212 protein-coding genes and 4 pseudogenes (2 of these 216 running past the window's edge) are annotated in these 226,422 nt (G+C 62.1%); 85 read left to right on the top strand and 131 right to left on the bottom strand.

From position 1 onward, the window contains the following. The 3 genes from M5B96_RS09460 to M5B96_RS09450 all read left to right on the top strand — a co-directional run. Nucleotides 1-203, top strand: the 3' portion of a protein-coding gene (locus tag M5B96_RS09460; protein ID WP_248796413.1) for a serine hydrolase domain-containing protein. The gene continues 1,060 nt to the left of window position 1, outside the view; the window shows 203 of its 1,263 coding nt (coding positions 1,061-1,263); the start codon falls outside the window, past its left edge; its stop codon occupies nt 201-203. Between the two features lie 119 nt (nt 204-322). After that, the gene (locus M5B96_RS09455; RefSeq protein ID WP_248796412.1) at nt 323-1,660 is read left to right on the top strand and encodes an alginate export family protein; all 1,338 of its coding nucleotides are present in this window, start codon (nt 323-325) and stop codon (nt 1,658-1,660) included. Between the two features lie 39 nt (nt 1,661-1,699). After that, on the top strand, nt 1,700-2,803 hold the full coding sequence (locus M5B96_RS09450) for a polyamine ABC transporter substrate-binding protein (RefSeq protein ID WP_248796411.1): 1,104 nt from the start codon (nt 1,700-1,702) through the stop codon (nt 2,801-2,803). 16 nt (nt 2,804-2,819) lie between these two features. Here the strand turns inward: M5B96_RS09450 and M5B96_RS09445 are convergent, their stop codons facing one another. Continuing rightward, the gene (locus tag M5B96_RS09445) at nt 2,820-3,431 is read right to left on the bottom strand and encodes a TetR/AcrR family transcriptional regulator (RefSeq protein WP_248796410.1); all 612 of its coding nucleotides are present in this window, start codon (nt 3,429-3,431) and stop codon (nt 2,820-2,822) included. Between the two features lie 162 nt (nt 3,432-3,593). Between M5B96_RS09445 and M5B96_RS09440 the strand changes: the two are divergent. Beyond that, nucleotides 3,594-3,731: pseudogene (locus M5B96_RS09440) on the top strand (DUF4440 domain-containing protein); the annotation flags it as partial. On the opposite strand, the gene M5B96_RS09435 reads toward M5B96_RS09440, so the two are convergent. Further along, nucleotides 3,679-5,514, bottom strand: a complete 1,836-nt coding sequence (locus M5B96_RS09435; protein ID WP_248796409.1) for a sigma-54-dependent Fis family transcriptional regulator — start codon at nt 5,512-5,514, stop codon at nt 3,679-3,681. The pseudogene M5B96_RS09440 and the gene M5B96_RS09435 overlap by 53 nt on opposite strands. A gap of 291 nt (nt 5,515-5,805) precedes the next feature. On the opposite strand from M5B96_RS09435, the gene M5B96_RS09430 reads away from it, so the two are divergent. From M5B96_RS09430 to M5B96_RS09405, 6 genes are all read left to right on the top strand, one after another. After that, on the top strand, nt 5,806-7,281 hold the full coding sequence (locus tag M5B96_RS09430; RefSeq protein WP_248796408.1) for a benzaldehyde dehydrogenase: 1,476 nt from the start codon (nt 5,806-5,808) through the stop codon (nt 7,279-7,281). A gap of 63 nt (nt 7,282-7,344) precedes the next feature. After that, nucleotides 7,345-8,112: a coniferyl-alcohol dehydrogenase gene (locus M5B96_RS09425; RefSeq protein ID WP_248796407.1), complete on the top strand. Its 768-nt coding sequence runs from the start codon at nt 7,345-7,347 to the stop codon at nt 8,110-8,112. Nucleotides 8,113-8,213: 101 nt separating this feature from the next. Beyond that, nucleotides 8,214-9,863: a DUF1302 domain-containing protein gene (locus M5B96_RS09420; protein WP_248796406.1), complete on the top strand. Its 1,650-nt coding sequence runs from the start codon at nt 8,214-8,216 to the stop codon at nt 9,861-9,863. A gap of 15 nt (nt 9,864-9,878) precedes the next feature. Further along, nucleotides 9,879-11,240, top strand: coding sequence for a DUF1329 domain-containing protein (locus M5B96_RS09415; protein ID WP_248796405.1), 1,362 nt, complete (start codon nt 9,879-9,881; stop codon nt 11,238-11,240). A 69-nt stretch (nt 11,241-11,309) separates the two neighbouring features. Continuing rightward, the gene (locus tag M5B96_RS09410) at nt 11,310-12,413 is read left to right on the top strand and encodes a WD40/YVTN/BNR-like repeat-containing protein (RefSeq protein WP_248796404.1); all 1,104 of its coding nucleotides are present in this window, start codon (nt 11,310-11,312) and stop codon (nt 12,411-12,413) included. Between the two features lie 52 nt (nt 12,414-12,465). Next, a complete protein-coding gene (locus M5B96_RS09405; RefSeq protein ID WP_248796403.1) occupies nt 12,466-14,874 on the top strand; it encodes an efflux RND transporter permease subunit in 2,409 nt (802 codons plus the stop codon). A gap of 24 nt (nt 14,875-14,898) precedes the next feature. Here M5B96_RS09405 and M5B96_RS09400 read toward each other — a convergent pair whose 3' ends face one another. After that, entirely contained in the window at nt 14,899-15,612 is a 714-nt protein-coding gene (locus M5B96_RS09400; protein WP_248796402.1) for a cupin domain-containing protein, read from the bottom strand. 66 nt (nt 15,613-15,678) lie between these two features. Then, nucleotides 15,679-16,536 (bottom strand): GNAT family N-acetyltransferase, encoded by an 858-nt coding sequence (locus M5B96_RS09395; RefSeq protein ID WP_248796401.1) that lies wholly within the window; start codon nt 16,534-16,536, stop codon nt 15,679-15,681. 242 nt (nt 16,537-16,778) lie between these two features. Between M5B96_RS09395 and M5B96_RS09390 the strand changes: the two genes are divergently transcribed. From M5B96_RS09390 to M5B96_RS09330, 13 genes are all read left to right on the top strand, one after another. Then, a complete protein-coding gene (locus M5B96_RS09390; protein WP_248796400.1) occupies nt 16,779-18,251 on the top strand; it encodes an aldehyde dehydrogenase family protein in 1,473 nt (490 codons plus the stop codon). Nucleotides 18,252-18,775: 524 nt separating this feature from the next. Then, a complete protein-coding gene (locus M5B96_RS09385; RefSeq protein ID WP_248796399.1) occupies nt 18,776-19,444 on the top strand; it encodes a haloacid dehalogenase type II in 669 nt (222 codons plus the stop codon). A gap of 38 nt (nt 19,445-19,482) precedes the next feature. Beyond that, nucleotides 19,483-20,757, top strand: a complete 1,275-nt coding sequence (locus M5B96_RS09380) for an NAD(P)/FAD-dependent oxidoreductase (protein WP_248796398.1) — start codon at nt 19,483-19,485, stop codon at nt 20,755-20,757. A 92-nt stretch (nt 20,758-20,849) separates the two neighbouring features. Then, the gene (locus M5B96_RS09375; RefSeq protein WP_248796397.1) at nt 20,850-22,487 is read left to right on the top strand and encodes an ABC transporter substrate-binding protein; all 1,638 of its coding nucleotides are present in this window, start codon (nt 20,850-20,852) and stop codon (nt 22,485-22,487) included. Nucleotides 22,488-22,536: 49 nt separating this feature from the next. Further along, nucleotides 22,537-23,493 (top strand): ABC transporter permease, encoded by a 957-nt coding sequence (locus M5B96_RS09370; protein ID WP_248796396.1) that lies wholly within the window; start codon nt 22,537-22,539, stop codon nt 23,491-23,493. Continuing rightward, nucleotides 23,490-24,365, top strand: coding sequence for an ABC transporter permease (locus tag M5B96_RS09365; RefSeq protein WP_248796395.1), 876 nt, complete (start codon nt 23,490-23,492; stop codon nt 24,363-24,365). The genes M5B96_RS09370 and M5B96_RS09365 overlap by 4 nt, the downstream gene beginning before the upstream one ends. 1 nt (nt 24,366) lies before the next feature. Next, a complete protein-coding gene (locus M5B96_RS09360; protein WP_248796394.1) occupies nt 24,367-26,208 on the top strand; it encodes an ABC transporter ATP-binding protein in 1,842 nt (613 codons plus the stop codon). Then, the gene (locus M5B96_RS09355; RefSeq protein ID WP_248796393.1) at nt 26,205-26,513 is read left to right on the top strand and encodes a (2Fe-2S)-binding protein; all 309 of its coding nucleotides are present in this window, start codon (nt 26,205-26,207) and stop codon (nt 26,511-26,513) included. The genes M5B96_RS09360 and M5B96_RS09355 overlap by 4 nt, the downstream gene beginning before the upstream one ends. Next, nucleotides 26,495-27,871: an NAD(P)/FAD-dependent oxidoreductase gene (locus tag M5B96_RS09350; protein ID WP_248796392.1), complete on the top strand. Its 1,377-nt coding sequence runs from the start codon at nt 26,495-26,497 to the stop codon at nt 27,869-27,871. Before M5B96_RS09355 ends, M5B96_RS09350 begins: the two co-directional genes overlap by 19 nt. Next, nucleotides 27,868-29,022 carry an NAD(P)/FAD-dependent oxidoreductase gene (locus M5B96_RS09345; RefSeq protein WP_248796391.1) on the top strand — a complete coding sequence of 385 codons (1,155 nt, stop codon included), beginning with the start codon at nt 27,868-27,870 and terminating at the stop codon, nt 29,020-29,022. The genes M5B96_RS09350 and M5B96_RS09345 overlap by 4 nt, the downstream gene beginning before the upstream one ends. After that, nucleotides 29,019-30,176: an acetylornithine deacetylase gene (gene argE / locus M5B96_RS09340; RefSeq protein ID WP_248796390.1), complete on the top strand. Its 1,158-nt coding sequence runs from the start codon at nt 29,019-29,021 to the stop codon at nt 30,174-30,176. Before M5B96_RS09345 ends, argE begins: the two co-directional genes overlap by 4 nt. 173 nt (nt 30,177-30,349) lie before the next feature. Next, the gene (locus M5B96_RS09335) at nt 30,350-31,807 is read left to right on the top strand and encodes an NAD-dependent succinate-semialdehyde dehydrogenase (protein ID WP_248796389.1); all 1,458 of its coding nucleotides are present in this window, start codon (nt 30,350-30,352) and stop codon (nt 31,805-31,807) included. 40 nt (nt 31,808-31,847) lie between these two features. Then, a complete protein-coding gene (locus M5B96_RS09330) occupies nt 31,848-32,927 on the top strand; it encodes a tartrate dehydrogenase (protein ID WP_248796388.1) in 1,080 nt (359 codons plus the stop codon). A gap of 63 nt (nt 32,928-32,990) precedes the next feature. On the opposite strand, the gene M5B96_RS09325 is transcribed toward M5B96_RS09330, so the two are convergent. Further along, entirely contained in the window at nt 32,991-33,917 is a 927-nt protein-coding gene (locus M5B96_RS09325) for a 2-hydroxyacid dehydrogenase (protein WP_248796387.1), read from the bottom strand. Nucleotides 33,918-34,190: 273 nt separating this feature from the next. Here M5B96_RS09325 and gabT point away from each other — a divergent pair, with 273 nt between their 5' ends. From gabT to M5B96_RS09310, 3 genes are all read left to right on the top strand, one after another. Then, on the top strand, nt 34,191-35,483 hold the full coding sequence (gene gabT, locus M5B96_RS09320; protein ID WP_248796386.1) for a 4-aminobutyrate--2-oxoglutarate transaminase: 1,293 nt from the start codon (nt 34,191-34,193) through the stop codon (nt 35,481-35,483). Nucleotides 35,484-35,578: 95 nt separating this feature from the next. After that, on the top strand, nt 35,579-36,235 hold the full coding sequence (locus M5B96_RS09315) for an HAD family hydrolase (protein WP_248796385.1): 657 nt from the start codon (nt 35,579-35,581) through the stop codon (nt 36,233-36,235). A gap of 45 nt (nt 36,236-36,280) precedes the next feature. Next, the gene (locus tag M5B96_RS09310; RefSeq protein ID WP_100943735.1) at nt 36,281-36,769 is read left to right on the top strand and encodes an Lrp/AsnC family transcriptional regulator; all 489 of its coding nucleotides are present in this window, start codon (nt 36,281-36,283) and stop codon (nt 36,767-36,769) included. Between the two features lie 86 nt (nt 36,770-36,855). Here the strand turns inward: M5B96_RS09310 and M5B96_RS09305 are convergent, their stop codons facing one another. After that, nucleotides 36,856-37,545: a type 1 glutamine amidotransferase domain-containing protein gene (locus M5B96_RS09305; RefSeq protein ID WP_248796384.1), complete on the bottom strand. Its 690-nt coding sequence runs from the start codon at nt 37,543-37,545 to the stop codon at nt 36,856-36,858. 221 nt (nt 37,546-37,766) lie between these two features. Further along, nucleotides 37,767-38,369, bottom strand: a complete 603-nt coding sequence (locus M5B96_RS09300; protein WP_248796383.1) for a TetR/AcrR family transcriptional regulator — start codon at nt 38,367-38,369, stop codon at nt 37,767-37,769. Between the two features lie 160 nt (nt 38,370-38,529). Between M5B96_RS09300 and M5B96_RS09295 the strand changes: the two genes are divergently transcribed. Then, nucleotides 38,530-38,997 carry an anti-virulence regulator CigR family protein gene (locus tag M5B96_RS09295; protein WP_248796500.1) on the top strand — a complete coding sequence of 156 codons (468 nt, stop codon included), beginning with the start codon at nt 38,530-38,532 and terminating at the stop codon, nt 38,995-38,997. 170 nt (nt 38,998-39,167) lie between these two features. Then, entirely contained in the window at nt 39,168-39,629 is a 462-nt protein-coding gene (locus M5B96_RS09290) for a hypothetical protein (protein ID WP_248796382.1), read from the top strand. A gap of 18 nt (nt 39,630-39,647) precedes the next feature. Here the strand turns inward: M5B96_RS09290 and M5B96_RS09285 are convergent, their stop codons facing one another. Then, a complete protein-coding gene (locus tag M5B96_RS09285; protein WP_248796499.1) occupies nt 39,648-40,190 on the bottom strand; it encodes a DinB family protein in 543 nt (180 codons plus the stop codon). A gap of 253 nt (nt 40,191-40,443) precedes the next feature. Here M5B96_RS09285 and M5B96_RS09280 point away from each other — a divergent pair, with 253 nt between their 5' ends. Beyond that, the gene (locus M5B96_RS09280; RefSeq protein WP_248796381.1) at nt 40,444-42,324 is read left to right on the top strand and encodes a PAS domain S-box protein; all 1,881 of its coding nucleotides are present in this window, start codon (nt 40,444-40,446) and stop codon (nt 42,322-42,324) included. Between the two features lie 72 nt (nt 42,325-42,396). Here the strand turns inward: M5B96_RS09280 and M5B96_RS09275 are convergent, their stop codons facing one another. From M5B96_RS09275 to M5B96_RS09245, 7 genes are all read right to left on the bottom strand, one after another. Next, nucleotides 42,397-42,963: a sarcosine oxidase subunit gamma gene (locus M5B96_RS09275; RefSeq protein ID WP_248796380.1), complete on the bottom strand. Its 567-nt coding sequence runs from the start codon at nt 42,961-42,963 to the stop codon at nt 42,397-42,399. Nucleotides 42,964-42,966: 3 nt separating this feature from the next. Next, on the bottom strand, nt 42,967-45,870 hold the full coding sequence (locus tag M5B96_RS09270; protein ID WP_248796379.1) for a 2Fe-2S iron-sulfur cluster-binding protein: 2,904 nt from the start codon (nt 45,868-45,870) through the stop codon (nt 42,967-42,969). Continuing rightward, nucleotides 45,867-46,172 (bottom strand): sarcosine oxidase subunit delta, encoded by a 306-nt coding sequence (locus M5B96_RS09265; protein WP_248796378.1) that lies wholly within the window; start codon nt 46,170-46,172, stop codon nt 45,867-45,869. The genes M5B96_RS09270 and M5B96_RS09265 overlap by 4 nt, the downstream gene beginning before the upstream one ends. Nucleotides 46,173-46,185: 13 nt before the next feature. Beyond that, nucleotides 46,186-47,427: an FAD-dependent oxidoreductase gene (locus M5B96_RS09260; protein ID WP_248796377.1), complete on the bottom strand. Its 1,242-nt coding sequence runs from the start codon at nt 47,425-47,427 to the stop codon at nt 46,186-46,188. Then, entirely contained in the window at nt 47,409-48,314 is a 906-nt protein-coding gene (folD, locus tag M5B96_RS09255; RefSeq protein WP_248796376.1) for a bifunctional methylenetetrahydrofolate dehydrogenase/methenyltetrahydrofolate cyclohydrolase FolD, read from the bottom strand. Before folD (M5B96_RS09255) ends, M5B96_RS09260 begins: the two co-directional genes overlap by 19 nt. Further along, nucleotides 48,311-49,177 carry a formyltetrahydrofolate deformylase gene (gene purU / locus M5B96_RS09250; RefSeq protein WP_248796375.1) on the bottom strand — a complete coding sequence of 289 codons (867 nt, stop codon included), beginning with the start codon at nt 49,175-49,177 and terminating at the stop codon, nt 48,311-48,313. Before purU (M5B96_RS09250) ends, folD (M5B96_RS09255) begins: the two co-directional genes overlap by 4 nt. A 239-nt stretch (nt 49,178-49,416) precedes the next feature. Then, nucleotides 49,417-50,022 carry a helix-turn-helix domain-containing protein gene (locus tag M5B96_RS09245; protein ID WP_191487591.1) on the bottom strand — a complete coding sequence of 202 codons (606 nt, stop codon included), beginning with the start codon at nt 50,020-50,022 and terminating at the stop codon, nt 49,417-49,419. 284 nt (nt 50,023-50,306) lie between these two features. Between M5B96_RS09245 and glnT the strand changes: the two genes are divergently transcribed. The 5 genes from glnT (at nt 50,307) to M5B96_RS09220 (ending at nt 56,245) form a co-directional block, all read left to right on the top strand. Beyond that, nucleotides 50,307-51,641 carry a type III glutamate--ammonia ligase gene (glnT, locus tag M5B96_RS09240; protein WP_248796374.1) on the top strand — a complete coding sequence of 445 codons (1,335 nt, stop codon included), beginning with the start codon at nt 50,307-50,309 and terminating at the stop codon, nt 51,639-51,641. A gap of 72 nt (nt 51,642-51,713) precedes the next feature. Further along, on the top strand, nt 51,714-52,634 hold the full coding sequence (locus tag M5B96_RS09235; protein WP_248796373.1) for a class II glutamine amidotransferase: 921 nt from the start codon (nt 51,714-51,716) through the stop codon (nt 52,632-52,634). Then, entirely contained in the window at nt 52,631-53,314 is a 684-nt protein-coding gene (locus tag M5B96_RS09230; RefSeq protein ID WP_248796372.1) for a protein glxC, read from the top strand. Before M5B96_RS09235 ends, M5B96_RS09230 begins: the two co-directional genes overlap by 4 nt. Nucleotides 53,315-53,334: 20 nt before the next feature. After that, complete coding sequence (locus M5B96_RS09225) at nt 53,335-54,672, top strand: FMN-binding glutamate synthase family protein (protein WP_103495374.1); 1,338 nt, start codon at nt 53,335-53,337, stop codon at nt 54,670-54,672. Nucleotides 54,673-54,919: 247 nt separating this feature from the next. Continuing rightward, nucleotides 54,920-56,245, top strand: coding sequence for an ammonium transporter (locus M5B96_RS09220; RefSeq protein ID WP_248796371.1), 1,326 nt, complete (start codon nt 54,920-54,922; stop codon nt 56,243-56,245). A 205-nt stretch (nt 56,246-56,450) separates the two neighbouring features. Here M5B96_RS09220 and folD (M5B96_RS09215) read toward each other — a convergent pair whose 3' ends face one another. The 9 genes from folD (M5B96_RS09215) to M5B96_RS09175 form a co-directional block, all read right to left on the bottom strand. After that, nucleotides 56,451-57,329 carry a bifunctional methylenetetrahydrofolate dehydrogenase/methenyltetrahydrofolate cyclohydrolase FolD gene (gene folD / locus M5B96_RS09215; protein ID WP_248796370.1) on the bottom strand — a complete coding sequence of 293 codons (879 nt, stop codon included), beginning with the start codon at nt 57,327-57,329 and terminating at the stop codon, nt 56,451-56,453. 227 nt (nt 57,330-57,556) lie between these two features. Continuing rightward, complete coding sequence (locus M5B96_RS09210) at nt 57,557-59,236, bottom strand: APC family permease (protein WP_248796369.1); 1,680 nt, start codon at nt 59,234-59,236, stop codon at nt 57,557-57,559. Between the two features lie 74 nt (nt 59,237-59,310). Further along, on the bottom strand, nt 59,311-61,653 hold the full coding sequence (locus M5B96_RS09205) for a DUF1989 domain-containing protein (protein WP_248796368.1): 2,343 nt from the start codon (nt 61,651-61,653) through the stop codon (nt 59,311-59,313). A 15-nt stretch (nt 61,654-61,668) separates the two neighbouring features. Beyond that, the gene (locus M5B96_RS09200) at nt 61,669-63,036 is read right to left on the bottom strand and encodes an NAD(P)-binding domain-containing protein (protein ID WP_248796367.1); all 1,368 of its coding nucleotides are present in this window, start codon (nt 63,034-63,036) and stop codon (nt 61,669-61,671) included. Between the two features lie 30 nt (nt 63,037-63,066). Then, on the bottom strand, nt 63,067-63,933 hold the full coding sequence (gene purU, locus M5B96_RS09195) for a formyltetrahydrofolate deformylase (RefSeq protein WP_248796366.1): 867 nt from the start codon (nt 63,931-63,933) through the stop codon (nt 63,067-63,069). Nucleotides 63,934-63,951: 18 nt separating this feature from the next. Beyond that, nucleotides 63,952-65,082, bottom strand: a complete 1,131-nt coding sequence (locus M5B96_RS09190) for an aminomethyltransferase family protein (RefSeq protein ID WP_248796365.1) — start codon at nt 65,080-65,082, stop codon at nt 63,952-63,954. 44 nt (nt 65,083-65,126) lie between these two features. Further along, nucleotides 65,127-66,143 (bottom strand): heme-dependent oxidative N-demethylase family protein, encoded by a 1,017-nt coding sequence (locus M5B96_RS09185; protein WP_248796364.1) that lies wholly within the window; start codon nt 66,141-66,143, stop codon nt 65,127-65,129. A gap of 9 nt (nt 66,144-66,152) precedes the next feature. Beyond that, complete coding sequence (locus tag M5B96_RS09180) at nt 66,153-67,088, bottom strand: PDR/VanB family oxidoreductase (RefSeq protein WP_248796363.1); 936 nt, start codon at nt 67,086-67,088, stop codon at nt 66,153-66,155. After that, a complete protein-coding gene (locus tag M5B96_RS09175) occupies nt 67,085-67,597 on the bottom strand; it encodes a dimethylamine monooxygenase subunit DmmA family protein (protein WP_248796362.1) in 513 nt (170 codons plus the stop codon). Before M5B96_RS09175 ends, M5B96_RS09180 begins: the two co-directional genes overlap by 4 nt. 221 nt (nt 67,598-67,818) lie before the next feature. Here M5B96_RS09175 and M5B96_RS09170 point away from each other — a divergent pair, with 221 nt between their 5' ends. From M5B96_RS09170 to M5B96_RS09160, 3 genes are read left to right on the top strand one after another with little or no spacing between them, the layout of a single operon-like run. After that, the gene (locus M5B96_RS09170; RefSeq protein WP_248796361.1) at nt 67,819-68,922 is read left to right on the top strand and encodes an ATP-binding protein; all 1,104 of its coding nucleotides are present in this window, start codon (nt 67,819-67,821) and stop codon (nt 68,920-68,922) included. Continuing rightward, nucleotides 68,891-69,550: a response regulator gene (locus M5B96_RS09165; protein ID WP_248796360.1), complete on the top strand. Its 660-nt coding sequence runs from the start codon at nt 68,891-68,893 to the stop codon at nt 69,548-69,550. Before M5B96_RS09170 ends, M5B96_RS09165 begins: the two co-directional genes overlap by 32 nt. A gap of 2 nt (nt 69,551-69,552) precedes the next feature. Further along, nucleotides 69,553-70,308 (top strand): PAS domain-containing protein, encoded by a 756-nt coding sequence (locus M5B96_RS09160; protein WP_248796359.1) that lies wholly within the window; start codon nt 69,553-69,555, stop codon nt 70,306-70,308. Between the two features lie 153 nt (nt 70,309-70,461). Here the strand turns inward: M5B96_RS09160 and M5B96_RS09155 are convergent, their stop codons facing one another. Next, complete coding sequence (locus M5B96_RS09155; protein ID WP_248796358.1) at nt 70,462-71,505, bottom strand: LLM class flavin-dependent oxidoreductase; 1,044 nt, start codon at nt 71,503-71,505, stop codon at nt 70,462-70,464. Nucleotides 71,506-71,621: 116 nt separating this feature from the next. Next, nucleotides 71,622-72,107, bottom strand: a complete 486-nt coding sequence (locus M5B96_RS09150) for a flavin reductase family protein (RefSeq protein WP_248796357.1) — start codon at nt 72,105-72,107, stop codon at nt 71,622-71,624. A 193-nt stretch (nt 72,108-72,300) separates the two neighbouring features. Here M5B96_RS09150 and M5B96_RS09145 point away from each other — a divergent pair, with 193 nt between their 5' ends. Continuing rightward, the gene (locus M5B96_RS09145; RefSeq protein ID WP_248796356.1) at nt 72,301-73,308 is read left to right on the top strand and encodes an Ldh family oxidoreductase; all 1,008 of its coding nucleotides are present in this window, start codon (nt 72,301-72,303) and stop codon (nt 73,306-73,308) included. A 43-nt stretch (nt 73,309-73,351) separates the two neighbouring features. Here the strand turns inward: M5B96_RS09145 and M5B96_RS09140 are convergent, their stop codons facing one another. The 15 genes from M5B96_RS09140 to M5B96_RS09070 form a co-directional block, all read right to left on the bottom strand. Then, nucleotides 73,352-74,932, bottom strand: coding sequence for an aldehyde dehydrogenase (NADP(+)) (locus M5B96_RS09140; protein WP_248796355.1), 1,581 nt, complete (start codon nt 74,930-74,932; stop codon nt 73,352-73,354). Between the two features lie 23 nt (nt 74,933-74,955). Then, nucleotides 74,956-75,873: a dihydrodipicolinate synthase family protein gene (locus M5B96_RS09135; RefSeq protein ID WP_248796354.1), complete on the bottom strand. Its 918-nt coding sequence runs from the start codon at nt 75,871-75,873 to the stop codon at nt 74,956-74,958. Nucleotides 75,874-76,007: 134 nt separating this feature from the next. Further along, nucleotides 76,008-77,036 carry a trans-3-hydroxy-L-proline dehydratase gene (locus M5B96_RS09130; protein WP_248796353.1) on the bottom strand — a complete coding sequence of 343 codons (1,029 nt, stop codon included), beginning with the start codon at nt 77,034-77,036 and terminating at the stop codon, nt 76,008-76,010. Between the two features lie 143 nt (nt 77,037-77,179). Beyond that, nucleotides 77,180-77,902, bottom strand: a complete 723-nt coding sequence (locus M5B96_RS09125; protein WP_248796352.1) for an amino acid ABC transporter ATP-binding protein — start codon at nt 77,900-77,902, stop codon at nt 77,180-77,182. After that, nucleotides 77,895-78,545, bottom strand: a complete 651-nt coding sequence (locus tag M5B96_RS09120) for an amino acid ABC transporter permease (protein ID WP_248796351.1) — start codon at nt 78,543-78,545, stop codon at nt 77,895-77,897. Before M5B96_RS09120 ends, M5B96_RS09125 begins: the two co-directional genes overlap by 8 nt. Before the next feature lie 10 nt (nt 78,546-78,555). Next, the gene (locus tag M5B96_RS09115) at nt 78,556-79,221 is read right to left on the bottom strand and encodes an amino acid ABC transporter permease (protein ID WP_248796350.1); all 666 of its coding nucleotides are present in this window, start codon (nt 79,219-79,221) and stop codon (nt 78,556-78,558) included. After that, the gene (locus M5B96_RS09110) at nt 79,214-80,995 is read right to left on the bottom strand and encodes an aconitase X (RefSeq protein ID WP_248796349.1); all 1,782 of its coding nucleotides are present in this window, start codon (nt 80,993-80,995) and stop codon (nt 79,214-79,216) included. The genes M5B96_RS09115 and M5B96_RS09110 overlap by 8 nt, the downstream gene beginning before the upstream one ends. A 10-nt stretch (nt 80,996-81,005) precedes the next feature. Next, a complete protein-coding gene (locus M5B96_RS09105; RefSeq protein WP_248796348.1) occupies nt 81,006-81,824 on the bottom strand; it encodes a transporter substrate-binding domain-containing protein in 819 nt (272 codons plus the stop codon). Between the two features lie 387 nt (nt 81,825-82,211). Then, the gene (locus M5B96_RS09100) at nt 82,212-82,961 is read right to left on the bottom strand and encodes an AraC family transcriptional regulator (protein ID WP_248796498.1); all 750 of its coding nucleotides are present in this window, start codon (nt 82,959-82,961) and stop codon (nt 82,212-82,214) included. 74 nt (nt 82,962-83,035) lie between these two features. Beyond that, nucleotides 83,036-84,292: an FAD/NAD(P)-binding oxidoreductase gene (locus M5B96_RS09095; protein WP_248796347.1), complete on the bottom strand. Its 1,257-nt coding sequence runs from the start codon at nt 84,290-84,292 to the stop codon at nt 83,036-83,038. Continuing rightward, nucleotides 84,289-84,525 (bottom strand): 2Fe-2S iron-sulfur cluster-binding protein, encoded by a 237-nt coding sequence (locus M5B96_RS09090; protein WP_248796346.1) that lies wholly within the window; start codon nt 84,523-84,525, stop codon nt 84,289-84,291. Before M5B96_RS09090 ends, M5B96_RS09095 begins: the two co-directional genes overlap by 4 nt. After that, on the bottom strand, nt 84,518-85,633 hold the full coding sequence (locus M5B96_RS09085; RefSeq protein ID WP_248796345.1) for an NAD(P)/FAD-dependent oxidoreductase: 1,116 nt from the start codon (nt 85,631-85,633) through the stop codon (nt 84,518-84,520). Before M5B96_RS09085 ends, M5B96_RS09090 begins: the two co-directional genes overlap by 8 nt. Next, nucleotides 85,630-86,562, bottom strand: a complete 933-nt coding sequence (locus tag M5B96_RS09080; RefSeq protein WP_248796344.1) for a 4-hydroxyproline epimerase — start codon at nt 86,560-86,562, stop codon at nt 85,630-85,632. The genes M5B96_RS09085 and M5B96_RS09080 overlap by 4 nt, the downstream gene beginning before the upstream one ends. 115 nt (nt 86,563-86,677) lie before the next feature. Beyond that, a complete protein-coding gene (locus tag M5B96_RS09075) occupies nt 86,678-87,349 on the bottom strand; it encodes a GntR family transcriptional regulator (protein ID WP_248796343.1) in 672 nt (223 codons plus the stop codon). A gap of 712 nt (nt 87,350-88,061) precedes the next feature. Continuing rightward, nucleotides 88,062-88,202: a hypothetical protein gene (locus M5B96_RS09070; protein ID WP_248796342.1), complete on the bottom strand. Its 141-nt coding sequence runs from the start codon at nt 88,200-88,202 to the stop codon at nt 88,062-88,064. Nucleotides 88,203-88,508: 306 nt separating this feature from the next. Here M5B96_RS09070 and M5B96_RS09065 point away from each other — a divergent pair, with 306 nt between their 5' ends. Both M5B96_RS09065 and M5B96_RS09060 read left to right on the top strand, forming a co-directional pair. After that, nucleotides 88,509-89,909, top strand: coding sequence for an AAA family ATPase (locus M5B96_RS09065; protein WP_248796341.1), 1,401 nt, complete (start codon nt 88,509-88,511; stop codon nt 89,907-89,909). Nucleotides 89,910-89,911: 2 nt separating this feature from the next. Further along, complete coding sequence (locus tag M5B96_RS09060; RefSeq protein ID WP_248796340.1) at nt 89,912-90,910, top strand: endonuclease; 999 nt, start codon at nt 89,912-89,914, stop codon at nt 90,908-90,910. Here M5B96_RS09060 and M5B96_RS09055 read toward each other — a convergent pair whose 3' ends face one another. The 6 genes from M5B96_RS09055 to ribBA all read right to left on the bottom strand — a co-directional run bounded on the left by M5B96_RS09055 (nt 90,911) and on the right by ribBA (nt 96,923). Next, entirely contained in the window at nt 90,911-91,546 is a 636-nt protein-coding gene (locus tag M5B96_RS09055; RefSeq protein ID WP_248796339.1) for an START domain-containing protein, read from the bottom strand. A gap of 70 nt (nt 91,547-91,616) precedes the next feature. Continuing rightward, a complete protein-coding gene (locus tag M5B96_RS09050; protein WP_248796338.1) occupies nt 91,617-92,771 on the bottom strand; it encodes an ABC transporter ATP-binding protein in 1,155 nt (384 codons plus the stop codon). 17 nt (nt 92,772-92,788) lie between these two features. After that, entirely contained in the window at nt 92,789-93,598 is an 810-nt protein-coding gene (locus M5B96_RS09045) for an ABC transporter permease (RefSeq protein WP_248796337.1), read from the bottom strand. Nucleotides 93,599-93,604: 6 nt separating this feature from the next. Next, nucleotides 93,605-94,549 (bottom strand): ABC transporter permease, encoded by a 945-nt coding sequence (locus M5B96_RS09040; RefSeq protein ID WP_248796497.1) that lies wholly within the window; start codon nt 94,547-94,549, stop codon nt 93,605-93,607. Beyond that, on the bottom strand, nt 94,546-95,571 hold the full coding sequence (locus M5B96_RS09035) for an ABC transporter substrate-binding protein (RefSeq protein WP_248796336.1): 1,026 nt from the start codon (nt 95,569-95,571) through the stop codon (nt 94,546-94,548). The genes M5B96_RS09040 and M5B96_RS09035 overlap by 4 nt, the downstream gene beginning before the upstream one ends. 239 nt (nt 95,572-95,810) lie before the next feature. Next, complete coding sequence (ribBA, locus tag M5B96_RS09030) at nt 95,811-96,923, bottom strand: bifunctional 3,4-dihydroxy-2-butanone-4-phosphate synthase/GTP cyclohydrolase II (RefSeq protein WP_248796335.1); 1,113 nt, start codon at nt 96,921-96,923, stop codon at nt 95,811-95,813. Between the two features lie 75 nt (nt 96,924-96,998). On the opposite strand from ribBA, the gene M5B96_RS09025 reads away from it, so the two are divergent. After that, entirely contained in the window at nt 96,999-97,292 is a 294-nt protein-coding gene (locus tag M5B96_RS09025) for a DUF1330 domain-containing protein (protein WP_248796334.1), read from the top strand. A 6-nt stretch (nt 97,293-97,298) separates the two neighbouring features. Here M5B96_RS09025 and M5B96_RS09020 read toward each other — a convergent pair whose 3' ends face one another. The 12 genes from M5B96_RS09020 to M5B96_RS08965 form a co-directional block, all read right to left on the bottom strand. After that, nucleotides 97,299-97,862, bottom strand: a complete 564-nt coding sequence (locus tag M5B96_RS09020) for an NUDIX hydrolase (protein ID WP_248796333.1) — start codon at nt 97,860-97,862, stop codon at nt 97,299-97,301. 1 nt (nt 97,863) lies between these two features. Further along, entirely contained in the window at nt 97,864-98,616 is a 753-nt protein-coding gene (locus tag M5B96_RS09015; protein ID WP_100943754.1) for a GntR family transcriptional regulator, read from the bottom strand. 101 nt (nt 98,617-98,717) lie between these two features. Continuing rightward, on the bottom strand, nt 98,718-99,203 hold the full coding sequence (locus tag M5B96_RS09010; protein ID WP_248796332.1) for a flavin reductase family protein: 486 nt from the start codon (nt 99,201-99,203) through the stop codon (nt 98,718-98,720). A gap of 12 nt (nt 99,204-99,215) precedes the next feature. Then, nucleotides 99,216-100,697 (bottom strand): aldehyde dehydrogenase, encoded by a 1,482-nt coding sequence (locus M5B96_RS09005; protein ID WP_248796331.1) that lies wholly within the window; start codon nt 100,695-100,697, stop codon nt 99,216-99,218. Continuing rightward, nucleotides 100,694-101,527 (bottom strand): alpha/beta fold hydrolase, encoded by an 834-nt coding sequence (locus M5B96_RS09000; RefSeq protein WP_248796330.1) that lies wholly within the window; start codon nt 101,525-101,527, stop codon nt 100,694-100,696. Before M5B96_RS09000 ends, M5B96_RS09005 begins: the two co-directional genes overlap by 4 nt. A gap of 25 nt (nt 101,528-101,552) precedes the next feature. Continuing rightward, nucleotides 101,553-102,143: an amino acid synthesis family protein gene (locus M5B96_RS08995; RefSeq protein ID WP_248796329.1), complete on the bottom strand. Its 591-nt coding sequence runs from the start codon at nt 102,141-102,143 to the stop codon at nt 101,553-101,555. Between the two features lie 228 nt (nt 102,144-102,371). Beyond that, complete coding sequence (locus M5B96_RS08990) at nt 102,372-102,656, bottom strand: hypothetical protein (protein ID WP_248796328.1); 285 nt, start codon at nt 102,654-102,656, stop codon at nt 102,372-102,374. A 45-nt stretch (nt 102,657-102,701) separates the two neighbouring features. Beyond that, nucleotides 102,702-103,325, bottom strand: a complete 624-nt coding sequence (gene kdpC, locus M5B96_RS08985; protein ID WP_248796327.1) for a potassium-transporting ATPase subunit KdpC — start codon at nt 103,323-103,325, stop codon at nt 102,702-102,704. Between the two features lie 12 nt (nt 103,326-103,337). Continuing rightward, a complete protein-coding gene (gene kdpB, locus M5B96_RS08980; protein WP_248796326.1) occupies nt 103,338-105,428 on the bottom strand; it encodes a potassium-transporting ATPase subunit KdpB in 2,091 nt (696 codons plus the stop codon). 16 nt (nt 105,429-105,444) lie between these two features. Continuing rightward, complete coding sequence (kdpA, locus tag M5B96_RS08975) at nt 105,445-107,172, bottom strand: potassium-transporting ATPase subunit KdpA (RefSeq protein ID WP_248796325.1); 1,728 nt, start codon at nt 107,170-107,172, stop codon at nt 105,445-105,447. Between the two features lie 60 nt (nt 107,173-107,232). Beyond that, a complete protein-coding gene (locus M5B96_RS08970; RefSeq protein ID WP_248796324.1) occupies nt 107,233-107,325 on the bottom strand; it encodes a potassium-transporting ATPase subunit F in 93 nt (30 codons plus the stop codon). A gap of 84 nt (nt 107,326-107,409) precedes the next feature. Beyond that, nucleotides 107,410-107,556 (bottom strand): hypothetical protein, encoded by a 147-nt coding sequence (locus M5B96_RS08965; protein WP_164886179.1) that lies wholly within the window; start codon nt 107,554-107,556, stop codon nt 107,410-107,412. Between the two features lie 127 nt (nt 107,557-107,683). Here M5B96_RS08965 and M5B96_RS08960 point away from each other — a divergent pair, with 127 nt between their 5' ends. Together M5B96_RS08960 and aroA are read left to right on the top strand one after the other, a co-directional pair. Next, nucleotides 107,684-107,995: a hypothetical protein gene (locus M5B96_RS08960; RefSeq protein WP_248796323.1), complete on the top strand. Its 312-nt coding sequence runs from the start codon at nt 107,684-107,686 to the stop codon at nt 107,993-107,995. An 86-nt stretch (nt 107,996-108,081) separates the two neighbouring features. Further along, on the top strand, nt 108,082-109,335 hold the full coding sequence (gene aroA / locus M5B96_RS08955) for a 3-phosphoshikimate 1-carboxyvinyltransferase (protein WP_248796322.1): 1,254 nt from the start codon (nt 108,082-108,084) through the stop codon (nt 109,333-109,335). A gap of 9 nt (nt 109,336-109,344) precedes the next feature. On the opposite strand, the gene M5B96_RS08950 is transcribed toward aroA, so the two are convergent. Together M5B96_RS08950 and M5B96_RS08945 are read right to left on the bottom strand one after the other, a co-directional pair. Beyond that, nucleotides 109,345-109,995: an HAD family hydrolase gene (locus tag M5B96_RS08950; RefSeq protein WP_248796321.1), complete on the bottom strand. Its 651-nt coding sequence runs from the start codon at nt 109,993-109,995 to the stop codon at nt 109,345-109,347. A 102-nt stretch (nt 109,996-110,097) separates the two neighbouring features. After that, nucleotides 110,098-110,883 carry an EAL domain-containing protein gene (locus tag M5B96_RS08945; protein WP_248796320.1) on the bottom strand — a complete coding sequence of 262 codons (786 nt, stop codon included), beginning with the start codon at nt 110,881-110,883 and terminating at the stop codon, nt 110,098-110,100. A 432-nt stretch (nt 110,884-111,315) separates the two neighbouring features. On the opposite strand from M5B96_RS08945, the gene M5B96_RS08940 reads away from it, so the two are divergent. Continuing rightward, nucleotides 111,316-111,534: a hypothetical protein gene (locus M5B96_RS08940; protein ID WP_191487888.1), complete on the top strand. Its 219-nt coding sequence runs from the start codon at nt 111,316-111,318 to the stop codon at nt 111,532-111,534. Nucleotides 111,535-111,698: 164 nt separating this feature from the next. Beyond that, nucleotides 111,699-111,998: a putative quinol monooxygenase gene (locus M5B96_RS08935; protein WP_191487553.1), complete on the top strand. Its 300-nt coding sequence runs from the start codon at nt 111,699-111,701 to the stop codon at nt 111,996-111,998. A 45-nt stretch (nt 111,999-112,043) separates the two neighbouring features. Here the strand turns inward: M5B96_RS08935 and M5B96_RS08930 are convergent, their stop codons facing one another. The 11 genes from M5B96_RS08930 to M5B96_RS08880 all read right to left on the bottom strand — a co-directional run bounded on the left by M5B96_RS08930 (nt 112,044) and on the right by M5B96_RS08880 (nt 125,422). Next, nucleotides 112,044-112,817: a hypothetical protein gene (locus M5B96_RS08930; RefSeq protein WP_248796319.1), complete on the bottom strand. Its 774-nt coding sequence runs from the start codon at nt 112,815-112,817 to the stop codon at nt 112,044-112,046. Beyond that, on the bottom strand, nt 112,810-113,160 hold the full coding sequence (locus M5B96_RS08925; protein WP_248796318.1) for a DUF2493 domain-containing protein: 351 nt from the start codon (nt 113,158-113,160) through the stop codon (nt 112,810-112,812). Before M5B96_RS08925 ends, M5B96_RS08930 begins: the two co-directional genes overlap by 8 nt. After that, nucleotides 113,148-114,878 carry a Na/Pi cotransporter family protein gene (locus tag M5B96_RS08920; RefSeq protein WP_248796317.1) on the bottom strand — a complete coding sequence of 577 codons (1,731 nt, stop codon included), beginning with the start codon at nt 114,876-114,878 and terminating at the stop codon, nt 113,148-113,150. The genes M5B96_RS08925 and M5B96_RS08920 overlap by 13 nt, the downstream gene beginning before the upstream one ends. A gap of 24 nt (nt 114,879-114,902) precedes the next feature. Beyond that, nucleotides 114,903-115,118, bottom strand: coding sequence for a hypothetical protein (locus M5B96_RS08915; protein WP_248796316.1), 216 nt, complete (start codon nt 115,116-115,118; stop codon nt 114,903-114,905). A 152-nt stretch (nt 115,119-115,270) separates the two neighbouring features. Continuing rightward, a complete protein-coding gene (gene mgtA, locus M5B96_RS08910) occupies nt 115,271-117,982 on the bottom strand; it encodes a magnesium-translocating P-type ATPase (RefSeq protein ID WP_248796315.1) in 2,712 nt (903 codons plus the stop codon). Nucleotides 117,983-118,268: 286 nt separating this feature from the next. Next, complete coding sequence (locus tag M5B96_RS08905) at nt 118,269-118,556, bottom strand: hypothetical protein (RefSeq protein ID WP_248796314.1); 288 nt, start codon at nt 118,554-118,556, stop codon at nt 118,269-118,271. Nucleotides 118,557-118,973: 417 nt separating this feature from the next. After that, the gene (locus tag M5B96_RS08900) at nt 118,974-121,607 is read right to left on the bottom strand and encodes an MGH1-like glycoside hydrolase domain-containing protein (RefSeq protein WP_248796313.1); all 2,634 of its coding nucleotides are present in this window, start codon (nt 121,605-121,607) and stop codon (nt 118,974-118,976) included. 72 nt (nt 121,608-121,679) lie between these two features. Beyond that, complete coding sequence (gene modC / locus M5B96_RS08895; protein WP_248796312.1) at nt 121,680-122,768, bottom strand: molybdenum ABC transporter ATP-binding protein; 1,089 nt, start codon at nt 122,766-122,768, stop codon at nt 121,680-121,682. Nucleotides 122,769-122,771: 3 nt separating this feature from the next. Further along, the gene (gene modB / locus M5B96_RS08890; RefSeq protein ID WP_248796311.1) at nt 122,772-123,452 is read right to left on the bottom strand and encodes a molybdate ABC transporter permease subunit; all 681 of its coding nucleotides are present in this window, start codon (nt 123,450-123,452) and stop codon (nt 122,772-122,774) included. Then, on the bottom strand, nt 123,453-124,220 hold the full coding sequence (modA, locus tag M5B96_RS08885; protein WP_248796310.1) for a molybdate ABC transporter substrate-binding protein: 768 nt from the start codon (nt 124,218-124,220) through the stop codon (nt 123,453-123,455). Nucleotides 124,221-124,357: 137 nt separating this feature from the next. Then, nucleotides 124,358-125,422, bottom strand: coding sequence for an NAD(P)H-dependent flavin oxidoreductase (locus M5B96_RS08880; RefSeq protein WP_248796309.1), 1,065 nt, complete (start codon nt 125,420-125,422; stop codon nt 124,358-124,360). A gap of 188 nt (nt 125,423-125,610) precedes the next feature. On the opposite strand from M5B96_RS08880, the gene M5B96_RS08875 reads away from it, so the two are divergent. Continuing rightward, entirely contained in the window at nt 125,611-126,069 is a 459-nt protein-coding gene (locus M5B96_RS08875; RefSeq protein ID WP_248796308.1) for a GyrI-like domain-containing protein, read from the top strand. A 129-nt stretch (nt 126,070-126,198) separates the two neighbouring features. Here the strand turns inward: M5B96_RS08875 and alkB are convergent, their stop codons facing one another. From alkB to M5B96_RS08860, 3 genes are read right to left on the bottom strand one after another with little or no spacing between them, the layout of a single operon-like run. Next, the gene (gene alkB / locus M5B96_RS08870) at nt 126,199-126,855 is read right to left on the bottom strand and encodes a DNA oxidative demethylase AlkB (RefSeq protein WP_248796307.1); all 657 of its coding nucleotides are present in this window, start codon (nt 126,853-126,855) and stop codon (nt 126,199-126,201) included. 22 nt (nt 126,856-126,877) lie between these two features. Beyond that, the gene (locus M5B96_RS08865; protein ID WP_248796306.1) at nt 126,878-127,054 is read right to left on the bottom strand and encodes a hypothetical protein; all 177 of its coding nucleotides are present in this window, start codon (nt 127,052-127,054) and stop codon (nt 126,878-126,880) included. A 39-nt stretch (nt 127,055-127,093) separates the two neighbouring features. Then, nucleotides 127,094-127,399: a DUF1883 domain-containing protein gene (locus M5B96_RS08860; protein ID WP_100943791.1), complete on the bottom strand. Its 306-nt coding sequence runs from the start codon at nt 127,397-127,399 to the stop codon at nt 127,094-127,096. A gap of 209 nt (nt 127,400-127,608) precedes the next feature. Here M5B96_RS08860 and M5B96_RS08855 point away from each other — a divergent pair, with 209 nt between their 5' ends. Further along, nucleotides 127,609-127,965 carry a hypothetical protein gene (locus M5B96_RS08855; protein ID WP_248796305.1) on the top strand — a complete coding sequence of 119 codons (357 nt, stop codon included), beginning with the start codon at nt 127,609-127,611 and terminating at the stop codon, nt 127,963-127,965. 16 nt (nt 127,966-127,981) lie between these two features. Here the strand turns inward: M5B96_RS08855 and M5B96_RS08850 are convergent, their stop codons facing one another. Beyond that, the gene (locus tag M5B96_RS08850) at nt 127,982-128,263 is read right to left on the bottom strand and encodes a hypothetical protein (RefSeq protein WP_248796304.1); all 282 of its coding nucleotides are present in this window, start codon (nt 128,261-128,263) and stop codon (nt 127,982-127,984) included. A gap of 8 nt (nt 128,264-128,271) precedes the next feature. Further along, the gene (locus tag M5B96_RS08845; protein WP_248796303.1) at nt 128,272-128,460 is read right to left on the bottom strand and encodes a hypothetical protein; all 189 of its coding nucleotides are present in this window, start codon (nt 128,458-128,460) and stop codon (nt 128,272-128,274) included. A gap of 277 nt (nt 128,461-128,737) precedes the next feature. Here M5B96_RS08845 and galU point away from each other — a divergent pair, with 277 nt between their 5' ends. From galU to M5B96_RS08815, 6 genes and pseudogenes are all read left to right on the top strand, one after another. Further along, the gene (gene galU / locus M5B96_RS08840) at nt 128,738-129,577 is read left to right on the top strand and encodes a UTP--glucose-1-phosphate uridylyltransferase GalU (RefSeq protein WP_100943795.1); all 840 of its coding nucleotides are present in this window, start codon (nt 128,738-128,740) and stop codon (nt 129,575-129,577) included. 145 nt (nt 129,578-129,722) lie between these two features. Further along, complete coding sequence (gene gorA / locus M5B96_RS08835; RefSeq protein ID WP_248796302.1) at nt 129,723-131,081, top strand: glutathione-disulfide reductase; 1,359 nt, start codon at nt 129,723-129,725, stop codon at nt 131,079-131,081. Nucleotides 131,082-131,084: 3 nt separating this feature from the next. Then, on the top strand, nt 131,085-131,852 hold the full coding sequence (locus M5B96_RS08830) for an AraC family transcriptional regulator (RefSeq protein WP_248796301.1): 768 nt from the start codon (nt 131,085-131,087) through the stop codon (nt 131,850-131,852). Between the two features lie 117 nt (nt 131,853-131,969). Next, nucleotides 131,970-132,143, top strand: a complete 174-nt coding sequence (locus tag M5B96_RS08825) for a DUF1427 family protein (RefSeq protein WP_084615061.1) — start codon at nt 131,970-131,972, stop codon at nt 132,141-132,143. 34 nt (nt 132,144-132,177) lie between these two features. Further along, on the top strand, nt 132,178-133,137 hold the full coding sequence (locus tag M5B96_RS08820) for a quinone oxidoreductase family protein (RefSeq protein ID WP_248796300.1): 960 nt from the start codon (nt 132,178-132,180) through the stop codon (nt 133,135-133,137). 3 nt (nt 133,138-133,140) lie between these two features. Further along, nucleotides 133,141-133,311, top strand: a pseudogene (locus M5B96_RS08815) (DUF2214 family protein); the annotation flags it as partial. Between the two features lie 73 nt (nt 133,312-133,384). On the opposite strand, the gene M5B96_RS08810 reads toward M5B96_RS08815, so the two are convergent. Then, complete coding sequence (locus M5B96_RS08810; protein WP_248796299.1) at nt 133,385-133,930, bottom strand: DUF4946 domain-containing protein; 546 nt, start codon at nt 133,928-133,930, stop codon at nt 133,385-133,387. Nucleotides 133,931-134,159: 229 nt separating this feature from the next. On the opposite strand from M5B96_RS08810, the gene M5B96_RS08805 reads away from it, so the two are divergent. Then, entirely contained in the window at nt 134,160-135,437 is a 1,278-nt protein-coding gene (locus M5B96_RS08805; RefSeq protein ID WP_248796298.1) for a serine/threonine transporter, read from the top strand. 147 nt (nt 135,438-135,584) lie between these two features. Here the strand turns inward: M5B96_RS08805 and M5B96_RS08800 are convergent, their stop codons facing one another. From M5B96_RS08800 to gltP, 6 genes are all read right to left on the bottom strand, one after another. Beyond that, nucleotides 135,585-135,962, bottom strand: coding sequence for a cupin domain-containing protein (locus tag M5B96_RS08800; protein ID WP_248796297.1), 378 nt, complete (start codon nt 135,960-135,962; stop codon nt 135,585-135,587). A 46-nt stretch (nt 135,963-136,008) separates the two neighbouring features. Next, nucleotides 136,009-136,842, bottom strand: a complete 834-nt coding sequence (locus M5B96_RS08795) for an AraC family transcriptional regulator (protein WP_248796296.1) — start codon at nt 136,840-136,842, stop codon at nt 136,009-136,011. A 57-nt stretch (nt 136,843-136,899) separates the two neighbouring features. Next, the gene (locus tag M5B96_RS08790; protein ID WP_248796295.1) at nt 136,900-137,409 is read right to left on the bottom strand and encodes a RidA family protein; all 510 of its coding nucleotides are present in this window, start codon (nt 137,407-137,409) and stop codon (nt 136,900-136,902) included. Then, nucleotides 137,399-138,307 carry a PhzF family phenazine biosynthesis protein gene (locus M5B96_RS08785; protein WP_248796294.1) on the bottom strand — a complete coding sequence of 303 codons (909 nt, stop codon included), beginning with the start codon at nt 138,305-138,307 and terminating at the stop codon, nt 137,399-137,401. The genes M5B96_RS08790 and M5B96_RS08785 overlap by 11 nt, the downstream gene beginning before the upstream one ends. Nucleotides 138,308-138,407: 100 nt before the next feature. Continuing rightward, entirely contained in the window at nt 138,408-139,247 is an 840-nt protein-coding gene (locus M5B96_RS08780; protein ID WP_248796293.1) for a helix-turn-helix domain-containing protein, read from the bottom strand. Between the two features lie 42 nt (nt 139,248-139,289). Continuing rightward, nucleotides 139,290-140,612, bottom strand: a complete 1,323-nt coding sequence (gene gltP, locus M5B96_RS08775; protein ID WP_248796292.1) for a glutamate/aspartate:proton symporter GltP — start codon at nt 140,610-140,612, stop codon at nt 139,290-139,292. A 214-nt stretch (nt 140,613-140,826) separates the two neighbouring features. Between gltP and selD the strand changes: the two genes are divergently transcribed. Then, entirely contained in the window at nt 140,827-141,861 is a 1,035-nt protein-coding gene (gene selD, locus M5B96_RS08770; protein ID WP_248796291.1) for a selenide, water dikinase SelD, read from the top strand. Then, nucleotides 141,861-142,958 (top strand): tRNA 2-selenouridine(34) synthase MnmH, encoded by a 1,098-nt coding sequence (gene mnmH, locus M5B96_RS08765; protein ID WP_248796290.1) that lies wholly within the window; start codon nt 141,861-141,863, stop codon nt 142,956-142,958. Before selD ends, mnmH begins: the two co-directional genes overlap by 1 nt. 171 nt (nt 142,959-143,129) lie before the next feature. On the opposite strand, the gene M5B96_RS08760 is transcribed toward mnmH, so the two are convergent. Together M5B96_RS08760 and M5B96_RS08755 are read right to left on the bottom strand one after the other, a co-directional pair. Beyond that, nucleotides 143,130-144,185: a permease gene (locus M5B96_RS08760; protein ID WP_248796289.1), complete on the bottom strand. Its 1,056-nt coding sequence runs from the start codon at nt 144,183-144,185 to the stop codon at nt 143,130-143,132. Between the two features lie 235 nt (nt 144,186-144,420). Then, nucleotides 144,421-144,858: an Lrp/AsnC family transcriptional regulator gene (locus M5B96_RS08755; RefSeq protein ID WP_248796288.1), complete on the bottom strand. Its 438-nt coding sequence runs from the start codon at nt 144,856-144,858 to the stop codon at nt 144,421-144,423. Between the two features lie 145 nt (nt 144,859-145,003). Between M5B96_RS08755 and M5B96_RS08750 the strand changes: the two genes are divergently transcribed. After that, nucleotides 145,004-145,897: a DMT family transporter gene (locus M5B96_RS08750; protein WP_248796287.1), complete on the top strand. Its 894-nt coding sequence runs from the start codon at nt 145,004-145,006 to the stop codon at nt 145,895-145,897. Between the two features lie 190 nt (nt 145,898-146,087). Here M5B96_RS08750 and M5B96_RS08745 read toward each other — a convergent pair whose 3' ends face one another. Then, nucleotides 146,088-146,876: an SDR family NAD(P)-dependent oxidoreductase gene (locus tag M5B96_RS08745; RefSeq protein WP_248796286.1), complete on the bottom strand. Its 789-nt coding sequence runs from the start codon at nt 146,874-146,876 to the stop codon at nt 146,088-146,090. Between the two features lie 102 nt (nt 146,877-146,978). Here M5B96_RS08745 and M5B96_RS08740 point away from each other — a divergent pair, with 102 nt between their 5' ends. After that, nucleotides 146,979-147,539: a TetR/AcrR family transcriptional regulator gene (locus tag M5B96_RS08740; protein WP_248796285.1), complete on the top strand. Its 561-nt coding sequence runs from the start codon at nt 146,979-146,981 to the stop codon at nt 147,537-147,539. 5 nt (nt 147,540-147,544) lie between these two features. On the opposite strand, the gene M5B96_RS08735 is transcribed toward M5B96_RS08740, so the two are convergent. The 3 genes from M5B96_RS08735 to M5B96_RS08725 form a co-directional block, all read right to left on the bottom strand. Continuing rightward, complete coding sequence (locus M5B96_RS08735; RefSeq protein ID WP_248796284.1) at nt 147,545-148,474, bottom strand: AEC family transporter; 930 nt, start codon at nt 148,472-148,474, stop codon at nt 147,545-147,547. A gap of 153 nt (nt 148,475-148,627) precedes the next feature. Next, entirely contained in the window at nt 148,628-149,692 is a 1,065-nt protein-coding gene (gene ada / locus M5B96_RS08730) for a bifunctional DNA-binding transcriptional regulator/O6-methylguanine-DNA methyltransferase Ada (protein ID WP_248796283.1), read from the bottom strand. A 105-nt stretch (nt 149,693-149,797) separates the two neighbouring features. Continuing rightward, complete coding sequence (locus M5B96_RS08725) at nt 149,798-150,499, bottom strand: 2OG-Fe(II) oxygenase (protein WP_248796282.1); 702 nt, start codon at nt 150,497-150,499, stop codon at nt 149,798-149,800. Between the two features lie 199 nt (nt 150,500-150,698). Between M5B96_RS08725 and M5B96_RS08720 the strand changes: the two genes are divergently transcribed. After that, nucleotides 150,699-151,298 carry a flavin reductase family protein gene (locus M5B96_RS08720; protein ID WP_248796281.1) on the top strand — a complete coding sequence of 200 codons (600 nt, stop codon included), beginning with the start codon at nt 150,699-150,701 and terminating at the stop codon, nt 151,296-151,298. Nucleotide 151,299: 1 nt separating this feature from the next. On the opposite strand, the gene M5B96_RS08715 is transcribed toward M5B96_RS08720, so the two are convergent. From M5B96_RS08715 to M5B96_RS08700, 4 genes are all read right to left on the bottom strand, one after another. After that, the gene (locus tag M5B96_RS08715) at nt 151,300-151,941 is read right to left on the bottom strand and encodes a LysE family translocator (protein ID WP_248796280.1); all 642 of its coding nucleotides are present in this window, start codon (nt 151,939-151,941) and stop codon (nt 151,300-151,302) included. A 65-nt stretch (nt 151,942-152,006) separates the two neighbouring features. Beyond that, nucleotides 152,007-153,425 carry an efflux transporter outer membrane subunit gene (locus tag M5B96_RS08710; RefSeq protein ID WP_248796279.1) on the bottom strand — a complete coding sequence of 473 codons (1,419 nt, stop codon included), beginning with the start codon at nt 153,423-153,425 and terminating at the stop codon, nt 152,007-152,009. Continuing rightward, nucleotides 153,409-154,572, bottom strand: a complete 1,164-nt coding sequence (locus M5B96_RS08705; protein WP_248796278.1) for an efflux RND transporter periplasmic adaptor subunit — start codon at nt 154,570-154,572, stop codon at nt 153,409-153,411. Before M5B96_RS08705 ends, M5B96_RS08710 begins: the two co-directional genes overlap by 17 nt. Further along, nucleotides 154,565-157,783: an efflux RND transporter permease subunit gene (locus tag M5B96_RS08700; RefSeq protein ID WP_248796277.1), complete on the bottom strand. Its 3,219-nt coding sequence runs from the start codon at nt 157,781-157,783 to the stop codon at nt 154,565-154,567. Before M5B96_RS08700 ends, M5B96_RS08705 begins: the two co-directional genes overlap by 8 nt. Nucleotides 157,784-158,002: 219 nt before the next feature. On the opposite strand from M5B96_RS08700, the gene M5B96_RS08695 reads away from it, so the two are divergent. The 4 genes from M5B96_RS08695 to M5B96_RS08680 all read left to right on the top strand — a co-directional run bounded on the left by M5B96_RS08695 (nt 158,003) and on the right by M5B96_RS08680 (nt 161,303). After that, complete coding sequence (locus tag M5B96_RS08695; protein ID WP_248796276.1) at nt 158,003-158,407, top strand: hypothetical protein; 405 nt, start codon at nt 158,003-158,005, stop codon at nt 158,405-158,407. A gap of 37 nt (nt 158,408-158,444) precedes the next feature. Then, nucleotides 158,445-158,855, top strand: coding sequence for a hypothetical protein (locus M5B96_RS08690; RefSeq protein WP_248796275.1), 411 nt, complete (start codon nt 158,445-158,447; stop codon nt 158,853-158,855). A gap of 171 nt (nt 158,856-159,026) precedes the next feature. Continuing rightward, nucleotides 159,027-160,562: a tyrosinase family protein gene (locus tag M5B96_RS08685; RefSeq protein WP_248796274.1), complete on the top strand. Its 1,536-nt coding sequence runs from the start codon at nt 159,027-159,029 to the stop codon at nt 160,560-160,562. 3 nt (nt 160,563-160,565) lie between these two features. Next, nucleotides 160,566-161,303 carry a DUF2182 domain-containing protein gene (locus M5B96_RS08680; RefSeq protein WP_248796273.1) on the top strand — a complete coding sequence of 246 codons (738 nt, stop codon included), beginning with the start codon at nt 160,566-160,568 and terminating at the stop codon, nt 161,301-161,303. Here the strand turns inward: M5B96_RS08680 and M5B96_RS08675 are convergent, their stop codons facing one another. The 4 genes from M5B96_RS08675 to M5B96_RS08660 form a co-directional block, all read right to left on the bottom strand. Next, nucleotides 161,304-163,301: a hypothetical protein gene (locus M5B96_RS08675; protein WP_248796272.1), complete on the bottom strand. Its 1,998-nt coding sequence runs from the start codon at nt 163,299-163,301 to the stop codon at nt 161,304-161,306. Between the two features lie 15 nt (nt 163,302-163,316). Next, a complete protein-coding gene (locus M5B96_RS08670; RefSeq protein WP_248796271.1) occupies nt 163,317-164,996 on the bottom strand; it encodes an alpha-keto acid decarboxylase family protein in 1,680 nt (559 codons plus the stop codon). Further along, complete coding sequence (locus M5B96_RS08665) at nt 164,983-166,740, bottom strand: flavin monoamine oxidase family protein (protein ID WP_248796270.1); 1,758 nt, start codon at nt 166,738-166,740, stop codon at nt 164,983-164,985. The genes M5B96_RS08670 and M5B96_RS08665 overlap by 14 nt, the downstream gene beginning before the upstream one ends. Before the next feature lie 161 nt (nt 166,741-166,901). Next, complete coding sequence (locus tag M5B96_RS08660; protein WP_248796269.1) at nt 166,902-167,507, bottom strand: glutathione S-transferase N-terminal domain-containing protein; 606 nt, start codon at nt 167,505-167,507, stop codon at nt 166,902-166,904. 248 nt (nt 167,508-167,755) lie between these two features. On the opposite strand from M5B96_RS08660, the gene M5B96_RS08655 reads away from it, so the two are divergent. Beyond that, complete coding sequence (locus tag M5B96_RS08655; protein ID WP_248796268.1) at nt 167,756-168,631, top strand: patatin-like phospholipase family protein; 876 nt, start codon at nt 167,756-167,758, stop codon at nt 168,629-168,631. A 14-nt stretch (nt 168,632-168,645) separates the two neighbouring features. Here M5B96_RS08655 and M5B96_RS08650 read toward each other — a convergent pair whose 3' ends face one another. Beyond that, a complete protein-coding gene (locus M5B96_RS08650) occupies nt 168,646-169,338 on the bottom strand; it encodes a YoaK family protein (protein ID WP_248796267.1) in 693 nt (230 codons plus the stop codon). 177 nt (nt 169,339-169,515) lie between these two features. Between M5B96_RS08650 and M5B96_RS08645 the strand changes: the two genes are divergently transcribed. Then, nucleotides 169,516-171,162 carry a phospholipase D-like domain-containing protein gene (locus tag M5B96_RS08645; RefSeq protein ID WP_248796266.1) on the top strand — a complete coding sequence of 549 codons (1,647 nt, stop codon included), beginning with the start codon at nt 169,516-169,518 and terminating at the stop codon, nt 171,160-171,162. A 5-nt stretch (nt 171,163-171,167) separates the two neighbouring features. Here M5B96_RS08645 and M5B96_RS08640 read toward each other — a convergent pair whose 3' ends face one another. Next, complete coding sequence (locus tag M5B96_RS08640; RefSeq protein ID WP_248796265.1) at nt 171,168-172,400, bottom strand: NADH:flavin oxidoreductase/NADH oxidase family protein; 1,233 nt, start codon at nt 172,398-172,400, stop codon at nt 171,168-171,170. A 78-nt stretch (nt 172,401-172,478) separates the two neighbouring features. On the opposite strand from M5B96_RS08640, the gene M5B96_RS08635 reads away from it, so the two are divergent. Continuing rightward, complete coding sequence (locus M5B96_RS08635; RefSeq protein WP_248796264.1) at nt 172,479-172,904, top strand: MerR family transcriptional regulator; 426 nt, start codon at nt 172,479-172,481, stop codon at nt 172,902-172,904. A 7-nt stretch (nt 172,905-172,911) separates the two neighbouring features. On the opposite strand, the gene M5B96_RS08630 is transcribed toward M5B96_RS08635, so the two are convergent. From M5B96_RS08630 to M5B96_RS08620, 3 genes are all read right to left on the bottom strand, one after another. After that, nucleotides 172,912-173,169, bottom strand: coding sequence for a DUF2790 domain-containing protein (locus tag M5B96_RS08630; protein WP_248796263.1), 258 nt, complete (start codon nt 173,167-173,169; stop codon nt 172,912-172,914). Nucleotides 173,170-173,232: 63 nt separating this feature from the next. Beyond that, complete coding sequence (locus M5B96_RS08625; RefSeq protein ID WP_248796262.1) at nt 173,233-174,771, bottom strand: MFS transporter; 1,539 nt, start codon at nt 174,769-174,771, stop codon at nt 173,233-173,235. Continuing rightward, nucleotides 174,768-174,938, bottom strand: coding sequence for a hypothetical protein (locus M5B96_RS08620; RefSeq protein WP_248796261.1), 171 nt, complete (start codon nt 174,936-174,938; stop codon nt 174,768-174,770). The genes M5B96_RS08625 and M5B96_RS08620 overlap by 4 nt, the downstream gene beginning before the upstream one ends. Before the next feature lie 102 nt (nt 174,939-175,040). Between M5B96_RS08620 and M5B96_RS08615 the strand changes: the two genes are divergently transcribed. Further along, nucleotides 175,041-175,925, top strand: a complete 885-nt coding sequence (locus M5B96_RS08615; protein WP_248796260.1) for a LysR family transcriptional regulator — start codon at nt 175,041-175,043, stop codon at nt 175,923-175,925. Between the two features lie 277 nt (nt 175,926-176,202). Further along, nucleotides 176,203-178,284 (top strand): putative bifunctional diguanylate cyclase/phosphodiesterase, encoded by a 2,082-nt coding sequence (locus M5B96_RS08610; RefSeq protein ID WP_248796259.1) that lies wholly within the window; start codon nt 176,203-176,205, stop codon nt 178,282-178,284. Here the strand turns inward: M5B96_RS08610 and M5B96_RS08605 are convergent. The 3 genes from M5B96_RS08605 to M5B96_RS08595 form a co-directional block, all read right to left on the bottom strand. After that, nucleotides 178,281-179,726 (bottom strand): DHA2 family efflux MFS transporter permease subunit, encoded by a 1,446-nt coding sequence (locus M5B96_RS08605; protein ID WP_248796258.1) that lies wholly within the window; start codon nt 179,724-179,726, stop codon nt 178,281-178,283. The genes M5B96_RS08610 and M5B96_RS08605 overlap by 4 nt on opposite strands. A 1,062-nt stretch (nt 179,727-180,788) precedes the next feature. Next, nucleotides 180,789-181,181: an MAPEG family protein gene (locus M5B96_RS08600; RefSeq protein ID WP_248796257.1), complete on the bottom strand. Its 393-nt coding sequence runs from the start codon at nt 181,179-181,181 to the stop codon at nt 180,789-180,791. 222 nt (nt 181,182-181,403) lie between these two features. Next, nucleotides 181,404-182,285, bottom strand: coding sequence for an SDR family oxidoreductase (locus M5B96_RS08595; protein ID WP_248796256.1), 882 nt, complete (start codon nt 182,283-182,285; stop codon nt 181,404-181,406). A 93-nt stretch (nt 182,286-182,378) separates the two neighbouring features. Between M5B96_RS08595 and M5B96_RS08590 the strand changes: the two genes are divergently transcribed. Continuing rightward, nucleotides 182,379-182,987 (top strand): TetR/AcrR family transcriptional regulator, encoded by a 609-nt coding sequence (locus M5B96_RS08590; RefSeq protein ID WP_248796255.1) that lies wholly within the window; start codon nt 182,379-182,381, stop codon nt 182,985-182,987. Between the two features lie 566 nt (nt 182,988-183,553). Here M5B96_RS08590 and M5B96_RS08585 read toward each other — a convergent pair. The 3 genes and pseudogenes from M5B96_RS08585 to M5B96_RS08575 form a co-directional block, all read right to left on the bottom strand. Beyond that, nucleotides 183,554-184,303 (bottom strand): nitroreductase, encoded by a 750-nt coding sequence (locus M5B96_RS08585; protein ID WP_248796254.1) that lies wholly within the window; start codon nt 184,301-184,303, stop codon nt 183,554-183,556. 149 nt (nt 184,304-184,452) lie between these two features. Continuing rightward, a complete protein-coding gene (locus M5B96_RS08580) occupies nt 184,453-184,809 on the bottom strand; it encodes an MFS transporter (protein WP_248796253.1) in 357 nt (118 codons plus the stop codon). Between the two features lie 230 nt (nt 184,810-185,039). Then, a pseudogene (locus tag M5B96_RS08575) lies at nt 185,040-185,132 on the bottom strand (AraC family transcriptional regulator); the annotation flags it as partial. Between the two features lie 35 nt (nt 185,133-185,167). Between M5B96_RS08575 and M5B96_RS08570 the strand changes: the two are divergent. Next, a pseudogene (locus tag M5B96_RS08570) lies at nt 185,168-185,362 on the top strand (Arm DNA-binding domain-containing protein); the annotation flags it as partial. Nucleotides 185,363-185,557: 195 nt separating this feature from the next. On the opposite strand, the gene M5B96_RS08565 reads toward M5B96_RS08570, so the two are convergent. The 6 genes from M5B96_RS08565 to M5B96_RS08540 all read right to left on the bottom strand — a co-directional run bounded on the left by M5B96_RS08565 (nt 185,558) and on the right by M5B96_RS08540 (nt 189,646). Next, nucleotides 185,558-186,346, bottom strand: a complete 789-nt coding sequence (locus M5B96_RS08565; protein WP_248796252.1) for an enoyl-CoA hydratase/isomerase family protein — start codon at nt 186,344-186,346, stop codon at nt 185,558-185,560. 30 nt (nt 186,347-186,376) lie between these two features. Further along, entirely contained in the window at nt 186,377-187,273 is an 897-nt protein-coding gene (locus M5B96_RS08560; protein ID WP_248796251.1) for an alpha/beta hydrolase, read from the bottom strand. A 101-nt stretch (nt 187,274-187,374) separates the two neighbouring features. Continuing rightward, complete coding sequence (locus M5B96_RS08555) at nt 187,375-187,995, bottom strand: flavin reductase family protein (RefSeq protein ID WP_248796250.1); 621 nt, start codon at nt 187,993-187,995, stop codon at nt 187,375-187,377. Nucleotides 187,996-188,227: 232 nt separating this feature from the next. Beyond that, nucleotides 188,228-188,641 carry a tautomerase family protein gene (locus tag M5B96_RS08550; protein ID WP_248796249.1) on the bottom strand — a complete coding sequence of 138 codons (414 nt, stop codon included), beginning with the start codon at nt 188,639-188,641 and terminating at the stop codon, nt 188,228-188,230. Nucleotides 188,642-188,728: 87 nt separating this feature from the next. Next, a complete protein-coding gene (locus M5B96_RS08545) occupies nt 188,729-189,196 on the bottom strand; it encodes a nuclear transport factor 2 family protein (RefSeq protein WP_248796248.1) in 468 nt (155 codons plus the stop codon). A gap of 54 nt (nt 189,197-189,250) precedes the next feature. Further along, nucleotides 189,251-189,646, bottom strand: coding sequence for a nuclear transport factor 2 family protein (locus tag M5B96_RS08540; protein WP_192343066.1), 396 nt, complete (start codon nt 189,644-189,646; stop codon nt 189,251-189,253). A 327-nt stretch (nt 189,647-189,973) separates the two neighbouring features. Here M5B96_RS08540 and M5B96_RS08535 point away from each other — a divergent pair, with 327 nt between their 5' ends. Then, nucleotides 189,974-190,459: a winged helix-turn-helix transcriptional regulator gene (locus M5B96_RS08535; RefSeq protein ID WP_248796247.1), complete on the top strand. Its 486-nt coding sequence runs from the start codon at nt 189,974-189,976 to the stop codon at nt 190,457-190,459. A gap of 281 nt (nt 190,460-190,740) precedes the next feature. Here the strand turns inward: M5B96_RS08535 and M5B96_RS08530 are convergent, their stop codons facing one another. The 4 genes from M5B96_RS08530 to M5B96_RS08515 form a co-directional block, all read right to left on the bottom strand. Beyond that, nucleotides 190,741-191,655 (bottom strand): LysR family transcriptional regulator, encoded by a 915-nt coding sequence (locus M5B96_RS08530; protein ID WP_248796246.1) that lies wholly within the window; start codon nt 191,653-191,655, stop codon nt 190,741-190,743. 21 nt (nt 191,656-191,676) lie between these two features. Next, nucleotides 191,677-192,429 carry an Asp/Glu racemase gene (locus tag M5B96_RS08525; RefSeq protein WP_318654575.1) on the bottom strand — a complete coding sequence of 251 codons (753 nt, stop codon included), beginning with the start codon at nt 192,427-192,429 and terminating at the stop codon, nt 191,677-191,679. Between the two features lie 24 nt (nt 192,430-192,453). Then, nucleotides 192,454-193,773 (bottom strand): MFS transporter, encoded by a 1,320-nt coding sequence (locus M5B96_RS08520; protein ID WP_248796245.1) that lies wholly within the window; start codon nt 193,771-193,773, stop codon nt 192,454-192,456. Between the two features lie 291 nt (nt 193,774-194,064). Then, nucleotides 194,065-194,856 (bottom strand): SDR family NAD(P)-dependent oxidoreductase, encoded by a 792-nt coding sequence (locus M5B96_RS08515; protein WP_248796244.1) that lies wholly within the window; start codon nt 194,854-194,856, stop codon nt 194,065-194,067. A gap of 268 nt (nt 194,857-195,124) precedes the next feature. Between M5B96_RS08515 and M5B96_RS08510 the strand changes: the two genes are divergently transcribed. Next, the gene (locus M5B96_RS08510; RefSeq protein WP_248796243.1) at nt 195,125-195,934 is read left to right on the top strand and encodes a sugar phosphate isomerase/epimerase family protein; all 810 of its coding nucleotides are present in this window, start codon (nt 195,125-195,127) and stop codon (nt 195,932-195,934) included. Between the two features lie 174 nt (nt 195,935-196,108). On the opposite strand, the gene M5B96_RS08505 is transcribed toward M5B96_RS08510, so the two are convergent. The 7 genes from M5B96_RS08505 to M5B96_RS08475 form a co-directional block, all read right to left on the bottom strand. After that, nucleotides 196,109-196,915: an IclR family transcriptional regulator gene (locus tag M5B96_RS08505; RefSeq protein WP_248796242.1), complete on the bottom strand. Its 807-nt coding sequence runs from the start codon at nt 196,913-196,915 to the stop codon at nt 196,109-196,111. 45 nt (nt 196,916-196,960) lie between these two features. Next, nucleotides 196,961-197,968 carry a Gfo/Idh/MocA family protein gene (locus M5B96_RS08500; protein ID WP_248796241.1) on the bottom strand — a complete coding sequence of 336 codons (1,008 nt, stop codon included), beginning with the start codon at nt 197,966-197,968 and terminating at the stop codon, nt 196,961-196,963. Nucleotides 197,969-198,269: 301 nt separating this feature from the next. Beyond that, on the bottom strand, nt 198,270-199,094 hold the full coding sequence (locus tag M5B96_RS08495; RefSeq protein ID WP_248796240.1) for a shikimate dehydrogenase family protein: 825 nt from the start codon (nt 199,092-199,094) through the stop codon (nt 198,270-198,272). 153 nt (nt 199,095-199,247) lie between these two features. After that, nucleotides 199,248-200,690, bottom strand: coding sequence for an MFS transporter (locus M5B96_RS08490; protein ID WP_248796239.1), 1,443 nt, complete (start codon nt 200,688-200,690; stop codon nt 199,248-199,250). Nucleotides 200,691-200,955: 265 nt separating this feature from the next. Then, on the bottom strand, nt 200,956-202,536 hold the full coding sequence (locus M5B96_RS08485; RefSeq protein ID WP_248796238.1) for an aldehyde dehydrogenase (NADP(+)): 1,581 nt from the start codon (nt 202,534-202,536) through the stop codon (nt 200,956-200,958). Nucleotides 202,537-202,596: 60 nt separating this feature from the next. Beyond that, on the bottom strand, nt 202,597-204,144 hold the full coding sequence (locus M5B96_RS08480) for a UxaA family hydrolase (RefSeq protein WP_248796237.1): 1,548 nt from the start codon (nt 204,142-204,144) through the stop codon (nt 202,597-202,599). Nucleotides 204,145-204,267: 123 nt separating this feature from the next. Then, nucleotides 204,268-205,254, bottom strand: a complete 987-nt coding sequence (locus tag M5B96_RS08475) for a LysR family transcriptional regulator (protein ID WP_248796236.1) — start codon at nt 205,252-205,254, stop codon at nt 204,268-204,270. 120 nt (nt 205,255-205,374) lie between these two features. Here M5B96_RS08475 and M5B96_RS08470 point away from each other — a divergent pair, with 120 nt between their 5' ends. From M5B96_RS08470 to M5B96_RS08445, 6 genes are all read left to right on the top strand, one after another. Further along, nucleotides 205,375-206,553, top strand: coding sequence for a fumarylacetoacetate hydrolase family protein (locus M5B96_RS08470; RefSeq protein WP_248796235.1), 1,179 nt, complete (start codon nt 205,375-205,377; stop codon nt 206,551-206,553). A gap of 287 nt (nt 206,554-206,840) precedes the next feature. Next, on the top strand, nt 206,841-207,647 hold the full coding sequence (locus tag M5B96_RS08465; protein ID WP_248796234.1) for an IclR family transcriptional regulator: 807 nt from the start codon (nt 206,841-206,843) through the stop codon (nt 207,645-207,647). After that, nucleotides 207,644-208,444 carry a fumarylacetoacetate hydrolase family protein gene (locus M5B96_RS08460; protein ID WP_248796233.1) on the top strand — a complete coding sequence of 267 codons (801 nt, stop codon included), beginning with the start codon at nt 207,644-207,646 and terminating at the stop codon, nt 208,442-208,444. Before M5B96_RS08465 ends, M5B96_RS08460 begins: the two co-directional genes overlap by 4 nt. A gap of 3 nt (nt 208,445-208,447) precedes the next feature. Then, nucleotides 208,448-209,341, top strand: coding sequence for a fumarylacetoacetate hydrolase family protein (locus tag M5B96_RS08455; RefSeq protein ID WP_248796232.1), 894 nt, complete (start codon nt 208,448-208,450; stop codon nt 209,339-209,341). A gap of 21 nt (nt 209,342-209,362) precedes the next feature. Further along, entirely contained in the window at nt 209,363-210,058 is a 696-nt protein-coding gene (locus M5B96_RS08450) for a DUF4286 family protein (RefSeq protein WP_248796231.1), read from the top strand. Nucleotides 210,059-210,341: 283 nt separating this feature from the next. Then, nucleotides 210,342-211,637: an OprD family porin gene (locus M5B96_RS08445; RefSeq protein ID WP_248796230.1), complete on the top strand. Its 1,296-nt coding sequence runs from the start codon at nt 210,342-210,344 to the stop codon at nt 211,635-211,637. Between the two features lie 619 nt (nt 211,638-212,256). Here M5B96_RS08445 and M5B96_RS08435 read toward each other — a convergent pair. From M5B96_RS08435 to ssuD, 4 genes are all read right to left on the bottom strand, one after another. Beyond that, nucleotides 212,257-213,498, bottom strand: a complete 1,242-nt coding sequence (locus M5B96_RS08435) for an acyl-CoA dehydrogenase family protein (protein ID WP_248796228.1) — start codon at nt 213,496-213,498, stop codon at nt 212,257-212,259. A 31-nt stretch (nt 213,499-213,529) separates the two neighbouring features. Further along, the gene (locus M5B96_RS08430; protein ID WP_248796227.1) at nt 213,530-214,957 is read right to left on the bottom strand and encodes an LLM class flavin-dependent oxidoreductase; all 1,428 of its coding nucleotides are present in this window, start codon (nt 214,955-214,957) and stop codon (nt 213,530-213,532) included. 217 nt (nt 214,958-215,174) lie between these two features. Beyond that, a complete protein-coding gene (locus M5B96_RS08425) occupies nt 215,175-216,347 on the bottom strand; it encodes an acyl-CoA dehydrogenase family protein (protein WP_248796226.1) in 1,173 nt (390 codons plus the stop codon). A gap of 164 nt (nt 216,348-216,511) precedes the next feature. Then, on the bottom strand, nt 216,512-217,657 hold the full coding sequence (ssuD, locus tag M5B96_RS08420) for an FMNH2-dependent alkanesulfonate monooxygenase (RefSeq protein WP_248796225.1): 1,146 nt from the start codon (nt 217,655-217,657) through the stop codon (nt 216,512-216,514). Nucleotides 217,658-218,117: 460 nt separating this feature from the next. On the opposite strand from ssuD, the gene M5B96_RS08415 reads away from it, so the two are divergent. The 6 genes from M5B96_RS08415 to M5B96_RS08390 are packed head-to-tail and all read left to right on the top strand — an operon-like array spanning nt 218,118 to nt 224,171. Next, complete coding sequence (locus M5B96_RS08415) at nt 218,118-219,209, top strand: AMP-binding protein (RefSeq protein ID WP_248796224.1); 1,092 nt, start codon at nt 218,118-218,120, stop codon at nt 219,207-219,209. 10 nt (nt 219,210-219,219) lie between these two features. Next, a complete protein-coding gene (locus tag M5B96_RS08410) occupies nt 219,220-220,020 on the top strand; it encodes an ABC transporter ATP-binding protein (protein ID WP_248796223.1) in 801 nt (266 codons plus the stop codon). 2 nt (nt 220,021-220,022) lie between these two features. Then, nucleotides 220,023-220,904, top strand: coding sequence for a branched-chain amino acid ABC transporter permease (locus M5B96_RS08405; RefSeq protein ID WP_248796222.1), 882 nt, complete (start codon nt 220,023-220,025; stop codon nt 220,902-220,904). A 20-nt stretch (nt 220,905-220,924) separates the two neighbouring features. Beyond that, on the top strand, nt 220,925-221,992 hold the full coding sequence (locus M5B96_RS08400) for a branched-chain amino acid ABC transporter permease (protein ID WP_248796221.1): 1,068 nt from the start codon (nt 220,925-220,927) through the stop codon (nt 221,990-221,992). A 46-nt stretch (nt 221,993-222,038) separates the two neighbouring features. Next, the gene (locus M5B96_RS08395; protein ID WP_248796220.1) at nt 222,039-223,370 is read left to right on the top strand and encodes an ABC transporter substrate-binding protein; all 1,332 of its coding nucleotides are present in this window, start codon (nt 222,039-222,041) and stop codon (nt 223,368-223,370) included. Between the two features lie 6 nt (nt 223,371-223,376). Beyond that, nucleotides 223,377-224,171, top strand: a complete 795-nt coding sequence (locus M5B96_RS08390) for an ABC transporter ATP-binding protein (protein ID WP_248796219.1) — start codon at nt 223,377-223,379, stop codon at nt 224,169-224,171. A 77-nt stretch (nt 224,172-224,248) separates the two neighbouring features. On the opposite strand, the gene M5B96_RS08385 is transcribed toward M5B96_RS08390, so the two are convergent. Continuing rightward, nucleotides 224,249-225,841: a carbohydrate porin gene (locus M5B96_RS08385; protein ID WP_248796218.1), complete on the bottom strand. Its 1,593-nt coding sequence runs from the start codon at nt 225,839-225,841 to the stop codon at nt 224,249-224,251. A gap of 247 nt (nt 225,842-226,088) precedes the next feature. On the opposite strand from M5B96_RS08385, the gene M5B96_RS08380 reads away from it, so the two are divergent. After that, nucleotides 226,089-226,422, top strand: the 5' end (the start) of a protein-coding gene (locus M5B96_RS08380; RefSeq protein WP_248796217.1) for an MFS transporter. The gene runs 959 nt beyond the window's last position; 334 of the gene's 1,293 nt are visible here — the first part of the coding sequence; its start codon is at nt 226,089-226,091; the stop codon falls past the right edge of the window.

Raw genomic sequence — 226,422 nt, 5'->3', positions numbered from 1 at the left:
CTTCCTACCGCAGCCAGTGGTACGTCTTCAACGACCACAGCCAGGCGCTCATGGCCGGTGGGATCCACGGCCAATACCTGTTCGTCGACAAGCGCTCCGGTGTGGTGATCGTCAAGCAGTCGTCGCTGAGCGATGCCGTCAGCCCATTCGATGCTGACAGCGTGCGCATGTTGCGCGCGATCGCAACCCACTTGAGTCGTTGAGCGGTCCCCTAGAACAACAACCTTGCTTGTCGATTCATCCGACCCGAAGGGGTCTTGGCGACGTACTGCGTCGCCTTTCACTGCCCTGTAACAACAATAAATCACACAGGAGCTTCACGATGTTTCCCATGATGCGTTTTACCCGCACGCTGTTGGCGGTCGGGCTACCCCTGGCGACCCAGGTCGCGCTGGCGGGCTACACCTTCGAGGATGGCGACCTCAAGGGGGAGGTCAACCTCACGGCGGGCGCGGCCACGCTGTTCACCCGTAACGTCAACTTCGGCAGCGGTCGGGTCGATATACGCAACGGTAAACGGGACGGTACCCGCATTGACTGGCAGGAGTTCTACGTGAAGCCCGGCGTCAAGCTGGAGTATGCCGTGCAGCCGGATTTCAGCCTGCTGGCCGGTGGCTCGCTGGTGGCGGCGAAGACCTTGGGCGATGGCGATGCCGGTGGTTTCACCCGTAGCTCCGACGGTAAGGTGGCGACGGAGGAGCTTTACGGCGGCTTTCGCAGCGGCGAGTGGAGCTTGACTGCTGGCCGGCAGAACTACCTGATCGGCACCGGCTTTATCGTCATGGACGGCAACCTCGACCAGAAAAAGGACGGTGCCTATTGGCTTGCCCCCAGGACCGCGTTCAAGGATTCGGCGATCCTGGCCTGGGAGCATGCCGCGGTGAAAGCCCAGGCCTTCAGCTTGCGTACCGATGCCGACCTGGGCGACTTCCGCATGACGGGTGTCAACCTGGATTACAACCTCGATGATCAGGTGACGCTGGGGGCGATGGCGATGAAGGTCAGTGCGCTGGGGCCCAAGGGCAGCACCCTGCCGCAACGCCGGGACGGGATGCTGGTGTACAACCTCAGGGCGCTGAATGCCAAGGTGCCGGGCATCGCGAACCTGACCCTGAATGGCGAATATGCCCTGGAACGGGGGAGCGGCGAGGGCGTCGATTATGATGCCAATGCCTGGTATGGCCAGGCGGATTATGCGTTCAATACCCTGCCACTGACCCCGGTCATCGGCTATCGCTATGCGAGCTTCTCCGGCGACGACAACCTCACCGATAATCGGCAGAAGGCCTGGGATCCGTTGAGCAAGGGCTTCGTCGACTGGAGCACCTGGTTGATCGGCGATGTGGTCGGCAACTACCTGTTGTTCAACAGTAACGAAAACGTCCAGCAGTTCTCGCTCAAGACCCACCTCAACGAAACCCTGACCCTGGGTGCGATTCACTATCAGTTCTGGCTGGACCAGAAAAACTACATGGGTGCGTCGGTCAGTGATCGGCGCTTTGCCGACGAGAGTGTGGTCTTCCTCGACTGGACGGCTTCGAAGGCGTTGTCCACCTCGCTCTCCTATAACTGGGTCAAGCCGCTGGCGGCAGCCAGGCAAGTGTTTGGCGACGATCAGAAGTTCAGCGCGCTGGAACTGTATTTCACCTACCGCTACTAAGTGCCGCGAGCCTTCGCGGCCGCGCTGGAGTGTTTCATCATGAACCGTCTTTTGCGTAACACCTTGCTGGGTGCTGTCGTTTCGTTGCTGGCCAGTGGTTTGTGCCTGGCTGAAGAGCGGACGGTCCGGATCTACAACTGGATCGAGTACCTGCCGCCGGAGATCCTGAAGAGCTTTCAGGAGGAAACCGGTATCCGCCCGATCTACGACGTTTTCGACAGTGTCGAGACCTTGGAGTCCAAGCTCCTGACCGGCAACTCCGGGTATGACGTGGTGTACCCGAGCAGCTCGAACATCAGCCACCTGATCGAGGCCGGCGCCATCCAACCGCTGGACCGCGACCAACTGCCCAACTGGCAGCACCTGGACCCCGAGTTCATGAAGTCCCTGGAGGCGGTAGGCGACACCGGCAATCGCTACGCGGCGCCCTACCTGTGGGGCACCACCCTGATCGGCTACAACGTCGACAAGGTCCGGCAGGCCTTGGGTGCCAATGTGCAGATGAACAGCTGGGACATGATCTTCAAGGCAGAGAATCTCGCCAAGCTGGCCGGTTGCGGCGTCGGCTTTCTCGACGCGGCCAACGAGATCGTGCCCATCGCCTTGCACTACAAGGGCCTCGATCCCAACAGCCAGAAGCGCGAGGACTACCCGCAGGCCCAGGCGGCGATGATGAAGATTCGTCCTTACATCACCTATTTCAACTCGTCGCGCTATGGCATGGACCTGGCCAACGGCGATATCTGCGTCGCGGTGGGCTGGTCGGGTGGCGTGGCATTGGCCAAGCAACTGGCCGATGCCGCCGGCAAGGGCGTCAAGGTCGAGATGGCGTTGCCCAAGGAAGGTGCGCCGATGTGGTCGGATGTCATGGTGGTGCCGGCCAACGCGCCACATGCCAAGGAGGCCTATGAGTTCATCAACTACATTCTGCGACCGGATGTGATCGCCCGGATCAGCAACAAGATCGGTTACCCCAACCCGAACAAGGACGCTACCGCGTTGGTGAGTGCCGACATTCGTAACAACCCCAATATGTATGTGCCGGATGCCGCGCGTAAAACCCTGTTCGCCCTGGAGCCCATGCCCGCGGCCATGGAACGGGTCCGCACCCGTACCTGGACGACCATCAAGACCAATCGCTGATCAGCGCGACCGCTGCTCAGGCATGCATGCCCTGGAACAGCAGGGCGGTGATGCGTCGTACCTGGCTGGAATGGGACTCCAGGTCTGGCTGCGCCTGGTTGACCAGGCGCAGCAACTGCAGGTGCGCATAGTCATTGAGCAGGAACGCGGCGGTCTCGACGTTGAGGTCGGCGCGCAGCTTGCCGGCCTGTTGCAGGTCCTTGAGCAGGCCGCTGATTTCCGCGCGCAGCGCATCGTTCATGGCGCGGTAGCCCGCGGGCAGTTCGTTGTCGCCGCCAAACAGGATCAGCGGCAGCAGTTCACGCCAGAGGCTGGGATGCATGACTTCCAGGGCGTAGCGGGTCAGGAGCTGTTCCAGGTAGCACAAGGTGTCGACCGGATCGTCCATTTCGGGGATCTGGCTGCGGGTATCCTTGAGGGCACGCTGGTCGGCGGCGTGGAGGATTTCCAGGATGATTTCCTGCTTGTTGCCGAAGTACTTGAACACCGTGGGCGCCGAGACCCCGGCCTGGTTGGCAATCTGTTCGATGGTGGTGTTCTGGTAACCCTGGCGCTCGAACAGCTCTACTGCAGCCTTGCTGATCGCCTGGCGGCGTAGGGCTTTCTGGCGTTCACGCAGTCCAGTCACGGGAGGTCCTTTAAAATAGGCGGGTACGAAAGCCAGTAGGATAATTGATTATCTTTGTCACAAAAATACTTTATTAAATAAAGCTTATCGGTCTCATACCTGTCAGGACCGGTAATGCGCGGACGGCGGTCGAGCTGCATGCATTCGACGCCATGCTGCAACACCTTCACCTTGATCGAGGCCGGCCAGGTGCAGGCGCGCTACACCTTCATCTACGAGCGACAGGTCGACGGTCAGTGGAAGATCCTCAACCATCACTCTTCGGCAATACCCGAAGCGCAGCTGGCGCATGCGGGGTAATGACCGCGTCACAGGCCGATGCCTGTTGGTACTTCTTCAGGCGATAGGCAAACTGCGCCCGGCTCAATCCCAGCAGGCGCGCCGCCGCCGCCAGATTGCCCGCGCTGTGTTGCAGCGCTTCCTCGATCAGGCGCGACTCCAGCCCCTCGATGGAGAAATCCTGTTCCAGCCGGGTCAGGGTTTCCAGCAAGGCCGGGCGCGGCTGTGTGCCGGCGGGACTCTGGTCGCTGGCTGCCAGGCTGCCGTTATCGTCCAGGGAGTACAGCTCCTGGGGGATGGGTTCGTTGCGAAACAGGTGGACCAGGTCGATGGCCTGGCCATCTTCACTGGCGATCAGGCCGCGCTCCACCAGGTTCTGCAATTCCCGCACGTTGCCGGGGAAGTCGTAGCGCAGCATCGCCTTGAGCGCGCGCATGGTCAGCCCGGCGGGCTTGCGCGCGTAGTCCTGGCAGAAACGTCGCAGGAACGCATTGATCAGCAACGGGATGTCATCGCGTCGCTCGCGCAGCGGTGGCAGGGTGATGGGGAAGACGTTCAGGCGGTAGAACAGGTCTTCGCGAAAATCGCCAGCCGCCACTGCCTTGCGCAGGTCGACGTTGGTGGCCGCTACCACCCGCACATCGACCTTGATCGGCTGACCGCCACCGACGCGTTCGATCTCGCGCTCCTGCAAGGCACGCAGCAGCTTGCCTTGTCCAGGCAGGCTGAGGCTGGCTATTTCATCGAGAAACAGGGTGCCGCCGTGTGCTCGCTCGAAGCGTCCGGGACGTGAATGGGTCGCGCCGGTATAGGCGCCGCGTTCGACGCCGAACAGTTCCGCCTCGATCAGATTGTCCGGGATCGCGGCGCAGTTGAGGGCCACGAAAGGTGCCAGGTGGCGTGGGCTGTGCTGATGCAACTGACGGGCAAACAGCTCCTTGCCAACCCCTGACTCACCGCTGAACAGCACCGTTGCGGGTGTCGGCGCCACGCGTTGCAGGGCCAGGGTGGCGGCATTGAAGGCCGCGCTGGCACCAATGGGTTTGGGACCGCCGGGCAGTTCGCCGTCATCCTCGGGGGCGGGTGCCGGGGCTTGGCGCGGCCTGAGGGGAGCGTGGGGCGCCGATGCGGTGAGATAACTCAGGTCCTGTTCGACATTGCCCCATTGCTCGGCGGTCTTGCCGACCACGCGGCAGGTTTCGTGGCCCATGCCCCGGCATTCGGTTTCCCGGAAGATCACCAGGCGCCCGAACAGCCCACTGACATAACCGATGGCATAGCCCAGTTCGGTCCAGCACACCGGGTCCTGGCCGATCCCGTAGGCGGCGATATGTTCGTCGGCTTCGCAGGAGTGATGCCAGAGGAACTCGCCTTCGTAGAAGCCGGAGTCGGCGTCGAACTTGAAATGCAGGGGCTCGACCTTGGTCATGCCTTCGAGGGTATGCAGGCGCGTGCCGGCGGAGAAGATCGCCGCGGCGTCGGCGTCCGGCCAGCGCTCGCGGATCAGTCGGGCATCCCGTGCGCCGGACAGGTAGCCGGTGCGGGTAAACAGGCCGCGGGTCTGTTCCAGCCCCTGGCGCTCGATGATCTCCCGACGTAGCGCGCCGAAGGATGAACTGTGCAAGAGCAGCATGCGCTGGTCATTGAGCCAGATGCGCCCGTCGACCGGGGAGAAGAACAGGCATTCGGTCAGTTCAGCCAAGGTCGGTGAGTTGCCCTCGACCAGCTGGGTACTGTCCCCGCGGGGTGAAAAATGCTCCTCCCGCACCGCGAGATCCGGGAACAGCGAATGGGGATTGTTCATTGTTATGCCCCTGAGCGCGTTGACTGATCGAAATGATCAACGTCGAAATAGTTATTAAACATAACTTTATCATTTGAACAAGTAGCGGCGTGTCGGGCGCGCGCCGGTGCGGCGGCTCGATCCGCGGGTTCTTCTCGCGAACCCTCAAGCCAGAGCCTTCGCCGTTCAAAGAACGGCGGCGCGCGGGAAATCGGCATGGCCCTTGCTCTGCTGCTTTCACCACGCAGACGACTTCAGCGCTTCAGCAAGGCTGCGTCGGACGATGACAAACACAAGAGCCGGGAGGCCGAAATGGCGGTAAGTGAACCCTCTGATTTCCTGCAGGACGAGTTGTGGTGTGAACGCATTTTCACCGGCGACTGGATACGCCCGCTGGGTGGCAGCAATAGCGTGCGTGAGCCGGCCACCGGTGAAGTGCTGACGGTTACCGGACTGGCCGATGCGGCGGACATCGCCTTTGCCAGCCTCACCGCTGCCCGCGTGCAGCCGGCCTGGGCGGCATTGGGGCCACGGCAACGTGCGGAGATCTTCCGCAAGGCCGCCGCACTGGCCCAGCAGCACTTTGCCGAGTTGGCGCTGTACATCGCCAGGGAAAGTGGTGGCAGTCTGTTCAAGGGGGAACATGAGGTCCGGGAGGCGATTGTCCTGCTGCATCAGGCAGCCGGTCTGCTGTCGCAACCCCATGGCCTGGTGCTTCCCAGCGAGGCGGGGCGCTTGTCCTATGCCCGGCGCCTGCCCCACGGCGTGGTCGGGGTGATTTCGCCGTTCAACTTCCCGCTGGTGCTTTCGCTGCGCTCGGTGGCGCCGGCATTGGCAGCCGGCAACGCCGTGGTGCTCAAGCCCGATCCGCAGACCCCGGTCAGTGGCGGTTTCATCATTGCCCGGTTGTTCGAGGCCGCCGGCCTGCCCAAAGGCCTGTTGCAGGTGTTGCCGGGCGCGGCAGCGGCTGGCGAGGCGCTGTGCCGCGACCCGCATGTGCGGATGATCGCGTTCACCGGCTCCACCACCGCGGGGCGCAAGGTCGCGGAGGTGGCGGGGCGTCATCTGAAGAAAGTGGCCCTGGAGTTGGGCGGCAAGAACTCGCTGATCGTGCTCGAAGACGCCGATCTCGACCTGGCGGCCAGCAATGCCGCCTGGGGCGCCTGGTTGCATCAGGGGCAAATCTGCATGGCCACCGGACGCATCCTGGCCCACGAATCGATCGCAGAGGAACTGGTTCGCCGCTTGGCCGAGAAAGCCCGCACGATCACGGTCGGCAATGCCGCTCGCGGCGAGGCGGTGCTCGGGCCCTTGATCAACCAGCGCCAGTTGCAACGCGTGCATGAAATCGTCACCGACAGTTTGAGGGCGGGGGCAAGGCTGGAGGCGGGCGGCGAGTTTGACCAGCTCTTCTACCAACCCACGGTACTTTCCGGCGTGCGTCCGGGCATGCGCGCGTTCGACGAGGAGATCTTCGGGCCGGTGGCCACGGTAGTGAGTTTCGCCGACGACGAGGAGGCCGTCGAATTGGCCAATCGCACCGAGTACGGCTTGTCCGCGGCAATCATCTCGCCTTCGCTCGGGCGCGCGATGGCGATGGGCGAGCGACTCAATTGCGGCCTGCTGCATATCAACGACCAGACGGTGGCTGATGAGTGCATCAATCCATTCGGCGGCCGTGGCAGTTCGGGAAATGCCGGCAGTGTTGGTGGTCCGGCCGACTGGGATGAATACACCCAATGGCAATGGGTGACGGTCAAGGACACCGCGCCGCGCTATCCGTTTTGAGCAAGAGCGGCCGACGCGAGCGGTCGGCCGGGTGAACAGACAAAAACAATAAGAGGACACGACATGAAGCTCGACAACAAGATCGTGCTGGTAACCGGGGTCTCCTCGGGTATCGGCGCCGCCACCGCCAGCCTGTTGCGCAGCCATGGCGCCGAGGTGATCGGCGTGGATCTGAAGGCTCCGCACATGACCCTGGACGGCTTTGTCCAGGGCGACCTGGGCAGCGCCGAGGGCATCGACCGGCTGTTGCCGCAGTTGCCCGCGCGGATCGATAGCCTGTGCAATATCGCCGGGGTCCCGGGTACTGCGGACCCGCAACTGCTGGCGCGGGTCAACTACCTCGGTTTGCGTCACCTGAGCCGCGCGCTGCTGCCGCGCATCACGGCGGGGGGCAGCATCGTCAATATCGCCTCGATCCTTGGCGCCGAGTGGCCGTTGCGCCTGGAGCTGCACAAGGAGCTGGCGCGCATCGAGGGTTTTGCCGCCGCGCAAGCCTGGCTGGCCGGGCATCCGGTCCCGGACCAGACCTGCTACCAGTATTTCAAGGAAGCCTTGATCGTCTGGAACTATCTGCAGGCCCAGCCGTGGTTTCTCGAACATTCGGTACGCATGAACTGTGTGGCGCCGGGGCCGGTTTTCACCCCCATCCTCGGCGATTTCGTGAGCATGCTCGGCGAGGCCCGGACCCAGGCCGATGCCCATCGCATGAAGCGTCCCGGTTATGCCGATGAGGTGGCGGCGGTGATTGCTTTCCTGTGTGCCGACGAGTCGCGCTGGATCAACGGCGTCAACCTGGCGGTCGATGGCGGATTGGCTTCCACCTATATCTGAAATGCAAACCCGTAAGTAGCGGCACAGGCCGCTACCCGAGCGCGTTGGCGGGTGCCACGCGTGCAAAGCCATGCCAAAAATAAAAATAATGAGGAGCGTCCATGGACACTGTAATAGGTTGCTTTCGTTTCAAGCATTGCGCCTTGTTTCTCGCGTTATGCAGCGCAGGCGCGCTGGTCGAAAGGGTTGAGGCCATGCAAATGGACCTTGGCGATTCCGACTGGAAACTGCGCTGGGACAACACCATCAAGTACAGCCAGGCCTGGCGTCTGCAAGGGCAGGACAGCCGCTTGACCAACGCGCCAACCGCTAACGGCCTGTATCCCTCGATCCAGGGCCAGGGTGATAAGAACTTCAGCCGCGGCCTGGTCTCCAATCGCCTGGACCTGTTTTCCGAAATGGACCTCAGTCGGCAGAACTACGGGCTGCGGGTGAGCGGCGCGGCCTGGTACGACGATATCTACAACAAGGGCACCGACAGCAGCGAGCAACCGCACTTCCTCAGCGAGACCCGCAAGCTCAATGGCCGTAACGCGGAAATCCTCGATGCCTTTGTGTTCCTGCGCGGTGACCTCGGTGAGGACTCCCAGGGTGTGCTGCGTCTGGGGCGGCACAGCCTGGTCTACGGTGAAAGCCTGTTCTACGGCGGCAACGGCATCGCCAACGCCCAGGGCCCGACCGATGTGGTCAAGTTGCTCAGCGTGCCGGGGACCCAGTTCAAGGAGATCCTGCGTCCGGTCAACCAGATCTCCGGGCAGTTGCAGATCAACCCGCAGTTGTCGGTGGGCGCCTACTACCAGTTCGAGTGGGAGCGCTCCAACCTGCCGGGTGCCGGCAGCTACCTGAGCGATACCGACGCCATCGGCTACGGCAGCGGTTCGCTGCGTGAGGTGTTCGGTAATGACACGGTGAACGCGGGTGATCTGAAACCGAAAAACTCGGGGCAGGGCGGTATGCAGATTCGCTTCAAACCGAGCGGGACCGAGTTGGAACTGGGTTTTTACGCCGCGCAATATCACGACAAAACCCCGATCGGCCTGTACGCCTACCTCGACGGCCCGGCCGCCGCGGCCAGCGGGTTGCCGATCCTGGGCGCTTATCGTCAGGTCTACGCCGAAGATATCCGCACGGCCGGCATGAGCTTCTCCACGGCCCGGGGCCCGTTCAACTTTGCCGGTGAAACCTCGATTCGCTGGAATGCGCCGCTGGTGAGCAATCTGCAAGTGGTGACCCCGGGCATGTTGGCGGACGGCGGCGACCACTCGCTGTTTGCCCGCGGCAAAACCGCCCACGCCAACCTGTCGGCGATCTATCTGTTGTCGCCGACGGCCTTCTGGGATGGCGGCTCGGCCCTGGCCGAACTGGCCTGGAACCGCACCCTGAGCATCAGCGAGAACGCCGCGGCCCTGGACTCCAACACCACCCGCGACGCCACCGCGCTACGGGTGCTGGTGGAGCCGGCGTACTTCCAGATTGTCGACGGGATCGACCTGACCGTGCCGATCGGCATGGGCGTGGTACTCGACGGGCGTTCTTCGGCGGTCAACAAATCGGGTTTCGGCAATACCCACTCCGGTGACTGGAGTGTCGGGCTCAAGGCCACTTACCTGCAGCGCTGGGATGTTGGCCTGAACTACGTGAACTTCTTCGGCGCGCCGAAAGCCGGGCTGCGTCAGGACGGCAATTTCAGCTACGGGCAATCGCTGGCTGACCGCGATTTCGTTTCGCTGTACGTGAAAACCTCATTCTAACAAGGTGGATTCGCCATGCAGAACAACGCTTTTCTCAACACCTGCGTCCTCACCCTGGCCTTGGCCGGCATCAGCCTGGCGCAGGCGGCGGTGTCGCCCGAACAGGCCGCCCGCTTGAAATCCGAACTGACCCCCCTTGGCGGCGAGCGTGCCGGCAACGCCGATGGCAGCATCCCGGCCTGGAATGGCGGCTATACCCAGGTCGCGCCCGGCTACAAAGCCGGTGACAAGCGTGCCGATCCATTCGCCGGGGAGAAGCCGCTGTACTCGATCAAGGCCGCGAATATGGCGCAGTACGCCAACGAGTTGGCCGAAGGCACCAAGATCCTGTTGAAGAAATACCCGGACTATCGCCTGGACGTCTATCCGACCCACCGCTCGGCCGCTGCCCCGCAATGGGTGTATGACAACACCGCGAAGAACGCCGGCCGTGCCATGCTGGATGTCGAGAGCGAGAAAGTCACCGGGGCCTATGGCGGTATCCCGTTTCCGATTCCGGACAACGGCGCGCAAGTGCTGTGGAACTACCGGCTGTCCTGGCAGGGCGGCGACACCATCAGTTCACCTTTCGACACCTGGCTGATGACCGCTGGCGGCAAGAAAGTCCAGGCCACCCGGGCGCTGTACACCTACCAGTTTCCCTATTACATCGAAAACGGCAGCCCGGAAAATTTCTCCGGCAAATACCTGATTGGCAAACTCTTCACCGAGCTACCGTCGTCCAAGGCCGGCGAAGGCCTGATGACCCATTGGGACCTGGACCCGGCCAACCGTGCGGCCTGGCAGTATCTGGTTGGTCAGCGCCGGGTGCGCCGGGCGCCGAATATTGCCTATGACACCCCGGACTTCGTCACCTCCGGTGTCGGCCTGTTCGACGAAGCCTTCATGCTGTTCGGGCCGACCGACCGCTATGACCTCAAGCTGATGGGCAAGAAAGAACTGATCGTCGCCTACAACAATAATCGCGCCGGTCTGGCCAAGAGCGACGAGCTGGTCAAACCGAACTTCCTCAATCCCGATCTGGTGCGCTGGGAGAAACATCGGGTCTGGGTGGTCGAGGCCACGCTCAAATCCGGCAAGCGTCATGTCGTGCCGCGTCGGACCTACTACATCGACGAGGATTCCTGGCAGATCCTGATGGCCGACGGATATGACGCCCAGGGCAAGCTGGGACGCCAGATGTATTCGCTGACGCTGTTGGCGCCGGACCTGCCGGCACTGACCGCACAGGTCATGTGGGGCAGCTACAACCTCGACACCGGCGCCTACTTTCTCAACTCATCGAGCAACGACCTGGCGGTCCAGTACCAGAAAGTCGCGAAACCTTCGGCTTCCTTCTTCACGCCAGATGCCATGGCCAACGAAAACATGCGTTGAGCCTCGGGCGGCCGTAACGGGAGAGAAGCCTTGCGCGGCCGCTTGTGGGTGTTCAAGCGGGATAAAGACATGAACCTTGAAAAAATCTTTGCGAGTCTCGCTCGGCGTTGGATGGTCCGTGCCTTGGCGGTGTGCCTGCTGGCGAGTCCTTGGCTTGGCGTGCGGGCCGCGACATTTGCGGTCCTGCAGCAGCCGGCAGTGGCCACCGCCAAGGCCCGGCACGCGGTGTTGCTGGGGATGACTCGGGCCGGTGAGCGCCTGGTGGCGGTCGGTGAGCGCGGCATCGTGCTGCTCTCGGATGATTCGGGAGCTACCTGGCGCCAGGCCAGTGTTCCGGTCAGCGTAAGCCTGACCGCAGTGCAATTCGTCGATGCCCGGCAGGGCTGGGCCGTCGGTCACCTAGGGGTGGTATTGCACAGCGCGGACGGTGGTGAAACCTGGCACAAGCAGCTCGACGGTGAAGCTGCCGCCGCGCTGGCGGTGCAGGCCGCGCAGCGCGATTCCGAGCAGCCGGATGGTGCCGGCAACCTGGAGCAGGCCCGGCACTTATTGGCTGACGGACCGGACAAGCCGTTTCTCGACCTGTATTTCAGGGATCGGCTGCACGGCTACGTCGTCGGTGCCTACAACCAGATCTATCGCACTGACGACGGCGGGCAAAACTGGCGGCCGTGGATGCGCCATGTGGACAATCCGCAAGGCCTGAACCTGTACGGCATTCGTGGCTTGGGCAACGATCTGTTGCTGGTGGGCGAGCGCGGCCTGTTATTGCGTTCGAGCGACGCCGGGGATTCGTTCCAGGCCCTGAAATCACCCTATGACGGCAGCTTCTTCGGCCTGCTCGGCACCCGTGAGGGCGCCTGGATTGCCTATGGTTTGCGCGGCAACGCCTGGCGCTCCGAGGATCGTGGCAACAGTTGGCGGCGCCTCGACACGGCTATCGACTCAACGCTGGCGAGCGCCATCGAGCTACACGACGGCAGCCTGCTGCTGGCCAGCCAGAGTGGAGAACTGCTGCTCAGCCATGACCAGGGACGCAGCTTCGACAAGCGTCAGAGCCGCAACGGCGCGACGCTTGCGGCCGTGCAACAGGCCGCTGACGGCAGTCTGGCCAGTGTCGGTTTGAGTGGCGTGGCCGCTGACCAGGATCCGCGGGCATCCGGCAAACCTTGAAATTTCACGGTGTAGCGCTATCGGGCCATGGCCCGTGCAACAGGAGTCAGACTTGAAAGACGACAAAACCCAAACCGTGATTGGCCGCCTGGAGGACTTCGACCGGGCGTCGGGCAATTTCGCCGAGCGGGCGATTTTCAACCATCGACCGCTGGTGATCCTGCTGTGCCTGCTGGTGACCCTGCTGCTCGGCTGGCAGGCTACGCGCATCGGCATCAACGCCAGCTATGAAAAGACCATTCCCAGTGGCCACCCCTATGTCGCCAACTTCCTGAACAATCGCAGTGAGCTGAGTGGCCTGGGCAACTCGTTGCGGGTTGCCGTGGAGGTCAAGCAAGGCAGTATCTTCAGCAAGGACTACCTCGACACGCTGGCCAGGCTCAACGACGAGCTCTATTTGCTGCCGGGCGTGGACCGGCCGTACATGAAGTCGTTATGGACTCCGACCACGCGCTGGACCGCCGTGACGGAAGAGGGCCTCGATGGCGGTACCGTGATCCCCGATGACTATGACGGTTCCGCCGCCAGTATCGAGCAGGTGCGCACCAACGTCGCCCGCTCCGGAGAGGTCGGTCAGTTGGTGGCCGGCAACTTCAAGTCCAGCGTAATCTTCGTGCCCTTGCTCGAAATCAGTCCGCAAACCGGCAAGTCCCTGGACTACGGCGAGTTTTCCCGGCAGTTGGAAGCGTTGCGCAACAAGTACCAGACTGATGACCTGCGGATCCACATCACCGGCTTCACCAAGATTGCCGGTGATCTGATCGAGGGCCTGAGCCAGGTCCTGCTGTTCTTCCTGGTGGCGGTACTGGTGACCGTGGTGGTGCTTTATGGCTACACCCGTTGCGCGCGCAGCACCCTGCTGGTGGTGATCTGTTCGCTGGTGGCAGTGCTCTGGCAACTGGGGCTGCTGGCGATCCTCGGTTATGAGCTGGACCCTTACTCGGCGCTGGTGCCGTTTCTGGTGTTCGCCATTGGCATGAGCCATGGCGCGCAGAAGATGAACGGCATCATGCAGGACGTCGGTCGCGGCACCCACCGGGTGGTGGCCGCGCGTTATACCTTCCGCCGCCTGTTCGCCGCCGGCATGACCGCGTTGCTCTGCGATGCGGTGGGGTTCGCGGTGTTGCTGCTGATCAATATCCGGGTCATCCAGGACCTGGCGATCACCGCCAGCCTCGGCGTGGCGGTGCTGATCTTCACCAACCTGATCCTGCTGCCGATCCTGCTCAGCTATATCGGTGTCAGCCCGGCGGCGGCGCAACGCAGCCTGAGTTCGGAGACCGCCGAGTTGCAGGCCCGGATCAAGCATCCGTTGTGGCGTGTTCTCGATCTGTTCACCCAGCGCCGCTGGGCCATCGGCGCCATGCTCGGTGGCCTGTTGCTGGCTGCGTTCGGTTTCGCCGTGAGCCTGCAGTTGAAGATCGGTGATCTCGATCCCGGTGCTCCGGAGTTGCGCGTCGATTCGCGCTACAACCGTGACGCACAATTCATGACCGCCAACTATGCAGCCAGCTCGGACATTTTCGTGGTCATGATCAAGACTCCGGAAGATCAGTGCACGCGCTACGCCAGCCTGGCGGCGGTGGACCAGTTGGCCTGGCGGCTGGAGCAACTGCCGGGCGTGGAGTCGACCACCTCGATGGCGGCGTTGAGCAAGATGGCCACGGTCGGTTACAACGAAGGCAACTTCAAATGGTATGAGCTGATCCCCAATGACGGTGCGTTGGGCGCGGTACAGACCCGGGCGCCGCGGGAGCTGTTCAACCAGGGCTGCTCGATGCTCTCGCTGTACGTGTACCTGGCCGATCACAAGGCCGATACGTTGAGCCGGGTGGTGGCCGCCAGCGAGCAGTTCATCAGTGGGCATCCGGTGCCGGAGGTCAAGTTCATGCTCGCCGCCGGCAGCGCCGGTATCGAAGCGGCGACCAATATCGTGGTGAAGAAATCCATGCACGAAATGTTGTTCTGGGTGTATGGCGCGGTCAGCCTGTTGTGCCTGCTGACCTTCCGCAGCTGGCGTGCCACTCTCTGTGCGATGCTGCCGCTGATGCTCACCTCGATTCTTTGCGAGGCGCTGATGGTCGCGCTGGGAATGGGGGTGAAAGTTGCGACCCTGCCGGTGATCGCCCTCGGCGTGGGCATCGGCATCGACTATGCGCTTTATGTCTTGAGCGTGATCCTGGCACGGATGCGCGCCGGTGACAGCCTGGCCCAGGCCTATTACCAGGCGCTGCTGTTCACCGGCAAGGTGGTGTTGCTGACCGGTATGACCCTGGCGGTGGCGGTGTCGACCTGGGCCTTCTCGCCGATCAAGTTCCAGGCCGACATGGGCATCCTGCTGGCCTTCATGTTCCTGGTGAACATGCTCGGGGCCTTGATCCTGCTGCCGGCGCTGGCCTGGTTGCTGCTGCCGCGCAAGGTCTTCGCAAAAAAGCCTGAAGCGAGGCTGTTGGTGCAGTGATGCAGGAGCCGTTGCGCCACGGCGTTATTTCACCGCGTAGAATTTGCGCACATAACGGGTGCTTTTCCACGCGCACGGCGCGCCTTGCGGTACGAACACCGTATCACCGGTGTTGACCGTCAGGCTCGTACCATCGGCTGCCTGCAAGGTGACACTGCCTTCAATCAGGTGCATCAGCTCATTGAGTTTGTGCGCTCGACCCTGGCGTTCGTAGGGCGTCGAGTCCCAGACGCCGACGCGCAGGTCGCTATTGGCGTCTTCGAAGGCATTGCCGGACCGGCACTGCGGGGTGGGTCCGATCAGGATGTGGGCTTCCGGGGCGGCCGAAGGCGAGAGCAGCGCTTGCCGGTCCAGCGCTGTCAGGCCCGGCGTCGGTTCAGCCGCGGGGTCGATGACGGCACAGAAGGCCCAGCGGGTATCGGGCTGCGCCAGCAGCCGGAAGGTCGTGCCGCGTCCGATCACCGCGCTCGCGCCGACGCCCAGTTTCAGTGTCTGGCCTTGGGATTGCAGCACGACGCTGCCAGTGTGGATCACGATCATTTCAGTGTGCGGAAAAACATCGATATCGAGTACCTGGCCTGTGCTCACCATCCCCGCGCTGATACCGTCGGTCCCGGTATAGGCGACCTGGCGGTATTCTCCGAATGGATCGGCAGCGCTCAAGGGCATCGTTTTGAAAGACGTGGTGACACGGCTGCCGTCGGCGCGAGCCAAGAGCAGAACGGTAGGTTCAGGCATACGGGTGACGCTCCCTGGAAATGGGCGGTTGAGGGGGGATGGCGGCGATTTCTATGTGCGCAGCGGTCAACCAATGGCTTGGGTGACAAGCGCGAACTGGCGGACACCGTTGACCGCCTGCGGCGGTACGCCCCGTGCCATTTGCGCCACGGTGTCGACCTGCTTGAGGCCGGCCGACTCCAGCCAGTCGCTCAAGCCACTGTCCGCTGGAATGTCGATGCGTACGAACGCGCCCGGGACCTGGGCCAGTAGCGCGGCGATCAGCTGTTTGGCTTGTTCGGGATTTTCCGCGACCACCGGACCGATGCAACGACCACGGCCAAACGGGCGCAGCAGGGCAAAGGCGCGCAACTGGCCGTCGCGCTCGATGCCCACCGAATGTTCGACCGCATCCTGGAGCGCCATGAGCACGGTTTTGCGCTCCAGCCCGCTGGCGGCGTTGGCCAGCGCCAGTTGACGAGGCCTATCGGCCTCGTGCAGCGGACGACATGCTTCACCGTCGGCCAATGGCTCGCTGGCGGGCGCATGGGCTTGACCTTGGTGCTGCTGAATCCGGCCGAACTCGATAAAGCCCTGGCTGGTGTAAAGCGGCGCGCCGGCCAGGGTGGCGTTCAGCATCGGGGTGCGTGACTGGCAGGCGTTGAGCGCCTGCTCCATCAACCGGCGACCGATGCCCTGGCCCTGATAGTCGTCACTGACGATCACCAGGCCGATGGTCGCGAACCCACCTTGCGGGCAGGTAAATGCCGTACCGATCAGACGCTCGCCATCCAGGACCACGAAGCCTTCGCTGACCCGTTGCAACATGGCCCAGTCATCCAGCCGATGGGGCCACTTCAATTGCACGGACAAGGCATGGGCCGAGGGCAGGTCGGCGGTCGTCATCGGGCGATAGGCATAAGCAGCAGGTTGCGGGGCGGACATGGCGAGTCTCCGTTAAACAGTGTGCACGAGCGAGCGGTTTTGCGCCGCGATAGTGCTTGTATCCCATCTGCGTGAAGGCCTGGCAAGAGGGCCCGGAGCATTCGGCAGATTCCCCGCGCCCGAGGCCCGCAGACCACACTTACTACTTATTTGCCGCGCAAGGTCGGCAGCAAATGCTTGCGCTTTTTTTCTACGATGGAGGCCTGGCTTCACGACTCGCCATCCCTCTTTTGGAGTGCTCCATGGATAGCTTCGATCCTCGCCTTATCGCTGTGCGCAGCGCTCATTTCATTGCCGGCAAATACCGTGATGCGCAACCGGGGCTGGACGTTGTGCGACCCTCGGATGGCCAGGTCTATGCGCAGTTGCCAATTGCCCATGTCGATCTGGTGGATGAAGCCGTCGAGGATGCCTGGCGGGCGTTCAATCGCAGCGATTGGGCCAGCCGCCCCCCCCGGGAACGGGCGCGGGTCATGCGCCGCTGGGCCGATTTGATCGAAGCCGACACTGCTGTCCTGGCACCGCTGGAGGCGGTGGGCTCGACCCGTCCGCATAAGGATGTGATCGCCTGGGATATTCCCTATGTCGCCGAGGGCATTCGCTTTTTTGCCGAGTTGGCGGACAAGCACGGCGGTCAGGTTGCCGCGACCCAGACCGACCGCCTGGGCATGCAGATCGCCGAACCCTACGGGGTAATTGCCGCCATAGCACCGTGGAATTTCCCCTTGAGCATGGCCTCCTGGAAGGTCGCCCCGGCGTTGGCGGCCGGTAATGCCGTGGTCCTCAAACCGTCGGAACTGACGCCGTTCTCCAGTCTGCGTTTCGCCGAGCTGGCGGTGCAGGCGGGCCTGCCGGCGGGGATCTTCAATGTGATCCAGGGCGATGGTCGGATCACCGGCGATGCCTTGTGCCGTCATCCGCGGGTGGGCAAGGTGACCTTTACCGGCTCCACCGCGACCGGCTCGAGCATCATGTCCACCTGCGCACTGGTCGGTCCGAAACCGGTCACCCTGGAGCTCGGCGGCAAGAGCCCGCAACTGGTCTTCGCCGATGTGCCGGATATCGCCAGGACCGCTCGCACGGTGGCCCTGGCCATTACCGGAAATGCCGGGCAGGTGTGCGTGTCCGGTTCCCGCTTGTTGATCCAGCGCTCGATCATGGAACCGTTCATTGCCCACTTGCAGGCCTATTTCGAGGAACTGCGCCCCGGGCCGACCTGGTCGTCCGAGAGCACGCTGGCGCCGATCATTTCCCGGCTGCAAGCCAGCCGCATCGATGGCATCGTCCAGCGCTCGCGCCAGGCCGGTGCTGAAGTGCTTACCGGCGGCGGGCTCTTCGACGGCCTGGGCGGGGCCTATTACCAGCCGACCTTGCTGGTCGGTCTGGATAACCAGAATCCGGCGGTCTGCGAAGAAATTTTTGGCCCGGTGTTGACGGTGCAGGCGTTCGACGACGAAGAGCAGGCGTTGAGCCTGGCGGCCCATGCGACCTACGGCCTGGCGGCGGGGGTGCACACCGCCGATCTCAATCGCGCCTTGCGCCTGGTTCGGCGCCTGGAAGCAGGGACCGTATGGGTCAATCGTTACGGGCGCAGTAACGACTACATCCTGCCGACCGGTGGCTACAAGCGTTCCGGGATCGGCAAGGATCTGGGGCGCGAAGCGTTCGAGGCCAATTTGCGCTTCAAGAGTGTGCTGATCGATATCGTGCAGTAACGCGCAGAACATAATCCCCTGTGGCGAGGGAGCTTGCTCCCGTTGGGGGGCGAAGCGCCCCCAAAACCAGCCACTGCGGTGCTTCAAGTAAAACCTGTCAGGCGCTTGCGCGACTGCTTCACAGTCGAACGGGAGCAAGCTCCCTCGCCACAAGTACATGGCACGACATCGCACCTCAGGGGTTCAAACCGCACCCAAACGGGCGCTTCCGCAGGGAAGCGCCCGTTTTCGTTCGGCCCGGCGCAGGTTCTGCGGTGGTTCAGTTCGTATTGAGCCTGTATAGCGCTATAAAGGTCCATAAGAGCGCATGAATACGGGGTTTGCCCAAGGCTGGAGCGACCCGCAAAGTCTGCTGAGGGGAGGTACCAAAACGGTGGTTTGTATTGAGCAGAGGTCGCTTTTAACGCCATCTGCTGATTTCACGGTGTTGTAATGACGATGTGCTGCAGCGTTGCATCACGGCTCCTGAAACGGAGCGAATGCTTGTCACGCCATGACCTCAACGAACTTCAGGACCGCACTCAATGAGCTTTCTTCGTCCCAAATTCATTACGTTCGACTGCTACGGTACGCTGACCAATTTCCACATGGGAACGATGACTCGCGAGCTGTTCGCCGATCGTGTCGTGCCCGAGCAGATGGACCAGTTCGTCAAGGACTTCTCGGCCTATCGCCTGGACCAGGTCATGGGTGACTGGATGCCGTATGACGAAATCCTCAAGACCGCCCTGGCGCGGACCTGCAAGCGCTGGGGCATCGAATACCGTAACGAAGGCCAGCTGTATTACGACGCCGTGCCGACCTGGGGCCCGCACCCGGACGTACCGGCCGGCCTGGCGAAAATCGCCGACAAGATCCCCCTGGTGATTTTCTCCAACGCCAGCGACAGCCAGATCATGTCCAACGTCGACAAGCTCGGCGCACCCTTTCACAAGGTCTTTACCGCCGAACAGGCACAGGCCTACAAGCCGCGTCTGGCGGCGTTCGAGTACATGCTCGACAACCTCAACTGCGGCCCGGAGGACATCTTGCATGTGTCGTCGAGCTTCCGTTACGACCTGATGCCGGCCCACGACATGAAGATCCGCAACAAGGCCTTCGTTGCCCGTGGTCACGAAGTTCCGGGCAACGCTTTCTACGGCTATCAGCAGATCAGCGATATCGGTGGGCTGGCCGCGCTGGTCGGTCTCTGAGTCGTAACGGCACTCTTCTTGGCATAGGCGGATCAGACATGGGCAGTGAATCCTACTGGCTCGACACCGCACCGGCGTTTACCGGTGCACAGCTCGGCGCGTTGCCCGGGCAGGTCGACGTGGTCGTTATCGGTGGCGGTTTCACCGGACTGGCGGCAGCTCGCGCGCTGGCCTCGAAGGGGGCCAGCGTGGTGGTGCTGGAAGCCGGACGGGTGATCGGCGAAGCCTCGGGGCGCAACGGCGGGCAGTGCAATACCGGCGTGGCCCAGGATTACGCCGGCCTGAGCGCCAGCCTTGGTGCCGACCGGGCACGGGCCTATTACCAAGCCTACGAGAGTGCCGTGCAAAGCGTGGTTTCGCTGGTGGAGCAGGAGCAGATCGCCTGCGACCTGAAGCGAAGCGGCAAGCTCAAACTGGCCGCCAAGCCGATGCACTACGAGGGCCTGGCACGGACCTGCGAATTGATTCGTCGGGAGGTCGATGCCGATGTCGAGTTGCTGTCTGCCGAGCAGATTCGCGCTGAAGTCGACTCGGCCCAGTTCCACGGTGGCTTGCTGCAGCGCAATGGCGTGCAGATGCATGTCGGGCGCTTTGGTGTCGGTCTGGCCGAAGCCGCTGTACGTCATGGTGCGTTGATCCATCAGGACACGCCGGTGACGGACTGGAAAGCCCGGGCCGGCGGTTATCAGGTCAACACCGCCAAGGGCTCGCTGCACGCCGGGCAAGTGCTGCTGGCGACCGGCGCCTGTCAGCACGGCGGGTTGGGCTGGTACCGGCGGCGGATCGTGCCGGTGGGCAGTTTCGTGATCGCCACCGAGGTCCTGCCCCGGGCGCTGATCGACCAGTTGCTGCCCGGTCGGCGGGCCTATGTCACCAGCCGCATGATCGGTAACTACTTCCGCCTGACTCCGGACAACCGCCTGCTGTTCGGCGGCCGGGCGCGGTTTGCGATGTCCGACAGTGTCTCCGACGCCAAGAGCGGCAAGGTGCTGCGGGCGGCGATGGTGCAGATGTTCCCGTCGTTGGCCAACGTGAAGATCGATTATTGCTGGGGCGGGCTGGTGGACATGACGTCCGACCGGCTGCCCCGTGCCGGCCAGCATGGCGGCGTGTATCACTCCATGGGCTACAGCGGCCATGGGGTGCAGATGTCGGTGCATATGGGCCAGGTGATGGCCGAGGTGATGGCCGGCAACGTCGAGGCCAACCCCTGGCGCGAACTCGACTGGCCGGCGATTCCCGGGCATTTCGGCAAACCCTGGTTCCTGCCGCTGGTGGGGGCTTATTACCGGCTCCAGGACTATTTGCATTGAGTTGAAGTTGTGGCGTCACCGTCGTTTGCGTTTCTAGACGCTCCGGACAACCGCGAGCATGGGCCTTCTCATTATCGACAGGTACAGCTTACATGACAGATAAAAAGATCGACTCCAACCTGATCTCCGGCCAGGAAAGCCTGAGGGTATTCGAAGGCCTCAATCGCGGCATGTCGCGCCGCAGTGCCTTGCAACTGCTCGGTGTGGCCGGGGTGGCCGCCGCCGGCACCGGCAGCCTGTTCAGCGCCGCCGGCAAGCTGTTTGCCGATGACGCCGCGAGTCCCGGCAAAGGCAAGCCGGGTGGACGGATTCGGGTTGCCGGCATGTCCAGCTCCACCGCCGATACCCTGGACCCGGCCAAGGGGGCGCTGTCCACCGACTACGCGCGCCACTATATGTTCTACAACGGCCTGACCCGTTTCGACAGCCACCTGGTGCCGCAACTGGAGCTGGCCGAGCGCATCGACAACGTCGATGCCACGTTGTGGACCATCACCCTGCGCAAGGACGTGACTTTCCATAACGGCAAAACCCTGAGCGCCGCCGACGTGGTGTTCTCGTTGTCGCGACACAAGGATCCGCTGACCGGCTCCAAGGTCATGCCGCTGATGGAGCAGTTCACTGAAATCAAGGCCACCGGCGCCAATGAAGTACAGATCCGCCTGAGCGCGCCCAACGCCGAGCTGCCGTCGATCCTGGCGGTCTCGCACCTGCTGATCGTTCCAGAGGGCACCACCGACTTCAATCAAGGCATCGGTACCGGGCCGTTCAAGGTCAAGGAGTTCAAGCCAGGCGTGCGTTCGATTGCCGTGCGCAATACCGGCTATTGGAAACCGGGCCTGCCTTACCTGGACGAGATCGAGTTCATTGCCATTGCCGACGAGCCGTCGCGGGTCAACGCGCTGCTCTCGGGCGACGTGCACATGATCAACGAGGTCAATCCGCGCTCCACCACGCGAATCAAGGCCAGCGCTACTCACCGTGTCGTGGATGCGCCGTCGGGCAACTACACTGACTTGATCATCCGCCAGGACCAGATGCCCGGCAAAAGTGCGGAATTCACCCAGGCGATGAAGTACCTGATGGACCGCGAGCAGATCAAATCCGCCGTGTTCCGTGGCTTTGCCGTGGTCGGTAACGACCACCCGATTGCCCCCGGTTCGCGCTATTACAACGCGGACCTGCCGCAGACCGTCTACGACCCGGAAAAAGCCAAGTTCCTGCTGAAGAAAGCCGGCATGGACAGCATCAGCATGCCGCTGGTGGCTTCGCCGGCGGCAACCGGTTCGGTGGATATCGCCGTGCTGCTGCAGCAATCGGCGAAACAGGCCGGGCTCAAGCTCGACGTCAACCGCCTGCCCAGTGACGGCTATTGGTCCAATCACTGGATGAAACACCCGTTGAGCTTCGGCAACATCAACCCGCGGCCAAACGCCGACGTGATGTTTTCGCAGTTCTTCCAGTCGAGCGCGCCGTGGAACGAATCCGCTTGGAAGAACGAGCAGTTCGACCAGTTGCTGATGCTTGCCCGCGCTGAAACCGACGATACCAAGCGCAGCAAGATGTACGCGGACATGCAGACCCTGGCGCATGACCACTGCGGCATCGGCATCCCGGTGTTCATCAGCAACATCGATGCCGTCGACCAGCGCGTCAAGGGCTATGGCAGCAACCCGTTGGGCGGTTTCATGGGCTACATGTTCGCCGAGCAGGTCTGGCTGGACGCCTGATCGGCTGCCGCGGGTTTTTGCCAGCGCTGCATTGCAGGAGGAGAGGGCGATGAATAGCAACACACTGTGGCTGATCGGCCGGCGTCTGGGCGCCGCGATCGTGACCTTGTTGATCGTCTCCATGGTGGTATTCGCCATTACGGCGGTACTGCCGGGAGACGCGGCGCAACAGGCGCTGGGGCAGTTTGCCACGCCAGAACAGGTGGCGGCCTTGCGCCTGAAACTGGGGCTGGATCAGCCGGGTGTGTTGCGTTACCTGCACTGGTTGATAAGCCTGCTCAGTGGCGACATGGGGCTGTCTGTCTCCAACGCCATGCCGGTCAGCGACTTGATGGCCGGTCGGGTGCCCAACACCTTGATGCTGGCGGCCGCCACGGCGCTGGTGTCCGTGCCGGTGGCCCTGGTTCTGGGCATCGGTTCGGCCATGGGTCGTGGCGGGCGCATCGACAGTATCCTCAGCTTTGTCACCCTGGCGATGGTCGCCGTACCGGAGTTCCTGGTGGCAACCCTGGCGGTGCTGATTTTTGCGGTGAACCTGGGCTGGCTGTCGGCGCTGTCCTATGCCAGTGACATCACCTCACCCCTGCAATTCCTGCGCACTTACGCCTTGCCGGTGATGACGCTGTGCTGCGTGATCGTCGCGCAGATGGCCCGGATGACCCGGGCCGCGGTGATCGATCAACTCGACAGTCCTTATGTGGAAATGGCCCGGCTCAAAGGAGTGAGCCCGATGCGCATCGTGCTGCGGCATGCCTTGCCCAATGCCATCGGACCGATTGCCAATGCCATCGCCCTGAGCCTGTCCTATCTGTTGGGCGGGGTGGTGATTGTCGAGACGATTTTCAACTACCCCGGCATCGCCAGCCTGATGGTCGATGCCGTGACCAACCGTGACATGGCCCTGGTCCAGGCCTGCACCATGCTGTTTTGTACGGCGTACCTGGGGTTGGTGCTGATTGCCGACCTGTGCGCGATTCTGTCCAATCCGAGGCTGAGAAACCAATGAACAATTTCATTGTTAAATCGACGCCGGGTACCCCCGACCTGTCGGCCGGCAAGGTGTCTCATGGCCCGGCCTGGCTGGGTTTGATTGGCGCCGCGATGTGCGTTATCTGGTTGCTGGTGGCGATTTTCGGCCCATGGCTGGCGCCGCACCCGGTGGGCGAGGTGGTCTCCGACAATGTCTTTGACAGCATCGGCGCCGCTTACCCGTTTGGCACCGACTACCTGGGCCGCGACATGCTCAGCCGTGTCCTGGTCGGCGCGCGTTTCACCGTCGGCCTGGCCTTGATTGCCGCGGTGTTGGCCAGTGGCCTGGGCACCGGTTGCGCGTTGCTCTCGGTGGTGTCGCCCAAGTGGCTGGACGAAGTGATCAGTCGCTTGATGGACGCCTTTATCTCGATTCCGAGCAAGATGCTGGCGCTGATCATGGTGTCGGCGTTCGGCTCCTCGGTCACCCTGCTGATCTGTACGGCGGTGCTGAGTTTCTGCCCCGGCGCCTTCCGTATCGCTCGCAGCATGGCGGTGAATATCGAGGCGCTGGAATACGTGCAGGTGGCCCGTACCCGTGGCGAGCGTCGGTTGTACATCGCTTGTGTGGAAATCCTGCCGAACATGCTCAACCCGGTGCTGACCGACCTGGGGCTGCGATTCGGTTTTATCGTGTTGCTGCTCAGCGGCATGAGCTTTCTCGGCCTGGGGGTGCAGCCACCGGATGCCGACCTCGGCTCGCTGGTACGGGAAAACATCGGCGGCCTCAACCAGGGCGCGCCGGCCATCGTGATTCCGGCACTGGCCATCGGCACCCTGACCATTGGCGTGAATCTGTTTATCGACAGACTGTCGTCCCGACGTAGTCGCCGTACGGGAGGTCATTGAAATGAGTGAGTTGATTCGGGTCGAAGACCTGCGCGTAGTCGCCTGTGGCGAGCGCGGCGAGGTGGAAATCGTCAAGGGTGTGAGCTTTTCCCTGGAAAAAGGCGAAGTGTTGGCGTTGATCGGTGAGTCCGGTTCCGGCAAGACCACCATCGCCCTGGCGCTGCTCGGGTATGCCCGGCGCGGCTGCCGGTTGTCGGGCGGCGTGGTGCAGGTCGGCGAGCACGACATGCTGGCGTTGAGCGAGCGCGAACTGCAAGGTCTGCGTGGCAACCGGGTGTCGTATATCGCCCAGAGCGCGGCGGCGGCGTTCAACCCGGCGAAGCGGCTGATCGATCAAGTGGTGGAGGGCGCCTTGATTCATGGCCTGGGCAGCCGGGCCGTGCTCGAAGCCAAGGCCATCGAGTTGTTCCGCGACCTGGCCTTGCCGGACCCGGATCACATCGGCCAGCGTTACCCGCACCAGGTCTCAGGTGGGCAATTGCAACGGGTGATGGCGGCGATGGCGTTGATCAGCGATCCGTTGCTGGTGGTGCTCGACGAGCCGACCACCGCCCTCGACGTGACCACCCAGATCGACGTGCTGCGCGCCTTCAAACGAGTGGTCCATGAGCGTGGGGCAACGGCGGTCTATGTCTCCCACGACCTCGCCGTCGTGGCGCAGATGGCTGACCAGATCGTGGTGCTCAACGGCGGCCAGATCTTCGAACAGAGTGCCACCGCGCCGTTGCTCAAGGGCCCGGCCCATGAGTACACCCGCAGCCTGCTGGCGGCGGCGCGGCCCGATACGACGATCCGTCCGCCCAGCGGCCTGGCCGAAGACGAACCGTTGTTGACGATCAAGGGCCTGACCGCCGGCTACGGCAACAAAAACCTGCAGGGCATGCCGTCGATCCGCGTGCTGGAGGACATCGACCTGACGGTACGCCGGGGGCAGGCCATCGGGGTGATTGGCGAGTCGGGTTCCGGTAAGTCGACCCTGGCACGGGTGGTGGCCGGACTGTTGACCCCGGCGTTGGGAGGGCTGACTTTCGATGGTCAGCCACTGGGCGGCAGTCTCTGCGAACGCAGCCCTGAGCAGTTCCGACGCATTCAGATGGTCTTCCAGAACGCCGACACCGCGCTCAACCCGATGCACAGCGTCGCTACCATTCTGAGCCGCCCGCTGAAGATGTATTTCGGCCTCAAGGGCGCCGCATTGCGTGAGCGTATCGGTGAACTGCTGGATCTGGTGCGGCTGCCGCGAGCCATGGCCGAACGGCGTCCCAATGAACTGTCCGGCGGGCAGAAGCAGCGGGTCAACCTGGCGCGGGCGCTGGCGGCGAAACCGGACCTGATCCTCTGCGACGAGGTGACCTCGGCACTCGACACCGTGGTCGGCGCGGCGATTCTCGAACTGCTGCGCGACCTGCGCCAGGAGCTGGGGGTTTCGTACCTGTTCATCAGCCACGACATTTCCACCGTGCGCGCGCTGTGCGATGACATCGTGGTGATGTACAGCGGCCACAAGGTCCAGGCTGGCACCCGGCAGTCATTTGCCCAGGCTCCGTTCCATCCTTACACCGACCTGTTGATCCATTCGGTGCCGGAACTGCGCCAGGGCTGGCTGGAGAACTGCGGCACCACCTGCGGCGAACTGCCGCCCATCGGCGCGAAGGCCAATGTGCCGGAGTTGTGCACCTTCCTCAATCGCTGCCCGGTACGGGTGGACGGCCTGTGCAATCACACCGCGCCGAACCGCCGGATCATCGAGGGTGGCAGTGAAATCCTCTGCCACCACGACAGCGCCGAGCTGCTCAAGACGCAGCAGGATTTGAACATCATGATCCAGGGAGCCTATGCATGAAGGGGCGTTTTGTAAGACTGGCCGAGCAGGGCCGGCCGACCGTCAAACTGCTGGTGGACGGCGCACCGATCGAGGCCTTGCAGGGCGATACGCTGATGGTCGCGTTGCTGACCCAGGGTGCTGCGTTGCGTCAGTCGGAGTTCGATACGGGGCGTCGTGCCGGTTTCTGCCTGATGGGCGCTTGTCAGGATTGCTGGGTCTGGACCCGCGCCGGCGAGCGCCTGCGCGCCTGTTCCAACGAAGTCCGTGAAGGGCTGGATATTCTCACCACGCAACCGGAGGCGATATGGCCACTGCACGGATAGTCATCGTCGGCGCCGGGCCGGCGGGTATTCGCTGTGCCGAAACCCTGCTGGCCGCCGGTTTCAAGCCGATCCTGATCGATGAGAATCGTCGCGATGGCGGGCAGATCTATCGTCGTCAGCCGCAAGGCTTTACCCGCGATTACGCCACGCTGTATGGCAGCGAAGCCGCCAAGGCCCGGGACTTGCACATGAGTTTCGAGCGCTTGCGCGGGTCGATCGATTACCGCCCGGACACCCTGGTGTGGAACCTGACACCGGGGCAGCTGTGCTGTGTCAGCCAGGGCAAACACTCGACCGTGGATTACGACGCGCTGATCCTGTGCACCGGTGCCACCGACCGCTTGATGCCGATCGAAGGCTGGCAGTTGGCGGGCACCTACAGCCTCGGTGGCGCGCAAATCGCGCTCAAGTCGCAGGCGGTGTCCATCGGCCACCGCGTGGTGTTCATGGGCAGCGGACCGTTGCTGTATCTGGTCGCCAGCCAGTATCTCAAGGCTGGTGCCAAGGTCGCGGCGGTGCTCGACACTTCGCCGCTGGGCAAACGCATCGCTGCCTTGCCAAAGCTGCTGGCGCGTCCCGGGCTATTGTTCACCGGAATGAAACTCCTGGCGCAGTTGTACCGGGCGAAGATTCCAGTACACCTGGGCATCCAACCCCAGCAAGTGCTGGGTGACGCCGCCAGCGGAGTCAGTGGCGTGCGGCTGCGGACAGCGGCGGGGGCAACCTTGAACGTGGCGTGCGATGCCGTCGCCTTGGGTTATCACTTGCGCCCGGAAACCCAATTGGCGGACCTGGCCGGTTGTCGCCTGCGCTTCGATGAGGCTTCCAGCCAGTGGTTGCTGGCCACCGATGACGACGGTCGGACCTCGGTGAGCGGCGTGTATGCCGCCGGCGATGGCTCGAGAATTCGTGGCGCGGATGCCGCCGAACACGCCGGACGCCTGGTGGCCATGGCGCTGCTGGAGGATTTGCACAAACCGGTGAATGCCGGCTTGCGCGATGAGCAACGCCAGGCGCTGGCAGTGATGGAGCAGTTTCGCCTGGGCCTGGCCCAGGCGTTCCCCTGGCCGTCGGCGCAAGCCAAAGCCTTGCCGGATACCGCCATTGTCTGCCGGTGCGAGATGATCAGTGCCGGCGAGTTGCGGCGCACGGTCAGCGAAAAGGGCGCCTGTGAAGTCAACCGGGCCAAGGCCTTCAGCCGGGTCGGCATGGGCCGTTGCCAGGGCCGTTACTGCTCCCAGGCCGGGGCCGAGGTGATTGCCGCCGCGGCGGGGGTTAGCGTGCAACAGGTCGGACGCCAGCGCGGGCAGGCGCCGGTCAAACCGCTTTCGATGCTCACCGAGGAGGTGTCGCCATGACGCTACACAAAGCCGATGTGGTGATTGTCGGTGGTGGCCTGATGGGCGCGGCGGCGGCGTTTTTCCTGCGCCGGCGCGGGCGGACGGTGATCCTGCTGGAGCGCGACCAGATTGGTCAGTACGCCAGCGGCGTGAACTTCGGCAACGTCCGGCGGCAGGGGCGTTTCCTTGGGCAGCTTGAGCTGGCGAATCGCTCCTGGGCGTTGTGGAAGCGCTTGCCGGAGCTGATCGACGACGACCTCGAGTTCATTGCCAGCGGGCATATGCGGGTGTGCTACCGCGAAGATGAAATCGCCGAGCTCGAAGCCTATGCCGCCGCCCCCGAAGCCGCGCAACTGGACCTGAAGATCTATCGCGGCGCGGACCTGCGCCAGCGTTTCCCGTTCCTGGGGCCAGATGTGAAGGGCGGCTCCTACGCGCCCCACGACGGCCACGCCAACCCGCGTCTGGCGGCTCCGGCATTTGCCCGGGCGGCACGGCGTATCGGCGCACGGATCGAGGAACAGACAGAAGTGGCCGAGGTGCAGAAGGTCGGCGGCGAATTCAGTATCACCACCACCGATGGTCGCCGGTTCAGCGCCGAACGCCTGCTGATTACCGCCGGTGCCTGGGGGCAGAAACTCTCGGCGCAATTCGGCGAGCCGGTCCCGCTGGACACCCACGGCCCACAGATGGCCGTCACCGAACCTGTGCCTTACGCCTTGCCAACGGTGATTGGCGTGTACACCAAGATTCCCGAGGAAGTGATTTATTTCCGTCAGATTCCCCGTGGCAACATCGTCATCGGTGGCGGCTACCGCAGCAAACCGGACATGCTGACCCGGCGGGCCCAGGTCGAGCCGCGCAGCATCCTCAACCAACTCGGGCAGATGCGTCGCCTGCTGCCGGGAGTCGGCAACCTGAACATTATCCGGGTCTGGAGCGGTATCGAAGGTTACCTGCCTGACTCCCTGCCGGTGATGGGCCCGAGCGGCACCGTCGACGGCTTGTTCTATGCCTTCGGCTTCTGTGGGCACGGTTTCCAGCTCGGCCCGGGCGTCGGCGATGTGATGGCCGAACTGATCAGCACCGGCAGCACCAGCACTTTGATCGAGCCGTTCTCCATCCGCCGGTTCGCCCTTTCAGCCGAGCAACGGAGCAAGGCCTCATGAAACCCCGTGTACTGGATATTCTCAAACGCCTGCTGGCTTTCGACACGGTGTCTTCGGAGTCGAACATGGCCTTGATCGAGTACGTCCGCGACCTGTTGCTGAGCAAGGGCATCGAGTCGCTGATCGTCAAGGATGAAACGGGTAAAAAGGCCAACCTGTTCGCCAGCACCGGCCCTCGGGAATTGCCGGGGATCCTGCTCTCCGGGCACACCGACGTGGTCCCGGCGGCGGGCCAGGCCTGGACCTTCCCGGCGTTTCAGGCGACGGTGCGGGACGGCAAGATTTATGGCCGTGGCAGCTGCGACATGAAGGGCTTCATTGCCCTGGCCATCGACACCATGCTCGAGGCGGCGGACAGTCCGTTGAGCCGGCCGCTGCAACTGGCGCTGTCCCATGACGAAGAGACCGGTTGCGTCGGCGTGCGGCGTTTGCTCGATGTGTTGCACCTGGCCCCGGTACGGCCGTTCCTGTGCCTGATCGGCGAGCCGACCCAGATGCAGTTCGTGCTCGGACACAAGGGCAAGGGTTCCTACCGCACCTATTGCCGGGGCCTGGAGGCTCACTCATCGCTGGCTCCGCACTCGGTCAATGCGATTCACCTGGCCTGTGATTTTATTGCCGTACTGCGTCAAAGCCAGCAGCAGTTGCAAGAGCAGGGCGCCCAGGATGCCGACTACGATGTGCCTTACAGCACGGTGCATGTCGGGCATATCGTCGGCGGCAGGGCACTGAACATCGTGCCCAACCTCTGTACCCTCGACTTTGAAGTGCGCAACCTGCCGGCGGACGATCTGGATCAGTTCCTGGAGCAGATGCGCGAGCGTGCACAAGTGATCGTGCGCGAAGCCAGGCGCCTGTCCAGTGTCGCGGACATCGAAATCGAAACCCTCAATGTCTACCCGGGTCTCGACACCCACCCGAGCGTCGAGGCGGTGCGCTTCCTGAAGAACTTTGCCGCGCCGGATACCAGCACCGCCAAAGTCTCTTTCGGCACCGAAGGCGGGTTGTTCAAGCAACGTCTGGATGTCCCGGTGGTGGTCTGCGGGCCGGGCTCGATCGAACAGGCCCACAAGCCGGACGAGTTTATCGAGATCAGCCAGATGGAGGCCGGGGAGCGGTTTCTGCAGGGGCTGCTGGACTCCCTGAAACGGTAAGGCCGCTTGGCGACTCCTTTGCTGCCCGCCACGATAAATAGCCAATGCCCATCAGTAGAGCCTGCCGTCCCATCCGGTTTTTCAGCATCCGACACTGTCGTCGTGGCGCTTTCAGCATCCTCGTCCGTGGCTCCTCCCTAGACTGGAGCGTGTCTCGGATCAGGACCTCGACCATGCTCAAGAATCGTTTGCAAGACCCCGGCCTTTTGGCACAACTCGCCTATATCGATGGGCAGTGGATCGGCGCTGACAACGCCGCGACCCTGGATGTCAGCGACCCGGCCAGCGGCCAGTTGCTTGCCCGCGTACCGGCGATGCAAGGCGCGGAAACCCGTCGCGCCATCGAAGCCGCCGAGCGGGCCTGGCCGGCCTGGCGCGCCCGCCCGGCGGCGGAGCGGGCGGCGCTGCTGGAACGCTGGTATCAGGCCATGCTCGACAACCTCGACGACCTGGCACTGATCATGACCTGCGAGCAGGGCAAACCGTTGAACGAGGCCAAGGGCGAAATTCGCTACGGCGCCGGTTTCGTCAAATGGTTCGCCGAGGAAGCCCGGCGGGTCTACGGTGAAACCATGCCGGCCCCCAGCGGCGATCGCCGGCTGCTGACCCTCAAGCAACCGGTGGGCGTGTGCGCCGCGATCACCCCGTGGAACTTCCCCAACGCGATGATCACCCGCAAATGCGCACCGGCACTGGCGGCGGGCTGCCCGATCATCGTCAAGCCCTCGGACCTGACACCGTTGTCGGCCCTGGCCCTGGCGGTGCTGGCCGAGCGGGTCGGGATTCCGCCGGGGGTATTCAATGTGCTGACCGGGATGCCCGCGGGTATCGGTGAAGAGCTGACCGCCAACCCGACCGTCCGGAAGATTTCCTTCACCGGCTCCACGGCAGTCGGCCGCCTGCTGATGCGCCAGAGCGCCGAACACATCAAGCGCCTGAGCCTGGAGCTGGGCGGTAATGCGCCGTTCATTGTGTTCGACGACGCCGACCTGGAGCAGGCGGTGGCCGGCATCATGCTCAGCAAGTTTCGCAACGCCGGCCAGACCTGCGTCTGTGCCAATCGCATCCTGGTGCAGGACGGCATTTACGAGCGGTTTGCCCGGCGACTGGTGGAGGAGGTGGGCAAGCTCAAGGTCGGCAACGGCCTGGACGCCGATGTCACTATCGGCCCGCTGATCAATGCGGCCGCGGTGAGCAAAGTTGCCCGACATATCGATGATGCCTTGAGCCAGGGCGCGCGCTTGCTCTGTGGCGCGATTCCCGAGGGCGACAGTCAGTTTGTCCAACCCACCGTGCTCGGCGAAGCCCATGCCGGCATGTTGCTGGCCAACGAAGAAACCTTCGGCCCGGTGGCGCCGCTGATGCGTTTTACCGATGAAGCCGAAGCGCTCGCGCTGGCCAATGCCACGCCTTATGGTCTGGGCGCCTACTATTTTACCCAGGACCTGCGTCGTTCCTGGCGTTTCGGTGAGGCACTGGAGTTCGGCATGGTCGGTCTCAACACCGGGATCATTTCCATGGAAGTCGCGCCGTTCGGAGGGATCAAACAGTCGGGCCTGGGCCGTGAAGGCAGCAAGTACGGCCTGGACGAGTACCTGGAAGTCAAAGCCTTCCACATCGGTGGGCTGTAACCCCAGTCACGATGGCACAGACATTTGCGAGGCATGATTGATGAGCAAGGCATTCAGAATCGCCGCGATTGCCGGCGATGGCATCGGCAAGGAAGTCCTGCCGGAAGGGTTGCGGGTACTGGAGCAGGCCGCGAAGAAATGGCAGTTGGACTTGAGCATCGAAGTGCTCGACTGGGCCCACTGCGATTACTATCTGGAACACGGGCAGATGATGCCCGACGACTGGTTCGAACAGCTCAAAGGCTTTGACGCGATCTATTTCGGCGCCGTGGGTTGGCCGGACAAGGTGCCCGACCACATTTCCCTGTGGGGCTCGCTGCTCAAGTTCCGTCGGGACTTTGACCAGTACGTGAACATCCGCCCGGTGCGCCTGTTTCCCGGTGTGCCGTGCCCCTTGGCCGGGCGCAAGCCGGGGGATATTGATTTCGTGGTGATCCGCGAGAACACCGAGGGCGAGTACTCCTCGGTCGGCGGCAAGATGTTCGCGGGCACCGAGCATGAGTTCGTCTTGCAGGAATCGGTGTTCACCCGGCGTGGCGTGGACCGGATCCTCAAATTCGCCTTCGACCTGGCCCAGACCCGACCGAGCAAACGCTTGACGGCGGCGACCAAGTCCAACGGCATCGCCATCAGCATGCCATATTGGGACGAAAGGACGGCCTTGATGGCCGAGCGGTACCCGGACATCACTTGGGACAAGCAGCATATCGACATTCTGTGCGCACGCTTCGTGCTGCAACCGGACCGCTTTGATGTGGTGGTGGCGTCGAACCTGTTCGGCGACATTCTTTCCGATCTCGGCCCGGCCTGTGCCGGGACCATCGGTATCGCGCCGTCGGCCAACCTCGATCCCGAGCGACGTTTTCCGTCGCTGTTCGAACCGGTGCATGGCTCGGCGCCGGACATCTACGGGCAGAACATTGCCAACCCGATTGCGATGATCTGGTCCGGGGCATTGATGCTCGATTTCCTGGGGAACGGTGATGAGCGCTATCGCGCCGCGCATGACGGGATCCTGCTGGCGATCGAACGGGTGATCGCCGACGGGCCGATCACGCCGGACCTGGGCGGGAAGGGCTCGACGCAGGAGGTGGGCAAAGCGATTGCCGAGCGTCTTTGACCCATGTCACTGATCCACTGTGGCGGTGGGCAAGCCCGCTTCCACCGTGGACCTGTGCCGTGCTCAATAACCCCGGGTAGGATCGATCTCGCCGACCATCGGCTCGCCACGCTGATGTCGCCGAATGTTCTCCAGCAACACCCCGAACGCACTTTCCGGCTGGGTCATGGCCGCGATGTGCGGGGTCAGCAGAATCTTCGGATGGTGCCAGAACGGATGATCCGCCGGTGCCGGCTCTTGCTGCAGTACGTCGATGACCGCACCGCTCAGTTGCCCGCAGTCCAGGGCCGCCAGCAGATCGCTTTCCACCAGATGCCCGCCACGGCCCATGTTGATCAGCGCCGCGCCCTGGGGCAGTTGGCGGAATAGTGTGTCGTCGAGAATGCCCTGGGTCTGTTCGGTCAGCGGCAGTACGCACAATAAGATATCGCACTGGCCCAGGAACGCCGGCAGTTGCTCGTCGCCTGCATAGCAATCCACCCCAGGCACCTGATGGACGCTGCGGGCCCAACCCGACAACGCAAATCCCAGGGGCTGCAATGTCGCCAGAATCTGCCGGGCCTGGGTCCCGAGGCCCATGATACCGATCCGACGCCGGCTCGCCGGTTGCAGCAAGTGCGCCTGCCAGCAGCGAGCCGTTTGCTGCTGGCGATAACGGAGCATGTCCCGGTGCAGGCTCAGCACGGCGAAACTGGCGTATTCGCACATGCCCCGGGTGATGCCCGGATCCAGCAGGCGCACCAGCGGCAAACCGGCTGGCAAGCGACCGAGCTCCAGTTGATCGACCCCGGCGGAGAGGGCGAACAGCACTTTGAGATTGGGCAGTAATGCCTCGAGATCGTCGGGCGCCTGCCAGGCGGCCAGGTAGTCGATGTCCGCGGGGTTGCCGATGTCCGGCCAGGCGCGCCATTCGATATCCGGGGCGTGTTCGGCAAACAGCGCTTTCCACTGTTCGCCGCGTACGGGGTCAGCTTTATACAGCAGGGCCATGGGCATTTCCTGAACGGGTGAAGGTGTCCTCCATCATCGCGCAATGCCGGCGCAGGATCTTTCGAAAGCACCGGGCTAAACGGGTTACGCGACGTTCTATTGGCGCGGCTCCAGCAGATTCGGCGCGCTGAAGGAATCTGCCGTTTGGCAGGGTGAAAACAGTTGATCCGAATTTCTCAGGGAGCAAGTTCGGCGTAGATCGTTTCGCGCAAGGCTTAACCTGAACAGCATCGCAACCACCTCCCGGTTGCCGGACTCACGATGGGAAATGCCATGAATAGCAAAGTCGACGAAACCCCTCATTTGCTCCGTCAGCGCGATCAATTCGTGCCGCGTGGCTTGGTTACCGCTCACCCGTTGGTGATCGATCGCGCCCAGGGTGCCGAATTGTGGGACGTGGACGGCAAGCGCTACCTGGACTTCGTCGGCGGTATCGGTGTGCTGAATATCGGCCACAATCATCCCAAGGTAGTCGCGGCCGTGCAGGCCCAATTGCAAAAGGTCTCCCATGCCTGTTTCCAGGTGGTTGCCTATAAGCCTTATCTCGACCTGGCCCAACGCCTGTGCGAAATGATCGGCGGCCAGGAAGCCTACAAAGCGGCGTTCTTCACTTCGGGCGCCGAAGCCGTGGAAAACGCGATCAAGATTGCCCGCGCCCACACCAACCGTTCGGCCGTTATCGCCTTTCGCGGCGGCTTCCACGGTCGCACGCTGCTCGGCACCACCCTGACCGGCATGAGCCAGCCTTACAAGCAGAACTTCGGCCCCTTCGCACCGGAGGTGTTCCATACCCCCTACCCGAATGCCTATCGTGGCGTCAGTAGTGACATGGCGCTCAAGGCGCTCGACGAGTTGTTGGCGACTCAGGTGGCAGCGGAGCGGGTCGCGGCCATCATCATTGAGCCCGTGCAGGGTGACGGCGGGTTCCTTGCGGCCCCGGTGGAGTTTCTTCAGGCACTGCGAGCCCTGACTGAAAAGCACGGCATCGTGTTGATCCTCGATGAAATCCAGACCGGTTTCGGCCGTACCGGCAAATGGTTCGGTTTCCAGCATGCCGGGATCCAGCCGGATCTGGTGACGGTGGCCAAGAGCCTGGCGGGTGGCTTGCCGCTATCGGGGGTGGTCGGCAAGGCGGCGATCATGGACGCCCCTTTGCCAGGCGGCCTGGGTGGCACCTACGGCGGCAATGCCTTGTCCTGCGCCGCGGCCCTGGCGGTGATCGATGCCTTTGAGCAAGAGCAATTACTGGCTCGCGGCGCAGCACTGGGCGAACGTTTGCGCCAGGGGCTGCTGCGTTTGCAGGCGCGTCACGGGCAAATCGGCGACGTGCGCGGCAGCGGTTTCATGCTGGCGCTCGAGTTGGTCAAGGATGACGAGGCTCGTACCCCGGACGCTGACTTGAACCAGCGCCTGATCGACGAGGCCCGGAACGGTGGTTTGCTGGTCATAAAATGCGGTGTCTACCGCAATGTTCTGCGCTTCCTCGCTCCGCTGGTGACCACCGAAGAACAGATTGACGAAGCGCTACGAATTCTCGACGGCGCATTGGCACGCGTCTTGAACTGAGCTGGTGCCCGCTCGGGGCGCTGCCACCAGGCATCGCCCGTGGGCGTTTATGGAGCATGGATAGATGAAATGCATCATCGGAGGCTTTGCACACCATGGGGCTGACTGAATATCGGGCATTGCTCATTGATTGCGACGAGGTTCTGGTCGATCGCGATTCGGGGGTCTGGGCGGCATTGCAACCATTGCTCGACAGCCGAGGCGGTCACTCGGACAAGGAACAGGTACTGGCTGAGTACGCCGAGGTCGTGCGTGGGCTTTATCCTCGGTTCGCAGAACTGGGCTTCAGTGGCTCGCAGTGTTTCGCCCATCGCCAACTGGCTGAACGCTGGGGGCTGAAAGCCAGTTGGGAGGAGGGGATGAGCTTTGCCCGCTCGGCAGCCAACTGGTCGCTGTTCGAGGATGCGCCGGGGGCGATGTTGTACCTGCGCAAGTTCTATCGCTTGCTAGTGCGGGGCGACCGCGATACGGAAGATCGAGGGCTGCTCTGTGAGCGGTTGGGGATCACGCCCGATGATTTCATTTCATTGGCCAGCGATCCTTTGCTCGATCCAGAATGGCTGAAGAACAATGAGCTTGAAGTCCGGCACGTTCTGCAAGTGACCCGGCCCGCGGCCGTCGGGTCGGCGACCCGGGACGTGTGCCTGATCTGTCGAGACCCGGCAAAGCGCTCCTCGCCCTGTGCCGCGGACTACTGCATCAATAGCATGGCGGATCTGGTAGCGCAGCATCAGCTGTCTTTACGGCGCTGATTTTGCTAGAAGATTGTCTTACAAACGGCAGTCAAGAGGTAGGCAATGGAAGGTTTAGTAAAACTGGACCGGATCGACATCAGCATCTTGGTTGAGCTGCAAAAAGATGGGCGCATGACCAACGTGAGCCTGGCCGATGCAGTGGGATTGTCGGCCAGCCCCTGCCTGCAACGGGTCAAGCGGCTGGAGTCGGCCGGGTACATTTCCAGCTACAAGGCACACCTGAACCTGGCGAAGATCACCGATTCGGTCACGGTCTTCACCGAGGTCACGCTGAGCGACCACAAACGCGAAGACTTCGCCAAGTTCGAGTCCAATATCCGCCTAGTGGACGAAGTGCTCGAATGCCATCTGATCAGTGGTGGCTATGATTACCTGGTGCGCTTCATGACCCGCAGTATCCAGCATTACCAGGAGGTGATCGAAAGCCTGCTGGACAAGAATATCGGTATCTCCAAATACTTCAGCTACATCGTCATCAAATCCCCCGTGCTCAAGGACGGTGTGCCGCTGCGCAAATTGCTGCGGCACTGAGCTGGCTTGGTGCACATCTGCACTACCCCTGAAGGGCGCAGCGGGCGGCACCATGGGACTCAAAATCCCCCCGCAAGTGTTTCTACTCAGGCGCTCTTGCTGCTCAGCCTGTCAATCAGGGCCTGGGCTGCCGGGCCGGAAGAAGCCGGGTTTTGGCCGGTGATCAGCAGGTCATCACTGACCACGTAGGGCGCCCAGTCCGCTCCTTTCGAATAGTGGCCGCCCAGCGCCTTGAGTTCGTCCTCGACCAGAAATGGTACTACGCTGGTCAGGCCAACGGCTTCTTCCTCGGTATTGGTGAAGCCTGTGACGCCCTTGCCCGCGACCAGCGGCTGGCCGTCAGGCGTCTTCACATGGCGCAGAACACCGGGCGCGTGGCAGACAAGGGCGGCGGGTTTGCCGGCCGCGAGGAAGGCCTCGATCAGTTGGATCGAATGTTGGTCTTCGGCCAGGTCCCACAGCGGGCCGTGGCCGCCCGGGTAGAAGATCGCGTCGAAATCGGACGGCGAGACGCTGTCCAATCGCACGGTGTTTGCCAACTGCCGGGTTGCCGCTGCATCCGCCTCGAAACGCCGGGTCAGCTCAGTCTGGCTTTCGAGTTCGTTGCTCTTTGGATCAAGCGGTGGCTGGCCGCCCTTGGGAGAGGCCAGCACGATTTCGGCTTTGGCCTGCAGAAACGCGTAGTACGGCGCTGCCAGCTCTTCCAGCCAGAAGCCCGTTGGGCGACCGGTATTGCCGAGCGTGTCGTGTGAGGTCAGGACCATGAGAACTTTCATTGCGAGATTCCTCTTTAGCATTGGATGTGGACACACCTTAGTCTTCGAGTAGACCAGTCGTCTAGTGTTTTTTTGAGTTATTTCAAGTCGGCTCCCAAGGGGCACGGGGAATCCCTTGGGATTCGGCAACCGAGACTGGCTGAATCGAGGTGTTTTCAATCAGTTGCTCAAGCGGCTTGCGATCCGCTTGAGCGAAGAGGGCAGGCGCGCCCCGGGACAGGTCAGGACAACTGAAGTATCTGGCGAGTGGTTGCCAGCGCGTTTTCGAAGGGTTGGGTGCTTTTGGTGATCTTCACCATGACACTGGCGCCTACCCATAACTGATAGAGGCTCTGGGCCACGGCGTCAGGCTCCTTGCAAGGTGGCAGTGAGCGATCCGCGACGCCGGCTTCAATGGCCCGCCCCAGCCGGTCGATGATGCCGGCGGTGCCGCGCTTGAGTACCGCGCGCATGCTCTCGGAAAGATCAGCGACTTCAACGCCCAACTTCACCGCAAGGCACTTGCCCTGGCAGTCGAGAAAGGATTGGGTTTCCTGCCAGATGTGCCAATAGTTCATCAGGCGCTGGCCCATGGTCGGGCCAGGCTCGCCCAGCGTCCGGTCAAGATCGGCGAGGTAATCTTCGAAATAGCTTTCGAGCAACGCTTCGCCAAACGCGTCCTTGGAAGCGAAGTAGTGGTAGAAGGATCCCTTGGGAACGCCGGCAGCTGCCAGGATTTCGTTCAGGCCGACGCCCGAATAACCTTTGGCGGCCATGATGCGCTGGCCGACATCAAGAATTCCCTGGCGGACATCAGAGGTCCCACGTGCGGTAGAAGTAGTCATGAACGAATCGTATCACGCTAGCAGATCGGTCTACTAGGAACTCGCCGCAGGGCTTTTCCCAGGTTCCGTGAGTGAACGAAAGAACCGCTCTGTCCGGAACTTCTTTATTCAAGGTCGTCTACATTGCAGTGGGGATATGCCCCTTTTTGAGAAGATCGATATGTTCAAATCTCGCTCGTTGATTGCGTTGCTGACTTGTTTTGCCCTGGTAGCGGGCTCTGCCAGCGCTTTGGCTGATCCGGGTAACGGGAAAGGCCAGGGAAACGGCAAGGGTTACTCGGAGGATGTCCAGGACCCAGGTAATCAGGGCGGCCACGGCAAGGGAAAAAAATCAGCTGGTGGCGATTGGGGGCACGGGCCGAGCATCGATCGAGGAAGCGTCCTCGGCGTGATTGGCGGACACCGCGATTACTGGAGTCCCGGGCCAGCATTGCCGCCGGGTATCCAGAAAAAACTGGCCCGTGGAAAACCTCTTCCACCGGGCATCGCGAAAAAGTTGGATGGTCGACTTGTGGGGCAACTTCCGCGCTACGACGGATATGAATGGCAGCAGGCCGGGCCTGACTTGATTCTGGTGTCGATCGTGAGCGGCATCGTCTATGAAGTGCTGAGTGGCGCTTTGAATTAATGGTGGCCTGCACTGATTCACTCTGTGATCTACCAATGCCAAGTCAAAGAGAAAAGCTCGCATTAACTTTGTAATAGAGCATGGTGGTTTCCGTTGGTCGCTTATCTTTGAACAACACGTAACCAATTGTGTCGGAGATAACGCAAATACTAACTTTTACGGAAGCCATCATGCGTTTGAAAAAGAAAAGCCTGGTTGCCATCATGTCGTGCACCCTGATGTTTGCCGCGGCCCCTTTGTTGCCGGCTGAACTGTCCATCATGGCGTCTGCCTATGCCAAGGAGGGTGGTGGCAATGGCGGTGGTAACGGTGGTTCTGGTGGTGCTGGCGGACATAGTGGAGAGGGAAGTGGTCATGCCGGTACCGGCCACTCGGCCAGCTCCAAGAGCAATGGCCTCGCCGAAGGCCAGGAAACCGATCATGACGGCAAGGCTGTCCGCGATCATGGCGTGAGTGGTGCTCACATTGGACGCGCCCATAAAACCTCTCGTGGCCATGGGATCGCCACGTCGCATGTCGCCCATTCCAAAACCACCCGAGGGCTGTCGAAAGCCACGGCGATTTCGGCCACTACGCCAGGTGATCACAACGACAAAGGGTTGAGCCAGGCCGGTATTTCAACCGCCAAGTAAAGGCGATTGGTTGCTTGATCAGATCTGGGGTTCGCAAGGAATGAGAGCCACCAGATCCGTGGCACCGACATCGATACCCGCCTGTGACAACAAGGTGGTCACCTGCCCGCGATGATGGGTCTGGTGGTTGAAGAAATGCATGACCAAGCCATAAAAGTCCTTTTCAGCCGCTACACCCTTCATGTTCTTGTAGTGGAGCGACTGATCCAGATCCGACTCGGTCACGGAGTGGCCCCAGTCGATAATGATCTGATCGAGCCATGCGCGATGCACCGCAAGCGCATGGAAACTGGCAAACAGCAGTTGGTCGAGGCGCTCGGGTGTGGGCAACTGCCGAATCGGCTCCAGGCTCGGATACCGCGCCGGATGCCGGGCGAATCGCTGTAGCCAGACCCTGTCCCCGGCCGCCAGGTGGTTCAAGGTTCCGAGAATCGAGCCAAAAAAGGCTTTCCTGTCGGCGCCCAGCTCCTCTTCGGACAAGCCCTTGGCCGCCTCATAGAGCTTGGCGTTCATCCACTGGTTATAGCTCGCCATCAGGCAGATATGGCTGGTCCGGTTCACCGCGTTCATCCTCTGATCATTTGACGAGCGCCACCACTCATCAGCACCGCCAGTCTAATACCATCGCCTTCTTGAAGCCCACCCAGAATGGCATATGCTGTCAGCATCAAGCCGTGCATACCGTGGCCTACGGCACCCACACACGCCCGGAGCGAATCGCCGCACTATTCTCGACACGGAAGAGAGAACGCCGTCGAATCAGCCGAGAGAGGTCGTCCATTTGCACCACACTGAAGTTGGACGTTTAAAGCTGTTGCACGCTCTGGAGGTGCTCGACACCGCGGCAGAGCCGGTTTTTGATCGACTCACGCGATTGCTGGCGACCACGCTTGAGGTGCCCATTGCGCTGATCTCGCTGGTGGACAACGATCGTCAGTGGTTCAAGTCCAGGGTCGGCATGGACGTCAGGCAGACCCCCCGGGATATCTCCTTCTGCACGATTGCCATAGAGCAGGAGCGGACGATGGTGGTCCTCGATGCGCTGAGTGATCCGCGTTTTTCGTCCAGTCCGCTGGTGACCAGCAATCCACGTATCCGTTTTTACGCCGGCACGCCGATCCGCTCCATCGAGGGCTATGCCCTGGGTACGCTCTGTGCGATGGACTGCAAGGCGCGGACGTTCAGCGATCAGTCACGGCAGATCCTCGAGGATTTTGCCGGGCTGGTCAGCCGGGAATTCCAGATGCGCGAGGCCGCGTTGCTGTCCCGCTCGCATATCACCCATTCCGCGGCAGCCTTCGCGGCCAGCGAGGCGCGCCTGAAAACCGCCTTTGCCCTGGCCCCCACGGGCATCGCGGCGGTCGCGGGCAACGGCCGCTTTCTCAGTCTCAACAGTGCGTTCTGTTCCATCGTCGGCTACGAAGCCGACGAACTCATGAACCTGAGCTTCCAGGACATCACCCACCCTGACGACCTGGACAGTGACTTGAATCTGTTGCGCCAGTTGAACCACGGCGAAATCGATCGTTATCAGCTGGAGAAAAGGTATCGGCACAAGGATGGCTCCTCGGTCTGGGTCGACCTGCATGTGGCCAAGCTGCTGTCGGTGGACGGCGACCTGGAGTACTACATCGCGACGGTCCAGAACATCCAGCGCCGCAAGGAAACCGAGGCGTCCCTGCAGGCGTTGCGGCACAGCCTGGAGCAGCGCGTCGAGGAGCGCACCGCCGAACTGCTGCGGGCCAATGAAATGCTGTCCCATACCATGCTTCAACGGCTGCACGCCGATCGCGAGCTCAGGCAGCGCGAGGCGGAGCTGTCGGCGGTGCTGGAGCACGCCAGCGATGCCTACGTGAGCATCGATGAGTCCGGCGCGGTGCGGGCCTGGAATCGCATGGCCGAAACGACCTTCGGCTGGTCCCGTGATGAAGCCCTGGGCCAGTCATTTGAACAGTTGGTCATCCCCGAGGCCGTGCGCAAGGGGCATCTGGCAGGTTGGCGGCAGTATCTCGTCACCGGTGACGATGAGGCTTTGCGCCAGCGCCTGGAGATATCGGCGCTGCGGCGTGACGGCATGGTCTTTCCGGTCGAGGTGCGGATCAGTCCTGTCGAAATCGACGGGCAGCGTTTTTTCAGCGTTTTCCTGCACGACATCACCGAACGCAAGGCCATGGCGGAACGCCGCGAGAAAGAGGCATTGACCGATACCCTGACCGGATTGCCAAACCGCCGCTCCTTGCTCGAATACCTGCCTAACGCGATGGCCAGGGTCCGCCGGGTCGGCGTGCCGCTGGGCGTGCTGTTTCTTGACCTCGATGGCTTCAAGGCAGTGAACGATACCTTCGGCCATGAAATCGGCGACCTGTTGCTGCAGGCCGTGGCCGAGAAACTGAAGAGCAGCCTGCGGGAGACGGATGCGGTGTTTCGCTTGGCGGGTGATGAGTTCACCGCGGTGGTCGAGGGCCAGTTCGGGGGGACCCAGGACGCCGAGCAATTGGCGTACAAACTGATTCAGTTGATCAATGAGCCGGTGCTGATCGGTACGGCCAGCGTGCAGGTGGGGGTGAGCATCGGGATTGCGGTGTTCCGGCGTGACGATCCGCGAACCGCGACGCAGTTGTTGCGCGAGGCGGACAGCCGCATGTACGAAGCGAAGCAGGCGGGCAAGGGCCGCTTTGCCTCACAGCAGCGCTGAAACGCGCTGCCGTGGGGCGTCTCGCGGGAAGAGCCGGCCCTCCAGTTGAAGGCTCCTTGCGCAGGACCTTGCCTAGCCCGCTACCCCGAACTCCGCCAGGGCATCGAGCAGTGCGTCCCGGAAATAGCTGAGTGACGCCCGGTCGAAGAGGATATGCAAGGTCGCCAACTCGGCCACCGGAGGATTGATCACGATGACGTTGATCCGCGCCGCCGAGGTCTGCGCCACGGCCCCCGGCCCGAAGGCCTGTGGGCGCAGGTCGACCGCGCAGATTTTCGCCATCACCTCGGCCACCCGCTCGCCGCTCAGTTGCAGCCAGGCGTGGCTGTCCTGGCGTGGCAGCAGGTAGTTGGCGTGATGATCGAGTTCCCAGCGGGCTTCCTCGTCGGCAATTCTCAGGCCCTGGTCCCGGGGGCTGCCCAACAGCAGGTACTCGCTGGCCGACAGGCTGATGACCTGGCTGCCATCCTCCTGGGTGACACAACGGTTGGGCCGGTCCGGCAGGCTGAAGCCGCTCGCCTGTAGATAGCGGGCGCTGTCGCGGCCGCGAAAGCCGACCCGCGGCAGGTCGGTCAGGTCGTTCAGCGTGTGGCTGGGCAAGGTGGTCACGATGCGCTCGTGCGCGGCGAAAATGGACATGAGTCAAAGCCCCTGGCGCAGGTTTTCGGGATCGAAGAAAGGCAGTTTCACCACCGTGGCCATGACCACGATCGCGCCTTCGACGCGGATCGGAAGCTGCTGCCCCGGCTCGCTCTGGCGGGCCCCGGCATAGGCCAGGCCGATGATCCGGTCGAGGCTCGCGGAGTACTCGCAGGAGGTGACATTGCCGCTGATGTCCGTACCGTCGAGGACCAGGTGGCCCTCCAACGGCTGCGGGCTGCCCTTGGGCAGGGTGAAACCGACCAGCTTGCGCTTGAGTGGCTGGGCCTCGAGGATATCCAGCGAGCGCCGACCGACGAAGAACGGCTTGCTGCGGCTGACCGCCCAACCCATGTCGATCTCCGCCGGATGGGTCATGCCGTCGGTGTCCTGGCTGATGATCACATGACCTTTTTCCAGGCGCAGCAGGCGCTGGGTTTCGACGCCAAAGGGCCGGATGTCGTGGGCCTGGCCGGCCTCGATCAAGGCATCCCACAGGGCCAGGCCATGGCGCGCCGGGACGTGGATTTCATAACCCAGCTCGCCGACGAAACCGACCCGCAGCAACCGCGCCTTGATCCCCGCGACAGTGCCCTGGCGCACTGCCAGGTAAGGGAAACCTTCAGCGCTCAGGTCGAGGTCCGGGCAGAGCTGTTCCAGGACCTTGCGTGAGTCGGGCCCGGCCACGTTGACCGCGCAGAGGGCCGCGGTGACGTTGGCGATATCCACATCCAGGCGCCACTGGGCATTCCACTTGAGCATCTGCTGGTAGATACGGTCGACGCCACTGGTGGTGGCGGTGACGTAGAAGTGCTGCTCGGCGAAACGCGCGCAGACGCCGTCGTCGATCACCGCGCCCTGTTCGTTGGTCATCAGCGCATAACGCGAGCGCCCCACCGGTTGCTTGAGAAAGGCGAAGGTGTACATCCGGTTCAGCAGCTCGGCGGCATCCGGTCCGCGGATATCGAGGCCGCCGAGGGTCGAGACGTCGATCAGGCCGACCTTGCCGCGCACGTGGCGGGCCTCCTCCTGCATACAGCGTTCGCGGTCTTCAGCCTTGCCGTAGTACGCCGGGCGTTGCCAGATGCCGGCCGGCATCATTTTCGCGCCGGCTTCCAGGTGACGGCGGTGCATCGGTGTCTGCCGGTAGGGATCGAAGGCGCGGCCGGCCACATGGGCCAGCTTCTCCGCGACGAAGGGGGGGCGCGCCGTGGTCACGCCGGTTTCGCTGATATTGCGCTGGGTCGCGGCCGCGACCAGGCGTGCGGTCGGCAAGGCCGAATGGCGGCCCTGGGACGGCCCCATGCCGACGGTCGAATAACGTTTGACCAGTTGCACGTCGCGGTAGCCGATTTTGGTCGCGTTGATGATATCGCGCACCTGCAGGTCCTCGTCGAAGTCGACGAAGTCCTTGCCCTTGGGGTGCGGGAAAATCGGCCAGTCGAAGTTCACCGGGGTTTCCCGCGCATAGCTCGCCCGCTCGGCGCCGACGTCCAGGCCCAGCGCCCTGGCCGCATCGAGCCCGGCATTGGCACCGTCGGCCAGGACGTTGTCCAGGCCATGGCGAGCGTTGGCCGAGCCGGCGACGCCGAGGTTGGCCGGCAGGCCGCTGAGGTTGAATTCGGCCTTCTGGTCGTCGTAAGCCAGCTTGCCACCGGCCTGGCAGAGCAACTGGTAAACCGGCATGTAGCCGGCGGACATGCACAGCAGGTCGCAGTCCAGGCGCAGGCCACTGTCGCTGACCAGGCCCTGGCCGATGATGCTGCGCACCTCGACGCCGTTGATGTGGCGCAGGCCCTTTTCATGCAGCGCTTCATAGACCGTGCTGCCGCTCAGGTGGGGGATCTGGCGTTGTTCCAGGGCGCTGGACAGGGCCGGGTCGGCGTCGTTGCGCAGGTCCACCAGGGCTGCGACCTCGACGCCCTGGTCGTGCAGGTCGAGGGCGGTGTAGTAGCCGTCATCGTTGCCGGTCAGGACCACCGCGCGCTGGCCCGGTTTGACCGCGTAGAGCTTCATCAGGCGTTGCGCGGCACTGCACAGCATCACGCCGGGCAGGTCGTTGTTGCGGAAAATCACCGGCTGGTCGAAGGCGCCGCTGCACACCAGGCACTGGCGGGCACGGACCTTGTACATGCGCTTGCCCTGGATCACCGGCAAGTAGTTGTCGGTGAACCAGGCGTTGCAGGTGGCCTCGCTCAGCACGCGGATATTGGCATGGCCAAGCACCGCCTCGAGCAGTTCCCGGCGCAGTTGCTCGGCACGGCTGCCGGCGATATCGAAGCGCGCGTAGGCGAGGGCACCGCCGAGCACCGGTTGCTGCTCGATCAGCAGCACCTGGGCCCCGCAGTTGGCGGCAGTCAGCGCCGCTTGCAGGCCGGCGGGACCGGCGCCGATCACCGCCAGGTCGGTGAACAGGTAGGCCTTGTCGTAGTACTCGGGCTGGAAGGTCAGGTCGAGCACGCCGAGGCCGGCTTTCTTGCGAATGATCGGCTCCCAGACTTTCCACATGCCCTTGGGCTTGTAGAAGGAACGGTAATAGAAACCCACCGGCATGAATTTGGAGAACTTGCCGAGGTAGGCGTCGCGGTCGTTGTCCAGGGAACCGTTGAAATTCTGTCCCTGGACCTCCAGGCCGGCCTGCAGTGGATGGGCATCGGCCAGCACATTGGGTTCGCGGGGCAGTTGCACCAGGCTGTTGGCATCCTGCCCGGCCATGGTCAGCGGGCCACGGGGACGGTGATACTTGAAGGAGCGCGAGAGCAGGAAGCGACCGTTGGCGAGCAGGGCGCTGGCGATGCTGTCGCCCTTGAGACCCTGGTAGGCCTTGCCGTCAAAGCTGAAGTCCAGCGGCTGGTCGCGGTCGATCAGCAGGCCCATGGGGGCGGGCAAGCGGTTGGAGGCGTTCATCCGGCAATCTCCGGGGACTGAGGTGAGCTGAAGTCGAGCCGCGCGGTGAACAGTTCCTTGGCGTCGAAGGTGCGGATGATCTCGTCGCTGACGGTGTGGCGCTCGGCCAGGAACCAGTAGCTGGAGGGCGTGTGCATCCACCACTCGCGGACCACGCCGGCGCGGTTTTCGCAGTTGAAGACATAGTCCGCCCATTCGGCATCGCTGCAGGTGCCCGGGTCCGGCATCGGCTTGAATTCGCCGCCGTAGGTGAACTCAGTGATATTGCGCGGCCCGTTGAGCGGGCAATCGAGGATTTTCATTGTCAGCGCTCCGTTAGTGGCTGGCCGCCGTGGCGCCCATTTCGTTGACTTGCTGGAAGGTGCTGAAACGTTCGAGGCCGAACGGCTTGATCAATTCCGGCACCCGGCCGCCGCTGGCGACCAGCTCGGCCATGGTCTTGCCGCAGATCGGCGTGGCCTTGAAGCCCCAGGTGCCCCAGCCGGCATCCAGGTAGTAATTTTCCACCGGCGACAGGCCCATGATCGGGCTGTAGTCCGGGGTCATGTCGGTGATCCCGGCCCACTGGCGCATCAGCTTGGCGTTGGCCAGGAACGGGAACATCTCGATGGCGTGGGCCAGCAGGCTTTCCTTCAGGTCCAGGGTCGAGCGGCTGTTGAACAGCGGGTAGGGGTCGGAACCGCCACCGAACACCACTTCGCCGCGGCTGGTCTGCTGCACGTAGCAATGCAGCGCCGAGGAACTCACCAGCGGATCGAGGAACGGCTTGAACGGCTGGGTCACCATGGCCTGCAATGGGAAGGTCTGGATCGGCGAACGGATCCCGGCCTTGGCCATCAGCAGCGAGCTGTGTCCGGCGATGGCCTGGACCACGCAGCCGCACTGCACGGTGCCGCGATTGGTCTTTAGCGCGCGGATCCGGCCGTTGTCGATCAGCAGGTCCTGGACCTCGGTGAGCTGATGGATCTCCACCCCGCGCTTGGCCGCCTGCTTGGCGTAGCCCCAGGCCACGGCGTCATGCCGCGCGGTGGCGCCGTCGATATGCCAGAGCCCGGCCAGCACCGGCAGGTGGCCGGGGTCGAGATTGAGGCTGGGCACCAGTTCGCGAATCTGCTGGCGGTCGATCATTTCGGTGCGGCCGCCGAAGTGCTTGTTGACCTCGGCGCGCTGGCGGAACGAGCGCACCGTCGCATCGGTGTGGGCCAGGGTCAGTTGGCCGCGCTCGGAGTACATGATGTTGAAGTCGAATTCGTTGGACAGGTTCTGGAACAGCTTCACCGACTCGGCATAGAAGCGCACGCCCTCGCTGGTCAGGTAGTTGGAGCGGATCACTGCGGTATTGCGCGCGGTGTTGCCGCCCCCCAGGTAGGCCTTCTCCAGCACGGCGATATTGTTGATACCGTGGTAGCGCGACAGGTAGTAGGCGGTGGCCAGGCCATGGCCGCCGGCACCGATGATCACCACGTCATAGGACGGCTTGAGTTCGCACGGTGGCGGTAGGTCGACGTCCACCGGGTATTCGGCGCTCAGTCCGTATTTCAATAGATTGAATGGCATACGGCCTCCGATTGGCTGCGTTGCGCCCGCTGTTGCCGGCGGGCGGCGATCACGGTGTTTTTCATCAGGAAGGCGATGGTCATCGGGCCGACGCCACCCGGCACCGGGGTGATCGCCGAGACCTGGGGCAGGGCGCTGGCGAAATCGACATCGCCGACCAGGCGGCTGCCGTTCTCGGTTTCAATCCGATTGATCCCCACATCGATCACCACCGCCCCCGGTTTCAGCCAACTGGCGTCGATCAGCCCGGCGCGGCCGACGGCGGCAATCACGATATCGGCCTGGCGGCACAGCGTCTGGGCCTCGCGGCTGCGCGAGTGGAGCACGGTGACCGAGCAATCGGCCTTGAGCAGCAGGGCTGCCATGGGCTTGCCGACGATATTCGAGCGGCCGATCACCACCGCATGCTTGCCGCGCAGCTCGCCACAGGTTTGTTCCAGCAGGTGCAGGCAGCCGCTTGGAGTACAGGGGGCGAGCACATCGCGGCCCTGGCTGAGGCCGCCGACGTTTTCACTGTGGAAACCGTCCACGTCCTTGCGTGGATCGATGGCTTCCAGGGCGCGCAGCTCATCGATCTGCGCCGGTAGCGGGAGTTGCAGGAGGATGCCGTTGATCGCCGGATCGTCGTTCAGGCCCTTGATCAGGTTCAGCAGTTGCTCGGTGCTGGTGTCGCCGGGCAGGCGATGTTCCTGGGAGCGAATGCCCACCTCGTCGGCGCGCAGGATCTTGTTGCGCACATAGACCTGGCTGGCCGGGTCGCTGCCCACCAGGATCACCGCCAGTGCCGGTTGCACAGCTTGTGCGAGCAGGTCGTCGACTTCACGGCGAACCTGTTCCAGGACTCGTGCCGAAGCGACCTTGCCATCTATCAGTCGGGGTGTGTTCACCGGAAGATCACCGTTCTGTCCTGGTTGAGGAAAACCCGGTGCTCGAGGTGGTACTTGACCGCCTTGGACAGGGCCACGGTTTCGGTATCGCGCCCGGTCGCCACCAGGTCATCGGGGCGGTACACGTGGTCGACCCGCTGCACCTCCTGCTCGATGATCGGCCCTTCGTCGAGGTCGCTGGTGACGTAGTGGGCGGTGGCGCCAATCAGCTTCACCCCGCGCTGGTAAGCCTGGTGATAGGGCTTGGCACCCTTGAAGCCGGGCAGGAACGAATGGTGGATATTGATCGCGCGGCCCGACAGCTGGCGGCACAGATCGTCGGAGAGAATCTGCATGTAGCGGGCCAGGACCACCAGGTCGGTGCGGGTGTCGTCGATGATGGTCATCAGTTCGGCTTCCTGGCGGGCCTTGCTGTCCTGGGTCACCGGCAGGTAGATGAAGCGGATGCCTTCGCGCTCGGCCATCGGCCGCAGGTCCAGATGATTGGAGACGATGGCGGTGATGGTCATATCCATCTCGCCCTTGTGGTAGCGGTAGAGCAGGTCGGTGAGGCAATGGTCGAACTTGCTCACCATCAGCAGCACGCGCATCGGCTGGCGGGTGTCGTGCAGTTCCCAGGTCATGTCGAAGGCCTTGGCCACGTCGACGAAGCCGGCCTTGAGCGGCTCGATGGCGGCAGCCAGGCCGTCATTGAAGCGGAACACCGCGCGCATGAAAAACTTGCCGCTGAACTCGTCGTCGAATTGCGCCATCTCCCCGATGTAGCAACCGTTGTCCGCCAGGTAAGTGGTGACGGCGGCGACGATCCCGGACACCGCCGGACAGCTGATCTTGATGATGAAATGGTTTTTGTCGTGTTGCATGACGCGTCCTCGGGAGGGTGGCGGCAGCTCATCGCAGGGCGATAAAAAACAACGTTGAAGCCAGCTTCATTCGTGAAGCTTTTTTTCTTATGGGGAATAAAATATTCCCAATAACGGCTTTATAGGGGAAATGCGCGGGGGACGTCCAGAGGTTTCTGAAAGTTTTTTAACTGGCAGGAAATAGCGCCGGCACGACGCCGCTTCAGGCAGTCGTGCGTGGAGAGGGATCAGGGGAGGGGTTATTCGCGGTCGTTGCCGTAGTTCATGATCGACAGCAGGCGGATCGGCACCTGCACCAATTGCTCGGGACCGTGGGGCACTTCACCTTCGAAGGTCAGGCTGTCGCCGGCCTCCATGCGGTACAGCTGATTGCCATGGCGGTAGATCAGTTCGCCTTCGAGCAAATGCAGGAACTCGGTGCCGGGATGGGAGAAGGTCGGAAACTCCTCGCTGGCGTCATCCATGCTGACCATATACGCCTCGAAGCTCTTCTTCGGCCCGCGGGTATGGTTGAGCAGATGGTAGGTGTGGCCTTTCTCCGTGCCCCGGCGCACCACTTCCATACCCTGGTCGGCCTTGACCAACAGGGCACTGCCGCCCTGCTGGTCGTACTGGCTGAACAGCTTCGACATCGGCAACCCGAGCACGTCGCACAGGCGGCTCAGGGTGTCGAGGCTGGTGGACACCTGGGCGTTTTCGATCTTGCTCAACATGCCCTGGCTGATGCCGGCAATCTTCGCCACATCGGACAGTTTCAGATCCTGCGCCAGGCGTTGGCGCTTGATCTGCATGCCCAGGTACTGCTCCAGCTTGAGACGCGGTTCGAGCTCGTTCGGCATATTCATCGGGACCTGCACGGTTTCTGTTCAATAATATTAGTTTCGCACTAGGAAAGTGCAAGGTGGCAACCTGCACGGTCCACCACTGCGGTGTATTCCCACAGGGAAAACAATTTTCCCATATATACAGCACAAATGCGCGGTCACTGATGCCGCACTTCGGCAAGACGGGACTTGGCAAGGGCTTTGCATTCCTGAAGAGAAATTAACTTTCTTCTGCGGAATAAAGAAGGTTGAGAGCGTCAACTCCATCCCTAGCGCTTTGCCTTTTCACGAGGAGTGAAGACCCCATGTTGCCAGCAGAAACCCAGCGCCTCATCGACAAGCACGGGATCAAGTACGTGCTTGCGCAATTTGTCGATATCCATGGCGCGGCGAAAACCAAATCGGTGCCGGTGTGCGGACTCAAGACGGTGGCGGAAGAAGGCGCCGGATTTGCCGGTTTCGCCATCTGCGGCATGGGTATGGAGCCCCACGGTCCGGACTTCATGGCCCGTGGCGATCTGTCGACCCTGACCCCGGTGCCCTGGCAGCCGGGGTATGGCCGCGTGGTCTGTGTCGGGCATGTCGACGGCCAGCCGCATCCCTATGACAGCCGCTATGTCCTGCAACAACAGGTCCGGCGCCTGCAGGACAAGGGCTGGACCCTCAATACCGGCCTGGAACCGGAGTTCAGCCTGTTGCGCCGCGACGCCGCGGGCAAGCTGCAAGCGGTCGACGCCAGCGACAACCTCGACAAGCCCTGCTACGACTACAAGGGCCTGTCGCGTTCCCGGGTGTTTCTCGAGCACCTGACCGAAGCGCTGCAAGCGGTGGATTTCGAGGTCTATCAGATCGACCACGAAGACGCCAACGGCCAGTTCGAGATCAACTACACCTACAGCGATGCCCTGACCTCGGCCGACCGCTTCACCTTCTTTCGCATGGCCGCCGGGGAGATCGCCAACGACCTGGGCATGATCTGCTCGTTCATGCCCAAGCCCGATCCGAAGCGCGCCGGCAACGGCATGCACTTTCACCTGTCGATCGCCAGCGCCGAGAACAAGAACCTGTTCCATGACGCCAGCGACCCGAGCGGCATGGGCTTGTCGAAGCTGGCCTATCACTTCGCCGCCGGCCTGCTCGCCCACGGCCCGGCGCTGTGCGCCTTCGCCGCGCCGACGGTGAACTCCTACAAGCGGCTGGTGGTGGGCAACTCGCTGTCCGGCGCGACCTGGGCCCCGGCCTTTATCGCCTTCGGCGCCAACAACCGCTCGGCGATGGTCCGCGTGCCTTACGGGCGTCTCGAATTCCGCCTGCCGGATGCCGGCTGCAACCCTTATCTGGTCAGCGCCGCGATCATCGCCGCCGGACTGGATGGCATTGATCGCCAGCTGGAAATCGATCACGTCTGCAATGAGAACCTCTACAGCCTGAGCCTGGAACAGATCGCCGCCCGGGGCATCAAGACCTTGCCGCAATCGCTCAAGGAAGCCTGCGATGCCCTCGAAGCCGACCCGCTGTTCGCCGAGGTCATGGGTGCGGAAATCGTCGGCGAATTCATCAAGCTCAAGCGCATGGAGTGGGTGGAATACAGCCGTCACGTCTCCGACTGGGAAATCCAGCGCTACACCGAATTTTTCTGACTCCGTGTTTTGACAAGCATTCGGCTACCCGCTATGGCGCCGGGTGTTCACTGCCTCCGAAGGAGACTTGATATGTGTGGAATCGTAGGTCTTTACCTGAAAAATCCGCAGCTGGAATCCCAGCTCGGCAAGCTCTTTGAACCGATGTTGCAGGCCATGACCGATCGTGGCCCGGACAGTGCGGGCTTCGCCATTTACGGCGATGAAGTGGCAGACGGCTGGGTCAAGCTGACCTTGCAGGCGACCACCGAAGGCTTTGCCTGGAAAACCCTGATGGGCGAACTGGAAGGGCGTCTCGGCTGCTCGCTGGACTGGTTTCAGAATGCCAGCGCCGCCGTGCTCAAAATCCACGCCGAGGAAGCCCCGGTACGTCTGGCCCTCGCCGAACTGGCGCCGAGCGTGCGGATCATGAGCGCCGGACAGAGCATCGAAATCCTCAAGGGCATGGGCTTGCCCCAGGAGATTTCCCGACGTTTTGGCCTCGCCGGCATGAAGGGCAGCCACATCATTGGCCACACCCGGATGGCCACGGAAAGCGCGGTGACCATGGAAGGTAGCCACCCGTTTTCTACCGGCGCCGACCTGTGCCTGGTGCACAACGGCTCGCTGTCCAACCACTTCCGCCTGCGTCAGGAACTCAAGCGCGAAGGCATCCACTTCGAGACCGACAATGATACCGAAGTGGCCGCCGGCTACCTGACCTGGCGCTTGCAGCAGGGCGACTCGCTGAAAGAGGCACTGGATCATTCGCTGGAGGATCTGGACGGCTTCTTCACGTTCGCCATCGGCACCCGTAACGGTTTCGCGGTGATCCGCGACCCGATCGCCTGCAAGCCGGCGATCCTCGCCGAGACCGACGACTATGTCGCCATGGCCTCCGAATATCAGGCGCTGTCGAGCCTTCCGGGCATCGAACACGCCAGGGTCTGGGAGCCGGCGCCGGCCACCATGTACATCTGGGAACGCGAGTCAGCTCAAGGAGCGCACCTATGAAAACTATCGATCTTTCCACTGCCAGCGTGCGTGAACTCAACCAGGCGCTGCATGACCAGGCCCATCAGGTCGAAGACCGCGAATGGCGGGTGACCCATTCCAACGGCAAGCACAACCTCGCGGTGGGGGTGAACCAGGCCGTGTCCATCGATATCCAGGGCCATGCCGGTTACTACTGCGCCGGGATGAACCAGAAGGCGAGCATCACCGTGCACGGCAATGCCGGTGTCGGGGTCGCCGAGAACATGATGTCCGGCATGGTCCGGATCAAGGGCAGCGCCTCCCAGGCGGCCGGCGCCACCGCCCATGGCGGCTTGCTGGTGATCGAGGGCGATGCCGGGGCCCGCTGCGGGATCTCGATGAAGGGCATCGATATCGTGGTCGGTGGCAGCATCGGCCATATGAGCTGCTTCATGGGCCAGGCCGGACGCCTGGTGGTGTGCGGCGATGCCGGCGATGCTCTCGGCGATTCGCTCTACGAAACCCGTATCTACGTCAAAGGCAGCGTGCAGTCGCTGGGTTCGGACTGCGTCGAGAAAGAGATGCGCGCCGAGCACTTGGAGGAATTGCAGGAGCTGCTCAATCGCGCCGGTTTCGCCGAGTCGCCGGCGAGCTTCAAGCGCTATGGCTCGGCCCGTCAGTTGTACAACTTCAAAGTCGATAACGCGTCCGCGTACTGATCCACGCGAGGAGAACTGCCATGAGCGACCCTGTTAACCCAAAAGCCGCTACTCCGGTGCTGCGTGAGTCCGCCACCTTCGACCGCCTGACCATCCAGGAAATCCAGCGTGCCGCCGAGACCGGTATCTATGACATCCGTGGCGGCGGCACCAAGCGCAAGCTGCCGCACTTCGATGACTTGCTGCTGCTCGGTGCCAGCGTCTCGCGCTACCCCCTGGAAGGCTATCGGGAGAAGTGTGGGACCGACGTGATTCTCGGCAACCGCTTCGCCAAGAAGCCGATCCACCTGAAGATTCCGGTGACTATTGCCGGCATGAGTTTCGGTGCGCTGTCGGCCAATGCCAAGGAAGCCCTGGGCCGCGGCGCGACCATTGCCGGGACCAGCACCACTACCGGCGACGGCGGCATGACCCCGGAAGAGCGCGGGCAGTCGCAGCACCTGGTCTATCAATACCTGCCGTCGCGTTATGGCATGAACCCGGATGATCTGCGCAAGGCCGATGCCATCGAAATCGTCCTGGGGCAGGGCGCCAAACCGGGCGGTGGCGGCATGCTGCTGGGCATGAAAGTCACCGAGCGCGTGGCCGGCATGCGCACGCTGCCGATTGGCGTCGACCAGCGTAGCGCCTGCCGTCACCCGGACTGGACCGGCCCGGACGACCTGGCGATCAAGATTGCCGAGCTGCGCGAAATCACCGATTGGGAAAAACCGATCTACGTGAAGATCGGCGCCAGCCGGCCGTATTACGACGTCAAGCTGGCGGTCAAGGCCGGTGCCGATGTGATCGTCCTCGACGGTATGCAAGGCGGTACGGCGGCGACCCAGGAAGTGTTTATCGAACACGTGGGCATCCCGATCCTGCCGGCCATTCCCCAGGCGGTCCAGGCGTTGCAGGAGATGGGCATGCATCGCAAGGTGCAGTTGATCGTCTCGGGCGGGATTCGCAACGGCGCCGACGTGGCCAAGGCCATGGCGCTGGGCGCCGATGCGGTGGCGATCGGCACGGCGGCGTTGATTGCCCTGGGCGACAACCATCCGCGGCTGGACGAGGAATTGAAGAAGATCGGCTCGGCGGCCGGCTTTTACGATGACTGGCAGAACGGCCGTGACCCGGCGGGGATCACCACCCAGGACCCGGAGCTGTCCAAGCGCCTCGATCCGGTGGAGGGCGGGCGGCGCCTGGCCAACTACCTGCGGGTGCTGGTGCTGGAGGCGCAGACCATGGCGCGGGCCTGTGGCAAGTCGCACCTGCATAACCTCGATCCGGAGGACCTGGTGGCCTTGACCGTGGAATCGGCGGCCATGGCCCGGGTGCCGTTGGCCGGTACCTCGTGGATTCCGGGCTCGGGGTACTGAGCCGGATCTTGAATACGCTGCAAAACCTGTAGAAGCCAGCTTGCTGGCGATGAGGCCAGTCAGACTTGCATCGCCTGAACGGTCGCCATCGTCAGCAAGCCGGCTCCTGCAAGGGTCGCATTCAGCCAGGCGCCGCGGAGTAGGGCGGCGTTTATATCTTCCATTATTCGAAGAGGCCCCAAGGCCCGTCCACGCTCACATTGCTCGCTGCCAGACACTTTCCATTCCCTTTGCAGGAGCTTCAACAATGGTCAATCGTCTACCTGGCAAGTCCCTGTTATTGCTGTTGGCCCTCGGTGCCCTGGCACCCCTGGCACAAGCAGCCGACGCCCCGACCCTCAATACCGGCAGCAGCGCCTGGATGATCACCGCGGCGGTGCTGGTGCTGTTCATGTGCCTGCCGGGCCTGGCGCTGTTCTACGGCGGCCTGGTCCGGGCGAAAAACATGTTGTCGTTGTTCACCCAGTGCTTCGGCGTCGCCGGTCTGGTCGGCGTGTTGTGGGTGATCTATGGCTACAGCATGGTGGTCGACACCACTGGCATGGTCGAAGGCCAGGTGACCTTCAACAGTTTCGTCGGCGGCCTGAGCCGGGCCTTCCTGGCCGGGATGAAGCCCGACAGCCTGGTGGGCGATATCCCGGAAGGGGTGTTCGTGACCTTCCAGATGACCTTCGCCATCATCACTCCGGCGCTGATTGCCGGGGCCTTCGCCGAACGCATGAAGTTCTCCGCGGCGCTGCTGTTCATGGCGGTCTGGTTCACCCTGGTCTACGCACCTGTCGCGCATATGGTCTGGGGCGGTTCCGGGGCCTTGATGCACAACTGGGGCGTGCTCGACTTTGCCGGCGGCACCGCGGTGCATATCAACGCCGGTGTCGCTGCCCTGGCCGCGTGCCTGATCCTCGGCAAGCGCAAGGGCTACCAGAACGAGCCGATGCCGGCGCACAACCTGAGCCTGACCATGGCCGGCGCGGCGATGCTCTGGGTCGGCTGGTTCGGCTTCAACATCGGTTCCGGCGGCGGTCTCAACGGGCTTTCGGGGATCGTCATGCTCAATACCCAACTGGGTGCCTGTGCCGGCATTCTCGGCTGGATGTTCACCGAATGGTTCAAGGTCGGCAAACCCAGTGCCTTGGGCCTGGCCAGCGGTGCCTTGGCCGGTTTGGTGGGGATCACCCCGGCCTGCGCCTATGTCGGCGTCGGCGGTGCCCTGGCCATCGGTCTGCTGTGCGGGGTGTTCTGCTACCTGAGCGTGACCGTGCTGAAACGACGTTTCGGCTATGACGACAGCCTCGATGTATTCGGCCTGCATGGCATCGGCGGTATGATCGGCGCGGTGTTGACCGGGGTGTTCTGCGTGCCGTCGATGGGCGGCCTGGTGGACGGCGTGACCCTGGGCGGGCAGGTCCTGGCGCAGCTCAAGGGCGTGGCGCTGACCACCGCCTACTGCTTTGTCGTCAGTTGGGTGATTCTCAAGGTGATCAAGGCGTTGATCGGCTTGCGTGCCGATGAATCGGTGGAAGAGATGGGGCTGGACCTGGCCGAGCACAATGAGCGGGCTTACAACCATTGAGCCTTGACCCGGTGTGCCGGTCGATGGCCGGTTGCCGGTGAAACGGTGTAACGGCTGAAATCGTATCGCCGGCAAGCCAGCTCCTACAGGGACCGAGTCACACCGAAAACTCTCGGCGCGCCCCGAACATTGTGGGAGCGGAGCTTGCCCGCGAATAGGCCCTTGAGCCTTGCGCCGTCCGCAAGGACAGTGCAATAGCCCGCGTTTACCGGGTTTGCTGCAACTGCGTGGCAATCACGGTGTTCTTCAGCAGATAGGCAATGGTCATCGGCCCGACCCCGCCCGGTACCGGGGTGATGGCGCTGGCCACCAGCCGCGCGCTGGCATAATCGACATCCCCGACCAGGCGGGTGCCGGTCTCGGTTTCAATCCGATTGATCCCCACATCGATCACCACCGCCCCCGGCTTGAGCCAGCTGGCGTCGATCAACTGCGGGCGGCCCACGGCCGCGACCACGATATCCGCCAGCCGGCACAACGCCGGCGCGTCAACACTGCGCGAGTGCACCACGCTGACCGAGCAGTCGGCCTGCAGCAGCAGGGTCGCCATCGGCTTGCCAACGATATTCGAGCGGCCGATGACCACCGCGTGCTTGCCGCGCAGATCGCCACAGGTCTCCTGCAGCAAACGCATGCAGCCACTCGGGGTGCAGGGTGTCAGCACTTCGGCGCCGTGGACCAGGCCGCCGACGTTTTCCCGGTGAAAGCCATCGACATCCTTGAGCGGGTCAATGGCCTGGATCACGGCATGTTCTTCGATATGCGCCGGTAACGGCAGTTGCACCAGGATGCCGTTCACCGTCGGATCGGCATTCAACCCGGCAATCAGTTGCAGCAGTTCGGCCTGGCTGGCACTCGCCGGCAGGCGATGTTCCAGCGAGCGGATACCGACTTCTTCGGCGCGCAGCAATTTGTTGCGCACATAGACCTGGCTGGCCGGATCGTCGCCCACCAGGATCACCGCCAGCGCCGGGAAAATGGCTTGCCGGGCCAGGTCCGCGATCTCCTCACGGACTTCATTGAGCACCTGGGCGGCGATGGCCTTGCCGTCGATGTCGCGGGCCGGTGCAAGGGTAGAGTTCATCGAATGCGTCACCATGGTCTGGATAGAGGAAAGAGTGGGCAGGCGTCTTGTCCCAACAGGGATCTTGGAGACGCCGCCAAACTTGGAGCCCGCTTGCTGGCGATAGCGGCTGAGCAGGCGATGCAAGGCTCGCTGGCCCCATCGCCAGCAAGACGGCTCCTACAGGGATCGGGTTCAGCCTGGACGGCCGGTAGCGCCAGCCAGGTCATTTGGGTTATTCAGGTCGCTCAGGCCACCAGGCGGTGGCAGAAATATACCACCAGTACGCCAGCGACCAGTGTGACATAAGGCAACACACCTGCGCGTTTGAGTCCGGCATCGGCCTGGATATGCAGGTCGGTCAGCATCGCTTCCGGGAAACGCCCCTTGTCCTGCCAGTAATGGCGCACGACAAACACCGGAATGATCAGCAGTGCCAGCAACAGGCCAGTGAACAGGGTCCCGGCGCCCCAGATATCCGCGCCCAGCCCCATGCACGCGAGGTTGACGAAGCTCAGCAGCGCGCCGGCCGCCAGCAACAGGGTCGGCGCCTTGTACGGCCGGGCCCAGTCCGGGCGGTCCAGGCGGTGGATCCAGCCGGCGTTGAGGTTGAGGAAGTTGAAGATGATGTAGCTGACATTGGACGCGGCGAGGACGAACACATAGTCGGACATCAGCAACAGCAGCATATTGAACGTCAGGTCGGTCCACATCGCCGCCGTCGGTGCGCCGTGTTCATTGGTCCGTCCCAGGTACTTGGGCAACCAGCCGTCCACCGAGGCCTGGTACAGGGTGCGCGAGGAGCCGGACATCGAGGTCATGATCGCCAGCAGGGTGGCCAGTATCAGCATGATCAGCACGATATTGGCCACCAGCTTGCCGCCGCCGATGCTGTCGGCCATCACCTGGCCAACACCCATGCCGCTGTAGATCGCCGGCGACAGCAGGCCGCTATAGACGGCGGGGCTGACCACGGCGCCGCTGGCATCGAGCACCGCCGGGGTGACCAGTTGGCCGAGCCCGAGGCTACCCTGGAAAGCCAGCGGTACCAGGGTGAAGACCAGGATGCAGAGCAGGCCGGCATAGAAGATCGCCTTGAAGGTGTCGCGCTTCGGGTCCTTGAATTCCCGGGTGTAGCACACCGCGGTCTCGAAGCCGTAGGTCGACCAGGCGGCCATGAACAACCCGCCGGCCATCAGTGACCAGCCGGACATATCCCAGGGCCCGTCGATCACCTGCCCGGCGGCGTCATGCGCCAGCGGGAACAGCGGCAGGAAGTTGACCCGCGCCGCGTCGCCGGTGAGCAACGGCACCACGCCCACCAGCAACAGCGGAATCAGCGAGGTGGCGCCGAGCACCAGGGTCAGCCGCGCCGAACGGAGGATGCCGCCGTGCTGCACGGCGAACACCCCCAGCAGGATCAGCAGGCCGATGCCGAAGGTGGCGTTGATGCGCAGCGACAGGCCGCTCTTGACCCAGCCCAGGTCGAGCAGGGTGAACTGCCAGGTATTGATCAGCGCGTCCGCCGGAAACAGCGCGGTAAGGATATAGCCGGCGGCCAGGCCCGAACCGATGGCCAGCACCGGCGACCAGGCCAGCCAGTTGCACCACACCGAGACCGGGGCGATCAACTTGCTGTAGCGAACCCAGGCGATGGCCCCGTAGACCGAGGCACCGCCGGACTTGTGCGGGAACAGCCCGGCGATTTCGGCGTAGGTGAAGGCCTGGATAAAGCCGAACAGGATCGACACGATCCAGACGATCCAGGCCGGTTTACCGACGGTGGCGGCAATCGCGCCGATGCTGAACAGCACCAGCGCGGGGACGCCGCTGGCGACCCAGAAGGCGCCGCGCCAATCGATCTTGCGGTGCAGGCTGCCGACCGCGGCGGTGGCCGGCGGTACGGTCTCGAACGTCGTCGCTTCCATTTTTGTATTCCCATGTCTGAGTGGAGGGGCATTGGGCAGTCAAAGTCAGTTGGCGTAACCGTTCGTTCTTTCGATCAACTGCGCACCCGGCTCTTGTCCGGGTCGTAGAAAATCGCCGGCGTGACCGTGGCGCTGATGCGCTTCTGCTGGCCATCGACCTTGCCGACCTCAAGCTCCGTGCCGATCTCGGCGCAGGCCACATCGACCCGACAGAGGGCGATATTGCTGCCCAGCAGGGGTGAGCGGCAGGCGCTGGTGATCACGCCGACCTGGGCCCGGCCGCGATAGACCGGATCGCCGTGGTGGGCGCCTTCGTTGCCGCTCAGTTGCAGGCCGACCAGCTTGTGGCTGGGGTGGGCACTGCGCCGTAGCAGCGCTTCGCGACCGATGAAGTCGTCGGTCTTGCTCTTCAACGGCACGCTGAACCCGATTCCCGCTTCGAAGGGATCGGTCTGGTCGCTGAACTCGTAGCCGGCGAAGATCAGCCCGGCTTCGATGCGCAGCATGTCCAGGGCTTCCAGGCCCAGGGGGACGATGCCCAGGGGCTGGCCCAACTGCCAGATCCGGTCCCAGACCCGCCCGGCGTCTTCGGGCTGGCACCAGACCTCATAGCCCAGCTCGCCGGTGTAGCCGGTGCGGGAGATCATCAGCGGGCAACCGTCGTAGCCGTCCAGGCGACCCACCAGGAAGCGGAACCAGCCGAGGCTTTCCAGGTCCGGCTGGGTCGGCGGCGTCCAGACCATCTGCCTGAGCAGTTCACGGCTCAGCGGACCCTGCACCGAGAGGTTGTGGATCTGCTCGCTGGCCGACTTGACCCAGACCTTCATGCCCAGCTTCGCCGCCTGTTCGCGCAGCCAGGTGCCGGCATAGTCCTCGCCGCAGATCCAGCGGAAATTATCCGGGCCCAGGCGCAGCAGGGTGCCGTCGTCGAGCATGCCGCCGTGTTCATGGCACATTGCCGAATACACCACCTGGCCGACCGCCAGGCGCCGCACGTCGCGGGTCAGGCAGTACTGCAGGAGGGCCTCGGCATCCGGGCCGAGGATCTCGAACTTGCGCAGGGCGCTCAGGTCCATCACCGCCACCCGCTCGCGACAGCCGAGGTACTCGTCGATGGCGCCGAAACCGTCGTAGCGCAGGGGTAGCCACCAGTTGCGGTAGTCGATGAAGCTGCCGGCCAGGCGGCTGGTGCGGCTGTGAAAGCCCGATTCACGGGTCAGGATCGGGTCGGCGTCGGCCGTGGTTCGAGTGCTCATGGCGATGGAAAAACGCTCCTGTTCGCTGTAGACGCGGATATGGATATCGGTCGGGTTCCAGCCATTGGCCGGGTCGATGTCGTCGGGGCACGAGGAGCTGCCGCAGACCAGGTCGGTCATGGCCTTGAGCAGCACATAGTCACCGGGGCGCGACCAGGGTTCGTCGAGGGTCATCTGCTGGTGGGCGTCGATCGCGGTGTTGAAGAAGAAGTTGATCGCCGGCCAGCCACTGCGCGTCTTTACGCCATGGTGGGCGAGGGCGCGGCTGAGGTTGTCGCTGCAGTTGTCGTGCCCGAAATAGCCCTGGCTCTCGTAATAACGGGCGGTGCAGGCCAGGGCGAAGGCGTCGTGGCGACCGACGGTGTCGCGGACCACTTCGAGCATGGGCTGCATCTGCCGGTCGAAGAACTTCGAGAACAGCCCCGGCGCCGGGTAGGCACTGCCGTTCAGGGTGCGGGTGACGGTCTGGTCGAGGTCCAGTTCCAGGCCGCGATCCAGGGCCCGCCGGTCGAAGGCGACAAAGTCCGAGCATTGCCGGCCGGCGACATCCAGAACCTGGATATATTGGCCCTTGGCGACGTGGTAGCCATGGGCGCTGCCGGCGCGCACGGTGAACTCCTCGACCAGTTCGCCCAACGGCTCGGGCAGTTCGGGCAGCCACAGCGGCGACGGATTGGCCCGCTCGACCACCAGGCGCAGCTCGCTGGGCCGGTATTGCCGGTCGACGGCGTGGGGGCCGGCGGGGGCGGCGACCAACACCAGCAATGCTTCACTGGCGACAAAACGGCGACTGTGCCCGGCTTCGCTGTCGTCGCCCCAGAGTGAGGCGGCGCGTGGCAGTGAGCGCGGATCGACAGCGCGCTTGTGCAGGGCCTGGAGGATGCGTCGGCTGTGCAGGCTCGGTTCGGCCAGGCGCCCGGCGATGAATTCGCCGCCTGGCGTGGCGGCCAGTGCCCATTGCGCCAGGGCGCTGTGGCCGTTGGCGGCAAGGGCCAGCAGCTCGCAGGGTTGCAAGCCTTCGATATCGATCACCTGCAAGGTATCGCCAGGTTCCAGGGCCACCAGGCTCAGACCGCCGGCGTCCACCCGGTAGCGCTCCAGCGCCGGTGCGCGGGCAAACAGCCCGGGCTCCCGGGGTTGCGAAACACGTGGTGCGTGCATGCCGTGACTCCCCTGTCAGCCAACCGACTGGATCGAGGTGGGCGGTTCGCCGAGGTAGGCGGCCATGGAGTCGTCCAGCGCGTGCAGCCAGGGCGTGTGATGGGGCGGCGACTGGGTGCCGGTCATCAGCGAGCGGTAGGACTTGTCGCGATAACCCATGATGTCTTCGGCCTTGTCATGCTTCCAGTGCAGGAAGGTGTCGTTGACCGCGGCAATGTCGAAAGCGGGATAGTCGGTGGCGTCCACCAGTTGCTGGATATAGGCGCCCTGGTACTCGAACATCTGCTGGTTGGTTTCCAGGGTCTGTTCGCGTTCGTGCCATTGCCGGCTGTCGGCGACCATCTCGGCGTGGGACGGCAGGGCGATGCGCCCGAGGATGACGTCGCGGGCGTACCAGGCCTGGGCGTCGAACATGTTGAAGGAGTACCACTGGTCCTGCATGCCGAGGTAGATCATCCGTGGGTTGGCTTCCCAGAACACGCCCTTGTACAGGTTCATCGGCCACAGGCGATTGTCAGTCTTGAGGCAGAGTTCGTCCGGCAGGAACGGGAAGTGATGCTTGTAGCCGGTGCAGAGGATCACCGCGTCGATGTGTTTGCTGCTGCCGTCGGCAAAATAGGCGCGGTTGTGTTCCAGGCGTTGCAGCAGTGGTTTTTCCTCCCAGTTGGCCGGCCATTGGTAGCCCATCGGCGCGCTGCGGTAGCAACTGGTGATGCTCCGGGCACCGTATTTGTAGCACTGCGAGCCGATGTCCTCGGCCGAGTAGCTGCTGCCTACGATCAGCAGGTCCTTGCCCTTGAATTCCAGCGCCTCGCGAAAGTCATGGGCGTGCAGGATGCGTCCGGCGAACTGCTCGAAGCCCTCGAAGTGCGGCACCTTGGGCGTGGAAAAGTGGCCGCAGGCGTTGATCACATAGTCGAAGGTCTCGCTGGTCTGCAAATCCAGGTTGTGGTCATGGGCGCGGACGGTGAAGCGACCGCTGGCGGCGTCGAAGCTGACCTGGCGCACCACGTTGTTGAAGCGGATGTACGGGCGCACCCCGGCTTTTTCCACGCGGCCCTTGATGTAGTCCCAGAGCACTTCCCGTGGCGGGTAGGAGCCGATGGGGCGGCCGAAATGCTCTTCAAAGGTGTAGTCGGCGAACTCCAGGCACTCCTTCGGGCCGTTCGACCACAGGTAGCGGTACATGCTGCCGTGCACCGGCTCGCCGTTTTCGTCGAGGCCGGTGCGCCAGGTGTAGTTCCACATGCCGCCCCAGTCGCTCTGCTTCTCGTAGCAGACCAGTTCGGGGATCTCGGCGCCCTGGTCGCGGGCCGACTGGAAGGCTCGCAGTTGCGCCATGCCGCAAGGGCCGGCGCCGATGATTGCCACGCGTAAAGTCATGATCGTGCCTCGTAATGATGGAGTCGGCGCTCAGCGAAAAATCACTGTCTTGTCCTGGTTGATGAAGACCCGGTGTTCCAGGTGGTATTTCAGCGCCTTGGAAAGCGCGACGGTTTCGGTGTCGCGGCCGATGGCGACCAGCGAGTCGGGCCGGTGGGTGTGGTCGACGCGCTGGATTTCCTGCTCGATGATCGGGCCTTCGTCGAGGTCGCTGGTGACGTAGTGGGCGGTGGCGCCGATCAGCTTGACGCCACGCTCGTAGGCCTGGTGATAGGGCTTGGCACCCTTGAAACCGGGCAGGAACGAGTGGTGGATATTGATCGCGCGGCCCGACAGCTGGCGGCACAGGTCGTCGGAGAGGATCTGCATGTAGCGGGCGAGCACCACCAGGTCGGTGCGGGTTTCCTCGACGATGCGCAGCAGTTCGGCTTCCTGCCCGGCCTTGCTGTCCTTGGTCACCGGCAGGTAGATGAAGCGGATGCCTTCGCGCTCGGCCATCGGCCGCAGGTCCAGGTGGTTGGAGACCACGGCGGTGATGGTCATGTCCATCTCGCCCTTGCGGTGGCGGTAGAGCAGGTCGGTCAGGCAATGGTCGAACTTGCTGACCATCAGCAGCACCCGGGTCGGTTCGGCGCCGCTGAACAGTTCCCATTGCATGTCGAAGCCGCCGGCCAGGCCGCCGAGGCCTTCGCGCAATGCGCCGATATCGGCGCGCGCAGCTTTGTTGAAGCGGAACACCGCGCGCATGAAGAAACGCCCGGTGAACTCATCGTCGAACTGCGCCAGCTCGCTGATGTAGCAGTTGTGCCCGGCCAGGCACGAGGTGATCGCCGCGACGATGCCGGAAGTGGCCGGACAGGTGATCTTGAGAATGTAGTGTGGCTGTGGATGGTCCATGGAAACTCCTGGGGTGGTTCAGCCCTTGGCGGTGCGTTTGCTTTTCTGCGGATCGTCGAAGGGCAGCGCGTGGCTGACGGCGCCGGTCTCCAGGCTGCCGCGCACCTGCACGGCGATACCCGGCACGGAGCAGGCGACGTTCATGCGCGCGATCGCCATGGAGCGTTTGCTCAAGCGCGAATACATGCCGCAGGTGACCACGCCGACCTGTTGGCCGCCTTGCCAGAGGCTGTCACCGGCCTCGGCGGCGCGTACGCCGTCGAGCAGCAGGCCAGTGATCTTGAAGCGCTCGCGGCCCTGTAGGCGGCGATGTTCCTCGGCACCGCGAAAGTCGCGTTTTTCCGGCGAGACGGTGAACTCCAGGCCCATTTCCCAGAGCGTGTCGCCGGGCTTCTCGTCGGCGAAGGGGTACATCTGCGAGTTGTCATAGGGGAAGAACATCAGCGAGCTTTCCACCCGCAACCAGTCCAGGGCGGTAAAGGCGCAGGGGATGATGCCCAGGCCCGCGCCCTGGTCGAGGATCCGGTCCCAGAGCCAGGGCGCATCGGCGGCCTTGCAGAAGATCTCGTAGCCGCGCTCGCCGGTGTAGCCGGTGCGTGAGATCATCACCGGACGCTCGAACAGGCGGGTTTGCAGGTGGTGGAAGTAGGGCAGTTGGCGAATGCCGGGCACGTGCTCGGCAAGAAAGTCCACTGCCAGCGGGCCTTGCAACGACAGGTCGTGCAGGTCGTCGTCGAACAGCACCGCGACCTGCCGGCCCTGGGCCGAGCGCACCAGCATCTCATGGCCGCTGCCGGCGCCATGCACCACCATGAAGGCGTTGGGCCCGGTGCGATAGACGATGCAGTCGTCGACGAACTTGCCGTCCTCGTCGAGCATCGAGGCGTACACCGATTTGCCCGGATACAGCTTGCTGATATCGCGGGTGGTCGCCCATTGCAGCAGGCTCTCGGCGTGCGGGCCGACGTAGTGGACTTTTTTCAGTCCGGACACGTCCATCAACCCGGCGCGGGTGCGGATCGCCTCGTGGTGATCGGCGAGGTCGCTGGCGTAGGTCCAGGCGGTGCCCATGCCGTTCCAGTCTTCCAGGTTCGAGCCGAGTGCGCGGTGGCGCTCGGCGAGTGCGGATATGCGCCATGAATGAGCCATATGCAGGTCCTTGTCGGTCAAAGGTGAGTAGGGGATCAACGCGATCAGGCGTCGGGGTCGAAGCGGCTCAGCCACTTGACCAGGGTCTCTCGGTAACGGCTCATGCCCTTGTAGTCGGCGATCGGTTCGGGCAGGTCGCGCAGCACGCGGTGCAGGCGGCAACCCCAGCCGGGCTGGCTGACCAGTTCGTCGAGGCTGATCAGGTAGGTGCGGATGCTGAACATCAGGCCATTGCTGCGCGGCAGGCGCGCCATCAGTTGCAATTCGACCCGCAGGTGCACCAGGCGCCCGGCGTTTTCCGCCGTCACGCTGCCGCGGTCGGCGCCCCATTCGTGGAAGGTTTCCGGTGAGGAGTCGAGGCGCGGGTTGATCGTCAGCGTCCAGTTCAGGCGCCGTACCGGCTGGCCCACCGGCACATTGAGCAGGTACTTCAGGGCCCGCTCGAAGATGCCCATCTGGTGGGCCATGGGCACCGGCGAATGCCATTGCTTGAAGCTCATCCCGGCATCGAAGGCCAGCGACCAGTCCGCCGGGCTGGTGACCATGCCGGCATCCATGAACAGATCGCCGTCGCGCTGGTCGAGCAGGGCGAAGTCGCCCTGGACCTGGCGGGTGATGTACTCCAACGGTTCGCACGGCAGGCTCGTGGCATCGCCGAAGGTGAAGCGCTGGTCGATCGCCAGGGCCTTGTTGCGCCAGTGCCAGTGCCGGCCGTCGCGGTCGAGTTCGAACCACTGCGGATAAGCGTCGGCAAGTTTCTCCATCAGCATTTCCAGGGCGTCCCAGGCGGCTTCCTGCATATGCGGCAGCACCAGGTAGCGGCGCGGGTCCTGGTCCAGGACCCGGGCGCGTTCGGCCATTTCCGAGCGGTAGTGCTCGTCGATGTCGAACCAGTGTTCGTAGATCGAGCCGGGGTCCTTCGAGTTCGCCGGTTCGATGTTCACCGAGTAGAGATAGCTGTCCTCTGTGAAGGGGAACGGAAAGCGCTGGATGGCCTTGGCGCTGTTGCGAAAGCTGAACGGCTCTCGATAAGTCTGGAGTGGGCTGAATTGAACGGACATGGTCGACTCCTAGAGGTCTAGCAAAACCCGCGGGCCGCAGCCGCGCGATACACAGGGCATAAGGAACTCGGCCTGCTCGGCACGGCTGAGGAAGCTGTCGCGGTGTTCGATTGCGCCGTGCAGATGGCGGGTCTGGCACTGTCCACAGACGCCGCCACGACACAGGCTGGGCGGCGCGACGCCGGCGCTTTCCAGGGCCTCGAGCAGGCTCTGCCCGGCACCGACCTGGAGGCGCCGGCCGCTGCGGGCCAGTTCCAGTTCGAAGGGCTGGCCGGGCTGCGCGGCGCTGAAGGCTTCCCAATGCACGCGGCTGGCGGGCCAGCCCAGGCGGTTCGCGCTGTCCCGCACCGCTTCGAGCAGGCGCTGCGGACCGCAGCTGTAGACATGGCTGCCCAGGGGCCGGTCGCGCAGGATCGCCTGCAAATCGAAAGGCCTGCCCGCTGGGTAACAGCGCAGGTGCGGACCCAGGCGCTCCCGCAACTCGTCGAGATAGGCATCGGTCAGGCCCGGGCGGTAGAGGTAGTGCAGTTCGACATTCGCCTGGCGCCGTTGCAGGGCGTCGAGATAGGCCATGAACGGGGTGATGCCGATACCGCCGGCAATCAGGATGTGCAACTGCGCAGTCGGGTGCGGGGCGAACAGATTGGCCGGTGGCGAGATCGTCAGGCGGTCGCCGACTTCGACCTGCTGGTGCAGATAGCGCGAGCCACCCCGTGAGGCCTCTTGCAGACGCACGGCGATACGGTACTGGCGGTGGTCGGCCGGGTCGCCGGTCAGCGAGTAGGCGTTGCGCAGGGTCCGTTCGCCCAGCGGCAGGTGAACTTGCACATGGCTGCCCGAAGAGAAGCCCGGCAAGGTGCCGGTGCAAGGCACCAGGGTGAATTCGCGGACCAGGGGCGTGAGCAGGCGTGCCGCGCTCACCCGCACGTGCAGTGGCGCGCTCATGAGCCGGCTCCGGCGTAGGGGTGGTCGGCGTCGTCGCAGACCCCGAGGTAGGCGCCCAGGCGTTTGGAAAAGTGGGCGCGGATTCCCAGTTGCACCTGGCAACCGATGCAGTGGAGGCGGTCCGCCGCGCTGGCGGCCTGGGTCAGCCCGCAATGCACGCAATAGACCCGTCGACTGCCGGGGGTGCAGAGCGTCATGTCGATTTCGTCGTCGTGCAGCCCGGCACCGCGGGCCTGACCGTGGACCAGCCAGAGAAAGGTTTCGTCACCGAGGATGTACAGGTGGCAGCCGACCGTGGCATCGGCGAGCAGGTTGGTGAGGCGCGAGGGAAAGTCCCGGCCCTGGGCATTCAGCAGCAGCGGCTGCTCGAGGCCCTCGACAAAGGCCGTGCCGAGTGTCGTCGATTGCCTGACAACCAGGTGCCGGCGAGCTGCCTGGCGGGGCACGGGTTCCCGGTAGACGGGGAGGCTGTGAAGCCGGTCGGGGGCGGCGCTGGGTCTATCCATCATGTTGGCGTTCCTGGCTGACTTGTTTCTTGCTGGGGAAGATAGTTTCCCAGAAGGAAATTCCACTCAATCCGAAAGAAGCAGTACCTCTTTGGAGATAGCCCGTCGTTATTGGCCTGCGGGGCATGGAAGTTGCTCGCTTGCCAGCCAGGGTTGAGTCAGCGGACGGGGAGTCATCGACAGTGCGAACACGACCACAGTGGTGGGCCCGCTGGTTTCAGCGCGTGAGCCCCGGACAAGTCCGCCAGGTGCGCGGGCTGCTGGCCGAGTTGCCCCTGTGCCTGATGCACGCTGACGGTGCCTGGCCACGTCTGCTGGACCGTTTCGAAGCACTGTTGCCCGGTCACCGGCTGAACCTGATGCTCGGTGACGAGGACCTCGGCCCGTCCCGCAAGCAATTGACCCGTCTGTGCCAGGGCGAGGCGAACTGTCCCTGGCGCGGTGGCGCCGTCAGCGAGTTGCCGCAGCCGTGCCGGGCCTGTCAGCGGCACGGCACGTATCGCCTGCTCTGTGCCTTGCCGGAGGCGGACACGGTGCAGCGCGGCCTGTTGTTGCTCGATGCCCCGGGCCCGCTCGGGCGGACCTTGCGCCAACTGCTGGAAGAGACGGCGCGGGCGGTCGGGGTCACGGTGCAACTGCTGCGGCACAAGCGCGAGCAGCAGCGCAAGCACGCCACGTCCCAGTACGGCGCCCTGGCCCGCGAGCTGCATGACTCGGTGGCCCAGCAGTTGGGCTACTTGTCGTTCCAGGCGCGCCTGCTGCATTCGCGCCTGGGCGAGCCGGCACAGGTCGACGCCGCGCTGGGGGAGCTGCGCAGTGGCCTGAGCCAGTTGCAGCGCCAGGTCCGCGAACTGATCACCAGCGCCCGGCTGACCATGGACGGGCGTTCGTTGCGCCAGGCCCTGGCGGACTCGGTGGCGGAGTTTTCCCGGCGTTGCATCATCGTCTTCGAGCTGGACAACCGCCTGGCCGACGATGCCCTCAACCCGGAAACCGAATTGCAGATCCTGCAGATCATCCGCGAAGCCCTGGCCAACGCGGTGCGCCATTCCCATGCGCGGCACGTGCGCATCGAGCTGCGCCAGACTCAGGAGGGCGAGGTTTCGGTCGCGGTGGAGGATGATGGCATCGGGCTGAGCCAGGCCTGCGGCGAAGACAACCATTTCGGCCTGGAAATCATCCGCGAACGGGCCAGTAGCATTGGCGCGCGACTGTCCATTGAACCGATCCGCCCCCATGGTGTGCGCGTGCACCTGGGGCTTTCCCGCCACGCAGACGATCCCCAGGGGAGTTTCAATGGACTGCACGACCTTATTGTTGATCGATGATCATCCGCTGTTCCGCAAGGGGCTGGCGCAGTTGTTTGCCGCCAGTGACGATTTCGAGGTGGTGGGCCAGGCCGCCAGCGGTCGCGAAGGCATCAACCTGGCGCTGAGCCTGGCGCCGCAGCAGGTCCTGTTGGATTTGCACATGCCCGGCCTCAGCGGTTTGCAGGTGCTCGACGAGTTGCGCCAGTTGCGCCTCGGCTGCCAGATCGTGGTGCTGACGGCGTCGATGGACCGCGCCGAGCTGCTGGCGGCGCTGCGCCTGGGCGCCAATGGCTATGTGCTCAAGGAGACCGAGCCCGATGCGCTGCTGGCCTATATGCGCAATTGCAACAAGGGCGCGATTGTCCTCGACGACAGCCTGGTTTCGCTGTTGGCCGGGCAGGGTGAAGCCGCCCCGGCGCCACCGCGGGCGGACCCTGGCGGCCTGACCGAACGCGAGGGGCAGACCCTGGCATTGATCGCCGCCGGCATGAGCAACAAGCAGATCGCCCGGGAACTGGGGATCAGCGACGGCACGGTGAAGATCTACGTGAAAAATCTCCTGCAGAAGTTGAACCAGCACTCGCGCCTGGAACTGGCGGCCTGGGTGCACAACGCCGGGAGCGGGCGACAAGAGGAGCGTCATTAGTCATGGACAAGCGCGGATCACTGCTCGAAGCGTTGTTGACCGAGCCGGTCGAGGCGCTGCTGGACCACTTCCCGGTGGCGTTGCTGGAGCTCGGCGACGATGCGCGGATCACCCGCTGCAATAGCGCCTGGGTTGTCTTGATGGACCGGCCGGACGCCCAGCGCGCACTGATCGACTATGTGCATCAGGAGGATCGGCCGCTATGGCGGCAGGCGCTCCAGGCATTGCGCCGACGCCCCGAGACGGCCTTCAACCAGCGCCTGCGTTTCGTCCACCCTTCGGGCGAGTTGCGCTGGTTCGAGGTCAATCTCAAGCGCGGCGCCGAGGGTTTTTACCTGGCGGTCAGTGATGTCACCGCGCACAAACGTCGGGAAATTGCCCTGCAAGCCAGCCAGCGCAGCACCCAGAGCCTGCTCGACAGCATGCCCGGGCTGATTTACCGCGGGCGCAACAACCGCGACTGGACCATGGAGTTTGTCAGCGCCGGCTGCCTGCAACTGACCGGTTATCCGGCGCAGCGCCTGGTGGACAACCATGACTTCACCTACAACAGCCTGATTCATCCGCAGGATGCCGACTACGTCTGGCGCGAGGTGCAATACGCCTTGTCGCGGCAGGAGGCGTTCGAACTCAACTATCGGATTCGTTGCGCCGATCATTCGATCAAGACGGTGTGGGAGAAGGGGGTCGGGATCTATTCCGACAATCGCGAGGTACTGGGGATCGAGGGCGCGATTTTCGAGCGCAAGGCTCCGTGATCCCGTGCCGGCTATGAGACCTGCAGGAGCGAGCGTGCTCGCGCTGGTCGTCAACGCGAACACGGGCTGCCTGACACCCATTGCAACGTCACCTGCACCGCGAGCAATCGAACCTCGACCGCCTGTTCCTACAGTTGCGGTCGAGACCAGGACTCAGCGAAAGGCCGGCACCACCTGCTGGATAAACAGTTCCAGGGACTTTTTCTTTTCGGCGTGGGGCAGGCTGTTGTCGCACCAGAAGCTGTATTCATCGACCCCCAGTGCCTGGTAATAGCGGATCCGCTCGATGACTTCCTGTGGCGTGCCGATCATGGTGTTCTTGCGGATATTCTCCAGGGCGAATTCCGGCCGTTCGGCAAACTTTTCTTCCGGGCTTGGCGCCAGGAAGCCGTTGACCGGCACCTGCTTGTTGCCGAACCAGGCGTCGAAGGTCCGATAGAATTTCGAGATCGCCGTGGCCCCGACTTTCCAGCCTTCGGGATCGTCGACCGCATGCACGTGGGTGTGGCGCAGCACCATCAGTTGCGGGCGCGGCACCTCGGGGTTGTTGTCCAGCGCGGCCTGGAACTTGTTCTTCAGGTCCAGCACCTCCTCGTCGCCCTTCATCAAGGGCGTGACCATCACGTTGCAGCCATTGGCCACGGCGAAGTTGTGCGAGTCCGGGTCGCGGGCGGCGATCCACATCGGCGGGTTGGGCTTCTGGATCGGCTTGGGGACGCTGGTGGAGGTAGGGAACTTCCAGATCTCGCCGTCGTGGGCATAGTCGCCTTGCCACAGGGCGCGTACCACCGGAACCATTTCCCGCAACGCCTGGCCACCGGAGGAGGCCGGCATGCCGCCGGCCATGCGATCGAATTCCACCTGGTAGGCGCCACGGGCCAGGCCGACTTCCATCCGGCCATTGCTGATCACATCCAGCAGGGCACATTCCCCGGCGACCCGCAACGGGTGCCAGAAAGGCGCGATGATGGTGCCGGCGCCCAGGTGAATGGTGCTGGTCTTGGCGGCGAGATAGGCCAGCAGCGGCATCGGGCTCGGCGAAATGGTGTATTCCATGGCGTGGTGCTCGCCGATCCAGACGGTGCTGAAACCGCCGGCCTCGGCCAGCAGGGTCAGCTCGCTGAGGTCTTCGAACAGCTGGCGATGACTGACACTTTCGTCCCAGCGCTCCATATGGATGAAGAGGGAAAACTTCATGACGCTTACCTCGGGTTTTTGTTGTTGGCCGGCAGGTCTGGCGGCTGAACTGTTGGTATACCGTAATACTGTTTGTTGCCGTGAAGCAAGGACCGTTTGCCGGTCGGCGCCATGGCTCAGGCGAGCACGGGCAGGGCACCCATCTTGCCGTGGCAGTAGATCATCGGGCCGGCGTCCTGGCGGGGAACGATCAGGTTCTTCACCGCGCCGACCATGATCGCGTGGTCGCCGCCTTCATACTCGCGCCACAGTTCGCACTCGATGATGGCGCTGGCGTTGGGCAGCAGCGGGTTGCCCAGTTCGCTCAAGGTCCATTCGATGCCCTGGGCCTTGTCCTTGCCCTTGCGAGCGAAGGCATAGGCTTCGTGCTGCTGGCCTCCGGACAGCACATGAATGGCGAAACGCTTGTTCCTGATCAGCAGCGGATAGGAGTCGGAGCTGTAGTTGGGACAGAACAGCACCAGGGCCGGCTCCATGGACAGGGAGCTGAAGGCGCTGGCAGTGAGCCCCACCACCTGGCCGTCGTCATCCAGGGTGGTGATCACGGTGACCCCGGAAGGGAACGAGCCCATGACTTGTTTGTAGATGGCGGCATCGATCATTGCACGGTCCTCGGCTGGCTGAAACGGCTTTTTAGCTGTTTTCAAGTATTATGGTATACCGTAATACCATCCTTGCAAGCGCTTTTTTCCAAGGCCCCGGGGTATGCCGAATTCGTCATCGGTCCGGTCTAAAGCGATCAAGCCGCGCGCCCGGGAATAAGCCAGTCTGGAGCGTCTGTTCGAGGAGTTGACGATGATCCGACTGTCCCTGGCCGAAGCTCGCGAGCTGGCCGAATCGATCTTGCTGCATAACGGTTTCAACCTTGCCCACGCCCGCGCGGTGAGCGCCACGGTGCTTGCCGGCGAGCGTGATGGCTGTGCTTCCCATGGCCTGTATCGGCTGTTGGGCTGCGTGAATTCCCTCAGGGCCGGCAAGGTGGCCGCCGCGGCCGAACCGCGGGTCATCGACCAGGCGCCGTCCATTGTGCGGGTCGATGCGGCGGGTGGTTTCTCCCAGCTGGCGTTCCAGGCGGGCCTGCCGTTGCTGCGGGACAAAGCCCGGGCCAACGGGATTGCGGCCCTGGCGATCAATCACTGTGTGCATTTCTCCGCGCTCTGGGTCGAGATCGAACAACTGACCGCCGCCGGCCTCGTCGCGCTGGCCTGCACACCCAGCCATGCCTGGGTCGCGCCGGCGGGCGGGAGCCAGCCGGTGTTTGGCACCAATCCCATTGCCTTCGGCTGGCCGCGTCCGGGCCATGATCCGTTTGTCTTCGATTTCGCCACCAGCGCGACGGCCCGTGGCGAGATCGAGTTGCACCGCCGTGCCGGCAAGGCGATCCCCGAAGGCTGGGGCGTGGATGCGCAGGGACAGTCGAGTACCGATGCGAACGTGGTACTCGATAGCGGCGCGATGTTGACGTTCGGCGGGCACAAGGGCTCGGCGTTGGCGGCCATGGTGGAACTGATCGCCGGGCCTTTGATCGGTGACCTGACCAGTGCCGAGTCGCTGGCCCACGACGCCGGCAGCAAGTCGTCGCCCTACCATGGCGAACTGATCATCGCATTCGATCCGCGGCGCTTTCTCGGTGCGGCCACCGAGCAACACCTGGCCCGTGCCGAAGCCCTGTTCGAGAATATCCAGGGGCAGGGCGCGCGCTTGCCGTCGCAACGACGTTATGAGGCGCGAGCGCGCAGCCTGGTGGAAGGGGTGCAGATCCCCGAGGCGCTGTACAACGATCTGAAAGCACTGCTGGCCTGAGTGCATAAGGGCGCCATCGGTCTGGCCGATGGCGCGCTTTTTTTCAGAGTGCCGCGCGCTGGCTGGTGCCGTCGACCAGGCGATTGATAGCCAGCGGGTTGGCATTTTGCAGGGCTTCGGGGAGCAAGGCATCCGGGCAGTTCTGGTAGCACACCGGGCGCAGGAAACGTTCGATGGCCAGGCTGCCGACCGACGTGCCGCGGGCATCGGAAGTGGCCGGGTAAGGCCCGCCATGGACCATGGCGTCAGCGACTTCGACACCGGTCGGATAGCCATTGAACAACACCCGGCCGACCTTTTGCTCCAGCAGCGGCAGCAGCGCGGCGTGGCTTTGCAGATCGCCGGCCTCGGCGATCAGCGTGGCGCTGAGCTGACCCTGTAAAGCCTGGACTGCCTGTTGCAGCTCGGCTGGGTCGGCCACTTCAACGATGACTGTGGTGGGGCCGAAGACTTCTTCCTGTAACAGCGGATCGCCGTTGAGCAGCAGTCGGACCTCGGCCTTGAACAGTTGTGGCTGTGCCTGGTTGCCCTGCTGGACCTTGCCGGCCAGATGGCTGATGCCGGGATGATCGAGCAAGGCCTGCACGCCGTTGCGGTAACTGCGCAGGGTGCCGGCGTTGAGCATGGTTTGCGCCGGCTGTTCGTTGATCAAGGTACTGAGCAGTGCCGTGAACGCGCAGAAGCGTGGCGAGCGAATGCCGATTACCAGTCCCGGATTGGTACAGAACTGACCGCAACCCTGCACCACCGAAGCCGCCAGTTCACTGGCGATGTTCTCGCCGCGCACTTGCAAGGCTTCGGGCAACACCAGTACCGGATTGATGCTGCTCATTTCGGCGAACACCGGAATTGGCTGTGGCCGCGCGGCGGCCATATCGCAGAGCGCGCGGCCGCCCGCCAGCGAGCCGGTGAAGCCGACGGCCTGGATCGCCGGGTGCTTGACCAGGGCTTCACCGACACCGGCGCCGTAGATCATGTTGAACACGCCCTTGGGCATATCGGTCTGCTCGGCGGCGCGGATGATCGCGTCGGCCACCCGTTCGGCGGTGGCCATATGCCCACTGTGGGCCTTGAACACCACCGGGCAGCCAGCGGCCAGGGCGGCCGCGGTATCGCCGCCGGCGGTGGAGAAGGCCAGCGGGAAATTGCTCGCACCGAACACCGCGACCGGACCGACACCGATCCGGTACTGGCGCAGATCGACCCTGGGCAGCGGCTGGCGTTCGGGCAATGCGCGGTCGATGCGCGCGCCATAGAAATCACCCCGGCGCAGTACCTGCGCGAACAGGCGCAGCTGGCCGCTGGTGCGCGCGCGTTCGCCCTGGATCCGAGCGCTTGGCAGAGCCGTCTCGCGGGTGACCAGGGTGACGAAATCATCGCCCAGGGCATCCAGCTGCGCGGCGATGGCCTCGAGAAACTCCGCGCGCCGGCTGGCCGACAGCGTGCGAAAGAGCGGGTAGGCCGCCGCGGCGGCTTGGGCGGCGGCGCCTACTTCCTCAGGGGTGGCTTGGGTGAAAACGAAGGGCAGGGGCTCACCGCTGCCGGCGTCATGACTGTGCAGGGTGATAGTGCCGGCGGCGCTGCGCGCACCGCCGATGTAGTTGTGGCCGATGATCTCGGACATGGGACACTCCTGTCGGAAAAAACTCAGAGACCGACGTCCGGCAAGTGCGGACGATTGGCCATCGCCTTGGCCATGATCCGCTCGACGAACAGCCGATCGGCTTCCGGCAGGGCCAGGCGGGGCGGACGGGTCAGGGCGCTGCCGCGACCGGCGATGGCCTCGCACAACTTGATGCACTGCACCAGGTCGGCACGGGCGTCGAGGTGCAGGATCGGCATCAGCCATTCGTAGATCGGCATGGCTTCGGCGAAGCGCCCGGCCTTGGCCAGGCGGAAGATGGTTTCGCCCTCGACCGGGAACACGTTGGACATGCCCGAGACCCAGCCTTCGGCACCCACCGCGATGCTTTCCAGCACCACATCGTCGAGGCCGGCGAACAGCACGAAGCGGTCGCCGACTTCATTGCGCACGTCGATGAAACGCCGGGTGTCGCCCGAAGAGTCCTTGAAGCACACCACGTTGTCGCAGTCGGCCAGGGAAATCAGGATGTCCGGGGTCACGTCGTTTTTGTAGATCGGCGGGTTGTTGTAGACCATCAGCGGCACGTCGGCGTTTTTCGCCACATAGCGATAGTGCTCGGCGGTCTCGAACGGCTTGGAACCGTAGACCAGCGCCGGCATCAGCATCACGCCGTCGACCCCGGCTTTGCGCACGGCGTTGGCGACCTTGGCCGCCTGCACGCTGGTGAACTCGGCGACGCCGCAGATCACCGGCACGCGGCCGCGGGAAGCGTCCACCGCGACTTCGGTCACGGCGATCTTTTCTTCGGCGCTCAGCGAGGTGTTTTCCCCCACCGAGCCGCAGACCACCAGGCCGGAGACGCCGTCACGGATGACGTTGGAGATCACCTGGTGGGTCTTTTCCAGGTTGATGGAGAAGTCGTCGTTGAATTGAGTGGTGACCGCCGGGAAGACGCCGCTCCAGTTGATGCGTTTGCTCATGATGTACTCCAGTGGGTTAACGTATTTCGTATACGATATTTTAAGTGAAAAAAATAGACCAGTATTTTTTCGCCGGGCGCCGCGTAGGCACTGCCGGTTTGTCGCAATCAGCTGTCCAGCCGTGGTGTTGGCGCTCAGGCACCGGGCCAGGTGTCCGACAACCGGTAGCCTTGTGGCCAGGGATCGCTCGGGTCGAGCAGCAACTGATGGGTGCCGGTGATCCAGGCCCGGCCGGACAGGCATGGGTAGATCGCCGGACGCCCGGCCACTTCGGTCAGGGAATCGATGCGGCAATGGAATTCCGAGCCGATGATCGAGCGCCCGATAAAACGTTCGCCGACCTGCAGCAAGCCCTTGGCCCGCAGTACCGCCATGCGCGCCGAGCAACCGGTGCCACAGGGCGAGCGGTCGATCTTGCCGGGGCGGATCACCACGGCGTTGGCGCCGCTGGCAACGCCGTTCTCGTAGACCACCGGCGCGGCGATCTGGCAGAAGGAGATATGCGACCAGTCCGGGTTCAGCGGGTGGACGAAGCCCAGTTGCTCGTTGGCGGCGCGGGTGATCTTCAGGCCGATCTCGACCATGTCCCTGGCTTCGTCGGGGCGAATGGCAAAGCCCAGGCGCTGGGCATCGACAATGGCGAAGCTGTCACCGCCATAGGCGGTGTCGACCTGGACCGAACCCAGGCCCTCGACTTCGATCCAGGCGTCGAGGCGGTCGGCGAACGATGGCACGTTCTTGATTTCCACGCGCTGGACCTTGCCGTCCCTGCACTCGGCCACGGCTTCGATCAGCCCGCCGGGGGCTTCGAGGACCAACCGGGTCTGCGGTTCGCTCATCGGCAGGATGCCGCTGTCGAGCAGCACGGTGGCCACGCACAACGAGTTGGACCCGGACATCGGCGGGGTATCGGCCGGCTCCATGATGATCCAGGCCATCTGCGCCCGCGGGTCCTTGGCCGGCACCAGCAGGTTGACGTGGCGGAACACCCCGCCGCGGGGTTCGTTGAGGACGAAATTGCGCAGGGTTTGATCCTCGGCGATCCAGCGCGACTGTTCCCACACGCTGGCCCCGGGCGGCGGGGCGACGCCGCCGACAATCACATCGCCGACTTCACCTTCGGCGTGGCAACTGACCACATGAACGATTTTCGATGAACGCATTGCATACACCTCTTCTTGTGTCTGTTCACCGTCCTGTAGGAGCAGTGCTTGCCCGCGAACCGCCGAAGGCGGCCATTCAGCTCGTGTTTGCGGTGCCTGTGCCGGCCTCTTCACGAGCAAGCCCTGCTCCCACAGGGGAGCGGTTATTTCACTGATTTGAGGAACGCCGCCGTTTCCGGCTGCACGGGGTTGCCGATGACCTGGTCGGGCGCGCCGATCTCGTGCACCAGGCCGTTGCGAAAGAACGCCACGCGGTCGGAGACATCCCGGGCAAAGCGGATTTCATGGGTCACCAGGACCATGGTCATGCCGTCTTCGGCGAGCATGCGCATGGTGTCCAGCACCTCGCCCACCAGTTGCGGGTCGAGGGCCGAGGTGGCTTCGTCGAACAGCATGTAGTCCGGCGACATGGCCAGGGCGCGAGCAATCGCCATGCGCTGTTGCTGGCCGCCGGAGAGCTTGCCGGGGAAGGTCTTGAGCTTGTCGCCGAGGCCCACGTGGGTCAGTTGCCGGACCGCCAGTTCCTCGGCTTCCTGCCTGCTCTTGCCGAGCACCTTGCGCGGCGCCAGCATCACGTTCTCCAGCACGGTCAGGTGCGGGAAGGCGTTCCATTGCTGGAACACGATGCCGATCCGCTGGCGCAGGCGGTTGAGGTCGGTGGCCTTGTCGTGGACCTCGATGCCGTCGACACGCACGCTGCCCTTGTGAATCGATTCCAGGCCGTTGATGCACATCAGCAGGGTCGACTTGCCGGAGCCGGAGCCGCCGATGATCGAGACCACCTCGCCTTTGTTCACCGTCAGGCTGACGCCCTTGACCACTTCCAGGTCGCCGAAGGATTTGTGTACGTTGTCGATCTCAATCATTTTCTTGCCACCTTCTTTCCAGACGAGCGCCGAGGCGAGCGACCACCAGGCTCATGACGTAGTAGATAAGGCCCGCGATGCACAGCACCAGCAGCGGTTCCTGGATGCGCGTGACGATGGTTTGCGAGGCGCGCAGCAGTTCGACGATGCCGATCCACATCACCAGCGCGGTGTCTTTCATCACCCCGAGTACCAGGTTCAGCCAGCCGGGGAACGCCACCCGCGTGGCCATCGGCAGGACGATCCAGCGCAGGTCCTGGAGGAAGCTCAGGCCCAGCGAGCGACTGGCCCGGCGCAGGGTCAGCGGCACCGACAGCACGCCACCGCGGACGATCTCGGTGAAGTACGCGGCGGTGTAGACCCCGAGCACGATGCAGCCGACGCTGAAGGCGCTGATATTCAGGCCGACGATGCTTTTCAGCGAATTGAACAAGACGAACTGGATCAGCAACGGCACGCTGCGAAACGCATCGAGTACCCAGGCCAGGGGCAGGCTGGCGCGCGGCAACAACGCCCGCAACAAGCCGAACAGCAGCCCGGCGACAGAGCCCAGGAGGATCGCCCAGAACGTCAGTTGCAGGGTGACCCAGGCGCCGTTGAGCAGGAACAGCAGGTCATTCCAGGAAAAGCTGGTGGAAAACATGGTCACCTCCTCAGTAGCGGAACAGTCGCCAGGCCATCAGCCTGGCTGCCGCGACGATCGCCTTGGCAATCAGGTAATACAGCACCGCGGCAATGGCGAAGAACTCGAAGGTGCGGAAGGTCTTGACGTTGTACTCCTGGGTTACCCCGGTGAGGTCATTGTTCAGGCCGACCACCACCCCCAGCGACGTCATCAATACCGCCCAGACCATCTGATTGCTCAGCGGATAGAAGACGATGCGCAACAACTGCGGGACGATGATCATCCGATAGGCCTGGAAGGCGCTCATGCCCAGGGAGCGCGCCGCGCGTACTTGCGTGTCGGGCACCGCCTTGAGGCCGCCGCGAAAGTTCTCCGCGAGATAACCGGCGTTGTTGAAGGTGATCCCGGCGAGCAGCGCGAACCATGAACTGACATGCAGGTCCAGCGAACCGAGGCCGAAGTAGAGGATGTAGATCTGGAACAGCGAAGGCGTGTTGCGGGCAATCGATACCCAGCCATTGCCGATGCCACGCAGCAACGGATTCCTGGTTTCGCGCATCACGGTCAGGGCCAGGGCGATCAGCACCCCGAAGACCATCGACAAGGCGGCGGTCTCGAAGGTGACGAGGGCGCCACCGAGCATGTCCGGCAGCGCGCGCAGGGCCGCGCGCCATTGAAAGGTGTAGTCAAACATGCGCGCGATTCTCCTGTGTGGTGGCCGGTGCCAGCCAGGCCGGCAGGCGCCCGCTGGCGTTGGCGGTACAGGCGGCATTGACGCATTCGGCCAGGCTGGCGAAGTGCACCTTGCGGCCGACCAGCCCGGGTGCGTAGTGGGCGTACTTGCCCGAGTTGGTCATCAGGGTGGTGGCGGCCGGCGGGATCACCGGTTCACCGAGCATGCACCAGCAGGTGTCGGTGACCAGGGTCGCGCCGAAGGCTTCGATCACCGCGATATACCCGGCGGTGCGCGCCTGCTCCAGGACCGTGCGCCCGCAGGTGATGGCAAGGACCACGTCGGGGTGCTTGCGCCAACCCCGGCAGAGACGGGCCAGATGGGCAAATTCGCCGAGGGAAAAGTGCGGGTTGCCCAGCGACACCACATCCACCCGCGGGTCGTCGGCACTGTTGAGTTCGCGCCAACTGAGCAGCAGGTCCTGCAGGCGGATTTTTTCCACCGGCAGCACCACATCCGGTTCCAGCACCTGGGCCGGGTCGAGGGCCTCCGGGGTCACCCCGGCGATATGAAACAGCGGCGCCGCGGAGGTGGTGGCGAAGGCCGCGCCGAAGGCTTTCAGGTCGTCCAGGCTCGGCTGGCGCTGCTCCAGCCCGAGCACCAGGGGAATCCGGCTGCCGGCCAGGGCGCCGATGTGATAACCGAGCAGCGGGTAGAACGAATCATCCAGTTCGCCCAGGGGCGGCAGTTCGATTTGCAGTCGGGCTTTGCGCTGGGCATCCAGGTGGCAGCCGATCAACGGCGCGCGCCCGGTCAGGGCAATGCAGATATCCAGGTAGTCGGGGTACTTCAGGGTGCGGGCGCCGAGCACGCTGTTGGCGTAGACCACGGCGTTGGATTCGGCCCAGACGATCTGTTCGCCGACCTTCGGCGCGCTGTCGAGCAAGTATGGCGCACAGGTGAAACTGAGCTGTGCGCCCATCGCCATATAGGCATCACCCAAGGCACTGGCGGGCACGCCCAGGGCCGGGGCGATGCCCAACTCGCGCCAGCGGCGCTGGTCCACGGAAATGGAATTGAGGGTGGTCGGGACACGCACGCGCGCGCCCCACTGCACCAGTTGTTCGGCAAAGCGCAGGCTCGCCGGGCCCGTATAGATGCAGCCGTCGATATGCGCCTGGGTCACGTCCAGCAAGGCGCGGGCGCCTTGCAGCTCGGCCATTTGCAGGATGATTTGCATGGCCACCTGGGCGGCCTTGCCATACTGGCCGTCAAGCAGGGCCAGGTCGTGCTCGCTGAGTTCGACGCGGCTGGCCGAGGGGCGGGCCTGCACCGGTGTAGTCGGTGCCTGCCAGTGATCGGCGGGAGGCTCGTCGAAGAGTTCCAGGCGGGCGCCATCGACCCGGGCAAAGGCCTTGCCGCGCAAGGCGGCAAAGGCCTCCCGGCCGATGCACAGCACCGGCAGGGAGCGTTGGAAAATCACCTGGGCCACCAGCACGCCAAGGCTCAGGATTTCGTCCGGTTCGGCCAACACCAGCGCCGCCGGCGCGTGACCGTTGCTGATCAACTCCATCATGACACTGCTGCCGGTACAGGAACCGCGACCGCTGGGTAGCGCCAGCACGCGGCCGGCCAGGTGTTCGCCACTGAGGGGATGATGGCGGTCGATCACCTCGCCACTGAACGGATCGACTCCGCCCCAGAAACTCAGGCCGACATCGGCGAACAGCAAGGGGCCTTGGCCGGCCCCCTCGACCAGGCTGCGTCCTGGCAGGGAAGTGAGCGTGCTGGGCATTCAGGTTTCCTCAGTAGTAGACGTGGGGCACGGTCAGGTCGGTCGGTGGAATCTCGGTCCCGACCCATTTGACGAACAGCTCCTTGTAACGTCCGGTACGCACCTGTTGGTTGATGAACAGGTTGAGGTAGTTGATCAGGCCGTACTCATTGCGCTTGGCGCCCAGCGAGACATAGTCGATCACGTACGGCGCGTTGCCGGCGACCTTCAGGTTCTTGTATTTGCCTGATTTGAGCGTAGCGGCTGCCACGGTGTTGGTGACGACGGTGGCGTCGATATGGCCCTGGGCGACGGCGAGGATGGTGTCGTTCTGCGATTGATAGGCGCGGAAGCTGCCGGTGCCCCAGCTCTTCTGGTCTTTTTCCAGGGCGAGGGCTTCAAAGGTGCCGCTGGTGTTGCCGACCGGCTTGCCCTTGAGGTCTTCGTACTTGTTGATACCGGTGTCGCTGCGGGTCAGTACCACCATCTGGAAGGCGAAGTAGGGCAGCGACAGGCCGACGGTCTTGGCCCGTTCGAGGGTGTCGGAGGTGGAGGCGACGATCACGTCGGCACGGCCCGAGACCAGCGCCGGAATCCGGTCCGGAAACGGCGTCTCGACGATCTCGGCATCGACCCCGAGGACTTTTGCCAGGTCGTTGCAGTAGTCGACGTCGAAGCCCACCGGTTTGTTGCTCTCATCGCGCGAGCCCATCGGTGGGAAGTCCAGGGTCACGGCGCAACGCAGCTTGCCCGAGCCGATGATGTCGTCGAGCTTGTCGGCCTGGGCCGTAGCGATAAAGGACGAACTGAGAACCACACTGAGCGCTGCGGCAAAAACGGGATTTTTCATGGAGACCTCGTTATCGGTGAGTGGTGTTGGCTGTCGTATTAGGAATTTCGTATACGATATTATATTAGCAATGAATGTGCCTGTTTCACTGTCAGGACATGAATTATTCGTCGGTCCTTGGGTTAGAGGGGTTGCCGGAAGGGAGAGGCTCAGGCGTTCGCCGATAGGGGGCGAGAGGGTGTTACAGAAGGGAGCATGTTTTCGCGACAGCGCCCTTTAAAGGAACACCGCCTTCAGCCAGTGCCGACTCGATCATTGACTCGGTCATTGTGGGAGCGGAGCTTGCCCGCGAAGAGGCCCTTGAGGCCGCCAAAAGCTTCGCGGGCAAGCTCCGCTCCCACAGTGACACCACACAACAGTGTTGTGGGTTTCAAGGGGATGGGAGGCTCAGCGCCGGCTGTCGCGGTATTGGCTGGGCGCCAGGCTGGTCAGGGCGCGGAACTGCCGGCTGAAGGCGCTGTGGTCGGTGTAACCGCAGCGCAGGGCGATTTCGGTGATCGGCAAGTCGGTGTCGAGTAACAGCCGCGAGGATTCTTCCAGGCGCGCCTTGTGGATCATCTGCCGTGGGGTGAGCTGGAACACCCGCTTGCAGTGACGCTCCAGTTGCGCCACGGAAAACCCGGCAATCGCCGTCAGTTCGGCCAGGCTGATGGACCGGGCGAAGTGGCTACGGATATGGGCGTCCACCGCGGCGAGTTTCGGGAAGGCCGGGTGGCTGGACTGCGGCAGTTGCAGATCGCGGGAGATCCCGGCGAGGCCGACGATACGGCCTTGCGGGTCATACAGCGCGAGTTTGTGGGTCAGGCACCAGATCGGCTGGTTGCCGTAATAGAGGTGCAGTTCGAGTTGGTCGGCCAGCTCGCGACCGCTCGACAGCACCCGCCGATCCTGCGCGGTGTACAGCGGGCCGAAGCGTTCCGGGAAGACCATGTCGGCGGTACGCCCGAGCAGCTCGGTACTCGCCTTGAAGCCGCAGCGCCGCGCCAGGGTCTGGTTGACGAAGGCGTAGCGGGCCTCGCAGTCCTTGATGAAGAACACCACGTCCGGCAGGGTATCGAGCAGTGGCGCCAGCGCCTGCAGACTGCTCAGCAGGGTCGGCAGGTCGCAGGGTTTGAAGTGGCTGAGCGAGGCGTACATGGCGCTGGAAGTCTGGGGGCGATCCGCTGGATCATAGAGGCTCGGCGCCGGGCCCGGAAGCCCCGGGCCGGGATTCAGGCCGGCGGCGAGTCGTCCAGGCACAATAAGGTCTCGATTCGTGCCGGGCTGAAAGGCGGACGCGGTGCCGAGGGTTGCCAGCCGAACAGGTGTTGCGCGGCGGCGCCACAGACCCGGCCCTGGCAGGCCCCCATCCCGCAGCGGCTGGCCAGTTTGGCCTCGCGCCAGTCGGCGTGGGCGGCCAGTGCGGAGTAGGGCACATCTTCGCAGCGACATACCAGGGTATCGGGCCGGGCCAGTGACTTGAGCCGCGGGTTGAGCCTGAAGCTGTGCTGCAAGGCGTCGGCAAAGCCCTGCCAGCGTGCCCGTTGCGGCCACAAGGCCTGGGCTTGCGGACGCTCACCGACCGCCGCGTGACCGGCAATCGTGCCTTCGATCAACGCCAGTTCACTGCCGCCGAAGCCGGTGCATTCTCCCGCCGCATAGTGATCGACACGACTGCTGGCTTGCCAGGCATCGACCGCCAGCGCCTGGCCATCGAGTGCGCAGCCCAGCGCCTGGCCCAGCTGGGTGTTGGGGATCAGGCCGAAGCCGCAGGCCAGGCGCTCGCAGGCCAGCTCGACGATCTTGCCCTGTTGTTGCAGGCGCACGCCTTCCAGGCGGTCGCTGCCCAGGGCGGCGAGGACATGGCTGTCGGTTCGATAATGGCGGTCGAACAGGCTGAACGATTGCAGCAGCTTGCCGGGCCAACGCGGCAGTTGCGCGGCGAAACCGGTGACGGCGCGGGCGCTTGCCTGCTCGGCGATACGCAGCAGCCGGGCACCGTTGTGTCTGGCCGTCGCGGCGCTGGCCAGCAGCAATGGCCCGCTACCGGCAATCACCAGGCGCTCATCGCGCACCGGCAATCCGCCCTTGATCAGCGCCTGGAGTCCGCCGGCCCCGGTTACCCCGGGCAAGGTCCAGCCAGGGAAGGGCAGCAGCAATTCACGCGCGCCGGTGCACAAGATCAGCTTGTCGTAAGCGATGACCCAGCCGCGCTCATCGTCCTCGACCAGCAGCTGTTTCGGCCCGGCACAGGCAATCACCCGGGTGCTGGTATGGCGCCGGATATTGCCGTGGCGCTCCAGTTGCTCGCGCAGATTACGGGCCTGGTCCGGCAGCTTGGCCTGGGGGCCGTCGCGCCAGATTTGCCCGCCCGGCAGCGGGTTGTCGTCGAGAATCACGATCCGCGCGGCGCTTGGCGCGGCGGCGAGCGCGGCGGCCATGCCGGCGGGACCGGCACCGATGATCAGCAGGTCGGCGTAGTCGCTCATGTCCGGGTCTCCACGTGCATGCCGTCACGACAGAGGGTCTGGCAGGCCAGTCGGCGGCGGCCGTCGATATTTACCCGGCATTCCTGGCATATGCCCATGCCGCACAGCGGTGCGCGGCGTTGGCCAGTGACCGCGGTCCGCGTGCAGCCGTCGCCGGCCAGGGCCAGGGCTGCCGCGACGCTGGTGCCTTCGGCAACCCTCAGGGTGCAACCATCCAGGATCAATTCAGGCATAAACGGCTTCCCCGAGAAAACGTTGCGGCAAATAGGGTTGTGCGGCCAGCGGCGGCGTTTCATTGAACAGTTGCGCCACCAGCAGGTCGGCGGTACCGGGGGCCGTGGTGACCCCCAGGCCTTCATGGCCGACGGCCAGCCACAAGCCTTGGCGTTGCGGGTGCTGGCCCACCAGCGGCAGGCCGTCGGGGCTGGCGGCGCGAAAGCCGGTCCAGGCGCGGATAGCATTGAGTTGTGCCAGTCCGGGCATGTACTCGGTGGCGCGCCTGAGCATCTTGGCGAGCATCCAGCCTTCGACCTGCGGGTCAGTGGTGCCGAATTGCCGCGAGGCGCCGATAAACAGCTGCCCGGTCGGGCGCGGCTGGATATTGCAGGCCGCCGAAGGGCCAGTGGCGTTGTGGGCGCTGGTGACATAGCCGAGTTCCACCAGTGTGTGGGTGACTTTACCGGGGTAGCGGTCGGTGATCAGCAAGTGGCCCTTTTTTGGCACGATCGGCAGCTCCGGGCACAGCTCGCTGGCCTGGACGCCATTGGCCAGGATCACCGCGTCGGCATCCAGCCAGTGACCGTCGGCGAGGCGCACGCGGTTGCCGTCGACTTCACTGACTCGCGCCCGGCGTTGGCTGATATTCGTGGTTTCGAGCATCCAGCGGGCCGTCGCCGGTGCATAGAGAATGCCGTCGCCATTGATCAGCAGTCCGCCTTCCAGGCCTTCGCGCAATTCCGGCTCGCGCTGGCGCAAGGCGCTGCTGTTGAGCAACTCGCAGGCTACGCCCCGGGCCCGCAGGTTCAGGTATTTGCCCTGGGCGACGGCCATTTCTTCAGCGTTGGCCGCCAGCCACAGGGTACCGTTGCCGCGGTAGGCGCAGCCGTCGGGGAGTGTCGCCGCCGTTTCACGCCAGCGTTGCAGGGAGTACTGACTCAGCGCCAGCTCGGCGGGGTTGTCGTCGAGCACCAGCAAATGGCCCATGCCCGCCGCCGTCGCCCCGGGCAGGCCGGCGTCCAGCACCAGGACCTGCAAGCCGCGCCGCGCCAGCGCCTGGGCACAGGCGGCGCCAATGATGCCGGCGCCGATCACGATCACATCGGCCACCCGGCCCTCGTTCACGGGCGGATGCCCCAGGCGAACGGGTCGTCCTGTTCGATGATCAGGCTGGCTTCGGCGCTGATAAAGGCGCGGCCGCGAATGGTCGGCACGATGCGTTCGCCGAGCCGCTCGTAGGACCCCTCGAATTCGCTGCCGATAACGCTGGCCTGACGCCAGATCTGCCCCGGCTGCAACTTGTCATCGGCCGCCAGGCAGGCCAGTTTGGCGCTGGTCCCGGTACCGCAAGGGGAGCGGTCGTAGGCCTTGCCGGGACAGAGGACGAAGTTGCGACTGTCAGCGCGCGGGTCAGCGGCGAACAGCTCGATATGATCGATCAGCCCGCCATCTTCACCGCGAATGCCCTGGGCCTCCAGGGCTTGCTGGACGGCGAAGGTATAGGCGGTCAGGGCCTCGAGATTGTCGCCGGCAATGTCCAGGCCGTGCTCGGCGATCAGGAAAAACCAGTTGCCGCCCCAGGCGATATCGCCAATGACCTGGCCGATGCCCGGTACCTCCAGCGCCAGGGCTTTCTGGTAACGATAGGCCGGGACGTTGCGCACGCTGACCGAATGGTCTTCGTGCAACGTCGCCTGCACCGTGCCCACCGGTGTCTCGATGCTGTGGGTGCCGGGGCCGATCTTGCCCAGGTGCGCCAACGAAGCCACCAGGCCGATGGTGCCGTGGCCGCACATGCCGAGGTAACCGCTATTGTTGAAGAAAATCACCCCGGCACAGGCATTCGGGTCCACCGGCTCGCAGAGCAGGGCGCCGACCAGCACATCGCTGCCGCGCGGTTCGAGCACGCAGGCCGCGCGCCACCGGTCATGTTGTTCAGCCAGGCGCTGGCGCCGTTCGGCCATGCTGCCGTTGCCCAGGTCAGGAAAACCGGCGATCACCAGGCGGGTGGGTTCGCCGCCGGTGTGGGAGTCGATCACGCTGATGCGTTTCATGGGAGGGCCACGTCCGTTCAGATAAGTGAAGGCAAGAGTGGCCTGCGCAGGGGCGTGTCGGCTTGAGGGATTTAGCCGGTACCGATGACGAAATCAGCACAGTGCGTTGCGTCGCTCAGTGACTGTGGGGCAGGTGCTCGAACAGGGTCTTGCAGACACCGGCAATATGCTCGTCGAGCAATTTCACCGCGAGGTCGACGTCACCGGCGCGGCAGGCCGCGAGGATTTCCCGGTGTTCGTGGTCGGCGCGCTCCTTGCCGGCGGAAAGGCTCATCTGCATGCGCAGGTAGCGCTCCAGCTTGTCGTTGACCGAGCGGATCAGACCCACCAGAAACGGCCGTTGCGCCGGCTCGTAGAGGCAGGCGTGCAGTTCCCAGTTGAGTTCGGCCCAGCGGCCGACGTCATCTTCGCCGATGAATTCCTGGCAGATGCGTTCGGCGCGGGTAAAGGTCTCTTCGGTCATGTTCGGAATCGCCAGGCGCAGCACCTTGTCTTCCAGCAGCATGCGCACTTCGAACATCTGCGCCAGTTCCGCATCGGACACCCGCGTGACCATCGCCCCGCGATTGCGCTGGAACATCACCAGGCCTTCGGCCTCCAGGCGCTTGAGGGCTTCGCGCACCGGAATCTTGCTGACGTTGAACTGGCGGGCGATATCGTCCTGGCGAATCGGCTCATCCTCGGCGAAATGCCCGGCGACGATGGCGTCGCGCAGGTGCCGGGTGATGATTTCCGAGGTCGACGGCGAATTGCCGAGGTCGGGGGCGTTGAGTTTTGGTAGGGCCACGGTTCTGATCGTTCGAGATGATTTGTGCAGATGGTATACGAAATCGTGTTGCTGGTCCTGAGGGATGAGTTGAACGATCCCGTCATTCGCTCCGGCGACAGCTACCACGGGGGTTGCCCCTGTGCTTGGCTCAGGGCGCGGCGCCAGGTGCTGACCGGGCGGTATTGAGCGAAAAACGCCTCCCCTTTTTCCGAGCTGCCGTTTAGAGTCATTGGCTTTTGGGGACAGTGACAGGCTTTCCCCTGACGGCTTAGGGAAGAGAGTCATGCAACGCTTTGATCGCAGTTCCGTGTCACCGCCGAGTTTTTTGCAAGGTCCGGAGGCCAGGGCCAGCAGGCAGACACTGGTTAACTATTGGCTTGCTGGCCAAACGAGGAGGGCGCAAACCCGGGCCCCGCTATTTCGGCTCGATCTGGAATACGAGTCCGTCCATATCAGTCTGAAGCGATTGTTTCACGGCAAATGTGCGTTCTGCGAAAGTGCGGTTCCCACGTCCCCCTACCGATTTCGTCCGGACAGTGGTGTCACGCCTGTCGAGCAAACGTCAAACGCTCATCTGTATTACGTCTGGCTGAGCGACGCCTGGGAGAACATCTATTCCATCTGTACGGGATGTAAGCCTGACCGGCCAGGTCACTTCCCCGTCCTGGGCAAACGCGTGTCGGTGCCTACCGAAAAACTATTGCAATATTACGCGGCGCAGGACCTGGGCTTATGGCGCGGCTATCCGCTGAAAGAACGCAATGCCTTGCTTGATCCTTGTGAGCAAAGGCGTTTCGATACTCACCTGTGCGCTGATCTTTCCGGGAGGCTTTTCCCCCTGACCGAGCGTGCTTTTGAAACGATCAGTCATTTCAATCTCGATCGCGCTGAGCTGGTTGAGCGACGTGGCGACATACTGCGGAAATACTTCCGCACCTTGATCGGTGAGACGCTTCCTCAGTTGCGCCAGGATGGACGGGAAACCGCGCCAATCTTTGACTTCGAACTATTGGAGTTTGGTGGCCTCTGGTACCTGCTGTGTCGTGCTATTGCCTTGGAACTCATGCCGGTCGGAGCGCAGCGATTTTCCCTGTCGCCCATGGGCCTGAAGGCGACATTCCGGAAAATCGTTCGCGGCAAGGGGTATGAGTCTCGGCTTGAAGGGCTTGAGCTCCGCTTGGAACAACAGCTGTGGAAAGTTATCTCCCGTGATCCGGGGCGGGCGTCCAGCTATTCCCCGCTGGTATCGATTCGCTTGAATAATTTCAAGGGCATCGAGGAACTCGAATTGCTCATGCCTGCCGCGCAGGAGGCCCCGGCTTCGAGCCCGAAGCCCACTCAACCGGCCCTGCTGATCCTGGGTGAAAACGCTGCCGGCAAAAGCTCCATCCTCGAAGCCACGGCCCTGGCGCTCTGTACCGAGCAAGCCCGCGCACAATTACCGGTCGATGTGGCATCGTTGCCCCTCGATCCCGAGCTGTTGGGCGCGGGGCTGGTGCCGCGATGCGCCTCGGCGACGGTGACCGTGACCTTCGAGGATGCCAGCCAACGAGAGCTGACCATCGCCGGCGCGGGCTACCGGCCCGCGGGCACGGCCATCGCGCCGCCGGTCTTTGCCTACGGCGCCTTCCGCCAATACCAGAAGCAGGTACGGCGCTACAGCCCGGGCAAATCGATCATCAACCTTTTCGACGCCACGGCGCTGCTGTCCAACCCGGAAAAATGGCTGCTGGGCCTCAAGCAGGTCGAGTTCGACAGCGTGGTGCGCGCCCTGCGGGATATCCTCTCGATCGAAGGCGAGTTCGAGGTCATGGAGCGCGACTTTGCCAACCAGCGCTGCCTGATCGTCACGGCGGCTGCCGGTAGCCGGACCCTGTGCCGGACCCCGCTGAGCCTGGCGTCCTCAGGCTATCGCTCGGTACTGGCGATGGTCTGCGACATCATCCAGGGCCTGATGAGCCGGCGCATCAATCCCCACTTCGAAAGCCTGGAAAGCGCCCAGGCGGTGGTCCTGATCGACGAAGTCGAGGCCCATCTGCACCCACGCTGGAAAATCCAGATCATGGGCGCGCTGCGCAGCGCCTTGCCGAACGTGACCTTTATCGCCACCACCCACGATCCGCTGTGCCTGCGCGGCATGCGCGAGGGCGAGGTGATCGTCATGCAGCGGGTTGCCAGCGAGGACAATCCCGACAGCGATTGGCCGGTGATGGTGGAGCAGGTAGTCCGCCTGCCCAACGTCAGCCAGCTGACCATCGAGCAACTGCTGACCTCGGACTTTTTCAGCCTCACCTCCACCGACCAGCCGGACACCGAGCGCGAGCTGGCAATGTTCGCCGATCTGCTCGCCGCCCGCGAGCAGGGCCAGCCTCTGAGCGAGGCGCAGGACCACGCCTGGAGTCGCTTCCAACGGGATATCAGCGATGCCCTGCCGGTGGGGGCTACCGAAGTCCAACGGCTGGTGCAGGAAGCGGTGGTGGAGTACCTGCAGAACCGTCGCCAGGCCAGCGCGCTCAAGCTCGTTGAACTGCGCCAGGAGTCCAAAAAAAGAATCCTCGCTGTCCTGGGGGGGATCTGAATATGCGCGCCGTGACCCGCAGCACTGCCAAGGCACCGGAGGCCCTGTCCGGAGCCGACTCGCCCGCCGCCAAGGAGCTGCAGAAGCTCACGGCCTGGTTCGCCGCACCCGACGGCAGCCCGCCGGCTTTTGCGGTGTACAAGGCTGACAGCGTCAAGCAGCAGCTCGACGCCCTGTTCCACGGCAAATGTGCCTATTGCGAGAGCTTCTTCGCCTCGACCGCGCCGGTAGATGTCGAGCACTACCGGCCCAAGGGCGCGGTATCCGAGGACGCCAGCCATCCCGGTTACTGGTGGCTGGCCATGGACTGGGACAACCTGTTGCCCAGTTGCATCGACTGCAACCGCAAGCGCAAGCAGGTCACCCCCAGGCTGTCAGCCAAGCTGCTGACGCTGCGGGACGACCGCCAGGGTTTCAATCAGGGCGGCCTGCTGCTTTCCGGCAAGAAAGACAGCTTCCCGATCCTCGGCCAGCGGGCCATGTCCGCCGCGCAGGGCTTTGCCGACGAGTACCCGCTGCTGCTCGACCCATGTCGCGACAACCCGGACGAACACCTGAAGTTTCATATCGACCGGAGCAACCTGATCGGCCTGGTGCTGCCCCGGCCGCACACGGGTACTGACTTGCCGCCGGGGGCGGCGGCCGGCACCGCCCGGGAGGGCAACCTCGAGGAAGCACTGGCGGCCGGCTTGAGCCTCAAGGGCAGCGTTTCGATTCATGTCTACGGCCTGAACCGACTGGGCCTGGTGCAGGAGCGCACGCGGCTGCTGCGCCAGCTGGAATTCCTGGAAATGCTTGCGCTGGAAGTGGGGGCCATGGCGGATGAGTTGTTGCTTGATCCCACGGCATTGCCCCCGAAGGTGGTCGATGCCGCCAGGCGCCTGTACTTCCTCCAGGACCAGATCCTTGGGCAAATGAAACGCATGGCCCGGCCCGAAGCACCTTACTCCGCCATGGTCCGGGCCTGGATCGAGGACTTCAAGGTACGGCTCCAGGCCTGACTAGGGCGCCGTTTCGGCGCTGCGCAGACCCTGGTGCTCGGCCACCACGCGCAAGGTCTTGAGGCTGACCATCGGCGCGTCGACCACGAACTGATTGGCCAGCCAGGACGGGATATCGCCGGCCGGCTCGGCTTGCAGCTCATAGGTCACGCGGGTCTGCGTGTCGCTTTCCGGACGCATGGTCCAGGTGCCTTTCATCTGCCTGACGCGGATCTGTCCCGGCACGCTCGGTACGAAGCCGGGCACCGCCTCCAAATGGCGGGTCAGGCTACCGTCGTCGGCGCGCTCGCTGTGTACATGGATCACCATGTCACGGGTCTGCGCCGGCCACGGTAACGCGGTGGTCAGATAGACCCAGGTGTCGTCGCCGTCATTTTTCAGCAGGCGCATATCGGCACAGGCATACAGCCATTTGCAGGCGACCCGCAGGTTTTCCTGCAGGTTGCTCAGGGTGCCGACATCGGCGTTGATCCGCGTCTCGCCGCGAAAGCTCTGGTAGCGCGAGCCCGGGACGTGGCTCAGGTAGACCTGGATACCGTCTTCGTCCTTGGCCAGGCGCCAGTCCGGCGGCGCCGCCAGTGTCGAGGTGCAGAGGAGGGCACTGGCCAGCGCGGTCGCAGATAACAGGATGTTCATTCGGATCTCCGGGTTGCACGGCCGATAATGCCTGGCTACCCGGATATAACACCCCTGGCCCGGGTTTTATTCAATGGGCGCCGGCAGCTTTATTCAAATCGCCTTCGCTCCATTGGGTATAGACGCAGGCATCGGCACTGGCCCAGCGCACGCGCAGCCGATCACCGGCCTTGAGTGGCATGCCGGTGGCCGACAGCGCCTTGACCGTCATCGCCGTGCCGCCGTCGGTGACCACGCTGCAGGTCTGGCTTTCGCCCAGGAAGAGCATTTCAGCGACCTTCGCCGGCACCTCGTTCCAGCCCGCCGGCAAGGGTTCGGCCGCGGCCTGTTCGAGGCTCAGTGCCAGGGCTTTCTCCGGACGCACCATCAGCAACAGCGGCTGCTCGTCACCGATCCCGGATGTCGGTCGGATCGCCAGGGCCTGGCCCTCGAAATCCGCCACGGCATTGCCGCGGGCCTTGAGCTTGAGGAAGTTCGAGTTGCCGAGGAACGAGGCGACAAAGGCGTTCGGCGGGTTCTGGTAGAGGTCGTAGCCGCTGCCCAGGCCGACGATCTTGCCGTGGCTGAAGATGGCGATGCGCTGGGACAGGCGCATGGCTTCCTCCTGGTCATGGGTCACGTAGACGATGGTGATACCCAGCCGGCGATGCAGTTGGCGCAGTTCGTCCTGCAGGTCTTCGCGCAGTTTCTTGTCCAGGGCGCCGAGGGGTTCGTCCATCAGCAGGATGCGCGGTTCGTAGACCAGCGCCCGGGCAATCGCCACGCGCTGTTGCTGGCCGCCGGAGAGCTGCGAAGGGCGGCGATGGGCAAAGGTTTCCAGCTGCACCAGCTTGAGCATGGCCTCGACCCGGCGCTCGCGCTCGGCGCTGCCGAGCTTGCGCAGGGTCAGTGGGAAGGCGATGTTGTCGCGCACCGACAGGTGCGGGAACAGCGAGTAACGCTGGAACACCATGCCGATATCGCGTTTGTGCGGCGGCACTTTGACCAGGGACTGTCCGCCCACCAGGATCTCGCCGCTGCTGGGTGTCTCGAAACCGGCCAGCATCGACAGGGTGGTGCTTTTGCCCGAGCCGCTGGAGCCGAGGAAGGTGAGGAATTCACCCTCCTGGATATCCAGGGAAATATTGTCCACGGCGGCGAAGTCGCCGTAGTGCTTGTTCAGGTTGCGCAGGCTGACCAGGGGGCGGTCGCTGGACTGCGCGGGGTCTTTGATCACGGCACTCATGTTCTACTCCAGGGCGCTCAGGGGCGCAGTTCATTGCGCCGGCGCAGGGCGGCGGCGAGCACCATCACCAGTACCGACAGGGCGATCAGCAGCGTCGAGGCGACGGCGATCACCGGGGTCAGGTCCTGGCGCAGGGTGGTCCACATTTTTACCGGCAAGGTTTGCAGGGTCGGGCTGGCCATCATCACGCTCAGCACCACTTCATCCCACGACACCAGGAAGGCGAACAGCGCGCCGGCGACCATGCCAGGGCGAATCGCCGGGAAGGTCACCTTGAACACCGCCTGCAGGCGCGAAGCCCCGCAGATCACCGCGGCATCCTCGATCGACTGGTCGAACAGCTTCAGTGAGTTGATGATCGAGATAATGGTGAAGGGCAGTGCGACGATCACGTGGCTGACCACGAAGGCGAACAGCGTTCCGGTGTAGCCCAGCTTGAGAAACAGCGCGTACACCGCCACCGCGATGATCACCAGCGGCACGATCATCGGCAGGGTGAACAGGCCGTAGAGCAGTTCCCGGCCGGGGAAGCGCCCGCGGACCAGGGCGAAGGCGGTCGGCAGGCCGAGGGCGACCGCGCAGAAGGTGGTCAGGATCGCCACTTTCAAACTGGCCAGGGCGGCGTTCATCCAGTCCGGGTTGGAAAAGAACTGGGCGTACCACTTCAGCGTCCAGCCCGGCGGCGGAAACACCAGCCACTGGGAGGAGCCGAACGACAGCAGGACGATGAACACGATCGGCAGCAGCAGGAACAGGGCGATCAGCCCGGTGGTGAGGTAGAGGCCCAGGCGCAGGCGCCGGCTCATGGCATTCGGGGTCAGGAGCATGCTGGCTTACCTCGCGTTACTGGCGCCGACCGGGGATTCCGGCTGGAGCTTCAGGTAGAAGTAGAACAACACCAGGGTGATCAGGACCAGCAGGGCGGCACCGGCGCTGGCCAGGCCCCAGTTGAGGAACGACTGCACCTGTTGAATGATGAACTCCGGCAACATCATGTTCTGCGCACCGCCGAGCAGGGCCGGGGTGACGTAGTAACCGAGGGACATGACGAAGACCATCAGCCCGCCGGAAAACAGTCCCGGCCGGCACAGCGGCAGGAACACCCGCAGGAAGTTGCGCCACGGACTGGCGCCGCAGATGGCCCCGGCCTGCAGGATCATCGGGTCGATGGCCTGCATGGTTGCCTGCAACGGCAGGACGATGAACGGGATCATGATGTAGCTCATGCCGATCACCACGCCGGTCAGGTTGTGCACCATCTCCAGCGGCTGGTCGATGATGCCCATGGCCATCAATGCCTTGTTGATCACTCCGGAGGCCTGTAGCAGCACCAGCCACGAATAGGTCCGGGCCAGCAGGCTGGTCCACATCGACAGCAGCACGATGCTCAGCAGCCAGCGGCCCCAGCCACGCGGTACCAGGGTAATCGCCCAGGCCAGGGGAAAGCCCAGCAGCAGGCTGAACAGGGTGACCAGCCCGGCCACCGAAAAGGTGTTGAGCAGGACACGCGCATAGGCCGAGTTGGCGAACAGTTGCTGATAGTTTTCCAGCCCCGGCGTGGGCTCCAGCACCCCGCGCAGCAACAGGCCGATCAGCGGCGCGAGGAAAAACAGGCCGAGGAACAGCAGGGCGGGTAACAGGTTACCCGCCCCCCGCCAGCGCTGCGCATACGTGGAGGACTGCTGCATGACCGCCGCCTTGCTGCTGGCCTGGCCGGCAGCGCCTGGGGCGCTCCCGGTCGGACGGGTGTCAGGGGAAAGCGTGGCCGCCATTTTCATTTGACCAGCCATTCGTTCCACCGTGTCGCAATGGCCGGACCGTTCTTGGCCCAGTATGCGAAGTCGAGGGTGATCTGATCCTTAGCGTAGGCAGTCGGCAGGTTCGGTGCCAGTACCGAGTCCAGGCGCGCGACGCTGTCGACGTTGACCGGGGCATAGGCGGTCAGGTTGGAGAAGTCGGCCTGGCCCTTGGCGCTGCTGGCGTTGGCCAGGAACTTCATGGCCGCTGCCTTGTTTTTCGTGCCTTTGGGTACGACCAGGATGTCGGCCATGACCAGGTTCTGTTTCCAGCTCACACCGACCGGTGCGCCGTCCTGCTGCAAGGCGTAGATCCGGCCGTTCCAGAACTGGCCGAGGCTGGCTTCGCCGGAGGCCAGCAACTGTTGGGATTGCGCGCCGCCGCCCCACCAGACGATGTCTTTCTTGATGGTGTCGAGTTTCTTGAAGGCGCGATCCAGGTCCAGCGGGTAGAGCTTGTCGGACGGCACGCCGTCGGCCAGCAGGGCCAGTTCCAGTACGCCGGGGCTCGGCCATTTGTAGAGGGCGCGTTTGCCGGGGTAGGTCTTGGTGTCGAACAGGGCGCTCCAGTCCTGCGGCTTGCCGGCGCCCAGCTTGCCTTCGTTGTAGCCGAGCACGAAGGAGAAGTAGAACGAACCGACGCCATGGTCGGAGACGAAACGCGGGTCGATCTTGTCGCGCTGGATCTGGCTGAAGTCCAGCGGTTCGAGCAGGCCTTCGGCGGCGGCGCGCAAGGCGAAGTCGGCTTCGACGTCGACCACGTCCCACTGCACGTTACCGCTTTCGACCATGGCCTTGAGCTTGCCGTAGTCGGTGGGTCCGTCCTGGACCACAGTGATGCCGCTGGCCTTGCTGAACGGATCGGCCCAGGCCTGTTTCTGCGCGTCCTGGGTACTGCCGCCCCAACTGACGAAGTTGACGCTGTCGGCGGCGATGGCGAAGGAACTGCCGATTGCCAGGAAACCCGCGAGCACTGCCGCGGTTGCACCTTTGTTCAACACCATTTTCACGCCCTCATTTGTTGTGTTTTTGAGCGGGTTGTTGATGCCCGCCTATCGGGAGCAGTAGGTCCATCTGAGCCTTTAAAGGCGACCGTGCCAAGGGCATTTTGTTGTGCTTTCCCTGTCGGGGGCACTTGGCAAATATCTCCGGTCTACGGAATATCATATTATGGTATTCCAAACTTTCTGCAAGCACTTTGCCTTACCGGTGATCCGGCCTTGGCGCTTTTTTTGTGGGTGAATCAGGGTTGCGGGAAGGGGAGGCTTTCCACCACCTGCAGATCGTAGCCGGTCAGCCCGGCATATTTGAGTGGCGGGCCCAAGTGGCGCAGTTTGCCGACGCCGATGTCCTGCAGTATCTGTGCCCCGGTGCCGATCTCCGAATAGATCCGCGATTGCGAACGGCTGTACTGGCGCGGTGGCCGGGTCAGTTGCGGTACACGCTCGAGCAGGGCCTGCGACGACTCATGGTTGGCCAGCACCACGACGACGCCGCGGCCTTCCTCGGCGACCCGTTGCAGCGCGGCCCAGAGCGTCCAGTTGCTCGGCCCGTGGTACTCGGCGCCGACCAGGTCGCGCAGTGGATCGATAACGTGGACCCGGACCAGCGTCGGTATCTCGCGCTGGATATCGCCCATCACCATGGCCATGTGCACGCCGCCTTCAATGCGGTCCTCGAAGGTGATCAGGCGGAAGGTGCCGTGCACGGTCGGCAGTTCCCGTTCGCCGATCCGCAGCACCGTGTGCTCGGTGCTCAGACGATAGTGGATCAGGTCGGCGATGGTGCCGATGCGGATGCCATGTTTGCGTGCAAACACTTCCAGGTCAGGGCGCCGGGCCATGCTGCCGTCATCGTTCATCACCTCGACGATCACCGAGGCCGGGGTCAAGCCGGCCAGGCGCGCCAGGTCGCAGCCGGCCTCGGTGTGCCCGGCGCGGGTGAGCACGCCACCTTCGCGGGCGCGCAGGGGGAAGATATGCCCGGGTTGGACCAGGTCTTCGGCGCGGGCATCGGCGGCCACCGCGGCTTCGATGGTGCGGGCGCGGTCGGCGGCGGAAATGCCGGTGGTCACGCCGTGGGCCGCCTCGATGGACACGGTGAAGGCGGTGCTGAAGGCGCTGCCGTTGCTCGGCACCATCTGTTCCAGGCCCAGGCGCCGGCAATGCTCGTCGGTCAGGGTCAGGCAGATCAGCCCGCGAGCCTCGCGGGCCATGAAGCTGATAGTCTGGGCGTTGCAGCAGTCGGCGGCGATCAGCAGGTCGCCTTCGTTTTCGCGATCTTCGTCGTCCACCAGCAGGACCATCTTGCCCTGGCGGTAGTCGTCGATGATGTCCTGGATACGGTCAAAGGCCATGGCGGCGCTCGCTCTGTATGAAAGTGTGATTTATGGTATACCATAATACAAAATCAACCAGCAATGAGGTCATCGATGAAGGCTTACTGGATTGCCCATGTAGATGTCACGAACCCCGAGCAATACACCGAGTACAGCAGTCGCGCTCCGGCGGTCTTTGCCCGCTACGGCGGACGAATGCTGGCACGGGGCGGGCGCGCCGAGGCGCTGGAGGGCCGGGAAACGCCACAGCGCAATGTGGTGATCGAGTTCGATTCCTACGACCAGGCGCTGGCCTGCTATCGTTCGGCGGAATATCAGGCGGCGCGCGGGCACCGCGAAGGCGCGGCCCGTGCTGAAGTGATCATTGTCGAGGGCATGGCGCCCTGAGGGCGCTCAGCGGATAAAGTGAATCTTGCCGCTGTCGTCGTTGCCGATGTAGATGCCGTAGACCCCGGCCTGGCGTTCCTCGATGTAGCGTTCGAGGATCTGCCGGATCGCCGGGTAGTAGATGCAGTCCCAGGGGATGTTCTCGGGCGCGAAGAATTGGTAGTCGAGGGTTTCCGGTCCGAACTGGCCGGTGATCTCCAGCGCGACGGCGCGGAAGATGATGTACACCTCGCTGATTTTCGGCACGCTGAAGATCGAGTAGGGCGAGAGGATTTCAGCGCGCACGCCGCTCTCTTCCCAGACTTCGCGCAGGGCCGCCTGCTCGGTGGTCTCGCCCGCTTCCATGAAGCCCGCCGGCAGGGTCCAGGTGCCGGGCCGTGGCGGGATCGCCCGTTGGCACAGCAGGTATTTGCCATCACGCTCGATGATGCAACCGGCGATGATTTTCGGATTGACGTAGTGAATGTAGCCGCAGCCCGCGCACATCAGGCGTTCATGGGTGTCGCCCGGCGGCACTTGCCGGCTGAGGTCGGCAGCGCCGCACTGTGGGCAGAAGCGTGGGCTGGACATCTCAGCGCCCCATGCGCGGTTCTTTGAGAGCGATGGGGGCGGTGATCTCGGGGGCCGGGCCGGTCTCGTCCTGCTTGCGCTTGAGATACTCCAGCGCCACCTTGGCCGCCGCGCGCACATGGTCGACCGAGGCTTGGTGGGCGGCCAGCGGGTCGCCGCTCTTGATCGCCTCGACGATGCGCTCCATTTCCTGATTGCTGGCGCCGCGCCGGTTTTCCTGGGACACCGAGGTGGCCCGCAGGTAGCTGATCCGCGCCTGCAACTGGCGTAGCTGGGTGGCCGCGGCACGGTTGCCCGAGCCCTCGAGCAGGACGTCGTAGAAGCCTTGCACCGAGTCGATCACCTGTTGCAGCTCGCCGTCCTTGAGGGTCTTGCGATTGACCTCCAGGGCCTTTTCCAGGGCCTTGATGTCCTTGGCCTTGGCCCGCAGGGTGAACAGCTGGACGATCAGGCCTTCCAGCACACAGCGCAGTTCGTAGATATCGACCGCGTCGTCCAGGGTGATGATGGCAACGCTCGGGCCCTTGGCGTCGGCGAACGCCACCAGGCCTTCGGACTCCAGGTGCCGCAAGGCTTCGCGCACGGAAGTGCGGCTGACGCCGAGGCGTTCGCAGAGGTCGCGCTCGACCAGGCGGTCCCCCGGCATGAGTTGGAAGTTCATGATGGCGCTTCGCAGCTTGTCCAGCACGATTTCGCGCAGGGTAACGGGGTTGCGATTGACCTTGAAGCTGTCGTCGAGTGGCAGGCGTTTCATGGGATCCGCTCTAAAAGTTCGTGGGGCCGATCGAGGGCCGAAATCATCGGCAAGCTTATCATGCGGCGCTCCTGCGCGTCGGCTCGGACCATGGCAAAACCTCAGGCCAGCGCCGGCAACGGGCCGAGCTTGCCCTTGTGGTAGACCATCGGCGTGACCGCTTGCTCGGGCAGGATCAGGTTCTTCACCGCGCCGACGATGATGGCGTGATCGCCGCCGTCGTATTCGCGCCACAGCTCACACTCGATGATCGCCGTGGCCTTGTCCAGCAGCGGGTTGCCCAGGGCGCTGAGGTGCCAGGCGATGCCCTTGGCCTTGTCCTTGCCTTTACCGGCGAAGGCGTAGGCTTCGGCGGTCTGCTCGGCGGACAGCAGGTGGATCGCGAACTGCTTGCTGTCGCGCAGGATCGGGTAGGTGTCCGAGGCGTAGTTGGGGCAGAACAGCACCAGCGCCGGGTCGATGGACAAGGCGCTGAAGGCACTGGCGGTGATGCCGACTATGCCACCCTCGGCGTCCAGGGTGGTGACCACCGTGACGCCCGACGGGAAGGAGCCCATGACTTCTTTGTAGATACCGGGTTCGATCATTTCGTCTGTCTCCTAGCGCATCACGAAGGGGTCGGGCATCGGTGCCGACGAGAGGTTGATCCACACCGTTTTCAGTTCGGTGTAGGCCAGCACCGAATCGATGCCGCTCTCGCGACCGTAGCCGCTGTTCTTGAAACCGCCGATCGGGGCCATGGCCGAGACCGCACGGTAGGTGTTGACCCAGATGATCCCGGAGCGGATGTCCCGGGCCAGGCGATGGGCGCGGCCCAGGTCGCGGGTCCAGATGCCGGCGGCGAGGCCGAACTGTGAGTCGTTGGCGATGGCCAGGGCCTCGGCCTCATCCTTGAAGCGGATCACCGAGGCCACCGGACCGAAGACTTCTTCCTGCATGATCTTCATCGAGTTGCGGTCGCATTCGAACAGGGTCGGCTCGTAGAACCAGCCTTTGCCCAGGTTCGGCGGGCGCTTGCCGCCCAGGCGTAGTTGTGCGCCCTCGGCCAGGGCGTCGGCCACCAGGCCTTCGACCACGGCCAACTGCTGCGCGGTGGCCATGGGGCCCATCTCGCTGGTGTCGTCCTGCGGGTTGCCGATGCGAATGCGCCGGGCGCGAGCCACCAGCCGCTCGACGAACTCGTCATAGATCTCGTCCTGCACCAGCAGCCGTGAACCTGAGACGCAACTCTGTCCGGATGCCGCGTAGATCCCGGCGATGGCGCCATTGATCGCGCTGTCCAGGTCGGCGTCGGCAAAGATGATGTTCGGCGACTTGCCGCCCAGTTCCAGGGACAGCTTGGCGAAGTTCTCGGCGCTGCTGCGCACCACATGGCGGGCGGTAGCGGCGCCGCCGGTGAAGGCGATCTTGCGTACCAGCGGGTGGCGGGTCAGGGCGGCACCGGTGCTCGCGCCGTAACCGGTGATGACATTGACCACGCCCGGTGGAATCCCGGCCTCCAGGGCCAGGCGCGCCAGCTCCAGGACAGTGGCCGAGGCGTGTTCGGAGGGCTTGAGCACGATGGTGTTGCCCGCCGCGAGGGCCGGGGCCAGCTTGATCGCAGTCAGGTAGAGCGGGCTGTTCCAGGGGATGATCCCGGCGACCACGCCCATCGGTTCGTGCACGGTGTAGGCGAACAGGTCCGGCTTGTCCAGCGGCAGCGTGCCACCTTCGAGTTTGTCGGCCAGGCCCGCGGTGTAATGGAAGAATTCCGGCAGGTAGCTGACCTGGCCGCGGGTTTCGCGGATCAGCTTGCCGTTGTCGCGGCTTTCCAGCTGGGCCAGGCGTTCCTTGTTTGCCGCGATCAGATCGCCGAGGCGACGCAGCAGCTTGCCCCGGGCGGTAGCGCTCAAGCCACGCCAGGCCGGGTTGTCGAAAGCCCTTTGCGCGGCCTGCACCGCGCGCTCGACATCGGCTTCGTCGGCGTCGGGCAACTGCGCCCAGGGTTCGGCGAGGGCCGGATCGAGGCTGTCGAAGGTCTTGCCGGACAGGGCATCGACCCATTCACCGTCGATGCACATCTGGAAGCGGGCGAGTGTCATGCAACGATCCCCTTTATCTGGTTGGGTCGGGCTTGGGCGCTGGCGAGAAAGTCCAGCAGCACCTGGTTGACCAGGCGCGGCGACTCCACGGGCATCATATGCCGTTGCTCGGGGAGCACGGCAACCGTGGCGCCGGGAATGCGTTCGGCCAATTGGCGGGCCATTTCCGGGGTCGAACCCGGGTCCAGCTCACCCGTGGCAATCAAGGTCGGCACCTGAATGCCGCCCAGATCCTCGGCACGGTACATGTCCTGGGTGGCGAACAGCTCATAGGTGGTCAGGTAACCTTGTGGGTCATTGTCCGCCAAAGTCTGGCGCAGGGCGGCGATTTGCGCGGGATTGGCCGCCTGGTATTCGCGGCTGAACCAGCGCGACAGCGCGGCTTCGGCGTTGGCGTCCGGTCCGTGCTCGGCGGCCTGGGCGGTGCGGGCGATAACGCCGGCACGCTGTTCGGCGCTGCGATTGAACACGCTGTTGAGCACCACCAGGGCCTGCAGACGTTGCGGGTAGTGCAAGGCAAACGCCCGCGCCACCAGCCCGCCCATGGAAAAGCCGATCACGCTTGCCTGGGGCAATTGCAGGTGGTCGAGCAACTCCAGCAACTGGTCGGCATAACCGAGCAGCGGGGTGCCGCTGGCCGGGCGCGGACTGGCGCCATGACCGAGCATGTCGTAGGTGATTACGCGGTACGTCGTGGCCAGGCCGACGATCTGGCCGCCCCACATTTCTTTATTCAGGCCCACGCCGTGGATCAAGACCACAGGCTGGCCTTGGCCGGTCGCCAGGTAACTGGTGCCTGCCGGGGTGCGTTCAGCGGTGAGCCGAATCATGGAGCGCTCCTGCCTTTTTTATTGATTACCGGGCTTTCTCGGCGGCCAGTTCTTCCAGGTCGATATAACGGTTGCCGATGCGCGGGTGCAGGCGGCCTCCGTCGGCGCAACCCAGGACGACGACGATTTCGTCGGCGCGCGGAGCGTCTTCGATGCGCATTTCCAGGGTGATGTAGTGCGAGCGCAGGCCTTCGTCGTCCTTGTGCATCATCGGGATCTGGATCGAGGTGCCGGGACCGCCGCGCTTGTTAGTGAAGCTCAGGTAGCTCTTGGCCTGGACCGCTTCGCGGTAGTGGTTGCCGAAGCGCAGGGTGTGGATCACCGCCGAGGCGTGTTCGATTTCACCGTCGGCGCCGACCACCGCGGCCTTGCCGTAGGCTTCGATGCGCTCGGCGCCGCCAATGGCCGTCACCAGGCGCTCGACCATCATGGCGCCGAGGTCGGAGCAGTTGGCGCGGATTTCCGGTTTCAGGTCCTCGACGAAACCCCGGCCCAGCCAGGGGTTTTTCATCACCACGGCGAGACCGATCATGGTCACCGGTTTGTCCGCGGCCTTGCCGCCTTCGATCAGGGTCTGTTCGGAGTAGCTGACGATCTTGCGGATTTCGAAACTCATAAGGGGGCTCCTGGGTGCACGTTGATCAGATGGTATGATGGTATACCATAATATTGGCTGTGCAAGCCCCCTCTGTAAGTTTGTGAGTCCTGTCTCTGTATGGGATCTTGAAAATGCCGAAAAACCGGCAGGAGCCAGCCTGCTGGCGATGAGCCCTGCCAGTCTTGTATCGACTTCAGGGACGCCATCGCCCGCAAGCAGGCTCCTTGTAGGGTGGGGCAGTGATGCTTATCGGCAGCCGGTCAGGGTGACCTTGCAGGTTGCCGGCGTTCCGCCCGATTCAGCGGCGTAGCGCTGGCAGTTATCCATCGCTTTGACGCTGGCGGTTTTGACGCTAGGTCCCCAGGCCAATCCGCCATTTCCCTGTGTCGGGACTGCCTTGGCGTAGCAGGCGTAACCCTCCACCGGGGTTTGCGAGCGCCTCCCCGAACAGCCGGCAATCATTGAACAACCGATCGCCAGCATCAGCAGGCAGAACAGGGGCGGGACGCTTCGTGAAACCTGTACGTTCATGTCAATTGTCGCTGTCGCAGAGTAAGTCCCGCCTATTGTCCCGCCTTATTGATGCGCCGGATAGTCCCGTTGCAGAGCCTGGTTCAGGGCCAGCACGTTGACCCGCGATTCGCCGAACACCCCCAGCGCCGGGGCCTGGGTATTAGCCTGGACCAGCGCCAGCACATTATCCAGTGGTGCGCCGCGTTGTTGCGCCACGCGGGTGGCCTGCAAGGCGGCATTCGCCGGGCTGATGTCCGGGTCCAGGCCGGAGGCCGAGGTGGTCAGCATATCGGCGGGCAGGATCTGGCCGGCCAGTTCCGGCTGGGCCTGTTCCAGGGCATGCCGGTCGGCGCTGAGCCGATCGCCCAGGGCCTGGCTGGTCGGCCCGAGGTTGGAACCCGAGGAACTGGCGGCGTTATAGGGCGACGGCACGGTTTTCAGCGGATCCTTGGGATCGGTGTCGGTGGTGGCCGATGGCCGCCCGTGGAACCACTGCGGCGCATCCCATTGCTGGCCGATCAGCGCTGAACCTATGACCTGGCCCCCGGGGGTTTTCACCAGGCTGCCGTTGGCCTGGGCGGGAAACAGCAGTTGTCCGATCCCGGTGACGGCAAAGGGGTAGGCCAGGCCGCAGAGCACGAAGGTGACGGCGGTGACACGCAGGGCCGGTGACAAGAACTTGATCATGAGCAGATCCTCCTACAGGAACGGGGCCAGGCACAGGTCGATCAGTTTGATGCCGATAAAGGGCGCGATCAGCCCGCCGACGCCGTAGACCAGCAAGTTGCGGTAGAACATGGTTTCCGCGCTTTTGGGCATGAAGTTGACGCCGCGCAGGGCCAGGGGAATCAGCGCCGGAATGATCAGCGCGTTGAAGATCAGCGCCGAGAGGATCGCGCTTTGCGGTGTGGCCAGGTGCATCAGGTTCAACGCCGCCAGGCCCGGCAGGGCAACCATGAACAGCGCCGGCAGGATGGCGAAGTACTTGGCCACGTCGTTGGCGATGGAAAAGGTCGTCAGCGCCCCGCGGGTGATCAGCATGCGCTTGCCGATGGTGACCAGGTCCAGCAACTTGGTCGGGTCGGAGTCCAGGTCGATGATATTCGCTGCCTCCTTGGCCGGCATGGTCCCGGTGTACATGGCCAGGCCGACATCCGCCTGGGCCAGGGCCGGGGCGTCGTTGGTGCCGTCGCCGGTCATCGCCACCAGGTGCCCGGCCGCCTGCTCGCTACGGATCAGCTTGAGCTTGTCCTCGGGGGTGGCCTGGGCGACGAAATCGTCGAGCCCGGCCTGGGCGGCGATCACGCTGGCGGTGGTCGGGTTGTCGCCGGTGACCATCACCGTGCGGATGCCCATGGCGCGCAGTTGCGCGGCCCGCTCGCGGATCCCTGGCTTGAGCACGTCGGACAGGTTGATGATGCCCAGGATCCGCCCGTCGATAGCCACCGCCAGGGGCGTCGCGCCTTGCTGGCTGACGCCGAGGGCTAGGCGTTCGAGGTCGGCGGGAATCTCGCTGGCGTAGCTCTCCCTGACGTAGCTCACCAGTGAGTCCACCGCGCCCTTGCGCACCACGCGACCGTCGGCCAGATCGGAACCGCTCATGCGGGTTTGCGCCGAGAAGTCCATGCCCACGGCGTCTTCCAGCCGGCTTTCGTCCTGGATGCCCAGGCTCTTGGCATAGGCGGTGGTGGACTTGCCTTCCGGGGTGCTGTCGAACAGCGAGGCGAGGTAGGCCGCCTGTTGCAACTCCTGGCGGGTGACCCCCTTGACCGGCAGCAGTTCGGTGGCCTGGCGGTTGCCGATGGTGATGGTCCCGGTCTTGTCCAGCAGCAGGGTGTTGACGTCACCGGCGGCTTCCACCGCCTTGCCGGACATCGCCAGCATATTGAAGCGCAGCGTGCGGTCGATGCCGGCAATGCCGATGGCCGAGAGCAGGGCGCCGATGGTGGTGGGGATCAGTGCGACGATCAGGGCCACCAGGTCGGCGACGTTGATCTGCGCATTGAGGTAGCTCGCCACCGGGGCGATGGCGCTGACCACGATGACGAAGATCAGGGTCAGCACCGAGAGCAGCACCGTGAGGGCGATCTCGTTCGGGGTCTTCTGCCGTTTGGCGCCTTCCACCAGGCTGATCATGCGGTCGAGAAAGGTGTTGCCGGGCGAGGCGGTGACCAGGATCACCAGTGAGTCGGAGATCACCTTGGTACCACCGGTGACGGTGGAGTTGACGTCCGAGCCGGACTCCTTGATCACTGGCGCGGATTCGCCGGTGATCATCGACTCGTCGACATAGGCCGCGCCCTCCACCACTTCGCCGTCCATGGGAATCAGTTCGCCACGGTCGACCTTGACCAGGTCATCCTTGCGCAGCGAAGCGGCGGACACCACTTCCAGGTGGCCGTCGGCGAGCAGCCGCGTGGCATTGAGCTGCGTCGTGGTCTGGCGCAACGACGCGGCCTTGGCCTTGCCTCGGCCCTCGGCCATGGCTTCGGCGAGGTTGGCGAACCACACCGTGATGAACAGGATGAAGGTCACCACGCCGTTGTACAGCGAGGTGGCATTCGACGGCCCGAACAGCTGTGGGTTGAGGGTCAGCGCGGCGGTCACCAGGGTGCCGATCCAGACCACGAACATGACCGGGTTCTTGATCTGCACCCGTGGGTCGAACTTTTTCAGCGGTTCGACCAGGATCAGCCGCAGGCGCTCCTGCCGGTTGTCCGCGCGCGGCGTCTTGCGGGTCGCGACCGGGGTCGGCAGCGGGGCCAGTGGCAATGCTTTTTCAACTTTCATCTCAGTCTCCTCACCCTTAGAACAGCAAGTGCTTGTTCATGGCGAAAAACTCGGCGATCGGTCCCAGGACCAGCGCCGGCAGGAAGGTCAGTGCGCCGACGATGACGATCGTCGCCAGCCACCAGATGCCGAACATCGGGGTATCGGTGCGCAGGGTGCCTATGTTGGGTTGTTGAGTCGGCTTGGCGGCCAGCGAGCCGGCGACCGCCATCAGGAAGATGATCGAGGGATAACGACCGATCATGATCACGCAGGCAATGGCGATGTTGTACCAGGGTGTATTGGCGTTCAGACCACCAAAGGCCGAGCCGTTGTTGGCCGCGGCGGAGCTGAAGGCGTAGAGCACTTCCGAATAGCCATGCACCCCGGCGTTGCCCAGCGAGGCCACGCCATAGGGCATGACCATGGACCAGGCCGACGGCGCAAGGATCACCAGCGGGTGAATCAGCATGGCCAGCGAGACCAGGATGATTTCGCGTTTCTCGATCTTCTTGCCGAGGAATTCCGGGGTGCGCCCGACCATCAGGCCGGCGACGAAGATCCCGATCAGGCCGTAGATCAGGAAGTTCAGGAAGCCCACGCCCTTACCGCCGAAGACGCATTGCAGCATCATCTGTACCAGGGTCGATAGACCGCCCAGCGGGGTGAAGCTGTCGTGCATCGAGTTGATCGAGCCGGTGGTGAACGCCGTGGTGTAGGCGGCGTACAGTCCGCTCTGGGCGATGCCGAAGCGTACTTCCTTGCCTTCCATATTGCCGCCGGCCTGCAGGGCGCTGGCATGGGCATCGATACCCAACTGGCTGAGCAATGGTGTACCGGCCTGCTCGGGGATCACGCAGAGCAACAGGAAACCCACCAGCATCAAGGCCATGACGCTGTAGATCACCGCGCTCTGGCGGTGGTTCTTGATCATATGACCGAACATCACCACCAGCGCGGCGGGCAGGCTGGCCATCAACAGGATCAGTACGAAGTTGCTCAGGGCGCTGGGGTTCTGGAACGGATGCGCGGCATTGACGTTGAAGAAACCGCCGCCGTTGGTGCCGAGGTTTTCAATCGCTTCCTGGGCCGCGACCGGGCCCAGGGTCAGGGTCTGGTGGCCACCCTGGAGGGTGTCGGTCACCACGCTGGCATCCAGGGTCTGCGGTACGCCTTGCCAGATCAGGAACAGGCTCAGCACCAGCACCACCGGCAGCAGCACCCGGGTGGTGAAGCGGATCAGGTCGCGATAGAAGTTGCCGAGATTGGCGCCGCCGTCGGTGACCAGCAAGGCACGGATAAAGGCAATCGCCACCACGAAACCGGTCGCCGCCGAGGTGAACATCGGAAAGGTGATGGCCGCCATCTGGCTGAAGTTGGACAGGGTGCTTTCGCCGCCATAACTCTGCCAGTTGGTGTTGGTTATGAAGCTGATGGCGGTGTTGAACGCCTGCATCGGTTCCATGCCGGCGAAATGCTGCGGGTTGAGCGGCAGGACATTCTGGAAGATCAGCACCAGGTAGATGAGCAGGGCCATCACCAGGTTGGTCGCCAGCATGTGCAGGGTGTAGCTTTTCCAGTTCATCGCCTGGCTGCAGGCCTGTTTGCCGATCAGCCGGTAGAGCAGGTTGTCCAGCGGATCGATCAGCCGGTCGAGCAGGGTTTTCTGATCAGTCACCACCCTGGCCAGATAACGTCCCGCCACCAGGCTCAGGGCCAGTGTGGCGATCAAGGTAATGATGATTTGTAGCCAGAGGTGTGACATTGCATTAACTCCTGAATCAGCGGACTTTTCTGGCGTGCGCGATTGAGCAGAAACAGGCAGTCAGAACTTTTCCGGGTTGATAACGGCGTAGAACAGATAGATCACTACGCTGACCACCAGCGCCAGTAACAGATCAATGGCCATGTCGGGCATTCCTTCTCGGGGTGCTTGAGCGGGATGGCGGGCGAAGAACTCCCGCTGGATTGTTTGAACTCTATCGGCGAGCCGTTTCCAGAATCAGTTGCGGCTGTGTCGGTTCGGCAGGACGGGCTTGATATCCGGGGCTTTCGAGGGCGTGATGACGTTGTCGGCAAAGTAGACGACCAGCCCGCACAACAGATAGAAACCGATGATCGCTGCAAACAGGAGTGCGCTGAGTAACATGACGTTAGTCCTCGATACCTGTGGCGTTAGTGGGCACTTTCAATCGGCGTGACCGATCTTGGTGGGTACGCTTCCAGTATAAGTAGAGGGTTATTAGGCCCCGATAAGGCCTGCGTCTTTTTAGTGAATGGCGCTATCAATTTTCCGTAAAAAACTTGGCGAATTGATACTTGAGGTCCTGACGGACATCAAGGCTGTAAACAACGCATTCTGGCGGGAGAAACTCAACGATATCGTCGAGGCGATCTCGGTCCGCCAATGCGTGCGCCGAAGCGATTTCGGCCGTGGGGAAATCCGCCTGGCGCTGATCGGGGCCAAGGCCGGCGGGCTGCTGGATGTCCGCAATTTCGTCGATTATTTCACGGAGTACTTCGAGATTTCCCGGGCGACGCTTTACAACTACCTGAAAGCCATTGCCGCCGACGACGGAAACGGATGATCGAGTGGGCGCATTAATGGCATCATGGTGGACTGTCGAGGTGCACGAGCTTGTGCGCTTATCTTTCGAGCCTGGAGAGTTGATGAATGGCTGTGCAGCAAACCCTCACCGTGATCCCGCCGAACGCATCCCTGAACGGAAAGGTGACGCCGCCCGGTTCGAAGTCGATCACTAACCGGGCCTTGTTGCTCGCCGCCCTGGCCAAGGGCACCAGCTGCCTGTCCGGTGCACTGAAAAGCGATGACACCCGCCATATGTCCACCGCCCTGCGGCAGATGGGCGTGCAGATCGACGAACCGGACGAGACCACCTTCGTGGTCACCGGCAACGGCAAGCTGCAAGTGCCGGAACAAGCGCTGTTCCTCGGCAATGCCGGGACCGCGGTGCGCTTCCTGACCGCGGCGGTGACCACGGTGAATGGCCGGGTGGTGCTGGATGGCGACCACTATATGCGCAAGCGTCCGATCGGTCCGTTGCTCGAAGCCCTGCAGCGCGGTGGCCTGGACGTCGCCAGCGAGACCGGTTGCCCGCCGGTGATCGTGAACGGTCGCGGCGGCGTGCAGGCCAAGCGTTTCGAGATCGACGGCGGCCTGTCCAGCCAGTACGTGTCGGCCCTGCTGATGCTGGCGGCCTGCGGCGAGGCGCCGATCGAAGTGGCGTTGACCGGCAAGGACATCGGTGCCCGTGGCTACGTCGACCTGACCATTGCCTGCATGCAGGCCTTCGGAGCCCAGGTCGAGGTGCTGGACGAGACCCTCTGGCGGGTCGCCGCCACCGGCTACCGTGCCTGTGATTATCGGATCGAGCCGGACGCCTCGGCCGCCACCTACCTGTGGGCGGCGCAAGCCCTGACCGACGGCCATATCGACCTGGGCGTGGCCGGTGAAGACTTCACCCAGCCGGACGCCAAGGCGCTGGAAGTGATCCAGCAGTTCCCGCGCATGCCGGCGGTGATCAACGGCTCGCAGATGCAGGACGCCATCCCGACCCTGGCGGTGCTGGCGGCGTTCAATACCACCCCGGTGCGCTTCGTCGAGCTGGCGAACCTGCGGGTCAAGGAGTGCGATCGGGTCCAGGCGCTGTTCGATGGTCTCAACGGCATCCGTCCGGGGCTGGCGAGCGTGGAAGGCGACGACCTGCTGGTCGCCGCCGATCCGACCCTGGCCGGCACCCGCTGCGATGCCCTGATCGATACCCACTCCGACCATCGCATTGCCATGTGCTTCGCCCTGGCCGGCTTGAAAGTTGCGGGTATCCGCATCCAGGACCCCGATTGCGTGGCCAAGACCTACCCGGATTACTGGAAGGCCCTGGCTTCGCTGGGCGTCCGCTACGTCTGACGGCTGCGGTCAGGCCTGGACCAGCGCCAGGCCCTGATCGTTGATGTCGATGAGCACCTGCCGATAATCGGCCAGTACCCGGTGCGGGGTTTCCATCGGGTAGGCGTGGGTGGCGCTGATCACCACCACGCGGGCCTGCGCCGCTTCGCCAGCGCTAATGCCCGCCGGGGCATCTTCAAACACCAGGCAGTCTTGTGGCCGCACGCCCAGGCGCTGTGCCGCCAGCAGGTAGCAGTCGGGCGCCGGCTTGCCATGGGCGATGTCTTCGGCGGTGATCACCAGTGGCGGAAAATCCAGGCCGGCTGCGGCCATCCGGCGTTCGGCCAGGGCCCGTGGCGCCGAGGTGACAATCGCCCAGCGCTCCGGCGGCAGGCTGGCGAGAAAGGCTTTTGCCCCTTCGATGGCGATCACCCCTTCGACGTCGTCGATTTCGGCCTGGGTGATTGCCGCCGCTTCATGCTCGGGATCGACGCCCGGCAGGTTCTGGCGGCGCACGGTCTCGATACTGCGCACACCGTGAATGGTCTGCAGGAAGGCTTGCACATCGAGGCCATGGCGCTCTGCCCAGCGGGCCCAGACGCGCTCGGCGCTGGCGATGGAGTTGAGCAGGGTGCCATCCATATCGAATAGAAACGCCGCGAATCGCTGACCTTCAACCATCTCTGTTCTCCGCTGTCAGCCCTTGTCGCAGGGCAAAAGCAGCATGCTAGCACGGGCTTTTAGATTGTTTTTAGCCGTGCGCGGAGCAGGTCGGCGGCTTGTTCAAGCATCCTGGCGGTTGCCTGCCGGTTCGGTTGGCCATGTGATGCAGGGCAGGGCTTCGAACTGCGGGCGGGCGAACAGGTAGCCCTGGAAGAGTTCGACGCCCAGGCGGCGGAGCTGGAGATACTCCCCTTCGCTTTCGACGCCCTCGGCAATCACCCGCATGTCGAGAGATCGACACATATTCAGGATGTTTTCGACGATGACCAGTCTTACCCGGTCATCCTGGATATTCCGGATAAGCTCCATGTCCAGCTTGATGATGTCGGGTTGAAACTCGGCGAGAAAACAGAGCCCGGAATAACCTGCACCAAAGTCGTCAATGGCGGTCTTGAAGCCTTGTTTCCTGTATTCCAGCATAATTTGCTTGATATGCTGCTTATCGACCAGGTACTCGTTTTCGGTGACTTCGAAGATGATTCGGCTGGTCGGGAAGTTGAAGCGTTTTGCCGCCTCCAGCGTGGCACGGATGCAGGCCGCCGGCTGGTACACCGCATTGGGCAGGAAGTTGATACTGAGATAGCAAGGTATGGCGAGTCGAGCGGCCAATTCGACAGCTTTTACCCGGCATGCCTGATCGAAGGCATAACGATTGCTTGCAGAAACCCGGCTCAAAATACTTTGGGCGCCACTGCCGTCGAGTCCGCGGACCAGAGCTTCGTATGCAAATACCTGCCGTGTGCGGGCATCGACGATTGGCTGGAATGCCATGCTGAAGTCGAATTCGAGAGCGGTGCCTTCTTTACAGGCAAGACAGCCTCCGGATGAAGCTGGGGGAGTATCCATGGCGATTCGCTCGTGCTAATGAAAAAAGTAGGGCCGCGTCCGTGTCCGCCTATGCCCAGCCGCTTGAAGGGCGGGTAACAAGGGGCTCGCGCCGCTGTTGAGCAACGCTGGGCGGGAATCTTCGGCTTGAGACCGCACCCCAACACTCAGTGTGCTCAATGTGCACACTATTTGCTGCTGCGCAGAGCATAGTCCGGGAAATTCGACTTTTCCGACCCGTACGGGGCGATATCAATGATATTGCTTTGATGTCAGCCATGCGCTCTACGAGTCCCACCCCAAGGAAGTGGCCGCGCTGATCGAACAGGCGGCAAAACACGCGCTGGACGCCAGGTAATCGCAGCCCGCTCGCGCAAAGTGGAGGGGGCGGCAGGCATTGCCTACACTGGAATAGAAAGCCCGGATGGTCCGGGCTGCTGATGCGAGGTGCGTATGGATACTCAACCTGCTTCCCCGTTCACGGCGTTTGCGTATCAACGCGTCCACGCCATGCCCTGGCGCAAGGTGCCGATCCCGGATGAGGATCAAGAGCCGCTCAGTGAGAGCCCGAACACCGAAACCGATCACCCGGTGCCGCCGCAAACCTGGAAACACCCCGACGATGGCAAGAGCCTGTCGGAGCTGGACGAAGAACTGCCGCTCAAACCCTGAGACACACGGCCCGGCGCAAAGCCGGGCTGTGCTGTTCGTCCGTCGCTGCAAACCCCTCCCCAATCAACGCCGCGCCTGTGGCGAATGCACGTCCTTGACTTGAAGGCGCCGGTGCAAGGGCTCATGATCGCCGACGACTCCATCTCCCTTTTCCAGGAAATCCCATGAACCATGAAATTCGTGTCGTTGCCATTCTTCATGCCAAGCCGGGCAAGGCCGCGGAGCTGGAGCCCCATCTCAGGGCTTGCGTGATCCCGTCCCGCGCCGAAGCTGGCTGCCGTGAGTATGTCCTGCATGTCGATCAGGCCGATCCAGAGCGTTTTGTCTTCGTCGAGCGTTGGATCGACCATGACGCCATCGAACACCACCGCAACACCGCGCACTATCGGGTGATGGCCGCTGCGATCGGCGATTTGTTGAGCGAGCGCCAGGTCCTGCTGCTGGATGAGGTGCCCGGGCAGTAAGGCGGATGAACCTGGCGTGCACGTACCAGGTTCGCCAGCGGTCGTTTAGAAGCGCACAGTCGCCCCGGTGGTGAGCCAGCGGTCACGGTCGCCCGACAGGTGTTGACCGGCTACCAGGTCAATGTCGAGGTGTTTGCCAATATGCAGGCGCGGTCCGGCCTGCCAGCCCTGATCGCCATTTTGTTGGCCGAAACGCTCGGCCACCAGGGTCAGCGATTGCAGTACGTCGTATTCCACACCGCTGCCCCAGGTCAGGCCCTCGCCGGGCGCGCCGTCGTTGTGGGCATGGTACCAGCCGCCGCTGACGGTCAGGCGCAAGGCTTCGAACGGTGTGTAGGTCAGTGGCAGCGCGAGGTCGGCGCCGTCGAAGGCATGCCGGCGAGCCGTGGCGACATGGGCCTGGACCAGGACAGCGGCTTCGAGGCCCAGGTCTTCGCGAGTGAAAATCGAGGCCTTGAGGTGCGGGCTGAGCATCGTCGTGTGCTCGCCGTCGTCGCGGCTGCGGTTGATGTCGGCCCCCAGTTGCACGGAGGGCAGGCCGCTCGGCGCGCAGTCCGCCGACAGCACGGTTTCGCCGCTCGCGGCGTGGTGCCGGCCACTTTTGTACCAGGTGTCGACATTGCACTGCCCGGGGGCGTTGACCCCGCCGTCATCGACGACATACGAGCCGCCGGCCGCATGGGCCTTGGAGTAGAGCGAAAGCAGCAGGAAGCTGCCGAAGGTGGCACCGACAAAGACCACCGAGCGCTGCAGGGCGCGACGCTGGGCGGCGGGTAGGTGCTTAAGCAGGGAAGTGGAAGCCGTTGGTTTTTCAGTCATGCTTGATGCTCCTTATTTCGATATTCATGGCTTTGGCCTGGGCCACCAGTTCTTCGGTGTCGCTGCCGCCGGGAAAGGCAATGACCAGCTCCGGATCGCTGTCCATCAGCATGAACTGGTTGCGCCGGCGTTCAGCCTGCTTGCCGAAGAGCTGCCAATTGGAGGGATAGCGCACCAGGTGTGCGCCGTTTTCCCGGGCCCAATCCTCGATTTCGCTGCCGAGGAACTGGTTGCCGCCGTGGATCAGCACGCTGATCGCGCGGTACCGGTGATAGGCCTCCAGCACCTTTCGGCACATGGCGGTGTCCAGGTAATAGCGCCCGGCGCAGATCAGGACGCGCATGGGTAGTTATCCTTGTCGGTCAGTGTTGCGTCGTTGCGGTCAAGGCTGTGCAGCGGCCCTGGCGTCGACTCGTTCGCGCCCGCGGGCCGGGCTTCGAGGACACGTTCTCCCGCGCGTTCGAGCACCGGATAGGCCAGCGCCGCGATGTGGTGGTGTACCCGTCGGTAATCGCGCAGCACCCGCTGGAAAATATCCCCTGATTCGGCCCAGGTGCTCTTGTCGGCGCTGAGTTTGCGAAAGTGTTCGCGGCTGGCGCCGGCTTCCAGGCGACGAATCACTTCCTTGCGCTCCACCAGGCGGTGCGCTGTGACGATGTCTTCGCGCAGGAACACCGTGACCGCCAGGCTCAGGCTTTCGCGCAGTTCCTCGTGCAGCGGATAGATATGCCCCAGTTCGAACGCCGAGAAACATTCGCCACGGCGTCGGCGGCGCGCCGCCAACTGGGCGAGGTTGCTGGAGAGGATGTCGCCGGCGTGCTCCAGGTTGATCACGAACATGAGGATTTCCTGGGCGCGGTCGGCATCCTCGTCGCTCAGGCCGTCCTGGCCGATATCCGCCAGGTAGGCACGGATCGCCGCGCTGAGCAGGTCCAGGGACTGGTCGAGCTGGCGGATATCCTCGGCCGACACTTCGCCGGGTTTCTGGAACAGTTGCAGCACCCGGTCGAGCATCACCGCGAGCATGTCGGCGATGCGCAGGGCTTCGCGCACGGCGTTCGACAGGCCGATATTGGCCACTTCCAGGCCGGCCTCGTCGAGGTACTGCGGCATGCCCGGGTCGGCGGCCTGCTCCGGTGTCGGCAGCAGGCGTGTCAGCCCGTTGGCGAGCCAATCCAGCAGACCGATAAAGCCCAGGCCCAGGAGCAGGTTGAAGGCGATATGCAGGTAGACCACCAGATGGGCGGGGGCGATGGCGGTGTCGGCCAGGCTCTTGCCGAGTACCGTGGCAAACGGCAGCACCAGCAGCGCGCCGCACAGTCGCACCAGCAGGTTGCCCAGGGGCAGGCGCCGGGCAACCGGGGTCGTGGCATTCATCAGCGAGGGCAGGGCGCCACCGAGATTGACCCCGAGCACCAGGGCCAGGGTGGTGACCGGCGACATCAGCCCGGTACCGGCCAGGGAGGCGATCAACAGGATCACCGCGACGCTGGAGTGGCACATCCAGGTCAGCAGCAGCGCCACCAGCAGGGCGATCAACAGGTCGCCGTCGAGCCCTTGCATGATTACATGGAACAGCGGTGTGCTTTCCAGTTGCCCGAGTGCGGCACTCAGCAGGCTCAACGCCAGCAGCATCAGGCCCAGGCCGATGAGGGCGCAGCCAACGCTTTCATAGCGCGAGTCGTCGCGCAGGCGGAACACCACCAAGCCCGCCAGCAGTACCAGGGGGACGGCGATCGAGGTGTCGAAGCTGAGCAGTTGCACGACCAGGGTCGAGCCGATATTGGCCCCGAGCATCACCGCCAGCGCCGGGGCGAGGCTGAGGGTGCCGGCGGCGGTGAACGAGGTGGCCATCAGGCTCACCGCGGTGCTGCTTTGCAGTACGCTGGTGATGCCGATGCCGCAAAGCAGGCCCTTCCAGCGTTTATCGAGATTGCGGCCCAGGCCATTGCGCAGCTGGGTGCCGAAGCCGCGCAGCAGGGCGCTTGAAATCATGTGGGTGCCCCATAGCAACAGGGCTATGGCGCCAGCGAGGTGGATCAACAGAGCGGTTCCAGACATGAGGATTCTCCACGTACTGGTTTTTTACTTTCTGGGTGGGCGCAGCAACCTCACCGAAGCACGACTGATGGTGCTGGAGAACGCCAGCAGGTAGCGCATTTCGATAGCGGTCAGCGTCCCGCGAACATAGAGCTTCACGGTGACCCGCCTGACCACTTTTGCCGCTTGGGTCAGGAACAGGACCGACAGCGCCCGATAGCTGTAGTCGAGAACGGCGAGGAACTGGCTGAGTGGTTCCATGGTGGGCTCCGGGGGATGGCCGGGTTATCGGTGCCAATGGGTGAATACAAGGTGTGGGAGCGGAGCTTGCCCACGAAGCTTTTGGCGGCCTCAAGGGCCCCTTCGCGAGCAAGCTCTGCTCCTACAGGTTGGGTGTCATCCTTGCCGCTGTGTCAGAACCACTGCTTGAAGCGGCGGATATAGAAGGTCTTCATGCCCTGGGCGACCACGCAGTAGGCCAGCAGGGTGCCGACCAGCCACGGGAAGTAGGCCATCGGCAACGGCACCAGGCCGACCAGCGTGCCCAGCTGCGAGAACGGCAGGTAGATACCGATGGACACTGCGAGGCAGGTCATGACGATGATCGGCAACGATGCGGTACTCTGGAAAAACGGGATCTTCTGGGTCCGCAGCATATGCACCACCAGGGTCTGCGATAGCAGGCCTTCGATGAACCAGCCGGACTGGAACAGCGCCTGGGCTTCCACGCTGTTGGCGGCAAACACGTACCACATCAGGGCAAAGGTGGTCATGTCGAAGATCGACGAGGTCGGCCCGATCCACAGCATGAAGCGGCCGATGTTCTTCGCATCCCACTTGCGCGGCTTGCGCAGGAACTCCTTGTCCATCTTGTCCCACGGCAGGGCCAGTTGGGAGATGTCGTAGATCAGGTTCTGCAGCAGCAGGTGGATCGACAGCATCGGCAGGAACGGGATGAACGCGCTGGCCACCAGCACCGAGAACACGTTGCCGAAGTTGGAGCTGGCGGTCATGTTCAGGTACTTCATGATATTGCCGAAGGTTTCGCGGCCCTTGAGCACGCCTTCTTCCAGCACCATCAGGCTCTTTTCCAGCAGGATGATATCGGCCGATTCCTTGGCGATGTCGGTGCCGCTGTCCACCGAGATCCCGACATCGGCATCGCGCAGGGCCGGCGCATCGTTGATGCCGTCGCCGAGGAAACCGACGGTGTGACCGTTGGCTTGCAGGGCCTTGAGCACCCGGGATTTCTGCAGCGGGGTCAACTTGGCGAAGACCGTGCGTTCCTCGACCCGCAGTTGGAGGGTCGCCTCGTCCATGTGCTCGATATCCTGGCCCAGCAGCGGCAGGCCCGGTTCCAGTCCGACGTCACGGCAGATCTTGCAGGTGACCACGGCGTTGTCACCAGTCAGCACCTTGACCGTGACGCCGATATCGCGCAGGGCGGCAATCGCCGGCCCGGCGGTTTCCTTCGGCGGATCGAGGAAGGTCAGGAAGCCCCGGATGACCAGGTCACGCTCATCGGCGGTCTTGTATTGCGCCTTGGTCTGCGGCTGGAGAATATCGCGGGTCGCCAGCAACAGGACACGGAAACCGTCCTGGTTGTAATCGTTGGCCAGGGCCAGCAGGCTCTTGCGGCGCCGCTCGTCGAGGGCCACGACGTTGTTGCCTTCCATGACGTGGCTGGAGATGGCGAGCATTTCCTCGACCGCGCCCTTGCACACCAGCAGATGATCGTTGCGGCTGTCCTTGACGATGATCGACAGGCGCCGACGGACGAAATCGAAGGGCAGCTCATCGACCTTGCTGTAGGCGAACGGCTCCTGGAACTTGGGGTTTTCCCGGGAGAACTGCAGGACCGCCTGGTCCATCAGGTTCTTCAAGCCGCTCTGGTGATAGCTGTTGAGCCAGGCCAGGCCGAGTACTGCGTCATCGCGCTGGCCGGCGGTGTCGACGTGGTGCTCGAGGATGATCTTGTCCTGGGTCAGGGTGCCGGTCTTGTCGGTGCACAGCACATCCATGGAGCCGAAGTTCTGGATCGCGTTCAGGCGCTTGACCACCACCTTGCGCCGGGCCATGGCCATGGCGCCCTTGGCGAGGTTGGCGCTGACGATCATCGGCAGCATTTCCGGGGTCAGGCCCACCGCCACCGCCAGGGCGAAGAGCAGGGCATCGCTCCAGTCTCCTTTGGAGAAACCATTGAGCAGGAACACGATCGGCACCATCACCAGCATGAAGCGGATCAGCAGCCAGCTGACACTGTTCACCCCGCGGTCGAAGGCCGTCTGTACCCGCGAGCCGACAATCGCCTTGGCCAGCGAGCCGAAGTAGGTGCGCGCACCGGTGGCGACCACTACCGCCTTGGCGGTGCCGCTGACTACGTTGGTGCCCATGAAGCAGATGTTCTGCAGGTCCAGCAGGTTGCTCTGATCGGTGCTGGTGGCGGCGGACTTTGCCGCGACATCGCCGAGGGTGTCGTACTTTTCCACGGGCAAGGCTTCGCCGGTGAGCACGGCCTGGCTGATAAACAGGTCACGGGACTCGATCAGGCGGATATCCGCCGGAATCATGTCGCCGGCCGACAGGTGTACGATATCGCCGGCCACGAGGTCGCGCATCGGCACTTCGCGCAGCACCGGTTTGTTGCCCGGCTGCTCACGGCGCAGCACCGTGGCGGTGGTGCGGACCATGGCCTTGAGGGCTTCGGCGGACTTGGCCGAACGGTGTTCCTGCCAGAAGCGCAGGGTGCTGCTCAGGGTCACCATGGTCATGATGATGATGACCTTGGTCAGGTCGCCTTCTTCACCGGCGCGTTCGGCCAGCCAGAAGTCGGTGAAGAAGCTGATGCCGGCGAGGATCAGCAGCACGTAGATGAACGGGTTGTTCAGTGCCTGGAGGAACTGGATCAGCGCGTGCGGCGGCTTGTCGTGGGCGACTTCATTGAAGCCTTCGCGTTGCAGGCGGCCGGCGGCGTCGAGTTCGGTCAGGCCGTCGCGGCTGGCGTTGACGTTGCTGAAGGTGGTGGCGAGGGAGTGTTGGGCTTCGCGGGCGGCGCGCATCGACAGCTTGGTGTCTTCCTTGGCGCGGTTTGCGGTGGGCCGGATCGGGTCTTTGACTGCGTTCATGGTTATGCCTCTGTCACCTCTTCGTGACCGGGCATATAGACGTTTCACCTATTCGGCAGGCGAACGAATACAGGCCGAGTCACGCGCGGGCGATGAATTCGGAGAAGAGGGTGTATATGCTTTTAACGTTCGCTGCCCGTCCACGAAAGAATAACGGACAGCGAACCGCCTACTGGCTTCGTCCATAATGAAATACTCGATTTCTAATAATTAAAGGCATAACTATGCCGTGCACTTAAAAGTTGGAAGTGCAGGGGCGGTAGTTGTCAGTGTCAGTGCCGGATAATTAAGCGGCGCGGGCCTCGACATACAGGTTCAGAGTCAGGCCGGCGCGCTGTAGCAGCTGCGCAAGCCCGGGACTCTGCGGGTCCTGGCTGTCATCGAAATTCCAGCGTTGTTGCAACTGGCCGGTGGCCGGGCAGATACGCCAGCCGACGGTGGCGCGTGGCGGAGCCTTGGGGGCGGCGAACAGGGCATTGCCACGTACCGGTTTCACCGGTTCGCGGGACAGTTTGACGCGCATGTTCGAAGCAAAGGCGCGAACGCCGGGCATTACAGAGGATTTGAAAGTCATAACACACCTCGCGACCGGACTGGCGCCGGCAGAGGCGAGTTACGGAAAGAGCATCAAGCCCTGGCGCAGCTCACCCGACCTGTGCGTCGAGTCCCGTCATTTTCTGGGTTAAGCGCCCGGTGAGCCGCATTCGCGGGAACCGGACAGCGTCTAGATACTGTGTCCATTGGGTTCTTTTGTGAGTTGAAAAAAGGCCTGAGCAGCAGGCACGGGGAATTTACTCAACGAGGTCCTTGAAGTCAACCGTCAATGTGGCGTTTTGTTGTATTAACCTGAATATAAGCTGACGTGAAGGCAATAAGTATCGAGTATTGATTCCTGAAGTTGTTTTGTTTCAATGAGGTGGATATGTACCGGGGGCGGCTAACATATTGATGGAACCGTTCAACCCGGCTTATGTTTTCCCCCGGCAGCAGATCATTTTCGCGGTTGCAGCAACAAGGCCACCAGCGCGCTCCAGCCGGTCTGGTGGGAGGCGCCCAGGCCGCGTCCGCTGTCGCCGTGGAAATACTCATGAAACAGCACCAGGTCGTGACTCGCCGGATCGGCCTGCAACTGTGTGTAGGCCGCCATGGCTGGCCGTTGCCCTTCCTCGTCCAGCAGGAACAGCGAGGTCAGGCGCCGGCCCAGGCCGTCGGCGACTTCGTCCAGGGACGACAGGTAGCCGGAACCGCTGGGGTACTCCACGGAAAAGTGATCGTCGTAGTAACGGTGGAATTCGCGCAGCGATTCGATCAGCAGGTAGTTGATCGGCATCCACAGCGGCCCGCGCCAGTTGGAGTTGCCGCCGTACAGGCGCGAGTCGGACTCCGCCGCTTGATAGCGGGCGCTGAGGGTCTTGCCGCCGAGCTGCATGGCCAACGGCTGCTCGGCAAACGCCTTGGACAGCGAGCGGACACCAAAATCGGAGAGGAACTCGGCCTCATCAAGCATGCGTTTGAGCAGGTTCTTGGTGCGTTCGCCGCGCAGCAGCGCCAGCAGCAGGCGATTACCGTCACCGGGTTCGTTCCAGCGCGAGACCAGGGCCGCGAGATCCGGCCGGTGGTGCATGAAACCCAGCAGGCGCTCGCGCAGGCCGGGCAGGCCTTCGTGTTCGCGCTGTTCCAGCACCAGCACGGCGAACAGCGGCAGCAGGCCGACGATGGAGCGCAGGCGCACCGGCTCGCTGCGCCCGTCCGGGTGTTGCAGGACGTCGTAGAAGAATTCGTCCTGCTGGTCCCAGAGGCCTTCGGCACTGTCGTCGACCCGGTTGATCGCCCCGGCGATGTAGAGGAAGTGCTCGAAGAACTTCACCGCGATATCCACATACACCGGATTGCGCTTGGCCAGTTCCAGGGCGATGCGCATCATGTCCAGGGCATAGGCGGCGACCCAGGCGGTGCCGTCGGCCTGGTCGAGGGTGTAGCCGGGCGGCAGGTCGTCGGAGCGGTTGAACAAGGCAATATTGTCCAGCCCAAGGAAACCGCCCTGGAACAGGTTGCGGCCCTCGGCATCCTTGCGGTTGACCCACCAGGAGAAGTTCAGCAGCAGCTTGTGGAAAATCTTTTCGAGGAAATCCAGGTCACCGGCGCCGCTCAGCTCTTTTTCCCGCAGGTAGACCCGCCACGACGCCCAGGCATGCACCGGCGGGTTGGCGTCGTCGAAGCGCCACTCGTAGGCGGGCAACTGGCCGTTGGGGTGCATGAAGCGGTCTTTGACCAGGAGCAGCAACTGGTGCTTGGCGAAACCCGGATCGATCAGGGCGAAGGCCACGGCCTGGAAGCCCAGGTCCCAGGAGGCGTACCAGGGATACTCCCATGTGTCCGGCATGGAGACGATGTCGAAGTTCGACAGGTGCCGCCAGTGGCTGTTGCGGATATGCAGGCGCTCGGCCGGCGGTTGCGGTTGCGCCGGGTCGCCGTCGAGCCACTGGTTCACATCGAAGTAATAGAGCTGCTTGGACCACAACAGGCCGGCCAGGGCCTGGCGCTGGACATTGCGCGCGTCGGCGCTGTCCAGGCCGTTTTGCAGGGCGGCGTAGAAGTCATCGGCTTCCTGGCGACGCTTTGCGAAGAGCTTGCGGGGGTTGATCTTTTCCGCCCCCGGGGGTGCGAAGCGCAGGTAAACCGCGCGGGTTTCGTCCCCTTGCAGCGTCAGGGAAAAGTGCGCGGCGACCCGCGTCCCGGCATCCCGGCGAATGCTCGCGGCGCTGCTGAGCAGATGGTCGTTGATGCCATCCTTGAACGGGCCGCAGGCCTGCGAGCCGTTCAACCGCCGGGTGTTGGTTTCATTTTCGCAGAACAGCCATTCGAAGTCGTCATCACCCCAGGCACTGGCTTGCATGGGCTCGCAACCGGCGTGCTGGGCGCTGACCTTGCCACCTTCCAGGGTCAGGCTCGGCCGCCGCGCATGAATGCTCCAGCTCCAGTCATTGCGCGCCCAGAGCTGCGGCAGCACGCGCAGGCGCGCGGGCAGGTGAAAGCGGTTGTGCACGCTGACCCGCATGATGATGTCGGTCGGACCCTGCTTGGCATACTCGACCGTGATATCGAAATAGCGATTGTCCTCGAACACCCCGGTATCAAGGATCTCGTACTCGGCATCACCCAGGCCGCGCCGGGCGTTTTCCGTGACCAGGTCGTCGTAGGGGAAGGCGGCCTGCGGGTATTTGTAGAGCATGCGCATATACGCATGACTGGGCACGCCGTCGACGTAGAAGTACAGCTCCTTGACGTCCTCGCCGTGATTGCCTTCGGCATTGTTCAGGCCGAACAGGCGCTCTTTGAGAATCGGGTCGCGCTCGTTCCACAGGGCCAACCCGAGGCACCAGTGCTGGGACTTGTCGGAGAACCCCGCGAGGCCATCCTCGCCCCAGCGATAGGCGCGGCTGCGGGCGTGATCGTGGGGGAAATAGGCCCAGGCATCGCCGTCGGCGCTGTAGTCCTCGCGTACCGTGCCCCATTGCCGTTCACTCAGGTACGGCCCCCATTCACGCCACTGGGCGGCGTCCTCGCCCGCCAGACGCTGGCCTTCAAGGGTATCGAGAAGCGTCGCTGCTGGTTTGGCCGTCATCGGGTCTTCCGTCGCGTGGGAGCTGAGCCGCAGTGTAGAACGCGCCGACAGCCTTGCGGGAGTCAGTTGTCGTCAGGCCAGCACCGCCACCGATTTGATCTGCGCCCAGAGCTGCTGGCCCGTTGCCAGCTTGAGCTGGTCGCGGGAGTAGCGGGTGATCCGCGCCAGCAACGGCGTGCCCGCGGCTTCCAGTCGGACCAGCACATGGGCGCTGTTGTCGGCGGGGGTTTCCCCGGTGATGGTCACCGGCAACAGGTTGAGGATGCTGCTGTGTTCGCCCGGTTGCCGGCTGAGACTGACGTCGCGGGCCTGGATCTTGAAGCGTAGGCGTTTGCCCGGGGCCAGTGGGGTGTGGGCCACCCTTACGTTCAGCAGGCTGTCGGGCAATTGCAGGGTCAGCAACTGATACTGGGGGTCGTAAGCGTTGACCGTGCCCTCGATCACCACGCCGGCATCGTCGCCCAGGGCCATGGGCAGGTCGAGCCGCGCCAGGGTTTCACCGATGGGGCCGCTGGCCTGGGCCTTGCCCGCGCTGAGCAGGACGATATGGTCGGCCAGGCGCGCCACTTCGTCCTGCGAGTGACTGACATAGAGCAGCGGGATTTCCAGCTCGTCATGCAGGCGTTCCAGATACGGCAGGATCTCGTTCTTGCGCTGGCTGTCGAGCGCCGCCAGCGGTTCGTCCATCAGCAGCAGTTGCGGGCTGGTGAGCAGCGCCCGGGCAATGCCGATGCGCTGGCGCTCGCCACCGGACAGGTGCTGTGGATGGCGTTCGAGCAGATGGCCGATGCCCAGCAAGTGGGTGGCGTGGGCCATGTCGACCCGGCGTTGGGCGCGGGGAATGCGGCGCAGGCCGAATTCCAGGTTGGCGCGGACCGACAGGTGGGCGAACAGGCTGGCCTCCTGGAACACATAACCCAGGGCGCGCTTATGCGGTGGGACGAACAGTTGGCGGCTGCTGTCCTGCCAGATCTGCTCGTTGACCTGGATAAAGGCCTCTGGGGCTTTTTCCAGGCCGGCGATGCAGCGCAGGCAGGTGGTCTTGCCCGAGCCCGAGTGTCCGTACAGCGCGGTGACGCCACGGCCGGGCAGTTGCAGGTCGAGGTCCAGGGCAAAGTCCGGATAACTCAGGCGCAGGCACACTTGTATCGAAGAAGCCATGGCTCAACTCCAGCCCATTTTGGTCTTGCGGCTCGAGTACAGCGCCAGCAACACGAGAAAGGAAAACACCAGCATGGCGCCGGCCAGCCAGTGGGCCTGGAGGTATTCCATGGCCTCGACGTGGTCGTAGATCTGCACTGAGACCACCCGGGTCTTTTCCGGGATATTGCCGCCGATCATCAGTACCACGCCGAATTCGCCGACGGTATGGGCGAAGCCGAGGATCGCGGCGGTGATAAAGCCCGGTCGTGCCAGGGGCAGGACCACGCTGAAGAAAGTGTCCCAGGGATTGGCGCGCAAGGTCGCGGCCACTTCCAACGGGCGAGTACCGATGGCGCTGAAAGCGTTTTGCAGCGGTTGCACCACAAAGGGCATCGAGTAGATCACCGAGCCGATCACCAACCCGGTGAAGCTGAAGGTGAGGGTGCCCAGCCCGATGGACTGGGTGAACTGGCCGATATAGCCGTGGGGGCCGAAGGCGATCAGCAAGTAGAAGCCGATCACCGTCGGCGGCAGCACCAGCGGTAACGCCACCACCGCGCCGACCGGTCCGCGCAGCCAGGAGCGGGTGCGGGCCAGCCAGAGGGCAATCGGAGTGCCGATCAGCAACAGGATGACCGTGACCAGGGACGCCAGTTTCAGGGTCAGCCAGATGGCGGCGAAGTCGGCACTCGAGAACGGCATTTAGAGCTGGTAGCCGTAGGATTTGATGATGGCGGCGGCTTTCGGCCCCTTGAGGTACTCGACCAGCGCCTTGGCGGCGGCGTTGTCCTTGCCCTTGGCCAGGATCACCGCGTCCTGCTTGATCGCCTCATGCATGTCGGCCGGGACGATCCATGCCGAACCGCTGGTGACCTTGCCGTCCTTGTAGATCTGCGACAGGGCGACAAAGCCCAGCTCGGCATTGCCGGTGGAGATGAACTGGTAGGCCTGGGTGATGTTCTGGCCGGTGACCAGCTTGTCCTTGACCTGGTCGGTCAGGCCGAGCTTGGCCAGGACCTGGGTGGCGGCCAGGCCGTAGGGCGCGGCTTTCGGGTCGGCGATGGACAGATGCTGGTACTGGTTGTCCTTGAGCACCTGGCCCTTGGCATCGACATAACCCTCCTTGGCCGACCACAGGGCCAGGGTGCCGGTGGCGTAGGTGAAGCGCGAGCCGGCCAGGATATCGCCCTCTTTTTCCAGCTTGGCGGGGGTGCTGTCGTCGGCGGCGAGGAAGACTTCGAACGGTGCACCGTTCTTGATCTGGGTGTAGAACTGGCCGGTGGCCCCATAGGCCGCGACCAGCTTGTGGCCGGTGTCTTTTTCGAAGTCGGCGGCGATGGCCTGGATCGGCGCGGTGAAGTTGGCCGCGACGGCGACCTGGACTTCGGCGGCCTGGGCCGAGCTGAAAGCGAGCACGCCGAGGAGGGCGGCCAGGCAAGTCGGGGCAAAGCGTGAGGCACGAATGGTCATGAAGCGGCTCCGTTCAAAGGAAAGGGACAGGCAAATGCGCCGCTTGTTATAGGAAGTGTGCGGCGCTGAGAGGGTAAATCGCTATATAAATAAATATATAGCGATTTGATGGCCCTGGCGAGGGGCCCGGCTCCTGCTCAGCGTCTGGTCAATATCGCCTGGGCCTGCTCCGCCAGCTGCCGGGTCAATGCCTCGGCCGGTAACTCCACACCCAGTCGCAACGCCTGGCCCGACCACAGGTTGCTGAAGTCCGCCTCACCCTTGGCCCGCAGTGGCAGCAGCGCGCCGCCGGCCAGGGGAAATGCCGGGGCCATATCGCTGATCGGTCCCAGTTCGCGCATCGCCCGGTTCATGATCCCCCGCGCCGGCCGGCCGGTGAACAGGTTGGTCAGGGCCGTCTCGCTTTCCTTCGCGCTGCGCAGCGCCTGGTGATGCGACGCCGAGACCTTGGCCTCCGGGGTAAACAGGTAGGCCGTGCCCATTTGTACCGCCGAGGCCCCGAGCATGAAGGCCGCCGCGATGCCACGGCCGTCGCCTATACCGCCGGCGGCAATCACCGGGACGTCCACCGCATCGGCGATCTGTGGCACCAGGGCGATGGTGCCGACCTGGGTGTTGAGGTCGCTGCTGAGGAAGATACCGCGATGGCCGCCAGCTTCGTTGCCCATGGCGATGATCGCGTGGCAGCCACGCTCTTCCAGCCAGCGCGCCTCGTCCACAGTGGTGGCGCAACCGACGATAGTCGCGCCGGTGGCTTTCACCCGGTTGAGCAGGGCTTCGGGCGGCAGGCCGAAGTGGAAACTGACGATCTCCGGCTGCAATTCTTCCACCAACTGGCAGCTGGTTTCATCGAAAGGCGCGCGGCTGGAAACCGGGGTCGGTGCATTGAAATCCACGCCCAGTTCACGGTAGTAGGGGGCCAGGCGCTCTTTCCAGCGTTTTTCCCGCTCCGGGTCCGCGGCCGGCGGTTGGTGGCAGAAGAAGTTGATGTTCAATGGCGCCTGGGTCGCGCTGCGAAAGAGCTGCACCTCCTGACGAATCTGCTCCGGGGTCAGCATCGCGCAGGGCAGGGACGCGAGGCCTCCGGCCCGGGCAACGCCGATCATCATGGCGGACGTGGTCGCCCCGGCCAGCGGCCCCTGAATGATCGGGAGTTCGATGCCGAACAGGTCAAGAATACGGGTGTCAGGCCAGGTGCTCATGACGACTTTTCTCCGGGGCAGATAAAAGGATAACGACGAGAACAGGGCTGGTTTGTATCAGGAATGAGGACCGTAAGGCCAGTCGCTGTCTTATTTGCACACGCAAAAAAATGCTCCCCGGTGACGGCCTCGGAAAATCCACCTAAAGTTGTCGCACTTCAAAACCCCGACTCAGGAGCGAGATTCAGATGGATGTGAAACGCGTGGAAGTGGCGCCTTTCCAGGTGTCCGGTCGGCGGGTGCGCACCCGCAATCAGGATGAACAGCACGCGCAGACGGCCAGAATCGGCGGGTTGTGGGGTGGTTTTTTCGCCGAGGGGCTGGCCGAACGTATCAGTACCCGGCAAGCAGACTCTCTTGTGTACGGCGTCTACTCCGGTTACGAGTCCGATGCCAGCGGCTATTTCGATGTGACGGCCGCGGTGGCGGTCAGCACGCCCGCGCCGGGCTATGAGACGCTGCAGGTTCAAGCGGGTCCCTACCTGGTTTTCGAAGGTCGCGGCGCGATGCCGCAGAGCGTGATCGAAACCTGGGGGCGGATCTGGGCGTACTTCGAACAGCATCCCGGGCAGCGACGCTTTGCCACGGATTTTGAAGCCTATACCGGGCCTGACAGCGTGGCGGTGTACATCGGGGTCGTCGCTTGAAGTGGCAATGCGCCTTTGATCGCCTGTATTTTCTAGACGAGTGATCTAAATTGCAGGCGAACCTGTTCAGCAGCAGCTTGATTGAAAAGGACGAAGACGGTTATCGGGCCGCCGCCAAGGCGCGCGCGGCTAGCCGGCTGTGCGCAAGGTGAAGTTGATGCGCTCGGCCCCCAACTGTGGGTGATGGCATTCCTTGATCGGCAGGACGCCATGGAAGCGCAGCCGGTCGACGCCGCCCCAGACCACGATATCGCCGTGAAACAACGGGATGCGCCGGGTCTTGTCGCTGCGTTCGTGGCCGCCGAACAGGAAGATCGCCGGCAGCCCCAGGGAGACCGAGACCACGGGCGCGCTGAAGTCGCGTTCGTTGCGGTCCTGGTGCAGGGACATCTTCGCCCCTGGCAGGTAGCGATTGATCAGGCAGGCATCGGGACTGAAGTGGGTAAACCCCGCCGCCTCGGCCGCCTCCACCGCCAGTTGTCGGAGCACCTCGGGCATTTCCGGCCAGGGTCGACCGCTTTGCGGGTCGATGCGGGTATAGCGGTAGCCGTCGCGATCGCTGGTCCAGCCCCATGTGCCGCAACTGCTCAGGCTGGCGGACATGGTGAATCCACCGGGAGTGACCATCTGCCGGAACGGCGCCTGCGCCAGCACCTCGGCCAGGGCCGGCAGCAGGTGCTCGACCCAGGGCAGGGCAAAGCCGCGCAGCACCCAGGATTGTGCGCCGATGGCTTCGTGGCGTTCGGGTTGCTGCAGGTCGGCGTCGGCAAACAGGTCGAGGGTCATGTGCGGTGGTGGGCGCGGACTCTTACAGCGCCTTGCTCGCTTTCACGTCGCTGATGATATCGTCACTCTCGCCATGAATGGCTTTCAGTGCGGCCAGGGCTTGTTCGTCGCTGCCGTTTTCCAGCTGGGCGAATTCGAAGCGACGCTCACCGTTGAGCTTGTATTTGATGACGTACTTGGTGGTGGGTGTGGTGTTCACGGCGATTCCGATAACGAGAAGATGGACAGCAATGGCGTTTCAGCGCAGTTTCGAGCTGGAGCGACGGATGATGCGAATCGAGTGGGTCAGGTTCGGTTTGCGGGTGACGCTGATGGCGCGCTTGGTCACCACGGTATCGATGGTAATGTTCCAGAAACCGGTGCTCGGAATGGTGATCTTCGCCGGAAAAGTATCAAATGCGCCGCCGTGGTAGGTGTGACGACCGCCATTCTTGAAGCTGCGGAAGTTGGCGTCGTTCATCAGGCGGATGTTGCACGTCTGGGAGCATTCGATCACGACGATGTCGTCTTCGTTGAGGTGCTCGCGCTGGTGGATGAATTTCAAGGGCGTCTCCAGAAGGCTTTTTCTACAAAATCAAAAAGATAGCATGTGACATGGGGTGTTTTTAGCACGCTAGCGGATTTATTCGACCGGCAGGCCTCCCAGTCTGACGGATTGCGTAGCCTTGTCGCCATAAAAGTTGGATTAAATCCTTGGATGCGGGAGAAAAAACCTCCGGGCGCTGTCCTACCGTCTTTATCGGAGATTTGCTTATGAAGTGGGGTGTGTGGGCGTTGGCTGCTCTGGTCATGAGCGGGTGTGCGAGTGTCTCGGATATCGAGCAGTCACCACCGACGATGGCCGTGATCTCCGGCAAGAAGCCCATGGCCTATGCCCAGTGCTTCGATACACGGTTGACCAAGGACCGCGGCCCTTCATTGATCGAGCCTTATCACAAGGACGGGGTCAAGGTGATTGTACGTGACCGTTTTTCCACCCATCCGTCGGCGGTGCTGTTTATCGAAGAGCGCTCCAGCGGCAGCAGCATCAAGGTTTTCGAGAGCATGTCGAATTTCCCGCTGCGCTCGCGAGCGGTGCTCGATGCGGCGGAGCACTGCATTTCAGGCTGAGGCCCCTGGCGCCTGGCTATTTGCACACCACGGTCACCGTGCGGCTTTTGAAATTGCCGACGTCGACGCCCAGGGTCTTGTCGCTCTCCTTGGGCGAGGGGGTGCCATCGGTGCCGACGATGGTGTAGCCGGTGCCGGCACAGGAGGCATCGGCCTTCTCGTAGCACTTGGCCCAGGACATGGCCTCGCCCGAACAATCGATGGCCAGGCCCTGCTCGCCGTTGTTCAGGTAGGCCTTGGATGCCGTGGCGCAGCCGCCCAAGGCCAGCAACGCAATCAATGCCAGATATTTGTTCATGCCGGGTATCAGTCCTTGTTGCCACGACGCCGGGCGGCGGGGGCGGGGGTATCTTCGAAGACCGAGGCCACTTCAATGGCCAGCGCTTCGCTCGGGAACGGGCCGGCGACCGGTTCGCCATCGGCACCGGTCAGCCACCACTGGCCGTCTTTTGCTTGATTGATCAGGTAACCGTTCACGTTCTTTGCTGCCGACATCGATCTGTCTCATGGGCTGATGAAAGGTGCTGATGATAGCTCAGATCAAGGCATAAGCCGTCAATAGCGGCTAGAGTTGATGGCCGAAGCGCAAAGGTCGACGATTGACCCACCCGCTGAGCGCCGGATGTAGCAATATTTGACACAGTCCCGGAACTATCTGCCGCCAGGTTTCTCTAGATTGACGTCAGTCTGCTATCAGCCGGGCATTGTAAGGTGGCCGCCGCGTGATTAGACTGCGCCGAAACTTGTACACACCGCCCTTTCAAGGACTTATATGATCAAGAAATGCTTGTTCCCAGCAGCCGGTTACGGTACTCGCTTCCTCCCAGCGACTAAAGCCATGCCCAAAGAAATGCTGCCGGTGGTGAACAAGCCACTGATCCAGTACGGCGTCGAGGAAGCGCTGGACGCCGGCTTGACCGAGATCTCGATCGTGACCGGTCGTGGCAAGCGCGCTCTGGAAGACCACTTCGACATCAGCTACGAGTTGGAAAACCAGATCAAGGGCACCGACAAGGAAAAATACCTGGTCGGTATCCGCAAGCTGCTGGACGAGTGCTCGTTCTCCTACACCCGTCAGACCGAAATGAAAGGCCTGGGTCACGCAATCCTGACCGGCCGCCCATTGATCGGTGACGAGCCCTTCGCCGTGGTACTGGCGGACGACCTGTGCGTCAACCTCGAAGGCGACGGCGTCCTGACCCAGATGGTCAAGCTGTACAAGCAGTATCGCTGCACCATCGTCGCGATCCAGGAAGTCGATCCACAGGAAACCAACAAGTACGGCGTGATTGCCGGCGACCTGATCGGTGACGACCTGTACCGCGTACGCAACATGGTCGAGAAGCCGAAGCCGGAAGATGCACCGTCGAACCTGGCGATCATCGGTCGTTACATCCTGACCCCGGACATCTTCGCCCTGATCGAGCAGACCGAGCCAGGCAAGGGTGGCGAGATCCAGATCACCGACGCCCTGATGAAGCAGGCCCAGGATGGTTGCGTGATTGCCTACAAGTTCAAAGGCAAGCGTTTCGACTGCGGTGGCGCCGAAGGCTACATCGAAGCCACCAACTTCTGCTTTGAGCACTTCTACAAGACTGGCAAGGCTTACTGATTCAGCCTGCTTTTTGTAGACAGTATCGCGTAGAAAGAAAAGCCACCCACCCGGGTGGCTTTTTCGTTTCTACGCCCTCATGTATGCCTGACGCTGACCCAGAAGGCTACAGCGGGTATGCTGTGCGCCTGCCGAGGAGATTGAAATGGCCTACGATTTTGACCTGTTTGTGATTGGTGCCGGTTCCGGCGGTGTGCGTGCTGCGCGGTTTGCCGCCGGGTTTGGCGCCAAGGTGGCGGTGGTCGAAAGCCGCTACCTGGGCGGCACCTGCGTCAACGTCGGCTGTGTGCCGAAAAAGCTCCTGGTGTACGGCGCGCATTTCGCCGAGGACTTCGAGCAGGCCCAGGGCTTTGGCTGGTCGCTAGGTGAAGCGGACTTCGACTGGGCGACCCTGATCGCCAACAAGGACAAGGAAATTCACCGCCTCAATGGCATCTATCGCAGCTTGCTGGTCAACAGCGGCGTGACCCTGCTCGAAGGCCACGGCAAGCTGGTCGATCCGCATCAGGTCGAAGTCAACGGCCAGCATTACAGCGCCAAGCACATTCTGATCGCCACCGGCGGCTGGCCACAGATTCCCGATATCCCCGGCAGCGAACACGCCATCAGTTCCAATGAAGCCTTCTTCCTCAAGGAACTGCCCAAGCGCATCCTGGTGGTCGGCGGCGGCTACATTGCCGTTGAGTTCGCCGGGATCTTCCACGGCCTGGGCGCCGCTACCCAACTGCTCTATCGCGGCGACCTGTTCCTGCGCGGTTTTGACGGTTCGGTACGCCGGCACCTGAAGGAAGAGCTGACCAAGCGCGGATTGGGCCTGAACTTCAACGCCGATATCGAACGGATCGACAAGCAGGCCGACGGCAGCCTCAAGGCCACCCTCAAGGACGGTCGCGAGCTGGAGGCCGACTGTATTTTCTACGCCACCGGCCGGCGGCCGATGCTGGACAACCTGGGCCTGGAAAACACCGGGGTGAAGCTGGACAAGCACGGCTTTATCCAGGTCGACGAGCAATACCAGACCAGCGAACCGTCGATCCTCGCCCTCGGCGATGTCATCGGTCGCGTGCAACTGACCCCGGTGGCCCTGGCCGAAGGCATGGCGGTGGCCCGGCGTCTGTTCAAGCCCGAACAGTATCGTCCGGTGGACTACGCGATGATTCCGACGGCGGTCTTCAGCCTGCCGAATATCGGAACCGTCGGCCTGAGCGAAGAGCAGGCACGGGAGCAGGGCCACGAAGTGCAGATCTTCGAAAGTCGCTTCCGGCCGATGAAGCTGACCCTGACCGAGTGTCAGGAGCGGACCCTGATGAAGCTGGTGGTGGACGCCAAGACCGACAAGGTGCTGGGTTGCCATATGGTCGGGCCGGAGGCCGGGGAAATCGTTCAGGGGCTGGCCATTGCCTTGAAAGCCGGCGCGACCAAGCAGCATTTCGACGAAACCATCGGCGTGCACCCGACGGCGGCCGAAGAGTTCGTCACCATGCGCACGCCGGTTGCTGGCTGAGCCATGGCCCTGGCAGCGCCGCCGGACCTGAGCGACACCGACAGGCCGGTACAACCTTTGGCCCGGACTTACCCGCGGGGATTGTTCATCGAGCCCCACGTGCACGTCTGGGGCCAGTTGCTCTACGCGATGTCGGGGGTGATGTGGGTCGAGACGCCCCACGAGGCCCTGGCGGTCCCGCCGCAGCGCGCGGTATGGCTGCCGCCCGGTGTTCCCCATGGGATCCGGGTGGTCTCGGACCTGCAGATGCGCAATATCTATCTGCGTCCGGAGTTGGCCGCAACCCTGGAAGACAGCGTCCAGGTGATCGAGGTCGGCGGCCTGCTGCGCGAGTTGATCGTGCATCTGGTGGGGCAGGCCGAGGATCCCCAGGGCGATTATTATGAGGCGTTGGTCAATCTGTCCCTGCTGGAGCTCAAGCGCGCGCGACGCGCGTTTCTGAAGATTCCCATGCCTTCGGACAGTGACCGCCGGCTGATGAACCTGTGCCAAGCGGTCATGAGTGCGCCGTCGTTGGACATCTCTTTTGAGCAGCACGCGCAATCGGCCGGGGCCAGCGTACGAACCCTGGCGCGCTTGTTCCAGGGCGAGTTGGGCATGGGCTTCGCCGAGTGGCGACGCCAGGTGCAATTGGCGACCGCCGTCGCGGAGCTGATCCAGGGCGTGCCGGTCAGCCGTATCGCCCGGGAGCTGGGCTACTCGCCGAGTAGTTTCAGCGATATGTTCCGGCGTGCGCTGGGCGTGGCTCCTTCCCACTATCCGGCGGGCTGACGAGCGCCGTTCCTGTCGGGGAGGGTGCTTTGGCCGAAATACAGAAGCCTTTGACCGACGCCCCCGCTTTACCGGTCATAGACTCTGGGCATTCCCTCATCGAGCCCGGAGTTCATCATGAGCTACCTTATCTCTCTCGCAATCGGCATCGCCGTCGGACTGCTTTACGGCGGACTCGACTTCCGTTCCCCGGCGCCGCCCGCCGTGGCCCTGGTTGGCCTTTTGGGCATGCAGCTGGGGGAAAAGGCCTGGCCCCTGGGCAAACAATTGGTCGCCGGCTGGCTGTCCTGAACCCCCACGTTTTTTCTGACTGGATGCGTATTTTATGAAAGCCCTGCAATTTGCGAAAACCGGTGATCTCTCGGCCCTGCAACTGGTCGACGTGCCCACCCCGGTACCTGCTGCCGGAGAAGTCCTGGTGCAGATCAAGGCAGCCGGCCTGAACCCCAGCGACGTGAAAAACGTGCTCGGTCGTTTCTCCTACACCACGCTGCCACGGATTCCCGGTCGGGATTTCGCCGGCGTGGTGATCGAGGGGCCGCAAGCGTTGCTGGGCCAGGAAGTCTGGGGCACCGGCAAGGAGCTGGGCTTTACCGGCGACGGTTCCCATGCCCAATACCTGACCCTGCCCGCCAGCGGAGTGGCGATCAAGCCGACGCACTTGAGCTTCGCCCAGGCCGCCAGCCTCGGCGTGCCATTCACCACCGCCTGGGATGCCCTGGAGCGCAGCCTGGTGAAGGCCGATACGCGGTTGCTGGTGATCGGTGCCAATGGCGCCGTCGGTAGCGCCGCGCTGGCCCTGGCGAAGATTCGCGGGGCGCGGGTGCTGGGGGCGGTGCGGCGCGCGGAGCAGGTCAAGGTGCTTCAGGACAAGGGCTTTGACGCCATTCAACTGGACAAGCCGGAAGATCTGGCGGCGTCGGTCAATGCTGTCTTCCCGGGTGGCGCCGATGTGATCTTCGATACCACCGGCTTCTGGCTGCCAGCGGCAGTGACGGCCCTCGCGCCTTTTGGTCGGATCGCGATCATCGCCGCGCCGGTTGACGGTCATGTGCAGTTGCCGGCCCTGGCCTTGTATCGCAAGGGCGGTTCGGTGGTCGGGATCAACTCGCTGCTCTACGGCACCGAGGCCTGTGCGCGGATGCTCGATCAGTTCGGGCGCTTCTTTGACGAGGGCTTGCTGGAACTGCCGACAGGGTTGTTGGAGTCGCCACTGTCCGAGGGCCTGGCGCGTTATGCCGAGGTCAATCAAGGCGGCAGTGACAAGGTGATCCTGCTGCCTTGAGGTGTGGCGCCGATGATCAGCCTGATCAAATGGCGTATTGCGCAGAAGAAGGGCTCGGCCATCGATATCGGCCGCGCCCGGCTATTCGCCCGGATCAGCCATATCGAAGCGCTGTTGATCATGCTGATCGTAATTGCCGCCAGCGGCATGGCCCGGGGATTCCTGGCCGGGTAGGGGCCTGTGGCCCTGCGGGATTGGTCGGCCGCCATCGCCGGCAAGCCGGCTCCCACAGGGGCGTGCCGGGGGCTCAGGGCTGCAGGCGCAGGCTCGCCCGGATGCCGTTGACCACCGGCTCGACGCTCTTGTAACCGTCCGCCGAACCGGCATAAAGCAAGGAATACGCCTTGCCGTCGCGGGCCGCGGCCACCAGGGTCTGGGTCATCACGTGACCGCCGTTCTGGGTGATGGTGCAAGTGGTTTCCACCGCAGCCATGCCCCCCAGGGTGCTGTCGTGAATGCGGTTGCAGACACTCATGAAGCCGCGCTCGACAAAGTTCTTCTGCACCGCCTTGCGCATCTCCAGCAACACCCCGGGGAGGTTGACTTCATGGCCGGGATTGAGCCCCGACTCGGTCAATTCCATGACCATCAGCGGGTCGCCGTTGGCGTCGTTCTTCACCGCGCGCTGGCGCAGGCCGCTGATCACTTCGCCGGCGGCGTTCTGCGCCGGGGGCAAGGTCTGCACCTCCCAGTCGCTTGGCCAGGTGATGATCAGGTCGTCGGCCAGGGCCGACGAGCTGCCCAGCAGCAGAAGCAGGGTGGTGAAACAGGCACGACATTGCGCGGAGGTCATGGGTGGGCACTGATCGAGAGGCTGGAATTGATTGTTACAGTGTATCAATACTCCGGGGGAAATGGCGGATAAAACTGCGCCCGTAATCGACCGTTACTCAGCTAACCCTTTGCTTCTCAAGCTTAATCCCGGACAATCGCGCCCCTCTTATGGCCGGGACGCTGCCAGTAACCTGTTTTTTATCCGTCCCGGTCGCGTGGTAATGACCGGCTAACGGAGATTCGACCGGATGAATGACCAGGCCAACAGCGTCGACGAACGCTATGAATCGGCACCCGCTGCGCTGAGCAGTTGGAGTCGCCAAGACACTACCTGGATGCTGGGCCTGTTCGGCACGGCCATCGGCGCGGGCACCTTGTTCCTGCCGATCAACGCGGGGCTGGGCGGCTTCTGGCCGTTGCTGGTCCTGGCGGTGCTGGCGTTCCCCATGACCTTCTACGCCCACCGTGGCCTGACCCGTTTCGTGCTCTCCGGGCGCGCGGGCGCGGATATCACCGAGGTGGTGGAAGAACATTTCGGCATCAAGGCCGGGGCACTGATCACTTTGCTGTACTTCTTTGCGATCTTCCCGATCCTGCTGATCTACAGCGTGGCGCTGACCAATACCGTCGGCAGTTTCCTCGAACACCAACTGCACCTGGTGCCGCCGCCCCGGGCGCTGCTGTCGCTGATGCTGATCCTCGGCCTGCTGGTGGTGGTGCGTTGTGGCGAGCAGGTGATCGTCAAGGCCATGAGCCTGATGGTCTATCCGTTTATCGTCGCCTTGCTGTTCCTGGCGGTGTACCTGGTACCGCACTGGAACGGCGGTATCCTCGCCACGGCCGGCAATCTGCCCGAGCCGTCGGCCTTGCTGCATACCTTGTGGCTGGCCATTCCGGTGATGGTCTTTTCCTTCAACCATTCGCCGATCATCTCGGCCTTCGCGGTTGACCAGAAACGTCGCCATGGTGAGCACGCCGAGGAGCGCAGTTCGCAGATCCTGTCGCGGGCCCACCTGCTGATGGTGGTGATGGTGCTGTTCTTCGTCTTCAGTTGCGTGCTGACCCTGTCGCCGGCGCAACTGGCCGAAGCCAAGGCACAGAACCTGTCGATCCTGTCCTACCTGGCCAACCACTTCAGCAACCCGACCATCGCCTTCGCGGCGCCGTTGATTGCCTTCGTGGCGATTTCCAAGTCCTTCCTGGGGCACTACATCGGGGCCAGCGAGGGCCTCAAGGGCCTGGTCGCCAAGAGTGGCCGCAAACCCGGGACCAAGGCCCTGGACCGCATGACGGCGGCGTTCATGCTGGTGGTGTGCTGGCTGGTGGCAACCTTGAACCCGAGCATACTCGGCATGATCGAGACCCTCGGCGGGCCGATCATCGCGGCGTTGCTGTTCCTGATGCCGATGTACGCGATTCGTCGGGTGCTGGCGATGCGGCAGTACTCGGGGCAGATGTCCAACGTATTCGTCACGCTGGTGGGCTTGGTGGCGATTTCGGCGTTGATCTATTCGTTGTCGGCGTGATCTGAAACGCGGTCTTGCAGAGAGACCGCGTTATCGTTCTTCGCGGGCAAGCACCGCTCCCACGAGGTATGTGTCGTACACGGCACATAGGTTCCACGAAACAGCGTGGGAGCGGTGTTTGCCCGCGAAAGCTATCTGACAGACGCCTCAGACCCAGACGTCATTACTGGCTGTCATTTCCCCGCCTTCGTCCCCGGTATTGACCACCCCCCGTGGTTCGATCAGCAGCATCCTGACCTCCTTCTCGGCAAACGGCTTGTGCTCGACACCCTTGGGCACCACCAGCATTTCACCCGCCGCCAGATGCACTTGGCGGTCACGAAAGTCGATGCGCAGCACGCCTTCCAGGATGATAAACGTCTCGTCGGTATCGGCATGGGAGTGCCAGACGAAATCGCCTTCGATCTTCACCACCTTGAACTGGTAGTCGTTCATTTCGGCAATGACCCTGGGTTTCCACTTGTCATCGAACAGGGCGAGTTTCTGCGCGAAATTGATGGGGGAAAGGGTTTGCGGGGTATTCATGGGCTGGGCCTCTGAGCGGATGATTGAAACCCAGCCTAGCTGCATTTCAGTGTCGACCGATTGTACGATTGTGCAAGCCCTGCATGTTCAGCCAGCGCCCCGGCGGCAGGCCGAAGGTCTTGCCGAACTGGCGGGTCATATGGCTCTGGTCGGTAAAGCCGGCGATCAATGCCGCCTCGGCCAGTGATCGGCCCTGAACCAGCAATGACCGGACCAGGTCCAGGCGGCGCATGCTCAGGTAGCGATAAGGGCTGGTGCCGAACAGCATTCGGAAGTCCCGTGAGAGATTCCAGCGATCACGCCCGCTGTGTTCGGCCAGCTCATCGAGGGTAACCGTGCGATCCAGGGCGCTGTGAATGTACTCCCGAGCCCGTTCCGCGGCCTGGTAATCGAAGCTGCGCGGCTGGCGTGGCGCGCCACGGAGCGCGTTGAGGGTCTGGGCCAGGTCGAACAGCGCGTCTTCCTCCTCCAGTGGATCGAGGACGTTGTCCATGCCCCGCAGCAGGGCTTCGGTGGCCCGGCGCAGGCGCGGATCGTGACTGATGCCGCCGGGAACAAAGGGCAGGGGCTGCCCGCCCAGTGCCGATTGGATCAAGGCGGGTTGCACGTAGACCATGCGGTACCTGAAGCCGTCCCGCGTCCCGGCCTGGCCATCGTGAACTTCGTCCGGGTGCAGTACCAGGGTGCCGCCGGGCAGGCTATGGCGCTGGCTACCGCGATACTTGAAACTCTGCACGCCGGACAAGGTGCACCCGATGGCGTAGGTGTCGTGGCGATGAGGATCGAAGCCGTGGCCGGAAAAGAACGCTTCAATACGCTCCAGCGGGCTGGATTGTGGCGCCCGCCGGACCCAGTCGGTGATTGCTGTGTGCTGATCCATGTGGCCTGGTGCTCCCTTTACCGTCCGAAGTGAGCGAATGGTAAAGGAAAACGCCGCTTAATCCTTCAATCGAACCACACCTTCTATCTCCACCGCCGCGCCACCTGGCAGGGACTGCACGCCGATGGCCGAGCGTGCATGTCGGCCACGGTCGCCGAAGACCTGGACCAGGACTTCGGAGGCCGCGTTGATCACCTCCGATTGAGCGCCGAAATCCGAGGGTGCCCGTACATAACCGGTGATGCGAACGATCTGCTCGACACGCTCCAGGTCGCCATCGCAGGCCGCCGCGACAATCGACAGGAAGTTTGCCGTGCACAGTCGGGCCGCTTCCCGCGCCTGGTCCAGGGAAATATCCTGGCCGACGATCCCGGTATGGCGAATCTCATGGTTGAAGCGCGGCACCTGGCCCGATACCCACAGCAGGTTGCCGTCACGCACGCTCAACTTGAAGTGTGTCGGGACCACAAAGCTTTGCGGCGCCTCGCGGTAAATCGCCCAAAGCAACGCCTGGTACGGTTGTCGGACCTCGGAGAAAGGCAGCCATTGGCGGATTTCAGCGCTCATGCTGCTCTCCTGTCGGTTGCTGTCCGGCGGCCAACGCGCTGTAGCCGCCGACATAACAACCGATCGGCTGCGCACTGCCCGCGTCCAGGTCCAGGCGCACGTAGATATCGGAGGGTCGACCCATGGCCCGGCCCTGATGCACCAGGATCGGTTGTTCATCGGCCTCGATCATGCCGTACTCCAGCAGGCCGAACGCCAGGGCCGTGGCGGCGATGCCGGTGGCGGCGTCTTCGGGATAGCCCGAGGCCTTGGGGAATTGCCGGCTGTCGAACTGTCGGGCGATGTCCGGACGTGGACAGAACAGGTAGAGCCCGGTGGAGTCGATCTGCTCGCACAAGTCCTTGATGCGCGGCGAGTCGGGATGTGCCGCATCCAGCAGGGCCGGGGTCTTGACCGGGACCAGGGTCTTGACCCGGCTGGTGGCGGCGTTCAGGAACGGCAGGTCGAGTAGGTCGTCCGGCTGCAGGCCGATGGCCTCGATGATCCGGGCCCGGATCTCGGCGTCGTCGACTCGACTGACCACGCCTGCCGGTTGGGAAATCTCGATGAATGCGTCGTCACCCGGATTGCCCCGGATATGCGCGGTCACGGTGCCGCTCTGGGTCTGGATGGACAGTTGCCGGCGGTCGAGCTTGCCCAGTTGTTGCAGCAGCCAGACGGTACCGATGGTGGCGTGGCCGCACATGCTCATTTCATGCAGGGGCACGAAGAAGCGGAAATGGTAGTCGTGGCTGGCCTGATCCAGCGGGGTGAAGGCAAAGCCGCTTTCATGTCCATAGGCGCGGGCGATGGCGGTCATCTGCCCGGCGCTCAAGCCGTCAGCGTCGACGGCGATGGGGGCGGGGTTGCCGCCACCCTGTTTCGATTTGAAGACTTCTACAACCTGTACATCACTCATACCTGACCTCGCGACACGGTGGATGAGGTCGATTCTGGCAATCGGCAGCGACAGGTTCTAGGCGGATCGGGTCGTGCAGGCGAACGTTTGGGCCATGGCCTCAGTGCGGCTTGCGCAGGTCGCTGGGTACCAGGCCCAGGTAGCGCTTGAACAGGCGCGCCAGGTAGGACGGCGAGTCGATGCCCACGGCCAGGCTGACGTCGAGGATCGACAGGGAACTGCTGGAGATCAGTCGCGCGGCGGTTTCGACCCGGGTGCGATTGGTGAAGTCCACCAGGGTTTCATCGCAGCAGGCCTTGAATAGGCGGGTGAGGTGACGTCGCGACAGGTGGAACTGGTAGCCGATCAGGTCGACATTCAGCTCGTCCTGCAGGTGTTCGCGCACGTAGCGCTGGATATCGCGGACCAGCAGGGCGTTACGCTGGCTGTCGCTGTGTTGCGCCGGCGGTTGCTGGCGGGCGATCAGCCGGGCGCACTCTTCGAACAGCAGGTGGTTGAGGTGCGGGACCTGGCGCCGGAAGTCTGCGGCCGAGCATCCCGCCGCGAGCTGGTCGTGCAGGCGCAGGATGCTGTCCAGGGTCTCGCTGCCTTGCCAGACTCCCGCGCGATCAGCCTGTGCGGCAAAGGCCTGGTAGCCGTCGAGCCGGCCCTGGTGGTGGATGTACTGCGAGTCGACGTAGAGCGCCATATGCTTTTCCCGCCCGGGGGCCGCCTGGGTCGAGTGGGCGAAATCCGCCGGCACCAGGGAGAAGGCTTGGCGCGAGACGTGGAGCGTGTGGGTGTGGCTTTCGGTCGCCAGGAACAACCCGCCCTGGCGCGGCAACAGCAGCATATGACAGTCGTGGGCGTGCCAGTCCTGGGCGTAGCCGCTGCTTTCGCTGATCTCGAAGCGGAACACGTCGGGGGACATGCCGCTGAGCTTGGGCGATAAATGCGCCATGGGGCGACCTCCAGCATGCTGATTCAGGTATCAGTCTATCCGTTAACGCGCCGGCACAAGCGTCTGCTCGTCCGGTTGTGGTTGCGACAGCGATTGCCAGTAACGCTCGCCCGCCGTGTCATCGTACAGACCTTCCCAACGTGCCACGACCACCACCGCCAGGGCATTGCCGACGATATTCAGCGCGGTCCTGGCCATATCCATGATGCGGTCGACCCCGGCAATGAACGCCAGGCCTTCGAGGGGGATGCCGACGCTGCCCAAGGTGGCCAGCAGCACCACGAACGACACCCCCGGCACCCCGGCGATGCCCTTGGAGGTCACCATCAGGGTCAGTACCAGGGTGATCTGCTGGCCGAGGGACAGGTCGATCCCGTACAACTGGGCAATGAACACTGCGGCAATGCTCTGGTACAGGGTCGAACCGTCGAGGTTGAAGGAATAGCCGGTGGGCACCACGAAGCGGCTGATCGCCTGTGGCGCGCCGAAGGCTTCCATCTTCTCGATGATCCGTGGCAGCACGGTTTCCGAACTGGCGGTGGAGAAACCAAGGATCAGCTCGGCCTTGAGGATGCGCATCAGCCGGAACACCGAGAAGCCGCAGATCCGCGCCACCAGCCCGAACACCACCACACCGAAAAATGCGATGGCGGCGTACACCAGCGTCACCAGGCGCGCCAGCGGCCACAGCGAGGCGAAGCCGAAGTTGGCCACGGTCACCGAAATCAGCGCGAAGACCCCGAGCGGGGCATAGCGCATGATCATGTGGGTGACCTTGAACATGCTTTGCGAGACGCCCTCCAGCACCCCGACCAGAGGCAGGCGCAGTTCGTCCTTGAGGCTCGACAGACCGAGGCCGAACATCACCGAGAAGAAGATGATCGGCAGCATGTCGCCGCGTACCAGTGCGGCGAAGATGTTCGACGGTACCAGGTTCAGCAGGGTGGTGATGAAGGCGTGGTTGGCCTGAACCTCGCTGGTGGTTTTCTCGTACTGGGAAATATCCGTGGTCCCCAGCAGGCTCATGTCGATGCCGTGGCCAGGCTGGAACAGGTTCGCCAGGACCAGGCCGACGATGATTGCCACGGTGGTGATGATTTCGAAGTAGAGCAGGGTCTTGAAACCGATACGCCCGAGTTTCTTGCCGTCGCCGACCCCGGCGATACCGACGATCAGCGAGGAAATGACGATCGGGATGACGATCATCTTGATCAGGCGGATAAACAGGTCGCCCGCCGGTTGCAGGAATGTGCCGATCCACCAGGCCTTGTCCGCGCTGTAATGGTTGAGGAGCGCGCCGACGGCGATGCCCAGCAGCAGACCGATGACGATCTGCCAGGCGAGGCTCAGTTTTGCCTTGTTCATGGTAGGAGGGTTCCCGTTTTTGTTGGAGGTCGATACAGGGGCCGGGGGGCGGGCAATGGCTCGCCGGTGGGGCAGCTCGATGTTGAGCCGAAAATCCCTGGGCGGGAGCGCCAATCGGGCCGGGCAAGCTCACGATTGGGCCATGTCTGATCCGGGCCCTGAGTCGGTGGCTCTGTTAAACTCGATGGAATTTGAAACGGACTGAGGTGTACCGATGAGCGAACCGATTCGTCTGACCCAGTACAGCCATGGCGCCGGCTGTGGCTGCAAGATTTCACCCCAGGTGCTGGAAGTCATCCTGGCCGGCAGTGGCGCGCAGAACCTCGACCCGAAACTCTGGGTCGGCAATGCCTCGCGCGACGATGCCGCGGTGTATGCCATCGATGAAGAGCGCGGCGTAGTCTCCACCACCGACTTTTTCATGCCGATCGTCGACGATCCCTTCGACTTCGGCCGGATTGCCGCCACCAACGCCATCAGTGATATCTACGCCATGGGCGGCGATCCGATCATGGCCATCGCCATTCTCGGCTGGCCGGTGAACGTGCTGGCCCCGGAAGTCGCCCGTGAAGTCATTCGGGGCGGTCGTGCGGTGTGCGACGCGGCGGGGATCCCCCTCGCCGGCGGCCACTCCATCGACGCCCCCGAGCCGATTTTCGGCCTGGCGGTGACCGGCCTGGTGGAAAAGCGCTATATGAAGCGCAACGACACCGCGACGGCTGACTGCAAGCTGTACCTGACCAAACCCCTGGGGATCGGCGTACTGACCACCGCGGAAAAGAAAGGCAAGTTGCGCAGCGAAGATGTCGGCGTGGCCCGGGACTGGATGTGTACCCTGAACAAGCCCGGCAGTCGTTTCGGCAAGCTGGCGGGGGTTACCGCGATGACCGACGTCACCGGCTTCGGCCTGCTCGGCCATCTGGTGGAAATGGCCGATGGCAGCGGCCTGACCGCGCGTATCGTCTATGAACAGGTACCGCGCCTGCCGACGGTCGAGTATTACCTGGACCAGGGCTGCGTGCCTGGCGGCACGCTGCGCAATTACGACAGCTATGCCAGCAAGGTCGGCCCCCTGCGCGAGTTGCACAAGCGCGTGCTCTGCGACCCGCAGACCAGCGGCGGACTGTTGGTGGCGGTGACCGCCGAAGGCGAGGCCGAGTTCCTTGCCGTGGCCGCCGAACTGGGCCTGACGCTTGCACCCATCGGCCAGTTGGTGGAACGACAGAGCCACGCGGTAGAGGTGTATTGATGTCCCTTGATATCACCGACTACCGCAGTTTGTTTCTCAATGACACACCGATGATGGATACCCGGGCGCCGGTCGAATTCAACAAGGGTTCCTTTCCCGGGGTGGTCAACCTGCCGCTGATGACCGATCTCGAACGGCAGCGCGTGGGGACTTGCTACAAGCAACACGGCCAGCAGGCCGCCATCGTCCTCGGACACCAACTGGTGGGTGGCGAGGTCAAGGCGGCGCGGCTCCAGGCCTGGGCCGACTTCACCCGCGTCCATCCCGACGGCGCGCTGTATTGCTTCCGTGGCGGGTTGCGTTCGCAGATTGTCCAGCAATGGCTCCATGAGGCGGGGATCGACTATCCGCGGGTGGGTGGTGGCTACAAGGCGATGCGCAGTTTTTTGCTGCAGACCGTCGAGCAGGCCGTGGTCCAGGCAGATTTCGTCTTGCTGGGGGGCATGACCGGTACGGGCAAGACCGATGTGATCGTCCAACTGGAAAACAGCCTGGACCTGGAAGGCCACGCCAACCATCGTGGCTCCAGCTTCGGCAAGCGCGCCACCGGCCAGCCGTCGAATATCGACTTTGAAAACCGCCTGGCCGTGGACCTGCTGAAGAAGCAGGAGCGGGGTATCGAGTCCTTCGTGCTGGAAGACGAAAGCCGCATGGTCGGGCGTTGTGCCTTGCCGTTGGCGCTGTACCAGGGGATGCAACGGTTTCCCGTGGTCTGGCTGGAGGACAGCCTGGAAAGTCGGGTCGAGCGCATCTTGCGCGACTATGTGGTCGAGCTCTGCGCGGAGTTTGTCGGTGTGTATGCCGAACAGGGGTTCCAGTTGTTTGCCGAGCGCCTGCTGGGCAGCCTGGACAACATCCACAAACGCCTTGGCGGCGAGCGGCACCAGCGGCTGAAGGCGCTGATGCAGGCCGCGCTGGAAGAGCAGGAACGCAGTGGTGTGGTAGATCTGCACCGGGGCTGGATCGAAGGTTTGCTGAACGAGTATTACGACCCGATGTACGCCTTCCAGCGTGAAAGCAAAGGCGAGCGGATCGAGTTTGCCGGGGAGCGGCTGGCGGTGCTGGAGTATCTCAGGAACCGCCGTAAACGGGACTGACCGGATATTTCATATCAGGTCAACGCGGTCACTGTAGGAGCTGGCTTGCCAGCGATAGCGGTGGTGAAGCTTGCATCACCATCGCCGGCAAGCCCGCTCCTACAGGTTTTGCGGCGTTTATAAGATCTGATGTTCCTGCCTGCGAACGGGCAAGTCAGACCGGGATAGTCTTTACAGGACCAGCATGGCCACCAGGCCGCTGGCCACGCCCACCAGCATTGTCAGCACCGCCACGGTCACCAGCACCTTGGCGTCGAATTCCTTGCGCAGCATCAACAGCGACGGCAGGCTGACGCTCGGCAGGGTCAGCAGCAGCGCCACCGCCGGCGCGGTGCCCAGGCCCAGGGTCATCATGGTCTGCACGATGGGAATCTCGGCCGCCGTCGGAATCACGAACAAAGTCCCGATAATCGCCAGCGGCACCAGCCACAGCAGGCTGTTGCCCATGGCGCCATCGACGTGCGGAAACAGCCAGACCCGTGCCGCGCCCAGCAACAGCACCGCCACGATATAGATCGGGATGGTGGTCCAGAACAGTTGCCACAGGGTCTTGCCCCAACGCGCCATGAAGCTGCGCTGGTCCGGGCTGCTGGCATCGACCACGGCTTCCACTGCCGCCTCCGGCAGGGTTTCCGGGCGAGCCACCCGTTGCGCCACCAGCGAAACCCCCAGCACCAGCACCAGGCCCGCCACCAGCCGGATCGCGGTGAAGCCCCAGCCCAGGACGAAGCCCATGAACACCAGGGTGGCCGGGTTGAGCACCGGGTTGGCGATCCAGAACGCCAGCGCCGCGCCCACCGAGACGTTCTGTCGACGCATCCCGGCGGCTACCGGCGCCGCGCAGCAGGAGCACATCATGCCGGGCAGGGCGAACAGGCCGCCGCGCAGGGTCGAACCGAAACCGGCGCGGCCGAACAGGCGCAACAACCAGTCGCGGGGAACCAGCACTTGCAGCAACGAGCCGAGAATCACCGCCAGTACCGCGGCTTTCCAGATCGCCAGGAAGTACACCTGGGCGTAGGCCAGCGCGGCGGCGACCGGAGAGGCCGGGTTGTCGTTGATGATCGAGGCACCGATGCTGTGGCTGTCGGCGGCGACGAAGGCCTTGGCGTAGTAGGGCGACCATTTGACGTAGTACAGGCCAATGGCGGCGACGGCGAGAAACAGCAATGGTTTCCACCAGAGCGACCAGCCTCTGGCGGGGACGGCTTGGGTAAGAGTGGGCATGGGAGGGTATCCGGTGGACTAAGGGGTGATGGATGAATGATAACCCAGCCGCGGGCCTTCGCCAGCCGTTGGGCCCCACGTGTCTTGAAGGTTTCGGCCTATCGGAATGTGGGCGATTTCTTATAGCCTGCCGCTCCTGTACCGTCGCCGACTCGCGGGCGCGGGGCGACCTGCCTGGCGGTGCCTTTCCAGCTGTCTGGGCGTGCTTTTCCGTGACGGTGTCGAACCGGTGATTTCAAGTCATCGGCGGTAAGCGGCGCTTGATCGGGGTCTTCTTGACGATGGCGGTATTGGTTTCGGCGTGGAGGTTGAGCCGATCCAGGAGCGTGTCGAGTTGCTCCATGTCGCGCACATGCAGGCGGGCGATAAAACAATCGTCACCGGTCACCTTGTCACATTCGGTGAACTGGGGAATCGCCTGGATCTGCCGCTCCACTTCCTGCAACTGGCCGGGCAGGGGGCGAATGCGCACGATGGCCTGCAACAGGTAGCCGAACGATTTGGGCTCCACATCGACGGTGTAGCCCTTGATCACGCCACGCTCTTCCAGCCGGCGCAAGCGTTCCGCGACGCTGGGGGAGGACAGGCCGCTGACTTGCGCCAGGGCCTTGAGCGAGCTGCGCGAGTCACTCATCAGGGCGCTGATCAACAAGTGGTCGATTTCGTCAGTCATGGCTGCCTCGTTAGGTAAATCATTAAAGTTACCTTGATAAGAAAGGTGAAATAAGATTCTAGCCTATTTATGGCGCTGGTGAGGCGGGCAGTAGGCTTGGCATACTTTTGTCATCTGCCCAGGGCCCAATCAAAGGAACTCACTTATGAAGACATCACTGCATCGCGGCTCGCTGGAAATGGTCGCGGCCATGTTGATCTCGGGGACCATCGGCTGGTTCGTGCTGGTGTCCGGCCAGCCGGTGCTGGACGTGGTGTTCTGGCGCTGCCTGTTCGGTGCCCTGACCTTGCTGCTGATCTGTGCCGTCATGGGCTTTTTGCGCCCGGGGATCCTGACCCGTACCACCTTTCTTTTGGCGGTGCTCAGTGGCGTGGCGATCGTCGGTAACTGGGTGTTGCTGTTCGCTTCCTATTCCCGGGCGTCGATTGCCATCGGCACGGCGGTCTACAACGTCCAGCCATTCATGCTGGTGGGCCTGGCGGCGCTGTTTCTCGGCGAGAAGATCACCGCGTGGAAACTGTTCTGGCTGGGCCTGGCCTTTGTCGGGATGCTGGCGATCATCAGTGCCCACGGGCAGCCGGGAGAGAGCGGTGGCGAATATCTGCTGGGCATCGGGTTGGCGTTGGGAGCGGCGCTGTTGTATGCCATCGCGGCACTGATCATCAAGCGCCTGACGGGCACGCCGCCGCACCTGATTGCCCTGGTCCAGGTCTGCACCGGGGTCTTGCTGCTGGCGCCCTGGGCGCATATTTCGGCGTTCCCGCAACAGCCGAGTGCCTGGGGCAGCCTGCTGACCCTGGGGATGGTTCATACCGGGGTGATGTATGTACTGTTGTATGGCGCGATCCAGAAACTGCCGACGGCCATGACCGGGGCGCTGTCCTTTATCTACCCGATTGCGGCGATCTTCGTCGACTGGTTCGCCTTCGGCCACCAGTTGGTGCTGGTGCAGTGGGTTGGTGTGATTGCCATTCTGCTGGCGGCGGCGGGGATGCAACAGGGCTGGACACTGGGCTTCAAACGGGTGCTTGTGCGCTGAGGTTGCAGCAGTTCACCAGGCCCAGGTTCGACACCGCACTGTAGGAGCCGGCTTGCTGGCGATGACGTCAGCGAGAGCGGTGCAAGGCTTGCGGGCCTTATCGCCCGCAAGCGGGTTCCTACAATGAGCGTGTTGGCCACAGTGACGGGGTCTGGGTCGAAACGCTATCTATTGCGCAGAGACATTGGCCTCAGGCGCCATTGCGATAACGCGCCGCCGGCAGCACCTGCATGTAGTTCGGCAGCATCGCCAGGCGCGCGGCCTCCAGGGCTTGCCACTGGCCTTCGTCGGGCAGCGGCGGAATGGTCACGGTTTCGCGGCGATCAAAGCCCACCAGCGCCGCGTCCACCAGGTCATCGACTTCCATGACCGCCGGCAGATCCTCGATCCGCTTGCCCGCGCGTTCCCAGATTTCGGTACGGGTGGCGGCCGGCAGGACGGCCTGCACATACAAGCCCTTGGCCCCGAGCTCGATATTCAGCCCTTGGCTGAAGAACAGTACGAAGGCCTTGGTCGCCCCATAGACCGTCATCTGCAGTTCCGGCGCCAGGCCCACCACCGAGGCGACGTTGATGATCGACCCCGCGCCTGCCTGGACCAGGCGTGGCGTGATTGCACTGGTCAGGCGGGCGAGGGCGGTGATGTTGAGGTTGATAAGCTGGCTCGCCACATCGGGCGTCTGTTCCAGGAAAGTCCCGGCTCCGGCCATACCGGCGTTATTGATCAGGATGCCGATAGTCGCATCGTCGCGAACCCGCGACTCGATACGGGCCAGATCGCCTGCGTCGGTCAGGTCGGCCTGGACCACATCCACCGAAACGCCGGTTTCCTGTCGCAGCCGTTCGGCCAGTGTGTCCATGCGGGCCTTGTCCCGAGCCACCAGCACCAGGGCGTGACCGCGCTTGGCGAAGCGGTCGGCGTAAACAGCGCCGATACCGGTGGAAGCGCCTGTAATCAGAACGGCGGGTTTGACTGTCATGACGGTAATCCTCAGCGGGTTGATTTATTCATGACCGTTGTCATGTTTAGAAAATATGATGGCTATCATGTATACTGTCAAGCCTATTAGTGGAGGTTTCCAATGAAGGTCAGTCGCGAGCAGGTGGCAGAGAACCGGCGCAATATCCTCGAAGCCGCCAGTCGGCTGTTTCGGGCCAAGGGCTATGAGGCGGTCACCGTGTCGGAGGTGATGAAGGCGGCCGGGTTGACCCATGGCGGTTTCTACGGGTATTTCGCCTCGAAGGACGATCTGGTAGCCCAGTCCCTGGCCCACGTGTTCTCGACGTCGGTACCGGCGGGGGCCGATGTGGCCGGTTATGTCACGCAGTATCTGAGTGCCGCGCACCTGCAGGATTGTGCCGGTGGCTGTCCGATGGCCGGGCTGGCCTCGGAAACCAGCCGCCAGTCCGCCGAGGCGCGGGCGCAGATGACTGCGAGCATTCGTCGTCAGCTCGAGAGCTTGAGCCAGGCCCTGCCTGGTGCGACGGCCGCGGAAAAACGCCGCGCCGCTACTGGCAGCTGGGCCGCGATGGTCGGCGCCATGGTGTTGGCGCGGGTTTGTGATGATCCGCGGTTGGCCGATGAGATGCTCAGCGACACGCGTGACTGGCTACTGGCGCAGGATGTGAAATCGGCGAACTGAACCGCTCAGTTGCCGATCACGTACAGGCAGATTGACAGCGTTACCAGCGAACCCAGCGTGGAAATCAGGATGGTGCTCGACACCACCGAGGCCTCGCGCTTGTAGTACTCGGCCAGCATAAAGGGCCCGGTGCCGGTGGGCAGTGCGCTCAGGAGCAGCGCCGAATTGGCCCACAGTGGCGGCAGATGAAACACCTTGAAGGCCAGGAACCAGGTCAGCAGCGGGTGGCCGACCAGCTTGATCAGTACCAGCATCGTCGCGCCCTGGCGTGGGCCTTGTTGTTTGTGAGCGAGGAACAGCCCGAGGGAAATCAGTGCGCAAGGGATGGTGGCGGCGCCCAGCAGGCTGAGAAACTTCTCGAAGGGGGCCGGCAACGGTGCGCCGCCCCAGGCCCAGAGCGCGCCGAGCAAAGGTGAGAGCACCAGCGGATTTTTCGCCAGCGCCAGCAGTACCTTGAAGACGATCCGATGTACCTGGCGCTCGCTTTGCAAACCGATCTCGATGCACACCAGGGCCAGTCCGAACAGCACGCAGACCACCAGCAAGGAGGCGATCAGCGCCGGCTCCAGACCATTCTGGCCGAGCACCATCACGCACAGCGGAATCCCGATATAGCCGGTGTTGGCGTAGGACGCGCTGAGGGCATCGATGCTTGCGTCGGCGAAATGCCTGGCCTTGCGCCAGCGCAGCAACAAGGTCAGGACGAACATCGCCAGGGTACTGAGGGTAAACGCCAGGACAAACCCCGGGTGCCAGATCTGTTCCCAGGTCGCCGTGGCCGTGGCCTTGAACAGTAGCGCCGGCAGGCACAGCCAGACCACCATGCGGTTGATCTCGGAGGCCGCGTTGGGCCCCAGGCGGTTGCTCCGTCGGCAGAGGAAACCGATCAGGATCAGGGCAAAGATGGGCAACAGGACGCTGAGTACGGAGGACATTATTGAAGCCGGAGCCTTGCTGGTACGCGGGTGGGGAAGGGTAAAGGCGGAGATTGTTAGCTTGCAATCTTTATTCTTGGGGGCGCGAGTCGCTCCCGTGCGTTGCCGGGGGGAGGCGGCGTTGGGGCGCCGCCTCCCCTGTGGGGGGGCAACCTATTGCGCTTCCCGATCCAGCAACTGGCGCTTGCGCTCGACTCCCCAGCGATAGCCGGACAGGGCGCCGTCGCTGCGTACCACCCGATGACAGGGAATCGCCACGGCGAGGCTGTTGGCGCCGCAGGCCTGGGCCACGGCACGGAAGGATTTCGGCGCACCGATCATCTGGGCGATATCGGCATAACTTGCGGTACTGCCCACTGGAATATTGCGCAGTGCCTGCCAGACCCGTTCCTGAAAAGCTGTACCGCGCAGGTCCAGCGGCAGGTCCAGGCCGATGGCCGGGGCTTCGATAAAGCCCACCACCTTGGCGATCAGTTGCTCGAAGGCTGAGTCGCCGCCGATGAAATGCGCTTGTGGGAATTTATCCTGCAGGTCCTTGGCCAGCATATCCGGATCATCACCGAGGAGGATCGCGCAGACCCCGCGATCACTCTGCGCCACCAGGATCGCGCCGAGCGAGCACTGGCCGATGGCGAAGCGAATATCAGTGTTGGCACCGCCGGCGCGATAGTCGCTGGGTTTCATGCCGAGCACGCCATTGGACGCTTCGTAGAACCGGCTACTGGCGTTGAAGCCGGCTTCATACAAGGCCTCGGTGACCGAGCCGCCCCGGGCCAGCTGTGCCCGCAGTTTGCCAGCGCGGTGGGCGCTGGCGTAAGCCTTGGGCGTGAGACCGGTGACCGCCTTGAAGACCCGATGGAAGTGAAAAGGGCTCAGGCCCAGTTGTTCGGCCAGGGGATTGAGTGTGGGCGGGGTGTCGGACGATTCAATGAGTTGGCAGGCCCGGGTCACCAGGGTCACGTGTTGCTCGTTGATCGACGTCTGGTCGGCGGCGGCACGCCGGCTTGGCCGGTAGCCGGCAGCTTCGGCCTGCTCGGGGGTATCGAAGAACTCGACATTTTCCGGATTGGGCCGACGCGCGCCACTGCTCGGGCGGCAATATACGCCGGTGGTCCTGACGCCATAGACGAAGTCCCCGTCGGCGCTTGCGTCCCGCGCCACTACCGCTTGCCAGCGCGGATCCTTTTCCACGGTTTTTCCTTGGGACGAGGTATTCATGGTGTTCTCCTATCGGAAGATTCAGTTCTCGCTCAGCTTAGGGGCGCTGCGAGACAGGAAAACTCCGTGTCTTGCGGTTGAATTCTACCGACTGTGAGTGGGATGTCAGGTGGCGTCATGAAAGATGATGCCCAGGGTATGCCGCTGGCCTGCATTCACACGGCTGACGCCATGGCGCATGTTCACGCGATAGAACCCCCGCGTGCCGTGAACCGGGCGCTGGGACACGGCAAAGATCACCGCGTCGCCCTGTTTCAGCGGGACCACCTGGGGGCGGCTCTGCATGCGCGGGCGTTGCTCGGTGAGGACGAACTCGCCACCGCTGAAGTCTTCTCCCGGCTGCGACAGCAGGATGGCCACTTGCAATGGAAACACCTGTTCGCCGTAGAGGTCCTGGTGCAGGCAGTTGTAGTCGCCGGCCGCATATTGCAGCAGCAACGGGGTGGGGCGTTGCTGGCCGGCTTCATGACAACGCTGGAGCAGGGCCTGGTGGGTCGAGGGGAAGGAGACGGTGATCTGCATCTGCTTGTGCCAGTCGTTGGCAATCGCCGCCAGGGCTGGATAAAGCTCGGTGCGAAGCTGCTGGACCAGTGTCGGCAGCGGGTAGGCGAAGTATTGGTACTCACCCTGGCCGAAGCCGTGGCGGGCCATGATGACCCGCGAGCGAAAAGGTTCTTTGCGTGGGTACAGCGCGGCCAGTTCCAGGCATTCTTCCGGGCTGAGCAGATTGGGTAACAGGGCATTGCCTTGCTGGTCCAGGTCTTGGCGGATCGCCAGCCAGTCCAGCGATTGAATTCGGGTGTGCATGAGGTTGCCTCGAGGCCTATCCGGTAAGGCGTGCAGTCTGGAAAGTCCGCCGGGCGCGAACACTCCGACTCTTGCGGTTGAATTGTCCGGGCCGCGACTGACACGCAACGATGCAGCTTCTTTGGCCGATGGGGGCTGTGTTTACCGGGCGTGCTCACCTAGGATGTTCCTTCTGTATTTTTGTCAGGAAACATCGTTTATGTCCGCCGAACACCGTCTCGCCGTACCCTTGTCCAAAGCCTATCGCCTGCTCAATCACGGCCCTACGGTGCTGGTCAGTGCTGCCCACGACGGTCAGCGCAATATCATGGCGGCCGCCTGGGCCATGCCGCTGGATTTCGAACCGCCGAAGGTCGCGGTGGTGATCGACAAATCCACTTGGACGCGGCGTCTGCTGGAAGCCTCGGGGACTTTTGTGATCAACGTGCCTTGCGTGGCCCAGGCCGATGTTGTGCAAACCGTTGGCAGCACTTCCGGCCTTGAGCTGAGCCAGAGTCATAATCGCGATAAGTTCGATGCCTACGGCCTGGAAACCTTCAAGGGCGAGAAAGTCGATGCACCGATGCTGGAGGGCTGCGTTGCCTGGCTGGAGTGCCGCTTGCTGCCGGAGCCGCGCAACCATGAGCAGTACGACCTGTTCCTGGCCGAAGTCATTTCAGCCCAGGCTGATTCGCGGGTGTTCAGTGAGGGTCGCTGGCATTTTGAGGGGCACGATGAGCTGCGTACCTTGCACCACGTCGCCGGCGGGCATTTCCTGAAAATCGGCGACGCGGTGGATGGCGAGATTATGCGGCCCTGACTCAGCGATTCGCCAACAGATGAGCGCCGAACAGCAGGTAACAAGTTCCGGCAAAGCGGTCGAGGCCTTTGCGGCAGCGACTGTAGAAGGCTGACATCCGCGTACTGGCAAATACCAGGGCGACACTGGAATACCAGCAGACCGACAGGCTGGCCATGATCGCGACGGCCATGGCCAGCAGTGGGGCAGGCGGGGAGCTGGGCATGGTCGCGGCAAAGATGGTCGCGACAAACAGCGCGGCCTTGGGGTTGGTCATATTGCTTAGCAAACCGCGACTATAGGCCGAAAGCAGGCTGCGTTGCGCTTTGTCGAGCGCGGGCTGCTGGTCGGTGCTGGCGGGATGCTTGCGTAGGAACAGCTTGACGCCGAGGTAGATCAGGTAAGCGCCACCGGCGATTTTCAGCGCCAGGTACAGCGATGGCGCGGCGGTAAACAGCGACTTGATCCCCAGCCCGCCGGCCAGGCCCCAGAGGATGGTACCCGTGGCAACACCCAATGCGCAGACCAGACCGTGCTTGCGCGAGTTACTGGCGGCGAGTTGGGCGGTGATGAAGAAATTTTGCCCTGGAGTGACCACGGCAACGACCCAGAGCAGGGCGAGGGAGATCAGGGGGCCTGCGTATAAGAGGTGTTGGTTTTCCATGAAAGCTGCCCTGTGGGAGCGAAAAGGGAGTAGCAGCGAGAACGTTCCCACAGGATACATCAGTGTCAGCCCTGAGTGCTCCAACCGCCACCCAACGCTGTCATCAGGCCGATGCTGGCCTGCAACTGGCGGGTCTGCAGCGCCTGCAATTGCCGTTGCGCCTGCAATGCCGCAGTCTGCGCCGTCACCACGTCCAGGTAGTTCACCGCCCCGGCCTGGTAGCTGTTCATCGCCAGGGTCTGGGTATTCTGCGCCGCATCCAGTGCTGCCTGCTCATCCTGGGCCTCGTGCTGCAAGTCGCGCAGTTGCGCGAGGTTGTCCTCGACTTCGCGCACGGCGCGCAAGACCTGGCTGCGGTAGTGGGCCGAAGCCTCGTCGAACTCTGCCTTGGCCTGGTGCTCCTGGGCACTGAGGCGGCCGCCGTCGAAAATCGGCAGGTTGACCAGCGGCCCCAATGCCCAATAACGATTGCCCGTCGCCAGCAGGCTGCCGCTGCCCTGGGTCTGGCCGCCGAGCAGGCCGGTCAGGCTGAAGTCCGGGTACCAGGCGGCCTTGGCCACGCCGATCGCGGCATTGGCGGCAAACACCCGCCGTTCCGCCGCGGCGATATCCGGGCGGCGTTGCAGCAAGCTGCTGGGCAGGGCACCGGGCACCTTGGGAATTGTCAGGAGCGCCTGGGTCGGCGGCAACTGGAAGTCACTGGCCGGTTCGCCCACCAGTTCGGCAATCGCATGTTCGGCCAGGTTGCGTTGGCCGCGCACTTCGTCCAGTTGCGCCTGGGCCTCGGCCAATTGGCTCTGGGCGCGGGTCAGGTCGAGTTCCGAGGCGATCTGGCCCTGGTAGCGATCACGGGTCAGTTGCAGGGCCTGGGTATAGTCATCCAGGGAACTGCTGAGAATCCGGCTCTGGGCGTCCAGGCCATTGAGCTGGATATACAGGGTCGCCAGCTGCTGTTGCAGGCTCAGGCGCGCCACCGCCAGGTCGTCGCCGGAGGCCTGGGCCTGGGCATCGCCGGCGGCCACCTGGTTGCGGATCCGGCCCCACAGGTCAAGGTCGAAGTTCAGCGCAAAGCCTGCGGTGTTGCTGTTGTACACCGCCGGCTGGGTGCTGCCGCGCAACGGCCGATTGTCCGATTGGCGCTGGCGCAGGGGTTGTGCGCTGGCGCTGATCTGCGGAAACAGCCCGGCGTGCAACTGGCTCGCGTAGGCCTGCGCGCCGTCGTAGTGCGCCAGGGCGGCGGCCAGGTCCGGGTTGGCCTTGAGCAGGCGCTGCTGCAACTCGTTGAGGTGCGAGTCCTGGAACAGCGACCACCATTGCTCTGCCAGCTTGTCGTCCGGTTGTGCCAGGTGCCACGGGCCGTCGCTGGTCTGCTCGCGATAGTGCTCGGGCAAGTCGAGTTGCGGCGGCTTGTAGGTCGGCGCCAGGGAGCAGCCCTGCAAGGTCGCGATCAAGAGCCAGGCGCTGCGCTTAAGCCTTGGGGACATGTTGGCCTCCGGCGTCGGCGAGTTTCACCGGGTCGCCTTCGCGCAGGGCGTCCGGCGGGTTGTCGATCACGGTGTCGGCGGGCTTCAGGCCCTGGTCGATAACCAGGCGCTCACCCAGGTCCAGGCCGATATGGATATCGCGCAGGTGTACATGGGACTGGGCGTCCAGCACGGCCACCTGGGTCCCCTGGGCGCGGAAGATCAAGGCGCTGGCGGGAATGCTGACGCCGTGGGTGTCCGCCGGGATCGGCAGCGTGGCCTCGGCATAGTCGCCCGGCAGCAGGACGTTGTCCGGGTTCTCGGCGACGAACTGGGCGAGCAGGGTGCCGGAGCGCGAGTCGATCGCGGTGGAGTTGCCCAGCAGTTTCGCGTTGAACTGCTGGCCCGGATGCTCCGGCACCGTCAGTTTCACCTCGAGACCGGGCCGGATCACGCTGGCGTAGTTTTGCGGGATCGGCACGTAGAGCCGCAGTTGATGGGTGTCGGCGATGTCGAACAGCTCCGGATCGCTGTCGTTGTCGGCCTTGATCAACTGGCCGATATCGGTGTTGCGGGCGGTGATGGTGCCGGCGAAGGGCGCGCGGATGGTCTTGTACGCTTCCAGCGCCGACAGCCGTGCGTAGTCGGCGGCCGCGGCTTCGACATTGGCCTTGGCCGCGGCGGCGTTGGAGCTCTTTTCATCGGCCTCCTGGCGCGACACCGAATGGGTCTCCACCAGGTTCTGCCAACGGGTGGCGGTGGTCGCGGCCAGGCGCGCATTGGCCTGCTCCTGCACCAGGTGGGCATGGGCCTGGGCGACCTGCTGGTCGAGGTCCGGGCTGTCGATTTCGGCGAGTATCTGGCCGGCCTGGACCTGGCTGCCGATATCGGTTTTCCAGTTTTTCAGGTAACCGCTGACCCGTGCATGGATCGGCGCCTTGCTCCAGGCTTCCAGGTGGGCCGGCAGGCGCAGGGTGTCGCCGGCGGCGTTTTGCGCCGGCTGGAAGACGCTGACCATGGGAATGGCGGCGGTTTCGGTCCAGGCGGTCACGGACTTTTCATGGCGGGTTCGCGCGGCAATCCCGTTGGCGACCAGCAAGGCGGCCAGGGTCATCCCGCCGACGCCCAGGTAAAGCAGGCGTTTGCCCGAGGGTTTGCGATCAGTCATGGGTGTTTTCTCCAGCTACGGCGCGAATAGGTTGGCGGCCATGCACCAGGCTGAACACCACGGGGACGAACAGCAGGGTGGCAGTGGTCGCCAGGATCAGACCGCCGATCACGGCGCGTCCGAGGGGGGCGTTCTGTTCTTCGGAAAGGGCCAGCGGCAACATGCCGATGATCATCGCCAGGGCGGTCATGCAGACCGGGCGGAAGCGGGTGTAGCCGGCCTCCAGGGCGGCTTTGAGGGCATCACCGTGTTCGGCCAGGCGCTCGCGGCAGAAACTCACCACCAGGATCGAGTTGGCGGTGGCCACGCCCATGCACAGGATGGCCCCGGTCAGGGCCGGTACCGACAGCGAGGTGCCGCTCAGGAACAGCATCCAGACGATCCCGGCCAGGGCGGCGGGCAGGGCGGTGATGATCACGAACGGATCGACCCAGGACTGGAAGTTGACCACGATCAGCAGGTAGATCAGCACCACCGCGCCGAGCAGGCCGAAGCTCAGGCCGCCGAAGGCTTCATGCAGGGCGTCGATCTGCCCGTGCAGGCTGACAATCGCGCCCTTGGGGCGCAAGGCCGAGGCATCGTCGAGGATCTTCTGGATGTCATGGGCTACCGCGCCGAGGTCGCGGCCTTGCACGCTGGCGTAGATGTCCAGGGTCGGCTGGATGTTGTAGTGGGTGACCACCGCCGGGCTCTGCACCCGATTGATGGTCGCCAGGCCGCCGAGGATCTGCGACTGGCCGTTGCTACCGGTGACCGGCAACGCTTCCAGTGACGGCAGGCTATCCAGGCGGTATTGCGGGGTGGCCGCGACCACGCCATAGGACACGCCGTTGGCCGGGTTGAGCCAGAAGGTCGGCGCCACCTGGGAACTGCCCGCCAGGGAGGCGACCATGCTGTTGGTGACGTCACGCTCGGTGATGCCCAGGCCCTTGGCGCGCATGCGGTCGACCTTCACTTCCAGCGACGGGTAGCCGACCGATTGCTGGATCCGCAGGTCGGCGATCCCCGGTACGTGTTGCAGGCGTCGTTGCAGTTCGAGGGCGAAGGTGCGGTTTTCCTCGGCGTTGCGTCCGGAGATTTTCACGTCCAGTGGCGCCGGTGCGCCGAAGTTGAGGATCTGGCTGCTGATATCCGCCGGGAGGAAGGCGAAATGGCTGCCGGGGAAGCTTTCCGGCAAGGCCGTACGGAGCTTTTTCACGTAGTCGGCGGTGGGCTGGTGATCGGCCTTGAGGGTGACCTGGATATCGCCGTCCTGTGGGCCTATGGTGCCGCTGCTGCTATAGGCCATGTCGATACCGCTCAATGGAATACCGATGTTGTCGACGATATTGTCCAGCTCCTCGGCGGGAATCACCTCGCGGATCCGCGCTTCTATGCGGTCGAAGGTGGCGGCGCTTTCCTCGATTCGCGTGCCCAATGGCAGGCGTACGTGCAGGGCCAGGGCGCCGGCGTCGGTGGCCGGGAAGAAGTCTTCGCCCAGGCTCGGCAGCAGGCTGAAGGACGCCAGCACACAGGCGAGGAAACCCAGCAGGAAGCGCTTGCGGCAACCCAGCGCGAGCTGCAGCAGGCCATGGTAGACATCGCGTACCGTGGAGAAGCCGCGCTCGAAGCCCTGCTGGAAATTCAGCACGCCTTGCAGCAGGCGATTGCGTGGCTTGCGGTGCTGTTCGCCTTCGTGATGGTTGATGAATTCATCTTCCGGATGATGACCGCTGCCACCTTCGACCACATGGGGCTTGAGCAGGAACATCGCCAGGGTTGGCACCAGGGTCCGCGAGAGGATGAAGGAGCTGGCCATGGCGAAGATCACCGCCAGGGCCATCGGCCGGAACAGGAAGCCGGCGATGCCCTGGAGCATGAACATCGGCACGAACACGATGCAGATACACAGCAGCGAGACGAAGGCCGGGCCGACGATCTGTTTCGCGCCGTCGAGGATCGCGTCGTTGACCGCCTTGCCCTGTTCCAGGTGCCAGTTGATGTTTTCGATGGTCACCGTCGCATCGTCCACCAGGATCCCCACCGCCAGCGCCAGCCCGCCGAGGGTCATGACGTTGAGGGTCTGGCCGGTGGCGGCCAGCAGGGCGATGGCCGAGAGCACTGCCAGGGGAATCGAGGCGGCGATGATCAGGGTCGAGCGCCAGCTGCCGAGGAACAGCAGGATCATCGCACTGGTCAGCAGGGCGGCGATGATGCCTTCGCGGGCCACGCTGCCCACCGACTGCTTGACGAACACCGAGGCGTCACCCAGCAACGAAGTCTTGAGCTCCGGCGGCAGGGTCTCATTGATCAGCGGCAGCATGTTACGGATGCCGTCGACGATCGACAGGGTGGAGATATTGCCGTTCTTCATCGCCGGCATCAGCACGGCGCGGCGGCCGTCGACCCGCACGATGTTGGTCTGCGGCGGCGAGCCGTCACGCACGTGGGCGACCTGGCCGATGGTGATCAGGGCTCCGTCGACGGTCTTGATCGGCAGGTCGTTGAGTTCTTCGATGACTTTCGGGCTGTTGTTCAACAGTACCGTGTATTCGTAGGGGCCGAGTTTGGCGGTGCCCACTGGAATGATCTGGTTCTGCGCGGCCAGGGCGTTGCCCACATCCTGTGCCGAGAGGCCCTTGGCGGCCAGCGCCTGGGGATCGAGGTCGAGGGTGATCTGGCGTTGCTTGCCGCCCATCGGTGTCGGAATCGCCAGGCCCGGTACGGCGGTCAGCGGCAGGCGGATATTGTTCTGCACCAGGTCGCGGATCTTCGCTTCCGACAGCGTCGGGCTAGAAAACGCCATCTGCAGGATCGGCACCGTCGAGGCGCTGTAGTTGAGGATCAGCGGCGGAGTGATCCCCGGCGGCATTTGCTTGAGTACGGTCTGCGAGACCGCGGTCACCTGGGCGTTTGCGGTGCGGATGTCCACTCCCGGTTGAAAGAAGATCTTGACGATGCCCATGCCCGGCAGCGATTGCGACTCGATATGTTCGATGTCGTTGACCGTGGTGCTCAGGGAGCGCTCGTAGGTGTAGATCACCCGGCCGGCCATGTCCTCGGGGGACAAGCCGTTGTATTGCCAGACCACCGCGACCACCGGGATACCGATGTCGGGAAACACGTCGGTGGGGGTACGCAGGGCCGCCAGCGGCCCGATGATGCAGATGAATATCGCCAACACGATAAACGTGTAGGGCTTGAGCAGTGCGGTCTTTACCAGCCCGAGCATGCCTGAACCTCCGGGGAGTGGAATTGCAAACACCGGCAGTCTTGCGTCTGGAACTTAACGTTTGGCTTTCACCAACATGAAGGATCTTTTAGATAAGGACTGAAATTCCCTTCATGTGTGTTCATTTGTACAAACGCCTCTGGTTCGCCACTCTTGCTCTCGATTAGACGGGTTTTCCGTCCAGCGATATAGCACTTGAATATGAGAGGAATTCATTCAATGACACTTAAGCCGCTGATGCTGATTTCGACCCTTGGACTGGTTTGCCTGCTGTCTGCCTGCGCGGCGCCGGTGCCCAAGGCTGATCCGAGCGAAGCCTGGATCGGTCTGGGCCAGGGCTCGAGCGACGACCTGCTGGCAGAGCGTGTGGATGGCAAACGCGTCGACGACGGCCGCTACTTTGAAGTGGCGCCGGGCAAGCACGATCTGAAAGTGCTGCTGGTCCAGGGCGCCAATGGTAATACCGAGCAGCCCGAGTGTACCGGCCAGGTGGAATACGACCAGTTCAAGGCCGGCAAGCGCTATCACCTGGTGGAATCGGGAGCCGGTGTCAATGTCGGGGCTGAACTGGTGAACGACCATGGCGTGACCGTGGCCCAGTCCAGGAAGTTTTCCTGCATTTGATAGCCGACAGATTTTTTCATCTTTGAGGTAGAACACCATGACATTCAAACCCCTGATGCTGCTGCCAACCCTGGGCCTGGCCTTTCTGTTGTCCGCGTGTGCCGGTCCCATGCCAAAGGCTGATCCGAGCGAGGCCTGGATCGGTCTGCAGGATGAAGCGCCGAACGACATGCTTGCCGAGAAGGTCGATGGCAAGAAAATCGACGACGGCCGTTTCTTCGAAGTGCCACCTGGCGCCCACAAGCTGGACGTGATGCTGGTGGAAATGCCGTGGGGCGATGGCAACCAGCAGGACTGCTCGGGAGAAGTCAGTTATAACCAGTTCAAGGCCGGTGAGCACTACAAGTTGGTGGAATCGAGCCTGGGCCAGGAAGTCAACGCCCGCCTGATGGATTCCCATGGCAAGCAAGTCGCCGAAACGGGCGACTTCCAGTGCATGCCGGGCTAAGCCCGACACGCTCTGCCCCTTGTTGAAAGGAGGGGATGTGCCAGGAAAACAGAGACCGTCTGTCTATTGGGGAGACGGTCTCAAGGCAAATTGATATCACCTGATCTACTGTTGCCTTCGGGCCCGCAAGTCCCCGGCCCGATGGACTATCAGTTATCAGGGAGATCGAACATGGCACATGTACGTCTTGATATAGAGAAGTTGGGGGAGCACTGGAGCGAGACTCTGCTGTGGTATGCACGCGGGGTCGCCGAGTTGAAGAAACGCCCGATTGCAGATCCCACCAGTTGGCGGTATCTGGCAGCGATCCACGGTTTCGACAAGGATCTATGGATTGACGCGGGCTATCTGACGGAAGACGAAGCATTGCCGTCGGAGAAGGAACAGTCGGTTTATTGGGGGCAATGCCAGCACTCGACCTGGTTTTTCCTACCCTGGCATCGGGGTTATACCGCCGCAGTCGAGCAGATTCTACGCTCGGCGATTGTCGGGCTCGGTGGACCAAAGGAATGGGCGTTTCCCTACTGGAATTACAATGAGAGTACTCAGAGCCTGAAAGTTCCGGCGTGCTTCAGTGCCCGGACACTGCCCGACGGCACGCCGAACCCACTGTTTGTCGAGCGCCGCTTCGGTACCGAACTCAATCCCGTGGATATTGCCTTGAAGGCCTTGATCGACCCTGTATTCGAAGGTCGATACGATGGTGTGCCCGCAGGCTTCGGTGGGTCCGAGCCGAAGTCCGCGCACGATCATCCCGGGGCCGGAGGATTGGAGAAACAGCCTCACAACGTGGTGCATAACATTGTCGGCGGTTCAGAAGGGGTTGATCCGAAGATCTATGGCTTGATGGGGGACTCCGATACGGCGGCCCTCGACCCGATCTTCTGGGCTCATCATGCCAACATCGACCGTTTGTGGGAGGTTTGGCGCAAGCGAAATCCCGACCATCAGAATCCAGACCTGCCTTCCTGGTACAACGGCCCGGTGATACCCGGATTGGTGTTTATCATGCCGACCGTGGAGGGTACTCCCTGGACGTTCAAGGCTGGCGATATGGTCGACACGCTGGCCCCCAGGCTCGACTATATCTATGAGGATACTTCGGACCCTATATCCAGCGTCGAGCCTGTCAGACAGCGCCTGTTGCGCCTCGGGATCGCCGCGAAGGGGCTGAGCGTCGAACACACGAGGTTGCTGGCGATGAGAGAACCTGACGCGGCCGAACTGATCGGGGCTAGCCAGACATCCGTCGATTTGAGCCGTGGCAGCGTCGAAACGCCGGTTCAACTGGATAAGCTCGCCTCGAGCAAAGTGTTCACCAGTCTGAAGGTCGCCGGGCTATCCGCAGATCCCCAGCTCCCTGATCGCGTGTTTCTCAATATGGAAAACATTCGCGGTAAAAGTGATTCGGCGGTGTTTCATGTCTATATCAATCTGCCCGATGGCGTTGATCCGGCCAGTTATCCGCAATTGCTGGCAGGCACGCTCGCGCTGTTCGGTGTGCGCAAGGCCAGTAAACCGGATGGCGATCATGGCGGTAACGGCGTTGGTCAGGTGCTGGAAATCACCCACATCATCGACGCGCTGCACTTGGAAGGGGTACAGGACCTGTCTCAGTTGAAGGTTCGTTTTATCCCCGTGTCGACCGTTGTACCGGCCGATCAGTTCACGATCGGTCGGGTGAGCATCTACCGTCTGGGCAGCTAGGGGATGCCGAGTTACTTTCTGGTCGCGGCGCTGATCCAGGGCTCACGGCGATGGCTGACTCTGATCAGTCTGGTCGGGTGGGGCTGGTTGGCAGGCGGAGTGAGGGATCTCTCCGTTCCGGCGTTCTGCGGAAGTTGGCCGCCGCCGGGTTATACCGCGAGCCTGCAGGGGATTGAACAGGCATTGCTGTTCAATCCCCCGCTGGCGTTGTTGGGGGGCTGGACACTGATGCTGCTGGCGATGATGCCCTTGCTGCTGGCGCATCCCCTGGAGCATCTGTGGCGAGTCAGCCTGTCGAGACGGCGCTGGCAGGCGTTGGGTCTGTTCGTGGTTGGTTTCGGCAGTGTCTGGATACTGGCGGGAGCGGGGTTGTTGGCAATGACGGTGGGTGCCCGGGTGCTGCTGGGGGGCGAGCCGTCGCGGGCCCTGATCGGCGGCTTGTTGATCTGTTTGCTCTGGCAGGCTTCGCCCGCCAAGCAACGGTGCCTGAACCGCTGTCATCATCAACCGCGTATTTCCGCGTTCGGTTTCGGCTTTTTCAGGGATTGCCTGAAGTATGGTGTCGTCAGTGGCGCCTGGTGCGTGGGTTCATGCTGGGCATTGATGCTATTGCCAATGTTGGCCGAACAGGGACACCTGTTGCTGATGCTGTTGACCATGGCCTGGATGGTCCTCGAACGCTTGCAGCGCAACCGGGTCCCGCAATGGCGTTGGCCATTCCGGTTGCGCTTTTCACGTTGATCAGTCCGGCGCGGCACTGATGGTCGCGTTGCGCCAGGCATTCTGCAGTTGTTCGTCGAGCCGTGCCGGTATTGGCTTGCCCGGCTGCTGTTGCAGGCTGAGTTTCAGCCCGTTGAGCGAACGACCGCTGAGGCGATTGCCCGCCAGGTCTTCACGGAAAACCCTTTCGGCTTCGCTCGCCTTGCCCTGGGCCAGCAGCGCGTAGCCCAGGGATTCACGCAAGGTGTAATACCAGTCCGGTGGCTCGTTGTAGTTCAAGGCATCCTGGATGGCGACCGCCTTGCGCCAGGCGCCGATGATCTGTTCCTGGTTATTGCCCTGGAGTGACTTGAGATCGGTGGCCAGGGCTTGCGAAGGATCCTTGCCGAAGACCTTCGCCCCGGTTTCCCGCAGTGACGCCAGGTCGAGCTTGCCATGGCTGCTGTCCTGGGCCTTGTTCAGCAGGATCAGATTGGCGATGCGGAACAATTCCGTCGCCTTGTTGTTGCCGTAGTTCAGATCCGGTGTGGCTTTCAAGGTGCCCGTCACCGCCTGCCAGTAGCCTTTCAACGCATCGTTGGCGGCCGCGTTGTCCAGCCCGTCCCGGGCCAGTTCTCGATAGGCCTTGGCATAGGCGGCCATGACCCGGGTATACGGCGCGGTCAATGGCTGCCAATCCTTGTCGGCCTGGCTGCAGGTATCGTTGATGGTCTTCAGGCCTTGCTCGATCTTCGGTTCGATACGCGCCAGCGCGGCCCAGTCCTGGAAACGCACGGCGAAGTAATAGGGCACGGCATAGAAGTAGTCGGACTTGGTGCGGATCTCGTCGGGGTACTGCCGGCAGAGGAACTCCAGCGCCGAATACTGCGTGGTGTTTTCCACCAGTTCCTCAGCCATGTTCATGGCTTCGTTCTGGCGGCCCTCGATGGACAGGGTCCAGATCAGGAAGTGAATGTTGTGGCCCAGGTAATGCAGCGGGTAGGGGCTCTGCGGGCCGACCTGATGGGCATAGGCGCGATCCACCGAGACCGCCGTGTAGTTGGCGACGCTGGCCAGGGCGTTATTGCCGGTGCGCTGGTAGATGTGCGAGGCCATGTGCACCAGGTGCCCGATGGCCGGGTTCTGGTCGCGGAAGCGATTGGCCATGGGCAGCCCGCTGTCGGGGAACGGTGACTCCTCGATGGCGTGGATATAGAAGTGATTGGCGCCGGTATGCTGCTTGTCCTGCACCAGCACGCGGTTGAGCACCTGCAGCGCTTCATAGGCCGCCGGTGTCGGCTGGACCTCATTGGATACCGCCGCCTCGCCGTCCCACCATTTCCACGGGGTCAGGTTGAGCAGCGCGTCGGCGTAGAGGGTGGCGGCATCGAGGTCGTCGAAATAAGTCTGCGACAGCTCCTTCATGGCGTCGGCGTAGTGCCGTTTGCCTTCATCGTCGAGGCTGACCTTGCCGTCCTTGAGGGTGTAGGCGCTCAGGAACGCCTTGGCGTAATCGACTTCACGCTGCAGTTGCGCTTCGCTGAAGCGGGCCTTGGCGTCCGGGTCCTTGAGGCGGGCATTGGCATGTTCCAGGGCGATCTGTGCCGAGCGATAGGCCAGTTGGTCGCAACCGGGGGTGGCGTCGCTGTTGATATTGGAATTGGCCGACAAGGCAATGCCCCAATAAGGCATCGCCGAGCCTTCGTCGAACCGGCTGGCCTGGTAAAAAGCGCGGATCGCTTCGGAGAAGTTGAAGCCATATTGCAGGGCGATGCCCTGGCTATAGAAGGCTTCGACCTGGGCGGCATCCTTCAGGCTGACCATCGGGTAGCGTGTGCCGCCCAGGCCCGAGAGCAATTGGCCCTGGTCGGTGTCTTGCTGGCTGACGCATTGGTGCAGGACGTCGAGGTACGGGGTGTCGGGCGAGACCGGGGTGAAACGCTTCGGACCTTCGGCCGTTTCGGCGCCATGGGTATGGGCCTGGGCCACGGACAGGCCGGTGAGTAGCAGGGCAGCGACAGCAAGACGCAATACAGCCATGTAATGAATGCTCCTTCAGGACGCGAGTCGTTCGATCTGTGGCGCCAGGTCCTTTTGCGGGATGACCACCTGGACCAGCACGGTCTCGTCGATCACCAGCAGTTTGAGCAGCAGTTCGCGCAACTCACCCAGGGTCGAGACCTTGTAGCCCTTGGCGCCGAAGCCCTTGGCCAGGGCCAGGTAGTCCCAGCCGGGGAGGATGTCGAACGGTGCGAACTCACCGTGTTCCTTGAACGCGTTGATATTCACGAAGGCTTGCTCGATGGCATAGACCTCGTTGCTCATGACGAATACCACGGCGTTCACGCGATTGCGCACCAGGGTCGACAGCGACTGGCACATCATCATGAAGCCGCCGTCGCCGGCGACCACCAGCGGCCGGCGCTGGCCGCCCAGGGCCACACCCAGGGCGCAACCGGTCTCGTGACCAAGGGAGCCCCAGATGGCATCGGCGACAAAGCTGTTTTCCGGCATGCCCATGATATTGCTGGCGGCATACAACGCCGAGCTTTCACCGAGGATCAGCGCACTGTTGTCCCACAGGCGTTGTTCGCGGGCGAAGTCGGCGAGGGTGTCGAGGAAGCGTTCGTAAGTCAGCGGCGTGTCCGCGGCGCTGGTCCTGAGCAGTGGCGAGAGCGGCTCGCGTGGCCGCAAGGGGAGCGGGAAGTCGTCGTCCAGGCCGAGTGCGCTGGTCAGCGCGGTGAGGTACTGCGGCAACGGAACATGCGGGTAATACTGCAGCCCGGTGCGGGCCAGCTGGGTGTTGACCAGGATGATCTGGCCGAAATCCTTTTTCAGCAGTTGCAGGTAGTCATCGGTGAAGATGACCCCGATGGCCAGGATGCAGTCGGTCTGGTCCACCAGTTCCTGGGTCCACAATCGTGAGGCAGTACCGGCATAGGTGCCGATGAACTGCGGGTGGTTTTCGTCGACAACGGTCTTGGCTTCCAGTGAGGTGGTGAACGACAGGCCGCTGGCTTCGATCAGGTGCAGCGCCTGCTTTTGCAGGCCGAAACGGGCAATCTCGATGCCGAGCATGATCAACGGCTTTTTCGCTTCGCGCAGGCGTTTTACCGAGGTCTCGACCGCCGCGTCCAACGACAGCAGGTCACAGGCGGCCGGCACGGCAGAGAGTTCGCCGACGGGCTCCTCGCAGGGTTCGCCCCAGACGTTCTGCCAGGCTTCCAGATAGATCGGCCGGCGCTGGCTGATGGCGGCAACCAGCGCCCGGTCGATCAGTGCCGGCGCAGTACGGCTGTCGTCCAGCAGCTCGCAGGCGACGGTGATGTTCTCGAATACCTTGCGCCCGACTTCCAGGTCGCCGGTGGAGTGGTGGAACAGGACGTCCGCGGACCAGATGATCTGGCGATTCTTCGCCGACGGGCTGGCGCTGATGACCACCACCGGGTTGCGCTCGACATAGGCGCCGGCAATGGCGTTCACCGCGCTGAAGGTGCCGACACCGTATTGCAGCGACACCGCGCCGATCCCGGCGTAGCGGGCATAACCGTCGGCGGCATAGGCGGCGCTCATTTCATTGACTTCGCCGACCGGCTGGATATCGGTGGATTTCTCCAGGGCGTCCATGAATCCCGACACATAATCGCCGGGGACCTGGAACACCTTGTGCACTCCCAGTTGAAGGAGCCGCGCCAGCAGGTAGTCAGCGACAGTAAAGTCTCTACGTATTGCCATGGTCGATCCCCTTGTAGGCAAATTGCGTCACTTCATTCAATGTGTTCGCGCAATCCTTGCAGGCTGGGCGCTGGCCCGGTTCCAGGGCACAGCCGTCGGGGGTTGGCACCGGCAACAGGGCGTAGTGCTTGGATAACCAGGTCGGACGCTTGAGCCCGAAGAAGTCCTGGAGTGTCGATTCGGCCACGGTCAGGGCGCCTTCGACCCAGCCCTGGCCATAGGAGTAGGCCTCGCCGACGATATGGATCTGCTGGTTTTCCACTGGCCGGCGCATGCGGCAGATGATCTGGTCGAGCCGGTAATTGGCTTTCCATTCATGCCAGCCGCCACCGTACGGGTCGGCGTCCCAGGCGTGATAGACCGCCGAATAGGGACGCGGCAGTTCCACCTGGTCATGGACCTGGGTGACCTGCATCTGCGCCACCCGGACCATTTCGTCGCTGACCCTGAACTGGGTCCTGGGCACCACCGGCTCGGCCTTGAGCAGGCCGGCCAGGTTCGCGGGGGTGTGGCCAACGAACGGCGCGCCACCTTCCAGGCCTTTCCAGAACGGTACGGTGCCGATGTCGTTGTAGGAGGCCATCAGCAACGAGTTGAGCGTCGGCTCGCCGCCTTGCTGTTCGCATTCGGTGCCCATGTAGTAGATCTGCCGCACCGGCAGGTCGGTCACCGAACGCCCGGCCACCAGCCCGAGGGAGCGCCACCAGGGCTGTTCATAGGCAAGGAAGAGCTTGAACGCCGATTGCACCAGTACCGAGCCGAGATTGTCCTTGAGCCAGGGATCGCTGAAAAATTCCGAATCGATCAGTTCCAAGGCGCGGCGTGGCATGGCCAGGATGATTTTCTTCGCCTTGACCACCGATTGGCCGCCGCTGTCGCGGGTGCTGCCGTCCTCCGTGGTGGTGGTCTGGAAGTGCAGGCGGTAGGGAAAGTCGGCGTCCTTGGCGTAGGTGATGGCGGTCAGCCGCTGGTTCATCTGCACCCGTTGCTTGCCTGGCAGTTTGCCTGGCAGCTTGGCAAATTTTGCCGCGAGGGTCAGGGGCAGGCTCTGGAAACCCTTGGCCAGTGTCAGGAACTCGGTGGTGTCGGTGTACTCGGTGGCGGGCAACTGGGTCACGGCGCTGGCGTTGGCGACGTTGGCGTCGTAGCCGCCGGCGTCCTTCATGAACTGGTAACCTTCGTTGCTCATCACCCGATAGAGCAGGTCCCAGAAGCCATAGCGCCAGATTTCCTTGCCGAATACCGTGACCTGCATCTGCTGGCACAGGCTGAGCTTGTCGAAACCCGGGTACACGTAGTTCATCACCTTGACTTGCAGGTCCTCGGGGCAGAAGCCGCGCTCGGACCAGGCCAGGTCGTAGGGGATCTTTTCCGGGGCTTCGACGAAGTCGCGATAACGGAAGCGCTTGCCGCGCAGGTAAAACAGATTGTTCTTCGAATAGACCGGCTTCGGTGCGCCCATGGGGAAATCCTGGCTGGGCAGCTTGAGGTGCTTGACCAGGTTGTCCACCAGCACGTGGCCGTCGGGGCCGGGGATGTAGCGCATGCCGCCGACTTCGGCAACCACATTGGGCAGGCCCGGCAGATTGATACTGAACAGGCGTCCGCCGATCCGGTCGCTGTATTCGAACAGGGCGATATTTTGCGTATCGCCATGGACCTGTTGCAGGCGCCAGGCACTGTAGGTGCCTGAGACGCCGCCGCCGACCACGGCCACGTCAAGTTCCAGTTCTTGCGACTTCATGGCGAACTCCATTTCGAGGAGAAAGAACAACTGAAAAAGTCCGTTCGCGCCAAGTATTGTCGAGTTTTGGCGAAATGCCAGTTTGCCACTATGGCTGCGCCTCGGCGGTCGGCTCACTGACCGCCGAGGCGCTGCAAGAACGTATTAAAGGGTGGAGGGAATCAGGTTGCCGGGGTGCTCAGGAATATTTCCAGGTCTTCGGCATAAGCGGTGAATTGTTGCAGATGCGGATAGCGTGTCGCGGGGCATTGCTCGGGGAGCATCATCTTGCTGAAGCTCCAGGCAACCGCCAGGCTGATGCCTTCCTGATGAATCGTGCCGTTCTGCGGCAGCGGCTGGCGCGCCAGTTCGTGCTCGATTTGCGTGTAGGCGGCGTGCAGTTGGCCAGCAACCCGTTCGAGCCAGGGCCCGTGCTGTTTTTCCGCCGGGCGCAGGTTCTTCTCATAGACGATCTGCACCGATTTTTCACAGGCCGCCAGGGCCAGCCCGGTCAGGCGCAGCCCGCGCACCTGCTCGGCCAGGCTGGCATAGGTCGGGCCAGGGCCGGCGATCAGCGTCAGGTACTCGATGATCAGCCCGGAATCCATCAACACTTCACCGCTGTCGCAAACCAGGGTCGGGGCCTTCACCACCGGGTTGATCTGCGCAAAGCGCTCGAAGTCGCGAAACACCGAGATCGACTGGTGTTCGAAGGCGATGCCCAGGTGCTTGAGGGTAATGGCGACCCGACGCACGTAGGGAGAGTCCAGCATACCGATAAGCTTCATTGATCTTGTCCTTTTGATACGGTGAGGAAACTTGGCAGCTCCTATCGCTTGGGCGGGTCACTGCGTTGGACACGCTGGCATCTTGAAACTTCATGAGCAATGCGATTTCAAGGAGAGGAAGGGGCCACGGTCTCCGTTCGCGTGCAAGTACTGGAGTCCTGACCGAATACTAGTTGGCTATCTCGTTGTGTTTCAAGCTGCCAGCTATGCTCCTGTATGACGGTCATTGAGTACGAGCGAGGCCTGCCATGCATGCTGTCAAAACTGCCCTCGTGCTCGCTGGAGGCGGCAGCCTCGGCGCTGTCCAAGTGGGTATGCTCAAGGCCCTGGTGGAAGCCCGGGTGAGCTTCGATCTGGTGATCGGCGCCTCGGTCGGAGCCATCAACGGCGCCTACTTTGCCGCGCGGCCGACCGCACAGGGTGTGGCGGAGCTGGCGGATTTCTGGCGCAGTTTGCGCAAAGGTGATGTGTTTCCCTTGTCGTTGCTCGACACCCTGGGGGCACTGATCAATCGGCGCGGCTTTCTGTTGCAGGCCACGGCGCTGGAGCGACTGGTCAAGCGAGCGTTGCCCGTGGCACGGATCGAAGACACGGTGCTGCCACTGCATATCGTCACCACCAACCTGCTGACGGGGGCTGAAGAGCTATTGTCCAGCGGCAGTGCGGAGCAGGCGCTGCTGGCCAGCGCGGCGATCCCCCTGGTATTTCCTTGTGTGAGAATTGGCGACAAGCTGTTGATCGACGGTGGCGTGGCGAGTAATACACCGATTGCCAGTGCGGTCGACCTGGGTGCCAACCGCATCGTGGTGGTGCCGACGGGTTTCGGCTGCGCCTGCCCGCAACCGCCTGCCGGCCTGGTGGCCTTGGCACTGCACACGTTGAACCTGATGAGCATGCGGCAGTTGGTGCGTGACATCGAGCTCTACGCGCACCGGGCAGGTATTCACGTGGTAGCGCCCTTGTGCCCCTTGGGGATCTCGGTCTTTGACTTCAGCCAGACCGACGCCCTGTTGCAGCGTGCCTATGAGCAAACCTGCGCCTGGATCGAAGAGGGCGGGCTGGTTCGTACCGGGGTGCCCGATTCATTGCAGGCTCACACTCATCCAGCGGCGCACGGGCACTGAGGAGCAGGCGCTAGTTACGGCTTGAGCCGGTCGCCGCGGTAGACACCCAGGCAGACGCCCACGGCGACCACCACCGGCAGGATCAGCGCCCATAAGCCCCAGGCCAGATAGAGCAAGGCGGCGCTGACGCAGCCTGAGGCAAAGGCCAGCAGTGTCGAGCAAATCGGTTTCAGACGTTGTTTGATGATTGCCCGTTGCTGTATGTCGCGCTCGGTCCACAGGGCGAACGCATCGACTGCGAACTGGGTGACGTTGCCCGTCATCAGCGTGGTCGGCGGGGTGCCTTTCATATGCTGGCGGGAAATCGCGTTCTGGATGGCCATGGCGGTGACCCCGGTCATGCCGGTGATCAGCGCTGTCGTACTGTCACCGTCGGTAAAGGGGCCCCAGAGAATCGCCAGCAAGGCAAAAGCCGCGAGCAACAGGGTATGGGTGACCAGCAGCAGACGTAGCGGTGCCAGTCCTCGTTGATGGATGGCCACCGCGGCCAGGTGCGTCAGCCCCACCACCAGCACGAACACCGGCAGCGCGATCAGCTTGGGCAATGCGCCGGAGGTGCCATGGACAATGCTCACGCCCAGGGTGACGAAGTTGCCGGTGACATGGGCGGTGAACAGACCCTGCAAGGCGAGGAAGCCCAGGGTGTCGACGAAGCCGCCATTGAAGCTGAGGGCCGGCCCTACGCTGGGGTGCAAGGGTGATTCCATGGCATGTCCTCTCTGGTTCGGGCGTAGACGTTAACCCGGCGCTTATCGCCGATCAAGGTAGCGCGGTAGAAACCTCGGGTGGAAAATTTCATGTTGCAGGCCGGCACGTTAATCGCCTGGCGTCATAAAAATTCGCTACGCTCGAATACCTCAGCGGACTTCCCAAGGATGTGATGCATGCGCGTACTTCAGAGCAATGCCCAGGACGATTTTCGGGTCAAGGCCTACGCCGGGACCAGTGGTGTGTTACTGGCCATCGACCTTGCCGAGTCGCGGCGGGCCGGCCTGCTCGGTTTTGCCATCGAACGCCAGGAGGGCACCCAGCCCTGGGAGTTCCTGTTCAACAGCCTGACGTTCCCCGGCAAGGCACATACCTTCCCCCAGTACCACGCGACCCCGAGCAATCTGGCGCCGTTGCAGAAATTTCGTTGGGCCGATTACAACGTCGAGCCCGGGAGCACCTGCAACTATCGGGTGTACCTGGCCTACGGCACGCCTGATGCCCCGCAACTGGGTGAGTCACTGGCGTTGACGGTGACCACCGACAATGGCCTGCCCAAGGGCCAACGGGTGATCTTCAACCGTGCGGTGGCGGCCAGCCAGGGTTTCGAACGCAAGTTTCCCGACCTCGACAAATTGATCACCACCCAGAAAAACCTGCCCATCGAGGCCTGGCCCGCTGCCGCGCGCCTGTGGCTGGAAAACGGCCTGCTGGAAGAACTGCTCGGTTTTATCGCCCGGGCGACGGATGCGCAGTGGGGCCTGGATATCGCCATCTACGAGTATCAGTTGCAGGCGATTGTCGATGCGGTGAATGCGGCGCAGCAGCGCGGTGTGCGGATTCGCGTGCTGTACCACGCCAAGGTCGGTGATGAGGACACCACCCTGAACGAGCAGAGCCTGGCGCCGATTCCGGCCGAGAGCAAGCGCGGGCGGGTCACCAGCAATATCTTCCATGACAAGTTCATCGTTCTCAGCCAACGTGATGCCGGTGGCGAGTACCGGCCTGAAGCGGTGCTCTGCGGCAGTACCAACTTCACCGCCAACGGCGTGTATCGCCAGGCCAATGTGGTGCATGTGCTTGAGGACAGCCGGCTGGCCAATGAGTACACCCAGGTCTTCGAGGAGATCTGGGCCGCGCCGGCGGATGTGGCGGCGACTCGCAAATGGATTACCCAGAACAATCCCATGGACCCGAGCCAGCCGCTGTTCGTCGGGTTTTCCCCGCGTACCGGCCAGGGCGATCTGAAGGAGTTCGTGCAGATCATTACCGCGGCGCAAAAGGACGTGCTGTTCGCCACGGCCTTCGCCTTGCCCCAGGAAATCCTCGACGCCTTGCTCGGCAAGCCCCATGACGATGTGCTGCGTTTCGGCCTGCAGAATACCGCCAGCAGCATCTCCGGGATTCACGCCGACCGTACCGACGATTTCGTCGCCACGGCGTTGCTCAATACCGGTCTGGAGGGGTGGATCAAGGAAGGTCTCCTGGGCCAGAAGGGCAACCTGCTGGTGCACACCAAGGCCATCGTCACCGACTTCACCACCGATGCCCCGACCATTATCAGCGGCAGCCACAATCTCAGTGTCGGCGCCAGCGACGGCAATGACGAGAACTACCTGGTGATCCGTGGCGACGTCGATCTGGCTGATCGTTATGGGTTGGAAATCCTGCGCTTCTACGAGCATTACCGGTTCCGCTATTACGCGAAGAAGCTGGAACTCAAGCAGGTCCAGCCGTTGTCGCCGGACAACAGCTGGAGCGATGGGTATTACAAGGAGGGTGATTTGAGAATGCTGTCGCGGTTGCGGTTTTCCGGGCGCTAACGCGATCAGGTACTCAGGTTTTTCATCGCCGCGCGATACTGCTTCGTCCGCCGCCCGATAAACAACCGATCCAGCAGCAGCGCCCACGCCGCCGAAACTTCGGGGTGAGGGCGCTTGCCCTTGCTCAGGCGCTGCAGTTGGAACTTGACCACCGCCATGCTCGCCAAGGCTGCCAGCGGCTTTTTCTTCCAGAGGATCGGCGGCAGTTGCGGATGGCTGTCGCGGCCTTCGCGCCAGTGCCGGGGCAGGTACGGATCCACCGCCAGCGCAGTGGCGATACCGGCCATGGCGATGCCGCTGTCCAGCACCTGCTCGACGATGGGCAAGCGCCGGATGCCGCCGGTGACCATCACCGGCATTCTTGCTACCTTCGCCAACTCGCCGGCCATTTCCATGAAATAAGCTTCCCGCGCCAGGGTCCGGCCATCCCGTGCTTCGCCTTGCATGGCCGGGGCCTCATAGCTGCCGCCCGAGAGTTCGATCAGGTCCACCGGCAAATCGTTGAGCCATTCGATCACCTGGCGGGCATCGTCGGCGTCGAAGCCGCCGCGCTGGAAGTCCGCCGAGTTGAGTTTGACCGCCACGCAAAAGCTCGGCGAGACCAGCGCCCGGACCGCCGTGACCACCGACAGCAACAGGCGTGCGCGATTTTCCAGCGAGCCGCCCCAGCGGTCGCTGCGCCGGTTGCTCAGCGGCGAGAGGAACTGGCTGATCAGGTAACCGTGGGCGGCGTGGATCTGCACCCCGCTGAAGCCCGCTTGCTCGGCGAGACGGGCACTGGTGGCGAAACGCCCGATCACCTCGTCGATGTCGGCTTCGCTCATGGGCCGAGGCTCGGCGAACATCTTCGAGAACCCACCCAGGTCCAGCGCTACCGCGGACGGTGCCCAGGCGGTCTGGCCGAGATTGGCCATGGTCTGGCGCCCGGGATGGTTGATCTGCATCCAGAACTGCGCGCCCTTGGCCCGGCCGATGGCGGCCCACTGGCGGAATTTATCCAGGTGCCGCTCATCTTCCAGCACCACACCGCCTGGGCCGGTCATGGCGCGACGGTCGATCATCACGTTACCCGTCAGCAGCAAACCCGGTTCGCCGTCGGCCCAGGCACGGTAGAGTTCCATCAGTTGAGCGGAAGGCGCGTTATCCAGGTCGGCCATGTTCTCTTCCATGGCGGCCTTGGCGATGCGATTCGGGATCTGGACGCCATTGGGCAGAAGCAACGCTTGAAAGGGTGACATGCTTGACTCCGGGGCAGTGGGGAGTTCAGGCTAAGCTTAAACTTAACTTTAATGTCAAGCGTCCATTCGAGGCCTTTTATGAAGATCGGTGAACTGGCCCTGCGCAGTGGCCTGGCGGCGTCGAAGATCAGGTTCTATGAAGCCCAGGGATTGATTCGCAAGGTGCAGCGCCAGGCCAACGGCTACCGTGAGTACCCGGTCGAGGTATTGCAGACCTTGTCGATCATTCAATGCGCACAGCAGGCGGGTTTCAGTCTCGAGGAGTTGCGGGCCTTGGTGCCGGTGGCCGAGACCGGGGGCTTGGGCCATGAGGTCATGGTCGACAGTCTGGAGCGCAAGATCGAGCAGATCGAAGCCATGCAGGCGCGCCTGGCCCATAGCAAGTTGCAGTTGCTGGGGATCGTCAACAGCATCCGCAACCGGCCCGAGGGGGTCAGTTGCTCGGACAATGCCGAGCGGGTACTGGCGTCGATCCAGTCCCCGCAACCAAGGCCGCCACTGTAGGGGCCTGTCAATTTTCGTTGTTGCAATAGTTGCCGAAGGCTTGGTAACGCAGGGTGTGAACCGTGCCCTGATGGTCTTCGTAGGTCATTTCCCGTGGGCCGATGCCGCAGTATTGGGTGTCCGAAGTGGCGAGGACCTTGGCGACATCCAGGTGAGTCGAATAGCGGTAATCCTCGACTTTGGGGTTGTCCTGCTCAGCGGCGCTGGCGAGGCTGGCAATGCTGCTCATGGCGATCAGGGTCAGGGTAATCAGGACATTTTTCATGATGGGGCGCTCATTTGGGCTGCTGAATAATTTCAGTGCCCGTACGACGAGCCCCGTACGGGTTTATTCCCCGGCCAACGAATAGGGTCGGCTGACGGGCAGGGGGTGGCGCATCAGACTGCCCACCACCAAGGCTCCCGACAATGCCAGCAACCCCGCGACCCAGAGCACCGTGCCAAAGCCGCCGACGAAGGCCGCACGGGCCAGGGGCTGGACCACCTCGCGCGCTGATTCCGGCAGCGTTGCCATGGCCGCCGGCATGTCACCGGCGACCACCCGCGAGGCAATCGCCCGGGCCTGATCGAGCCAAGGCGCGGCGTGCGCGCCGAGGCTGGCCTGGAGCAATTGCTCGGTATGGCTGGCGAGCAAGGCACCGAACACACCGATGGTCAGCATGATCGCGCTGAAACGCATGGTGGTGCTCATGCCCGAGGCCATGCCGGCCCGTTCCCGGGGCACGCAGGCCATGATGTTCTTCTGGGTGTCGCCGTTGAGCAAGCCGGCACCGGCACCGGTCACGGTAATCGCCAGGGCGAACGGCAGATAACTGCCGCTGCCGACCGCCCAGGCGCTGAACAGGTTGCCGCAGCCGACCAGGGTCAGGCCGCAGGCCATCATTGTCGCCGGGGCAAAGCGCGAGGCCAGGCGAATACCGACGCGTGGGCAGATCAGCATGGCCAGGGCGAACGGCAGCATGCCCAGGCCTGAAGCCACGGCGGAAAAGCCCAGGCCGTTCTGCAGATAGAATGGCAGTAGGGTCATCATCACCTGGGCGCAGCCGGCATAGGCGAACATCCCCAGCAAGGCGCCGATAAATCGTGGATGACGGAACAGTTGCAGGTCGACCATCGGCCGTTGCTGTACCTGTTCGATAAACACGAAGAGTCCCAGCAGCGCGGCGCCTCCCAGTAGTCGGGCGTAGGTCAGCGGGTTGTTCCAACCGATGCGATTGGCTTCGATCAAACCCCAGATCAGGCACAGCAGCGCGCCGCTGAAGGCCAGGCTGCCCCAGGGATCGAGGCGCGCCGCCAGGCTGTCGCGGGACTCCGGCACGGCGTGGCGGACCATCGCCATCAGCAACAGGCCCACTGGCAGGTTGAGGTAGAAAATCCAGCGCCAGCCCAGGTACTGGGTAATCAGCCCGCCAAGCGTCGGAGCGGCGGTCATGGCCACGCCCATGCACGCGCCCCAGAACGCCCAGGCCTTGGCCCGCTCGGCCTCGTCGTGAAAGACGTGGCCGATGGAGGCGAGGGCGGAGGTCAGCAGCAGCGCGGCGCCGACGCCCTTGATGGCGCGGGCGATATCGAGGAACAGGCTGTCAGGGGCCGCGCCGCAACCCAGCGAGGCGAGGATGAACAGGGTCAGGCCACAGAGCAGGGTTTTACGCCGGCCGAAGCGGTCGGCGATGCTTCCTGCCGGCAGCAGCAGGGCAGCGAAGGCCAGCATGTAGGCACTGACCACCCATTCGATATCGGCGAAGTTGGCCCCCAGGTCGCGGGCAATGCTCGGCAGGGTGACGGCGACGATGTTGGTGTCGAGGACAATCAGCGAGCAGACGCCGGAAGCGGTCAGCAGCGTCAAGCGCGGGCTGACCCGGCTCATGGCTGGGCCTGCGACGGCAGGGCGGCGATGGCGTCCTTGAACCGCGTGCGGGGCAGCTCCGGATCCAGGATTGCCTTGTGGGCAATGTTGGGGGATGAATCGGCCGTTGCCGCCAGTGGCAGGCTCAGGCAAGCATAGGACAGGAGGTCAGCGGATTTGACGGGCATGGTGCAAGCTCTCTACTGTGGCGGTAGAAGAGCTTATCGTGGGTCGCGCGCGGCTTTGTTAGGTGAGCTTCCGAACTTCATTACCTTTGAACTAATGCCTGTATGGAGATTCGTCATTTCCGTTATTTCCTGGCGGTGGCCCGGCAACGCAATTTCACCCGGGCGGCCGAGCAGCTGGGTATTGCGCCGCCGACCCTGAGTCGACAGATCCAGGATATGGAAGCCGCTCTCGGCACCCGGCTGTTTTTGCGCGGGCAGCGCGAGGTCAGCCTCACTGAAGCCGGTGCGGCGTTGCTGCCGGAAGCGGAGGCGACGGTGCGCCAGTTCGAGTTCGCCCAGCGCAATGCGCAGCGGGCCGGGCGCGGTGAAGTGGGACATATCGAACTCGGCTATGTGGCGTCGGCGGTGTACTCCGGAGTGTTGCAGCGTCAGGTCAAGGCCTTCAGCCGGGAGTTCGCCGAGGTCAGTCTCACGACGCGCGAGAGCCCGATGGCGGTGTTGCCGGGACTGATCGCCGAGGGCCGTTTCGATATCGGTTATGTGCGCTCGCCGATGTCCTTGCCCGAGAGCGTGGACGCGGTGCGCCTGAATGCCGAGGGGTTTGTGCTGGCCGTGGCGGACGATGCCTGGTTGTGTCGTTTGAAACAGATCACTGCCGAACATTTGCAGAACGAAACCTTTATCCTCCCGGAGCAGATCAGTGGCACCCTGCAGGTCGCCGCCGAGGGCGGTTATGCGCCGAAGCTGGGGCCACAACCTGGCGGGCTGGTGGCGGTGATCGCGGCGGTTTCGCTGGGCCAGGGCGTGGCGGTGGTGCCTGAGTCGGTGATCGGGCATGTGAACCTGCCGAATGTGGTGTATCGACCGATCCACGGCTGCGCGGCGAGTTCCTGGTTGTCGCTGATCCATCGGCGCTTCGAAAAGGCCCCGGCCGTGGCGCGTTATATCGAGCGGGTCAAACGTGAGTTTCCCGCGCAAGGGTGCTGATCAAGTTCCAGGAGCGGAGCGACTCCCCCATGATCGACTATCCTCGTTGAGGTGACCGGCGGGTCTAATGATGTCGAGGTGGTCTCGCTTGCGCATCCCGCATAAAGCGTGCCGTTGGTCGGTCTTCACAGGGCGCTCAGCTGTACGGCGAGCGGGTCCTCCTGAATAATGGCAAGTAGCCAATATTGCGCCGTGCGCTCCATGGGGACGCCGGTGCAATCCGCTGTTTTTTCACCGAGCCCGGGGCTTGCCCGGTTCGATGTTTCAGAGATTCGTCATGCTCATTGGTAGCTATTCTCCCGTACTGGCCTTCATTTCCCTTTGTGTGGCGATCCTGGCCTCTTATACCGCGCTGGACCTGACCGGGCGTATTGCCACGGCACGTGGTCGGGCGGCATACCTGTGGATGGCTGGCGGCGCCCTGGCGATGGGCGTGGGCATATGGTCCATGCACTTTATCGGCATGCTGGCGTTCAAGCTGCCCATCGCCTTGGCCTTCGACGGGCCACTTACGCTGCTGTCGCTGTTGATCGCGATTCTTTCCAGCGGCTTCGCCCTGTGGCTGGTCAGCCAGCCGCGCCTGCCGGCGCTGCAATTGGCCTTGGGGGCCCTGGTCATGGGGGCCGGCATCAGCGCCATGCACTATTGTGGTATGGCGGCGTTGAAGATGCAGCCCGGCATCGATTACGACCCGACCCTGTTCGGTGCCTCGCTGGCGATTGCCGTGGGCGCCTCCGCGGCGGCCTTGTGGATTGCCTTTCGCCTGCGGCGCAATACCCCCTACGTGCGCCTGGCCCGCAGTGGGGCGGCGGTGATCATGGGCCTGGCGATTGTCGGCATGCACTACACCGGCATGGCGGCCGCCAACTTCAGCCAGGGCAGTTTCTGCGGGGCGCTGGGCAGCGGCTTGTCCGGCAAGGGCCTGGACAATCTGGTGCTGGTGACCAGCCTGGCGGTGTTGTCCATCGCGCTGTTGACCTCGCTGCTCGATGCGCGGCTCGAAGCCCGCACCGCCGTGCTGGCCGACTCGCTGAGCCAGGCGAACCAGGAGCTCGTCCAGTTGGCGTTGCACGATACCTTGACCGGCTTGCCGAACCGGGTGCTGCTGGCGGACCGGATCGACCAGGCGATGCACAAGGCCACGGCCGAGGGCGGTTGCTTTGCGCTGATGTTCATCGATCTGGATGGCTTCAAGCCGGTCAACGATGCGTTCGGTCACCATATGGGCGATCAGTTGCTACGCGAAGTCGCCCTGCGTCTGCGTGAGGACCTGCGCAGCCAGGACACCCTGGCGCGTATCGGCGGCGATGAGTTCGTGCTGCTGGTGCAACTGGCCGAGCCGGACGATGCGCTGCAAGTGGCCTCCCGTCAGGTCAGCCTGATGTCCCTGCCATTTCGGGTGGCCGGTCACGATCTGCTGATTTCCGCGAGCCTCGGGATCGTGCTGTACCCGGGCAACGGCCAGACCGCCGAGGAGCTGCTGATGAACGCCGATGCGGCGATGTATCACGCCAAGGGCGCCGGCAAGAATGGCCACAGTTTTTTCGACGCATCGATGAACAACAACGCCCTCAAGCAATTGCAACTGTTGCAGGACCTGCGCCAGGCCCTGGAACAGCAGCAGTTCCGCCTGTATTACCAACCCAAGTTCGATGCCCTCAAGGGCACGCCGGTCGGTGCCGAGGCCCTGTTGCGCTGGGAGCATCCCGAGGAGGGGCTGTTGCTGCCGGACAAGTTCATCACCCTGGCGGAAAAGACCGGCCTGATCATCCCCATCGGTGACTGGGTGCTGAACGAAGCGTGTCGACAGATGCGCCTATGGTATGAGCAGGGTTACCAGCACTGGCGGATCGCGGTGAATCTCTCGGCCCTGCAGTTTTGCCATGCTGGCCTGGTCGACAGTGTGGCCGGTGCCCTGGAGCGGCATCAGTTGCCGGCCAACAGCCTGACCCTGGAAATCACCGAAACCACCGCCATGAATGACGCCGACGCAAGCATGGCGGTGTTGCAGCAGCTCTCGGACATGGGCGTGGACCTGTCCATCGACGATTTTGGCACCGGCTATTCGAGCCTGATGTACCTCAAGCGTCTTCCGGCCAACGAGCTGAAGATCGATCGTGGCTTTGTCCGCGACCTGGAGCATGACAGCGACGATGCGGCGATCGTCTCGGCGATTGTCGCCCTGGGGCAGGCGCTGGGGTTGCGGATCGTCGCCGAAGGGGTGGAGACCGATATGCAGCAGAACTTTCTCACCCGCCTGGGGTGTGACTCCCTGCAAGGTTACTTGCTGGGGCACCCCTTGCCGGCGGAAAGATTCATGGCCGATATCGATCGACTCAAACAGCAGGCCGCGAGCTAGGCCTGGACACCGTCCAGGTGTTCACTGGTCTTGCTGCGTATCATCGCCGCGGCAAGGCCGGCGCCCAGCGCGGAAAACAGCGCGCCCACCAGAAAGGCACTCTGATACCCGTCGTTGAGGGCTGAGAGAACCGGCGCGCCTGCCGCCAGATGCAGTTCGCTGCGCGCCGCGGCCAGGCTGGCCAGTGCCGCCAGTCCCAGCGCGCCGCCCATCATGAAGGCCGTATTGACCACGCCGGACGCCAGTCCCGACTCGGACGGCGCGACATCATTCATCGCCGCCAGCAGCAGTGGGTTGAATGCGATACCTGCACCCAATCCCAGCAACAGCATGCCCGGAAGGACGTGGTGGAGGAAATTGCCATCGACCGGGGCCTGGGCGAACAGCAGCAGGCCGAGGGTCGCCAGGGCCAATCCGACGGCCAGGGGCAGGCGAATGCCGAAACGCATCACCAGCCTGGCCGAGATCCCCAGGGAAAAGATCGCCATGATCAGGTTCGCGGGCAGGAACGCGAGCCCCACCTCCCAGGGCGTGTAGCCCAGCACCAACTGCATGTACAGCGCCGACAGGAAGAACCAGGCAAACATCGCGGCGGCCCAGAGCACACCAATGATATTGGCGATGGCCAGGTTGCGCAGGCGGAACAGGCGCAAGGGCATCAGCGGTGCTTTCACCCGGGTCTCGATGACCAGGAAGGCCAGCAGCAGGCCGGCGGCAATCAACAGTTGCGCAACGGTGCGCAGCGACGTCCAGCCCATCTCGTTGCCATTGACGATGGCGTAGACCGCCAGCATCAGCGAGGCGGTCACGCTGAGGGCGCCGGCCACGTCCAGATCGCGGGACGGGTGCCGGTTGAGGGTTTTCGAGAGCAGGCGCAGGGACAGCGCGATGACCAGCACGCCGATGGGCAGGTTGACCAGGAAGATCCAGTGCCAGCTCAAGGTGCTGGTGAGCAGGCCGCCGAGCAGGGCGCCGAGGCTGCCGCCGCCGGCGCAGACAAATCCATAGACGCCCATGGCCTTGGCCCGGTCGGCCGGCTCGCTGAACAGGTCCATGATCAGCGACAGGGCCACGGCGGTGACCACGGCGGCGGCCAGGCCTTGGAAGGCCCGGGCCCAGATCAGCGTTTCCTGGTTATGGGCCAGGCCACAGGCCAGCGAGGCCAGGGTGAAGAAGCCGATGCCGAGCAGGAACAGGCGTCGATGGCCGTAGAGATCACCCAGGCGCCCGCCCAGTAGCAGGAAGCCGCCGAAGGTCAGCATATAGGCGTTCACCACCCAGGCGAGGGAGGTTTGCGTGAAGTGCAGGTCGGTCTGGATCGACGGCAGCGCGACGTTAACGATGGTGGTGTCGAGCACGATCATCAGGACCCCGAGGCACAGGACGATCAAGGCGAGCCAGCGGTGGTCCGACCCGGCAACGGGGGAGGCGGGTGCTGTCATGAGGGGGGATCTCTCGTGTGAGGGCCGGCGAGTTTAGGCCGCGGGCAAAGGGCGGCTCAATAGAGAGAGTGTAGGAAGGTTGTGAAGGGAGCAGAGGGACGGACTGATGATTGGAGAGTGGATATTGAAGAGCGTGTCGCCCAGCGCATCCTGGCTCAGCGCAATATCACCACGATGGGCCCTGGCGATTTCTCGAACGATAAACAGCCCGAACCAGAACCGGTAGCAGGCCCAACAACAACGCAATGACAACTCTCACCGTTCATGTCCTCGTGTTTCAGGTTGTGCTGTTTGGCAGTTTCCATGCGGGCATTCACACGTTTTGCGCCGCCATGTCATCCATGAAGTCGCTTGTAGCAACCTCGGGCAGCAGGATAGCAAGGTGGGTTGTTCACGTCCGAATCTTGTGCCCGTGATGACCTGGAGTGCAGCGCATGAAACATCAGCGCCTGAGGCGCAACGGACGGGTGTTGTGTTGCCTTTTCGCGTCAGTGATCGCGGCGACACTTTCCTCAATGGGGTCATATTCGAAGTGAACGTCTCACTGCGTGCGCTTGTTTTTCCCTTTTGATGAGGTGCCTTTACTGACAGAAAGCCTCGTGGAAAAGAACTACAAATCTAAAGCGCCATTATGGAATGGATCCGGTGGCGCGCGCGAAAGAGTTGTTGGGCAGCCGTGGTTTTCTGTACGAACTGGCTTGCCGCCTGGAGGGCTGGGCAGAGGTTGAGGTGCTGCGTGTTCAGCTCGAGGGGTACTGCTATGAGTCTCAATCCGACCTTGAGGACTTGGCAGAGGCTCTCGAGGTCTTTGAGGGACGGCAAGGAGGAGCCGATGACAGCGCGATTACCTGCTGATCGACTATGACAACATCGTTCGCCGGTTGCTGCAGGGGCACCACATCGCATTGATCGGGCGCCGGGAGCTTACAGTGAATGGTATCGTTAAGACTGCTAATGGCAACGATAAGAACGTAGCTGGCTTGCCGGCGGAGTGGTTTGCAATGAAACGTGAAATTTGCGAAGCAGATGCTCCACTGTAAACTGACCGCGTTGAACGCCTAGTTAGGCCGAACCAAAATACCTACAAATGCAAAGCACTGCCGAAATGGACAGTACTAAAAGAGTTGCAAGAATGCCGGCGTTACGGCCAAATGGATTGTTGTTTGTAAATGAAAGTGCATAGCCATGCAGAATACGCCCAGCAAATAGTACTGAGCCGAGTGCGTGTAGTTGCCATTGCGGTGAGCCGCTTAACTCTAGAAACCCAATCAGGACGAGCGCCAGTGGAACGTACTCAGCGAAATTGCCGTGCCCTCTAATGCGCCGAAACATGACGGGATTGCCGCCGTCGCCAAGACTAGGACTGCCAGGAGCTATTCTTCCAATAATTACTCGGATACTGAGTGCGACGAACCAGATTGCAAGAAGACCGCTATAGAGAAGTGTAACTTTCATTATATGCTCATTGCCCCAAGAGGGGGGTGACTAGTGGCTAAAATTACTCGCTTCGAAGTGTTATGCAGTCCGCGTAGTGGCCGTTAGCGCTTAGATCTTCGCTCTTTCAATTGAGCAGCGTTAATCGGAACTAAAGAATTGCTACTGGATGCCTCTCGAGGAGTAATGCGATTATGATATGGCTGAAACAGGGCAAGAAATAGTTTGCCCTGATACTGGAAGTTACGCGTCAGCGCCACCTAAAATATTGTCCAGTTGCATTTCTTTTAAAACACGGTCTTGAATGGGTTGCTTGGCAGCGTTAATTTCATCAACCCCCCAAACCATGCCGACCGTTGTGCGTGTAGGACGTTTGCCAGCAGGCATATCTGCCAGCGCTAAATAAGTATCTACGACCAATTGTGGATCTGGTGCTTGGTCAGACTGCATAAATTTCGCGAATTCTGCGAACATGGCGGCAGGTATCTTTGCTAGTTCACCATAGCTGTCCAGCACGTCAATACGGGAAGGCTCTTGCCCTCCTGTACTTAGACCTGTAGGGAACGGGCCTGGTTGCACGATGGCAACATCAATACCGAAGGGTGCCACTTCGTAACGTAAACCTTGGACGTAGCCTTCCAAAGCATGCTTGGTGGCGGCGTATGTAGAGAAATACGGCGCCGAAATCTGGCCGACCATTGATGAGGTGTTAATGATCAAACCGGACTTGGCTTCCCGCATAGCGGGTAAGACAGCCTGTATAATGCGCATAGCGCCATAGTAGTTGGTTTCCATCTGTTCCCTGGCTTGGGCAATACTAAATGCCTCCGTAATACCAAGGTACATTACGCCTGCATTGTTAATCAAAATATCAATCTTGCCCGCTTTGGCCAGCAGATTTGAAATGGCTGTTTTGACGGATTCGTCGCTGGTGACATCCATATCTACAACGTGGATGAGCTTGCTATACGCTTCCAGCTCGGTCTTGACTGCCGCGTTCTTGCCTTCTGTGCCACGCATGGTGGCGAACACTCGGTAGCCCTTATCTGCAAAGTCTTTCACTGCTTTTAGGCCAAATCCACTGCTGCTACCTGTGATGATTACGTTTTTTTGTATATCACTCATATTTTCTTTCCTGCTGGGTTGTCAATTAAGTACCGACTGGTATAATAAGATGTGGGGTATCCCGTGTCAAGTTAAAATACCAGGTGGTACGAAATGAGCTTAGATCCAACAAAACCTTCAAGGGGGCGACCTAAGACCCTAGACCGTGATCACGTTCTGGAGGTCGCAATGGATGCCTATTGGAAAGAGGGTATACGCAACTTATCCCTCAATGAAATTTGCAGGAGATGTGATATATCGAAGCCAGGTCTTTATCGTGAATTCTGGAATGAAGATGGCTTGATGAAAGCTGTTATTCTTAAATATCAGGAACAGGTGCTGGATTCTGTGCTGCAGATGTTAAACACAGAAATGCCGTTTCGAGAGACGCTTGACAATCTAGTGTCATTTGCCACCTCAGTGAGTGATGATCAAGAAATCCCAAAGGGATGTCTTTTGATAAAGATGCGCGAATCACGCATGCACTTGGGTGAAGCAACACGAGCACAAATCGATTTCATTCAGGAGCAAGCATTAACTGCTTACAGGAAATGGGTGGAGCGTTCAAAGGCCAAATGTGAGTTTTCTGCAGACATGTCATCAGAGTTTGCATCTACCTATATCGATGCACAGTTAAGTAATGCTTCGTCACAGATATCCCGTGGTGAGGATCCGCAGGTTGTAAAAAAAATACTATTAGTCGCTTTTTCTATGTTGGGATGAGTGGGCTTACTGGCCAACGGTATTGTCAGACGCTGAACATCGAACGATGTCTCTTCCCGCCAGCGCCGACAGGGCCCAGTAATCAACGTCCTATGCCTGACTGGACTTGGGTGCACACCGAGTTGCGCCGTCCTGGCTTAACCCTACGGCCCACAGGCGCGCAAGCATGGATGCTGAAGTCCTAGTGAGGATGAATCCTCACCGACCAGGAAAATGGCCGCAAGCCCGGCATGTCAAGGGCGCGTGACTGGAGAGCCAATCCCCTTTCATAAATAGTCAATGCGGCCTTTCAAACTGCTGATTGTGATGTAGTGAGATCCTTCATCAGCTGTCAGTCGGCTTTAGACCGAACCATGCTTTGCTGCCGCTTCACCGCGATCACGATCAACACCGCGGCTGCTGGAATCCAGAATGTTAGATAAAGTAGCACTCCAGGTAAGAAGCCTGCCTCGGCGATACCCAGGCCTGCGGCTTCGGAAAAAAGGGCCCCCCTTTCTATCCTACGAGGCCTGAGGAGGGGCAAGCGTCGATGACGTGATCAAGTCCACTTGCGTACGCTGCACTGATCATGGGCAGGTCTCCTTACTATTATGATGAAAAATGGCGAAAGCGCTGACCGGTTCCCGATCGGTAACCAGAGTGTTTTCAATGGCCTTGGCGTCGGCATAGCCAAGGCTCATGCCACACACCAGCATCTGGTCGGCGGGAATGCTCAACATCTCTGAAATGACGTTGTGGTATTTGAGAAATGCGGCCTGCGGGCAGGTGTGCAAACCCCTCCCGCGTGCCGCCAACATGACGTTTTGCAAAAACATGCCGTAGTCCAGAAGGCTGCCTTGCTCCAACACTTTGTCCACGGTAAATAGCAAGCCGACCGGTGCGTCGAAGAACCGGTAATTGCGCCCGTGCTGTTGGTGCATGCGTTGTTTTTCACCTTTAGCGATCCCAAGCAGCCCGTAGAGGTCCCAACCCACCTTGCGCCGGCGATCGATGTAAGGCGTGACCCATTTGTTCGGGTAGTAAGTGTAGGGCTCCTGCATGTCGCTGCTGAGCTGTGGGTCGTTGTCGATGGCGCTGATGGCCATCGACAGACGCTCTTTCGCTTCACCGGTTACAACGTGCACTTGCCAGGGTTGCATGTTTACACCCGAGGCACTGAAGCGTGCGACATCCAGAATCGCTTCGATTTCCTCATAGGGCACGGCTGTCGGCAAAAAGGCCCTGACGCTGCGCCGTGACATGATTGCCCAGTCGACAGTGCGCTGGGTTTCTTGCACAGGCAGTGGCGGTGGTGACAAGCGATTCAAGATACGCATCCTTTTAGCGGGCTCCGTTCAAGGTGAGCAGTCAGTGGGGCCGGGCCGGTAATTTGCCGACCTGATGAGAGTTTGCCCGATCAGGCCCGCCAACGCGATCAGCATGAAGTTTTGTTCGAGAGGCAAAGCCAATGAAACGAGCCTGTCGATCAACACCGGCGCGATGATTGCTCCGATCCGACCAACGCCTGATGCGAACCCCACACCGGTGGAGCGGATGGGCGTGGGGTAGAAATAAAGAGAATGCCGCCCACGGAGTAGCCTGCGAATACCAGAGTGACCAACCGCGTACGCAGCTTGGCCGGTGAGAATTCACCCATCTGCGCGGTGACTATCGGCAGTACGCCGCCGATGCCTGCGATAAAGCGCGAAATGCTGAAGGTGATGGGATCACTGGTAAGTCCGGCGGCGGCGGTAAACAGGCCGAACAGCGCAACACAGATCGCGATCATTTTCGGACGGCCGATACGGTCAGCCAGTGTGCCGAGGAAAATGGCTCCGAGCACGGTGAAAACGGTTGAATGTGGATTCGCCCGCGAGCGTATAGACGTTCACTGATTGCATGACGTGTCTCCTTCAGCCTTATTGTTGTTGGTGAAGTGTACTTTGCGACATTCTAGGAGGGCGATGAGGTGCCGCCCATGTCGGGTGGCACCAATTTGTGTGAGCTGTTTGGGCATGTGTGCAACGCAATGCGCCGAACTGAACGGGGTGGGGCGGGGGCGTAGTAGGAGGCTTATTCCTCCAGGTGGCCGCGTCGATAGGCGCCGGGGCTGACGCCAGTCCATTTCTTGAAGGCTCGATGAAATGCACTGGTTTCCTGGAAACCGGTGGTCTGGCCCTGACTCTGATCAGGAGCTTGCTATGGCACTCTCGGATATCGCCGTTCGGCAAGCCAGAATTACCGGCAACGATTACTCCCTCGGCGACACGGATGGGCTTGAGCTCAATGTGGCGGCCTTCAGGTATTACTGGGCAGGCAAGCAGAAGCGCATGTCCCTGGGTGGTTGCCCGCAGATTAGTCTCAAGGAAGCGTGTGGATGCCGTGATGAGGGGCGTTTCAATCGCGATCCGCCTGTACGCGGATTGACGTCATGAGCCAGTGCCTTCAGCGCCCGTAGTGTACCTTGGTAACGATAGTGACGCTGATCGTTTCATGCCGCCTCCAGCGCTCCGATCCTCTTATGCGCCTAGACCACCCGCGCCAGCAATGCGTGCGTGTTCCGCACCTCGACTCGGTTTGCTCAGCGGAAATCAACGCCCCTTGAATTCGAGCTCCAGGCGCGGCGTACCGGCCTTCAAGGCCCTGATGGCCGAAGCAAGCCCGTTCTTAACGTCTTCTGTCTCGAATAAGGGCATGGCAATGTTGAACATCACATCGTCGGCCGCCTGGACACCGCCGTTGCCCCAGGCACGCAACAAGGCCTTGTGGGCGGCGTGGGCGCGTGTGGGGCCATGTATGAACTTCGCGGCGAAGGCATGCGCCGCTGCAAGCAGTTCGGCATCGGCGACGACGCGGCTGATTACGCCGAAGCGCTCCATCGTCGCGGCGGGGACACGCTCGGAAGTCAGCGCCCATTCCATGGCTCGTACGCGTCCTGCACGTTCGGCGACGCGGTAGATGCCGCCCAACAGCGTCACTAAGGCAAGCGACTGTTCCGGATGGCAGAATGTTGCGCTTTCGGCGGCAAAGATTACATCGGCGCGCAACGCCAGTTCGAAACCACCGCCTGCGCACAAGCCTTGCACCACGGCGATGACAGGCAAGGGCAGACGTTCGAAGCGATTGAATACGTCCATGTAACCCTCGAAGCGAGCACTCAACTGGCGGGGGGTGTCATCGGGCCAGGACATGATGTCGCCGCCAAAGCTGAAGCTCTCGCCTTCGGCGCGCACCAGCACGACGCGTGCGTCACTGCGTTCGATCGCGCTGACTGCCGTAGCCAGTTCGTCAACCATCTGGTCGTCAATGCGGTTTTGCGGCGAGCGATCAAGAATGATCGTTGCTATGCCGTTCTCGATAGTATGGGTGAGATGAGACATGTCGGGCTCCTGCGTCGTCGCAAGTTGAGGTTAGGAGAGGTGCTCCTTGAACCAGTCCAGCGCGGCGGTACTTGATTGATCGAATCTGCTGATGTACGGATCGAAGTGGCCGCCGGGGATCGTCACGAGGCGCTTCGGCTCAAGGGCGCGCTCGTAGGCGGCCAGTTCGAGATCGGTCAGCGTAATCGTGTCTTGCAGCGCGACGATCATCAGCAGCGGCGTGGGAGACACGCGCGTAATCCACGTGCCCGGTTCGTACATGCGCGCGGCGCGTGTCGAGCGTACCGTGACGCTGTTCTCCCAGGCGCCGTCGGGTACGGGCTGCAGATAGAACTCGATGGCTTCCTTGGTGCGGTACGAAGCAGGGACGGCCGGATCGGCGCTGACGATTGCCTGTCTACGCGGCGGCTCGCCGCGTGCTTGCGCACGCTCGTCCGCCGTGAAGGCATCCTCGATGGAGGCGACAGCATCGGGCGGAATGCGGCGCAGTCCTTGCTCGAAGCCGCTGATCGTCGGCACCTGCGCGACGACCGCACGCAAGCGGCGTTCGGTTGCGCCAAGCACGAGTGCGTGACCGCCGGAATAGCTCGTGCCCCATAAGCCGATGCGCTTCGCGTCGACGGCGTCCTGGTCTTCGAGGAAGCTGATCGCGCGTCGCCAATCGGCGATCTGACACCATGGATCGATATCCTGGCGCGGCGTGCCTTCGCTGGTGCCGAAGTTGCGGTGATCGTGCAGGAGGACGACAAAGCCGTTGGAGGCAAATTTCTCAGCGAATGGCTCCAGGCCGTGCTCCTTCACGCCGGCATAACCATGCGCCATCGTGATGGCAGGATAGGGGGTGGTGTCGCCGGTGGGAATATAGAGCCAGCCGCGCAGCGTGACGCTGCCCTCGGCTTCGAACGCGATATCGGTACGTCGAAACATGGAAGTTCTCCTTGTAGAAAGAGGTCGGGCGGCGCGGTAAACCCTATGCGCGGCGGCAGTTCATGCCTTTCACTGTTTTGCCTCGGTCACTCGATGCCAGGTCAATTGCCTGGGCGCTCAAGCTTGAAGAGCTGTTCCGCGCCGATTTCGAAGTAGTCGGCCGGCCCACCTCCGCGCAGGATTGGGTGTGCCTGCGCAGTCTGATACACACCGTCTTTGATCAGTTGCTGGTCAATGTGGATCGCTACTACTTCACCCAACACCAGCCACGCCGGGAGCGCAGCACCGCCTTGCGCCTCAAGCTGCACGATCTGGGTGACCACGCATTCAAACTGCACCGGGCTTGCCGCAACGCGCGGTGGCCGTACTTTTACTGAGGGCAGCGTCTCCAACTTGGCCAACTCGAATTCATCGACGTCCGTTGGCACCATCGCCGCAGAGGTGTTCATCGCCTCGGCGAGATCTCGCGTCACCAGATTCCATACGAACTCGCCGGTCGCCCGCGCATTGGCGAGTGAGTCCTTCGCGCCAAGCGAGCAAAAGCCGATAATCGGCGGCTTGTAGCTGAACAGGTTAAAAAAGCTGTAGGGAGCGAGGTTGTGTACGCCTTCATTGGAAACAGTACTGATCCAGCCAATCGGGCGCGGAGCGACGATGGCGTTGAGCGGATCGTGCCGCAGGGAATGTCCCTGTGCCGGTTCGTAGAAATGCCAATCGGTCATAGCTTTACCTCTTTTGGGACGAGCGCAAGGACTGCCGCCTACAGTGCCTCCGGCTCGGTGCGCGTGCGCAACAGCACGGTCGAAGTGATGGCTGCATTCATCCCGATACCCGTCCACAGCATGGTGTCGGATCGGAGCCGCATGAGCCCCGCGCCTGAGAAACGAACGAGACATTCGTTTCGCGTCAATTCTGCTGCACCGTCTCTAAAGAACGGGGCAGCTTTCGTATTTCTTACTTGTTTACCCAAGGCATGGAGAGGTCAATGTCAGAGACCAGCTTGCCACCGCCGAAGCTCATGTTCTCCAAGGGAACGGCATACATGATCAGGCTGATATCGTCCTGGCTGACGCCCACCTTTTCTACCGCGTAACGGGTGACCAGCTCCGCGAGCTTGCGTTTCTGCTCCACTGTCCTGCTCGTGCCTATCGTCACCGTTACGACCATGCGCTTGTCAGATCTTTTCATGTCAGGAAAAGTCGGATGGATGAAAAGCTCATCGTCCTTGTGCTCACTGATGATGACGAAACGGTCATCCTTGGGTGTATCCATGGCTTCATGAAGAGCGAGATTCAAGGCATCCGCCAGCGCGCGTTTCTCTTCGCTAGAGAATTTTTGGGCCGGAATGTGGACGTGGAATACTGGCATGAGCGTTTCCTCGGTTGTGTTGTTCAGGTTAAACGAGGCGATGAAGTGCGTTTCGATATGTGCGCTGCCTCAGCGGCCTCGGCAACCCTAGCTTTCATATCCCGGAGGAACCGAGAAAATCTCCGACTCGGGTGGCGGCAGGTCAGCAGCGCCGTTTGGGTAGAGTGCCTGTGCCGCGGCCACCGTGTTAAGAGACTCGCGAAGCAACTTGATTTTGCCGCCCTCGGCAACGAGGTATCCCGTGAACAAGTGATGGATGAGACGTCCGGTCGACGCCGCGCGCGTTTCCGCCAGATACTCGGCGTACACCTGATCCTTCGTGTCGATCAGCACCGTAGTATTCTCGGGTTTGAAGCTGAAGCCGGGATAAAGGTTGCCGCCGACAAAATCATAGAGCTTCGCGATGGCTTCGCGCCCCTGATGGCGGGTCGGAATACCGAGCGAATGGAGGAATGGGAGTTCCAGCACGCCGTCCTCGGCGAACAGCTCAGCACATTTTTTGCCGTCGGGGACAACGGCAAGAAGGTCTAACAGCAATGTTTTTGCATCAGTCATGGTCATTGTTCTCAGGAAAAATTGGCCGCCGCCGCCAGAGGCGGCGCAGTAGGATCAGTTCGGAAAGCTGTCGCCAAACATCGGGAGCCCACTTTTCGAACCGTCGCGCGTGGCCTCGTCTTGGATAACATCCCAGTGTTCGGCGAGCTGGCCGTTTTCGATGCGGACTATGTCGACCACGATCCAGTTTGTCGGGGCGCCGAATCCTGAGAAGCGGCCATGAAGTACGACATAGTCGCCCGAGGCCACGGCCAACCCATTTTCGTAGCGAAACTCGGCGGGCGCTGCCTTGACGAGATCAAACAGGCCTTCGCGACCGGGCGCGATATAGGCACTGTGCTGGATATAGTCGGGCGACCAGAAGCGTTCGGCCGCGGCATAGTCGCGCTTGTTGAACAGCGTATCAAACGCTTCCAGCACGAAATTCCTGTTTCTCTCTTCGGTGCTCATTGGTTTGTCCTCTCTTCGTTATCTGTTGGGTTGAGGGGAGGGTAGGCGGATTAAATTTCGCCATCTCCCACGGCTGTGTGGTGGGGTATGTTGGTCCGTACAACTGTAATGATCTTCGGCGAAACGCCAGCTCATCGTGCCATGTCGCTGTAACCGCCATTTCGGCCATACGCAGCACCGAATTGCCGCTGTTACCCGGGATGAAAGCCCGGATGTTCGATTGTTTTGCTGACCCGCCAGACCTGTCATAGCACTTGCATAGTGCAAGTGGTTGAATAATATTCGCGCCACTTGCATAATGCAAGTAGAAAATTAAGGGGAATAGCAGTGCAGCAAACAAGACGATCGGGCTGCCCGATCAACCTGACGCTTGAGCAGACCGGCGACCGCTGGAGCCTGATCGTTATCCGTGATGTTATGTTTGAGAACAGACGCACTTATGGCGCCCTGCTGGAGAAAAATCAGGAAGGCATCGCCACGAACATCCTTGCAAGTCGGCTGAAGCGCTTGACCGCGTCTGGCCTGCTGACACGATGTCCGGATCCGAATCATCAACAGAAAGGAATTTACAGCCTCACGGAAGCGGCAATACAGCTTGTACCTCTGCTCGCACATATGGCTGCCTGGGGTGTTCGGCATACGCATCCGAGCAAGGAGGCTTCTTTGCGCGCGGAGGTGCTGGAAAAGGGCGGCCCTTCACTTTGGAGTGCCTTTATGGAAGAGCTACGTTACCTGCATCTCGGCGCACCGCGTCCGGCGCGCTCAGTATTGGACGAGCTCCGGGCCGACGATGAGCAGGCAATCACCACTTAGTACCAATCTTTGGCGTCATGACACACGTCACGTGGTACAGAGCTTTCCCTGCTCGAATGGCCTCGGCCTTGTGCGAGATGGGGTGCCATCGAGCGCACGCTGTTGATTTTGATGGCTTCAAAGTGCTGAACTCCGCCGTCAAGTGAATGCAGGGGCGGCCCCTTTTTTCTGCGCTAGGCGGTGCGGCTTCGGCCTTTTGGCCTATGCGTGCTGCGCACTTGCCCAAGACAGGTGCATGAGTGATGGCGTGAGGCGGTCTTGCTGTTCCCTTCACCGTATCACTACATTTTGAGCAAGTGCTCCAGGAACAATCCCGCCGCGACCGACAACGCCGCTCGCGCCCTCACGCACACGCTGAGTTCGCGGGAGGCCCACGGCTCATCCAGACTGATCGCCTTCGCCCCGTCCATTTTGTAAATCGCCGCGCTCCCCTCGGGCATGATGCCAATGCCCAGGCCGGCCTGAACCATCAGGCATAGCGCGTCGTAGCTGGAGACTTCCATACGGATTTTCAGCGAGCGTCCCAAGTCGTTGGCCGCTTTGATCAATTGAAAGTTGAGATGAGTGCCGCTGTGCAAGGCGATGTATTCGCTATCCAGGGTTTCGCTGAATTTGACGCAGTGGCGTGTCGCCAGCGGATGCCCAAGGGGAACAAGTAACACCAGGCGATCGGTACGAAACGGGAAAACCTCGATATCGGCACCGTGCGGAAGACGGGTGAAGATGCCAATGTCGGTGCGATTTTCGGACACTGCTTTGGTGATGGCCAGGCTTTGCTTTTCTTCGAGGCTGATGTTGATCAGTGGGTACAGGTCCATGAACGACCTGATCACGCTCGGGAGGAATTGGGTGATAGCGGAAATATTGGCCAGGACATGCACCGAGCCACGGCGGCCATGGGAGTAGTCACGCATCTGCACGACGATTTCATTGAGGTTGTTCAATGCACTGCGAGCCATGAACAGTAGCGACAGACCGGCATCGGTGGGGGTGATGCCTTTGTTGGTGCGGTTGAGCAGTTTCGAGTCGAGCAGTTCTTCCAGCTCGCTGAGCCGTTTGCTGACCGCCGCTGCGGCGATGTGTTCGCGTTTGGCGGCGGCAGCAATGGTGCCTTCTTCAACGACACTGACAAAGAGTCGCAACGAGACCGGATCGAGCTTCATGGGAAGTACTGGTTTGGCCTGAATGACCAGCATAGTACCTCCTTCGGCATTGACTCAGAATGCCCCGGACAACAGATAGCCGGCGTTGGGTACTTGTGCCTTGAGGCCAAGGGTTTTCAACATTTGGTAAACGGTGGCGACCGATGCCGACAGCACGGGTTTGTCGAGGCGATCCTGGACAAGCTGGATCGCGGGTAGCGACGGCATTTGCACACAGCAGGACAACACCACGCCATCGGCCTGGCCGATGTTCAGTTTGTCTGCATGAGCCACCAGATTCATCGGGTCCAGACGCCCGACTTCGAGATTGTCGGAAACCTCCAGGCTAATGGAGTCGGTCACTTCGATTCCGGCCGCTTCGATGTAGTCGATGACCTGCTGGGTCAGCGGCTTCATGTACGGAGTAATGATCGAGACCTTCTTGTAGTCGAGCATGTTCAGGCTATCGATCAGTGCACCGGCAGAACTGAGCACTGGTGCGAGCGATTGATTGGACGCGACAGTTTTGCTTAAACGCTCTTGCGAGACTTTATGATAGCCAGGCCCTTGGCACATGATCGCCACCAGGCAGGCATAGGCCATGACATCCACTCGCGCATCGCTCAGTTCAAGCGCGCAACGGTCGCTGTCGATGTCCATCTTTTTCAGCTCTTCGGGGCTAACATGCATCATGCGCATGCGTGAAGAGTGAAAGGTAAAGTGCTCTTCGGGAAACAGTTCGTAGCGCGAAGTCAGCATGGCTGGGATTTCGGTTTCCATCGTCGTGTTGGAGCTGGGGACGATTTGGCCGATGCGAAAGTTTTTCATGGGTTTTTCCTTTGAACGGTCGGATCAGTTGCCGCTGGTGAGTTGAACGCCTTTGGTTTCCTGCAGCGTGAACACCATGACAGCGGCGATGACGTAGGAAATAGAGGCAAGGGAAATGGTGGCGGTGAAGCCAATGAGCGGAATCAGCACCGGAACCAGCTTGATGCCGGCGATGGCGCCGACCCGGCCGAAGTTGAAACAGAAACCCGACGCGGTTGAACGGATGCTGGTCGGGAACAACTCCGAGTACCAGGCGCCGAACCCGCTGAAATAGCCGGTGAAGAAGCCCAACAGTGCCGCCAGCGAACCGAGGGTGATGACGTTCTGGGTGGTGAACAGCAGCTTGCCTTCGGTCAATGGCATCAAGGTCACCGAGTAGGCAAAGACCGGCACCATGATCGCCATGCCGCAAAAAAACACTGCGAACGACAAGCGACGACCGATGCATTCCGCCAGGTAGCCGTAGGCTAAATAACCGATGGTGGCGCCGATACCAATCCAGATGACAAACACCGGAGCCTGATCGATGCGCACGTTCAGGATGCTCTGCAGGTAAGCCGGCATGAAGGTGGTGATGATCCAGTAGCCGTACATGCCCAGTACCGAAATGCCCAGACCCAGCAGGGTCACTTTCAGATACTGCGGACGGAAGATTTCCATCAGCCCTCCCTTGTCGGTGTTACGGCGCATGAACTCGCGGTTGGCTAGCCATACTGGCGATTCCTTGACGAACAGCCAGATGAACACCAGGGTGAAATAGGCCGGAATCGAGGCGTAGATGAACAAGGTGCGCCAGGATTCAGGGTTGCCGCCATCGAGGAACGTCCAGGCGAAAATCGCCGCCAGCAGACCACCACCCGACCAACCGGTCTGCATCACTGCAAAGGCCTTGGCACGCCCGGCCGTCGGCCAGATTTCCGACACCAGCGCGGCAGCCGCGGACCACAGTCCACCCACCGCGATGCCGACGCAAAAACGGAATAGATTGAGTTGCCACAGGCTGTCGGCAAAACCACAAAGCAAGGTACCGGTACCGTAGACAAACACCGACAGCATCATGGTTTTCTTGCGACCGATCTTGTCGGAAATGTTGCCGAGGAAGAAGCCACCGATCCCGGTGGCCAGCAAAAACCAGGCAACCGTGGAGACGACGTCACCCAGGCCGACGGCGAAGGTCTTGGAGACCGCCAAAAGTACAAAACCGAAGACAGTGGCATCCAGAGCGTCAAACAGCCAGGCGGCCCAGGAGCCCCCCAGCGTCAGATAACGCTGCGGGGCTGTCAGTTGGCCGACTCCGTCAACGACAAGAGCTTGCGCCGAGGAACTGGCGGCTAGGGTTTTCATGGTTCAACCTCGCGGGTTTGCGTTTTTATTCTTGGAGCCCGTGTGCTGAAAGGCGATCGGCACACGAGTGGTCATGTGTGACCGATGTTAGGAGAGGCAAAAGCAGTTCGTATATCAGCCATTCACGAGCCTGCCATCGCGGGTGACGATGGCAGTGGGGGAGGAGAAGATCGCAGTGAGCAGGGGGAGGACTGGTTGATTACTGTGGTCGGCGCATTTGGAATAGATCGCGGTCGTTTCGTTGACACACCTTCCGATCTGATTGCTGAGCTCACTCTAAAGCAGTTGTGCTTATGATTTGGAGCTCGGTCGCCCCGGGATATGACTCAGTATCGATTTGGAGAAGCCCCCATCGACACATATATCCTGTCCCGTGACATATGCCGATAAGGGGCTAACGAGAAATTCGATCACGTTCGCGATATCCACGGGCTCGCCGATTCTCGCCAGCGGAATGATTGCTTCCCGTGCTTTCTTGATCTGGGGGTCGGCATACATTTTTTCCGACATCGGCGTATGGGTCATGCCCGGGGACACCACGTTGACACGGATCCCGTCAGGAGCCCACTCCAGCGCGAGCGTCTGGGCCAGCATTGTCAATGCTGCCTTGGTGGGGCTGTATGCGCCTGAGCCGGCATGTGGAATCTGGCCGGACATCGACGAGGTAAAGCACGCCGAGCCTCGGCTCTCGCGCAAATGCGGGTAGCTGGCTTTGGCCAGCAGCCATGCGCCGCGAAGATTGACGGAGAACATGTCGTCCCAGTCCTCAATGGACAAATCGCAGATTGCGCCAGGGCTGGCGATGCCGGCATTCGCCACCAACACGTCGAGCCCTCCGAACTCTGCCACTGCAGCTGCCACAAGTTGGCTTGGTACCTTGGGGTCGCCGAGATCCCCTGACAATGCGATGGCGATGCCGCCCATGGCCTCGATGGATCGAACGACTTTTTCCTGCGTAGTCGTGAGTTGGTGCCCGCATACCGCAATTTTCGGCTGCGAGCCTCGGGCAAGGGCCGCCTCCGCGATCCTCAGGCATGCAGACGCACCGATACCGCTACTACCGCCACTGACCAAAGCTCTCATTGGGCACTCCTTCTTATAGTTGGACATTGAGGTAAAAGAGGTTTGTAAAATACGAAAATAGATTTCACTTTGCAATCAAATTGACAATGGAATTTGATTCCGATATCGTTTTTTTCGCAGTCGGATACCCTTGCCAGTGCAGTGGCTAGCTATCCAGATCCATCCATCGTCGCGTCTTCCCTCTAGCGATAGTGGTCCAGGAACAAAATCCATAATACGAATGGCCCGTTTCACTCCAGCGAATACTCAACTGAAAGGATGTTTCGATATGATCATCAGCACGTTTTCCTATCTGTGGTCATCCACGGCAATTGATGCGATTGCACAGTTGGCCGAGCACGGGCATCGCGTGTTCGAGGTGCCCGTCAGCTCGCCACATTGCTGGCCGGTAGAGATCTCGACCGCAGAGCGTTCCGCTGCAAGGGCGCGTCTTCATGAATACGGTGCGAAGATCAGATCCCTCAACGCCGGCGGCTATGACCTCAATCTGGCCAGTCCCGCCGCGAATATGCGTCAGAAGAGCATCGAGCACATCAAGTCGGTAATTGACTTGGCTGCCGCTTGGGATACTCAGGAAGTGGTGATATCCCCCGGCACCAGGCGCCCCATGATTTCCCCGCCGCTCGAGAAAACCTATGATTGGATGTACGAGAGCCTGGCGGTCCTGATTCCAATGGCCAAACAGGCGGGCGTGCGCTTACTGCTGGAAAACACCCCGTACTGCTTTACCCCCACCATGCCGGAATTGGCGGAGGTCGTAGGCACTCTCAACGATGATGTGGTCAGGGTCGTCTACGACATCGCCAATGCTGCTTACATCGGTGAAGATCCGGTGGCGAGTCTGCTGGCTTATCACGCCTGCATCGACTTTGTGCATGTGTCCGATACGGGTACGGACGTGTGGGGGCATGATCCAGTCGGCACCGGTGTAGTGGATTTTATCGGGTTGGGCGAGGCCGTTCACGCGACCTGCGGTATTGAAAACTGCGTGCTGGAAATCATCCGCGAAGAAAATGCTTTGTATGAACTGAACAAGGGCGTGCAGGATCTGCGTGCCAAGGGCTGGAAAATTCCGTAATCGGCTACCGGTCGCTTGTCGCTACCGCCTGCGACCGGATAGTTCAAGCAGCCTTGAGGCCCGCAACGGGTCCAGGTGACAGCGTTTACACCAGCAACACGCGCGCGCGATCATAGAGGCTTCGCAGGCTTCGGCCTGCTGGAGCCAGTCATGATCGCGACGATGTGCGCGGTACTACCGCAGAAGTAGCGAATCATCACCACTGACCGAAGTCCAGAGCGACCAGCATTCGCCTACCCTGATTGCCGAGCGCTTCAAATGTTCGATATGAGCACTCAGGGTTTCCTCCCGCATGCGTGCGATGGGACCGGCGACGCTCAGGGTGGCTATCGGGCCGGAGTTGTCTGGCTGCGAGGTATTGAATACAGCAACCGCCACGACACACACACCCACTTCACCTTCTTCTCGAACTATCGCGTGCCCCTCTTTGCGGATCTGAGCGATGTCATCAAAGATGTCGCGAATCGAAACGCGTGCATTGGGCCCTGCGTAGTCTCGGCTGTTCTCGATGTCCCAGGCGGCGAGGATTCGCATGGCGCGTTCATCGCGCATAGTGGAAAGCCATACTTTGCCCGCCGCGGTTGTGTGGGGAATGATTTTTTCATCCAGGGCTCGGCGGTACTGAAGCCCTCTGGTGTTTTGCGTGGCTTGCAACACCCAGGTCAGATGATCTGCTGCAACTGCCGCCAACCGGACGTGCTCGCCGGTTTCGCTGGCCAGCTCGTTGAGCAAGGGTTGCATGATCCTGGCGAAGCCCGTTTCAGAGATGAAGTTTACGCCCATGCTGGGGATTTTTAGCGTCAGGCGGTAATGGTCCTGTTCGTCCTGGTAAACGTAGCCTCTTTCTCGCAGCGCGCTCAATATGCGGTGGGCCGTGGCCATGGCAACTTGGGTCTGCTCGCCGATTTCAGACAGGGCGAGACCGTCCGGGTGGGACAGCAGCAGTTCCAAGGTGTTGAAGTAGCGGCCAATGTGTGACAATTTTTAAGTCCTCTTTTTTGCCGGCAATGGCCAGTCAACGTCGTGTCAGGGGTGCTGGAGCGTGATGGGAATGCCACCGAGGCGGTCTGACTCATAGGCCGCCTCGATGATGCGCATGACGTGGTGCATGGTTGCAAGCCCGGCACCGGTATAGGCTGTCTCGCGGTCAGGGGTCAGGACATCGGTTACGAAGTTGTCGTAATACACGTCTGAGTTCAGGCTCATGGTCAGGTCACTTGCCTCGCCAGCCGCGTCGATCAGCCGCAAGCCGTCCGGAGTCGAGCGCACGTAGAACTGATCGGTTGACAATGAAAACGAGTACTCCCGTTGCTCTGGCGTGTTAGCCGGGTAATTGTAGCCAGTTTCGATGGTGCAGATGCAGCCGCTCTCGGTCACCAGGGTCATCATTGAGGCGATCTCTACGGCGGTCAGCTGCGGGTCGCGATGCATTACGGCGGACACGCTGCATATGCGCTCTCCGGACATTTCCTGCGCCAGATCGACGAAATGAGGGGCAAGGTTGATCGTGCATCCGCCACCCGAGCGTTTCGGGTCAAGCATCCAGGAGCAACTGTTCGTCAAGTAGCGTCCGGGCGGGCCGGCGTTGAATCGAAACGACTGGGTTCTCCATTTGGCGCCACTCTGCAATGCCGCATGCTTGACGCGGTTCAGTAATTCACTGTGCCTCCAAACCAACGGCACTGCCACGAATACGCCGGCTGCTTCGGCACGTCGGTGCAGGTCCAGCACTTCATGCTGGGTAAGCCCGCAGGGCTTCTCCATCGCGAACGGAATGTTGCGCTCGATCAATGCCTTGCCCATGGCATACAACTCGTCATGCGGGCCAAAGGCGAAGGCGAAATCAGCTCCTTCGTTATCGAGCAGGGTTTTCCAGTGATCGTAGCGTCGCGCTCCGAAGCGCTGGGCGAGGGTGGGACCACGCGACCCGGTGGCGTCGGATACCGCGGTGACGGCCACATCAGGCAGACGCTCAAGGGCATCAAGGTAGAGCGGGGTGTGCCAGTGGCTAACTTCCAAAAGAACGACTTTCAAGCATTCATTCCTTATCAATAAGTATGTTGACCCGCTTGCCGATACCCGCGGGGTTGCGGGTCGAGCTCGACCATGACAGCGCGCCAGGCATCTTTTCGAGGTTGCAGGGCAGGCTATCACGAGGCGATTATGAACGGAAGTCGGTTTCGTTTTGCTTGGTGGGCGTGTACCGGCTGAACACAGAGCTATTTTCAACAGGCGCACGTAAACGTGCACATACCGAGGCTGTGCACGCCGCTAACAGTTTCAATCAAGGTTATGAGGGGCGGGGGGGAGGAGCCGGGGTATGTTGTCTGAAGCCTCACAATCCGGTTGAGTAGCGACGCTCGATATCTTCGAAACCTAGAAAACTCAATGCCAGCAGGGCTTGGCCTACGTGCATGGGCTGGCCATCGAGGGTTTGGCAGCCGCGCGATTGCGCCTCAAGCAGCAGGGCAGTCGGCTCGGACCTGGTGATGATATCGACCACCACCGTCGCTGGGGCCAGCCGCGTTGCGTCTATAGGCATTGGATCATCAGGGTTCATGCCGAGTGGGGTGGCATTGATAACGATGTCATGACCTGCTGGGTCAGTTGGGCCTGCATACACAGCGCACGGACCCTCTTTGGCGACGCGGTGCGCAAGGTCCGAGGCGCGGTGCGGATCCAGATCGGAAATGACCAATGATCGTGCGCCAGCCGCGGCAACGGCAAACGCGATTGCCCGTCCCGAGCCGCCAGCGCCTATAAGCAGAACAGATTTCCCCACCAGGGAAACTCCCTGACGCTGCATGCCAAGTACGCAGCCAAGTCCGTCGAACACGGCGCCCACCCAGCGCCCGTCATTGTCACAACGAACGACGTTGATTGCGCCGATCTGGCGCGCAGTAGGGTGGAGCACATCCACGATGTCCAGCATGTTCTGCTTGTGCGGCATGGTGACCAGAAGTCCAGCGAGGTTGCGCACGGCTCGCACGCCTCTGACAAACTCAGCCAGGTCCCCTGTGCCGATCTCCAACGGAATGCAGATGGCGTCAGCCTGTGCTTCGGCAAATAGCTTATTCAACAGCATTGGAGACTTGGCGCTCTTGAGTGGATCACCTATCAATCCATATATTCGTGTGGTGCCTGTGATGCGTGGATGCATGTCAACCTACTTGTAGTTGGCTATTGCACGTCAGTTGCCGGTATGCGGATATCGGAATCCACCCCTGACAGGGCGTGCGTATTCACTGCCGTGCTGTTCGAAGCGCCGCGCAGAAAAACTGAGCAGCACGGCGGTGATGAAAGGGTGCGGTCGTCAGGAGCGCATCACTGGCGCCGATTTTTTAAACGCTTGATTGGAGGCATTGGCGTTTGACTTGGGATTGGATTTTTCCCGCACCTGTTCGTATTCCTCCTCTGACATCGGGACAGCATTGGGGTCACCGAGGTCTTTCAGACGAATCCGGAAGGTTTCCCGGGTAGTAATAGCGGCGATAGCGGAGATTACACAGATGCCAAAAGTCAGTGCCCCAATTTTTAGAGGGATATTATCGCTACCGGGAGGCGCAACAGATACGAAAAGGGCCGGCAGAAACGCTGTGCATGCCACGCCTATGTTCTGTCCAATAGCCATGCCGGTCACACGTACCCGTGTACGGAACAGTTCCGGGAACAAACTCGGGAACACGCCATTAAAACCTTGGTAAGCCACACCCCACATGAGCAGCGATAGCATCAGCGAAAGCCACATATTGTGAATGCTGATCGCATAGAGGTAGCCAAATGACAATATGCCGCCGCACAGAACGCCAACAATCACCGGAGGCTTGCGGCCAATTTTATCGGAGAGTTTACCAACGTAGGGGATAAGTATGACTGCGCATATATTGCCTAGCACCGGTATCCACATGAATAAGCCGGAAGGAAATCCAATGCCGTAGGAGGGCTGCACTGCATAGGTCGCACCGAATACAGAGGCGACGATTGCAAGTACCGCAGAGAGCGCCATGCAGATGACTCGTAGCAGATCTCCCCAACTCTGCGTGAGAACTTCGATCACAGGTAGCTTGCGGGGCTCGGTGTGTGTCTGCGCCTCAGTGAAGACCGGCGCCTCATGAACCTGACGCCGGATGATCCACCCTATGACGAGCACCACTGCGCTGAGCAGGAATGGAATCCGCCAGCCCCAAGAAGCAAACTGATCGGCTGGCATGAACTGGGCAAGGGGCAGGAAAATCGCGGCGGCTAGAAGTTGCCCGGCTTGGACGCCTTGAAGGGTAAAACTTGCGAAGTAACCGCGACGCCCATCAGGCGCATGTTCCAGGGTCATGGAGCTTGCGCAAGACACTTCACCCGCGACCGCAAAACCTTGAATCAGACGCAACAGTATCAATAGGGCTGGGGCCCAGATACCGATCTGTGCATAGGTAGGAAGCAGACCGATGCTCATCGTCGACGCGCCCATCATGAACATGCAGTAGACGAGCACCGTCTTGCGTCCATGTCGGTCGCCCATGTGCCCTAAGACCACAGCGCCTAGCGGCCGGGCGATATAACCAACGCCGAAGCTAGCCAGCGAAATGATAATCCCAACCGTTGGGTTGTCTGAAGGAAAGAACAGCTGCGGGAAAAGTAGCGCTGCCGCGGTGGCGTAGATAAAAAAGTCGTAGTACTCCAGCGCTGAGCCTATCCAGCCGCTCGCTGCGGCCTTTCTTGACTGACGCTTGGAATGTGGATCGCCCAGGATGCTTTGGCTCATGACATGTCTCCGGTATCGTGATTTATTATTGTAACGATGTTCCATTAGTAATTTTGTTACTTTTATGTGCCGATTGTCAATGGATCAGTTGACTGGTTGAAATCAATGGTGAGAGCGGCTATGACTTCAATGACGGAACTCGCAGCGCCGGTTTCGCTACGCTGCGATGGGGGCGGCTCCGCGCAGTGACCTGACGGGAGTGCGGCGCTTATCCCGTCAAGTACCTTGAAGCTGCCTATAGGCCGTCGTGTTGCGGCCCCCGGGCTTATAAGGTGTCTCGAGAGAGATGGCCGTCGACGAGCCTGAAAATGTTCAGAGGATTGGTGTTCTTGAGTGCATCGGGAAGCAACGCGTCGGGGTAGTTCTGAAAGCACACCGGTCTCAGAAAGCGGTCGATGGCCAAGGTGCCGACCGAAGTGCCGCGGCTATCGGACGTGGCAGGATAAGGGCCGCCGTGCACCATTGAATCGCAGACCTCGACACCTGTTGGGTAGCCATTGATGAGGATGCGGCCAACCTTCATCTCCAACAAAGCCGTCAACTCTACGAACTGCGTAAGGTCTTCTGGCTCGCCAATCAAGGTTGCGGTCAATTGTCCGTGAAAGGCATTGATGGCTGCGTTGAGTTGCGCCTGGTCAGTGACCTCGATGAAGATAGATGTGGGGCCGAAGATTTCTTCTTGAAGAACCTTGTCGTCGTTAAGCAACAACTCTACGTCGGCCTTGAACAACTGTGGCTGGGCTTGGTGACCCTGTTGGTTGCTGCCAGCCAGGTGCACGATGTTGGGGTGCGCGTGCAGGCTCTCCAAGCCAGCAGCATAGCTACGCAGGGTGCCTGCGTTGAGCATTGTTTGTGCAGGTTGGTCGTTTATCAACGCTGCCACTCTATTCTGGAAGGCACTGAATGCAGCCGAACGAATGCCAACTACCAGCCCGGGATTGGTGCAAAACTGCCCACAACCTTGAACCACCGAGGCGGCAAGGTCGTGAGCGATACTGTCAGCTCGACGCGAGAGTGCCTGAGGCAGGATCACAACTGGGTTGATGCTCGACATCTCGGCGAAGACTGGAATGGGCTCGGGGCGAGCGGCGGCCATATCGCACAATGCTCGCCCGCCTTTGAGCGAGCCGGTAAAACCAACTCCCTTGATGAGCGGGTGTTTTACCAAGGCTTCGCCTACGCCACTGCCATAAATCATGTTGAAGACACCGGCGGGCATGCCGCTGCGCTCGGCCGCCCGGATAATCGCGGTGGCGACTTGTTCTGCAGTAGCCATGTGGCCGCTATGGGCTTTGAATACCACCGGACACCCAGCCGCGAGTGCCGAGGCGGTATCGCCGCCGGCCGTGGAGAAGGCCAACGGAAAATTACTTGCACCAAACACCGCAACCGGACCGATTGCGGTGCGGTACTGGCGAAGGTCAGGGCGCGGCAACGGTTTGCGAAGGGGTAGCGCTTGGTCGATGCGAGCCCCATAGAAATCGCCACGCCGCAGTACGTTTGCAAACAGGCGCATTTGACCGCTGGTACGTGCGCGTTCGCCCTGGATGCGGGCTACAGGCAATGCTGTTTCACGGCAAACCAGCGCAATAAACTCATCGTCCAAAGCCTCTAGCTCTTCAGCAATGGCATCGAGAAATTCAGCCCGTTTGCTCGCGCTCAGGCTGCGGTAGCTGGAAAACGCGTTGTAGGCGGCATGGGCTGCGTCCTCGACTTCTTGCGGGGTCGCCTGGTGGAAGGCATAGGGCAAGGTCTCCCCCGTGCTGGCATCCACACTCTTGACGATGATACTGCCGGCGGCGCGGCGCTGACCGCCGATAAAATTCTGGCCTGTGATGAGGGACATCGTTGTCTCCAGGTTGACTGTGCAAAAGATAGGTGGGCGAGGCATTCCCAGGACTGAAAATCAGGTGACGGCGCCGATCTGCCAAGGCACGAACTCATTTTGTCCGTATCCGTGTTGTTCGCTCATGCTGCGTTCGCCCGAGGCAATGCGTAGCATGGTTTCAAAGATCGCTGCACCGCACGCCTCAATGGTCAAAGTGTCTTCGGCTATTTCGCCGCAGTTGATGTCCATGTCTTCTCGTTGACGAGCCCATAAGGCGCTATTGGTCGCCAGCTTGATTGATGGGGCAGGGGCGCAGCCATAGGCCGATCCGCGACCGGTGGTAAATGCAATCAGGTTGGCGCCCCCGGCGACCTGACCGGTAGCGGAGACGGGGTCATAGCCAGGGGTGTCCATGAAAACCAGCCCATTGGCCGTGACGGCCTGAGCGTATTCGTAGACATCCATCAGGTTGCTCGAGCCCGCCTTTGCCACAGCGCCCAGCGACTTTTCCAGAATGGTGGTCAAGCCACCTGCCTTGTTGCCGGCAGAGGGGTTATTGTTCAACTCAGCCCCCATACGCTCGCAGTAGCGTTCCCACCATTGAATTCGGGCGATGAGTTTTTCGCCGACTTCACGGTTGACAGCCCGCCGCGTTAGCAAGTGTTCGGCGCCGTATATTTCTGGTGTTTCGGAAAGAATCGCGGTACCGCCGCAGGCGACCAGGCGATCCACCGCATTGCCCAGCGCAGGGTTGGCAGTAATACCGGAGTAGCCATCCGAGCCACCGCACTGAAGCCCAACGGTCAGATGTCGGGCGCTAACCGATTCACGCTGAATCTGATTGGCCTCGCCGAGCAATTCCTTCACCTGGCCAATGCCACTGGCGATGGCCTTGGACGTACCGCCACAGTCCTGGATGTTGAACGTGCGCAGAGTATTACTGCGGGTCAGTCCTTGCGTCGTGAGTAATGAGTCGATTTGGTTCGTCTCGCAGCCCAACCCGATCACCAGCACGGCCGCAAAGTTGGCATGGGTCGCATACCCCGCCAATGTCCTGCGCAACATGCTCAAACCTTCGCCCGCAGGATCAACGGCGCAGCCGGCGGAATGCGTGAGAGCGACAACACCGTCGACGTTTGGAAACGCTTGCAGTGCGGCGGGATTGATGTCCCGACGAAAATGGTCCGCGATGGCCCGGGCTACTGTGGCAGAGCAATTCACTGAGGTAAGAATGCCGATGTAGTTGCGCGTCGCGACTCGTCCATCCGGGCGGACGATACCCATGAACGACGGGGCTTCATTCGGCTTGACGTTGGGCTTCGCATCGACGCTGAAAGCATAATCTCGAGTGAATTGCCCCATCGCCAAGTTGTGCACATGGATGTGCTCGCCTGCTTCTATTGCGACAACAGCAAAACCAATGATTTGCCCGTAGCGCCTCACCGGTTGACCGGCTTCGATACGGCGGGAGGCAACTTTATGGCCCGGGACGATCGCTTGCCGGATGGTCACGCCTTCTGGCTCAAGGATTTCCCCTGCGAGTAGCGGCCGGCGTGCAATCAGCACATCGTCCAGCGGGTTCAAGCGCAGCACAGCTGCTGCGCCGGTTTTCATGATCAGTTCCATCGCATCCTCACGGGCTGCTGGGTGGTGCGCGGTCGCTAATAGCGCCGCACTTTTGTGTCGGCACTATAGGATTCATGGAAATGGCTGCCTAATGAGAGCTTTCGATTGCTCGATAACTTTGCCTCATCGACTTTTTTTGAGATTGCTGCGGTGTTTCTTCCCTGTAGCCGTTTGCCGCTGCCTGGCGAACGCTAATAAGGTCGCAATAAACGTCCGTGTCGGCTCTGACAGGGGTTCATCCTTGCGAGTGATCACACCGTAATCCTGGGATTCAACTTTGAAGGGCGTGTTGAGGATTTTAAGTTGTCCATTTTGTAGTTGCGACTGGACCATGGACTCGGGGAGCATGGCGAGCATGGGGCCAGACTGAAGCAACTGTAGGAAGGTTTGCATGGAAATCGTCTCCACTGTGTTGGTTGGCGGGACGACCTTGAACAACGTGAAAGCGCGCTCCATGCGTTGTCGGATCGGCGTATTAAAGGGATACATGACCCATGGCCATTCGCTGAGTGCTTCAGTGGGGACCTCCTCCAGTCGGCATAAGGGATGTGTGCTGTTCGCGACAAGGCAAAAGGGCTCAGGTCCCAGCGATGTAAATTCGAACGGCTGACAATCCTCATCCGTGAAGCGTGCAATGATTAAATCGAGCTTTTTTTGTTCGAGCATTTCCAGCAGGTGATTGCTGGTTTGTTCGATCACCTCGATAGAAAGGAGCGGACGCTCCCGCTTAATGCTGGCGATCGCCTCAGGCAGCACCACTGATGTTGCGGCGAAAATGGTGCCGATTTTTAAATGACCATGCCCGCCTTTACGCAATTTGTTGACCTGATCGACGAACGATTCCGTGTCTTCCAGGGTAATGCGTGCATAACGGGCCACGAACTCCCCCAGTTCAGTAAGGACCAGGTTGCGCGTTTGGCGCTCAAACAGCGGGAAACCCAAGAGCATTTCCAGATCGCGAAGCAATTTACTGATGGCCGGTTGCGTGACATTCATGTGTTCTGCGGTGGTGTGCATATTGCGGGTCTTGGCCAGGCTATTGACCAGTACCAGATGTTTGATCTTCAGCCATCGGGTGACACTGCCAAAAGTAATTTGATCGTTTTCCATTGGATGAGGCCTTGTCTGTCGATAACGAAACAGCATTGATGAGTGAGATTCTTTCATTGGGATTTGCGGGGGCGGTCCATTAGCTTTACGGCTCTGATGGCTGACTGATCTGGAAGCTTTATGGCGAATTTGAAACTGACGCGCGAAAACACTCTGCCAGTGGATGGCTTGGCCGGAACGCTGATCGGTCGTGCCTGGATCCCGGGTGCGATTGCAGGACCCTCGCCGGTGGTGCTGCGCGATGAAGGTGTGTTTGATCTTTCTGAAGCTTTTTCGACAATCAGCGAATTGCTGGAACACACCTCGCCGTTGTTGGCGGTTCGTCAGGTGCCTGGCAGATACATCGGGACTGTCGAGGCGTTGCTCGGGAATACCGGCAGCCATGCCGATCCTGACAAGGCATCGCTGTTGCCTCCGGCGGATCTGCAAGTCATCAAGGCGGCCGGGGTGACGTTCGCGTCCAGCATGATTGAGCGGGTAATCGAGGAGCAGGCCCGAGGCGATGCTGCCAAAGCCGAAAGTGTTCGTCGCTTGGTGCACGACGCAATAGGCGATAACTTGCGGGCAATCAAGCCGGGCTCGCCAGAAGCGATGCGCCTTAAAACTGTGCTGATCAAGCAGGGTATGTGGTCGCAATACCTGGAGGTCGGTATCGGCCCGGATGCGGAGATTTTCACGAAGGCACCGGTTCTGGCCGCAGTGGGCAGCGGTAGCGAAATCGGAATTCATCGCAAGTCTGAGTGGAACAACCCAGAACCGGAAATTGTGCTGGCGGTGAACAGTCGAGGCCAAGTGCATGGCGTCACCTTGGGCAATGACGTCAATTTGCGTGATTTCGAAGGCCGCAGCGCGCTGCTGTTGAGCAAGGCCAAGGACAACAATGCGTCCTGTGCGATCGGCCCATTTATTCGTCTGTTCGATGAAGCGTTTACGCTCGATGACGTGCGCAACTGCGTCGTGGATCTGCAAGTCCAGGGCGACGACGGCTTTACGCTTGAAGGCAGCAGTTCCATGGCCCTGATCAGCCGTGACCCGTTGGATCTCGTGGCCCAGACTGTCGGCGGTGATCACCAATACCCGGATGGCTTCATGCTTTTTCTCGGGACATTGTTTGCGCCTACCCAGGATCGTGAGGAGCCGGGAAGCGGCTTCACTCATAAGCAGGGTGATGAGGTCAGCATCGGTAGTCCGTTGCTGGGCACGCTGCGCAACACCGTCACCTACAGCCATGAGGCTGCGCCCTGGACTTTCGGCTTGCGGGCAATGATGCACAATCTTGCTGCCCGCGGACTTCTGTAGATAAGGCAGGGTGGTGAGATGCATTGGGCGTTCTTCCGCAAAGATTGAACATGCACAGGCGCTTGTCTATGGATAAAGAGCCGGACCCGAAGGGTTCGGTTTTTATCTCTGTCAGGCGTCCCACGTCCCGGATACCCGGCTGCGTGGCCCGCTCTGTCTCGATAAGGCCAACCCGGTGCAAGCGGGTTTGACTTATCCGGGGACGCCTGCATATTATTGGAACACGGTTCCAGTACGAACAATGTTGCTCGAATCCACCCCATTGTCAAAGATAAGTCGAGAAAAATATGAGAGTCGTTAAAGGTGCTGTTGACCGTTGCCTGGAGGCGATTGAACTGCTGGCTCGTGAGGCTCGCTGGATGCGGATGTCCGATATCGCAGCCGAGCTGGGCTTGGAGAAGGGGCCTGCCCATCGAGTGCTTGCTCAGTTAGTCGAGCAAGGGTGGGCGGAGCAGGATGAGGCCACGTCGCAGTACCGCTTGACACTGAAGCTGGCACTGTTGGGGCAGCGCTATTTACATGGAATTGGCTTGCCTGAATTGGTCCAGCCGATCATCGAGAAAGTGGCTATTCAATGTCATGAGTTGGTGCGGTTGACGGTGGTCAACGAGGGCACCTTGTCCTGGTTGTCTTCGGCCCAAGGCGCCGCGCCGGGGCTTATGTATTCGCCGGCCATGGATAAACCGATCAATCTCTACGCAACCGCCAATGGCAAAGCCTGGCTGGCAACGATGTCTGATGAGCTGGCCATTGAGCACGCGCTGCGTAGCGGGCTGGGGAAAGCTGACGCCGGGATGGGGCACGGGCCGAAAGCGATCAACAGCATCGAAGGCTTGTTGGCCGAGTTGGCGCAGACCCGAAAGCGTGGGTATGGCTTGGTCGTTGAAGAAGCCGAGGCGGGTGTTTGGGCGATTGCCGTACCGGTCAAGCTGGTTCCGTCCGGCACTGTGGTCGGCACGATGAGTATCGCCGGCCCGGTGTTGCGTATGCAGCCTGAACGTTATGACGAATTGCATGCCCTGCTGGAAGAGGCAGCCAACAAGCTGGGTACGGTTTGGCCGCGCCAGAACAACGTGCATTCGGAGAGCGTATGAGCCAACTCGCACCTGCATGGGCCAAGGCGGGGGCAGGGCTGGAAGTCGCTGCTGCCGCTCTGGTCCGTGCACGGCTGGAGGGGATTCGGCTGGCATCCTTGCCTGGTCCGAACCTGCCGAGCAGCCTCGCACAAGGTTTTGCCATCCAGCAACATGTGGGCCCATTGGCTGGAAAAACCGTGGGGGGCTGGAAGTGTGCATTACCGCCGGCTGGTAGGTGGATCGTAGCCCCGATCTACAGCGACAGCATTGTAAAAGGCGAACGTTACCGACTGGCCGCTGACGCCGATAAGGCGCGCATCGAGCCCGAATTGGCGTGCGTCCTGGCCCATGATTTGCCGGCACGTGTCGAGCCTTATACCACTGAACAGATCGCTGCTGCGATCAGCGACGTGCACTTGGCATTGGAAGTGATCGACTGCCGTTATATCGAACCACACACGCTGCCGTTCGAGCAATTGCTCGCGGATGGTCTATTCAATCACGGCCTGGTACTTGGGGCGCCAATCACGCTGTCGAACCCGGCCAGCATGCCCTCTGAACTGGATATCACCCTGAGCGATGCAACGTCGGAGCCCCTGAAAATCAAGGGCCGCCATCCGGACGGGGATCCGTTGTTGCCGATCGTCTGGCTGGCCAATTTTCTGTCTACACAAGGGATAGGGCTGCAAGCGGGGCAGGTGATTATCACCGGGTCCTATGCAGGTGTTCTCGATGTGCCCGTTAACCAGCCACTGCATGTTCAGTTCGGCGAAGCAGGCTCATTGTCTGTCCATTTCTCAACGCTGGAGGAGTAACAAATGCGCTTAGTTCGTTTTGGTTTACCGGGGCAGGAACAGCCGGGAATCTTGGATTCGCAAGGGATCGTTCGAGACCTCTCAGGCATTGTCGATGACATCGATGCGTCGGCCCTGAGCCCGTCAGTGCTTGAAAAACTGCGCGCGGTTGACGTTGAAAAGCTACCAGTGGTGGCGCCTGGCACGCGTCTTGGTCCATGCGTAGGCAGTGTACCGAACCTGATTTGCATCGGTCTGAACTACTCCGATCACGCGGCTGAGACGAATACGCCTATCCCGAGCCAACCGGTGGTCTTCAACAAACACACCGCGTCCATCAGCGGACCCAATGACCCGGTCATCTTGCCAACGGGCGCTCAGAAACTGGATTGGGAAGTCGAACTGGCCATCGTCATCGGTACGCCTGCCTGGCAGATCGATGAGTCGCAGGCGTTGAATCACATTGCCGGTTATTGCCTGGCCAATGATGTTTCCGAGCGGGCTTATCAGCTTGAGTACGAAGGTCAGTGGGCCAAGGGGAAAAGTGGTTTTTCTTTCGCTCCACTGGGACCTTGGTTAGTCACCCGTGACGAAATTACCGATCCGCAGGCACTTGACCTCTGGCTCGACGTGAACGGCAAACGTCTCCAGACCGGCAATACCCGTACGATGATTTTCAGCGTCGCACATATTGTCGCCTACCTCAGTCGCTTCATGCCGCTAATGCCGGGTGACGTCATTATTACCGGTACGCCGCCAGGTGTGGGGCTCGGGCAGAAGCCACCGGTATTCCTCAAGGCGGGTGACACCATGCGTGTCGGCGGCCAAGGGTTGGGTGAACAATTTCAGACCGTGGTTCCTTACGTTGCTGAAATGGGGGCTGCATGGGGCGCGGGTCGCCATCCCAATGTTGACTGACTATCACTAAAGGAAAACGCTATGAGCTTTGCAGGAACAGGTGTAGTCGCGATCTGGCATGATCTTTTGCCCGAAGCGCGGGACGAGTTCTATGAGTGGCATAACCGTGAGCACATGCCCGAGCGGGCTGGAATTCCGGGCTTTTTGCGGGGACGCCGGTACATCGCTTTGGATGCCGGACCAACTTATTTCAACCTTTATGAGGCTGATTCTGTGCAGGTGTTGGGAGGGCAGGATTATTTATCGCGTCTCAACACGCCGACGGCGTGGACCCAGCAATCGGTGAAATCTTATCGCAACGTCGCGCGATCCATTTGCGAAGTCACTTACACCAGCGGTGTGGGGCAGGGCGCGTATTTGTTAACGGTTCGTTTCGATGTTGTCGAAGGGCAGCATAAATCGGTGTCAGACGCATTGCGCCAACGCGTGCTGCCTCCCCTTGCGGATAAACAGGGTATTACGGGCGTGCATTTGTGTGTGGCTGATGAGGCCGTGAGCAAGGTTGAAACCGCAGAGAAAAAGGCTCGCTCCGAAGGGACCCAGATACCGGCCTGGATCGTCATGATCGAAGGCTGCGCACCCGACTACGTTCGTGTCGCCGGCGAGTCTTTTGTGGCGCAGTTGCAACGGCTGTTGGAGGGGCAATCGATGGGAGCGGAAAGCACGCTTTATCAATTGGAATACACACGTTGCAAAACACCAGGGAGTGCGGGTTGATCGCCGACCGTTCGAGCACGTTTTAACTTCCAGTCGTTGTTCTCAAGCAATTTTCCACGAGCGTGCCATTACAGGCATTGAGTCAGGCTCGCGTCTGCGCACGCTCGGGTATTGCTTGCGGCGCCATTAAATAATTATCAAATTGTTTAATGGCGAACTATTACAAGGCAGATAAGAATTTCCACAATCACTCGGAAGTTGGCTCTTCGAGCCGTCTGTGCATGCGTTGTCACGAGCTAAAAAACGCAACAAAAACAATAATAACTCATTGTGAGGAAACATCATGCGCTACTCGGTTACTATCCGCCGCGTGCCTGCACATCAATCTCTGATCAGTCTGACTCTTGCGTTCTGCGCGGGTTCGTCAGCCGCTGTTCAAGCTGACCAAAATAGCGGCTTTGTCGATGGCGCTACGGCCACCCTCAATTTGCGCAACGCTTACATCAATCGCAACTTCATCAATCCTGCCTATCCCAAGAGCACCGCACCACAGAACAAAGCCGAGGAGTGGACACAGAGCTTCATCCTTGATGCTCGCTCTGGTTATACCGCTGGGCCGATAGGATTCGGTGTTGATGTATTGGGTCTTTATTCCCAAAAGCTTGATGGTGGCAAAGGCACCGGCGGTACCCAACTGTTGCCGATCCACGACGACGGCCGCCCCGCCGATAACTTTGGGCGTCTGGGCGTGGCGCTGAAAACCAAGCTGTCGAAGACTGAATTGAAGGTGGGTGAATGGATGCCCGTGTTACCGATCCTGCGCTCCGACGATGGCCGTTCCCTGCCGCAGACGTTTCGTGGCGGCCAGGTGACCTCCAACGAGATCGCCGGCCTGACCCTCTATGGCGGTCAGTTCCGTGGCAATAGCCCACGCAACGACGGGAACATGGAAGACATGTTCATGAACGGCAAAGCCGCGTTCACCTCCGACCGTTTCAACTTCGGCGGCGGCGAGTACACCTTCAATGACAAGCGCACCCAGGTCGGCCTGTGGTACGCCGAGCTGACTGACATCTACCAGCAACAGTACGTCAACCTCACCCACAGCCAGCCGGTGGGCGACTGGACCCTGGGCGCCAACCTGGGCTTGTTCAGTGGCAAGGAAGACGGCAGAGCCCTGGCCGGCGATCTGGACAACAAAACCGTTTCCGCGCTGCTTTCGGCCAAGTACAAAGGCAACACCTTCTATGTGGGCCTGCAAAAACTCACCGGTGACAGCGCGTGGATGCGGGTCAACGGCACCAGTGGTGGAACGTTGGCCAACGATAGTTATAACTCCAGTTTTGATAATGCTCGGGAGCGCTCATGGCAGGTACGCCATGACCTTGACTTCGCTGTGTTCGGTGTTCCGGGCCTGACATTAATGAACCGATATATCAGCGGGGATAATGTCCACAGCGGTTCGATCACAGATGGCAAGGAATGGGGTCGAGAATCGGAGTTGGCCTATGTGGTGCAGTCCGGCGCGCTAAAAAATCTCAGCTTTAGATGGCGGAATTCGAGTATTCGCAGGAGTTTCAGTACCAATGAGTTTGATGAAAACCGGATCTTCATTAATTACCCCATCTCTCTGCTATAAAGCGACTCTAGCTCGCACCCCTTGATGAGTAGGCGGCGTTCAGGTACGCCGCTACTTCTGTGGAGAGGTGGTACTTGAGCTGGAGTTACCGAACGGCGTGGTTGATCCGAAACGATGCAACTGCTCACTCTGCAAGAGGAGAGGCGCCGTCATGGGCACCGTTCCCCTTACGGGCCTGAGGATCCTGAAAGGGGTTGATGTGCTGAAGAGCTATCGCTTCAATACCCAACAGGCCTGCCACTGTTTCTGCTCCGTCTGTGGGGTCTACACCCACCACATCAGGCGAATCGATCCGTCACAGTGCGCCTACAATGTTGGCTGCTTGGACGGTGTTGACCCTGCAGACTTGGGCATGGTGCCGGTGAGTGACGGACGTAACCACCCGTTAGACAAAAAGTAAGCTGACCAAAACGGATGAGAAGATCATCGCTACGACCCTTGTGGGGTGAGAGATACTCGCGAGGAGACGCTAATTAATATTTGCTTATCATCCTTGCTCTGACGTTATGGACAAAACGGCCTTTCGTGACACCCGCCTGTCGGCGGATGCCATCGATGATTTTAGTGGGCACAACACCGCGAACGTCTCGCGGTGCAGGCGGGGACATACCGCCAATGTTTAACGGTTTTGGGCAGTGCCACCGCCAATTTGCCACACAAAGGGCGGCTCGGTACCGTTGATTTCCCAGTCACCGATGATCCGCTCTTTGTAGATTAACGGATTATGCGAGGCCGCTGTGCGGGCATTACGCCAGTGTCGGTCAAGCTGAAGGGTGCTGCGGGTAGCTGATGCACTCAAGGCATTGAACAGATCGCTTGTGGCGCGAAGCACCAACTCGGAAATGACCACTTGGCCTTGGGCCGACTCCAGCTCCGCGGCGATGTTGGCCGCGCGCTCGTTGTCTTCATCTCGACCGAAATGCGCCACATAAGCCCATTGCGAGGCTTGCGCGGCGCGCAAGGCTGTGGCTTCGGCGGCGTATATCTGGGCAGAGGCTTTGCCCACTACTTGCTGCACCTGTGCATCGTCACGGGCCGACAGTGCATTGCCGTGGCTGAACACCCGGGTGCGGTTACGCACTTGTTCAGCAATTTCGCGCACTGCCGCGCGGCCAGACCCTACCAGTACCGCTAGCAGCGTCAGTTGGTAGAACGCCGTCTGGTATTTGAAGCGCGTGGAGAAGTCGATCAGGTTTTCTTCCTCCACCACGGCATTTTCAAACACGGATGTGCCGCTGCCGGTGGTGCGCTGACCGAAGCCATCCCAATCATCGCTTTGACGCACACCCGGCTGCTGTACGCGGACCGCTGCGATCACGTCGGCGCCGGTGTCATCCCGTTGGGCATAGAGATCGATCCAGTCGGCGAACAGGCTCCCGGTGCTGTAGTACTTGCTGCCATTGGCAACCCACTGCGTGCCCTGGAGGCTTATGCGGGTAAACACCTGACCGAGTTTCACGTCGCCCACCTCAGTCCAGGCATTGCCTACCAGCTCTCCGGCAACAAAGCGCTTGAACCAGACGTCCTGGGGGCTGAATGCTTGGGCATTCAGACGATCCTCCACAAAAGCGAAGTGGCCGCGCAAGGCTTGTGGCACGTTGGAGTCAGCGGCGGCCAATTCGATCAGCAATTGGAACAGTTGGGGCAAAGAGGCACCGGCGCCGCCGTATTCGACGGGAATACGCACGGCACCGAACCCTGCTTCCTTGAGCCATTTGATCGGTTCGAACGGCAATGTACGGTCGCGCTCGCGCTCGACCGCACCTTCGGCAATGCGGCTGAAAATCGGCCGAAAGCGTTGTGCAAGTGCTTCGTAATCAGTGCCAACAGACAGTGTGTTCAGGGTAGGGAAGCTGGACATGGAGTGGGTTCCTCTTCAGCGCAAGTGAGGGTTAGGTCAAGTCAGAGAATTTCGACGGTTTGGTCTGGTCGGTGGTGTTGGCGCCATCCTTGAACGCACCGCGATAACGTGCTGCTGGGTGGTCCGCTGCGGCATAGGCCGAATCGCCATCAAGCAGGTTTTCCCGCAGGGTGCTGCCTTCATAGGACGTGCGTACACGGCCTCGGCGTTGAAGTTCCGGAACGATGAACTCGACGAAGTCTTCAAAGGTCCCGGGAGTGATGGCGTAGGCCAGGTTGAAACCGTCGATACCGCCGACATCCACCCAGCGCTCCAATTCGTCGGATACGGTTTTGGGACCGCCGACCAATACCGGGCCCAGGCCACCGATGCTGCGGTGTTTGATGATGTCGCGCGGGGTCCATTTGCGTTCGGGGTCGGCAGTGGCAAGCAACTCCAGCACTGAGCGGATGCTGTCGTTGTCGATCGCTTCCAGAGGTTGGTCTGGGTCGTAGTCGGAAAAATCGATCCCGGTCCAGCCGCCGTAAAACGACAGCATGCCTTCGCCGTTGCTGTAGCTCAGGTATTCGTTGTATTTGGCCCGTGCGGCTTCATCGCTTTCACCGGTAATCACCGTCAACAGCGTGAAGACCTTGACCGAGTCGCGGGTACGGCCGGCTTCCACGGCGCGGTTGCGGATGTCATCGGAAACTTCACGTGCCTGCTCGGCGGTGGCCGGGCTGATGAACACGCCTTCGGCATGCTTGGCGGCGAAGGCCCTGCCACGGCTAGAGGCCCCGGCCTGGAAAATCACCGGGGTGCGCTGTGGTGAGGGTTCGGACAAGTGAATGCCCGGTACATCGAAGTACTTACCTTTGTGGCCGATTGGGTGGACCTTGGCCGGATCGGTAAAAATGCCGCGTTCACGGTCGCGCAGTACCGCGTCCTCATCCCAGGAGCCTTCCCACAATTTGTAGGTGACATCCAGAAACTCATCGGCGATGTCATAGCGTTCATCGTGGGAGATCTGTTGCTTGAGGCCCAGGTTGACCGCCGCGCTGTTGAGGTACGAGGTCACCACGTTCCAAGCCACGCGGCCCTTGGTCAGGTGGTCGAGGGTCGAGAACTTTCGAGCCAGGGCGTAAGGTTGTTCGTAGGTCAGCGCGGCAGTGACACCGAAGCCCAGGTGCTTGGTGACGGTGGCCATTGCCGGCACTTGAAAGAAGGGGTCGTTGACCGGCACCTGATCGGCATCGAGCAATGAGGTTTCCACCGAGCCGCGATAGACGTCATAGACACCGACCACGTCGGCAATAAATATCGAGTCGAAATAGCCACGTTCAAGCAGCTTGGCGAGTTCAACCCAATAGTCGAGGTCCTTGTATTTCCATGCCTGGCTGTCCGGGTGACGCCAAGTGCCTGCTGCCTGATGACTCACGCAGGTCATTTCAAACGCATTGAGGATAATGCGAGAGGCCATAGTCGATTAACTCCTGCTGTCTAGGTTCATTGAGCGCGCCGGGCGCATGAACATTGGTTTCCAGGCCTCGTTGCACAGTCTGTGCCTAGTGCCAAAAGCCCCGAAATCAAAGGGGTTTGGGGGGGCTGGTGATCTGGCAAGGTATTGCTGGGTGAACACTTTGTCGTTCAGGTGGGTGGTGGTGAACAGTGACCCTGGCTTGACGTGATGGCGTGAGTCACGAATAGAAACTCGGCGTGGGTGGCTTTTGCTTCAAGGCCCACTCGCCGAGTTCACGTATGCGGTAGTCCAATGGGTCGTGCAGGGTTTGGGTCCGAAGATTGCGCCAGTAGCGGTCGAAGCGCCGAGTAGCGTTGGTGGCGCGGGCGCCGGTCACTTCAAACAGCCGCGAGCACAGGTCCAGGCCTACCCGGGTGGCATGGACCTTGGCACTGCCAATGACCAGGGCCAGGTTTGCTCGCTCGTTGGCAACCAGTTGTTCGCCGCTGTTCCAGGCCTTGTCGAATAAGGCGTTGGCCCGTTCGGCCAGGGCACGTACCGCCTCCAGGCCCGCCCAGAACTCCCCGTAATGGGCCAGTACATAAGGATCGTCGACCGCCTGGCCGACCTCGGCCTTGAACCAGGGCCGTGCCTCATGGGTTGTATAGTGACGAGCCTGTTCAAAGGCCCCTTCGGCAATGCCGAGGAACAGATTGACGAACGTCAGTTGCGCCAACAGCGGTCGCAGGCCGGAAAACACCGTACTCAAGGGACCGGGTTCCAGCAGCAGTTCATCCTCTGCCACCCACACCTTCTCGAAGCGAGCGCTGCCGCTGTCGGTCTGGCGTTGGCCCATGTTGTTCCAGTCGTCGAGCAAGGTAATGCCGGCGCGCCGAGTGGGGATCGCCGCAATCAGCAGCTTGCCTGCGGGGCCTTCGTCCAACGCCGAAGCAATCAGCTGGTCGGAGTCGCAGGCCCCGGAACAAAAGCTTTTCATCCCTGAAAACTCCCGTCCGCCATCAACTCGGGTGGCGAGGGTACGCGTGTCCAGCGGGTTGAGAGCGTTACCCCAGAACCAGCGCTGCCGGACCGTTTGCTCCAGCCAGTGCTGCCACTGATCGGGCCGGGAAAACAGGCGCACGGTGGCCAGCATCAAGTGTTGGAAGCCAAACACATGGGCCATCGAACTGTCGACCTTGGCGAACTCGCGCACCATGTTCAAGGTGTCACTCCAACTGGCCCCGAGGCCGCCCAATTCAAGGGGAATACTCAGGGTGAGCAGGCCGCTGTCGCGCAGGGCATCGCGCTCGGCTTTCGGGGTGCCGCCGCGTTCGTCGCGTTCGGCGGCCGTGGTCGACCAGTCGGCCGCCAGCCGACGGCCTATCTGAACAGGATCATTGGGAGAGGTCACAGGGAACTCCTTGAAAAAGAGAGAGGGCGGGCAGGCTTGAGTGACAGGCCTGCCTGCGCGCATAAAGAGACGGGGTTAGACGGACAACCGCGGGAATGACTGGGCGACCTTGGCCCGGAAGCGGTCATGCAGGAACGCCGGGGGGTAATGCATATCCATCACCGTCATGCCGCGACCTCGTCTGCGGTCAGTTTTTTACTTGCCCGAATGTCAAACGCGCCTCCGGTCAGTACTTGATCCTGGATCGTGACCGGTTGTTTACCCAACAGCGGGAAGACCAGCTCGGCGAAGCGGAAGGCTTCTTCCAGGTGGGGGTAGCCGGACAGCACAAAACGGTCGACCCCAAGGTCGGCGTATTCTTGCAGACGAGTGGCCACGGTCTTGGGGTCGCCCACCAGCGCAGTGCCGGCGCCTCCGCGCACCAGCCCCACACCAGCCCATAAATTGGGAGAGACCTCCAGCTTGTCGCGTTGCCCGCCGTGCAAGGCGGCCATCCGGCGCTGGCCTTCGGAGTCCATCTTGGCGTAGTTCTTCTGCGCGTCTTCGATGGTGTCGTCGTCGAGGTGGCTGATCAGCTCCTCTGCGGCGGCCCACGCCTGCTCGTTGGTTTCACGCACAATCACGTGCAAGCGCACGCCGAAATGCACGGTGCGGCCGTATTGTTCCGCCCGTTTCCGAACATCCGCGATCTTCTCGGCCACGGCGGCAGGCGGCTCGCCCCACGTCAGGTAAGCATCCACATGCTGGGCTGCCAGTTCATGGGCGGGCGCTGAAGACCCGCCAAAATATAAAGGAGGGTGTGGTTGTTGAACGGGTTTGAAGAAGTTCTGCGCACCCTCGACCCGCACGTGCTTGCCGGCAAAGTCCACGGTCTCGCCGCTGAGTAGCTGACGCCAAACCGTGAGGAACTCACCAGCGGCTTCGTAACGCTGATCGTGGTCGAGAAAGATGCCGTCGGCCGCCAATTCCGTGGCGTCGCCACCGGCTACCACATTGAGCAGCAGGCGACCGTTGCAGGCTTGGTCCAGGGTGGCCGCCTGGCGGGCCGATGCTGTTGGGTTGCCCAGAGACGTGCGCAACGCCACCAACAGCTTTATACGGTGGGTCACAGGTACCAGGCTGGCGGCGGTGATCCAAGGGTCCAGGCAACTGCTCCCCGTGGGAATCAACAGGCCGTCATAGCCGAGGCTTTCGGCGGCTACCGCGATTTGCCGCATGTAAACGTTGGTGGCCGGCCGGCCGCTGTCGGACCGGCCCAAATAACGTGTATCGCCGGAAGTGGGCAGAAACCAAAAAATATCGAGACTCATCAACACGGTCCTCGCTGCAACAGTGAGACGCCTGTTCCCTTGGGTCAGGTAAAGAGGCGACGGATAGTGCAACGCAAGGCCGGCACGGCTGCGTAAAGGAGCTGCTTGCTTGGGCAAGTCTGGGGCAGTGGCCGATGGCCCTGAGATGGCAACTACCGTGCCATTTTATTAAGTCTTTGATTTGTAATGACTCGTTCTGTTTTCGCAAAGCGCAGTGCTGTTGCTGACCGAAGCCAAGTGTTGATGTGTTGTTGTCTGGGCAACAGATGCTCGCAGTGGCTCGGTCAGGTGAGGCCACGGACGCGCTGTTGTTGAGGCAACAGGGATTAAGCAGGCTGTGCTCTGGCGATACAGGATCTCGTATCGGTGATATTGGTTAACTGATTGATATATATGTATTTATTTTGTGGCACGGAGACTGCTATAGCCATTGGCAGACAGTACTCCGAAGGATAGCCACATGACCCATACACTGCCCCAGGCCTTGTTGCTGCAAGCGAGGACCCGAGGCGCTGCGATCGCCCTGCGCTACAAGCGTCTGGGTATCTGGCACACCCGTAGCTGGAACGAGCTGGCGCAGGATGTCAGTCGTCTGGCGGCCGCGCTGCATCAGCGCGGGTTCAGACGCGATGATGACTTCCTGGTCATCAGCCAGGCCCGGGCCGAAGCTTTGTTGCTGGCTCTGGCCGCGCAATGGTTGGGTGGCAGTGTCACTCTACTGGACCCTGAGCTGGACAATCGGAAGCTGTTGAGCAGGCTGAAACCAAGCTTTGTGCTGGCTGAGGACTTGGGCGCGGTGCAGCAAATACGTAGTGTCGATGGCCCGCCACGACTCTTGCTGTATCTGGACGGGCGTGGCCTGAATGCCGCCGCCGATCATGGGTTGATCGCTTATTCCGAATTGTCCCGCGGGGTAACGGCCGATGTGCCGGCACCGGCCAATGAATCATCGGGCACGGCCTTTGTTTTTTATTCCGCTGCGCATGAGCGGTCCCGGCGTATGAGCCATGGGCAGTTGCTGGAGGGCGCCCGCGGGCTGGTGGAACAGGAGCGTTTGAATGCGGGCGAAGAGGCGTTGGCCGCTCGGGTGTTTGCCGCCAGCGGTCAAGCTCGTTACCTGTTAGCCCCGTGGCTGAGCGCCGGATTCTGCCTCAACTTTCCTGAAGCCTTGTCCACCCGCGATACCGACCGCCGCGAGCTGGGGCCAACCCTGGTGCTGGGTACTCGAGAATCCTACGCGCGGCTGGAGCAGTGGGCTCGTGAGCGCCTGCCATTGCCGGGCACGCTCGGTTATCAACTGTACCGCTGGGCAGTCGTATCGGATGTGGGCTTTTTTCGACGCTGGCTCGGCTACTGGTTGATCCGCAGGCCCTTGCTCGACGTACTGGGTATGAGCCGCTTGCGGGTCCCGTTGCTGGTGGGGCCCGGGCTGACCCGGGAGAGCGCCGAGTTCTTCGGTACCTTGGGTATCCGTCCACGAAACTGGCAGGAGCCACCTGCCCAGTGGGACCCCGACGAAGCCCAGGCCCACCTGATTTCCCACTCCGTCTGACGAGCCCCCCATGAGCGCACCGACTGAATCCGTATTACTGCGGCTCGATGACATCTCCTTGTCGTTCAAGGGCGTCAAGGCCATCACCTCCATCAGCTTCGCCGTGAAGACCGGGGAAATCTGCGCGCTTATCGGCCCCAATGGTGCCGGCAAAAGTTCGCTGCTGAACGTAATCAATGGTGTTTACCAGGCCCAGGACGGTAGCGTCAGCTACGCCGGGCAGACGCGGCGCCGCATGCGTCCGCACCAGGCCGCCGAGCGTGGGATTGCCCGGACCTTTCAAAACATCGCGCTGTTCAAGGGCATGAGCGTTCTCGACAACGTGCTGACGGGGCGCAATCTCAAGCGCCGCAGCAGTTGGGTGGAGCAGATGCTGCGCTTGGGCCGTGCCCCTCGCGAGGACGACGAGCAGCGCCTCCGCGCAGAACAGATCATTGAGTTCTTGCGCATCCATCCCTGGCGCCATGTGCTTGTAGGCAAATTGCCGTATGGACTGCAGAAACGCGTGGAGCTGGCCCGAGCGCTGGCGGCGGAGCCGAAACTGTTGTTGCTGGACGAGCCCATGGCCGGGATGAACGCTGAAGAGAAGGGGGAGATGAGCCAGTTCATCCGTGACATCAATCGTGAGTTCGGCACCACTGTCGTGCTGATCGAGCACGACATCGGAGTGGTCATGGGGCTTTGTGACCACGTGGTGGTGCTCGATTACGGCCGAAAAATTGGCGATGGCACCCCTGAACAGGTGCGCGCGAACCCTGATGTGATCGCGGCCTACTTGGGCTCGCGGCGTACCCGCACGGGGAGCCATTGAGCATGGAATTTTTCTTTGAAGTGCTGATTGGCGGCCTGTTGGCAGGCGTCATGTACGCCTTGGTCGCCATTGGTTTTGTGCTGATCTACAAGGCATCCGGCGTGTTCAATTTCGCCCAGGGGGCGATGGTGCTGTTCGCCGCACTGACCTTCGTCAGTTTGCTCGAGCGAGGCGTTCCATTCTTCTGGGCCTTTGTCGCGACACTGGCAAGCATGGTGGTGCTGGCCTTGCTGATCGAGAAAATGGTGCTTCGGCCTCTGGTCAATCGTCCGCCGATCATTCTGTTCATGGCCACCCTCGGGCTGTCTTACATGGTCGAAGGCCTCGCGCAGTTCCTCTGGGGCGCACAGGTCCACGGGCTTGAGCTGGGCATTGCCGATGAGCCACTTGAAATCCGCGGCATGCTGCTCTCGCAGTTCGACCTGTTTGCTGCGGGCACCGCCGCCACCCTGGTCATCGCCCTGTCGCTGCTGTTCAACAAAACTCGGGTTGGATTGTCCTTGCGCGCGGTCGCCGACGATCCGCTGGCGTCCCTGGCTGTGGGCATTCGTCTGCCACGGATCTGGGCACTGGTCTGGGCAGTGGCGGGGTTCGTTGGTTTGGTGGCCGGACTGCTTTGGGGAGCCCGGCTTGGGGTGCAGTTCTCTCTTTCGCTGGTGGTGCTCAAGGCCTTGCCGGTGCTGATCATCGGTGGCTTTTCCTCGATCGGCGGGGCGATTGTCGGAGGCTTGATTATTGGCGCGGCGGAAAAAGTCGCGGAGATCTACCTCGGCCCGATCATCGGCAGCGGGATCGAAAACTGGGTGCCTTACGTCCTCGCCTTGTTGTTTTTGCTGGTGCGTCCTGCCGGGTTGTTCGGCGAGCGGGCGATTGAGCGGGTCTGATTTTTTCAAGGAATGCCTCCATGCTTTATCAAGAAGCCGGTCAACTGAGCACCACCTACTCGGCCGAGCGCCGCACGTTTCGCCTGCGCCAGGACCGTCTGGGCCTGTGGCTGCTACTGGGCTTTGCTTTTACCGCGGTGCCCTGGCTGGGCAATGACTATTGGTTCAGCGCGATTCTGGTTCCGCTGCTGGTGCTATCCCTGGCGGGGCTGGGACTCAATGTACTGACCGGCTACGCCGGGCAATTATCCCTGGGCTCGGCGGCGTTCATGGCGGTGGGAGCTTTTGCGGCCTACAACCTCCAATTGCGGGTACCGGGTATGCCCTTGTTGGTGAGTTTTTTACTGGGAGGAGGCATCGCGGCGCTGGTGGCTGTGCTCTTCGGGTTGCCGAGCCTCAGGATCAAGGGGTTTTACCTGCTGGTTGCGACGTTGGCCGCTCAGTTCGTCGTGGAGTGGGTACTGACCCGGTTCAGTTGGTTCACCAATGACAACGCGTCCGGGGTCATCACCTCGCCACCGCTGCTGATTGCCGGACTGGACTTCAGCTCGCCCCGCGGTCGTTATCTGTTGACCTTGAGCTGGGTGGTGGTGTTGTTCTGGTTGGGCAAGAACCTGGTGCGCAGCGAGTTGGGTCGCAACTGGATGGCGGTACGTGACATGGACACGGCCGCCGCAGTGATCGGCATCCGCCTGTTCAAGGCCAAGCTGCTGGCGTTTGCCATCAGTGGCTTTTACCTGGGCATCGCGGGCTCGCTCTGGGCGTTTGCCTACCTGGGGACGGTGGAGCCCCATGGCTTTGACCTCAGCCGCTCGTTCCAAGTGCTGTTCATCATCATCATCGGCGGCCTGGGCAGTGTGCTCGGCAACTTTCTTGGGGCTGCCTTCATCGTCTTGTTTCCGATCCTGCTGGCCAATCTTTGCGCGCTTTTACCCGCTGGGTTGATCGACTCCGGCCAGTTGGAAAACATTCAAAAGATGCTCTTCGGCGCGCTGATCATCGCTTTCCTGATCAAGGAACCCGAGGGGCTGGCCCGACTCTGGCAACGCTTGCGCCAACGGGCTCGGGTCTGGCCGCTGCGTTACTGACTTGTTTTATCCCTGACCACATCGATCCCCACGAGGAACTGCCTTTATGACTCACCGCACACCGCTGCGCCGCCTGGCGTTAGGCTTGGCCTTTATCACAGCAGGACTCAGCGCCGGCGCCCAGGCTGACAACGAACAGTACTTTCCTTTGCAGAGCTATCGGGTCGGGCCGTACGCCGCTGGGGGCACCGGCTTCTTCGGTGGGTTTATCGACTATCTGCAATACATCAACGCCAAGGGCGGAGTGAACGGCGTCAAGCTGACTTGGAGTGAATGCGAAACCGAGTACGTGGTGGAGAAGGGGGTTGAATGCTATGAGCGCCTCAAAGGCGGCCTCAACGGTGCGCCAGCGGCCGCCACCAACCCGCTGTCGGTGGGTATTGCTTATGCAACGATCGAGCGTTCGACGGCTGACAAGCTGCCGTTGATCACCATCAACCATGGGCGTACGGACTCCACCGACGGCAGCGTCTTCCCCTATGTGTTTCCGTTGCAGCTCAACCCCTATTCGGAAGTGTCGGCGATCATCAATTACATTGGCCAGCGCGAAGGCGGAGCAGACAAGCTCAAGGGCAAGAAAATAGCCGTGCTTTACCATGGTTCGCCGTATGGCAAGGAAACCAATGGCGTGCTGGAAACCTTGGCAAAAAACGCCGGCTTTGAACTGACCCTGCTGGAAGTCCCGCATCCCGGTAACGAGCAGCAGTCCCAGTGGCTGAACATCCGCCGCCTCAAGCCTGACTGGGTGATCCTGCGCGGCTGGGGGGTGATGAACCCGGTGGCGTTGAAGTCGGCGCAAAAGGTCGGCTACCCGGCGGATCACATCATTGGCAATATCTGGAGTAACTCGGAGGAAGACGTGGTACCGGCAGGGGCCGCCGCCAAAGGGTACATCTCCATCACCACCCATCCATCGGGGACAGACTTCCCGGTGCTGCAAGGTATCAAACAGAGCGTGGTGGATGCCGGCAAGGGTAACCTGGCCGATCCGAAGCGCTTTGGTACCGTGTACTACAACCTCGGCGTGGTGAACGGCATTCTCAACGTCGAAGCCGTGCGTCTGGCTCAGGAAAAGTATGGTGACAAACCGCTGACTGGTGAGCAGGTGCGTTGGGGCTTCGAGCACCTGAGTCTCGATGACGCTCGCTTGCAGGCATTGGGTGCCAAAGGGCTGGTGCAGCCATTGAAACTGTCTTGCTCCGATCATGAAGGCGGTGGTGCCGTGCGCTTTCAGCAATGGGACGGTCAGCGCTGGAACCTGATCAGTGACTGGGTCCAGGCCGACCGTGCTTTACTGCGGCCGATCATCGAGGCTTCCGCGGCCCAGTATGCAAAGGAAAAAGGCATTACCCCGCGCAACTGCAGCCAGGAGCAATAGGGCCCGATGAACCAGAGCCTACAGGCCGCCCCGCCGTTGCTGAGCGTGGAACAGGTCGAAGTTTTCTACGAACAGTCGATTCTCGCCTTGCGCGATGTATCGCTGCAGGTCGGCAAGGGGCAGATGGTAGCTTTGCTTGGAGCAAATGGTGCAGGCAAAAGCACCACCCTGAAGGCGATTTCCAGTCTTGTGCGGGCCGAGCGCGGTGAGGTGACCAAGGGCAGGGTTCTGTATCAGGGGCAAGTCATTACCGATGCAGACCCCGCCAGCCTGGTGTTGGCGGGGCTGGCCCAGGTACTTGAAGGGCGGCACTGCTTCACTCACCTGGGTGTCGAGCAAAACCTGCTGATCGGTGGATTTGTCGGGCGGCCATCGCGCAAGGTGCTGAGTCAACGTCTGGAGCGCATCTACACGTACTTCCCCAGGTTGCGGCTGCTACGCAAGCGCCTGGCCGGCTACACCTCAGGTGGCGAGCAGCAAATGGTCGCCATCGGGCGTGCCCTGATGTCCGAGCCGCGACTCTTGCTGCTTGATGAACCGTCTATGGGCCTGGCGCCCCAAGTGGTCGAGGAAATCTTCGAAATCCTCGCCCGGCTCAATCAGGAGGAGGGGTTGAGTCTGCTGGTGGCGGAGCAAAACATCAACATTGCCCTGGATTACGCTCAGTATGCTTTTGTGCTGGAGAACGGCCGGGTGGTGGATGCCGGTTCGGCAGCCGAGTTGGCCGGACGTGAGCAGTTGCAGAACTACTATCTGGGCGTGGCGGGGGACTCTGCCGCGGACCAGCCGGGCCGAAGTTAGTGCATGGCCGATCTGCCGGAGAAGCCAGCAGATCGGGCCGGCTTAAATGTCTACTTCAGCTTCCCATGGCGGCACCGCTAGAACCAGGTTTCCATTTGCACCCCCAGTTGCCAGACGCCTCCAGACCTGAAGCCCTTCTGGCCGAAATCATCGGTTGAGCTGAAGTTATCGAGGCTCCTGGACCAGTTCATATAGGTGGCGAACAGGCGCAACTCAGGGCGCGTGAAGAAGTCGCCGGTTTGCAGCTTGAAGGTGGGCGCCAACGTGAATTTCCAATAGTCGCCGTCGGCTGTATGGCGGCCGGCATAACCCCGCGCATCCAAGTCCATGGTCTGCCAGCTCAGCTCATATTGCATTTCGAAGTTGCGGCTCAGTTCATTGGCCAATCGCACGTTGAGCGTCAAGTAGCGATAGTCGTCGCCGGGGACATAGCGATCCTGGCTATGCTCGGCAATCAGGGCCGGCGCGATACGCCAATCGTCATTCAGGCGAGTATGGCCATAGAGTGCCAGCCGCAACGTCTGGGCCTGTTCAAGCAAGTCGCCATCGGCGCCAATGTTGTTGACCTCCGCTCCCAGCCCTTTGCCGTACAGCAACGCCGCTTTGAAATAGCCTTCACGACCAAAAAAGTCTGGCCGATGGTAGGCGAACATGCCATGCGAGCCGCTTTCGGCAGGGCTGAATCCCGATGCATTCAGCCGGGTGCCGCCCGCCATCAGCTTGGCGTCGTTCTGCCTTGAAGCAATGCCATTGAGCATGAGCTGCCAGCGACCATCATCGAAAAACTGGTTGAGGGTCGCGACATAGCTCCTGATGTCCTTGTTTTCCTCCGTGCCGAAATCGCCGTAGGAACGGCTCATCAGGGAGGCATTGATCCGCCAGTCATCGGCAAGGCGTACGTCGTAGATCCCACCGCCGGTCCCGGCCAGGAACACAATGCCCCGGTCGAGCCAATGGATGTCGTAATTGTCTCGATCAAAGCGCTTGCCGGCCCATAAGGTCGCGTCGCGCAACATGGGCGTATTCTGGAATGACGCCAGATGGCTGAGTTCGGCATAGGACTGGCGCACATTGAGCGAGCTTTGCGCTGCGGTCCAATCGTTGGGTGTTTCCACGCCGTCTGCGATCTCAAACAGGTACTTGGAGCGCGTGCCGTTGTCGGCTTGGCTTTGTTTCGAGAGTTTCGCCTCTGCGTAGGTGTCCACCTCATTGCCAAGCCGCCCAACCGACCCACCAATCGACCCGGCAGGGGTGATGTTGGGGCCACCCCGACCGGCGCCTCGGCCATCGCTCATCATCCCGGAACGGGCATACGCGCTAAAGGAGAAACCTTGCGTGACGTCCTGGATCGAATCAACTGAGGAGGCGAGGGTGGAGGTGCGCTGCTCCATGGACTGCTGGCGTGTTTCAATCCGGGCGACTCTCTCGCCTAGAGGCAATTGTGCTGGTGTAGGTGACGCGGCATTGACGGCGAGCTGACTCTTGAGGCGCTCGACCTCCCTGTGCAATTGGACAGCATCGGTTTCAGCCGCCGCCGCTCGCTTCTCGGCGGTGGCGGTCCTGGCCTCCAACTGAGCGAGACGCTCCTCAACGGTCAAGGCCGGTTCGGCAAGCAGGTTGGTGGTTGAAAAAAGCAGGGCAAAGATACCCAGAAGCGGCGTATTACGCATGCTGACCCTCTTGTTTTTGTATTGGGGCACTACACACCTTTCAGACGAGTCCTTGTCCCTGGTCCAACAGGCCTTTGCCAGAGACCGCAAGTGCTCCTGGAGCCGCCGGTAGCGCGGCTTTTGCCCAGCTTGCTCATCGCGATATCACCGGCAGTTGCACTCAACCCACTTGACAACGAGCCCGTCCAGGACGCGTAATGTGTTGCGATGTTAACGTTAACTAAAATAAAAACAAGAGGACTGTTCGATGCCGATTTCAATGAAACGTGAGTACTGGCTCATCAGTGGTTTGCTGTATTTTTTCTTCTTCTCGTGGTCATCCAGCTACTCGCTGTTCTCGATCTGGCTGCATCGAGTCATCGGCCTGAATGGCACGGAAATCGGCTTTGTTTTCGCGGCCAACGCCATTGCGGCGCTGCTGATTCAGCCGTTCTATGGCGCGCTTCAGGATCGGCTTGGCCTGTCGAAAAAACTGCTGGTGTGGATCGGCCTCCTGCTCTGTGCGTCGGCCCCGTTTGCGATTTACGTATATGCCCATCTGCTGGCTCAGAACGTGGTGTTGGGGGCGGTGGTCGGCGCGG

Origin of the sequence: Pseudomonas sp. MWU13-2105 (assembly GCF_023242315.1) — a bacterium.
Taxonomy (GTDB): Bacteria; Pseudomonadota; Gammaproteobacteria; order Pseudomonadales; family Pseudomonadaceae; genus Aquipseudomonas.
This window is presented reverse-complemented; position numbering and strand designations above follow the sequence as displayed.

Coding starts and splice junctions, on each gene's coding strand:
- M5B96_RS09455 (WP_248796412.1), top strand. CDS start 323: ATGTTTCCCATGATGCGTTTTACCCGCACGCTGTTGGCGGTCGGGCTA.
- M5B96_RS09450 (WP_248796411.1), top strand. CDS start 1,700: ATGAACCGTCTTTTGCGTAACACCTTGCTGGGTGCTGTCGTTTCGTTG.
- M5B96_RS09435 (WP_248796409.1), bottom strand. CDS start 5,514: ATGAACAATCCCCATTCGCTGTTCCCGGATCTCGCGGTGCGGGAGGAG.
- M5B96_RS09430 (WP_248796408.1), top strand. CDS start 5,806: ATGGCGGTAAGTGAACCCTCTGATTTCCTGCAGGACGAGTTGTGGTGT.
- M5B96_RS09425 (WP_248796407.1), top strand. CDS start 7,345: ATGAAGCTCGACAACAAGATCGTGCTGGTAACCGGGGTCTCCTCGGGT.
- M5B96_RS09420 (WP_248796406.1), top strand. CDS start 8,214: ATGGACACTGTAATAGGTTGCTTTCGTTTCAAGCATTGCGCCTTGTTT.
- M5B96_RS09415 (WP_248796405.1), top strand. CDS start 9,879: ATGCAGAACAACGCTTTTCTCAACACCTGCGTCCTCACCCTGGCCTTG.
- M5B96_RS09410 (WP_248796404.1), top strand. CDS start 11,310: ATGAACCTTGAAAAAATCTTTGCGAGTCTCGCTCGGCGTTGGATGGTC.
- M5B96_RS09400 (WP_248796402.1), bottom strand. CDS start 15,612: ATGCCTGAACCTACCGTTCTGCTCTTGGCTCGCGCCGACGGCAGCCGT.
- M5B96_RS09395 (WP_248796401.1), bottom strand. CDS start 16,536: ATGTCCGCCCCGCAACCTGCTGCTTATGCCTATCGCCCGATGACGACC.
- M5B96_RS09390 (WP_248796400.1), top strand. CDS start 16,779: ATGGATAGCTTCGATCCTCGCCTTATCGCTGTGCGCAGCGCTCATTTC.
- M5B96_RS09385 (WP_248796399.1), top strand. CDS start 18,776: ATGAGCTTTCTTCGTCCCAAATTCATTACGTTCGACTGCTACGGTACG.
- M5B96_RS09380 (WP_248796398.1), top strand. CDS start 19,483: ATGGGCAGTGAATCCTACTGGCTCGACACCGCACCGGCGTTTACCGGT.
- M5B96_RS09375 (WP_248796397.1), top strand. CDS start 20,850: ATGACAGATAAAAAGATCGACTCCAACCTGATCTCCGGCCAGGAAAGC.
- M5B96_RS09370 (WP_248796396.1), top strand. CDS start 22,537: ATGAATAGCAACACACTGTGGCTGATCGGCCGGCGTCTGGGCGCCGCG.
- M5B96_RS09365 (WP_248796395.1), top strand. CDS start 23,490: ATGAACAATTTCATTGTTAAATCGACGCCGGGTACCCCCGACCTGTCG.
- M5B96_RS09360 (WP_248796394.1), top strand. CDS start 24,367: ATGAGTGAGTTGATTCGGGTCGAAGACCTGCGCGTAGTCGCCTGTGGC.
- M5B96_RS09355 (WP_248796393.1), top strand. CDS start 26,205: ATGAAGGGGCGTTTTGTAAGACTGGCCGAGCAGGGCCGGCCGACCGTC.
- M5B96_RS09350 (WP_248796392.1), top strand. CDS start 26,495: ATGGCCACTGCACGGATAGTCATCGTCGGCGCCGGGCCGGCGGGTATT.
- M5B96_RS09345 (WP_248796391.1), top strand. CDS start 27,868: ATGACGCTACACAAAGCCGATGTGGTGATTGTCGGTGGTGGCCTGATG.
- argE (WP_248796390.1), top strand. CDS start 29,019: ATGAAACCCCGTGTACTGGATATTCTCAAACGCCTGCTGGCTTTCGAC.
- M5B96_RS09335 (WP_248796389.1), top strand. CDS start 30,350: ATGCTCAAGAATCGTTTGCAAGACCCCGGCCTTTTGGCACAACTCGCC.
- M5B96_RS09330 (WP_248796388.1), top strand. CDS start 31,848: ATGAGCAAGGCATTCAGAATCGCCGCGATTGCCGGCGATGGCATCGGC.
- M5B96_RS09325 (WP_248796387.1), bottom strand. CDS start 33,917: ATGGCCCTGCTGTATAAAGCTGACCCCGTACGCGGCGAACAGTGGAAA.
- gabT (WP_248796386.1), top strand. CDS start 34,191: ATGAATAGCAAAGTCGACGAAACCCCTCATTTGCTCCGTCAGCGCGAT.
- M5B96_RS09315 (WP_248796385.1), top strand. CDS start 35,579: ATGGGGCTGACTGAATATCGGGCATTGCTCATTGATTGCGACGAGGTT.
- M5B96_RS09310 (WP_100943735.1), top strand. CDS start 36,281: ATGGAAGGTTTAGTAAAACTGGACCGGATCGACATCAGCATCTTGGTT.
- M5B96_RS09305 (WP_248796384.1), bottom strand. CDS start 37,545: ATGAAAGTTCTCATGGTCCTGACCTCACACGACACGCTCGGCAATACC.
- M5B96_RS09300 (WP_248796383.1), bottom strand. CDS start 38,369: ATGACTACTTCTACCGCACGTGGGACCTCTGATGTCCGCCAGGGAATT.
- M5B96_RS09295 (WP_248796500.1), top strand. CDS start 38,530: ATGTTCAAATCTCGCTCGTTGATTGCGTTGCTGACTTGTTTTGCCCTG.
- M5B96_RS09290 (WP_248796382.1), top strand. CDS start 39,168: ATGCGTTTGAAAAAGAAAAGCCTGGTTGCCATCATGTCGTGCACCCTG.
- M5B96_RS09275 (WP_248796380.1), bottom strand. CDS start 42,963: ATGTCCATTTTCGCCGCGCACGAGCGCATCGTGACCACCTTGCCCAGC.
- M5B96_RS09270 (WP_248796379.1), bottom strand. CDS start 45,870: ATGAACGCCTCCAACCGCTTGCCCGCCCCCATGGGCCTGCTGATCGAC.
- M5B96_RS09265 (WP_248796378.1), bottom strand. CDS start 46,172: ATGAAAATCCTCGATTGCCCGCTCAACGGGCCGCGCAATATCACTGAG.
- M5B96_RS09260 (WP_248796377.1), bottom strand. CDS start 47,427: ATGCCATTCAATCTATTGAAATACGGACTGAGCGCCGAATACCCGGTG.
- purU (WP_248796375.1), bottom strand. CDS start 49,177: ATGCAACACGACAAAAACCATTTCATCATCAAGATCAGCTGTCCGGCG.
- M5B96_RS09245 (WP_191487591.1), bottom strand. CDS start 50,022: ATGAATATGCCGAACGAGCTCGAACCGCGTCTCAAGCTGGAGCAGTAC.
- glnT (WP_248796374.1), top strand. CDS start 50,307: ATGTTGCCAGCAGAAACCCAGCGCCTCATCGACAAGCACGGGATCAAG.
- M5B96_RS09235 (WP_248796373.1), top strand. CDS start 51,714: ATGTGTGGAATCGTAGGTCTTTACCTGAAAAATCCGCAGCTGGAATCC.
- M5B96_RS09230 (WP_248796372.1), top strand. CDS start 52,631: ATGAAAACTATCGATCTTTCCACTGCCAGCGTGCGTGAACTCAACCAG.
- M5B96_RS09225 (WP_103495374.1), top strand. CDS start 53,335: ATGAGCGACCCTGTTAACCCAAAAGCCGCTACTCCGGTGCTGCGTGAG.
- M5B96_RS09220 (WP_248796371.1), top strand. CDS start 54,920: ATGGTCAATCGTCTACCTGGCAAGTCCCTGTTATTGCTGTTGGCCCTC.
- folD (WP_248796370.1), bottom strand. CDS start 57,329: ATGAACTCTACCCTTGCACCGGCCCGCGACATCGACGGCAAGGCCATC.
- M5B96_RS09210 (WP_248796369.1), bottom strand. CDS start 59,236: ATGGAAGCGACGACGTTCGAGACCGTACCGCCGGCCACCGCCGCGGTC.
- M5B96_RS09205 (WP_248796368.1), bottom strand. CDS start 61,653: ATGCACGCACCACGTGTTTCGCAACCCCGGGAGCCCGGGCTGTTTGCC.
- M5B96_RS09200 (WP_248796367.1), bottom strand. CDS start 63,036: ATGACTTTACGCGTGGCAATCATCGGCGCCGGCCCTTGCGGCATGGCG.
- purU (WP_248796366.1), bottom strand. CDS start 63,933: ATGGACCATCCACAGCCACACTACATTCTCAAGATCACCTGTCCGGCC.
- M5B96_RS09190 (WP_248796365.1), bottom strand. CDS start 65,082: ATGGCTCATTCATGGCGCATATCCGCACTCGCCGAGCGCCACCGCGCA.
- M5B96_RS09185 (WP_248796364.1), bottom strand. CDS start 66,143: ATGTCCGTTCAATTCAGCCCACTCCAGACTTATCGAGAGCCGTTCAGC.
- M5B96_RS09180 (WP_248796363.1), bottom strand. CDS start 67,088: ATGAGCGCGCCACTGCACGTGCGGGTGAGCGCGGCACGCCTGCTCACG.
- M5B96_RS09175 (WP_248796362.1), bottom strand. CDS start 67,597: ATGATGGATAGACCCAGCGCCGCCCCCGACCGGCTTCACAGCCTCCCC.
- M5B96_RS09165 (WP_248796360.1), top strand. CDS start 68,891: ATGGACTGCACGACCTTATTGTTGATCGATGATCATCCGCTGTTCCGC.
- M5B96_RS09160 (WP_248796359.1), top strand. CDS start 69,553: ATGGACAAGCGCGGATCACTGCTCGAAGCGTTGTTGACCGAGCCGGTC.
- M5B96_RS09155 (WP_248796358.1), bottom strand. CDS start 71,505: ATGAAGTTTTCCCTCTTCATCCATATGGAGCGCTGGGACGAAAGTGTC.
- M5B96_RS09150 (WP_248796357.1), bottom strand. CDS start 72,107: ATGATCGATGCCGCCATCTACAAACAAGTCATGGGCTCGTTCCCTTCC.
- M5B96_RS09145 (WP_248796356.1), top strand. CDS start 72,301: ATGATCCGACTGTCCCTGGCCGAAGCTCGCGAGCTGGCCGAATCGATC.
- M5B96_RS09140 (WP_248796355.1), bottom strand. CDS start 74,932: ATGTCCGAGATCATCGGCCACAACTACATCGGCGGTGCGCGCAGCGCC.
- M5B96_RS09135 (WP_248796354.1), bottom strand. CDS start 75,873: ATGAGCAAACGCATCAACTGGAGCGGCGTCTTCCCGGCGGTCACCACT.
- M5B96_RS09130 (WP_248796353.1), bottom strand. CDS start 77,036: ATGCGTTCATCGAAAATCGTTCATGTGGTCAGTTGCCACGCCGAAGGT.
- M5B96_RS09125 (WP_248796352.1), bottom strand. CDS start 77,902: ATGATTGAGATCGACAACGTACACAAATCCTTCGGCGACCTGGAAGTG.
- M5B96_RS09120 (WP_248796351.1), bottom strand. CDS start 78,545: ATGTTTTCCACCAGCTTTTCCTGGAATGACCTGCTGTTCCTGCTCAAC.
- M5B96_RS09115 (WP_248796350.1), bottom strand. CDS start 79,221: ATGTTTGACTACACCTTTCAATGGCGCGCGGCCCTGCGCGCGCTGCCG.
- M5B96_RS09110 (WP_248796349.1), bottom strand. CDS start 80,995: ATGCCCAGCACGCTCACTTCCCTGCCAGGACGCAGCCTGGTCGAGGGG.
- M5B96_RS09105 (WP_248796348.1), bottom strand. CDS start 81,824: ATGAAAAATCCCGTTTTTGCCGCAGCGCTCAGTGTGGTTCTCAGTTCG.
- M5B96_RS09100 (WP_248796498.1), bottom strand. CDS start 82,961: ATGTACGCCTCGCTCAGCCACTTCAAACCCTGCGACCTGCCGACCCTG.
- M5B96_RS09095 (WP_248796347.1), bottom strand. CDS start 84,292: ATGAGCGACTACGCCGACCTGCTGATCATCGGTGCCGGTCCCGCCGGC.
- M5B96_RS09090 (WP_248796346.1), bottom strand. CDS start 84,525: ATGCCTGAATTGATCCTGGATGGTTGCACCCTGAGGGTTGCCGAAGGC.
- M5B96_RS09080 (WP_248796344.1), bottom strand. CDS start 86,562: ATGAAACGCATCAGCGTGATCGACTCCCACACCGGCGGCGAACCCACC.
- M5B96_RS09070 (WP_248796342.1), bottom strand. CDS start 88,202: ATGACTGATCGTTTCAAAAGCACGCTCGGTCAGGGGGAAAAGCCTCCC.
- M5B96_RS09060 (WP_248796340.1), top strand. CDS start 89,912: ATGCGCGCCGTGACCCGCAGCACTGCCAAGGCACCGGAGGCCCTGTCC.
- M5B96_RS09055 (WP_248796339.1), bottom strand. CDS start 91,546: ATGAACATCCTGTTATCTGCGACCGCGCTGGCCAGTGCCCTCCTCTGC.
- M5B96_RS09050 (WP_248796338.1), bottom strand. CDS start 92,771: ATGAGTGCCGTGATCAAAGACCCCGCGCAGTCCAGCGACCGCCCCCTG.
- M5B96_RS09045 (WP_248796337.1), bottom strand. CDS start 93,598: ATGCTCCTGACCCCGAATGCCATGAGCCGGCGCCTGCGCCTGGGCCTC.
- M5B96_RS09040 (WP_248796497.1), bottom strand. CDS start 94,549: ATGAAAATGGCGGCCACGCTTTCCCCTGACACCCGTCCGACCGGGAGC.
- M5B96_RS09035 (WP_248796336.1), bottom strand. CDS start 95,571: ATGGTGTTGAACAAAGGTGCAACCGCGGCAGTGCTCGCGGGTTTCCTG.
- ribBA (WP_248796335.1), bottom strand. CDS start 96,923: ATGGCCTTTGACCGTATCCAGGACATCATCGACGACTACCGCCAGGGC.
- M5B96_RS09025 (WP_248796334.1), top strand. CDS start 96,999: ATGAAGGCTTACTGGATTGCCCATGTAGATGTCACGAACCCCGAGCAA.
- M5B96_RS09020 (WP_248796333.1), bottom strand. CDS start 97,862: ATGTCCAGCCCACGCTTCTGCCCACAGTGCGGCGCTGCCGACCTCAGC.
- M5B96_RS09015 (WP_100943754.1), bottom strand. CDS start 98,616: ATGAAACGCCTGCCACTCGACGACAGCTTCAAGGTCAATCGCAACCCC.
- M5B96_RS09010 (WP_248796332.1), bottom strand. CDS start 99,203: ATGATCGAACCCGGTATCTACAAAGAAGTCATGGGCTCCTTCCCGTCG.
- M5B96_RS09005 (WP_248796331.1), bottom strand. CDS start 100,697: ATGACACTCGCCCGCTTCCAGATGTGCATCGACGGTGAATGGGTCGAT.
- M5B96_RS09000 (WP_248796330.1), bottom strand. CDS start 101,527: ATGATTCGGCTCACCGCTGAACGCACCCCGGCAGGCACCAGTTACCTG.
- M5B96_RS08995 (WP_248796329.1), bottom strand. CDS start 102,143: ATGAGTTTCGAAATCCGCAAGATCGTCAGCTACTCCGAACAGACCCTG.
- M5B96_RS08990 (WP_248796328.1), bottom strand. CDS start 102,656: ATGAACGTACAGGTTTCACGAAGCGTCCCGCCCCTGTTCTGCCTGCTG.
- kdpC (WP_248796327.1), bottom strand. CDS start 103,325: ATGATCAAGTTCTTGTCACCGGCCCTGCGTGTCACCGCCGTCACCTTC.
- kdpB (WP_248796326.1), bottom strand. CDS start 105,428: ATGAAAGTTGAAAAAGCATTGCCACTGGCCCCGCTGCCGACCCCGGTC.
- kdpA (WP_248796325.1), bottom strand. CDS start 107,172: ATGTCACACCTCTGGCTACAAATCATCATTACCTTGATCGCCACACTG.
- M5B96_RS08970 (WP_248796324.1), bottom strand. CDS start 107,325: ATGCCCGACATGGCCATTGATCTGTTACTGGCGCTGGTGGTCAGCGTA.
- M5B96_RS08965 (WP_164886179.1), bottom strand. CDS start 107,556: ATGTTACTCAGCGCACTCCTGTTTGCAGCGATCATCGGTTTCTATCTG.
- M5B96_RS08960 (WP_248796323.1), top strand. CDS start 107,684: ATGGCGCTATCAATTTTCCGTAAAAAACTTGGCGAATTGATACTTGAG.
- aroA (WP_248796322.1), top strand. CDS start 108,082: ATGGCTGTGCAGCAAACCCTCACCGTGATCCCGCCGAACGCATCCCTG.
- M5B96_RS08950 (WP_248796321.1), bottom strand. CDS start 109,995: ATGGTTGAAGGTCAGCGATTCGCGGCGTTTCTATTCGATATGGATGGC.
- M5B96_RS08945 (WP_248796320.1), bottom strand. CDS start 110,883: ATGGATACTCCCCCAGCTTCATCCGGAGGCTGTCTTGCCTGTAAAGAA.
- M5B96_RS08940 (WP_191487888.1), top strand. CDS start 111,316: ATGGATACTCAACCTGCTTCCCCGTTCACGGCGTTTGCGTATCAACGC.
- M5B96_RS08935 (WP_191487553.1), top strand. CDS start 111,699: ATGAACCATGAAATTCGTGTCGTTGCCATTCTTCATGCCAAGCCGGGC.
- M5B96_RS08930 (WP_248796319.1), bottom strand. CDS start 112,817: ATGACTGAAAAACCAACGGCTTCCACTTCCCTGCTTAAGCACCTACCC.
- M5B96_RS08925 (WP_248796318.1), bottom strand. CDS start 113,160: ATGCGCGTCCTGATCTGCGCCGGGCGCTATTACCTGGACACCGCCATG.
- M5B96_RS08920 (WP_248796317.1), bottom strand. CDS start 114,878: ATGTCTGGAACCGCTCTGTTGATCCACCTCGCTGGCGCCATAGCCCTG.
- M5B96_RS08915 (WP_248796316.1), bottom strand. CDS start 115,118: ATGGAACCACTCAGCCAGTTCCTCGCCGTTCTCGACTACAGCTATCGG.
- mgtA (WP_248796315.1), bottom strand. CDS start 117,982: ATGAACGCAGTCAAAGACCCGATCCGGCCCACCGCAAACCGCGCCAAG.
- M5B96_RS08905 (WP_248796314.1), bottom strand. CDS start 118,556: ATGACTTTCAAATCCTCTGTAATGCCCGGCGTTCGCGCCTTTGCTTCG.
- M5B96_RS08900 (WP_248796313.1), bottom strand. CDS start 121,607: ATGACGGCCAAACCAGCAGCGACGCTTCTCGATACCCTTGAAGGCCAG.
- modC (WP_248796312.1), bottom strand. CDS start 122,768: ATGGCTTCTTCGATACAAGTGTGCCTGCGCCTGAGTTATCCGGACTTT.
- modB (WP_248796311.1), bottom strand. CDS start 123,452: ATGCCGTTCTCGAGTGCCGACTTCGCCGCCATCTGGCTGACCCTGAAA.
- modA (WP_248796310.1), bottom strand. CDS start 124,220: ATGACCATTCGTGCCTCACGCTTTGCCCCGACTTGCCTGGCCGCCCTC.
- M5B96_RS08880 (WP_248796309.1), bottom strand. CDS start 125,422: ATGAGCACCTGGCCTGACACCCGTATTCTTGACCTGTTCGGCATCGAA.
- M5B96_RS08875 (WP_248796308.1), top strand. CDS start 125,611: ATGGATGTGAAACGCGTGGAAGTGGCGCCTTTCCAGGTGTCCGGTCGG.
- alkB (WP_248796307.1), bottom strand. CDS start 126,855: ATGACCCTCGACCTGTTTGCCGACGCCGACCTGCAGCAACCCGAACGC.
- M5B96_RS08855 (WP_248796305.1), top strand. CDS start 127,609: ATGAAGTGGGGTGTGTGGGCGTTGGCTGCTCTGGTCATGAGCGGGTGT.
- M5B96_RS08850 (WP_248796304.1), bottom strand. CDS start 128,263: ATGAACAAATATCTGGCATTGATTGCGTTGCTGGCCTTGGGCGGCTGC.
- M5B96_RS08845 (WP_248796303.1), bottom strand. CDS start 128,460: ATGTCGGCAGCAAAGAACGTGAACGGTTACCTGATCAATCAAGCAAAA.
- galU (WP_100943795.1), top strand. CDS start 128,738: ATGATCAAGAAATGCTTGTTCCCAGCAGCCGGTTACGGTACTCGCTTC.
- gorA (WP_248796302.1), top strand. CDS start 129,723: ATGGCCTACGATTTTGACCTGTTTGTGATTGGTGCCGGTTCCGGCGGT.
- M5B96_RS08830 (WP_248796301.1), top strand. CDS start 131,085: ATGGCCCTGGCAGCGCCGCCGGACCTGAGCGACACCGACAGGCCGGTA.
- M5B96_RS08825 (WP_084615061.1), top strand. CDS start 131,970: ATGAGCTACCTTATCTCTCTCGCAATCGGCATCGCCGTCGGACTGCTT.
- M5B96_RS08820 (WP_248796300.1), top strand. CDS start 132,178: ATGAAAGCCCTGCAATTTGCGAAAACCGGTGATCTCTCGGCCCTGCAA.
- M5B96_RS08810 (WP_248796299.1), bottom strand. CDS start 133,930: ATGACCTCCGCGCAATGTCGTGCCTGTTTCACCACCCTGCTTCTGCTG.
- M5B96_RS08805 (WP_248796298.1), top strand. CDS start 134,160: ATGAATGACCAGGCCAACAGCGTCGACGAACGCTATGAATCGGCACCC.
- M5B96_RS08800 (WP_248796297.1), bottom strand. CDS start 135,962: ATGAATACCCCGCAAACCCTTTCCCCCATCAATTTCGCGCAGAAACTC.
- M5B96_RS08795 (WP_248796296.1), bottom strand. CDS start 136,842: ATGGATCAGCACACAGCAATCACCGACTGGGTCCGGCGGGCGCCACAA.
- M5B96_RS08790 (WP_248796295.1), bottom strand. CDS start 137,409: ATGAGCGCTGAAATCCGCCAATGGCTGCCTTTCTCCGAGGTCCGACAA.
- M5B96_RS08785 (WP_248796294.1), bottom strand. CDS start 138,307: ATGAGTGATGTACAGGTTGTAGAAGTCTTCAAATCGAAACAGGGTGGC.
- M5B96_RS08780 (WP_248796293.1), bottom strand. CDS start 139,247: ATGGCGCATTTATCGCCCAAGCTCAGCGGCATGTCCCCCGACGTGTTC.
- gltP (WP_248796292.1), bottom strand. CDS start 140,612: ATGAACAAGGCAAAACTGAGCCTCGCCTGGCAGATCGTCATCGGTCTG.
- selD (WP_248796291.1), top strand. CDS start 140,827: ATGAGCGAACCGATTCGTCTGACCCAGTACAGCCATGGCGCCGGCTGT.
- mnmH (WP_248796290.1), top strand. CDS start 141,861: ATGTCCCTTGATATCACCGACTACCGCAGTTTGTTTCTCAATGACACA.
- M5B96_RS08760 (WP_248796289.1), bottom strand. CDS start 144,185: ATGCCCACTCTTACCCAAGCCGTCCCCGCCAGAGGCTGGTCGCTCTGG.
- M5B96_RS08755 (WP_248796288.1), bottom strand. CDS start 144,858: ATGACTGACGAAATCGACCACTTGTTGATCAGCGCCCTGATGAGTGAC.
- M5B96_RS08750 (WP_248796287.1), top strand. CDS start 145,004: ATGAAGACATCACTGCATCGCGGCTCGCTGGAAATGGTCGCGGCCATG.
- M5B96_RS08745 (WP_248796286.1), bottom strand. CDS start 146,876: ATGACAGTCAAACCCGCCGTTCTGATTACAGGCGCTTCCACCGGTATC.
- M5B96_RS08740 (WP_248796285.1), top strand. CDS start 146,979: ATGAAGGTCAGTCGCGAGCAGGTGGCAGAGAACCGGCGCAATATCCTC.
- M5B96_RS08735 (WP_248796284.1), bottom strand. CDS start 148,474: ATGTCCTCCGTACTCAGCGTCCTGTTGCCCATCTTTGCCCTGATCCTG.
- ada (WP_248796283.1), bottom strand. CDS start 149,692: ATGAATACCTCGTCCCAAGGAAAAACCGTGGAAAAGGATCCGCGCTGG.
- M5B96_RS08725 (WP_248796282.1), bottom strand. CDS start 150,499: ATGCACACCCGAATTCAATCGCTGGACTGGCTGGCGATCCGCCAAGAC.
- M5B96_RS08720 (WP_248796281.1), top strand. CDS start 150,699: ATGTCCGCCGAACACCGTCTCGCCGTACCCTTGTCCAAAGCCTATCGC.
- M5B96_RS08715 (WP_248796280.1), bottom strand. CDS start 151,941: ATGGAAAACCAACACCTCTTATACGCAGGCCCCCTGATCTCCCTCGCC.
- M5B96_RS08710 (WP_248796279.1), bottom strand. CDS start 153,425: ATGTCCCCAAGGCTTAAGCGCAGCGCCTGGCTCTTGATCGCGACCTTG.
- M5B96_RS08705 (WP_248796278.1), bottom strand. CDS start 154,572: ATGACTGATCGCAAACCCTCGGGCAAACGCCTGCTTTACCTGGGCGTC.
- M5B96_RS08700 (WP_248796277.1), bottom strand. CDS start 157,783: ATGCTCGGGCTGGTAAAGACCGCACTGCTCAAGCCCTACACGTTTATC.
- M5B96_RS08695 (WP_248796276.1), top strand. CDS start 158,003: ATGACACTTAAGCCGCTGATGCTGATTTCGACCCTTGGACTGGTTTGC.
- M5B96_RS08690 (WP_248796275.1), top strand. CDS start 158,445: ATGACATTCAAACCCCTGATGCTGCTGCCAACCCTGGGCCTGGCCTTT.
- M5B96_RS08685 (WP_248796274.1), top strand. CDS start 159,027: ATGGCACATGTACGTCTTGATATAGAGAAGTTGGGGGAGCACTGGAGC.
- M5B96_RS08680 (WP_248796273.1), top strand. CDS start 160,566: ATGCCGAGTTACTTTCTGGTCGCGGCGCTGATCCAGGGCTCACGGCGA.
- M5B96_RS08675 (WP_248796272.1), bottom strand. CDS start 163,301: ATGGCTGTATTGCGTCTTGCTGTCGCTGCCCTGCTACTCACCGGCCTG.
- M5B96_RS08670 (WP_248796271.1), bottom strand. CDS start 164,996: ATGGCAATACGTAGAGACTTTACTGTCGCTGACTACCTGCTGGCGCGG.
- M5B96_RS08665 (WP_248796270.1), bottom strand. CDS start 166,740: ATGAAGTCGCAAGAACTGGAACTTGACGTGGCCGTGGTCGGCGGCGGC.
- M5B96_RS08660 (WP_248796269.1), bottom strand. CDS start 167,507: ATGAAGCTTATCGGTATGCTGGACTCTCCCTACGTGCGTCGGGTCGCC.
- M5B96_RS08655 (WP_248796268.1), top strand. CDS start 167,756: ATGCATGCTGTCAAAACTGCCCTCGTGCTCGCTGGAGGCGGCAGCCTC.
- M5B96_RS08650 (WP_248796267.1), bottom strand. CDS start 169,338: ATGGAATCACCCTTGCACCCCAGCGTAGGGCCGGCCCTCAGCTTCAAT.
- M5B96_RS08645 (WP_248796266.1), top strand. CDS start 169,516: ATGCGCGTACTTCAGAGCAATGCCCAGGACGATTTTCGGGTCAAGGCC.
- M5B96_RS08640 (WP_248796265.1), bottom strand. CDS start 172,400: ATGTCACCCTTTCAAGCGTTGCTTCTGCCCAATGGCGTCCAGATCCCG.
- M5B96_RS08635 (WP_248796264.1), top strand. CDS start 172,479: ATGAAGATCGGTGAACTGGCCCTGCGCAGTGGCCTGGCGGCGTCGAAG.
- M5B96_RS08630 (WP_248796263.1), bottom strand. CDS start 173,169: ATGAAAAATGTCCTGATTACCCTGACCCTGATCGCCATGAGCAGCATT.
- M5B96_RS08625 (WP_248796262.1), bottom strand. CDS start 174,771: ATGAGCCGGGTCAGCCCGCGCTTGACGCTGCTGACCGCTTCCGGCGTC.
- M5B96_RS08620 (WP_248796261.1), bottom strand. CDS start 174,938: ATGCCCGTCAAATCCGCTGACCTCCTGTCCTATGCTTGCCTGAGCCTG.
- M5B96_RS08615 (WP_248796260.1), top strand. CDS start 175,041: ATGGAGATTCGTCATTTCCGTTATTTCCTGGCGGTGGCCCGGCAACGC.
- M5B96_RS08610 (WP_248796259.1), top strand. CDS start 176,203: ATGCTCATTGGTAGCTATTCTCCCGTACTGGCCTTCATTTCCCTTTGT.
- M5B96_RS08605 (WP_248796258.1), bottom strand. CDS start 179,726: ATGACAGCACCCGCCTCCCCCGTTGCCGGGTCGGACCACCGCTGGCTC.
- M5B96_RS08600 (WP_248796257.1), bottom strand. CDS start 181,181: ATGAAAGTTACACTTCTCTATAGCGGTCTTCTTGCAATCTGGTTCGTC.
- M5B96_RS08595 (WP_248796256.1), bottom strand. CDS start 182,285: ATGAGTGATATACAAAAAAACGTAATCATCACAGGTAGCAGCAGTGGA.
- M5B96_RS08590 (WP_248796255.1), top strand. CDS start 182,379: ATGAGCTTAGATCCAACAAAACCTTCAAGGGGGCGACCTAAGACCCTA.
- M5B96_RS08585 (WP_248796254.1), bottom strand. CDS start 184,303: ATGCGTATCTTGAATCGCTTGTCACCACCGCCACTGCCTGTGCAAGAA.
- M5B96_RS08565 (WP_248796252.1), bottom strand. CDS start 186,346: ATGTCTCATCTCACCCATACTATCGAGAACGGCATAGCAACGATCATT.
- M5B96_RS08560 (WP_248796251.1), bottom strand. CDS start 187,273: ATGTTTCGACGTACCGATATCGCGTTCGAAGCCGAGGGCAGCGTCACG.
- M5B96_RS08555 (WP_248796250.1), bottom strand. CDS start 187,995: ATGACCGATTGGCATTTCTACGAACCGGCACAGGGACATTCCCTGCGG.
- M5B96_RS08550 (WP_248796249.1), bottom strand. CDS start 188,641: ATGCCAGTATTCCACGTCCACATTCCGGCCCAAAAATTCTCTAGCGAA.
- M5B96_RS08545 (WP_248796248.1), bottom strand. CDS start 189,196: ATGACTGATGCAAAAACATTGCTGTTAGACCTTCTTGCCGTTGTCCCC.
- M5B96_RS08540 (WP_192343066.1), bottom strand. CDS start 189,646: ATGAGCACCGAAGAGAGAAACAGGAATTTCGTGCTGGAAGCGTTTGAT.
- M5B96_RS08530 (WP_248796246.1), bottom strand. CDS start 191,655: ATGCTGGTCATTCAGGCCAAACCAGTACTTCCCATGAAGCTCGATCCG.
- M5B96_RS08525 (WP_318654575.1), bottom strand. CDS start 192,429: ATGAAAAACTTTCGCATCGGCCAAATCGTCCCCAGCTCCAACACGACG.
- M5B96_RS08520 (WP_248796245.1), bottom strand. CDS start 193,773: ATGAAAACCCTAGCCGCCAGTTCCTCGGCGCAAGCTCTTGTCGTTGAC.
- M5B96_RS08515 (WP_248796244.1), bottom strand. CDS start 194,856: ATGAGAGCTTTGGTCAGTGGCGGTAGTAGCGGTATCGGTGCGTCTGCA.
- M5B96_RS08510 (WP_248796243.1), top strand. CDS start 195,125: ATGATCATCAGCACGTTTTCCTATCTGTGGTCATCCACGGCAATTGAT.
- M5B96_RS08495 (WP_248796240.1), bottom strand. CDS start 199,094: ATGCATCCACGCATCACAGGCACCACACGAATATATGGATTGATAGGT.
- M5B96_RS08490 (WP_248796239.1), bottom strand. CDS start 200,690: ATGAGCCAAAGCATCCTGGGCGATCCACATTCCAAGCGTCAGTCAAGA.
- M5B96_RS08485 (WP_248796238.1), bottom strand. CDS start 202,536: ATGTCCCTCATCACAGGCCAGAATTTTATCGGCGGTCAGCGCCGCGCC.
- M5B96_RS08480 (WP_248796237.1), bottom strand. CDS start 204,144: ATGGAACTGATCATGAAAACCGGCGCAGCAGCTGTGCTGCGCTTGAAC.
- M5B96_RS08475 (WP_248796236.1), bottom strand. CDS start 205,254: ATGGAAAACGATCAAATTACTTTTGGCAGTGTCACCCGATGGCTGAAG.
- M5B96_RS08470 (WP_248796235.1), top strand. CDS start 205,375: ATGGCGAATTTGAAACTGACGCGCGAAAACACTCTGCCAGTGGATGGC.
- M5B96_RS08465 (WP_248796234.1), top strand. CDS start 206,841: ATGAGAGTCGTTAAAGGTGCTGTTGACCGTTGCCTGGAGGCGATTGAA.
- M5B96_RS08460 (WP_248796233.1), top strand. CDS start 207,644: ATGAGCCAACTCGCACCTGCATGGGCCAAGGCGGGGGCAGGGCTGGAA.
- M5B96_RS08455 (WP_248796232.1), top strand. CDS start 208,448: ATGCGCTTAGTTCGTTTTGGTTTACCGGGGCAGGAACAGCCGGGAATC.
- M5B96_RS08450 (WP_248796231.1), top strand. CDS start 209,363: ATGAGCTTTGCAGGAACAGGTGTAGTCGCGATCTGGCATGATCTTTTG.
- M5B96_RS08445 (WP_248796230.1), top strand. CDS start 210,342: ATGCGCTACTCGGTTACTATCCGCCGCGTGCCTGCACATCAATCTCTG.
- M5B96_RS08435 (WP_248796228.1), bottom strand. CDS start 213,498: ATGTCCAGCTTCCCTACCCTGAACACACTGTCTGTTGGCACTGATTAC.
- M5B96_RS08430 (WP_248796227.1), bottom strand. CDS start 214,957: ATGGCCTCTCGCATTATCCTCAATGCGTTTGAAATGACCTGCGTGAGT.
- ssuD (WP_248796225.1), bottom strand. CDS start 217,657: ATGAGTCTCGATATTTTTTGGTTTCTGCCCACTTCCGGCGATACACGT.
- M5B96_RS08415 (WP_248796224.1), top strand. CDS start 218,118: ATGACCCATACACTGCCCCAGGCCTTGTTGCTGCAAGCGAGGACCCGA.
- M5B96_RS08410 (WP_248796223.1), top strand. CDS start 219,220: ATGAGCGCACCGACTGAATCCGTATTACTGCGGCTCGATGACATCTCC.
- M5B96_RS08405 (WP_248796222.1), top strand. CDS start 220,023: ATGGAATTTTTCTTTGAAGTGCTGATTGGCGGCCTGTTGGCAGGCGTC.
- M5B96_RS08400 (WP_248796221.1), top strand. CDS start 220,925: ATGCTTTATCAAGAAGCCGGTCAACTGAGCACCACCTACTCGGCCGAG.
- M5B96_RS08395 (WP_248796220.1), top strand. CDS start 222,039: ATGACTCACCGCACACCGCTGCGCCGCCTGGCGTTAGGCTTGGCCTTT.
- M5B96_RS08390 (WP_248796219.1), top strand. CDS start 223,377: ATGAACCAGAGCCTACAGGCCGCCCCGCCGTTGCTGAGCGTGGAACAG.
- M5B96_RS08385 (WP_248796218.1), bottom strand. CDS start 225,841: ATGCGTAATACGCCGCTTCTGGGTATCTTTGCCCTGCTTTTTTCAACC.